Source organism: Kutzneria sp. CA-103260 (assembly GCF_018263855.1).
In the GTDB taxonomy this organism is placed as follows: domain Bacteria; phylum Actinomycetota; class Actinomycetes; order Mycobacteriales; family Pseudonocardiaceae; genus Kutzneria.
This window is the reverse complement of the sequence record NZ_CP073318.1, coordinates 5,558,307-5,785,734: the sequence shown is the minus strand read 5'-3', so window position 1 is coordinate 5,785,734 and position 227,428 is coordinate 5,558,307. Positions and strand designations below refer to the sequence as shown.

Annotated in this window: 215 protein-coding genes (1 of these 215 running past the window's edge); 104 read left to right on the top strand and 111 right to left on the bottom strand. The window is 69.9% G+C overall.

Annotation, left to right across the window (positions count from 1 at the left end; genetic code table 11):
• On the top strand, positions 1-711 hold the 3' portion of the coding sequence (locus JJ691_RS25255) for an aldo/keto reductase (RefSeq protein ID WP_211771182.1). Its footprint begins 117 nt before the window's first position; the window shows 711 of its 828 coding nt (coding positions 118-828); its start codon lies beyond the left edge, outside the window; its stop codon occupies positions 709-711.
• Entirely contained in the window at positions 708-1,283 is a 576-nt protein-coding gene (locus JJ691_RS25250; RefSeq protein ID WP_211771181.1) for a TetR/AcrR family transcriptional regulator, read from the top strand. The genes JJ691_RS25255 and JJ691_RS25250 overlap by 4 nt, the downstream gene beginning before the upstream one ends.
• Here the strand turns inward: JJ691_RS25250 and JJ691_RS25245 are convergent.
• A complete protein-coding gene (locus tag JJ691_RS25245; RefSeq protein WP_211771180.1) occupies positions 1,280-2,383 on the bottom strand; it encodes a M20/M25/M40 family metallo-hydrolase in 1,104 nt (367 codons plus the stop codon). The two genes, JJ691_RS25250 and JJ691_RS25245, sit on opposite strands and share 4 nt — an antisense overlap.
• Positions 2,380-3,405, bottom strand: a complete 1,026-nt coding sequence (locus JJ691_RS25240) for a pyridoxal-phosphate dependent enzyme (RefSeq protein WP_211771179.1) — start codon at positions 3,403-3,405, stop codon at positions 2,380-2,382. Before JJ691_RS25240 ends, JJ691_RS25245 begins: the two co-directional genes overlap by 4 nt.
• 83 nt (positions 3,406-3,488) lie before the next feature.
• On the opposite strand from JJ691_RS25240, the gene JJ691_RS25235 reads away from it, so the two are divergent.
• Positions 3,489-4,373 (top strand): LysR family transcriptional regulator, encoded by an 885-nt coding sequence (locus tag JJ691_RS25235; RefSeq protein ID WP_211771178.1) that lies wholly within the window; start codon positions 3,489-3,491, stop codon positions 4,371-4,373.
• On the opposite strand, the gene JJ691_RS25230 is transcribed toward JJ691_RS25235, so the two are convergent.
• From JJ691_RS25230 to JJ691_RS25220, 3 genes are read right to left on the bottom strand one after another with little or no spacing between them, the layout of a single operon-like run.
• Positions 4,340-4,960, bottom strand: a complete 621-nt coding sequence (locus tag JJ691_RS25230) for an L-threonylcarbamoyladenylate synthase (protein ID WP_211771177.1) — start codon at positions 4,958-4,960, stop codon at positions 4,340-4,342. The two genes, JJ691_RS25235 and JJ691_RS25230, sit on opposite strands and share 34 nt — an antisense overlap.
• A gap of 10 nt (positions 4,961-4,970) precedes the next feature.
• The gene (locus tag JJ691_RS25225) at positions 4,971-6,020 is read right to left on the bottom strand and encodes a cytochrome P450 (RefSeq protein WP_211771176.1); all 1,050 of its coding nucleotides are present in this window, start codon (positions 6,018-6,020) and stop codon (positions 4,971-4,973) included.
• Positions 6,021-6,040: 20 nt separating this feature from the next.
• The gene (locus JJ691_RS25220; RefSeq protein WP_211771175.1) at positions 6,041-6,682 is read right to left on the bottom strand and encodes a helix-turn-helix transcriptional regulator; all 642 of its coding nucleotides are present in this window, start codon (positions 6,680-6,682) and stop codon (positions 6,041-6,043) included.
• 100 nt (positions 6,683-6,782) lie between these two features.
• On the opposite strand from JJ691_RS25220, the gene JJ691_RS25215 reads away from it, so the two are divergent.
• From JJ691_RS25215 to JJ691_RS25200, 4 genes are all read left to right on the top strand, one after another.
• Complete coding sequence (locus tag JJ691_RS25215; RefSeq protein WP_211771174.1) at positions 6,783-7,301, top strand: winged helix-turn-helix transcriptional regulator; 519 nt, start codon at positions 6,783-6,785, stop codon at positions 7,299-7,301.
• A gap of 45 nt (positions 7,302-7,346) precedes the next feature.
• Positions 7,347-7,856: an SRPBCC family protein gene (locus tag JJ691_RS25210; RefSeq protein WP_211771173.1), complete on the top strand. Its 510-nt coding sequence runs from the start codon at positions 7,347-7,349 to the stop codon at positions 7,854-7,856.
• Positions 7,856-8,896, top strand: a complete 1,041-nt coding sequence (locus tag JJ691_RS25205) for an LLM class flavin-dependent oxidoreductase (protein ID WP_211771172.1) — start codon at positions 7,856-7,858, stop codon at positions 8,894-8,896. Before JJ691_RS25210 ends, JJ691_RS25205 begins: the two co-directional genes overlap by 1 nt.
• A gap of 111 nt (positions 8,897-9,007) precedes the next feature.
• Positions 9,008-10,267 carry an IS701 family transposase gene (locus JJ691_RS25200; protein ID WP_442912765.1) on the top strand — a complete coding sequence of 420 codons (1,260 nt, stop codon included), beginning with the start codon at positions 9,008-9,010 and terminating at the stop codon, positions 10,265-10,267.
• A 132-nt stretch (positions 10,268-10,399) separates the two neighbouring features.
• On the opposite strand, the gene JJ691_RS25195 is transcribed toward JJ691_RS25200, so the two are convergent.
• The 3 genes from JJ691_RS25195 to JJ691_RS25185 all read right to left on the bottom strand — a co-directional run bounded on the left by JJ691_RS25195 (position 10,400) and on the right by JJ691_RS25185 (position 13,118).
• Positions 10,400-11,614, bottom strand: a complete 1,215-nt coding sequence (locus JJ691_RS25195) for a cytochrome P450 (protein WP_211771170.1) — start codon at positions 11,612-11,614, stop codon at positions 10,400-10,402.
• A gap of 135 nt (positions 11,615-11,749) precedes the next feature.
• Positions 11,750-12,340, bottom strand: coding sequence for a TetR/AcrR family transcriptional regulator (locus tag JJ691_RS25190; protein ID WP_211771169.1), 591 nt, complete (start codon positions 12,338-12,340; stop codon positions 11,750-11,752).
• Between the two features lie 76 nt (positions 12,341-12,416).
• Complete coding sequence (locus tag JJ691_RS25185; RefSeq protein WP_211771168.1) at positions 12,417-13,118, bottom strand: hemerythrin domain-containing protein; 702 nt, start codon at positions 13,116-13,118, stop codon at positions 12,417-12,419.
• Positions 13,119-13,542: 424 nt separating this feature from the next.
• On the opposite strand from JJ691_RS25185, the gene JJ691_RS25180 reads away from it, so the two are divergent.
• From JJ691_RS25180 to JJ691_RS25145, 8 genes are all read left to right on the top strand, one after another.
• Entirely contained in the window at positions 13,543-14,646 is a 1,104-nt protein-coding gene (locus JJ691_RS25180; protein WP_211771167.1) for an ROK family transcriptional regulator, read from the top strand.
• A 58-nt stretch (positions 14,647-14,704) separates the two neighbouring features.
• A complete protein-coding gene (locus tag JJ691_RS25175) occupies positions 14,705-16,021 on the top strand; it encodes an LLM class flavin-dependent oxidoreductase (protein ID WP_211771166.1) in 1,317 nt (438 codons plus the stop codon).
• Positions 16,018-16,995: an ABC transporter substrate-binding protein gene (locus JJ691_RS25170; protein WP_211771165.1), complete on the top strand. Its 978-nt coding sequence runs from the start codon at positions 16,018-16,020 to the stop codon at positions 16,993-16,995. Before JJ691_RS25175 ends, JJ691_RS25170 begins: the two co-directional genes overlap by 4 nt.
• The gene (locus JJ691_RS25165; protein ID WP_211771164.1) at positions 16,992-17,765 is read left to right on the top strand and encodes an ABC transporter ATP-binding protein; all 774 of its coding nucleotides are present in this window, start codon (positions 16,992-16,994) and stop codon (positions 17,763-17,765) included. The genes JJ691_RS25170 and JJ691_RS25165 overlap by 4 nt, the downstream gene beginning before the upstream one ends.
• Before the next feature lie 11 nt (positions 17,766-17,776).
• Complete coding sequence (locus tag JJ691_RS25160) at positions 17,777-18,595, top strand: ABC transporter permease (protein ID WP_442912783.1); 819 nt, start codon at positions 17,777-17,779, stop codon at positions 18,593-18,595.
• Positions 18,592-19,488 (top strand): TauD/TfdA dioxygenase family protein, encoded by an 897-nt coding sequence (locus tag JJ691_RS25155; protein WP_211771162.1) that lies wholly within the window; start codon positions 18,592-18,594, stop codon positions 19,486-19,488. Before JJ691_RS25160 ends, JJ691_RS25155 begins: the two co-directional genes overlap by 4 nt.
• Before the next feature lie 151 nt (positions 19,489-19,639).
• The gene (gene kstD, locus JJ691_RS25150; protein ID WP_211771161.1) at positions 19,640-21,403 is read left to right on the top strand and encodes a 3-oxosteroid 1-dehydrogenase; all 1,764 of its coding nucleotides are present in this window, start codon (positions 19,640-19,642) and stop codon (positions 21,401-21,403) included.
• A 120-nt stretch (positions 21,404-21,523) separates the two neighbouring features.
• A complete protein-coding gene (locus tag JJ691_RS25145) occupies positions 21,524-22,882 on the top strand; it encodes a phenylacetate--CoA ligase family protein (protein ID WP_249228168.1) in 1,359 nt (452 codons plus the stop codon).
• A 23-nt stretch (positions 22,883-22,905) separates the two neighbouring features.
• On the opposite strand, the gene JJ691_RS25140 is transcribed toward JJ691_RS25145, so the two are convergent.
• Genes JJ691_RS25140 through JJ691_RS25120 form a run of 5 tightly spaced genes read right to left on the bottom strand, consistent with a single transcriptional unit; the run spans position 22,906 to position 27,571 of the window.
• Positions 22,906-24,153: a TetR/AcrR family transcriptional regulator gene (locus JJ691_RS25140; RefSeq protein ID WP_211771160.1), complete on the bottom strand. Its 1,248-nt coding sequence runs from the start codon at positions 24,151-24,153 to the stop codon at positions 22,906-22,908.
• A 47-nt stretch (positions 24,154-24,200) separates the two neighbouring features.
• A complete protein-coding gene (locus JJ691_RS25135) occupies positions 24,201-25,088 on the bottom strand; it encodes a catalase family peroxidase (protein ID WP_211771159.1) in 888 nt (295 codons plus the stop codon).
• Positions 25,089-25,096: 8 nt separating this feature from the next.
• On the bottom strand, positions 25,097-25,888 hold the full coding sequence (locus tag JJ691_RS25130; protein ID WP_211771158.1) for an alpha/beta fold hydrolase: 792 nt from the start codon (positions 25,886-25,888) through the stop codon (positions 25,097-25,099).
• Between the two features lie 24 nt (positions 25,889-25,912).
• A complete protein-coding gene (locus JJ691_RS25125; protein WP_211771157.1) occupies positions 25,913-26,578 on the bottom strand; it encodes a DUF899 domain-containing protein in 666 nt (221 codons plus the stop codon).
• 54 nt (positions 26,579-26,632) lie between these two features.
• Positions 26,633-27,571, bottom strand: a complete 939-nt coding sequence (locus JJ691_RS25120) for an Lrp/AsnC family transcriptional regulator (RefSeq protein WP_249228167.1) — start codon at positions 27,569-27,571, stop codon at positions 26,633-26,635.
• Between the two features lie 84 nt (positions 27,572-27,655).
• Between JJ691_RS25120 and JJ691_RS25115 the strand changes: the two genes are divergently transcribed.
• Entirely contained in the window at positions 27,656-28,447 is a 792-nt protein-coding gene (locus JJ691_RS25115; protein ID WP_211771156.1) for a class I SAM-dependent methyltransferase, read from the top strand.
• Between the two features lie 99 nt (positions 28,448-28,546).
• Here JJ691_RS25115 and JJ691_RS25110 read toward each other — a convergent pair whose 3' ends face one another.
• Genes JJ691_RS25110 through JJ691_RS25090 form a run of 5 tightly spaced genes read right to left on the bottom strand, consistent with a single transcriptional unit; the run spans position 28,547 to position 33,095 of the window.
• Positions 28,547-29,410: a transglutaminase-like domain-containing protein gene (locus JJ691_RS25110; protein WP_211771155.1), complete on the bottom strand. Its 864-nt coding sequence runs from the start codon at positions 29,408-29,410 to the stop codon at positions 28,547-28,549.
• Positions 29,411-29,452: 42 nt separating this feature from the next.
• Complete coding sequence (locus JJ691_RS25105) at positions 29,453-30,436, bottom strand: aldo/keto reductase (protein ID WP_211771154.1); 984 nt, start codon at positions 30,434-30,436, stop codon at positions 29,453-29,455.
• Between the two features lie 17 nt (positions 30,437-30,453).
• Complete coding sequence (locus JJ691_RS25100; RefSeq protein ID WP_211771153.1) at positions 30,454-32,358, bottom strand: S9 family peptidase; 1,905 nt, start codon at positions 32,356-32,358, stop codon at positions 30,454-30,456.
• Between the two features lie 36 nt (positions 32,359-32,394).
• On the bottom strand, positions 32,395-32,610 hold the full coding sequence (locus JJ691_RS25095; protein WP_211771152.1) for a helix-turn-helix domain-containing protein: 216 nt from the start codon (positions 32,608-32,610) through the stop codon (positions 32,395-32,397).
• A complete protein-coding gene (locus JJ691_RS25090) occupies positions 32,610-33,095 on the bottom strand; it encodes a DUF2975 domain-containing protein (protein ID WP_211771151.1) in 486 nt (161 codons plus the stop codon). Before JJ691_RS25090 ends, JJ691_RS25095 begins: the two co-directional genes overlap by 1 nt.
• A 203-nt stretch (positions 33,096-33,298) precedes the next feature.
• Between JJ691_RS25090 and JJ691_RS25085 the strand changes: the two genes are divergently transcribed.
• Positions 33,299-35,128: an elongation factor G gene (locus JJ691_RS25085; protein ID WP_211771150.1), complete on the top strand. Its 1,830-nt coding sequence runs from the start codon at positions 33,299-33,301 to the stop codon at positions 35,126-35,128.
• 67 nt (positions 35,129-35,195) lie between these two features.
• On the opposite strand, the gene JJ691_RS25080 is transcribed toward JJ691_RS25085, so the two are convergent.
• A complete protein-coding gene (locus JJ691_RS25080; protein WP_211771149.1) occupies positions 35,196-36,053 on the bottom strand; it encodes a bifunctional helix-turn-helix transcriptional regulator/GNAT family N-acetyltransferase in 858 nt (285 codons plus the stop codon).
• 308 nt (positions 36,054-36,361) lie between these two features.
• Here JJ691_RS25080 and JJ691_RS25075 point away from each other — a divergent pair, with 308 nt between their 5' ends.
• Positions 36,362-37,633: a GH25 family lysozyme gene (locus JJ691_RS25075; RefSeq protein WP_249228166.1), complete on the top strand. Its 1,272-nt coding sequence runs from the start codon at positions 36,362-36,364 to the stop codon at positions 37,631-37,633.
• A gap of 32 nt (positions 37,634-37,665) precedes the next feature.
• On the top strand, positions 37,666-38,406 hold the full coding sequence (locus JJ691_RS25070; protein ID WP_249228165.1) for a D-Ala-D-Ala carboxypeptidase family metallohydrolase: 741 nt from the start codon (positions 37,666-37,668) through the stop codon (positions 38,404-38,406).
• Between the two features lie 16 nt (positions 38,407-38,422).
• On the opposite strand, the gene JJ691_RS25065 is transcribed toward JJ691_RS25070, so the two are convergent.
• Positions 38,423-39,433 carry a helix-turn-helix domain-containing protein gene (locus tag JJ691_RS25065; protein WP_249228164.1) on the bottom strand — a complete coding sequence of 337 codons (1,011 nt, stop codon included), beginning with the start codon at positions 39,431-39,433 and terminating at the stop codon, positions 38,423-38,425.
• A 264-nt stretch (positions 39,434-39,697) separates the two neighbouring features.
• On the opposite strand from JJ691_RS25065, the gene JJ691_RS25060 reads away from it, so the two are divergent.
• Positions 39,698-40,393 carry a dienelactone hydrolase family protein gene (locus tag JJ691_RS25060; RefSeq protein WP_211771147.1) on the top strand — a complete coding sequence of 232 codons (696 nt, stop codon included), beginning with the start codon at positions 39,698-39,700 and terminating at the stop codon, positions 40,391-40,393.
• A gap of 43 nt (positions 40,394-40,436) precedes the next feature.
• On the opposite strand, the gene JJ691_RS25055 is transcribed toward JJ691_RS25060, so the two are convergent.
• Positions 40,437-41,594, bottom strand: a complete 1,158-nt coding sequence (locus JJ691_RS25055) for a serine hydrolase domain-containing protein (RefSeq protein ID WP_211771146.1) — start codon at positions 41,592-41,594, stop codon at positions 40,437-40,439.
• Between the two features lie 156 nt (positions 41,595-41,750).
• Here JJ691_RS25055 and JJ691_RS25050 point away from each other — a divergent pair, with 156 nt between their 5' ends.
• Together JJ691_RS25050 and JJ691_RS25045 are read left to right on the top strand one after the other, a co-directional pair.
• On the top strand, positions 41,751-42,857 hold the full coding sequence (locus JJ691_RS25050) for a sensor histidine kinase (RefSeq protein WP_211771145.1): 1,107 nt from the start codon (positions 41,751-41,753) through the stop codon (positions 42,855-42,857).
• A complete protein-coding gene (locus tag JJ691_RS25045; RefSeq protein ID WP_211771144.1) occupies positions 42,854-43,522 on the top strand; it encodes a response regulator in 669 nt (222 codons plus the stop codon). Before JJ691_RS25050 ends, JJ691_RS25045 begins: the two co-directional genes overlap by 4 nt.
• Positions 43,523-43,528: 6 nt before the next feature.
• On the opposite strand, the gene JJ691_RS25040 is transcribed toward JJ691_RS25045, so the two are convergent.
• The 11 genes from JJ691_RS25040 to JJ691_RS24990 form a co-directional block, all read right to left on the bottom strand.
• Positions 43,529-43,882, bottom strand: a complete 354-nt coding sequence (locus JJ691_RS25040) for a hypothetical protein (RefSeq protein ID WP_211771143.1) — start codon at positions 43,880-43,882, stop codon at positions 43,529-43,531.
• A complete protein-coding gene (locus JJ691_RS25035) occupies positions 43,882-44,373 on the bottom strand; it encodes an SRPBCC family protein (protein ID WP_211771142.1) in 492 nt (163 codons plus the stop codon). The genes JJ691_RS25040 and JJ691_RS25035 overlap by 1 nt, the downstream gene beginning before the upstream one ends.
• A 151-nt stretch (positions 44,374-44,524) precedes the next feature.
• Complete coding sequence (locus JJ691_RS25030; RefSeq protein ID WP_211771141.1) at positions 44,525-44,878, bottom strand: ArsR/SmtB family transcription factor; 354 nt, start codon at positions 44,876-44,878, stop codon at positions 44,525-44,527.
• A 21-nt stretch (positions 44,879-44,899) separates the two neighbouring features.
• The gene (locus tag JJ691_RS25025; RefSeq protein WP_211771140.1) at positions 44,900-45,481 is read right to left on the bottom strand and encodes a DinB family protein; all 582 of its coding nucleotides are present in this window, start codon (positions 45,479-45,481) and stop codon (positions 44,900-44,902) included.
• A gap of 10 nt (positions 45,482-45,491) precedes the next feature.
• Positions 45,492-46,364: an ornithine cyclodeaminase family protein gene (locus tag JJ691_RS25020; RefSeq protein WP_211771139.1), complete on the bottom strand. Its 873-nt coding sequence runs from the start codon at positions 46,362-46,364 to the stop codon at positions 45,492-45,494.
• Entirely contained in the window at positions 46,361-47,488 is a 1,128-nt protein-coding gene (locus tag JJ691_RS25015; protein WP_211771138.1) for an aminotransferase class I/II-fold pyridoxal phosphate-dependent enzyme, read from the bottom strand. Before JJ691_RS25015 ends, JJ691_RS25020 begins: the two co-directional genes overlap by 4 nt.
• Positions 47,472-48,095, bottom strand: coding sequence for a helix-turn-helix transcriptional regulator (locus tag JJ691_RS25010; protein WP_211771693.1), 624 nt, complete (start codon positions 48,093-48,095; stop codon positions 47,472-47,474). Before JJ691_RS25010 ends, JJ691_RS25015 begins: the two co-directional genes overlap by 17 nt.
• Positions 48,096-48,176: 81 nt before the next feature.
• A complete protein-coding gene (locus JJ691_RS25005; RefSeq protein ID WP_211771137.1) occupies positions 48,177-48,596 on the bottom strand; it encodes an Hsp20/alpha crystallin family protein in 420 nt (139 codons plus the stop codon).
• 190 nt (positions 48,597-48,786) lie between these two features.
• On the bottom strand, positions 48,787-49,242 hold the full coding sequence (locus tag JJ691_RS25000) for a hypothetical protein (protein ID WP_211771136.1): 456 nt from the start codon (positions 49,240-49,242) through the stop codon (positions 48,787-48,789).
• A gap of 54 nt (positions 49,243-49,296) precedes the next feature.
• Positions 49,297-49,812: a pyridoxamine 5'-phosphate oxidase family protein gene (locus JJ691_RS24995; protein ID WP_211771135.1), complete on the bottom strand. Its 516-nt coding sequence runs from the start codon at positions 49,810-49,812 to the stop codon at positions 49,297-49,299.
• A gap of 39 nt (positions 49,813-49,851) precedes the next feature.
• Positions 49,852-51,147 (bottom strand): amidohydrolase family protein, encoded by a 1,296-nt coding sequence (locus JJ691_RS24990; protein WP_249228163.1) that lies wholly within the window; start codon positions 51,145-51,147, stop codon positions 49,852-49,854.
• Between the two features lie 93 nt (positions 51,148-51,240).
• Here JJ691_RS24990 and JJ691_RS24985 point away from each other — a divergent pair, with 93 nt between their 5' ends.
• From JJ691_RS24985 to JJ691_RS24975, 3 genes are all read left to right on the top strand, one after another.
• A complete protein-coding gene (locus JJ691_RS24985; protein WP_211771134.1) occupies positions 51,241-51,921 on the top strand; it encodes a VC0807 family protein in 681 nt (226 codons plus the stop codon).
• Positions 51,921-52,616 (top strand): SDR family NAD(P)-dependent oxidoreductase, encoded by a 696-nt coding sequence (locus JJ691_RS24980; RefSeq protein WP_211771133.1) that lies wholly within the window; start codon positions 51,921-51,923, stop codon positions 52,614-52,616. Before JJ691_RS24985 ends, JJ691_RS24980 begins: the two co-directional genes overlap by 1 nt.
• A gap of 63 nt (positions 52,617-52,679) precedes the next feature.
• Positions 52,680-53,873, top strand: a complete 1,194-nt coding sequence (locus JJ691_RS24975; protein ID WP_211771132.1) for an MFS transporter — start codon at positions 52,680-52,682, stop codon at positions 53,871-53,873.
• Here the strand turns inward: JJ691_RS24975 and JJ691_RS24970 are convergent.
• Together JJ691_RS24970 and JJ691_RS24965 are read right to left on the bottom strand one after the other, a co-directional pair.
• A complete protein-coding gene (locus tag JJ691_RS24970; RefSeq protein ID WP_211771131.1) occupies positions 53,849-54,631 on the bottom strand; it encodes an SDR family NAD(P)-dependent oxidoreductase in 783 nt (260 codons plus the stop codon). The two genes, JJ691_RS24975 and JJ691_RS24970, sit on opposite strands and share 25 nt — an antisense overlap.
• Positions 54,632-54,696: 65 nt before the next feature.
• Positions 54,697-55,119, bottom strand: a complete 423-nt coding sequence (locus tag JJ691_RS24965) for a GlcG/HbpS family heme-binding protein (RefSeq protein WP_211771130.1) — start codon at positions 55,117-55,119, stop codon at positions 54,697-54,699.
• 121 nt (positions 55,120-55,240) lie between these two features.
• Here JJ691_RS24965 and JJ691_RS24960 point away from each other — a divergent pair, with 121 nt between their 5' ends.
• Both JJ691_RS24960 and JJ691_RS24955 read left to right on the top strand, forming a co-directional pair.
• Positions 55,241-56,233, top strand: a complete 993-nt coding sequence (locus tag JJ691_RS24960) for an AAA family ATPase (RefSeq protein WP_211771129.1) — start codon at positions 55,241-55,243, stop codon at positions 56,231-56,233.
• A gap of 251 nt (positions 56,234-56,484) precedes the next feature.
• Entirely contained in the window at positions 56,485-56,931 is a 447-nt protein-coding gene (locus tag JJ691_RS24955; RefSeq protein ID WP_211771128.1) for an RICIN domain-containing protein, read from the top strand.
• Positions 56,932-57,046: 115 nt separating this feature from the next.
• On the opposite strand, the gene JJ691_RS24950 is transcribed toward JJ691_RS24955, so the two are convergent.
• The 4 genes from JJ691_RS24950 to JJ691_RS24935 all read right to left on the bottom strand — a co-directional run bounded on the left by JJ691_RS24950 (position 57,047) and on the right by JJ691_RS24935 (position 60,602).
• Positions 57,047-58,642: an ABC-F family ATP-binding cassette domain-containing protein gene (locus JJ691_RS24950; RefSeq protein WP_211771127.1), complete on the bottom strand. Its 1,596-nt coding sequence runs from the start codon at positions 58,640-58,642 to the stop codon at positions 57,047-57,049.
• A gap of 177 nt (positions 58,643-58,819) precedes the next feature.
• Positions 58,820-59,815 (bottom strand): LLM class flavin-dependent oxidoreductase, encoded by a 996-nt coding sequence (locus JJ691_RS24945; protein WP_211771126.1) that lies wholly within the window; start codon positions 59,813-59,815, stop codon positions 58,820-58,822.
• A gap of 51 nt (positions 59,816-59,866) precedes the next feature.
• Positions 59,867-60,439, bottom strand: coding sequence for a GNAT family N-acetyltransferase (locus tag JJ691_RS24940; protein WP_249228162.1), 573 nt, complete (start codon positions 60,437-60,439; stop codon positions 59,867-59,869).
• Positions 60,440-60,449: 10 nt separating this feature from the next.
• Positions 60,450-60,602, bottom strand: a complete 153-nt coding sequence (locus JJ691_RS24935; protein ID WP_211771125.1) for a hypothetical protein — start codon at positions 60,600-60,602, stop codon at positions 60,450-60,452.
• A gap of 96 nt (positions 60,603-60,698) precedes the next feature.
• On the opposite strand from JJ691_RS24935, the gene JJ691_RS24930 reads away from it, so the two are divergent.
• A complete protein-coding gene (locus JJ691_RS24930; protein WP_211771124.1) occupies positions 60,699-61,514 on the top strand; it encodes a MerR family transcriptional regulator in 816 nt (271 codons plus the stop codon).
• A gap of 21 nt (positions 61,515-61,535) precedes the next feature.
• Here the strand turns inward: JJ691_RS24930 and JJ691_RS24925 are convergent, their stop codons facing one another.
• On the bottom strand, positions 61,536-62,681 hold the full coding sequence (locus JJ691_RS24925) for a trans-sulfuration enzyme family protein (protein ID WP_211771123.1): 1,146 nt from the start codon (positions 62,679-62,681) through the stop codon (positions 61,536-61,538).
• An 83-nt stretch (positions 62,682-62,764) separates the two neighbouring features.
• On the opposite strand from JJ691_RS24925, the gene JJ691_RS24920 reads away from it, so the two are divergent.
• Positions 62,765-63,229 (top strand): Lrp/AsnC family transcriptional regulator, encoded by a 465-nt coding sequence (locus JJ691_RS24920; protein ID WP_211771122.1) that lies wholly within the window; start codon positions 62,765-62,767, stop codon positions 63,227-63,229.
• The gene (locus JJ691_RS24915) at positions 63,174-64,067 is read left to right on the top strand and encodes an alpha/beta fold hydrolase (protein ID WP_211771121.1); all 894 of its coding nucleotides are present in this window, start codon (positions 63,174-63,176) and stop codon (positions 64,065-64,067) included. Before JJ691_RS24920 ends, JJ691_RS24915 begins: the two co-directional genes overlap by 56 nt.
• 1 nt (position 64,068) lies before the next feature.
• Here the strand turns inward: JJ691_RS24915 and argG are convergent, their stop codons facing one another.
• Positions 64,069-65,532: an argininosuccinate synthase gene (gene argG / locus JJ691_RS24910; protein WP_211771120.1), complete on the bottom strand. Its 1,464-nt coding sequence runs from the start codon at positions 65,530-65,532 to the stop codon at positions 64,069-64,071.
• A 70-nt stretch (positions 65,533-65,602) separates the two neighbouring features.
• On the opposite strand from argG, the gene JJ691_RS24905 reads away from it, so the two are divergent.
• The gene (locus tag JJ691_RS24905) at positions 65,603-67,618 is read left to right on the top strand and encodes an ATP-binding protein (RefSeq protein WP_211771119.1); all 2,016 of its coding nucleotides are present in this window, start codon (positions 65,603-65,605) and stop codon (positions 67,616-67,618) included.
• Positions 67,615-68,505, top strand: a complete 891-nt coding sequence (locus tag JJ691_RS24900; RefSeq protein WP_211771118.1) for a hypothetical protein — start codon at positions 67,615-67,617, stop codon at positions 68,503-68,505. Before JJ691_RS24905 ends, JJ691_RS24900 begins: the two co-directional genes overlap by 4 nt.
• Here the strand turns inward: JJ691_RS24900 and JJ691_RS24895 are convergent.
• Entirely contained in the window at positions 68,486-70,165 is a 1,680-nt protein-coding gene (locus JJ691_RS24895) for a CocE/NonD family hydrolase (protein WP_211771117.1), read from the bottom strand. The genes JJ691_RS24900 and JJ691_RS24895 overlap by 20 nt on opposite strands.
• A 24-nt stretch (positions 70,166-70,189) precedes the next feature.
• Between JJ691_RS24895 and JJ691_RS24890 the strand changes: the two genes are divergently transcribed.
• Positions 70,190-70,738 (top strand): TetR/AcrR family transcriptional regulator, encoded by a 549-nt coding sequence (locus tag JJ691_RS24890; protein ID WP_211771116.1) that lies wholly within the window; start codon positions 70,190-70,192, stop codon positions 70,736-70,738.
• On the opposite strand, the gene JJ691_RS24885 is transcribed toward JJ691_RS24890, so the two are convergent.
• The 5 genes from JJ691_RS24885 to JJ691_RS24865 all read right to left on the bottom strand — a co-directional run bounded on the left by JJ691_RS24885 (position 70,735) and on the right by JJ691_RS24865 (position 75,291).
• Entirely contained in the window at positions 70,735-71,748 is a 1,014-nt protein-coding gene (locus JJ691_RS24885) for an NAD-dependent epimerase/dehydratase family protein (RefSeq protein WP_211771115.1), read from the bottom strand. The two genes, JJ691_RS24890 and JJ691_RS24885, sit on opposite strands and share 4 nt — an antisense overlap.
• Positions 71,749-71,901: 153 nt before the next feature.
• Positions 71,902-72,318 (bottom strand): cysteine/serine endopeptidase inhibitor, encoded by a 417-nt coding sequence (locus tag JJ691_RS24880; RefSeq protein ID WP_211771114.1) that lies wholly within the window; start codon positions 72,316-72,318, stop codon positions 71,902-71,904.
• Between the two features lie 33 nt (positions 72,319-72,351).
• The gene (locus tag JJ691_RS24875) at positions 72,352-73,065 is read right to left on the bottom strand and encodes a chitinase (RefSeq protein ID WP_211771113.1); all 714 of its coding nucleotides are present in this window, start codon (positions 73,063-73,065) and stop codon (positions 72,352-72,354) included.
• 292 nt (positions 73,066-73,357) lie between these two features.
• Positions 73,358-74,203, bottom strand: a complete 846-nt coding sequence (locus JJ691_RS24870) for a hypothetical protein (protein ID WP_211771112.1) — start codon at positions 74,201-74,203, stop codon at positions 73,358-73,360.
• A 98-nt stretch (positions 74,204-74,301) separates the two neighbouring features.
• Positions 74,302-75,291, bottom strand: coding sequence for a LacI family DNA-binding transcriptional regulator (locus JJ691_RS24865; protein ID WP_211771111.1), 990 nt, complete (start codon positions 75,289-75,291; stop codon positions 74,302-74,304).
• Between the two features lie 201 nt (positions 75,292-75,492).
• Between JJ691_RS24865 and JJ691_RS24860 the strand changes: the two genes are divergently transcribed.
• The 3 genes from JJ691_RS24860 (at position 75,493) to JJ691_RS24850 (ending at position 79,198) form a co-directional block, all read left to right on the top strand.
• The gene (locus JJ691_RS24860) at positions 75,493-77,757 is read left to right on the top strand and encodes a glycoside hydrolase family 3 C-terminal domain-containing protein (RefSeq protein WP_211771110.1); all 2,265 of its coding nucleotides are present in this window, start codon (positions 75,493-75,495) and stop codon (positions 77,755-77,757) included.
• A 67-nt stretch (positions 77,758-77,824) separates the two neighbouring features.
• Positions 77,825-78,688 (top strand): hypothetical protein, encoded by an 864-nt coding sequence (locus JJ691_RS24855; protein ID WP_211771109.1) that lies wholly within the window; start codon positions 77,825-77,827, stop codon positions 78,686-78,688.
• A gap of 54 nt (positions 78,689-78,742) precedes the next feature.
• Entirely contained in the window at positions 78,743-79,198 is a 456-nt protein-coding gene (locus JJ691_RS24850; RefSeq protein ID WP_211771108.1) for a nuclear transport factor 2 family protein, read from the top strand.
• On the opposite strand, the gene JJ691_RS24845 is transcribed toward JJ691_RS24850, so the two are convergent.
• Positions 79,193-80,836, bottom strand: coding sequence for an MOSC and FAD-binding oxidoreductase domain-containing protein (locus JJ691_RS24845; RefSeq protein ID WP_211771107.1), 1,644 nt, complete (start codon positions 80,834-80,836; stop codon positions 79,193-79,195). The two genes, JJ691_RS24850 and JJ691_RS24845, sit on opposite strands and share 6 nt — an antisense overlap.
• A gap of 14 nt (positions 80,837-80,850) precedes the next feature.
• Positions 80,851-81,351, bottom strand: a complete 501-nt coding sequence (locus JJ691_RS24840; protein ID WP_249228161.1) for a CGNR zinc finger domain-containing protein — start codon at positions 81,349-81,351, stop codon at positions 80,851-80,853.
• 91 nt (positions 81,352-81,442) lie between these two features.
• Here JJ691_RS24840 and JJ691_RS24835 point away from each other — a divergent pair, with 91 nt between their 5' ends.
• From JJ691_RS24835 to JJ691_RS24820, 4 genes are all read left to right on the top strand, one after another.
• Positions 81,443-83,266 (top strand): Na+/H+ antiporter NhaA, encoded by a 1,824-nt coding sequence (locus tag JJ691_RS24835; protein ID WP_211771105.1) that lies wholly within the window; start codon positions 81,443-81,445, stop codon positions 83,264-83,266.
• 16 nt (positions 83,267-83,282) lie between these two features.
• Entirely contained in the window at positions 83,283-84,137 is an 855-nt protein-coding gene (locus JJ691_RS24830; RefSeq protein WP_211771104.1) for a DUF427 domain-containing protein, read from the top strand.
• A 1-nt stretch (position 84,138) separates the two neighbouring features.
• Positions 84,139-84,849, top strand: a complete 711-nt coding sequence (locus JJ691_RS24825) for an SDR family oxidoreductase (RefSeq protein ID WP_211771103.1) — start codon at positions 84,139-84,141, stop codon at positions 84,847-84,849.
• A 77-nt stretch (positions 84,850-84,926) separates the two neighbouring features.
• Positions 84,927-85,340, top strand: coding sequence for a VOC family protein (locus JJ691_RS24820; protein WP_211771102.1), 414 nt, complete (start codon positions 84,927-84,929; stop codon positions 85,338-85,340).
• 1 nt (position 85,341) lies between these two features.
• Here the strand turns inward: JJ691_RS24820 and JJ691_RS24815 are convergent, their stop codons facing one another.
• The 4 genes from JJ691_RS24815 to JJ691_RS24800 all read right to left on the bottom strand — a co-directional run bounded on the left by JJ691_RS24815 (position 85,342) and on the right by JJ691_RS24800 (position 87,886).
• A complete protein-coding gene (locus JJ691_RS24815) occupies positions 85,342-85,914 on the bottom strand; it encodes a nuclear transport factor 2 family protein (RefSeq protein WP_211771101.1) in 573 nt (190 codons plus the stop codon).
• Between the two features lie 112 nt (positions 85,915-86,026).
• Positions 86,027-86,893 carry a sigma-70 family RNA polymerase sigma factor gene (locus JJ691_RS24810; protein ID WP_211771690.1) on the bottom strand — a complete coding sequence of 289 codons (867 nt, stop codon included), beginning with the start codon at positions 86,891-86,893 and terminating at the stop codon, positions 86,027-86,029.
• A gap of 54 nt (positions 86,894-86,947) precedes the next feature.
• Positions 86,948-87,424, bottom strand: a complete 477-nt coding sequence (locus JJ691_RS24805) for an SRPBCC family protein (protein WP_249228160.1) — start codon at positions 87,422-87,424, stop codon at positions 86,948-86,950.
• A gap of 72 nt (positions 87,425-87,496) precedes the next feature.
• Entirely contained in the window at positions 87,497-87,886 is a 390-nt protein-coding gene (locus tag JJ691_RS24800; RefSeq protein ID WP_211771099.1) for a PPOX class F420-dependent oxidoreductase, read from the bottom strand.
• 88 nt (positions 87,887-87,974) lie between these two features.
• Here JJ691_RS24800 and JJ691_RS24795 point away from each other — a divergent pair, with 88 nt between their 5' ends.
• The gene (locus JJ691_RS24795; protein WP_211771098.1) at positions 87,975-88,448 is read left to right on the top strand and encodes a hypothetical protein; all 474 of its coding nucleotides are present in this window, start codon (positions 87,975-87,977) and stop codon (positions 88,446-88,448) included.
• Between the two features lie 27 nt (positions 88,449-88,475).
• On the opposite strand, the gene JJ691_RS24790 is transcribed toward JJ691_RS24795, so the two are convergent.
• The gene (locus JJ691_RS24790; protein WP_211771097.1) at positions 88,476-89,408 is read right to left on the bottom strand and encodes a DMT family transporter; all 933 of its coding nucleotides are present in this window, start codon (positions 89,406-89,408) and stop codon (positions 88,476-88,478) included.
• A gap of 49 nt (positions 89,409-89,457) precedes the next feature.
• Between JJ691_RS24790 and JJ691_RS24785 the strand changes: the two genes are divergently transcribed.
• The gene (locus tag JJ691_RS24785; protein WP_211771096.1) at positions 89,458-90,249 is read left to right on the top strand and encodes a helix-turn-helix transcriptional regulator; all 792 of its coding nucleotides are present in this window, start codon (positions 89,458-89,460) and stop codon (positions 90,247-90,249) included.
• Here JJ691_RS24785 and JJ691_RS24780 read toward each other — a convergent pair.
• On the bottom strand, positions 90,231-90,839 hold the full coding sequence (locus JJ691_RS24780; protein WP_211771095.1) for a TetR/AcrR family transcriptional regulator: 609 nt from the start codon (positions 90,837-90,839) through the stop codon (positions 90,231-90,233). The two genes, JJ691_RS24785 and JJ691_RS24780, sit on opposite strands and share 19 nt — an antisense overlap.
• 76 nt (positions 90,840-90,915) lie before the next feature.
• Between JJ691_RS24780 and JJ691_RS24775 the strand changes: the two genes are divergently transcribed.
• Positions 90,916-91,857, top strand: a complete 942-nt coding sequence (locus JJ691_RS24775; protein WP_211771094.1) for a patatin-like phospholipase family protein — start codon at positions 90,916-90,918, stop codon at positions 91,855-91,857.
• 10 nt (positions 91,858-91,867) lie between these two features.
• The gene (locus JJ691_RS24770; RefSeq protein WP_211771093.1) at positions 91,868-92,719 is read left to right on the top strand and encodes an alpha/beta fold hydrolase; all 852 of its coding nucleotides are present in this window, start codon (positions 91,868-91,870) and stop codon (positions 92,717-92,719) included.
• Positions 92,720-92,726: 7 nt separating this feature from the next.
• Here JJ691_RS24770 and JJ691_RS24765 read toward each other — a convergent pair whose 3' ends face one another.
• From JJ691_RS24765 to JJ691_RS24745, 5 genes are all read right to left on the bottom strand, one after another.
• Positions 92,727-93,503 carry a LuxR C-terminal-related transcriptional regulator gene (locus tag JJ691_RS24765; RefSeq protein ID WP_211771092.1) on the bottom strand — a complete coding sequence of 259 codons (777 nt, stop codon included), beginning with the start codon at positions 93,501-93,503 and terminating at the stop codon, positions 92,727-92,729.
• On the bottom strand, positions 93,500-93,991 hold the full coding sequence (locus JJ691_RS24760; protein WP_211771091.1) for a PaaI family thioesterase: 492 nt from the start codon (positions 93,989-93,991) through the stop codon (positions 93,500-93,502). The genes JJ691_RS24765 and JJ691_RS24760 overlap by 4 nt, the downstream gene beginning before the upstream one ends.
• Before the next feature lie 52 nt (positions 93,992-94,043).
• The gene (locus JJ691_RS24755; protein WP_211771090.1) at positions 94,044-94,568 is read right to left on the bottom strand and encodes a PaaI family thioesterase; all 525 of its coding nucleotides are present in this window, start codon (positions 94,566-94,568) and stop codon (positions 94,044-94,046) included.
• Between the two features lie 128 nt (positions 94,569-94,696).
• On the bottom strand, positions 94,697-95,218 hold the full coding sequence (locus JJ691_RS24750) for a hypothetical protein (protein WP_211771089.1): 522 nt from the start codon (positions 95,216-95,218) through the stop codon (positions 94,697-94,699).
• Positions 95,218-96,963: a serine/threonine-protein kinase gene (locus JJ691_RS24745; RefSeq protein WP_211771088.1), complete on the bottom strand. Its 1,746-nt coding sequence runs from the start codon at positions 96,961-96,963 to the stop codon at positions 95,218-95,220. Before JJ691_RS24745 ends, JJ691_RS24750 begins: the two co-directional genes overlap by 1 nt.
• A 164-nt stretch (positions 96,964-97,127) precedes the next feature.
• On the opposite strand from JJ691_RS24745, the gene JJ691_RS24740 reads away from it, so the two are divergent.
• Entirely contained in the window at positions 97,128-98,162 is a 1,035-nt protein-coding gene (locus tag JJ691_RS24740) for a 4Fe-4S binding protein (protein WP_211771087.1), read from the top strand.
• Here JJ691_RS24740 and JJ691_RS24735 read toward each other — a convergent pair.
• On the bottom strand, positions 98,134-98,706 hold the full coding sequence (locus JJ691_RS24735) for a TetR/AcrR family transcriptional regulator (protein WP_211771086.1): 573 nt from the start codon (positions 98,704-98,706) through the stop codon (positions 98,134-98,136). The two genes, JJ691_RS24740 and JJ691_RS24735, sit on opposite strands and share 29 nt — an antisense overlap.
• Before the next feature lie 75 nt (positions 98,707-98,781).
• On the opposite strand from JJ691_RS24735, the gene JJ691_RS24730 reads away from it, so the two are divergent.
• Positions 98,782-99,549 (top strand): SDR family oxidoreductase, encoded by a 768-nt coding sequence (locus JJ691_RS24730; RefSeq protein ID WP_211771085.1) that lies wholly within the window; start codon positions 98,782-98,784, stop codon positions 99,547-99,549.
• A gap of 11 nt (positions 99,550-99,560) precedes the next feature.
• Positions 99,561-100,430 carry an NmrA family NAD(P)-binding protein gene (locus JJ691_RS24725; protein ID WP_211771084.1) on the top strand — a complete coding sequence of 290 codons (870 nt, stop codon included), beginning with the start codon at positions 99,561-99,563 and terminating at the stop codon, positions 100,428-100,430.
• Between the two features lie 60 nt (positions 100,431-100,490).
• On the opposite strand, the gene JJ691_RS24720 is transcribed toward JJ691_RS24725, so the two are convergent.
• Complete coding sequence (locus JJ691_RS24720) at positions 100,491-101,696, bottom strand: IS110 family transposase (RefSeq protein WP_211764232.1); 1,206 nt, start codon at positions 101,694-101,696, stop codon at positions 100,491-100,493.
• 5 nt (positions 101,697-101,701) lie between these two features.
• On the opposite strand from JJ691_RS24720, the gene JJ691_RS24715 reads away from it, so the two are divergent.
• Complete coding sequence (locus JJ691_RS24715) at positions 101,702-103,168, top strand: MFS transporter (RefSeq protein WP_306291381.1); 1,467 nt, start codon at positions 101,702-101,704, stop codon at positions 103,166-103,168.
• Here JJ691_RS24715 and JJ691_RS24710 read toward each other — a convergent pair.
• Positions 103,153-103,866 carry a TetR/AcrR family transcriptional regulator gene (locus JJ691_RS24710; RefSeq protein WP_211771082.1) on the bottom strand — a complete coding sequence of 238 codons (714 nt, stop codon included), beginning with the start codon at positions 103,864-103,866 and terminating at the stop codon, positions 103,153-103,155. The two genes, JJ691_RS24715 and JJ691_RS24710, sit on opposite strands and share 16 nt — an antisense overlap.
• A 58-nt stretch (positions 103,867-103,924) precedes the next feature.
• Complete coding sequence (locus JJ691_RS24705; RefSeq protein WP_211771081.1) at positions 103,925-104,599, bottom strand: GntR family transcriptional regulator; 675 nt, start codon at positions 104,597-104,599, stop codon at positions 103,925-103,927.
• An 86-nt stretch (positions 104,600-104,685) separates the two neighbouring features.
• On the opposite strand from JJ691_RS24705, the gene JJ691_RS24700 reads away from it, so the two are divergent.
• From JJ691_RS24700 to JJ691_RS24665, 8 genes are all read left to right on the top strand, one after another.
• Positions 104,686-105,417 (top strand): SDR family NAD(P)-dependent oxidoreductase, encoded by a 732-nt coding sequence (locus JJ691_RS24700; protein WP_211771080.1) that lies wholly within the window; start codon positions 104,686-104,688, stop codon positions 105,415-105,417.
• Between the two features lie 61 nt (positions 105,418-105,478).
• Positions 105,479-107,062, top strand: a complete 1,584-nt coding sequence (locus tag JJ691_RS24695; RefSeq protein ID WP_211771079.1) for an antibiotic biosynthesis monooxygenase — start codon at positions 105,479-105,481, stop codon at positions 107,060-107,062.
• 339 nt (positions 107,063-107,401) lie between these two features.
• Positions 107,402-108,163 carry a GAF and ANTAR domain-containing protein gene (locus JJ691_RS24690; protein ID WP_211771078.1) on the top strand — a complete coding sequence of 254 codons (762 nt, stop codon included), beginning with the start codon at positions 107,402-107,404 and terminating at the stop codon, positions 108,161-108,163.
• 19 nt (positions 108,164-108,182) lie between these two features.
• Positions 108,183-109,253 (top strand): GAF domain-containing protein, encoded by a 1,071-nt coding sequence (locus JJ691_RS24685; protein ID WP_211771077.1) that lies wholly within the window; start codon positions 108,183-108,185, stop codon positions 109,251-109,253.
• The gene (locus JJ691_RS24680) at positions 109,250-110,632 is read left to right on the top strand and encodes an ATPase domain-containing protein (RefSeq protein ID WP_211771076.1); all 1,383 of its coding nucleotides are present in this window, start codon (positions 109,250-109,252) and stop codon (positions 110,630-110,632) included. The genes JJ691_RS24685 and JJ691_RS24680 overlap by 4 nt, the downstream gene beginning before the upstream one ends.
• Before the next feature lie 236 nt (positions 110,633-110,868).
• The gene (locus JJ691_RS24675; protein ID WP_249228158.1) at positions 110,869-111,414 is read left to right on the top strand and encodes a 3'-5' exonuclease; all 546 of its coding nucleotides are present in this window, start codon (positions 110,869-110,871) and stop codon (positions 111,412-111,414) included.
• Between the two features lie 843 nt (positions 111,415-112,257).
• Positions 112,258-114,135 carry an MFS transporter gene (locus JJ691_RS24670; protein WP_211771074.1) on the top strand — a complete coding sequence of 626 codons (1,878 nt, stop codon included), beginning with the start codon at positions 112,258-112,260 and terminating at the stop codon, positions 114,133-114,135.
• Between the two features lie 76 nt (positions 114,136-114,211).
• Positions 114,212-114,925, top strand: coding sequence for an ANTAR domain-containing protein (locus tag JJ691_RS24665; protein ID WP_211771073.1), 714 nt, complete (start codon positions 114,212-114,214; stop codon positions 114,923-114,925).
• 36 nt (positions 114,926-114,961) lie between these two features.
• Here JJ691_RS24665 and JJ691_RS24660 read toward each other — a convergent pair whose 3' ends face one another.
• The 3 genes from JJ691_RS24660 to JJ691_RS24650 form a co-directional block, all read right to left on the bottom strand.
• Positions 114,962-115,312: a hypothetical protein gene (locus tag JJ691_RS24660; protein ID WP_211771072.1), complete on the bottom strand. Its 351-nt coding sequence runs from the start codon at positions 115,310-115,312 to the stop codon at positions 114,962-114,964.
• Between the two features lie 281 nt (positions 115,313-115,593).
• Entirely contained in the window at positions 115,594-116,160 is a 567-nt protein-coding gene (locus JJ691_RS24655; protein WP_211771071.1) for a cadmium resistance transporter, read from the bottom strand.
• Between the two features lie 99 nt (positions 116,161-116,259).
• The gene (locus JJ691_RS24650; RefSeq protein WP_211771070.1) at positions 116,260-116,520 is read right to left on the bottom strand and encodes a hypothetical protein; all 261 of its coding nucleotides are present in this window, start codon (positions 116,518-116,520) and stop codon (positions 116,260-116,262) included.
• Between the two features lie 384 nt (positions 116,521-116,904).
• Between JJ691_RS24650 and JJ691_RS24645 the strand changes: the two genes are divergently transcribed.
• Positions 116,905-118,386, top strand: a complete 1,482-nt coding sequence (locus tag JJ691_RS24645; protein ID WP_211771069.1) for an alkaline phosphatase family protein — start codon at positions 116,905-116,907, stop codon at positions 118,384-118,386.
• A gap of 48 nt (positions 118,387-118,434) precedes the next feature.
• Positions 118,435-119,085: a response regulator gene (locus JJ691_RS24640; protein WP_305875430.1), complete on the top strand. Its 651-nt coding sequence runs from the start codon at positions 118,435-118,437 to the stop codon at positions 119,083-119,085.
• 64 nt (positions 119,086-119,149) lie between these two features.
• Here the strand turns inward: JJ691_RS24640 and JJ691_RS24635 are convergent, their stop codons facing one another.
• The 4 genes from JJ691_RS24635 to JJ691_RS24620 form a co-directional block, all read right to left on the bottom strand.
• Positions 119,150-119,914 (bottom strand): STAS domain-containing protein, encoded by a 765-nt coding sequence (locus JJ691_RS24635; RefSeq protein ID WP_211771067.1) that lies wholly within the window; start codon positions 119,912-119,914, stop codon positions 119,150-119,152.
• Positions 119,915-120,094: 180 nt separating this feature from the next.
• Complete coding sequence (locus tag JJ691_RS24630; protein ID WP_211771066.1) at positions 120,095-120,394, bottom strand: hypothetical protein; 300 nt, start codon at positions 120,392-120,394, stop codon at positions 120,095-120,097.
• Positions 120,395-120,675: 281 nt separating this feature from the next.
• Positions 120,676-121,317: a GAF domain-containing protein gene (locus tag JJ691_RS24625; protein ID WP_211771065.1), complete on the bottom strand. Its 642-nt coding sequence runs from the start codon at positions 121,315-121,317 to the stop codon at positions 120,676-120,678.
• A 27-nt stretch (positions 121,318-121,344) separates the two neighbouring features.
• Entirely contained in the window at positions 121,345-121,686 is a 342-nt protein-coding gene (locus JJ691_RS24620; protein WP_211771064.1) for a response regulator, read from the bottom strand.
• Positions 121,687-121,863: 177 nt separating this feature from the next.
• Here JJ691_RS24620 and JJ691_RS24615 point away from each other — a divergent pair, with 177 nt between their 5' ends.
• Positions 121,864-122,064: a hypothetical protein gene (locus JJ691_RS24615; protein ID WP_211771063.1), complete on the top strand. Its 201-nt coding sequence runs from the start codon at positions 121,864-121,866 to the stop codon at positions 122,062-122,064.
• Between the two features lie 94 nt (positions 122,065-122,158).
• Here the strand turns inward: JJ691_RS24615 and JJ691_RS24610 are convergent, their stop codons facing one another.
• Both JJ691_RS24610 and JJ691_RS24605 read right to left on the bottom strand, forming a co-directional pair.
• Complete coding sequence (locus tag JJ691_RS24610; protein ID WP_211771062.1) at positions 122,159-124,576, bottom strand: DUF7617 domain-containing protein; 2,418 nt, start codon at positions 124,574-124,576, stop codon at positions 122,159-122,161.
• A gap of 287 nt (positions 124,577-124,863) precedes the next feature.
• Entirely contained in the window at positions 124,864-126,330 is a 1,467-nt protein-coding gene (locus JJ691_RS24605) for an FAD-binding oxidoreductase (protein ID WP_211771061.1), read from the bottom strand.
• 313 nt (positions 126,331-126,643) lie between these two features.
• Here JJ691_RS24605 and JJ691_RS24600 point away from each other — a divergent pair, with 313 nt between their 5' ends.
• The 3 genes from JJ691_RS24600 (at position 126,644) to JJ691_RS24590 (ending at position 130,374) form a co-directional block, all read left to right on the top strand.
• Positions 126,644-128,074: a DUF2252 domain-containing protein gene (locus tag JJ691_RS24600; RefSeq protein WP_211771060.1), complete on the top strand. Its 1,431-nt coding sequence runs from the start codon at positions 126,644-126,646 to the stop codon at positions 128,072-128,074.
• 294 nt (positions 128,075-128,368) lie between these two features.
• Positions 128,369-129,286: an NADP-dependent oxidoreductase gene (locus JJ691_RS24595; RefSeq protein WP_211771059.1), complete on the top strand. Its 918-nt coding sequence runs from the start codon at positions 128,369-128,371 to the stop codon at positions 129,284-129,286.
• A 143-nt stretch (positions 129,287-129,429) separates the two neighbouring features.
• Complete coding sequence (locus tag JJ691_RS24590) at positions 129,430-130,374, top strand: NADP-dependent oxidoreductase (RefSeq protein WP_211771058.1); 945 nt, start codon at positions 129,430-129,432, stop codon at positions 130,372-130,374.
• Between the two features lie 56 nt (positions 130,375-130,430).
• Here JJ691_RS24590 and JJ691_RS24585 read toward each other — a convergent pair whose 3' ends face one another.
• Entirely contained in the window at positions 130,431-131,756 is a 1,326-nt protein-coding gene (locus tag JJ691_RS24585; protein ID WP_249228157.1) for a type VII secretion protein EccE, read from the bottom strand.
• A gap of 175 nt (positions 131,757-131,931) precedes the next feature.
• Here JJ691_RS24585 and JJ691_RS24580 point away from each other — a divergent pair, with 175 nt between their 5' ends.
• From JJ691_RS24580 to JJ691_RS24565, 4 genes are read left to right on the top strand one after another with little or no spacing between them, the layout of a single operon-like run.
• The gene (locus JJ691_RS24580) at positions 131,932-133,917 is read left to right on the top strand and encodes a fibronectin type III domain-containing protein (RefSeq protein WP_211771688.1); all 1,986 of its coding nucleotides are present in this window, start codon (positions 131,932-131,934) and stop codon (positions 133,915-133,917) included.
• Positions 133,918-133,935: 18 nt separating this feature from the next.
• Complete coding sequence (locus JJ691_RS24575) at positions 133,936-134,889, top strand: AAA family ATPase (RefSeq protein WP_211771057.1); 954 nt, start codon at positions 133,936-133,938, stop codon at positions 134,887-134,889.
• A gap of 2 nt (positions 134,890-134,891) precedes the next feature.
• Positions 134,892-136,013 (top strand): DUF58 domain-containing protein, encoded by a 1,122-nt coding sequence (locus JJ691_RS24570; protein ID WP_211771056.1) that lies wholly within the window; start codon positions 134,892-134,894, stop codon positions 136,011-136,013.
• A complete protein-coding gene (locus tag JJ691_RS24565; RefSeq protein WP_249228156.1) occupies positions 136,010-138,133 on the top strand; it encodes a transglutaminase TgpA family protein in 2,124 nt (707 codons plus the stop codon). The genes JJ691_RS24570 and JJ691_RS24565 overlap by 4 nt, the downstream gene beginning before the upstream one ends.
• A 4-nt stretch (positions 138,134-138,137) precedes the next feature.
• On the opposite strand, the gene JJ691_RS24560 is transcribed toward JJ691_RS24565, so the two are convergent.
• The gene (locus JJ691_RS24560; RefSeq protein WP_211771054.1) at positions 138,138-139,502 is read right to left on the bottom strand and encodes a serine/threonine protein kinase; all 1,365 of its coding nucleotides are present in this window, start codon (positions 139,500-139,502) and stop codon (positions 138,138-138,140) included.
• A 158-nt stretch (positions 139,503-139,660) separates the two neighbouring features.
• Here JJ691_RS24560 and JJ691_RS24555 point away from each other — a divergent pair, with 158 nt between their 5' ends.
• The gene (locus JJ691_RS24555; protein ID WP_211771053.1) at positions 139,661-140,011 is read left to right on the top strand and encodes a hypothetical protein; all 351 of its coding nucleotides are present in this window, start codon (positions 139,661-139,663) and stop codon (positions 140,009-140,011) included.
• A 38-nt stretch (positions 140,012-140,049) separates the two neighbouring features.
• Positions 140,050-140,733 carry a hypothetical protein gene (locus tag JJ691_RS24550; protein ID WP_249228155.1) on the top strand — a complete coding sequence of 228 codons (684 nt, stop codon included), beginning with the start codon at positions 140,050-140,052 and terminating at the stop codon, positions 140,731-140,733.
• A gap of 150 nt (positions 140,734-140,883) precedes the next feature.
• Here JJ691_RS24550 and JJ691_RS24545 read toward each other — a convergent pair whose 3' ends face one another.
• Positions 140,884-141,813, bottom strand: a complete 930-nt coding sequence (locus JJ691_RS24545; RefSeq protein ID WP_211771052.1) for a WXG100-like domain-containing protein — start codon at positions 141,811-141,813, stop codon at positions 140,884-140,886.
• Positions 141,803-142,171: a YbaB/EbfC family nucleoid-associated protein gene (locus JJ691_RS24540; RefSeq protein ID WP_211771051.1), complete on the bottom strand. Its 369-nt coding sequence runs from the start codon at positions 142,169-142,171 to the stop codon at positions 141,803-141,805. Before JJ691_RS24540 ends, JJ691_RS24545 begins: the two co-directional genes overlap by 11 nt.
• A gap of 89 nt (positions 142,172-142,260) precedes the next feature.
• Here JJ691_RS24540 and mycP point away from each other — a divergent pair, with 89 nt between their 5' ends.
• Positions 142,261-143,544: a type VII secretion-associated serine protease mycosin gene (mycP, locus tag JJ691_RS24535; RefSeq protein WP_211771050.1), complete on the top strand. Its 1,284-nt coding sequence runs from the start codon at positions 142,261-142,263 to the stop codon at positions 143,542-143,544.
• Positions 143,545-143,605: 61 nt separating this feature from the next.
• Here mycP and JJ691_RS24530 read toward each other — a convergent pair whose 3' ends face one another.
• Both JJ691_RS24530 and JJ691_RS24525 read right to left on the bottom strand, forming a co-directional pair.
• A complete protein-coding gene (locus JJ691_RS24530) occupies positions 143,606-143,905 on the bottom strand; it encodes a hypothetical protein (RefSeq protein ID WP_211771049.1) in 300 nt (99 codons plus the stop codon).
• Positions 143,906-143,918: 13 nt separating this feature from the next.
• On the bottom strand, positions 143,919-144,251 hold the full coding sequence (locus JJ691_RS24525) for a hypothetical protein (RefSeq protein ID WP_211771048.1): 333 nt from the start codon (positions 144,249-144,251) through the stop codon (positions 143,919-143,921).
• A gap of 129 nt (positions 144,252-144,380) precedes the next feature.
• Here JJ691_RS24525 and eccCa point away from each other — a divergent pair, with 129 nt between their 5' ends.
• The 4 genes from eccCa to JJ691_RS24505 are packed head-to-tail and all read left to right on the top strand — an operon-like array spanning position 144,381 to position 150,880.
• The gene (gene eccCa, locus JJ691_RS24520) at positions 144,381-148,337 is read left to right on the top strand and encodes a type VII secretion protein EccCa (protein WP_211771047.1); all 3,957 of its coding nucleotides are present in this window, start codon (positions 144,381-144,383) and stop codon (positions 148,335-148,337) included.
• A gap of 21 nt (positions 148,338-148,358) precedes the next feature.
• Positions 148,359-148,778: a hypothetical protein gene (locus JJ691_RS24515; protein ID WP_211771046.1), complete on the top strand. Its 420-nt coding sequence runs from the start codon at positions 148,359-148,361 to the stop codon at positions 148,776-148,778.
• A 10-nt stretch (positions 148,779-148,788) separates the two neighbouring features.
• Positions 148,789-150,000 carry a hypothetical protein gene (locus JJ691_RS24510; protein ID WP_211771045.1) on the top strand — a complete coding sequence of 404 codons (1,212 nt, stop codon included), beginning with the start codon at positions 148,789-148,791 and terminating at the stop codon, positions 149,998-150,000.
• A gap of 13 nt (positions 150,001-150,013) precedes the next feature.
• Positions 150,014-150,880 carry a hypothetical protein gene (locus JJ691_RS24505; RefSeq protein WP_211771044.1) on the top strand — a complete coding sequence of 289 codons (867 nt, stop codon included), beginning with the start codon at positions 150,014-150,016 and terminating at the stop codon, positions 150,878-150,880.
• Between the two features lie 56 nt (positions 150,881-150,936).
• Here JJ691_RS24505 and eccB read toward each other — a convergent pair whose 3' ends face one another.
• Together eccB and eccD are read right to left on the bottom strand one after the other, a co-directional pair.
• The gene (eccB, locus tag JJ691_RS24500) at positions 150,937-152,361 is read right to left on the bottom strand and encodes a type VII secretion protein EccB (RefSeq protein WP_211771043.1); all 1,425 of its coding nucleotides are present in this window, start codon (positions 152,359-152,361) and stop codon (positions 150,937-150,939) included.
• A 5-nt stretch (positions 152,362-152,366) separates the two neighbouring features.
• A complete protein-coding gene (gene eccD, locus JJ691_RS24495) occupies positions 152,367-153,743 on the bottom strand; it encodes a type VII secretion integral membrane protein EccD (RefSeq protein WP_211771042.1) in 1,377 nt (458 codons plus the stop codon).
• 196 nt (positions 153,744-153,939) lie between these two features.
• On the opposite strand from eccD, the gene JJ691_RS24490 reads away from it, so the two are divergent.
• Positions 153,940-154,107: a hypothetical protein gene (locus JJ691_RS24490; RefSeq protein WP_211771041.1), complete on the top strand. Its 168-nt coding sequence runs from the start codon at positions 153,940-153,942 to the stop codon at positions 154,105-154,107.
• Here JJ691_RS24490 and JJ691_RS24485 read toward each other — a convergent pair.
• Positions 154,101-154,427: a hypothetical protein gene (locus tag JJ691_RS24485; RefSeq protein ID WP_211771040.1), complete on the bottom strand. Its 327-nt coding sequence runs from the start codon at positions 154,425-154,427 to the stop codon at positions 154,101-154,103. The genes JJ691_RS24490 and JJ691_RS24485 overlap by 7 nt on opposite strands.
• A gap of 210 nt (positions 154,428-154,637) precedes the next feature.
• On the opposite strand from JJ691_RS24485, the gene JJ691_RS24480 reads away from it, so the two are divergent.
• Positions 154,638-155,063, top strand: coding sequence for a FixH family protein (locus tag JJ691_RS24480; protein ID WP_211771039.1), 426 nt, complete (start codon positions 154,638-154,640; stop codon positions 155,061-155,063).
• Here the strand turns inward: JJ691_RS24480 and JJ691_RS24475 are convergent.
• Entirely contained in the window at positions 155,060-156,310 is a 1,251-nt protein-coding gene (locus JJ691_RS24475) for a sensor histidine kinase (RefSeq protein WP_249228153.1), read from the bottom strand. The two genes, JJ691_RS24480 and JJ691_RS24475, sit on opposite strands and share 4 nt — an antisense overlap.
• Positions 156,307-156,981 (bottom strand): response regulator transcription factor, encoded by a 675-nt coding sequence (locus JJ691_RS24470; protein ID WP_211771038.1) that lies wholly within the window; start codon positions 156,979-156,981, stop codon positions 156,307-156,309. The genes JJ691_RS24475 and JJ691_RS24470 overlap by 4 nt, the downstream gene beginning before the upstream one ends.
• Positions 156,982-157,015: 34 nt before the next feature.
• On the opposite strand from JJ691_RS24470, the gene JJ691_RS24465 reads away from it, so the two are divergent.
• A complete protein-coding gene (locus tag JJ691_RS24465) occupies positions 157,016-158,419 on the top strand; it encodes a BTAD domain-containing putative transcriptional regulator (protein ID WP_211771037.1) in 1,404 nt (467 codons plus the stop codon).
• 150 nt (positions 158,420-158,569) lie between these two features.
• Positions 158,570-159,226, top strand: coding sequence for a winged helix-turn-helix domain-containing protein (locus JJ691_RS24460; protein WP_211771036.1), 657 nt, complete (start codon positions 158,570-158,572; stop codon positions 159,224-159,226).
• Positions 159,227-159,251: 25 nt separating this feature from the next.
• Here JJ691_RS24460 and JJ691_RS24455 read toward each other — a convergent pair whose 3' ends face one another.
• The 4 genes from JJ691_RS24455 to JJ691_RS24440 all read right to left on the bottom strand — a co-directional run bounded on the left by JJ691_RS24455 (position 159,252) and on the right by JJ691_RS24440 (position 163,601).
• On the bottom strand, positions 159,252-160,805 hold the full coding sequence (locus JJ691_RS24455) for a BTAD domain-containing putative transcriptional regulator (protein WP_249228152.1): 1,554 nt from the start codon (positions 160,803-160,805) through the stop codon (positions 159,252-159,254).
• Positions 160,766-161,953 (bottom strand): sensor histidine kinase, encoded by a 1,188-nt coding sequence (locus tag JJ691_RS24450; protein ID WP_211771035.1) that lies wholly within the window; start codon positions 161,951-161,953, stop codon positions 160,766-160,768. Before JJ691_RS24450 ends, JJ691_RS24455 begins: the two co-directional genes overlap by 40 nt.
• A 182-nt stretch (positions 161,954-162,135) precedes the next feature.
• The gene (locus JJ691_RS24445; RefSeq protein ID WP_211771034.1) at positions 162,136-162,963 is read right to left on the bottom strand and encodes an SAM-dependent methyltransferase; all 828 of its coding nucleotides are present in this window, start codon (positions 162,961-162,963) and stop codon (positions 162,136-162,138) included.
• Between the two features lie 224 nt (positions 162,964-163,187).
• Complete coding sequence (locus tag JJ691_RS24440) at positions 163,188-163,601, bottom strand: cupin domain-containing protein (protein ID WP_211771033.1); 414 nt, start codon at positions 163,599-163,601, stop codon at positions 163,188-163,190.
• Between the two features lie 263 nt (positions 163,602-163,864).
• On the opposite strand from JJ691_RS24440, the gene JJ691_RS24435 reads away from it, so the two are divergent.
• Positions 163,865-164,284, top strand: coding sequence for a VOC family protein (locus JJ691_RS24435; protein ID WP_211771032.1), 420 nt, complete (start codon positions 163,865-163,867; stop codon positions 164,282-164,284).
• A gap of 32 nt (positions 164,285-164,316) precedes the next feature.
• Here JJ691_RS24435 and JJ691_RS24430 read toward each other — a convergent pair whose 3' ends face one another.
• Together JJ691_RS24430 and JJ691_RS24425 are read right to left on the bottom strand one after the other, a co-directional pair.
• Positions 164,317-164,787, bottom strand: a complete 471-nt coding sequence (locus JJ691_RS24430) for a cupin domain-containing protein (RefSeq protein ID WP_211771031.1) — start codon at positions 164,785-164,787, stop codon at positions 164,317-164,319.
• 109 nt (positions 164,788-164,896) lie between these two features.
• Positions 164,897-166,411: an MFS transporter gene (locus tag JJ691_RS24425; protein WP_211771030.1), complete on the bottom strand. Its 1,515-nt coding sequence runs from the start codon at positions 166,409-166,411 to the stop codon at positions 164,897-164,899.
• Between the two features lie 152 nt (positions 166,412-166,563).
• Here JJ691_RS24425 and JJ691_RS24420 point away from each other — a divergent pair, with 152 nt between their 5' ends.
• Both JJ691_RS24420 and JJ691_RS24415 read left to right on the top strand, forming a co-directional pair.
• Complete coding sequence (locus tag JJ691_RS24420; protein ID WP_211771029.1) at positions 166,564-167,586, top strand: TetR/AcrR family transcriptional regulator; 1,023 nt, start codon at positions 166,564-166,566, stop codon at positions 167,584-167,586.
• Positions 167,587-167,641: 55 nt separating this feature from the next.
• Complete coding sequence (locus tag JJ691_RS24415) at positions 167,642-168,499, top strand: NmrA family NAD(P)-binding protein (RefSeq protein ID WP_211771028.1); 858 nt, start codon at positions 167,642-167,644, stop codon at positions 168,497-168,499.
• A 243-nt stretch (positions 168,500-168,742) separates the two neighbouring features.
• Here JJ691_RS24415 and JJ691_RS24410 read toward each other — a convergent pair whose 3' ends face one another.
• The 5 genes from JJ691_RS24410 to JJ691_RS24390 form a co-directional block, all read right to left on the bottom strand.
• Positions 168,743-169,936, bottom strand: coding sequence for an NAD(P)/FAD-dependent oxidoreductase (locus JJ691_RS24410; RefSeq protein WP_249228151.1), 1,194 nt, complete (start codon positions 169,934-169,936; stop codon positions 168,743-168,745).
• Positions 169,933-170,130: a ferredoxin gene (locus JJ691_RS24405; RefSeq protein ID WP_211771027.1), complete on the bottom strand. Its 198-nt coding sequence runs from the start codon at positions 170,128-170,130 to the stop codon at positions 169,933-169,935. Before JJ691_RS24405 ends, JJ691_RS24410 begins: the two co-directional genes overlap by 4 nt.
• A gap of 32 nt (positions 170,131-170,162) precedes the next feature.
• On the bottom strand, positions 170,163-171,377 hold the full coding sequence (locus JJ691_RS24400) for a cytochrome P450 (RefSeq protein WP_211771026.1): 1,215 nt from the start codon (positions 171,375-171,377) through the stop codon (positions 170,163-170,165).
• A 164-nt stretch (positions 171,378-171,541) separates the two neighbouring features.
• Positions 171,542-172,228, bottom strand: a complete 687-nt coding sequence (locus tag JJ691_RS24395) for a cutinase family protein (RefSeq protein WP_249228150.1) — start codon at positions 172,226-172,228, stop codon at positions 171,542-171,544.
• 338 nt (positions 172,229-172,566) lie between these two features.
• Positions 172,567-172,719 (bottom strand): hypothetical protein, encoded by a 153-nt coding sequence (locus JJ691_RS24390; RefSeq protein ID WP_211771025.1) that lies wholly within the window; start codon positions 172,717-172,719, stop codon positions 172,567-172,569.
• 314 nt (positions 172,720-173,033) lie between these two features.
• Here JJ691_RS24390 and JJ691_RS24385 point away from each other — a divergent pair, with 314 nt between their 5' ends.
• Positions 173,034-176,639 (top strand): nSTAND1 domain-containing NTPase, encoded by a 3,606-nt coding sequence (locus JJ691_RS24385; protein ID WP_211771024.1) that lies wholly within the window; start codon positions 173,034-173,036, stop codon positions 176,637-176,639.
• A gap of 243 nt (positions 176,640-176,882) precedes the next feature.
• Positions 176,883-177,182 carry a hypothetical protein gene (locus tag JJ691_RS24380; RefSeq protein WP_211771023.1) on the top strand — a complete coding sequence of 100 codons (300 nt, stop codon included), beginning with the start codon at positions 176,883-176,885 and terminating at the stop codon, positions 177,180-177,182.
• A gap of 60 nt (positions 177,183-177,242) precedes the next feature.
• Here the strand turns inward: JJ691_RS24380 and JJ691_RS24375 are convergent, their stop codons facing one another.
• On the bottom strand, positions 177,243-179,189 hold the full coding sequence (locus tag JJ691_RS24375; RefSeq protein WP_211771022.1) for a S53 family peptidase: 1,947 nt from the start codon (positions 179,187-179,189) through the stop codon (positions 177,243-177,245).
• A gap of 601 nt (positions 179,190-179,790) precedes the next feature.
• Here JJ691_RS24375 and JJ691_RS24370 point away from each other — a divergent pair.
• From JJ691_RS24370 to JJ691_RS24360, 3 genes are all read left to right on the top strand, one after another.
• A complete protein-coding gene (locus JJ691_RS24370; protein WP_249228149.1) occupies positions 179,791-180,291 on the top strand; it encodes an epoxide hydrolase N-terminal domain-containing protein in 501 nt (166 codons plus the stop codon).
• Between the two features lie 72 nt (positions 180,292-180,363).
• Positions 180,364-182,055, top strand: a complete 1,692-nt coding sequence (locus JJ691_RS24365) for an NAD-dependent malic enzyme (RefSeq protein ID WP_249228148.1) — start codon at positions 180,364-180,366, stop codon at positions 182,053-182,055.
• The gene (locus tag JJ691_RS24360; protein ID WP_211771021.1) at positions 182,052-183,521 is read left to right on the top strand and encodes a class II fumarate hydratase; all 1,470 of its coding nucleotides are present in this window, start codon (positions 182,052-182,054) and stop codon (positions 183,519-183,521) included. The genes JJ691_RS24365 and JJ691_RS24360 overlap by 4 nt, the downstream gene beginning before the upstream one ends.
• Before the next feature lie 54 nt (positions 183,522-183,575).
• Here JJ691_RS24360 and JJ691_RS24355 read toward each other — a convergent pair whose 3' ends face one another.
• The gene (locus tag JJ691_RS24355) at positions 183,576-184,487 is read right to left on the bottom strand and encodes a GNAT family N-acetyltransferase (protein WP_211771020.1); all 912 of its coding nucleotides are present in this window, start codon (positions 184,485-184,487) and stop codon (positions 183,576-183,578) included.
• A 324-nt stretch (positions 184,488-184,811) separates the two neighbouring features.
• Here JJ691_RS24355 and JJ691_RS24350 point away from each other — a divergent pair, with 324 nt between their 5' ends.
• Positions 184,812-186,167, top strand: a complete 1,356-nt coding sequence (locus JJ691_RS24350) for a hypothetical protein (protein ID WP_211771019.1) — start codon at positions 184,812-184,814, stop codon at positions 186,165-186,167.
• Positions 186,168-186,316: 149 nt separating this feature from the next.
• A complete protein-coding gene (locus tag JJ691_RS24345) occupies positions 186,317-187,342 on the top strand; it encodes an aldo/keto reductase (RefSeq protein ID WP_211771018.1) in 1,026 nt (341 codons plus the stop codon).
• 264 nt (positions 187,343-187,606) lie between these two features.
• Here the strand turns inward: JJ691_RS24345 and JJ691_RS24340 are convergent, their stop codons facing one another.
• Entirely contained in the window at positions 187,607-188,905 is a 1,299-nt protein-coding gene (locus tag JJ691_RS24340; protein ID WP_211771017.1) for an MFS transporter, read from the bottom strand.
• A gap of 663 nt (positions 188,906-189,568) precedes the next feature.
• Here JJ691_RS24340 and JJ691_RS24335 point away from each other — a divergent pair.
• Positions 189,569-190,378 (top strand): ATP-binding protein, encoded by an 810-nt coding sequence (locus JJ691_RS24335; RefSeq protein ID WP_211771016.1) that lies wholly within the window; start codon positions 189,569-189,571, stop codon positions 190,376-190,378.
• A 136-nt stretch (positions 190,379-190,514) separates the two neighbouring features.
• On the opposite strand, the gene JJ691_RS24330 is transcribed toward JJ691_RS24335, so the two are convergent.
• The 4 genes from JJ691_RS24330 to JJ691_RS24315 all read right to left on the bottom strand — a co-directional run bounded on the left by JJ691_RS24330 (position 190,515) and on the right by JJ691_RS24315 (position 194,440).
• Positions 190,515-190,805: a DUF6924 domain-containing protein gene (locus tag JJ691_RS24330; protein WP_442912782.1), complete on the bottom strand. Its 291-nt coding sequence runs from the start codon at positions 190,803-190,805 to the stop codon at positions 190,515-190,517.
• Positions 190,806-191,075: 270 nt separating this feature from the next.
• Complete coding sequence (locus JJ691_RS24325; protein ID WP_211771014.1) at positions 191,076-191,966, bottom strand: hypothetical protein; 891 nt, start codon at positions 191,964-191,966, stop codon at positions 191,076-191,078.
• Positions 191,967-192,125: 159 nt separating this feature from the next.
• Positions 192,126-192,701, bottom strand: coding sequence for an isochorismatase family protein (locus JJ691_RS24320; protein ID WP_211771013.1), 576 nt, complete (start codon positions 192,699-192,701; stop codon positions 192,126-192,128).
• A complete protein-coding gene (locus tag JJ691_RS24315; protein ID WP_211771012.1) occupies positions 192,692-194,440 on the bottom strand; it encodes an MFS transporter in 1,749 nt (582 codons plus the stop codon). Before JJ691_RS24315 ends, JJ691_RS24320 begins: the two co-directional genes overlap by 10 nt.
• Positions 194,441-194,647: 207 nt before the next feature.
• Here JJ691_RS24315 and mdlC point away from each other — a divergent pair, with 207 nt between their 5' ends.
• The 7 genes from mdlC to JJ691_RS52470 all read left to right on the top strand — a co-directional run bounded on the left by mdlC (position 194,648) and on the right by JJ691_RS52470 (position 202,970).
• Complete coding sequence (gene mdlC / locus JJ691_RS24310) at positions 194,648-196,261, top strand: benzoylformate decarboxylase (RefSeq protein WP_211771011.1); 1,614 nt, start codon at positions 194,648-194,650, stop codon at positions 196,259-196,261.
• A gap of 209 nt (positions 196,262-196,470) precedes the next feature.
• Entirely contained in the window at positions 196,471-199,227 is a 2,757-nt protein-coding gene (locus JJ691_RS24305) for a helix-turn-helix transcriptional regulator (RefSeq protein WP_211771010.1), read from the top strand.
• 80 nt (positions 199,228-199,307) lie between these two features.
• The gene (locus JJ691_RS24300; RefSeq protein WP_211771009.1) at positions 199,308-199,931 is read left to right on the top strand and encodes a TetR/AcrR family transcriptional regulator; all 624 of its coding nucleotides are present in this window, start codon (positions 199,308-199,310) and stop codon (positions 199,929-199,931) included.
• Positions 199,932-200,038: 107 nt separating this feature from the next.
• Positions 200,039-200,953: an alpha/beta fold hydrolase gene (locus tag JJ691_RS24295; protein WP_211771008.1), complete on the top strand. Its 915-nt coding sequence runs from the start codon at positions 200,039-200,041 to the stop codon at positions 200,951-200,953.
• A complete protein-coding gene (locus JJ691_RS24290; RefSeq protein ID WP_211771007.1) occupies positions 200,946-201,575 on the top strand; it encodes a maleylpyruvate isomerase family mycothiol-dependent enzyme in 630 nt (209 codons plus the stop codon). Before JJ691_RS24295 ends, JJ691_RS24290 begins: the two co-directional genes overlap by 8 nt.
• Positions 201,576-201,651: 76 nt before the next feature.
• Entirely contained in the window at positions 201,652-202,077 is a 426-nt protein-coding gene (locus JJ691_RS24285) for a MarR family winged helix-turn-helix transcriptional regulator (protein ID WP_211771006.1), read from the top strand.
• Between the two features lie 458 nt (positions 202,078-202,535).
• A complete protein-coding gene (locus JJ691_RS52470; protein WP_249228266.1) occupies positions 202,536-202,970 on the top strand; it encodes a hypothetical protein in 435 nt (144 codons plus the stop codon).
• 360 nt (positions 202,971-203,330) lie between these two features.
• Here JJ691_RS52470 and JJ691_RS24275 read toward each other — a convergent pair whose 3' ends face one another.
• The 7 genes from JJ691_RS24275 to JJ691_RS24245 are packed head-to-tail and all read right to left on the bottom strand — an operon-like array spanning position 203,331 to position 215,698.
• A complete protein-coding gene (locus JJ691_RS24275; protein WP_211771005.1) occupies positions 203,331-203,687 on the bottom strand; it encodes a hypothetical protein in 357 nt (118 codons plus the stop codon).
• Positions 203,684-206,257, bottom strand: a complete 2,574-nt coding sequence (locus JJ691_RS24270; RefSeq protein WP_211771004.1) for an Hsp70 family protein — start codon at positions 206,255-206,257, stop codon at positions 203,684-203,686. The genes JJ691_RS24275 and JJ691_RS24270 overlap by 4 nt, the downstream gene beginning before the upstream one ends.
• On the bottom strand, positions 206,257-206,805 hold the full coding sequence (locus JJ691_RS24265) for a nucleotide exchange factor GrpE (RefSeq protein WP_211771003.1): 549 nt from the start codon (positions 206,803-206,805) through the stop codon (positions 206,257-206,259). The genes JJ691_RS24270 and JJ691_RS24265 overlap by 1 nt, the downstream gene beginning before the upstream one ends.
• A complete protein-coding gene (locus tag JJ691_RS24260) occupies positions 206,789-207,235 on the bottom strand; it encodes a hypothetical protein (RefSeq protein WP_211771002.1) in 447 nt (148 codons plus the stop codon). Before JJ691_RS24260 ends, JJ691_RS24265 begins: the two co-directional genes overlap by 17 nt.
• Positions 207,232-211,659: a hypothetical protein gene (locus JJ691_RS24255; RefSeq protein WP_211771001.1), complete on the bottom strand. Its 4,428-nt coding sequence runs from the start codon at positions 211,657-211,659 to the stop codon at positions 207,232-207,234. Before JJ691_RS24255 ends, JJ691_RS24260 begins: the two co-directional genes overlap by 4 nt.
• Before the next feature lie 20 nt (positions 211,660-211,679).
• Positions 211,680-212,921 carry a serine/threonine-protein kinase gene (locus JJ691_RS24250; protein WP_211771000.1) on the bottom strand — a complete coding sequence of 414 codons (1,242 nt, stop codon included), beginning with the start codon at positions 212,919-212,921 and terminating at the stop codon, positions 211,680-211,682.
• A complete protein-coding gene (locus JJ691_RS24245) occupies positions 212,918-215,698 on the bottom strand; it encodes an AAA family ATPase (protein ID WP_211770999.1) in 2,781 nt (926 codons plus the stop codon). Before JJ691_RS24245 ends, JJ691_RS24250 begins: the two co-directional genes overlap by 4 nt.
• Positions 215,699-215,824: 126 nt before the next feature.
• Here JJ691_RS24245 and JJ691_RS24240 point away from each other — a divergent pair, with 126 nt between their 5' ends.
• From JJ691_RS24240 to JJ691_RS24225, 4 genes are all read left to right on the top strand, one after another.
• On the top strand, positions 215,825-216,187 hold the full coding sequence (locus tag JJ691_RS24240) for an effector-associated constant component EACC1 (protein WP_211770998.1): 363 nt from the start codon (positions 215,825-215,827) through the stop codon (positions 216,185-216,187).
• A 4-nt stretch (positions 216,188-216,191) separates the two neighbouring features.
• Positions 216,192-218,174: a CHAT domain-containing protein gene (locus tag JJ691_RS24235; protein WP_211770997.1), complete on the top strand. Its 1,983-nt coding sequence runs from the start codon at positions 216,192-216,194 to the stop codon at positions 218,172-218,174.
• Positions 218,175-218,700: 526 nt separating this feature from the next.
• Positions 218,701-219,192, top strand: a complete 492-nt coding sequence (locus tag JJ691_RS24230) for a transposase (RefSeq protein WP_249228147.1) — start codon at positions 218,701-218,703, stop codon at positions 219,190-219,192.
• Between the two features lie 54 nt (positions 219,193-219,246).
• On the top strand, positions 219,247-219,408 hold the full coding sequence (locus tag JJ691_RS24225; RefSeq protein ID WP_211770996.1) for a hypothetical protein: 162 nt from the start codon (positions 219,247-219,249) through the stop codon (positions 219,406-219,408).
• 696 nt (positions 219,409-220,104) lie between these two features.
• Here the strand turns inward: JJ691_RS24225 and JJ691_RS24220 are convergent.
• A complete protein-coding gene (locus tag JJ691_RS24220; RefSeq protein ID WP_211770995.1) occupies positions 220,105-221,832 on the bottom strand; it encodes an ATP-dependent nuclease in 1,728 nt (575 codons plus the stop codon).
• Between the two features lie 209 nt (positions 221,833-222,041).
• Between JJ691_RS24220 and JJ691_RS24215 the strand changes: the two genes are divergently transcribed.
• The 3 genes from JJ691_RS24215 (at position 222,042) to JJ691_RS24205 (ending at position 224,099) form a co-directional block, all read left to right on the top strand.
• A complete protein-coding gene (locus tag JJ691_RS24215; protein ID WP_211770994.1) occupies positions 222,042-222,362 on the top strand; it encodes a hypothetical protein in 321 nt (106 codons plus the stop codon).
• Positions 222,363-222,663: 301 nt separating this feature from the next.
• Entirely contained in the window at positions 222,664-223,455 is a 792-nt protein-coding gene (locus JJ691_RS24210; protein ID WP_211770993.1) for a hypothetical protein, read from the top strand.
• A gap of 164 nt (positions 223,456-223,619) precedes the next feature.
• Positions 223,620-224,099: a hypothetical protein gene (locus JJ691_RS24205; RefSeq protein ID WP_211770992.1), complete on the top strand. Its 480-nt coding sequence runs from the start codon at positions 223,620-223,622 to the stop codon at positions 224,097-224,099.
• A 375-nt stretch (positions 224,100-224,474) separates the two neighbouring features.
• Here the strand turns inward: JJ691_RS24205 and JJ691_RS24200 are convergent, their stop codons facing one another.
• Complete coding sequence (locus JJ691_RS24200) at positions 224,475-225,248, bottom strand: SDR family NAD(P)-dependent oxidoreductase (protein ID WP_211770991.1); 774 nt, start codon at positions 225,246-225,248, stop codon at positions 224,475-224,477.
• A 99-nt stretch (positions 225,249-225,347) separates the two neighbouring features.
• Positions 225,348-225,920 carry a TetR/AcrR family transcriptional regulator gene (locus JJ691_RS24195; RefSeq protein ID WP_211770990.1) on the bottom strand — a complete coding sequence of 191 codons (573 nt, stop codon included), beginning with the start codon at positions 225,918-225,920 and terminating at the stop codon, positions 225,348-225,350.
• 88 nt (positions 225,921-226,008) lie between these two features.
• Between JJ691_RS24195 and JJ691_RS24190 the strand changes: the two genes are divergently transcribed.
• Complete coding sequence (locus JJ691_RS24190; RefSeq protein WP_442912781.1) at positions 226,009-226,992, top strand: DUF7779 domain-containing protein; 984 nt, start codon at positions 226,009-226,011, stop codon at positions 226,990-226,992.
• A gap of 63 nt (positions 226,993-227,055) precedes the next feature.
• Positions 227,056-227,271: a hypothetical protein gene (locus JJ691_RS24185; protein WP_211770988.1), complete on the top strand. Its 216-nt coding sequence runs from the start codon at positions 227,056-227,058 to the stop codon at positions 227,269-227,271.
• The last annotated feature ends 157 nt before the right edge of the window (positions 227,272-227,428 follow it).

Sequence of the window (227,428 nt, the reverse complement as noted above, 5' to 3'; positions counted from 1 at the left end):
CTGCGGCGGGCCGTCGAGCTCGGCGTGAACCTGATCGACACCGCCGACTCGTACGGACCTTTCGTGGCCGACCGGTTCATCCGGGAGGCGCTGCACCCGTACCCGGCGGACCTGGTGATCGCCACCAAGGTCGGCTTCACTCGGGGCGGGCCCGGCGTGTGGACCGCGCTCGGCCGGCCCGAATACCTGCGGCAGCAGGCCGAGCTGAACCTGCGGCACCTCGGGGTGGAGCGGATCGACCTGCTGCAGCTGCACCGGATCGACCCGAACGTGCCGGTGGAGGACCAGCTCGGCGAGCTCGTCGCGTTGCAGAAGGAGGGCAAGGTCCGGCACATCGGGCTGTCCGAGGTGAGCGTGGCCCAGCTGGCCGCCGCGCGGGAGATCACCCCCATCGCCACCGTGCAGAACTCGTACAACCTGGTGCACCGCTCGCACGAGGACGTGCTGGACTACGCCGAGGCCAACGGAATCGGCTTCATCCCGTTCTTCCCGCTGGCCACCGGCAATCTCGCCCGCCCCGGCAGCCCGCTCGCCGAGGCCGCCGAGGCCCACCAGGCCACCCCGTCGCAGCTGGCGCTGGCCTGGCTGCTGCGGCGGTCGCCGGTCATGCTGCCCATTCCCGGCACCTCCAAGGTCGCGCACCTGGAGGAGAACATGGCCGGCGGGCAGATTTCGTTGTCCGACGAGGAGTTCGCGGCGGTCTCCGCGTGACTCGTGTCAACCCCCGTAGTGTCCGCGCGCACAACGACGTGCTCGCGGCCACTATGGCCCTGCTCGACGAGGGTGGCCTGCCCGCCGCCACCGTGGATGCCATCAGCGCCCGGTCCGGCGTGTCCAAGGCCACCATCTACAAGCACTGGCCCAACCGCACCGCCGTCGCCGCCGAAGCCTTCGGCCTCCGCATGGCCGACGCCATTCCCTTGCCCGACACCGGCAACGCCCGCGACGACCTCGCCGAACAGGTCCGCCGCGTCAGCGCGTTCTACGCCGGCCACTCCGGCCGCGTGTTCGCCCAACTCCTCGCCGCCACCGTCGCCGACCCCGAGGCCGCCCCGTACTTCCGCGAGTTCTTCCTCGACGGCCGCCGCCAGGCGATCGGCGTGCTGTGGGACCGGGCCCTGGCTCGGGCGGAGGTCCGTTCCTCGGTGTCCGTGGAGACGGCCATCGACTTGTTGTTCGGACCGCTGATCTTCCGGTTGTTGAGCGGACATGCCCCCCTCACCGCCGCCGAGGCCGACGCCCTCTCCGCCGCCGCTCTCACCGGTCTACTGCCCAACACCTAGCGGCAGAAGCGCAGGGCGGTGGCGGTCAGGGTTTCGGCGCAGCGCACGGTGTCGGCGATGCTGACCCATTCGACGTCGGCATGAGCGCCGTCTCCCGAAGGACCGAACAGCACGGTGGGGATGCCGGCGGCGGAGATGAAGGCGGAGTCGGCCCAGTAGCTGACGCCGGTGATCTCAGCCCCGCTGACCTCGGCCAGCACGGCGACGATGGCGTTGTCGTCGGCGGTCTCGAAGGGCTCCCGGGACAGGGTCGTGCGCTGGCTGGCGACGAGGGAAGGGTCGTCGGCCCGGCAGGAGGCCAGCAACTCCTCGATGTCCCGTTCGACGTCGGCGACGGACTCGCCGGGCAGGGTGCGGCGCTCGATGGTGAGGACGCACCGGTCCGGCACAGTGGACTCCTCCCGGCCACCGCTGATCAGCGAGGCGTGCAGGGTGCCCGGCCCGAGCCGGGGGTGCTCACGGCGGCGCAGCGCGATGCCCAGGCGGTCGAGGGCGATGAGGACGGGGCCGGTGCGCATGATGGCGTCGACGCCGAGCTCGGGGCGGGAGCCGTGCGCGGCCTGGCCGACGACCTCGATCTCGGTCCAGACGAAACCCTTGTGCGCCACGGCAACCGTGGACTCGGTGGGCTCACAGACGATGGCGGCGTCGGCGCTGAGGACGGACAGCACTTCCTGCACGCCGAGGCTGGCATATTCCTCGTCGGCGACGCAGGCGACGACGACCTCGCCGACCAGTGACTCCACGTTGGCGTCCCGGCAGGCGACCAGCGCGGCGGCGAGACCGGCCTTCATGTCGTAGGAGCCACGTCCGAACAGGCGGTCACCGTCCACATGGGACTGATCGGTCGACTGTCCGAAGCCGACGGTGTCCAGGTGCCCGCACAGCATCAGTCGCCGACCGGGGCGGCCCTGGGTGGTGCGGACGATCACGCTGGGGCGACCGGGGGTGCCCTCCAGCACCTCGACGGCCAGCCCGGCCTGAAGGGCCCACGAGGCGACGAAGTCGGCGATCTCCCGTTCGCCGGCCGCGCCGGGCACCAGTGAAGGGTTGACGGAATCGATGTCCACCAACTGCTTCAGCAACTCGTCGACGGTCACTGGTGACGTCCTTCCGTGCACACCAACACGATGGAACCGTCGGACGGAACGTCCAGGGCGTGCCGTGCGGCGCGGACGCCGGCCAGGGTGGCGGCGCCGGAGGGGCCGGCGTTCACGCCGAGCTCCCGGAGATCGTCGACGGCCTGCCGGGTTTGCTCGTCCGTGACGGCCACGGCGGCGTCGAGACCGGCCAACAGGTCGGGAAATGCCGTGCTGGAAGGGGTTCCGCAGTTCAACCCGGCCATCACGGTGTCCGAAGTGTCGATGGTGACCAGCTTGCCGGCGTCCAAACTGGACAGAACGCACGGCGCGGCGGCGGGTTCGACGCCCAGCAGCGAAACGGCGCCGGGAGTGCTGCGGTAGTGCCGAACCGCGGCCTGGGCAAAGGATCCGACGCCCATCGGCACGGCGAGCAGCGTTGGCTGTTCGGTGATCTCCCGGAACAGCGTCGAATAACCGTCGACGATCGCGGCCGGGATGGCCTCGTAACCGTCCCAAGCCGTGTCCTGCACCAGGATTCCGTCCACGCCGGCGGCAGCACGACACGCCTCGTCGTAGGTGCCGTCGATGCGGACGACTTCGGCCCCCTCGCCGCGAATGGCGTCCACGGCGTGCTGCCCGACGTGGGCCGGCACGAACACGGTGGCCGACACCCCGAGGAGCCGGGCGAAGTGGGCGACGGCGCGGCCATGGTTGCCGTCGGTGGCGGTGACCAGCCGAATTCCGCGCCCGGCGACGAGCGCCCGCAGGCCGTCGAGGGTGGCGGGGCCGTCCGGGTCGAAGCCGACCAGCGCCTGCCGGATGCCCCACGACGCGCCGAGCACCTTGAACGCCGGCAGTCCGAGCCGCGTCGACTCGTCCTTCACCAGCACCCGGCCGACCCCGAACTCGGCCGCGAGCTTCGGCACGTCGATCAGCGGCGTCGGGGCGTAGCCGGGCAGCGTGCGATGGAAGTCCCACGGCTGGTCCGGGGCCGGTGAGCAGCGCCAGTGCCGGGCCTCGGGGCGTCGGTAGACGGTCATGAGCCCAGTGTGCCGGGCCGTGACCGTGAAGGAAAAGCGCGCGTTCGTGGCGTATAACGTCCATGTTCTCTTACCATTGGCCGGTGTTCGACCTGCACCGGCTGCGGCTGCTCAAGGAGCTGCACAACCGCGGCACGCTCGCCGCCGTCGCCAGCGCGCTCGGCTACAGCAGCTCAGCCGTGTCGCAGCAGCTGGCGCTGCTGGAGAAGGAGGCCGGTGCCCCGCTGCTCGAACGCGTCGGCCGCGGCGTGCGGCTCACCCCACAGGCGCTGATCCTGGTCGGCCACGCCGAGGCCGTGCTCAACCGCTTGGAGCAGGCCGAAGCCGAGATCGAGGCCTCGCTGACCGCCCCCGGCGGCGTCGTCCGGGTCGCCGCCTTCCAGACCGCGATGCTCACGCTGATGCCACCACTGCTGGATCTGCTTGCGCGCCGCGCACCCGGGCTGCGCCTTGACGCCGTCCAACACGAGCCCGACCACGCGCTGTCCGTGCTCACCGCCGGCGGCTGCGACCTCGTGCTGGCCGAGGAGTACGCCGGCCATCCGCTGCCCCGGCCGGCCGGTCTCGACCGGGTCGAACTCGGCATCGACCGGATGCGCCTGGCCGTGCCGCCCGGCCTGCCCAGCCGGCTGGCTCAGCTCGCCGACCAGCGCTGGATCCTGGAGCCGGCCGACACCGAGAGCGGCCGCTGGGCCCGGGCCCTGTGCCGGAAGCAGGGTTTCGAACCCGACGTCGCCTTCCACTCCACCGACATCGTCACGCACATCCGCCTCGTCGAGACCGGCCACGCCGTCGCCATCCTGCCCGACCTGCTCTGGCCCGACGGCCCGCCGCCCGGCCCCGAACTCGGCCACCGCCGGATCTACACGTGCGCACGGGAAGGCACGCAGCGACGGCCCGGCCTGGTCGCGGTCCGGGAGGGACTGCGCGAGGTCTACTCGAAGCGGGTCGGGTCGCCGGCGCCGTAGCGGACGATCTCGGGCGTGCCGTCGGAGAAGTCGATCACGGTGGTCGGCTCGGTGCCGCACTCGCCGGAGTCGATGACGGCGTCCACGACGTGGTCGAGGCGTTCCTTGATCTCCCAGCCCTGGGTCATCGGCTCCTCCTGGTCGGGCAGCAGAAGGGTGCTGGAGACCAGCGGCTCGCCGAGCTCGGCGAGCAGGCTCTGGGCCACGACGTGGTCGGGGATGCGCACGCCGACGGTCTTCTTCTTGGGGTGCATGAGGCGCCGGGGCACCTCCTTGGTCGCCGGCAGGATGAACGTGTAGCTGCCGGGGGTGCTGGCCTTGATCGCCCGGAACACCGCGTTGTCCACGATCACCAGCTGTCCGAGCTGGGCGAAGTCCCGGCACACCAGGGTGAAGTGGTGCCGGTCGTCGAGGTGCCGGATGGAGCGGATCCGATCCAGGCCGTCGCGGTTGCCGAGCTGGCAGCCCAGGGCGAAGCAGGAGTCGGTGGGATAGGCGATCAGCCCGTCCTCGCGCAGGATGTCGATCACCTGCCCGATGGAACGCCGCTGCGGGTTCGCCGGGTGCACATCGAAGTACCGGGCCATGGCCATGATCCTAGGTGGGCCGGGGCGACTCCCGCTCAGCGGACCACGCCAGACGCAGCGCGAGCACGTCCGTCCCGACCGGACTGTCCTGTGTGACAAGGCCTTCGACCGACCAGGGACCGCGCAGCCGGGCGAGCATGGCCCGCAGCGCGACGGCGGCCTGGCGGCGGGCCAGGTGCGCGCCGAGGCAGAAGTGGATGCCGTGCCCGAACGACAGGTGGGGGTTGGGCGATCGGCGCACGTCGAACGTGTCCGGCGCGGGGAAGACGGCGGGGTCGCGGTTGGCGGCGGAGATCGCGACGATGATCCGCTGCCCGGCGGCGAAGGGCTGGCCGCCGAGCATGCCGGCCCGTGTGCTGAACCGGTCAGTACCGCCGGCGGGCGGCCTGAACCGCAGCACTTCCTCGATCGCCGACGGCACGAGATCGGGTTCGGCTCGCAAGGCGGCCAGCTGCGACGGATGCTCGGCCAGGCACAGCACGGCGTTGACCAGCAGCGTCTTGGTCGTCTCGTGGCCGTTGATCAGCAGCAGTGAAGCCAGGTTGACGATTTCGTCGGTGGTCAGGCCGCTCTCGCGCAAGGTGGCGACGATGCCGTCGGATGCCGGCACGGTGGCCAGGTAGTCACGGAGTTCGGCGACGGCCGCGGTGAAGGCCGGCCGGGCCTCGGGCTGGCCGAAGAACGAGGTGATGGCGTCGGTCCAGCGTATGAAGGCGGCCTTGCCCGCACTCGACACGCCCAGCAATGCGGCCAGGGTCTCGATCGGCAGCGGATAGGCGAACTCTTCGATGAAGTCGGACGAGGGCGTCAGGCGGTCGAGCAGTCGGGCGGCGCACGCCTCGATGGCCGGGGTCAGGGAGTCCACGGTCCGTGGCGTGAAGGCCTGGCTGACCATGCGCCGCAGCTCGTGGTGTCGTGGCGGATCCATCGCGGACATGCTGTGCAGCACGGGATTGTCGCGGTGCGGGACGTCGCTCGCGCTGTGGCGGATCTCGTCCGACGAGAACACGTCGTGCGTGGTGAGCACCTCGTCGACGAGGGCGTGGCTGGTGACGAACATGCCGGAAAGCCTGGCTTTCCCTAGCCGGCGCGGGATTGGAGAAAACGGCCGTGCAGCGCCGCCGGGGCCAGGCCGGTCGCGGCGCGGAACTCGGCGATCATGTGCGGTTGGTCGTAGAAGCCGCAGCGGTGCGCGATGTCCGCCCAGGACGCGGATCCGGCCATCCGCAACGCCGCGTGCAGCCGCACCACGCGCCCGTACGCCTTGGGGCGCAAGCCGACGGCGTTGGAGAACCGCCGCCGCAGCTGGCGTTCCGACAGGCCGACCGCCGCCGCCAGATCGCCCACGCGGGCGGCAGGCTCGTCGTGCAGCATCCGCACGACCCGCTGCACAGCGAAGTCGTTGTCACGCAAGGAGACCCGGTCCAGCGCCGCCAGCGCTGAGGACAGCCGGTCACGCGGGGACCCCGGCTCGACCCGGCCGAACGGCATGCCCTCCAACGGAACCTCGTCAGCGGCGACGCCGAGCGACAGGCTCGCCCCCGGCCACAGCCGCAGGCCGACCAGCCCGCCGGGCGGCAGCGGCCCGGACCGGACGGTCACCTCCGGCCCGGCCAGCCACATCGCACCGTCGGCGAACACCAGCAGGTCGACCGCCGGGTAGGGCAGTGGCAACTCGGCGGAATCGATCCAAGACCCCTCGACCAGAGCGTCCACCGGCACGAACGTCAGGGTAGAAGCATCGGATCCGCCGGACGAGCCAGTTTTGAGACCGGCGTTCAGCTGCTGGGTCTCATTGCTGGACGGACTAGCATCGACGGGTATGAGAAGGACCTCGTTCGCGCACTGGCCGTGCTCGGTCGCCCGCACCATGGACCTGCTGGGCGACTGGTGGACGCCGCTGGTGCTGCGTGAGTCGTTCTACGGCATCCGCCGCTTCGACGAGTTCCAGCAGGCGCTGGGCATCGCCCGCAACACCCTCGTCGACCGCCTGCGCCGGCTGGTCGACGAGGGTCTGCTGGCCAAGGTGCCGTACCAGACCGACCCGGTGCGCCACGACTACGTGCTGACCGAGAAGGGCCGGGACTTCTGGCCGGTGCTGGCCGCGATGATGACGTGGGGTGACCGCTGGCTGTCCGACGACGCCGGCCCGCCGATCACGCTGCATCACGACGCCTGCGACCACGACACCCGGGCCGAGGTGGTCTGCGCGCACTGCAAGGAGCCGCTGCGGGTCGAGGACGTGCGGCACCGGATGGGTCCCGGCTACCCGCCGAAGCTGGCTGCCCGGCCGGACGTGGTGGCGCGGTTCGCGGGTCAGGAAGCCGATCCCGCTCCCTGAATACCCCCATTGACATGCTGAGTCTATCTAAGAGACTATGCCGGCATGGAGTGGACCGGGGCCAGGTACGCCGACAAGCCGACGGTGCAGGTGCAGACCTGGATCGACGGGCCACCCGAGCGCGTGTGGGCGGTGGTCTCCGACGTCGGACTCATGCCGGAGATGAGCGACGAACTCCAGTCGGTCACCTGGTGTGACGGGGCGACCGGCCCCGCCCTGGGGGTGCGCTTCGTCGGCGCGAGCAGTCACGAGGCGCTGGGAGCGTGGTCGACCCAGTCGCAGATCGTCGAGTTCGAGCCGCCGCGGGTGTTCGGCTGGGCGGTGCAGGACCCGGAGAACCCGACAGCGCTGTGGCGGTTCACGCTCCAGCCCCGCGACGGCGGCACCGAGCTCACCCAGTGGATGCAGATGGGGCCGGCGCGATCCGGCCTGTCGCTGGCCATCGACCGGATGCCGGACAAGGAGCAGAAGATCGTCTTCGTCCGCCTCCGGGAGTTCGAGAACGCCATCAGGGGCACCCTCGCGCAGATCAAGCAGCGGGTGGAGCAGGCCTGATGCGCACCGCGACGACGATCGAGGCGTCGGCCGACTGGTCCGCGACGCTGGATCTGGTGCTGGAGGCGGAAAAGCTCGGCATGGACACCTGCTGGGTGGCCGAGGCCTGGGGCTCCGACGCGCCGTCGGTGCTGGGTTTCCTGGCCGCCCGCACGGACCGGATCCGGCTCGGCTCCGGCATCATCCAGCTCGGCACGCGCACCCCGGTCGCCATCGCGCAGGCCGCGCTCACCCTGGCCCAGCTGTCCGACGGCCGGTTCGCGCTCGGCCTCGGCGCGTCCGGGCCGCAGGTGATCGAGGGCCTGCACGGCGTGCCGTTCGAACGGCCGCTCAGCCGGATGCGGGAGACCGTGCGGATCATCCGGTCCGCCTTCGCCGGCGAGAAGATATCCTTCAGCGGCAGGCACTTCACCGTACCGACGACCGGTGAGGGCATCCGCCCGATGCGGCTGTCCATGCCGCCGAACCCGGACATCCCGATCTACCTGGCCACGCTGTCGCCGAAGATGCTGGAGCTGACCGGCGAGATCGCCGACGGCTGGCTCGGCACCAGCTTCGTGCCGGAGGGCTCGGCCGCCTACTTCACGCACCTCGACGCCGGGCTGGCCCGCTCCGGCCGCACCCGCCGGGACCTGGACGTCTGCCAGGGCGCCGAGGTCTCGTTCGCCGAAGACGAGGACGCCCTGCGGGCCATGGTCGCCGGCCGCAAGAAGGAGCTGGCCTTCAGCCTGGGCGGCATGGGTTCGGCCAGCACCAACTTCTACAACAACGCCTACAGCCGGCAGGGTTGGGCCGAGGTCGCCGCCGAGGTGCGGGAGCGCTGGCAGGCCGGCGACCGCGACGGCGCCGCCGCGCTCGTCACCGACGACATGGTGCTGGCCACCACGCTGATCGGCACCGAGCCGATGGTGCGGGAGCGCCTGAAGGTGTGGCGGGACGCCGGCGTGGATCTGGTGCGTATGTACCCGGCCGGCGACACCCTCGACGCCAAGCTGACCAACCTCGCCCGCGCCATGGACATCGTGCGCGACCTGAACTGACGGCGAGTCCCGTTCTCAGGCAACTGAATGTCGAGTTCGGAACTCGACACATGGTAGTGCTTTGTTAGGTGCGGGGTGCGGGTGGACCTCCGCATGTGCCCTTCTTGCAGGGTGACTCCGGAGGAGATGGCTCAGGTTCGGCCGGTGATCGAGGATTTCGCGGCGCGGATGTTCGGTGGGTTCGCGCGGCGTGATCAGCGGGCGAAGGGTGAGCTGTATCTGCGTGGGCTGATGCTGGATGGCAAGCGCAAGTCGATGCAGCCGATGGCGCAGCGGCTCGGGGTCGATCACCAGCAGTTGCAGCAGTTCGTGAGCACCTCGACATGGGATCACGTCGAGGTGCGGCGGCGCCTGGCCGGGTGGGCTGGCGAGTTCGTCGACCCGGACGCACTGGTGATAGATGACACCGGTTTTCCCAAGGACGGCAAGGATTCCCCCGGCGTGGCGCGAATGTACTGCGGCGCGCTGGGCAAGACCGGGAACTGCCAGATCGGGGTCAGCGTGCACGCGGTGACCGACTGCGCCTCGGCCGCGATCGACTGGCGGCTGTTCGTGCCGGAATCCTGGGACGATCAGAAAGCCACTGATGATCAGGCCGCGGCCCAGATCCGGGTACGCCGGGCGCGTAGTGCGATCCCCGACGAGGTGCGGCATCGGGAGAAGTGGCGGTTGGCGCTGGACATGCTCGACGAGGTCACCGGCCAGTGGGGCCTGCCGGATCGGCCGGTGGTGGCTGACGCCGGCTACGGCGACGCCACCGAGTTCCGGCTCGGCCTGACCGAACGCGGCCTGACCTACGTGCTGGCCGTAAGCCCGGCCGCGACCGCCCATCCCGCCGAGGCGATGCCGGCCACCGCGGCCTGGGTCGGCAACGGCCGCCCACCCGGCCCGCGCTACCCCGCCAAACCCGGGGACCTCAAGACCCTGGTGATAGCCGCCGGACGCTCGGCGGGCCGGTTCGTGGTGTGGAGGCACGGCTCCAAGAAGTCACCGGGCAACCCGACCGCGAGCATGCGATCTCGGTTTATCGCGCTGCGAGTACGGCCGGCCAACCGCAACATCCCACGGGCTACCGATGGGAGCCTGCCCGAGTGCTGGCTGCTGGCCGAGTGGCCACCCGGTGAACCTGAGCCCACCGACTCTTGGCTTTCGACGCTGCCCACCGACATCCGGCTGAGGGATCTGGTGCGGCTGGCCAAGATCCGCTGGCGCATCGAGCATGACTACCGCGAACTCAAAGACGGCCTCGGCCTGGACCACTTCGAGGGCCGGTCCTGGCTCGGCTGGCACCGCCACGTCACCCTCGCCACGGTGGCCCAAGCGATCTGCACCCAACTCCGCCGCACCCCCAAAGCCCCTGCGCAGGCCTGACGCTCTACGCGGTCCTGCGCGAACTCCAGGCCTTACTCGCGGTCTGGACAGGTGTCTGCCACACCTGCCGACAAGCCGTCCAGACCCGAACATCCGCAACAACAGCCCAGGTCCACAACACCTAAAGCCCTACTAGAACCGCACGGGCAGCTTGTCGTAGATGTGGCCAAACTGGCGCCCCGGTGCCATTTCCGGAGCCTCGTCCTCGGCCGGTCGGAGGTTCGGCAGGCGATCGAGCACGATCCGCAGGCACTCGTCCACCTGCGCCCTGGCGAGCGCCGCGCCCAGGCAGTAGTACGTGCCCATGCCGAAGCCGAGGTGGCGGTGGGCGCTCTCGCGGGTGATGTCGAACCGGTCGGGGTCGGTGTAGACGTCGGGGTCGCGGTTGGCGTACTGAAGTGACAGCAGGAAGCCCTGGCCTGCCGGGAAGTGGTGGCCGCCGATGATGATCGGTTCCAGTGCATGCCTGGCGATCGCCTTGTTCGGACCGTCGAACCTCACGATCTCCTCGACCGCGGAGGGCATTCGGTCCGGTTCGGCCCGCAGTAGCGTCATCTGCTCGGGGTGCTGCATGAGCAGTGCCAGGCCGTGCGTGATCACCGCCGCTGTCGTCTGATGGGCGGCGAACAGCAGCATGACGCAGTTGGCGACGATCTCGTCCTCGGTGATCCGGCCTTCCCGCTCGTCCTCGGTGAACATGGTGACGAGGTCGTCGCGTGGGTCGGTGCGCCGCTGGGCCACGATCGGCCGGAGGTAGTCCTCCATCTCCCTGATGGCGTCCTGCCCGGCGAGCAGTCGTTCCATGGTGCCCTGCTGGAAGATCTGCAGGACGTTGTGCGACCAGTTGCGCAGCAGTTCCCGGTCGGCGACCGGAATGCCGAGCATCGTGGCGATGACATTGGCCGGCAGCGGGAGAGCCAGATCCGCCCGCACGTCCATGCTTCCCTTGTCCACCACCGCGTCGAGGAGTTCGTTGGTCAGCTCACGCACCCGTGGCCGCAGCGCGTTCACAGCGGACACGCTGAAGGAGCTCTTGAGTTGTTTCTGGAACCGGGCGTGGTTCTCGAAGGTGCTGCCGCCCATCCACATGTCGATGGAACGGCGGACGTGCCGCACCTTGTGCTGGTCTTCCGGTGACAGCTGCTCGAACAGGTAGATCATGGTGGAGTTGATCAGCCTGGGGTCCTTGAGCAGTGGCAACACGTCCTCGTACTTGCTGACCAGGCACGACTGGAACGGCGGCAGCCAGGCCAGTCGGGTCTGCGCGCCGGTCCTCAGCAGGAACCCCGCAGGGTCGGGCTCGCCAAACGGGTCGTGGGAGGGGAGTTGTTCCGGTGTGGTGGTCATGGTCACCCGTTTCTCATGGCGATAGTCGGCTGCTCAGCACGAAACCATCAAGCAGTTGATGGACTTTGGTGACGAGACGTCGCCTGGCGTACCCGTCCAGCGGTCAGTGCTCAGCTGCGGGGCGATGGCCTGTGGTCATTCGTGGTCGCGGGCTGTCACGGCACGGATGATCTCATCGGCCGCCTGACGGCATCGTTGCGGCGTGAGATCCAGTTGTGCCACCAGGCCCTTGAGAAAGCCCAAGACGAGCACGGTCGCTCCCTCCGGGTCGAGATCCGCCCGGAACTGGCCCGCGGCGCGGCCCGCCACGAAGGTGTCGCGCAGATAGTCGGCCCAGTCCTCGTCGTAGGCCCGCAGGACCCCGTGGAGCTCCGCGTCACGGGCGGCCCGTGCGTTCAACTCGTTGAGGATGACGAACTGGTCCCTGTTGGCCGCGAAGCGCGTGAGGATGTGCCCGATGTGGTTGGTCAGCGCTTGTCGTGCGTCGTGCAGGCTTGGCTGAACCGGTTTGAGAGTGCGGACTATGCGCTGGGCCATAGCCTCGATCAGCGCCTGTTTCGTGGGGAAGTAGTAGTGGAGCGTGGCGATGTTGATGCCCACCTGGTCGGCGATGTCGCGAACGCGGAACCCTTCGAAGCCGGTCCTGGCGATCGTGCGTTCAGCGGCGTCGAGGATCTGCGTCCGGCGTTGCTCCCCCTCGGCCGCCGTGCGCCTGGTGCCCGGCATGAGCAACCCCCTCGTTCGATCACCGATCGGACAGTGTACCGCCTGGGAATGCGCCTTCGGCTGCCCGTTCAGTCCGCTATGGACGAACACGTCCCTCCAGTGCCGCGCGGAAGCGTGCGTACTGCGGTGCGCCGACGATCCGCCACACCAGTCCGAACGGTCCGGGCATGTGCTTCTTAAGCCACGCCTTTCCGCCATCGGGCTGGGCGGAGAGGATGGCGCCGACCATGTTCCACGCCTGCCCTTTCGGGGTCGCCTTGCGGCCGTGTTTCTCGAACCACGCCACCTCGGGCTGCGTGACGAGGTGTTCGATGGCAGGCACGATGTTGGCTTCCTCGTCAGGGAAATGCGCGGCCAGGGCGGAGGACACGCCCGCGAGGGCCACCCTTACCGGCTCGGCCTCGGCACTGCCTGCGCTGTCTCGCCAGGCGGGAACGGCCCGGTCGAGTGCTTCGAGGTGGACAAGCATCTCGGCGTGCTGGACCTTCATCCGTTCCACGTGCAGGAAGCAGGCGGGCGCCCGCTGGCCGATCTTGTCCCAGAGTTGCTGGTCCTCGCCCTCGTGGTGGGCGTGCAGCGCGTTGGAGATCAGGTTCAGCTGGTCGGCGACGACCTTGGCGTGCTTGCTGTCTCCAGGTGTGACACCGTCGACGAAGCCAACGGCCTCGTCAAACGACTGCCGGAGCATCCGGTGAATCTCGAACATGCCGCTCGCGTCGCAGGTCTTGGGACCGGCGAAGAGCGGTTTGCCAGCGGACGGAACGGAGGTGTCGGTCATGTGGCCAGAGTATCCATCAAGCAGTTGATTGACAACAGCGTGACGGCGGTGAGCTCTCGGTTCAGCTCGACATGGAATCCCTGGGCCGCGAGTTGCCTGCCTGCGCCGAAGCGAGGGTGAGGAGCCGGCCGCGTTCGTCGAGCGGCTGACCGCAGGCATGGAGTCCGTGATCCGGCTCGCGTTGCTGGAGGGCTCTGTCGGCGGCGGCCGACAAGATCACCGGCGAGATGGCCCCGGTTCTGTGCAGGTGCAGTTGCGAGGGCGTGATCTGCAGTACGTGGACTGGTCGATGCCCCACACGTCATCAGCGATCACCATGACGACCTAACAAAGTCCTGATAGTTGCCCGAGAGCGGGACTCGCGGGGGTTCCCACGGCTTGGTATGGGGTTGGCAGGGGGCGGGGGCGGTGTGACCATCGGCGCATGTCCGGCGCCCCCGCCACCGTGCTGCGTGCCGTGCTCCGGCACGGTCCGTTGGCGCGCAGCACGATCGCCCGGCTGACCGGGCTGAGCCCGGCCGGCGTGTCCCGGCACTGCGGCAGCCTGGCCGACCGCGGCCTGGTGGTGGAGACCGAGGGACCGGTGTCCCGCAACGGAATGGGCCGCCCACACGTGCCGGTGGACATCGACACGGCCCGGCACACGGTGTGCGGGGTGCACATCGCGCACACCCAGTGCACGCTGTCGTTGCTCGACCTGCGCGGCAAAGTCCTTGCCCGGCAGGAGATCCCGCACGAGGATCAGACGCCGGGAACGATCCTGCGCGCGGTGGCCGAGGCGCTGCCGGTGTTTCTGGGCGACCGGCGGCCGCTGGCGATCGGCGTGGCGGCCGGGGGCTGGGTGGACACCGACAACGGGGTGGTCGTCGAGCACGCGTCGCTGGGCTGGCGGAACGTGCCGGTGCGGGAGATCCTGGCCACGGCCACCGGCCTGCCGGTGCACGCGGACAGCCACGCCCGCGCGCTGGTGCGGGCCGAGCAGCTGTTCGGCGAGGTCCGGGCGAGTGAATCGGTGCTGCATCTGTTCGTGGGCAACGTGGTCGACGCGGCGATCGTCACCGGCGGGCAGACGCACCGAGGCCCCCGTTCGGCGGCGGGCGACGTGGCCCATCTGCCGGTGGGCGACCCGGGAATTCGATGCGGGCGTGGACATGCCGGCTGCTTCGAGGCGACGGTGTCCGACGAGGCCTGGGCCCGGCGCACGGCCGGTGTGTCGATGCGGAAACTCCTGTCCGGCAACGCTGATCCGTTCCTGGAGCGGGCGAGGACCGTCGGCCGGGCGGCGGCACTGCTGTACGACGTGGTCAATCCGGAGGTCCTCGTCGTCACCGAGGCGAGCGTGATCCACTTCCCGGAGTGCCTGCGGGCACTGCGGGCGGAGATCGCCGAGCGCTCCCACCTGTGCGCGGCGCCGGAGCACACCGTGCTGCCCAGCAGCTTCGACGGCGACTCGGTGCTGGCCGTGGCCGGCGGCGCGGTCGCGCTGGGCGTGCTCTACGCCGATCCGCTGTCCCACGCAGTGGGCTGACTTATTTTCAGCCGACGCAATGTAGACCACCCAGAGCCGGCGTCCGCATCATAATTCCATGCTGCATCTCAACGCATTTCTGATGGGCGTTGGCCACCACGAAGCGGCCTGGCGACACCCGAGAACCGATCCCGAACTCGTCAACGACGTCCGACATTTCCAGAACCTGGCCAGAATCGCCGAGAACGGCGCGTTCGACTCGGTGTTCCTGGCCGACGGCGTGCAGATCTGGGGCGACGTCCGGCACACCGCAGCCGGCAAGTTCGAGCCGGTCACCCTGCTCACCGCGATGGCCGCGGTGACCAGCCGCGTCGGCCTAATCGCCACGGCGTCGACCAGCTACACCGAGCCGTACAACCTGGCCCGCCTGTTCTCCTCGCTGGACCACATCAGCGGCGGCCGCGCCGGCTGGAACATCGTCACCTCGGCCGGCGACCGGGCCGCGCAGAACTTCAACCGGGACGGCGTCGCCGAGCACGCCGAGCGCTACGAGCGGGCCGACGAGTTCCTGGACGTGGTCACCGCGCTGTGGGACAGCTGGGAGGACGACGCGCTGGTCGTGGACGTGGACAGCGGCGTGTTCGCCGACCCGGACAAGGTGCACGAGATCAATCACCACGGCCGGTTCTACCAGGTCAGGGGCCCGCTGAACGCGGTGCGCAGCCCGCAGGGCCGGCCGCTGCTGGTGCAGGCCGGCTCCTCTGAGGACGGCAAGGCCTTCGCCGCCCGGCACGCCGAGGCGGTGTTCACCGCGCAGCAGACCTTCGACGACGCCCGCGCCTTCTACCAGGACCTGAAGTCACGGCTGGCCCAGCACGGACGGCTGCCCGACGAGCTCAAGGTGCTGCCCGGCATCGTGCCGGTGCTCGGTTCCACCGAGGCCGAGGCGCGGCGGCTGTCCGACGAGTTGGACGGGCTGATCGTGCCGGTCCGCGCGGTGCGGCAGTTGTCCGAGCTGATCGGGGTCGATCTCGACGACCATCCGCTGGACCAGCCGCTGCCGCCGTTCCCGCCGGTCGCCCGGATCAACGGCGCCAAGAGCCGGTTCGAGCTGGTCCGCGACCTGGTCGAGCGGGAGCAGCTGACGCTGCGGCAGCTCATCGGCCGGCTCGGCGGCGGCCGCGGCCACCAGGTGGTCGCCGGCACGCCCGCGCAGATCGCCGACCACATTCAGCACTGGTGCGAACACGGCGCCGCCGACGGATTCAATGTGATGCCGCCGCTGCTGCCGTCCGGGCTGGAGGAATTCGTCGACCAGGTCATTCCGGAACTGCGTCGGCGTGGTTTGTTCCGTAAAGGTTACAGTGCGGACACATTGCGCGGCCACTACGGGCTCGGGCGGCCGGCGAGCCGTTTCGAACGGATTCCGTCATGAGACGGAGAACATTTCTGGCGCTGGCCGGGGCGGCGGCCGTCAGCACGGCCTGCGGCACCGCGAGCGGCAGCGCGACCAAGACGCTGCGCTACCAGGGCAGCGCCGGCTCGGTGACGCTGCCGGAGCTCGCCGCCGACCTCGGCTTCCTCGGCGACGTGCGGCTGGACTGGGTGGGCAACACGATCAGCGGCCCGCAGGACATCCAGTCCGCGGCCACCGGGCAGACCGACTTCGGCGGCGCGTTCAACGGCGCCGTGGTCAAACTGGCCGCGGCCGGCGCGCCGATCAAGGCCGTGATCGGCTACTACGGCTCGGACCAGTACGCCTACAACGGTTTCTACGTGCTGGCGGACAGTCCGATCCGGTCGGCCGCCGACCTGGCCGCCAGGAAGGTCGGCATGAACACGCTCGGCGCCCACAGCGAAGCCATGCTGGACATCTACCTGCAGCGCAACGGCGTCGACGCGAAGAAGGCCGAGCCGCTGGTGGTGCCGCCGATCAACACCGAGCAGTCGCTGCGGCAGCGGCAGATCGACGTCGCCGTGCTCGGTGGCATCCTGCGGGACAAGGCGTTGCAGACCGGCGGCATCCGCAAGCTGTTCACCGACTACGAGCTGCTCGGGCCGTTCACCGCCGGCACCTACGTGTTCACCGACAAGTTCCTGCACCAGAATCCCGACACCGTGCGGGCCTTCGTCACCGGTGTCGGCAAGGCCATCGAATGGAGCCGCACCACGCCGGCCGCGCAGGTGGTGGACCGGATGACCCAGATCGTGGTGAAGCGCAAGCGCAACGAGGACACGTCCGCGCTGAAGTACTGGAAGTCGTGGGGCGTGGCCGAGAAGGGCGGCCGGGTGTCCGAGCACGAGCTGTCGATGTGGCTGGACTGGCTGGCCGGGCGGGGAGAGCTGGCCAACCGGAAGGTCGACGTGTCGGCGTTGTACACCAACGAGTTCAACGGGGTGGGCCCGTGATCACCCTGCGCGGCGTGACCAAGGACTTCGGGGACTTCACCGCGCTGGCCGGGGTCGACCTGGACGTGGCGGCCGGCGAGTTCGTGGTGCTGGTCGGGCCCAGCGGCTGCGGCAAGTCCACGCTGCTGGACCTGCTCGCCGGCCTGACCCGGCCGACCAGCGGGCGGCTTCTGTTGCACGGCAAGCCGATCGACGGCCCGGGGCTGGACCGGGGCATCGTGTTCCAGCAGTACGCCCTGCTGCCGTGGCGGACCGCGCTGGGCAACGTGGAGTTCGGCCTGGAGGCGACCGGGGTGCCGCGGCGCGAGCGGGCCGGACGGGCCCGGGAGTTCCTGGACCTGGTCGGGCTCACCGGCTTCGAGCAGCGGCATCCGCACGAGCTGTCCGGCGGCATGCGGCAGCGGGTGGCCATCGCGCGCAGCCTGGCCTATGACCCCGAGGTGCTGTTGATGGACGAGCCGTTCGCCGCCCTGGACGCCCAGACCCGGGAGTCGCTGCAGGACGAGCTGCTGCGGATCTGGGAACGCACCGGCAAGACGATCGTGTTCATCACCCACAGCATCGACGAGGCCGTCTACCTGGGACAGCAGGTCGCGGTGCTGACCTCGCGTCCCGGCCGGATCAAGCGGTCCGTGCGGATCGACCTCGGCAACCGGCGAGAGGTCCGGGACCTGCGCTCCAGCCCGGAGTTCGCGCGGCACCGGCACGAGATATGGGAGCTGCTGCACGACGAGGTCGCCCGGACCCAGCGCTTGGAGGTGGCGCGATGAGCGGTCTGGAAGTGGCGGAGCGGTTGGCGCCCAAGGCTGTTCACCAGCCGCTGCCGGTGGCCCGGTGGCTGGGCGGACTGCGGCGGATCGCCTTCCGGTCGGCGGCGATCCTCGGCCTGCTGGCGATCTGGGAAGCGGCCCCGCGGCTCGGGCTGGTCGACTCGACCTTCCTGCCTCCGTTCTCCGAGGTCGCGGTCGCCTGGTGGCAGCTCGCCGCCGACGGCCAACTGCTGGACAACACGGTGGCCAGTCTGGGCCGGTCGCTGACCGGCTTCGGGCTGGCGGTGGTGGTCGCGGTCCCGCTGGGGTTGCTGATCGGCTGGTACAAACCGGTGGCCGAGCTGCTGGGCCCGCTGCTGGAAGTGTTCCGTAACACCGCGGCCCTGGCGCTGCTGCCGGTTTTCGTGCTGCTGCTGGGCATCGGCGAGACGTCCAAGGTCTCGATCGTGCTCTACGCCTGCGTGTGGCCGATCCTGCTGAACACGATCAGTGCGGTCCGCACCGTGGACCCGACCCTGCTGAAACTGGCCCGGTCGCTCGACCTGTCACCGGTCCGCCTGTTCCAGAAGGTGATCCTGCCGGCGGCCGCGCCGACGGTGTTCACCGGCATCCGGCTGGCCGGCGCGGTGTCCATCCTGGTGCTGGTGGCGGCCGAGATGGTCGGGGCCAAGGCCGGCCTGGGCTACCTGGTCAACTCGGCCCAGTTCAACTTCGCGATCCCGCAGATGTACGCGGGCATCGTGACCATCTCGGTCATCGGGGTGGGGTTCAACCAGATTCTTGTTGCCCTGGAACGCAAGTTCACGTCCTGGCGAAGGGAACAACCATGACCGCGACAACGGGATTCGAGGTGCGCCGGGTCGGCGGCCGGATCGGGGCCGAGATCGTCGGCGTCGACCTCGCCGCCGGCGTCGAGCCGGCGATCGTCGCCGAGATCAACGCCGCCCTGGTCGAGCACAAGGTGCTCTTCTTCCGGGAGCAGCGCCTCGACGACGCCGGCCAGACCCGCTTCGCCTCGCTGTTCGGCGAGCTCACCGGCGCGCACCCGACGGTGCCGTCGGTCGAGGGCCAGCCGAATGTGCTTGCGGTGAACGGAGAAGAGGGCACCCGGGCCAACCGCTGGCACACCGACGTCACCTTCGTGCGCACGCCGCCGAAGGCCAGTACGCTGCGGGCGCTCGTGGTTCCTCCGTACGGCGGAAACACGTTGGTGGCCAACGCGGTCGCGGCGTACAACGACCTGCCGACGCCGCTGCGGGAGTTCGCCGACAAGCTGTGGGCGGTGCACACCAACGACTACGACTACGCCGACCCGCCGGCCAACGAGCACGCCGCCGAGCGCCGCAAGGTGTTCACCTCCCGCAAGTACCGCACCGCCCACCCGGTGGTGCGGGTGCACCCGGAGTCGGGGGAGCGCGGGCTGTTCATCGGCGGCTTCGCGCAACGCGTCGTCGGGCTGAACGCCACCGAGTCGCACGACATCCTCCGGCTGCTCCAGTCGTACGTGACGCGCCCGGAGAACGTGGCCCGCTGGCGCTGGTCGCCGGGCGACCTGATCTTCTTCGACAACCGCAGCACCCAGCACTACGCCCCGGACGACTACGGCGACCTGCCCCGGCTGCTGCACCGCGTCACCCTGGCCGGCGACGTGCCGGTCGGTGTCGACGGCGCGACCAGCTACGTGCTCGAAGGCGACGAGGCCGGGCACTACACTCGCGTCTGAAACCGTTGTCCGCCAGGGACAATCGCCGCCGAACGGCGCTGGTGACTTGCGTCGTTCGGCGGCGCGAGCTCCGCTCGGGATGCTCCAAGCGGGTTGAGTTGGTCGACGGTCCCGGGAAATTGGGGATCATGTCCAGGTCCCATCACCGTCGATGGAGGCCAACCTCATGCCCGACACCTTCTCGCGCCGCCAGGTCCTGCGCGGCTCGGGTCTCGCCGTCGCCACCACCCTGCTGAGCCGGTTTCCGGCCGGCGCAAGCGCTTTGCCCGTGCTCGGCGAGTACGACGTGGTGGTCGTCGGCGCCGGCGCGGCCGGCATGACGGCCGCCCTCACCGCGGCCCGGCGGGGCCTGAGCTGTGTGGTCGTGGAGAAGGCGCCGACCTTCGGCGGCTCCGCGGCCCGCTCCGGCGCCGGCATCTGGATCCCCAACAACCCGGTGGTGCTGGCCGCGGGTGTGCCCGACTCGTACGACAAGGGCGCGCGGTACCTGGCCGCCGTTGTCGGCGACGGCTCGTCCCCGGCCCGGCAGAAGGCTTTCCTGGACAACGGTCCGCAGATGATCGCCTTCGTGATGGCCAACAGCCCGTTGCGGTTCCGCTGGATGGACGGCTACAGCGACTACTACCCGGAACTGCCCGGCGGCATGCCGAACGGCCGCTCGATCGAACCGGACATGTTCGACGGCAACCTGCTCGGCGCGGAGCTGGCCAACCTCAACCCGTCCTATCTGCCGGTGCCGGCCGGGCTGGTGGTGTTCAGCGCCGAGTACAAGTGGCTGAACCTGGCCACCGTCAACGCGAAGGGCATCTCGGTGTCGGCCGGCTGCGTCGGCCGCTACCTGTCGGCCACCGCCGCCGGGCAGAAGCCACTGACCATGGGGCAGGCCCTGGCCGCCGGGCTGCGCGCCGGTCTGCTGGGCGCGAACGTGCCGGTGTGGCTGAACACTCCGCTCACCGACCTGAACGTGGAAGGCGACCGGGTCACCGGAGTTGTCGTGACCAGCAACGGAATTCCCGGCCTGGTACGGGCCCGGCGGGGCGTGGTCGTCGGTTCCGGCGGGTTCGAGCACAACGCCGCCATGCGCAACCAGTACCAGCAGCAGCCGATCGGCACGGCGTGGACCGTCGGCGCCAAGGAGAACACCGGCGACGGCATCCAGGCCGGCATCCGGGCCGGGGCGGCGCTGAACCTGATGGAGGATTCCTGGTGGGGGCCGGCGATCCCGCTGCCCGACGAGCCCTATTTCTGCCTGTCCGAGCGGACCCTGCCCGGCAGCCTCATCGTCAACCAGGCCGGTTCGCGCTTCGTCAACGAGGCCGCGCCGTACAGCGACGTCGTGCACGTGATGTACAACAAGAACCCGGCCGCGCCGGACATCCCGGCCTGGATGATCACCGACCAGAACTACCGGAACCGGTACCTGTTCCGGGATGTGCTGCCGGCGCTGCCGTTCCCGGACGCCTGGTACCAGTCGGGGGCGGTGGTCAACGCCTGGAGCATCGAGGACCTGGCGGCCAAGGCCGGGCTGCCGCCGGCCGCGCTGCGGGCCACCGTGGATCGGTTCAACGGCTTCGCCTTCAGCGGCGCCGACGCCGACTTCGCCCGGGGCAAGAGCGGGTACGACCACTACTTCACCGATCCAGGCGTGATTCCGAACTCGTGTCTGGCACCGCTGTGGGAAGCGCCGTTCTACGCCTTCAAGATCGTGCCCGGTGATCTGGGGACGAAGGGCGGCATGGTGACGGATGAGCGGGCCCGGGTGCTGCGGGGCGACGGGACGGTGATCAAGGGGCTGTGGGCGGCCGGCAACGCCAGTGCTGCGGTGATGGGGCACAGCTATGCGGGGGCGGGGTCGACCATCGGGCCGGCGATGACGTTCGGCTACGTGGCCGCCAACGACATAGCGGCAACCTGAACCCCCGCGAGTCGTAGGTTCTCCGCGAGTCCCGCTCTCGGGCAACTGAATGTCGAGTTCCGGAACTCGCATCATGGTTGCCGGAGAGCGGGACTCGCTAGGGCCGGTAGGGTCGGCGGAGTGGACAACGAGCCGATGCAGCTGTTCCGGGACGTGGCGGCGACGGTGCCGGCATATCGCCGGTTCCTGGCCGAGCGGGGTGTCGATCCGGCGGCGGTGACGGAGTTCGCCAGTCTCCCGATGCTGGACAAGGACTCCTACCACCGGCGGTATCCGCTGCCGGAGCTGTGCCGGGACGGCCGGCTGGACGGCTGCGACATGATCGCCGTGTCCTCGGGGTCCAGCGGCGAGCCGACGATCTGGCCCCGGTCGGTGACCGACGAGCAGCACATCACCCAGCGGTTCGAGCAGGTCTTCCGGGACGGGTTCGACGCCGCCGGCAAGAGCACGCTGGCGGTGATCTGCTTCCCGCTGGGCACCTGGGTGGGCGGCTTGTTCACGCTGGCCTGCGTCCGCCACCTGGCGGCCCGGGGCTACCGGATCACCTCGGTGGCCCCGGGCAACAACAAGGCGGAGATCCTGCGGGTGATCCCGGAGCTGGCCCCGCACTTCGACCAGACGGTGCTGCTGGGCTATCCGCCGTTCGTCAAGGATGTGATCGACTCCGGCGGGCACTGGGACCGCCACGACATCAAGCTGGTGCTGGCCGGCGAGGTGTTCAGCGAGGAGTGGCGGGACCTGGTGTCCCAGCGAGCGAGCATCAAGGATCCGATCCGGCACGTGGCCTCCCTGTACGGCACGGCCGACGCCGGCGTGCTGGGCAACGAGACGGCGCGGTCGGTGAGCATCCGTCGTTTTCTGGCCGGCCGACCGGAGCTGGCCCGCGAGCTGTTCGGCGACTCCCGGCTGCCGACGCTGGTCCAGTACGACCCGGCCAGCCGCTACTTCGAGACCCACGAGGGCACGCTGCTGTTCAGCGGGGACAACGGGATTCCGTTGGTGCGCTACCACATCGCCGACGAGGGCGGTCTGATCGGGTCGGCCGAGATGCTGGAGTTCTGCCGTCGCAACGGGTTCGAGCCGGCCCCGGGCGACGATCTGCCGTTCGTCTTCGTGTTCGGGCGGTCGCTGTTCACGGTGTCGTTCTTCGGCGCCAACGTGTACCCGGAGAACGTGACGGTGGGCCTGGAGCAGCCGGGCATCAGCGACTTCGTCACGGGCAAGTTCGTGCTGGAAGCGGTGGAGGACGAGAACCGGGATCGCCGGCTGCTGGTCACCGTCGAGCTGGCGCCGGGCAAGACCGGCGACGCACATGCGGTGGCGGCCTCGATCCGGGCGCAGCTGCTCCGCCTGAACAGCGAGTTCGCCCACTACGTGCCGGCCGAGCGGCAGCTGCCCGAGGTGGCACTGCGGCCGGCCGGCGATCCGGAGTACTTCCCGGTGGGCGTCAAGCACCGCTACACCAGGATGGGGCGCTGACCACCCGAGCCGAAACGGACCGACTAGGCGTGCGCGGTCACGTGCGTCGACTGCGCCGCCGAGGTGAGGATCAGGTCCAGCCCGAACCGGAACCGGCTCTCGTAGTCCGCGCCCACCAGATGCGGCAACACCCGGGCCAACGACGGGAACTGGCTGGTCCGGGTCACCTGGTCGGCCAGCTCGCCGGGGGAACCCTGCTCCTCCTGCACCAGGCCGAGCGTGAAGTAGATGATCGTCCAGCAGGTCCACGCCGCGGCCGGGGCCGGCAGCTCGCCGTCCAGCAGCGACGCGACCAGCGTTTCCGCGGTGCTCAGCGTCGCCGGCTCGGCCCCGAACGTGCCGGCGACCAGGCGGCCGCCGTCCCGGTGCGACAGCAGCGCCCGCCGGTAGCGGTGGGCCAGCGCGCTGACCCGCTCCCGCCAGTCCCCGGGCAGGCCGTCCAGGTCGATCTCGGCCAGCACCGAGTCGGCCATCAGGTCGTGCAGCCGGGCCTTGGTCTTCACGTGCCAGGACACGGTGTTCAGCCGCACCCCGATCCGGGAGGCCACCGCGCGCAGGGTCACGGCGTCGAAGCCGGACTCGTCCAGCAGCTCCATCGCGGTCCGCACGATCACGTCCAGCTGCGACGGGGATTGTCGGCCCCGCAACGGCGGCCGCGCGCCGGCCCGGCGCATCCGGTCCAGGGCAACCGAATCCCGGTCCCGCTGGGTGGGCGCCGGCAGCGCGCTCGGCCGGTCTCGCGCGACCCGCAGGCCGTCCAACAGAAAACCGACGGCCCGCTGCTGCGCCTCACCCGCGGCCTGCACCGACAGGGCCAGCGGCAGCAGGTCCGAGGGCTCGAAGTCGGCCCGCAGCTGCCCACTCTCCTTGGCCCGCCGCACCAGCGTGGCCACGTGCTCGCCGATGCGGCGCTCGGCCGCCTCGACCAGATCCACCAGGCCGGTGTGGGCACAGCCCAGAATCTCGCTGTACGCGCCGGTGAGCAGCTCGTGCCAGCCCTTGTCGGCGGCGATGTCCACGGCCATGCGCTCCAGGAACGCGGCGACCCCGGTCCACGGGTCGGCGGCGGCCGCCGCCACCCGGGCCAGCTCCTCGGCCTCGGCCAGCCGGGCCGCGTACACCCCGCGCACCAGGTCGTCCTTGCTGGCGAACCACCGGTACACGGTGGCCACGCCGACGTCGGCGTGCTTGGCGACGTCGGCGAGGGTGGCCGACAGGCCCTGCGTCGCGAACACCTCGGCCGCCGCGTCCAGGATGCGGGTCTCGCGCATGGGGACCAGCGTACCGCAGCCGGGTCACTCCACAGTGGACAAGACAGCTAGTGACCGGCGGCGCGACGCCGGCGCCCCTCCGCGTACGCCTGCTTCCGGTACGCCAGCACGGGATCGTCCGACAGCTCGATGCCTTCGGCCAAGCGGGTCGGGTCGAACACCGCCTGGTCCCAGAACTCCTGGTCCGCCACTGGTTTCACCACCTCCAGCCGGCCGGCGTCGATCTCCGGGCGGTCGGCCGGCCACGGCTGGGTGGGATCGGCGGTCGGGTCCTCGGGGCCGGCGAACTGCACCTTGAGGGTGAACGAGACCGGCAGCCGGTCGGCCAGCTCGTCCAGCAGGTGCCCCGGCCCCCAATCGGCGGAATCCTCGGCGGTCAGGTGGTGCAGGCCGGCGTCGGGTTCCCAGCGGTAGCGGACGAATCGGCGGGTGCCGTCCGGACCCACCCAGACGAACGCGTGCTGGGCCCAGAACCGGATGGTGGCGTAGCTTTCCGGCACCGGGATGGTGGCCGCCTCCTGGAAGGCGTGCACCGACTCGGGGTTCGCGGTGATGAACGCGACGACCGCGTCGGCCCGCTGCTGGCTGCCGCTGGGCTTGTCGGTCAGCGCCCGGGTCATGTCCAGGAACTTGGCCGGCGTCGAGGCCATGAACACCGGCACGTTGAGCGCGACCAGGTCCGTCTCGGGCGACAGGAACTTGACAGCCATGCCCCGCACCGCGGGCCCGGCGTCGGGCTGGCCCGGATCGCCGGCGGTGTTGGAGTAGCGGACGATCGCCGGCGTCGGCTCGCCCCGCAGGTGTGCGGCGGCAGTGTACGCGGCGGCGGCGCCGGAAGGCGTGAAAGTGGCGTCATAGCAGCGGCCGAGGGCATGCGCCCGGCGGAAACCGGGGTGCAGCCCCGACATCCGCTCCATCGCGTCGACAACGGTCACGGGGTCGGTCAACGTAGCGCTCCGAGGATCAGGTCGGCGACCAGCTCGGGCTTCTCGTTGGGCAGGAACCAACTCGTGCCCGGCACGGTCACGACCGCGGTGGTGGGACAGGCGGCCAGCGTGCGGCGCTCGGCCGCGGTGAGCCCGCCGTCGCCCTGCTCGGCGTGCACCACCCAGGCCGGCACGCCCGTGTCGCACAGCCGGGACGCGACGGACCCGTGCCGTCGAAGGTAGTCCAGGTAGGCGCGGATGAGCCGGCGGAGCTGGCGCGGACTGTTCTTCCGGACCTCGTTTCCGAGCACGTTTCGCCGCTGCGGCGACAGCTGGGCGACAGTGAGCGCCACATCGGCCATGGACACCGCCGCCGCGTAGGGCAGCGGGCCGAGCACCGTGGCCAGGCGGTCGACCACCCGCAGCGCCAGCATCTCGTCGGGCAGCGAGAAACTCGGCGCCAGCAGGATGATCGGGCCGGTGAATCCCTCGCCGGCGGCCATCTCCAGGGCCACGTTGGCCCCGATGCTGTGCCCGACAACCACATCGCAGCCGTGCGCGGCGGCCAGTTTGGCGGCGTCGTGCGCGCACGCGTCCAGGCTCGGGTCCTCGGGCGGCTGCGAACCGCCGTGGCCGGGCAGGGTGGCCGCGATCAGGCGGATCTCGCCCAGGCTGGGCTCGGCCGCGACCTCGGCGTAGAACTCGGCCGTGGAGAACCCGCCCGACAGCAGCAGCACAGTGTGCGCCGCGTCGAGCGGGCCGTGCACGCGAATGTCCCAGTCCATGGTGACCCCCTGGATATCCACCATGGTAGATCGTCCATCTGGGACGGGTCAGTACCTGTCGTGGTGACGCAGCCAACCCATGTCGGCGTACTGCTCGCCCAGTGGAGTGAGGTCCAGGTAGTTGTCGAGGGTGTGCACCAGGCCCAGACCCTCGCCGTAGGCCGAGTAGGTGTGGAAGACGGCGTCGCCCTCGCGCAGGAACACGCTGGCCCCGCCCTGTTCGCCGGAGGCGAAAACCTGCTGGTAGTTGTACTCCGCCGGGGTGACCGATTCGTCCAGTGTCACATGGAAGTCATAGTTGAACTGGCTGCCGTGCGACGAGTACCAGGGCATCGTCCAGCCCATCCGCGCACGGAACGGCAGGATCTTCTCGATCGGGGCCCGCGACACCAGGGCCAGTGTGGTGTCGCGCACGTGCAGGTGCGACAGGTGGCCGATGTTGTCGACCAGGTACGAGCACCACTTGCAGCCCTGGTCCCAGCTCGGGTCGAACATGAAGTGGTAGACGATGAGCTGGCGGCGGCCCTCGAACAGGTCGAGCAGGGTCTTCTTGCCGTCCGCGCCCTCGTAGACGTAGTCCTTGTCCACGCGCACCATCGGCAGCTCGCGGCGGGCCGCGCGGACGGCCTCGTGCGCGGCGGCCAGCTCCTCCTCGCGGGCCAGCAACGCTTTGCGCTCGGCCAGCCACTGCTCGGGTTCGACGATCCTGGTCACGGCGTCTCCTTTCGGGTCTTCATCACCCGGTGGTCGGAGCCGCGCCGCGGTTCTCTACATGGTCCGGCCGGCGTATTTCACCTGTTTCCCCATCGGAGAGGTGTCGACCTGGATGACGCCCGGCAGGCCGCCGATCCGGTCGGCCAGGTAGTCGTAGAGGCCGTCGAGATCCGGGACGACGACAAAGGCGAGGATGTTGGTGGATCCGGTGGTGGCCGCGGCGAAGGCGATCTCCGGGTGCCCGGCAAGCGTTTGCGCGACGGTGTTGAGCTGGGCCGGGCCGACCGTGAGCCAGACGATCGCCTGGCAGTCGTAGCCGAACAGGGTCGGGTCGATGTCGACGTCGAAGTACAGGATGCCGTCGGCCCGCAGATCGGCCAGGCGCCGGCGGACGGTCGACTCGGACCAGCCGGTGGCGGCGGCCAGGCGGGGATAGGTGGTGCGGCCGTCGATCGCCAGGGTGGTGATCAGCGCCTGGTCCTGGTCCGTCAGCTCGGTCGCCGGACCGGCGTCGGTCTCGGGTGGTCGCAGGGCCTCGACCTGGTCCTCGGTCAGGGCCGAGGTCCGGCCCGGCCAGCCGCCGACGCCGGCCAGGTCCCGGATCATGCAGTGCGCCGTCACGCCGTTGATGCGCGGCGTGCGGGCCAGTCGTTGCAGCAGCAGGTGATCCGCGCCGGTGCGGACCCGGGTGATGCAGGTGATCTCCGTGCCGCCGGAGAGGATCGCCACCCAGCTCGTGTCGTCACGGCGGGCCAGCGCCGTCGCGATGGTGGCCGCCGCGTCCGGGGCGCAGCGGATGCGCACCAGCCAGTCCACGTGCCCTGCCTTGCGGCCGTTGACCACGCCCACCACGCGCAGGCCCGCCGCGTGTAGTTGGCGGTAGCGGTGGGCGATCGTCCGGTCCGAGCGGTCCAGCACCTGGGCGATCCGGCTGAACGAGGCCCGGCCGTCCACGCCGAGCGCGTGCACCAGCTGCCGGTCGAGTGAATCCACCAGATCAGACTAGTTCGGCTTCGGATTCCGCCGCATCTCGCCGAGTTGGCTGTTTTGTTCCGTCTTGCGGCCGATGCTCGGCCCATGACACAACTCGACCAGGTGGCCCTGACCGGCCGGCTGACCGCCGCCCTGCGGGCCCGCGAATCGGCCCGACCCGACCGGCTGTTCACCGATCCGCACGCCGCGGTCCTCGCCGGCGAGGACGGGCTTCGGCTGCTGGCCGACTTCGGGGACAACTCCACCATTTCCGTGCGCACCAAGTGGCTCGACGACAGGCTCACCCGGCTTCGGCCGGCGCAGCTGGTGATCGTGGCGGCCGGCATGGACTCCCGGGCGTGGCGGCTGGACGTGCTGTCCGACGCCCTGGTCTACGAGCTGGACCGGCCCGAAGTGCTGGACCTGAAGGCATCCCTCATCGACGCTTCGCCGGTCGGCCCCCGCCGTCCGGTCGGTGTCGACCTCGCCGGGGACTGGGCTCCCGCCTTGCTGGCGGCCGGCTTCGATCCCGCCGCGCCGACCGTGTGGACCGTCGAAGGCCTCACCCAGTACCTGCACGCCGCCGACGTCTCCCGCTTGCTCGACGGCATCACCGCCCTGTCCGCCGACGGCAGCCACCTGCTCATCGACCTGGTTGGACAGTCCCTTCTGGACAGTGCGGCCATGAAGCCGATGCTGGACCGCTTCGCCGCCATGGACATGACGTGGCGGTTCGGCACCGACAATCCGGAAGAGTTGCTCGGGGGCCGCGGTTGGTCGTGCGAGGTGTCCCTGTTCGGCTCGGTCGGCAACGACTACGGCCGCTGGCCCTATCCCGAGGTGCCACGGGGTACTCCGGGCGTGGGCCAGGGATATCTGGTGCACGCCCGGCGGTGAAGTCAGGAAGGGGCCCTTCCTGACGTTCAAGTTCGTGAAGGGGCCCTTCATGACGTTGAACGAGAGGGGCGGTCCCTTGATCCTGGGGGTGGGCTCGGGCTAGGCGGGCGTCAGGGAAACCTCGGCCAGCACATGGGTGATGGGGCTGATCGACCGGATCACCGACGGCACACGGAGGTCGTCGGCGGCGAAGGCCCGGGCGAGCGCCGCGGCGTCGTCGGGATCGACGGCGGCGAGTTCGTCCGCCCGCAGCGCGTCAGCCTCGCTGACGGTCGCGTCGAGGTTCATGCTGCCCCAGATGTCCCACAGCACCATTTCGTGCTTGTTGAGGGCGGCGATGTCCAGGGCGAGGTTGTGCCGGGCGTAGGGCAGGCCACGCAGGAACGGCTCGGTCAGGTCGGGGGAGACGGCGAAACGCGCCGGATCGAGAGCGCCGGAGCGCAGCGCCCGCCAGGCGTCGGCCCCGACCAGGAAGCGGTCCCTCGGCACGTCCATGAGGTCGACGTCGAGCTCGTTGTCGCGCGGGAACCCGGGCTCCACCAGCCGCCACCTCTCGCCGTCCCACACTTCGGCGACGACGTGGTCGATGTGCCAGCCCGGCATCAGGTAGCCGCCGAAGCCGACCCGGGTGCGGGCGGGAATGCCGTGGTGGCGCAGGAGCGTGACGTAGAGCAGGGTGAAGTCCCGGCAGCAGCCCAGCACCCGTTCGGTCGCCGAACGCTGAGCGTCCAGCACGGGGTTGAGCTCCCGCAGCCGGCCTAGGATGGCCTCGGCGTACCGGAGATCGATCTCCGCGAGCCGCTCGGGCCCGAAACCGTGCCCGGCCGGATCGCCGTTGCCCCAGTGGTGGAAGACCAGGCCGGACGCGATGTCCCGCAGCCGTTCGAGGTCTGCGGGCGTCGCGTCCAGCCAGTCGCGGTGCCGTCCCGGGTCGGAGAATCGGCTCTGCGTCGCGTAGTCCATGGCTCTGGTCTACGCCCTCTCACCGTGTCAGGGGCAAGGGATTTACCAGCGGTCGTGCACCAGGGGACGGATCCGGCGGTCGTAGAGGTCGGCGACGGCCTTGAGGGTGTCGGCGTCCAACTCGGGCACCGCGGCGGCCGCCGCGTTGGCCTGAGCCTGCTCCACGTTGCGGGCGCCGGGAATGACGGTGGAGACGCCGGGCTGCTGGATGATCCAGCGCAGCGCGGCCTGGGCCGGCGTCACCCCGGACGGGACGAGGGCGGCGAACTCCTGGGCGGCCTCGATGCCGGTCTCGTAGTCGACGCCGGAGAAGGTCTCGCCCACGTCGAAGGCCTCGCCGCGGCGGTTGTAGTTGCGGTGGTCGTCGGCCCCGAACACGGATTCCCGCGTGTAGCGGCCGGAAAGCAGCCCGGACGCCAGCGGCACGCGGGCGATGATGCCCACGCCGGCGGCGGCCGCGGCCGGCAGGACACGTTCGAGGGGCTTGAGCCGGAAGGCGTTGAGGATGATCTGCACGCTGGCCACGTGCTCCCGGGCGATGGCGGTCAGCGCCTCCGCCACGGTCTCCACGCTGACGCCGTAGGCGGCGATCCGGCCCTCGGCGACCAGGGTGTCCAGGCCGTCGAACACCTCGTCGGTGGAATACGCGGCGGTGGGCGGACAGTGCAGCTGGACCAGGTCCAGGGTGTCCACGCCCAGGTTGGCCCGGGACCGGTCGTTCCACTTCCGGAAGTTGTCCAGGTTGTAGCGTTCCACCTCCTGCGGCTCCCGGCGGCCCATCTTGGTGGCCACGAACACGCCGGCGTCCGGCCGCTCCCGCAGGAACCGGCCGATCAGCTGCTCGCTGCGCCCGTCGCCGTACACGTCGGCGGTGTCGAAGAAGGTCACCCCGGCCTCGACCGACGCCTCCAGCACGGCCAGCGCGTCACCCTCGTCGACCGATCCCCAGTCCGCGCCGAGCTGCCACGTGCCCACCCCGACGACGGACACCTCGCGGCCGGTGCGACCGAATACCCGTTGCTCCATGCGAGTGAGCTTACGTATCACCCCAGCAGTTCGGGCCGCCGCCACGGGATGCCCCGCACGTGGTGGTCGAGGAAGGACAGCACGGTCTCGAACCAGACCAGGACGTTGTGCGGCGCGGCGACGTGGTGGTGCTCGTCGGGGAAGTACAGGAACTTGTGCGGGTTGTCCTTGCCGACCCGGGACGACAGGTCCCACCACAGCCGGAGCGCCTGGTCGATGGGGCAGCGGTAGTCCCGCTCGCCGTGCGTGATGAGCATCGGCGTCGTGACGGCGTCGGCGAACCGGTGCGGGGAGTTGGCCTCCGCTGCCTCCCGGGTCATCTCGCGGTTGAAGTAGTGCGGCAGGTCACCGGTCGCGAACAGGTCGGGCAGCGACCAGATCGAGGCGTACGACACGATCGCGGCGAACCGGTCGGTGTGCCCGGCGATCCAGTTGGTCATGTAGCCGCCGAACGACGCGCCGAGGGCGGCCACCCGCTCGGGGTGGATGTCCGGCCGCTGCTGCGCGGCGTCCACCAGCGCCATGACGTCGGTGTACGGCGGGCCGCCCCAACACCCCGCGCCGCGGCGGATGAAGTCCATGCCGTACCCGGTGGACAGCGCGAAGTCGGGCAGCAGCACGGCATAGCCGCGGGCCACCAGCGCCCATGGGCTCCAGCGCCACGACCAGGTGTTGGCCGACATCACCGGCCCGCCGTGGATCATCGCGACCAGCGGCGCCGGCTCGTCGGAGAACGGCAGCGCGAGCCAGCCACGGATCGGGGTGCCGTCCTCCGCGGTCGCCGTCACCTCGGTGAGCCGGCCGGGCAGCGCCGGCGGCGTGACCGGACTGTCGAGGTAGGTCAGGGAGCCGTCCGGCTCGATCCGCACCGGCTTGTGCGGGCTGTCGACGGCGGCCCGCATCGCGTACACACAACCGTCCGGGGCCACGGCGACATCGGTGTACGCGCCGTTGTCCGGAGTGAGCCGGGTGACCTCGTCCGACTCGATGTCCACCAGCCACAGCGGTCCCCGGCCGTGGTCATCGGCGGAGACGATCACGGACCGGCCGTCCGGCGTCCAGCGCGGGAACTTCGGCCAGCGGTCCCAGGCGGCGGCGACCGGACGCTCCGGCCCGCCGGCCAGGGGCACCAGGCCGAGCCGGCGGTCGCCCGGGCCCTGCTCCGGTGTCGGTCGTTCCTGCACGCAGACCACGACCTGCCGGCCGTCGGGGGAGATCCGCGGGGACTCGTACTCGTGGTCGGCGTCGTCGAGCAGGGTGCGTCGATGCCCGGTGGCCACGTCGATGGCCACCAGGGTTCGCCGCTGCGATCCGTTCGGCTCGGCCACCACCCATGTGGCCACCACGGTCCGGCCGTCCGGGGCGAGGTCCCACACCGCCTCGTCGTCCAACGCCCGGCCCACGTCACCGGTCAGATCCCGCGGCTCCGACCCGTCGAGCACGAACAGCCGGGTGCGGTGCGGACCGAGATGGTGGTCCCAGTGCCGGACCGGGAACTCCTCGTGCAGGATGGCCGTGACCTTCTTGGTTTCACGCTCTTTCGACGCCGGTGCCGCCGCGCCGTAGACGATCACGCCGCCCGCGGCCACCGCGCCGCGCACCCCGCCGGGCGCCGAGGCCAGCACCCGGGCATCGCCACCATCGGCCGGCTGCAGCCATAACGCCGGCCCCTCGATGCCGTCCGGCTGTGGCCGCGACGACGTGAAGAGCAGGTCCCCGGCCGGCGTGAACCCGGCCGCCGACTCGCCGGCGGCGCTGTTGGTCAGCCGGCGCGGCGGGTCGAGCTGCCAGATCGCGTTGGTGTAGCGGGACTTCTCCCGGTCGAGCGTGGTCACGCCGACGACCGCGCGGCGGCCGTCGGGGGACAGCCGCAGTCCGGTCAGCTGCGGCAGCCCGATGTAGGAGTCGAGGTCGGAGAGCACGACTTCCTTCCTACACGGTCTTCCTGGCAATGTCGGTCATACGCCGTCATTGGCCTCCCAGCGCAGCAAGTCGCCCGGCTGGCACTCAAGCACCTCGCAGAGCGCGGCGAGCGTCGCGAAGCGAACCGCCTTGGCGCGGCCGTTCTTGAGCACCGCCAGGTTGGCCGGCGTGATCCCGACCCGGTCCGCGAGCTCGCCCACGGACATCTTCCGCCGGGCCAGCATCACGTCGATGTCGACGGTGATCGGCATCAGATCACCTCGTCCAGCTCGGCCCGCAGCTGCGACGCCTCGACGTCGCGGGCGACGGCCTGGGCGAGCAGCATCCGCAGCACGAGCACGATGAGCGCGACCCCCAGGATGGCGACGCCGATCCCGCCCATGATGAGCGAGACGCCCGGGTCGTCGCGCTGGCCCGGCGCGTTGATGGCCGTGACCGCGAACCACACCAGGGCCGCCGCCACGATCGCGCCGATCACGATGTCCACGTACCGGAAGGCGGCGGGGGAGAACACGGTGCCGCGTCGCACCATCGTCACCAGCCGCCACACGCACACCAGGGTGACCTGGACCGTCACCATGCCCAGGATCGTGATCAGGCGCAGCGGGGTCAGCGGGAGCGACCCCTCCACCGGTTTGGCGATCAACGCCCACACCATGCCCGCCTGGATGAGCACGGTGCCGACGAGCACCACCGCGAGCACGGCGCGCAACGCGTGCACGGTCAGCTTGCCCATGACCTGTCCTCCTATCGATTCGCGGCAGGAATCTATCGTAACTCGATAGATCAAGCAAAGGGTCCCCTCGGCCGAAAATCGGGTGCGGCCGATCGGGCGGCCCTGCTACGGTCCGGGCTTCCGTGATCCGGGAGGTTCCATGCGCCGAGTGACGACAGGCCCCATCCGCTGTCGTTCGCTCGCACGTAAGGACCTCACCCCGCATGCGGATGCTCAATCTCGGCATTGTCGCGCACGTCGACGCCGGTAAGACCAGCCTCACCGAACGCCTGCTCTTCGACGCCGGGGCCATCGGCCGCCTCGGCTCGGTCGACGACGGCAGCACCACCACCGACGGCATGGACCTGGAACGCCGCCGGGGGATCACGATCCGTTCCGCGGTGGCGGCCTTCACCATGGCCGATCGTCGTGTGCACCTGATCGACACGCCCGGGCACACCGACTTCGTGGCCGAGGTGGAACGGGCGCTGGGGGTGCTGGACGGCGCGATTCTGGTGCTGTCGGCGGTGGAAGGCGTGCAGGCGCACACCCGTGTGCTGATGCGGACCCTGCGTGCGGCCGGCGTGCCGACGATCCTGTTCGTGAACAAGATCGACCGCCGTGGCGCCCGGCATGCCGACCTGCTCAAGGACATTCGCCGCCTGCTCGGCTCGGACACGGTCCCGCTGAACCGACCAGTACAGGTGGGCACCAGGGAAGCCGACGTCGTCGACCTCGAACCCGGTGTGGAGTTGGCCGAGGTGCTGGCCGAACGTAGCGATGCGGCGTTGAGGTCCTATGTGGACGGCATTGATCCGGTGCTGCTGAACGAAGAACTCCGCCAACAGGCCCGCCAGGGGATCGTGTATCCGGTGCTGTTCGGCTCGGCCGTCACCGGGGCGGGCATGGAATCCCTGCGCCGGGCGATCGTGGACCTGTTGCCGTCGGTCGATCCCGTTGCGGACGGGGAACTGGACGGCGTGGTGTTCGCGGTGGAGTACGACGGCGGCCGGTCGGCGGTCGCCCGTCTGTTCGGCGGTTCCCTGGCCGCGCGAGACCGGGTCAGCTTCGCCCGGCGGGACCGCTCCGGCGCGGTGGTCGTCGAATCCGGTGTCGTCACCGGGGTGCTGGACGCCGCGCGGGAACGTACCCGGGTGCCGGCCGGCGGGATCGCCCGCATCACCGGCCTGCCGGGCCTGCGCGTCGGCGACCGGCTGGGCGCGACCGCGGCGGACCCGCGCCCGACCCGGTTCCGCCTGCCGACTCTGGAAACCGTGGTGACGGCTGAACATCCGGACCGGCTGTTCACCGGCCTGACCCGGCTCGCCGACCAGGATCCGCTGATCGACGTGCGGTGGGGACCGAGTGCCGGCAGCCTCGTCGTCTCCCTCTTCGGTGAAGTGCAGCGGGAGGTGATCGCGGCCCGCCTCAACGAGGAATTCGGCGTGGCAGCGGAGTTCTCCGCGCCACGGGTGGTCTGCGTCGAGCGGATCAAGGGCGTTGGGCATGCGGTGACGATGATGGGGGAGACCTTGCACGTCGCCACCATCGGACTCCGTGTCGAGCCGGGGGATTCCGGGGTTGTGTTCCGCCTGGAGGCCGAGCGCGGGTCGCTGCCGGCGGCATTCCTGACCGCCATCGAGGAAACCGTGCGCGCCACGCTCGGGGAAGGCCGGCAAGGCTGGCAAGTCCCGGACTGTGTGGTCACGTTGACCCACACCGGCTATTGCAGCCCGGTCAGCACTGCCGCGGACTTCCGTGGCCTGACGCCGCTCGTCCTCGCGGAAGCGTTGCGGCGCGCGGGAACCGTGGTGTGCGAGCCGTGGGAGGAGGTGGAGTTGGAGGTGCCGGCGGAGTCGCTGAGCGCGGTGCTCACGGCCCTGGTCCGGCACGGCGGCCTGCCCGAGACCCCGACCGCGCCCAACCGGGTCGACGCCGTGCTGCCCACGGCCAGGCTGCGGGAGTTCCAACGCCTGCTGCCCGGCCTGACCGGCGGCGAAGGTGTGCTGACCGCCCGCTTCGGCGGCTACCGCCCGGTCACCACCCGCCCCTGATGCTCGGAAGGGGGCTTTCCTGGCGTTCAACGCCAGGAAAGCCCCCTTCCGAGCACAAACCGGGAGCCTAGAGGGTCTTGCGGAACCAGTGGTGCGCGTGGGGTTCGGCGTTGAACGGCGCGACTTCCTCGAAGCCGGCCGACCGGTAGAGGGCGATGGCCTCGGTCAGCGAGCGGTTGGTCTCCAGCCGGATGGAGCCCGCGCCCCGCTGCCGGGCCACGGCCTCCAGCTCAACCAGCAGCCGCCGGCCGAGTCCGAGGCCCCGGGCCGACTCGTGCACCCACATCCGCTTCATCTCGCACACGCCGGGTTCCGGCTCGTACATGGCGACGCAGCCGATCGGCTCCCCGTCGAGCCGGGCCAGCAGCACCTGCTCGACGTCGGGCTGGAGCACGACGTCACCGTCGAAGCCGTCCTCGAACAGCACGGCCAGATCGGCGAAGTAGGCCCGCACGCACCGCACCGCCTCGGGATGATCGGGAGCAACCGCTTCGATCTCCACCATTCCGGCGCGCAGCAGGCGTTCCACGTCGGCCATGGCGGCGACCAGCCGCTGCCGCTGGCGTTCGGACAGTGGGGAGAGCATCGCCTCGGCCACGCCGTCGCTGCCGCGGTCCAGCGCCTGGCGCTCACGTTTGCCGGCGGTGGTCAGCTGGGCCACCCGCACCCGCCGGTCGGCCGGATCGGCCTGCACGGTCACGAGACCGGCGGCCTCCAGCGAGCGCAGCAGCCGGCTCAGGTAGCCGGAGTCCAGACCCAGCGTCGCGCGCAGCGATCGGAGGTCCCGGCCGTCGCTGATCTCCCACAGCAGCCGCGCCTCGCCCAGCGGCCGGTCGCTACCCAGGTAGTGGTCGTTCAGGGCCCCGACCCGCTGCGTGACGGTGCGGTTGAACCGCCGCACCTGGGTCACCAACTCCGCGTCCATATCTCTGACTTTAGTCAGACAATGCTGAACATGTCCATTGAAATGAACCGCCGTCGGCGGGCGCCGCCTTCACCGGTCTTTCCTGCGCGGTATCCCAGCACCGTCCCAGCGCCGCCGCGTTCCAGCAGGTCAACGGCCGTTGGGACGTCCCCGCTTCCCGTCACGGCCGCGGTCGGAGGACGGGGACGGGACCCTGGTGCCAGCCTCGTGCCGTCGGGAGACCCCGGCCTCTCATCACGGGGGAAGACATGGTCATCAGGGCCCTTGTGGCGGCTCTCCTGCTCGCGGCGGCGACATCCGGTGCGGTCGTGGGGTCCGCATCGGCTGCCGCCGCCGCGACCTCGGTCTGCGGGCACAGCAGCACCCAGCCGACCCTCAAGCAGGGCGCGACGGGTGCGGACACCGTCGAAGCCCAGTGCGAGCTCAACCTGGCCACCAAGCTCAGCAAGTACACGCCGATCGGCGCCGACGGGTCGTTCGGCCCGGCCACGGACGCCCGTGTGCGGGTGTTCCAGCAGTGCGCGGGCCTGAGCGTGGACGGCAGCGTCGGTCCGAACACGTGGGCCGCGCTGAACACGTGGGCGGCCCACCCGCGCAAGTGCGGTACCACGGGCACCTCTACGGCGGCGCAGAGCGTCGTGTGCGGACACAGCACCTCGCAGCCGACGGTCAAGCAGGGGGCGACCGGCGCGGACGTCAAAGAGGTGCAGTGCCGCCTCAACCTGGCCATGGACCCCGTGCACTACGCGCCGCTGACGATCGACGGCAACTTCGGCGGCGGCACGCAGGGCCGGGTCGAGGACTTCCAGCGCTGCAACAACCTCAGCGCGGACGGCGTGGTCGGGGCGAACACCTGGGCCAAGCTCACGGACTGGTCGAGCCGCAACGCCTACTGCGCCCCGCCCAAGCCCGCCGGCTACGCCATCGACGGCATCGACACCGCCAAGTACCAGCACCCCAACGGCGCGCCGATCAACTGGGCCGCGGTGAAGGCGTCCGGCGTGGAGATCGCGACGGTCAAGGCCACGCGCGGCACCAATGTCACCGACGACTACCTGGCCACCGACCTGCCGGCCGCGCACAACGCCGGCCTGGACGTCGCGCCCTACCACTACTACACGGCCTCCGCCGCCAACACCGGCGGCGCGCAGGCGGACCGCTTCATCGCGGCGGTCAAGGCCACCGGCTACACCGGCAAGCGCCCCGGTGACCTGCCGCCGATCCTCGACTTCGAACGGGCCGACGACGGCACCGGCGGCTGCCCGGCCTTCGGCACCGTCGCCGACGCCAAGGCGTGGCTGGACAAGGTGCAGGCGGCGTTCGGCCGCACACCGATCATCTACACCCAGAAGTCGGTGATCGACGACTGCTATGGCTCCACCACGGCCTTCGCCGGTTATCCCATGCAGTTGGCCGACTACCGGCGGTCCATCACCGCGCCGCCGCTGCCGGCCGGCTCCTCGACGTGGCTGATGTGGCAGTACACCGACGCGGCGATCCCGGACGGCCTCCAGGCCCCGTCGACCGCCGACGTCTTCAACGGCACGCAGGCGGATCTGGACCGCCTGGCCAACAAGTAGCACTTCCAGCTGGCCTTCTGAAAGGGACGACGATGAACCTCTCCATGAGCCGCCGGGCGATGCTGCGCGGGGCGCTGGTCGTCGGCGCCGGTGCGGTGCTCGCGCCGACGCTGCTGGCCGGCACGGCGCAGGCGTACCCTTGGTCGCGCACCCTCACGTCGGGCTCGACCGGCGCGGACGTCACCGAGCTGCAGATCCGGGTGGCCGGCTGGGCCGCGTCCAGCGCCAGCCAGACCCGGGTCAGCATCGACGGCGACTTCGGCCCCGGCACGCTGGCCGCGGTCAAGCGCTTCCAGGCCGCCTACGGCCTGTCCGCCGACGGCGAGGTCGGCCCGAACACCCAGGCCAAGCTGAACTCGCTGGAGCAGTCCGACGGCTCCACCCTGCACTTCAACTGGGTCGAGTTCACCGACCGGGTCAGCGGCACCTTCAACGACGGCAAGGTGAGCGCCGCATCGGCGAAGGAGAACGCGCGACGCCTCATGTACAAGCTGGAGGCGCTGCGCAAGAAGCTCGGCGACAAGCCGATCACGGTGAACTCCGGCTTCCGCTCCATCCAGCACAACAAGGACATCGGCGGGGCCAGCGACAGCATGCACCTCTACGGCAACGCCGCCGACCTGGACGTGCCGGGCGTGGCCAACAAGACCGTCTACCAGCACGCGGAGACCTGCGGCTTCTCCGGCCTGGAGACGTACAACACCGACCACCAGCACGTGGACAGCCGCGCGGATCTGGGCCGTGCCTGGTGGTGGGAGAACGGCACCGTCTGAGTGCCCGAGGGCGGCGCTACCTCGACGGCGAGGGGTTCGGGCTGGAGGTCAGCGCCGCCTGGCACGACGGCCAGTCGTGGAAGTCGTGGTCCACCGCCCACAGCTTGTGGGCGGCCTCGATGTTCCACGCCGGGTCGAACGCCTTGAGCGGCGTGCCGCCCTGCTGTTGCAGGCGGTAGTCGGAGATCTGGAAGACGCCCCAGTTGCGGCTGCCGTTGGAGTTGGGCAGCACGTACAGCGGGTCCAGGAAGGACGCGCAGCGGGCGATTGCCACCGCCGTGTCCGGATCCTCGGTGAACACCTCGCGGATCTTCTGCTCGACCTGTTGCGGCGTCCAGGTGGTCATGTTCGTCCGGCCGGCGTAGAGCGCCTGCTTGGTGGCCGTGTCCACGATGCCCTTGGGCGGCAGGCCGGACAGCACCTGGAAGGCCGTGACCCGGCGCAGGGTCTCCGGGCCGAAGTCGCTGTCCACCGAGATCGTGGTGTGCGCCTTGGACAACAGGGTCTGCACCTCGTTGACGCACTCGTCGTGCTCGCCCATGTTGACGGTGGGGCAGGCGGCGGAGAACAGCACCCGGCCGCCGTCCGCCGTGGACAGGCCCTCGGCGCTGCTCGGGGCCCGCAGGAACCAGACCAGCCCGCCAGCCAGCAACACCACCGCGGCCGCGGCGACGACGGCGTAGCGGGAGGTCAGCCATCTTCGCAGTTTCGGCTCTGCCGGCGCCGGCGGGTTCTGGGGCTCTGCCGGGTCATGGGGCGCTGCTGGGGGCGGCGTGTCGCGTTCGGCGTCGGCCAGCGCCCAGAGTTGGTGCAGCTCCCGGAGTTCGTCCGCGCTGGCCCCGCACACCTTGCCGAAGCTGTGCACCACCCGGTAGTCCGACGGCACGCTCAGGCCCGAGCAGTAGCGGTGCAGGCTCGACCCGCTCACGCCGGCCTGCTTGCCGAGGCGGTCGAACCCGCGCCCGCTGCGGTCCTTCAACATCCGGAGGTACGCGGCGAACTTGTCCGTCTGGGTGGTAGCGATCACCGGGCCCAACCCCTTCCACGGCTGACGTGAGGCAAGCTAGCACCGCCACGTCTTCGTGAACGTGACTTCTTCCTCTCGCCATAAATCCGAGACGGAACGGCCCGTGGGCTGATAATGTCCCGCCCTGCCGTGGTACGACCGGAGGAGGTGAGCCCTGTGTGCGCAGTGACGACGTGGGTGCTCCCACTCCCTGACACGGCCGGGCCGGCGACGTAGTTGTCGCCTTTCGGGAGCGCCGACAGCCCTCCCGAAAGGCGAACTGCCATGAACCTCAACGAACGTGACTTCACCGTGGGCGATGTCCCCGGTGTGCTGTGGCTGCCGGAGACCCTGCCCGCACCGCTGGTGCTGCTGGGCCACGGCGGTGGCCGGGACCGGAAGTCCCCGCCCATGACCGGACGGGCGGAACTGTTGGTGGCCCAGGGTTTCGCCGCTGCCGCCATCGACGCCCCCGGCCACGGCGACCGGCCCCGCTCCCCGTACGACGACGAGGAAATCGCCCTGATGCAGCGGGCGATGGCCACCGGCGAACCGGTCGGCCCGATCGTCGTGCGCTACAACGCCGACCTCGCCCGGCGGGCCGTGCCCGAATGGCAGGCGGTGCTGGACATGCTGCTGGAGCTGCCCGAGATCGCCGGCCCCGTCGGCTACTTCGGCCTCAACATGGGCTCCGCCATCGGCATCCCGCTGACCGCCGCCGACTCCCGCATCACCGCCGCCGCGTTCGGCCTGTTCTGGCCCGACCTGGTGGCCGAGGCGGCAAAGCGGATCACCGTGCCCGTCGAGTTCGCCATGCAGTGGGACGACGAGCACATCCCCCGTGAGGCCGGCCTCGCCCTGTTCGAGGCCTTCGGCTCGGCCGAGAAGTCGTTGCACGTCAACACCGGCCGGCACAAGGACCTGCCCCGCTACGAGGCCGACAGCGCGGTCCGGTTCTTCGTGCGGCACCTGAAGAAGTGAGGTGAGACCCGTGGGCGGCGCGTCGCCGCCCACGGGCCACCCGTCACGACGTGCCGCAGAACGCGTGCTCCATCAGGTCCACGCTCACGTCGTACTTGGCCGGCGGAGTGCCCTGCTTCGGCACGAGAGCGTCGTTGTTGATGGTGATGACCACGCTGCGGCGGCCGTCCGCGCTGACGCCGTCGCGGGTCTTGAAGCCGGGGATGTCCCCGCCGTGCGACCAGTAGCCGCCGCAGGAAGTCGGGACCCACATGATGCCGAGTCCGTACCGCACGTTCGGGTACGCTGGGTCGAGCTCGTGGGCCGGCACAGTCGTCTGCATCTGCCGCAGTTGGTCGGGGGCCAGCAGCCGGCCGCCGATCAGCGCCTGGAAGAACGTGTTCAGGTCATCGGTGTCACTGATGATCGCACCGGCGGCGTCACCCCACGTCGGGTTCATCACGGTGGCGTCGATGACCGGGCCGTCCGCCGAGAAGCTCTGGTAGCCGACGGCGTGCGGCGTCGGCAGGTACGGCTCGGTGTGCGGCGCGGTGGTGTCCCGCAGGCCCAGTGGCCCGATGATCCGGCGTTGGACCTCCCACTGCCAGTCGTGCCCAGTGATCTTCTGGATGATCATCCCGGCCAGGACGTAGTTGGTGTTGGAGTACTCCCAGCCGGTGCCCGGGGCGAAGGTCGGCGGGTAGCGCAGCGCGATCGCCACCATCTCCGTCGGCGTCAGGGTGCGGAACCGGTTGGCCTGGAAGGACTCCGCCGAGCGGAGGAAGTCCAGGGCCTGCGTGTAGTCCGGCACCCCGCTGGTGTGCTGCAACAGCTGGCGCACGGTGATCTTGGTGCCGTCGTTGCCGTTGCCCGACACCACACCGGGCAGCCAGCGGTCCACGGTGTCCTCAAGGGACAGTCGGCCCTCGCCGACCAGTTGCAGCAGCACCGTGGCGGTGAACGTCTTGGTGGCGCTGCCGATCCGGAAGTGAGTCTGCCACGACACCGGCGTCCGCGCCGCGGTGTTCCCGTACCCGCTGCGGACCTTCACCCTGCCGTCCGGGGTGTCCAGCTCCACCAGCGCGCCCGGCGCGCCCTGATCCAGCAGGGCGTCGGCGTCCCGTTGCAGCACGCTCCGGTGCACATCAGGTGCCGCGACGGCCGCGCCGGTTGACGCCATCACCCCCGTCAGTGCCACCAACGCGATCAGTGTCTTGCGCATAACGCTCCCCTCGATTGCCTGTGGCGGCAGCCAATCAGCCGGGGCAGGGTGGTCGACATCGTCCAGCGGGGCGTCTTCGACTACCCCGCTGGTATCAGACGCAGATCAGCCCATGGGGTGGCGACCGCCGGCCGCGGCGGCGGCTACCGTGGGCTGGTGCGTGGCATCTTGCGGTCCGTCCAGGTCGACATCGCGCTCGCCGCGGTGCTGACCGCGTTCGAGATCGCCTCCGTTGCCGTGCAGACCGACGGCCGGGCCGACTGGGTCGGCTATGTGCTGGCCGCGCTCACGTTCGCGCCGATCGCGTCACGCCAGCGGGCGCCGCTGGCCAGCACGGTCGTGATGGGCGCGGCGGCGACGGCCAGCCTGCTGCTCGGCTATCCCGGCCTCTCCGACAGCGGCGCCGGCATGCTGATCGGCCTGTTCTCGGTGGCCCTGCTCCGGCCGCTGCCGGTCGCGTTGGTCGGTCTCGGCGTCGCGCTGGTCGCGCTGATGGTCAACTTCGCCGTGCTCGTCGGGGACGTCGACAAGCTGGCGCTGGTCGGCAGCCCCGCCGTGCAGTGCCTGGCCGCGTTCGGCATCGGCGTGAGCACCGGCCGCTGGTCGCGGCGGATGGAGCGGCTGGCCGAGCAGGCTACGCGCGCCGTCGCCGAGGAACGCATCCGCATCGCCCACGAGCTGCACGACGTGGTGGCCCACCACATGTCGGTGATCTCCCTGCAGGCCGGCGTGGCCGAGTACGTGCTGGACAGCGATCGTGAGGTGGCCCGCGACGCCCTGGCCACGGTCGGCGACACCAGCCGCGCGGCGCTGGCCGACATGCGCAAGCTGCTGGCCGTGCTGCGGGTCGACGACCCGGGCACCCAGCCCCAGCCCGGACTGTCCGAACTGGACGGTCTGCTCGACCGGCTGCGCGGCACCGGCCTGCCGGTCGAGCTCGCCGTCACCGGGACCCGGCGCCCGCTGCCGCCCGGGGCCGACCTGTGCGCCTACCGGGTCGCCCAGGAATCGCTGACCAACGTGCTCAAACACGCCGGCCCCGCCACCGCGCGGCTGGACCTGGACTACGGGGAGCGCACCCTGACCTTGAAGATCACCGACGACGGCCGTGGCGCCCGGGCCCGCGGCACCGGCGAGCCGGCGCGCGGCATCGTCGGCATGAGCGAGCGGGCCGAGCTGCACGGCGGCGTGCTCACCGCCGGCCCCCGGCCCGAAGGCGGATTCGTTGTGGTGCTACGGCTTCCGTGTCCGGCGGCGGCGTGAACACGCGCGTGCTGATCGCCGACGACCAGGCCCTGATCCGGGCCGGCCTGGCCGCGCTGCTGCGGGCCGCCCCCGGACTCGATGTCGTCGGCGAGGCGGAGAACGGGGCCCAGGCCGTGGAACTCGCCGTGTCGATCCGGCCCGACGTGGTGGTGATGGACATCCGCATGCCCGTGCTGGACGGTCTCGACGCCACCGAACAGATCCTCGCCGCCGTCGACCCGCCGCCGCGCGTCCTCGTGCTGACCACGTTCGACCTGGACGAATACGTCTACCGCGCACTGGGCGCCGGGGCCGCCGGCTTCCTGCTCAAGGAGACCCCGCCGGCCGGGATCGTCGCCGCCGTGCACGCGGTCACGGCCGGCGACGTGCTGATCAGCCCGGCCATCACGCAGCGGCTCGTCGAGACCTACTCGCTGCACCACCGGCGCGCCGCCCTGCGCGACACCGAGCTCGCCGGCCTGACCGGCCGGGAGACCGAGGTGCTTCGGCTCGTCGCGCACGGACTGAGCAACCCGCAGATCGCGCGGCGGCTGGTGCTCAGCGAGTCCACCGTCAAGACGCATGTGAAGAACGTGATGGGCAAGCTCGGGCTCAGTAGCCGCGCCCAGGTCGTGGTCGCCGCCTACGAGAGCGGCCTGGTCATCCCCGGCCGGTCGGACTGACGCGGATCAGCGCAGCCAGCGCAGGGCCGCGTCGGCCATGTCCTCCGGCGTGCTGTTGAAGGCGATGGCGGCGTCGGGCGCGTGCTGGCGGACCAGGTTCACCGTGTTCTCGAACAGCCACAGCAGCGGTTCGTACTTGCGGATGCCGCCGCCGACGATCACGCAGGCGTAGTCGTTTCCGTTCAGGGCGGCCACGATGTCGGCCTCGGGGTCGTCGTCCGGGGCCACCAGGCACATGTCGGCCTCGATGCCCAGCTCCTCGAACCGGGCCTGGCCGCGGACCAGCGCGGCCCGCACCGGCTCCGGGTCCCAGCCGACGAGCCGGGCCGGGTCGAGCCCGATGGCCAGCACTCGTCCCATCAGCTCTCCTCGACCAGTCCGGCGTAGTAGGCCTGCATGGCCGGGTAGTACTCCTGGAAGAAGTCCGGCTGGGCCGTGCCCTCGCGGGCGGCGGTGAGCATGTCCAGGTAGTACTCCCAGCCGGGCCCGACCTCGCCGATGCTGTCCACGGAGTCGAGGTGGTGCACGAACTTCAGCTCGGTGACACCGTCCTGTTCGGACAGCAGGAGCTCCAGCCGCCAGCCGCCGGCCGCCTCGGAGCCCGACACGGCCAGGCGTCGGGGCGGCTCGCAGGCGTCGATGCGCAGCTCGGTCCACGGGGCGTTCTCCTCGAACGCCATCTGGACCTTGATGGTCCGGCCGACCCCGCCCTCGCCCTCCCAGCGGCCGAACCAGCGAGCGGTGCGCTCGGGCTCGGTGACGCTGGCCCACACGTCGTCGATCGGCGCGCGGTAGGTGCGGGTCAGCTCCAGGTCTTTGTCGAACAGCCGGCCGGTGGGTCTGGGGCTCACTGCTGCACCTCGCTAGCGCTCGGTGTCCGCGTTCGCGGACGCTCTGTGCTGAATGATTCGCTCGCAAGCTCGCTCATGCGCTGCACCTCGCTAGCGCTCGGTGTCCGCGTTCGCGGACGCTCTGTGTTGAATAGTTCGCTCGCAAGCTCGCTCACGCCGTCTGCTCCTCGTCTGCGGGCCGGGCGCGGCGCTCCCGGCGGGTGCGGTGGACCTCGGTCTCCAACGCGTCGAGCCGGTGCTGCCAGCCGGTCGGCCGCGCGAACTGGGCCAGCCAGTCGGCCAGTTCGGCCAGCCGGTCGGGGTCGAGCTCGTACAGCCGCTGCCGGCCGACGGGCGTGTCGTGCACCAGCCCGCTGGCCCGCAGCACCCGCAGGTGCCGGGACACGGCCGGCCGGCTGACCTCGAACCGGTCGGCGATCTGCCCGGCCGACAGCGGCCCCTGGCGCAGCATCACCAGGATGTCCCGGCGCACCGGATCGGCGATCGCGCCGGCTACCTCGTCCACGGCGGAAGCGTAACCACCTGGTTACGGGTTCGCAAGGCGGTGCCGGTCGGCGGCGGCCTGGATCCCGGCCACGAACGGGTCCCAGTACTCGGCGCCGCCGAGCTCGTCGTGGTCCTTGCCGCCCCGGCCGTCGATCATCTCCCGCACGATGTCGGCGTGCCCGGCGTGCTGCGCGGTCTCGGCGACGACCCGCACCAGCAGCGAACCGAGGGTGGTCTCGCGCTTCTCCTCGGGCCACCACGGCACGGAGGCGGGCGCGTCGAGGCCCAGCTGTTCGATCGACTCGTCGCTGTGCTGCCAGGCACGGTGGTACAGGTCGAGCAGTTCGGCGCGGCTTTCCTCGGCGGTGGCCCACATGTCGGCCCCGTCCCACACGGAATCGTCGGCGTACCACGGAAGAGTGGCCAGAACCGGCCGGCCCACGCAGTCGCCGAGGTAGCCGAACTCGCCGCCGGCCAGGTGCTTGACCAGGCCCAGCAGGTTGGTGCCGGTCGGCGTGGCCGGCCGCCGGATGTCGTACTCGCTCAGGCCGTCCAGCGCGGACGCCATCCGGTCCCGGGACTGCTGGAGGTAGCGGCGGAGGTCGCCGGTGATATCGGTCATGTGTTCGAACCTAGCCGAGCAGCGACCACACCGCCCCGGCAACGGAGGCATCGGTCGCGCCGATTCCGGTCAGGTCGGCGACCGAGCGCTGGTCGCGGTGCTGGCCTCGCAGCACCGCCCCGATGGGCCGGTCCGCCTGCGGGGCAACGACCCCGGCGCGGACGGCGTGGCCGAAGTCGCCGTGGTCCAGGCACTGGTCGTGGTCGTCGGTGACGACGATCCGGCCGGCGAACAGCTCCGGCGGCAGCTCACCCTTGCCGGGCATGTCGGTGCCGATGCCGGTGACGTGCACAGCGTCACGGAAGGCGTTGAGCGGCAACGGATCGGGCGACGCTGTTGTCGTGACAACGCAGGCCGCGCCGGTCTGGTAGCCGGGGCGGGCGTCGAGCCCTTCGGCTCGGAGCTGTTGACACAACAACACTTCAGCCTCGGGTCGACGGCCCCAGACGTGCACCAGCCGGATCTTGCGCAGCTTGGCCAGCCAGGTCATCTGGAGCCGGGCCTGCTCGCCGGTGCCCATCACCGCGACCTCGTCGACGTCTTGTGGCGTCAGGGCGTCGGTGACCAGCGCCCCGGCGGCGGCCGTCCGCCAGGCGGTCAGCAGGCCGTTGTCGGCGATGAACGCGGTTGGCTCACCGGTGGTGGCCGACAGCAGCAGCATCGAGCCGTTGTTCCGGCCGCCGAAGGAACTCGCCGTCTTCACCACGAAGTGCGGCTGGCCCACAACATGACCAGCTTTGACGTGGCAGTCGCCACCGGCGAAGTCGAGCGCCATCGGCGGCGGCACGACGGTGTTGCCTTCGGCGTGTGCGACCAAGGCCGCCTTCACGGCGTCGAAGACCAGCTCGGGCGGGACGGCCCGGAGATCGTCGATGACCTTCACCGCCTGGCCAGCCAGTCGTCCCAGCGGGCCAGCGCCTCCTCGGGTCCGGTCCGCCCGACGCCGACCCGGAACCGGTCGGTCGGCGTGGCGGTCAGCTCCGAGCGGTAGATGCTGGACGGCAGCAGCAGCACACCCACGTCCTGCACGAGATCGGCGCACATCGCCTCGACGCCGTCGGCACCCAGGTAGCGGGGGAAGCACACGCAGCCGCCCTGCGGCCGTTCCCAGACGAACAGGTCGGGCCGGCGGACGAAGAACTCCTCGAACAGCGGGATGTTCGCCTTGATGATCTCCCGATTGCGGTGCAGCAGCCGGTCTCGTGCCCGCAGGCCGATCAGCGCCAGCACCTCGCTCGGCGCGGAGTTGCAGATCGACGTGTAGTGCTTGGCCCGCTCCAGCCGGTCCAGCAGATCCCGGTCGCGGCCGGCGATCCAGCCGATCCGCAGGCCGGGCAGCCCGTAGGCCTTGGACATCACGTTCAGCGACAACGCGGTGGGGGAGAGGTCCGCGGCCTGGGGCAGCGACGGCCGGTCCAGTTCGAGCCCGCGGTACACCTCGTCGCTGAACAGCGTGATGCCCCGCGCCGCGCACAGGTCGACCAGCCGCCGCCACGACTCGACGTCCGGCACCGCGCCGGTCGGGTTGTTCGGGAAGTTCACCGAGACCAGCCGGGTGTTCGGCCGCAGCGCCGCCTCGACGGCGTCCACGTCCAGCGCCCAGCCGTCGTCCTCCCGTAGCGCGACGCCGGTGACTTCGCACAGCGCCAGCGGAATCGTCTCCGCCGCCTGGTAGTTCGGCGTGAGCACGACGGCGTGGTCGGCCGGCGTCAGCAGCACCTGCATGGCCAGGTAGATGGCCTCCTCGGCGCCGGCGAAGCACAGCACGTCCTCGGGCGCGATGTGGTCATAGGTGGCGGCGATCTCCTCGCGCAACGCCGGCAGGCCACGGGTTTCCGTGTAGCCGAGGGCCAGCGTCTCCCAGCGGCGGCGGCCGTCCTCGTCGGCCATGGCCAGCAGTTCGGCCATCGGCACTGTCTGGGCGTCCGACGCCGTCAGGTGGTACCGGGCGGTGAACTCCCAGGCGGAGAAGTAGGTTTCCAGCCGGAAGTCAGGCAGGGTCGGCATCGCCGGGCTCCTTGCGGGTCAGCGCGAGCAGTTGGTAGACGGCCGAGCGGGAGACCCCCATCGCCCGCGCCACGGTCGGCACGGCCCGCCGCTGGGCGAAGACGCCGGCGGAATCCAGCTGGGCCACCAGCTCCTGGCGGTCCGATTTGGACAGTCCGTCCAGCGTGGTTCCCCGGTCCCGCACGAAGTTCGCGACCGTCTCGTTGAGCTGCTCGGTCCAGTCGCGGGCGAACAGCGCCGCCGGCTGCTCGGTGACCGGTGCGGCGAAGGCCGCCAGGACACGGGCCGCGGCGTCGAACGCGGACCGGTCCACGTTCACGCACAGCACCGCCTCCGGGCGGCCTTCACTGTCGCGGATCACCGCGCTGACACTGGAAAGTCGCCGCCCGTCGGGCAGCGACTTGGGGTACGGGCCGTAGACGTCCGCGCCGACCGGCGTGAGCTCGTCGAGCTCACCCAGCAGCGACGGATCGCCCACGGTCCGCCGGGACAGCGGGTTCCAGACGGCCAGCACCGAGTCTGTGGCCGGGTCGTGCAGCACCACCTCGGCGTGCGGTGAGAGCAGGCGGGCGATCGCCTCGCACACCGGGGCCAGCCGGTCGACCATCGGGGACACGCTGTGGACAGTACATCCACCGTGGACACAGTGTCCAATCTTCTGGGTCCAACGGTGGATGTAAGGGGAGTGTCAGCCCTCGATCTGCACCGGGGCGCCCGCGGTCACCGCGATCTTGCGGGACTGGGCCTTCTCCACCACCGGCACCCGCAGGGTGAGCACACCCGCGTCGTAGCTGGCCTGGATGCCGTCGCGGTCCAGCGTCTCACCGAGGTAGACGCGCCGGGCGAACGTCCCGGTCGGCCGCTCGGCCACCTGCCAACGGGCCTCGTCGTCCTTGGCCGCCGGCCGCTCGGCCTTGACGGTCAACACGTTGCGCTCCACGTTGACGTCGATCGACTCCGGGCTGACACCCGGCAGGTCGAACGTGACGACGAACTCGTCACCCTTGCGGAACGCGTCCATCGGGATGGCCGCGGCGCGCACCCGGGTGGCGCCCGCACCGAACATCAGCCGCTCCAGCTCGCGGAACGGATCCGTGCGCACCAACATCGCGCACCGCCCCTCTCTCGGGTCTCCTGGCGGCCCCTTGCCGCCAACACCCTTGACAACGGTCGACTCAAGCTTTTGATTCCCGATCGGATCAGAAATTTTGGGCCGATGGTTGTCGAGGGGCTGACCTGCGGGTATGCGTCGCGGCGGTCGCCCGGACCGGGACGACCGCTGCGGTGAAGGGGTGGGGCTACCCCGCCGGATGCTGTTTAGCGCACGTGTCGAACTTGTCCTGGTCCGCGGCCAGCTCCTTGGTGTCCGCGTCGACCAGCGCCGTGACCTGGTCCTCGTCCTGCTGCGCGGCCTTGAGGTCGGCGTCCGCGGCCGCGACCTTGGCCTTCGCGTCGGCGGTCTCCTTGTCGATCCGGGCCTGGGTGGCGGCGTCCGGGCCGCCGGCCAGCCTGGCCATCGCCAACTCGGTCTGCGCGTTCGACACGGCCGCGCTCGCCTCGGCGGCCTGGAGCTGGAGCCGCGCCGTCTTGAGCTTGGCCGCCAGTGCCTCGGCGTCGGCCAGCTTCTTCCGGTCCTTCATGTGGTCCAGCGTGGCCTGCTCCTCGGCGCATGGGGCGGCCGTGAACGCCGGCGGGGCACACGCCGTCGTCACCACGGCACCACCGAGCAGCACAGCAAGCAGCGTCAACCGCATCAGGATCTCCCCCCTGAAACACCGTCAACGGGGCACTCTACGGATATCGGACGCTCAGAAGTCCCAGCGGGTCGCCCCGTACGGTTCGGCGCAGGCCACGCCGAAGGCCGTCCTCAGGGTGAGGCGGTACAGGTGCCAGGGCGCGGGGCCGGCGCTCGGCGCCATGAACGGGGCGTTGAAGCCGCCGTTCTCCACCGTGGCCGGCCAGCCGCCGCTGCGGTAGACGGCGGCGATCCGCTCCAGGGTGTCGGGGTCGTCCACCCGGTGGGCGTCGCCCTCCAGCACCAGGTCGATACCCCGCAGGCGCACCGACACGCTGCACGCCGGGTTGGCGGCGAGGTTGCGGGACCGGCGCGTGCCGGGGCCGCCGACGAACCACAGGGCGTCATCCACCCAGATCGCCCCCACGCCGGCCGAGTGCGGCCGTCCGTCGGGCCGCACGGTGGCGACGAAAAACGTCAGGTCGGCGGTGGGGGTGTCGGTGGCCAGCAGGTCGCGGGGACGGCTCCACGGCAGCTCCGCGTGGCCGTCCTGGTCGAGGTTGCGGGTCGAGATCGGCTCGTTCGTCATACCTGTGCGTCGAACGAGCCGACCCCGAATCGACATCCGCTACGACTGGATCTCTATGTGGCGGCCGCCCATGATCACCGCCCGGATGGCGCGGGTGTTGGCGATGTCGTCCAGCGGGTTGGCGTCGAGCAGCAGCAGGTCGGCGGCCATGCCGGGAGCGATCGCGCCGAAGCGTTCGGCGACGCCGAGGAAGCGGGCCGGTGCGGAGGTGGCGGCGCGCAGGGCGTCCAGCGGCGACAGCCCGGCCCGCACCAGGAGCCCCAACTCGTCGTGCAGGCTGTGCCCGGGCACGAAGGTGTCGGTGCCGGCGAGCAGCGGCACACCGGCCTGGTGCAGCTCCCGCACCAGGTGCAGGCTGTGCCGGAACACCGCCTGCTCACGCTCCTTGGCCGCGGCGTCCGGGGACCACGAGCCGGCCCAGGCGGGCCGCAGCGCTGGCTCGATGTCCGGCAGGTACGGCGTGAGCTGGAACTCCGGCGTGCCGATGGTGGCCTTGGCGTGCAGGACGGCCAGCGTCGGCACGTGCCAGGTGTCGTGCCTGAGGAAGACCCGGCACAGCGAGGCCAGCCGCGCCGGGTCGTGGGTCATGGCCGCCACGTGGTTCAGCTCCGACAGCCGGGCGAACATGCCAGCCGGATCACGGACGTCCAATGTGGACAGACCGGCGCGGATCTCCGTCTCGGCCGTGGAAGTGCCCAGCGCCAGCCCGTCCAGGTGCTCGATGCTGCGCTGCCCGGACGCCGCCGCCGTGGCGATCGACACCGCCCAGGGGACGTGCCCGGCGAAGGGAACCCCCGTCGCGGCGATGGCGGCGTACGCCTCGGGCGGCAGCTGCGCGTACACCTTGAGGAACTCCGCCCCGTCCGCCACGCACTGAGCCACCGCCGCCGTGGCCTCGTCGGCGCTGGTCAGAGCGATCGACCCCGGCCGGCTCGGCCGCGGCCCGTCCAGGATGCGGCTGGCGAACACCATCCGCGGCACCAGCCAGTCCCCGCCCCGCAACCGGGCCTGCCACGCCAAATGCACCGGTGCGCCACCCATGTGCCGAATGCCGGTCACACCGCGGGCCAGGAACTTCGGCAGCGTCGACTCGTCGAAGGTGTGCACGTGCATGTCCCACAACCCCGGCAGCGCCACCAGCCCCTCGCCGGCCAGCACCTCCGCTTCGGCCTCAACCGAGGCCCCGACCGCCGCGATCCGGCCGTCCCGCAACAGAATGTCCTGGTGAGTGTGCACCGAACCGTCCGCCGGATCGAGCACGGTCACGTCGGTGACGCGCAGCGGAGCACCGGCCCGGAATCCGGCCAGTTCGGGAATCGCATGAGAACCTGTCATGCCCCTCCAGAATAACATGGGTGTACCTACCTCCACCCCGAACGGGCAGGCAGGTGCATACCGCCGCCGGCTCCGGGGAAATAGCTTTGTGCCATGGCAATCGCATCCGTGACCAAGACCCAGCGCCCGGCCGATCCCCGCAAAGCGGTGGTGATCAACCTTGGTGTCAACCTCATTGCCCCGTTGGCCCTGTTCTACGGCTTGCGCGCCGCGGGCATGGACCAGTGGCTGGCCCTGATGCTCGGCGGTGTCCCGCCCACAGTGCACGCCCTGTACACGGCGATCGCCCGGCGGCGGCTGGACGGGCTGGCCCTGTTCACGCTGACGATCCTGATTGGCAGCATGGCGACCTCGTTCGTGCTGGGCAGCCCCCGGTTCCTGCTGGCCAAGGACGGCTGGATGACCGCGGTGGCCGGCGCGTGGATCCTGATCACGCTGTGCCGGACGCCGTTCCTGCACCAGTTCGTGCAGTCGCTGACCACCGGTGACGTCCACACGCGGCTGGCGGCCTGCTGGCGTGACTCGCCGAGCTACCGGCACGCGATGCGGGTCGCGACGGCGATGTGGGGCGTTGGGCTGGTGCTCGACGCCGGAGTGCGGGTCGTGCTGGCGTACTCGCTGCCGGTGGACCAGGTGCCGCTGATCAGCACCCTGCAGTACGTCGCGGTGTACGCGGTGCTGGAGATCGGCTCGCGCCTCTACCTGCGGCGCAAGTCGCTCAAGGACAAGGTGTTCGCCGAGTCGGGCCAGATGATGATGGGTGGGAAGAAGTGATGGCGGAAGTCGTGTTGGTGACCGGCGGCGCGAGCGGCATCGGGGCCGCGGTGGCCCGGCGGTTCGCCCGCCAGGGGGCCAAGGTGGTGATCGCCGACGTGAACCTGGCCGGCGACGCGGTCGCGGCGGAGATCGGGGGCCTGTTCGTGCCGACCGACGTCTCGCGGCTGGCGGAGAACGAGGCCGCCGTCGCGGCGGCCCGGGAAGCCTTCGGGCGGTTGGACATCGTGCACCTCAACGCCGGCACGGGCAACGGCGGCACGGAGCTCGACCTGGACAAGTACCGGCGGATCATGGCCGTGAACGTGGACGGCACGATGTTCGGCATCAAGGCGGCCGTGCAGGGTGGGGCCCGGTCGATCGTGGTCACGGCCAGCCTGGCCGGCATCTCGCCGACCCCGTTCGACCCGGTCTACGCGGCCAGCAAGCACGCGATCATCGGTCTGGTGCGGTCCCTGACCATTCCGGACGTGACGCTCAACGCCGTGTGCCCCGGCTTCATCGACACGCCGATGATCGCCGGGGCCCGGGAAATACTGCGCGAACACGGCCTGGCCGTCGCCGATCCGGACGAGGTGGCCGTGGCGGTGGAGCAGGCCGTGCGGGGCGGGCAGACCAACCAGGCCTGGGAGGTCCAGGCCGGTCGCCCGCCGGCCGTCGTTGAGTTCCCGACCGTGGAACTCAGCCGGGTCTAGCCTGCACAGAATCTCCACACAACCTCCGCCACGCCAACGGGAACCGTCGCTAGCTTGGCCGTCATGGGGGGACGACTCGCGCTGCTCGTCGCGCTGGGCATCGACAACTTCGGCTCCGGGCTGTTCCTGCCGCTGTCGGTGCTGTACGGGATCCAGGTGGTCGGCCTGCCGGTCGAGCTGGCCGGTTCGGTGGTCACGGCCGGCAAGTTGGTGGGGATCGCGGCGCCGTTGCTGGCCGGGCGACTGGTGGACCGGTTCGGCCCGCGGCAGGTGGTGATCGCCGCGCAGGTGGTGCAGGCGGCGGGAGTGGCGGTCTACCTGGTCGCCGGCGACGCGGCACTGGTGTTCGTGGCGTCGGCGCTGTTGGCGGCGGGCCAGCAGGCGTTCTACAGCTCGGTGTTCGCGCTGATCGCCGACACGACCCGGCACAACGCCAAGGACACGTCGTTCGCCCTGGTCGGAGCGGTGCGAGGGGTCTGCTTCGGCCTGGGCGGCCTGGTGGTCGCCGGCCTGACCACCTTCGGTTCGGTCGGCTACCAGGTCGCGGTGGCGGCGGACGGGGTCACTTTCCTCGCCGCCGCCGCGGTGTTGGCGGCCTTCCTGCCCGTCCCGCACATTCGGCCGGAAGTCGACTCGCCACCGGTGAGCGTGCTGCGCAACCGCCCTTACCTGGTGCTGATCGTGGTGGTGGCGTGCGGCGCGTTGGTGCTGGACCTCTTCCTGGACGGCATCGCGGTGTACGTGACCGAGGTGCTGCACGGGCCGGCGTGGGTGGCCGGGGCCATGATCACCACGCTGACCGTCAGCGGCTTCGTGCTCGGCACGGTTGTCGTGCGGTGGACCCGGACCTGGTGGCGTACCAAGGCAATGCGGGTCGGCTACGGCATCTCCGTCGTCTGGGCGGCGGCCAGCCTCGCGGCCGTGTTCGTGCCGGCGTCGTGGCTCCCGGCGTATCTGCTGGCCACCATGGTGTTGCTGTCGGCAGGCACGCTGATCGGCAACCGTGCCAACGCTTTGTCCGAGGCAGCCGCGCCGCGGGCGACCCGTGGCCGTTACCTGGCGGCTTTCCAGTACGCCTTCACTTCAGCTGGCATCGCCGCCCCGGGCGTGGTGGCGCTGTTCGCGTTCGGACCTTGGCTGCCGTGGCTGGTCGCGGCCACGGCAGCCACCATCGCCGCTGCGGCAATCCCTTACCTGGAGCGGAATCTGCCCCAGGACGCGGTGCGCGGCGACTACGGCAGGATCGCGTCCACGTAGCCGCCGTCCACCCGCAGCGCGCCGCCGGTCGTCGCCGAGGACAGCGGGGAAGCCAGGTACACCACCATGTTGGCGATCTCCTCCGGCTCGATCAGCCGCTGCAGCAACGACTGCGGCCGGTACTTCAGCATGAACTCGCGCTGCGCCTGGTCCCACGGCAGGGACTTGTCCACCAGCTCGTAGACGAAGTCCTCGACGCCGCCGGTGTGGGTGGGGCCGGCGATCACCGAGTTGACCGTCACGCCGGTGCCGGCGGCGTGCTTGGCGAAACCGCGCGACACCGCCAGCAGCGAGGTCTTGGACATGCCGTAGTGGATCATCTCGGCCGGCGTGACGATGGCCGAGTCGCTGGCGATGTACTGGATCCGGCCCCAGCCCCGCTCGGTCATGCCCGGCAGGTAGGCCCGGGTCAGCCGGACCGCCGACAGCACGTTGACCTCGAAGTAGCGCCGCCACTCGTCGTCGGTGATCTCCAGCGGCGCCTGCGAGCCGAAGATGCCCAGGTTGTTCACCAGCACGTCCACACTCGGCACGACGTCCAGCACCTGCCGAGTGCCGTCCTCGGTGGACACGTCGCCGGGCGCGGCGATGAACTCGCCGTCGCCCAACGACTTGATGGCGGCGGCCACGCCGTCGGCCTTGCGCCCGTTGACGGCGACGGTGGCGCCGGCCCGGGCCAGCCCGGCGGCGATGGCCTGGCCGATGCCCTGGGTGGAGCCGGTGACGAGGGCGACCTTGCCGGTCAGGTCGAGTCGCATGGGGGAGGATCTCCTGTTCTCGGGGTTTCCAGCTTGGTCGACGCCGGTCTGGTCGGCGACTCGGATCAGGCCAGGGACAGCTTGGCCGCGGCGGCGGTGGCCACCGCGTGGTCCTGGGTCGGGGCGCCGCCGCCGACGCCGATCGCGCCGACCAGCACGCCGTCGCGGTGCAGCGGCACGCCGCCGGCGATGAACAGCAGCGGTCGGTCCAGGGCGGTGGGCAGGCTGTGGAACGGGCCGTCAGGCTTGACCGCGTCGGCCACGTCGGCGGTCGCCGCGTCCAGCTGGACCGAGGTGTAGGCCTTGCGGGTGCTGGTCTCGCCGGAGATCAGCAGCGCGTCCTGGTCGCGCACGAAGCCCAGCAGGTGGCCGCCGCGGTCGAGCACGGTGACGCTGACCTTGATGCCGGTCCGCTCCGCCTCGGCGGTGGCGGCGTCCAGCAGGTCGCGCAGCTCGGCGTTGCTCAGGTCGGCGGGGTGGTGGGCCATGATGCTCCTCTGTCATTCCTTGCTCGGTACGGAAGCCAGCGTACACAATAGTTGCATACGCCGTCTAACCGCGTCGGTAATCTAGTTGCGGTGAGCTGTGCCACCGGTAGCGTGAGCACGCATGGGGGAGTCGGTGCCGGTGCTCTGGCTGTGCGGTCCGTCCGGGGTGGGCAAGACCGCGGTCGCGTGGGAGATCCACCAGCGGATCGCCGATTCGGCCTATGTGGACATCGACCAGCTGGGGATGTGTTACCCGGCAACGGATTCCGACCCGCATCGGCACGCGTTGAAGGCCCGCAACCTCGACGCCGTGGTCGCCGGCCACCGCGAGGCCGGCGCCAGTTGCGTGGTGGTGTCCGGCGTCGTCGACCCGCGGACGGGCCCGCCGGTCTCGCCGGTGTTGACCGTGGTCCGGCTGCGAGCCGACCGGGACGAACTGCGGCGGCGGTTCGAGGAGCGTGAGGGGGCAGCTCCGACAGCGGAGGTGCTACGCGAGGCCGACGCGTTGGATGCCAGCGACTTCGCCGCCTTGTGCGTGGACACCACCGGAGTCGCCGTCACGGCCGTCGCCGACGAGGTGCTCAAGGCGACCGGCTGGCCGCGCCGGCCCCGGGTGCTGTGGCTGTGCGGCGTCACCGGAGTGGGCAAGTCCGCAGTGGGATTCGCGGTGTACCAACGGTTGTTGAGCGCCGGCAGCACCGCCGCCTACGTCGACCTGGACCAGATCGGCGACGACCACCGGATGCGGTCCCGTACGCTGGCCACCCTGTGGCGGAACTTCCGCGCCGTCGGGGCGCAGGCCATGGTCGTGGTCGGCCCGATCCACGACGCGTCGACTCTTTCCTTGTACGCCGGCGAACTCGGCCCGGTGGATCTTCGGCTGGTCCGGCTGCACGCCGGTGTGGACGAGCTGACCGCGCGGATCCTCCGGCGCGGCCGTGGCGAGAGCTGGGCCCAGCCCGGTGATCCACTGCTCGGCCGCCCGGAGTCGGAGCTGCGGGCCGTGGCCGCCGCGGCGGCCGTCGAGTCGAAGACTTTGACGCTGGGCCAACGAATCGACACCGACGGCCGTACCGTCGACGAACTCGCCGACGCCCTCGTCGCTGCTCCGTGAACGGCGACGCTGACACGAGCGTCGCCTCGCAGCCTTGACCGCCTGAGGGGCCAGATGAATGGCCCCTTTTTGCCGACCGCAACCCGCCTACATTAAGGAGGGCGGAATAGGGCGATAAGCCCCTCCGGGCAGCATCCCGCATGTTGTGAGGTGTATCAGATCATGCGAACGGGGGAGTGTCGCGCACGGGAGCCCGGAATTCGGCATGGCAGATGTGGCCTCTGGTGCACGAGCAACGACAAGGAGTGATGATGGTGCGCAATCGTGTCGGACCCATGACCTTGTTTATCGCTGTGGTCCTCACCATGCTTTTCTCAACCCTCGGCGCGCCGGCGGCGACGGCGCAGGCAGCCCAGACGTATCGGAATTTGGCGACGGGTTTCTGCTTGGACAGCAACGCCGCCAAGAAGGTCTACACGCACGACTGCAACGGCGGCTCCTATCAGAAGTGGCAGGTGTCGGGTAAGGGTACGGTAACTCTTCGGAATTTGGCGACGGGATTCTGTCTGGACAGCAATGCCGCTAAGGAGGTTTACGCGCACGACTGCAACGGCGGCTCCTATCAGAAGTGGCAGGTGTCGCATGGTGGTACGGTGACTTTCCGGAATTTGGCGACGGGATTCTGTCTGGACAGTAACGCCGCCAAGAAGGTCTACACGCACGACTGCAATGGCGGCTCCTATCAGAAGTGGCAGTAGGAGTCGGATGTACGTGGTCGACTTGCCCGCCGGTGACCCCCGACAGCACAGTGTCGGGGGTCACCGGCGTGTGTATCGGGTTGTGGACGGTCACGCGGCGCGCGTGTGGCCGAACCTAGGCCTCGGTGAGGGTCCGGTCGGCCAGGCGGAGGCGGCGGGTGATGCCGATGTCGGCCAGGAACCGCTCGTCGTGGCTGACCACCACGAACGCTCCCCGGTAGGCGTCCAGCGCGCCGGTGAGCTGTTCGACGCTGGCCAGGTCGAGGTTGTTGGTGGGCTCGTCGAGCAGCAGCAGGTGCGGGGCCGGCTCGGCGCACAGCACGCACAGCAGGGTGGCCCGCAGGCGCTCGCCGCCGGACAGCACCCGGATCGGCAGTTGGGATCGTTCGGCGCGGAACAGGAAGCGCGCCAACAGGTTCATCATGTCGGAGGTGGGCAGAGCCGGCGCGAACGCCCGCAGGTTGTCGGCGGTGGACAGATCAGGATCCAGCAGGTCCAGCCGCTGTGACAGGTAGGCCACGCGGCCGTCGGCCCGGCTGAGCACGCCGTGCTCGGGCTCCTCCAGCCCGGCGGTGATGCGCAGCAGCGTCGACTTGCCAACGCCATTGGCCCCCAGCAAGGCAATCCGCTCCGGGCCGCGGATCGCCAGTGTCACGCCGTCGTCGGCGAACAGGTCACGCACCCGCAACTGGTTGCCGTGGAACAGCATTCGGCCGGTCGGCACGGTGGTGTCGGGCAGCGACAGCGAGATCGTCTTGTCGTCCCGCAGCGCCCGCTCGGCCTCGTCCAGCCGGGCCTTGGCGCTCTCGACCCGCTGGCCGTGCATGTCGTTGGCCCTGCCGGCGGCCGACTGCGCCTTCTGTTTGATCAGGCCCAGCGCGATGCGGGGGATGTCGCTACCCGACCGTGCCCCGGTGCTGGCCCGCCGGGCCGCTCGCTCCCGGGCCTGCTGCATCTCCCGCTTCTCCCGCTTGAGCTCCTGCTCGGCGTTGCGGATGTTCTTCTCCGCCGTCTCTCGTGCAGCCTGCACGGCGGCTTCGTAGTCGGCGAAGCTCCCGCCGTACAGGGTGATCTCGCCGTGGTCCAGCTCGGCCACCCGGTCGGCCAGGTCCAGCAGCTCCCGGTCGTGGCTGACCAGCAGCAGGGTGCCCTTCCAATCCCTGAGCACGGCGTGCAGCCGCAGCCGGGCATCCCGGTCGAGGTTGTTGGTGGGCTCGTCGAGCAGCAGCACGTCCGGCCGCTTGAGCAGCTGCGCGGCCAGCCCGATGGAGATCACCTGGCCGCCGCTGAGCGTGCCGACCCGGCGGTCCAGCGCGACGTCGCCCAGGCCGAGCCGGTCCAGCTCGGCGCGGGCGCGTTCCTCGACGTCCCAGTCGTTTCCGACGATCGTGAAGTTGTCCTCGCTGGCGTCGCCGGCCTCGATCGCCCTGAGGGCCTGCACGATCGGGGCGATCTCCAGCACCTCGGCGACCGTCGGCTCGCCGGTCAGCGGCAGCGCCTGCGGCAGGTAGCCGAGCACGCCGTCCACCGTGACGGAACCCGACCGCGGCGTGAGCTCGCCGGCGATCAGCTTGAGCAGCGTGCTCTTGCCGGCGCCGTTGGGCGCGACCAGGGCGGTCCGGCCGGCGCCCACGGTGAACGACAAGGCGTCGAACACCGGGGTGCCGTCCGGCCAGGAGAAGGACAGAGCGGAACAGACGAGCTTCGGCATGAGGGGATCTCCACCGCGAAACGGGCACACGTCAGGCCCGTGAGACGAACAGGTGCGAGGGCACGACCGGACGCGGTGTCACCCGGACACCGTTGTCGTGGGGCCGGTATCAGCCCTCGATGTCGTCCTCAGCCACCATGCGGTGATTACTCCCTGTGCTCTGGAGCTGCCAGCGTATCAGCTCGGCTGCCAGCCCAGCGCCGGCCCGAGGCGGGTCGCCATGTCGGTCAGGATCTGCACGTAGTCCTCGTGCCGGAAGGTGAACGGCAGCGCGAACGCCACCTCCTCGACCTCGCGGAACGCGGCGTTGGCGTGCAGCTGCTCGGCGATCTGCGCCGAGGTGCCGACGATGTCCCGGGCGAACAGCAGCCCGCGCGGACCGAACGGCTTGCCGAAGCGGGTCGCCCGCCTGGCCGCGTACTCCTCGTAGCGGGCGCGCTGGTCGGCGGTGGCGCTGTCGGTCGGGATGACCACGAAGCCGTGCGAGACGCGGCCCTGCGGGCGGTGCTCGCGGTAGGTCCGGATCAGACCCAGCTGGATCTCGTCGAAGTCGGTGCTGGTCCCGGTGGCCGCCACCACGTTGCTGGTCAGGAAGTTCATGCCGTTCTCGCCGGCCCATTGGGCCGAGCGACCGCTGCCGCCGCCGTACCACATGCGGTTGATCAGGTCCGGCGAGTGCGGCTGGACCCGGGCCGAGAACTCCTCGATGCCCTCCTCGCCGCTGAACGTCGACACCTTCTCGCCGCGCACCGCGGCCAGCAGGCGCTGGACCCGCTGGTAGCTGAAGTCCTCGACGTCCTGGGTGTCCGGGTAGAGCGCGTCCTTGACGTCGTCGTAGTGCATCGGCGGGCCGACGCTGATCCCCGGGTTGAGCCGGCCGCCGCTGAGCACGTCCACCGTGGCCAGGTCCTCGGCCAGCCGCAGCGGGTTCTCCCAGCCCAGCGGGATCACCGCCGTGCCCAGCTGGATCCGGCTGGTCCGCTGGGTGGCCGCGGCCAGCAGCGCGACCGGGGAGGAGATGCCGAACTGGAGGTGGCGGTGGCGCACCCAGGCGCTGCTGAAGCCGAGTTGCTCGCCCAGCTGGATGATCTCCAGCGTGGACTCGTGGCCCGGCCGGGGGTCGGCCTCGTCGAACAGGCCGATGGTCAGGAATCCGAGCTTGCGCAGCGGCACGGTGGTCCTCCTTCGCTTCCTGACCCCATTCTGCCGGAAAAAGTTGAACGTTCAGCGATCTCCCACGATGCGGGCGTGCAGGTGCATGTCGTGCCACCCGTCCGCGTGCTTCGCCTCACTGCGCTTCGTGCCCTCCAGGCCGTAGCCCGCCGCCGTCGCCACCCGGCAGGACGGCTCGTTGGCCGTGGAGTGCAGCACCTCGATCCGGTGCAGTCCCAGCGTGCCGAACGACCACTCCGTGAGGGCTTGCAGGGCTCGGCTCGCGGTCCTGCGCCCCCGGGCGTGGGGCAGCACCCAGTACGACACCTCCGCCCGCCCGTCCTGGAGGTCGATCAGGCGGAGGCTGATCTGCCCAGCCATCTTGTCCCCGTCCACGACCGCCCAGCCGGCCCCGGTCTCCGCTGACCAGCGCCGCGGCCAGTTCGCGATCCACGTGCTGGCCTCGTCATCGGTCATCGACCGGGCATGCCAGCGCTGGATCGCCGGGTCCGCGTACGCCGTCGTCACCGCCTCGCGGTCCCCCGGCTGCCACAGGCGCAGCCTCAGGTCGTTCGCGTGGATCTCCGGCTGTTCCCGGTCGGCCATGGTGCCCGGCGGCAACGCGGGCGCGGCAAGTGATGGCACGGCCTCGACGCTACCGACCGAACCCGAACGTGGTGAAGGGGTCCTTCATGACGTTGAACGTCAGGGAAGTTCCCTTGATCTTGGGCGGGGCCTCGGGATGGGTCTGGCGGCCCACGTAAAGGGTGGTGCCGGTGAAGTCGGCCAGATCGACGGAGACACACACGACCTCACACGATATCGGTCGCTTGACCTTCACCCTGGGGACAGCCGCAGAGTCGGGACAACCGGGCGCCGACCGCCCGGGACGAGGGAGACGACCATGGAACTGCTGACCATCGGCGCGTTCGCGCGGCTGGCCCGCCTCTCGCCCAAGGCCCTGCGGCTCTACGACGAACTCCGGCTGCTGCCGCCCGCGCACGTCGATCCGGACACCGGCTACCGCTGGTACTCCCCGGATCAGCTCGCGCCGGCCCGGCTGGTCGCGTGGCTGCGCCAGCTGGACATGCCCCTGGCCCGGATCAGGCGGGTCCTCGACCTGCCACCTCCGGACCGGGCGGTGGAGCTGGCTTCGTACTGGGACGAGCGGGAACAGGGCCATCGGGCGCAGCGGGAACTGGTCGCCTTCCTCATCAACCAGTTGACGGGAAAGGAAACCGCCATGTACGAGGTGTCCGTCCGCGAGCTGCCGGCCCGCGCGCTGCTGACCGTCACCGAGCAGCTGACCGCCGACCAGATCGGAGAGTTCGCCACGCCGCTGTTCAAGCTGTTCGGCGGCCCGACCGTGCCACGGCCGGAGGGCGTCGCCGGACTGCCTTTCCTTCGGTACCACGGCGAAGTGAGCAACGACAGTGACGGGCCGGTGGAGTTCTGCTGCCCGGTCGACGAATCCGACATCGCCGAGGTCGCCGAGCGCTTCCCGGACATGACGGCGAGCGCCGACCGGGCGGGCCGGGAGGCGTACGTCAGCGTGCCCAAGGCGGACATGATGACCGCGCTGGGATTCGAGTCGCTGCACCAGTGGCTGCTCAACCACAACGAGCAGGCCGACTGGCTGCCCCGGCAGACCTTCCTGCTCGACCCGACGACGGCCGGTGACGCCGACGTCGTCTTCGAGCTGGCGGTCCGCCTGAGCTGAGCAGTCCTGGCCGACACCGGGTCAGACGGTGTCGGCCAGGGCCTGCTCGACGTCGGCGATCAGGGCCTCGGCGTCCTCGATGCCGCAGGACAGGCGGATCATGCCGTCGTCGATGCGGGCGGCGGCGCGCTCGGCCGGGCCGAGGGAGAAGTGCGAGGAGTTGAACGGGGTGCTGACCAGGGTCTCGACGCCGCCGAGGCTGGTGGCTTCGGACGCCACGGTCAGCCGCCGCATGACGGCGAGGGCCCGGGAATCGCCGCCGCGCGCGGTGAAGGCGACCATGGCACCACGTCGGCCGGGGCGCATGATGCGGTCAGCGATCTCGCCGCCGGGGTAGCGGACGGCGACGACCTCGGGGTGGGCGGCGAGCCGGGCGGCCAGCTGCGACGCGGTGGCGCAGGAGCGTTCGAGCCGCAGGTCGAAGGTCTGGATCCCGCGCCAAACAAGGAAAGCGGCGTGCGGATCGAGGCAACCGCCGAAGGTGATCATCCGCTTCTGCACCTCGGTCACGGTGTCGGCGTCGCCGAGCACGACCCCGGCGATCACGTCGGAGTGGCCGCTGAGGAACTTGGTGGCCGAGTGCACGACGACGTCGGCCCCGTGGCGCAACGGGTTCACCGTGTACGGGGTGGCGAAGGTGTTGTCCACCACCAGCTTCGCGCCGGCGGCGTGCGTGAGTTGGGCCAGGGCGGCGAGATCGGTGAGGTCCAGCTGCGGGTTGGACAGGGTCTCGGCGTACACGATGGCGGTCGGGGCACCGGCGATGGCCTCGGCCCAGGCGTCGAGATCGGTGGCGTCGACCATGGTGACGTCGAAGCCCAGCGCCGGCAGGTCCCGCACGAGCAGGTCCCGGGTGTCGCCGTACACCTGCCGGGCGGCGACGACGCGGCCCGGCAACAACGTCAACAGGGTGGTGGCGATGGCCGCCATGCCGGACGACGTCATCAGCCCGGCCTCGGCTCCTTCCAGCGCGGCGATCTCGGCGGCCGCGGCGTCCACGGTCGGGTTGGCGAACCGGCTGTACCAGTGTTCCCGCAGCCCACCCTCCTGAATGTCCTTGTACGCCAAGTCATCCAGGTAGAACGTGGCGGACTGGTAGATCGGCGGCACCACCGGTCGGGTGCGGGCGAGGTAGCCGGCGGCCTTCGCGGGCCTGGAGTCGGTCATACGGCCGACATTACGGGCCATGAAGGCGGACTTGGTGGCGTTGCCAGCGTAGAAACCCCAGCTTTGCCGTGGATAATCCGGCCATGGACGCCATCGACCGGACTATCCTCGGCGAGCTCATCCGCGACGGCCGGGTGAGCTACCGCGACCTCGCGGCCCGGGTCAGCCTGAGCCCCACCGCCACCGCCGAGCGGGTGCGCCGCCTCGTCGAGGCCGGCGTGATCGACGGCTTCCACGCCGAGATCAACCTGGCCGCCCTGGGCCGGCCCCTCCAGGCCTTCATCGACGTCCGCCTGAGCCCGGGCGTCGACCACGGCGAGCTCGAAGCCGGCCTGCTCGGCCTGCCGGCGGTGCTGTCCGGCACCCACGTCACCGGCCGCTGGGACTACACCCTCACCGTCGCCTGTCGCGACGTGGCCGAACTCGACGAACTGGTCATGGCCCTGCCGCGCGGCCACGGCGTCATCGAATCCAACACCCGCCTGCGGCTACGTGAACTCACCGGTTCAGGTGTCGAAGCTCTCTGCGCGCTGGTGGCGCCGAAATGATTTGGTAAGACATGCGGCCCACCCCCGGGGCTACATTCGCGTCATGGATCGACGCCATTTCACCAAGCTCCTGGCCACGGGAACTGTGGCACTCGGCGCAATGACCACCGGAACCGCGTCGGCGACGCCGCGCGCGACCGGCAACGTGGTCCTCGTGCACGGCGCCTACGCCGACGGTTCCTGCTGGGGTCAGGTGATTCCGATCCTCCAGGCCGCCGGCGTCACGGTGACGTCCGTGCAGAACCCGCTGACCTCCCTGGACGACGACGTCGCCTGCACAAAAAGGGCACTGGACCAGCAAACCGGCCCGACGGTGCTGGTTGGGCACTCCTACGGCGGCGCGGTCATCACCCAGGCCGGCGACCACCCGCTGGTCAGCTCCCTGGTCTACCTGTCGGCCCGCGCGCCGATGGAGGGGGAGGACTACGCGGCGCTCGCCGGACAGTTCCCGACGCCGCCCGCGAATGCGGGGATCGTTTATCACAACGGTTTCGGCGGACTGACCGAAGAGGCATTCCTGAACGATTTCGCGAACGGAGTCCCGCGCGCCAGGGCCCGTGCCCTGTACGCGGCTCAGGGACGAATCGCCCAGACGTTGTTCGCCGGCCGGACCACCGTCGCCGCGTGGCGGACAAAGCCGAGCCGGTACCTCGTCACGACCGCCGACCGCACCACTTCGCCGGAATTGCAGCGCTTTGTCGCGAAGCGGATGAACGCCGTCGTGAGCGAGTTGCCCACCGGGCACCTGTCGTTCGCGGTGCGGCCCGACGCCGTGGCCCGGCTCATCCTGGCCGCCGTGAGCGGCGGGAAGGCCGCGATCAGCCTTCCCGCCGGGTGACTCAGTCGGTGCCGGACTCGATGGCCGCCAGGTCCAGCAGCTCGTCCTCGGCGGGCAGGTTGGTCACGGCGTCGCCGCGGGCGGCGATGGCCTCCGCGCCGCCTTCCGGCATGGCGCCGATCAGGCCGGTCGCCGCCGCCTGGGCCGCGCCCAGCAGCTGCACCGGGTGCGCGCTGCCGACCATGCCCAGGCCCGCGTACTGCTCCAGCTTGGCGCGGGAGTCGGCGATGTCCAGGTTGCGCATGGTCAGCTGGCCGATCCGGTCCACCGGGCCGAACGCCGCGTCCTCGGTGCGCTCCATGGACAGCTTGTCCGGGTGGTAGCTGAACGACGGGCCGGTGGTGTCGAGGATGGAGTAGTCCTCGCCGCGCCGCAGCCGCAGCGTCACCTCGCCGGTGATGGCCATGCCGACCCACCGCTGCAGCGACTCGCGCAGCATCAGCGACTGCGGGTCCAGCCAGCGGCCCTCGTACATCAGCCGGCCCAGCCGCCGGCCCTCGTTGTGGTAGCTGGCCAGCGTGTCCTCGTTGTGGATGGCGTTGACCAGCCGCTCGTAGGCCGCGTGCAGCAGGGCCATGCCGGGCGCCTCGTAGATGCCGCGGCTCTTGGCCTCGATGATCCGGTTCTCGATCTGGTCGGACATGCCCAGGCCGTGCCGGCCGCCGATGGCGTTGGCCTCCAGCACCAGGTCGACCGGGCTGCCGAACTCCTTGCCGTTGATCGTCACCGGCCGGCCCCGCTCGAAGCCGATGGTCACGTCCTCGGGCGCGATCTCGACGGCCGGGTCCCAGAACCGCACGCCCATGATCGGGTCGACGATCTCGATGCCGGTGTCCAGGTGCTCCAGCGACTTGGCCTCGTGGGTGGCGCCCCAGATGTTGGCGTCGGTGGAGTAGGCCTTCTCGGTGCTGTCCCGGTAGGGCAGGTCGTGCGCGACCAGCCACTCGGACATCTCCTTGCGGCCGCCGAGCTCGGTGACGAAGTCGGCGTCCAGCCACGGCTTGTAGATCCGCAGCGACGGGTTGGCCAGCAGGCCGTAGCGGTAGAACCGCTCGATGTCGTTGCCCTTGAAGGTGGAGCCGTCACCCCAGATCTGGACGTCGTCCTCGAGCATCGCGCGCACCAGCAGGGTGCCGGTGACGGCGCGGCCGAGCGGGGTGGTGTTGAAGTACGTGCGGCCGCCGTTGCGGATGTGGAAGGCGCCGCAGGCCAGCGCGGCCAGCCCCTCCTCGACCAGGGCGGCCTTGCAGTCGACCAGGCGGGCGATCTCGGCGCCGTACTGGTGGGCGCGGCCGGGCACCGAGTCGATCTCCGGCTCGTCGTACTGGCCGATGTCAGCGGTGTAGGTGCACGGCACGGCACCCTTCTCGCGCATCCACGCGACCGCTACCGAGGTGTCGAGGCCGCCGGAGAAGGCGATCCCGACACGTTCGCCGACAGGGAGGGAAGTGAGCACCTTGGACACGTTTAGAAATATACATGGCGATGCATGATCATGCAACGCGGTAGGCTGGGGGCCACCGGAGGAGGGGCGGATGGCGTCCGAGGGTGTGCGCAACGAGGTCACCGGTTCGCCGTCGGCGCCGTTCGTGCTGGCCGGCGTCATCCACGGCAATGTGACGGTGCACGGGACCGAGCCGCCGGTGCCCCGGCAGCTGCCGCCTGCCCCGCGTTGGTTCACCGCCCGCGAGACGGAGCTGGCCGCGCTGACCGAGGCGTTCGAGCGGACGGACGGTCCGTTGGTCGCGGTGATCGTCGGGGTCGGCGGCATCGGCAAGACGTGGCTGGCGCTGCACTGGGCCCACCGGCGGCTTGAGTCCTTTCCGGACGGTCAGGTCTTCGTCGACCTGAGGGGCGTCGCACCGGACGGCCAGTTCCTGCCGCCGGCGGCCGTGCTGCGGTGCGTGCTGGACGCCCTGGGCGTGCCACCGCAGGCCGTGCCGGTCGACTTCGACGCGCAGGTGGGCCGGTATCGCAGCCTGGTCGCCGGCAAGCGGATGCTGATCGTCTTCGACAACGTGCGGGACGCCGAGCACGTGCGGGCCGCGCTGCCCTCGGCCGCCGGCTGCGCGGTGCTGGTGACCAGCCGCAACCAGCTGCGCGGCCTGGAAGCTTCGGTGCGGATCGCGCTGCCGCCGCTGACCGAGGCCGAAAGTGTCGAGCTGTTCGAGCGGCGGTTGGGGCGTCTGCGGCTCGACGCCGAGCCGGAGGCGGTGCGGTGTCTGGTCGACGACTGCGCCGGGCTGCCGCTGGCGCTGGGCCTGGCCGCCGGCCGGGTCGCCGATCACGCGGCGTTTCCCATCGCGGTGTTCGCCCGTGAGCTACGGGAGACCCGGCTGCCGGCGCTGGACGGGCTGGAGACGGTGCTCTCGTGGTCGTATCAGGCCCTGGAACCGGCTCAGGCCAAGGTGTTCGCGCTGCTCGGGCTGATTCCCGGGGCGGACGCCGGCGTGCGGGCCATCGAGTGTCTGACCGAGCTGCCCGATGCGCGGCCGATTCTCCGTGCGCTGGAACGGGTTTCCCTCGTGCAGGAGCATGCCCCGGGTCGGTGGCAGCTGCACGACCTGGTCCGTCTCTACGCCCTGGGTCAGTTGGACGACGCCGAGGCCGCCCTGGACCGCTTCGTCGGCTACTACGTGGTCAACGGGTGCGCCGCCGACCGGCTGCTCGACCCGTGCCGCACGCCGATCGACGTCGGCCCGGCGACCGAACGTTTCGCGGACCGGGCGGCGGCGCTGGTCTGGTTCGAGGCCGAGCACACCTGCCTGGTCGCGATGCAGCGGTTCGTCGCCGAGCGCGGACGTCATGTCGACGCCTGGCGGCTGGCCTGGGTGATGCACAGTTTCCATTGGCAGCAAGGGCTTGTGCGTGACCAGGCCGGCACGTGGCGGGTCGCGCTCTCCGATCGTCTGGACGACGCCTCGTCGGCGCTGGCCCACCGGCTGCTCGGGTCCGCACTGGTGCGCACCGGAGCCGTCGCGGACGCCCTGGCTTTACTGGGGCAGGCTTTGCTGCTCCACCAAGGTGATCGCTGGGGCGAGGGGCACACCCACCGGTCGCTCGCCCGAGCCTGGGAGCGCTCCGGTGACACCGCGCGGGCCTTGGAGCACGCAACCCTTGCTATGACCGCGTATCAGGCGGTCGACGCTCCGTTGGACGTCGCTGATGCCTTGGAGCTCCAGGGGCGGTACGAGGCCGAGTTGGGTCGCCTGGACCGGGCCTTCGGCCACCATGCTGCCGCGCTGGAGTTGTATCGCCGCAACGGAAACGTTGACGGCGAGGCCACCGCCTTCGACGGACTGGGGCACATCGAGCAGCGCGCCGGCCGCCTGGACCTGGCCGTCTCCCACTACGAACGGGCCCAGGCCCTGTTCGACGGCCGCCACGCCTACCACCTGGCCGACACCCTCGACCGCCTGGCCGAATGCCGGGCGCAGCTCGGGCACACTGCTCAGGCCCGGCAGACCTGGGAGACCGCCCTGGGCCTGTACGAGAACCAGCAGCGTGGGGCCGACGCCGAACGGGTCCGTGGCCGTCTGGACGAAGCGTGATCACCGCCGCCAGCTTTCCCACCCCCGACCTGGCCCTTCGCTCCTGCGACCCGGCGGAACTCCGCCGCGTCCATGACTTCGCCCTCGAACAGGCCGCTGCCGCGAACGCCGCCCGCTCGCTCCTGGTCGGCCGCTTGACCCCTTCGCTCTTACGCTCCGTGCACTCCGACCTGATCACCTGGCGGCACCAGCTCGCGCTCAAGGCCCCCGGCCGGATCGGCCAGGGTCTCCCGCTCGACGCCTCCCGCTTCGTCATGTCCCTTGTGGACGGTGGACCCAACTACGACCGCCTCGGCTACATCGGCCGCCTTCGCCATGGCGCTGCGTGGGATTCCGCCTCCCGCACCTACCGTGGCGGCGTCGAAACCCCCGCCTTCCGTCTCATGCTCCGCTACGGCCAGGCCGTCCACGACCGCTTCTCCCTTGAAGGCAACCCCGGTGACGTCTTGGTCAACCACGTCACCCTCCCCAACGGCCTGGTGATCCCCGGCAACCGCTTGGTTCGTCACGCCGCCGCCGCTGACATCAGCACCGCCCTGCTGGCCCGCCTCTCCGCCCGCGGCCACGACGTCTCCCAGGTGGAAACCGGTGGCTCCCCCTGCTACGCCATCTCCGCCGACGACTCCTCCCGTGCCACCATGTTCTCCGCCGCCCTGGACCTCCTGGCTTCTGCTCCAAGCCTTTCCTCCTGGCAGGCCGCCCGCTACCTGCTCTACCAGTCCCCCCGAACGAAGAAGGGCAGCGATGCCGCCAGCCGTGTCTTCCTGGTTGCTGTCGGAAGCGTCCTGTTAGGACAGCCACCCGTGCTGGACCAGGACGTCGATCTCCGCTGCGCCGTTCTCGGTCAGCGAGCCGCGACCGTGCTGCCTAGCGATCCGCGGGAATGACCGGGAGGATCAGGCGGGAGGAGTGGAAGACGGTCTGCACGGCGGTGACCGGGTCGTGTGGGTCGACGAGCCAGTTGCGGCCGGTGTTGGGGTTGGGGGCGGTCAGGGGGAAGCTGCTGGAGCTGAGCTGGAGGCGGAGGGCGTGGCCGGGGGCGAACCAGTAGCTGGTGGGGGACAGCTCGATGCGGATGGTGGAGTCGGGGCGGAAGGCCAGGCGGGTGATGCCCTCGCAGACGTTGACGGAGGTGCCGTCGGGGGAGACGTCGCAGAGCTTGGCGGTGAAGTCGGTGTCGACGGCGGTGGTGGTGGCGTCGAGCTCGACGGTGACCGGGCCGGTGATCTCCACGCCGTCGGTGACCGGCGAGGTGTAGACGAGGACGTCGGCGCGACGCTCCACTTCGGACTGATCGAAGACGCCGGCGGGGCGGATGCCGGTGAGGAAGGTGCCGCCGGCGGACGGTACGGGATCGGACGGGTCGTAGGTGAAGGTGTCGGAGCGGGTGCCGGGCTCGGTGGCCAGGATCCCGCCGGCCGAGGGGTGGAGGGTGGTCCAGACGGTTTCGGGCAGCGGCCAGGTCGAGGTGTGCCGCCAGCGGTCGGCGCGTTGCACGTAAAGGGAAATCACCGGCTCGTCCTCGACGCCGTTGTCGAGGCCGCGGACGAAGCGGTCCATCCAGCGGGTCACCGCCTCCGGCCCGGGCGCGACGGACGTGCCGACGGTGTTCATGGCCAGCGGGTCGGATTCGGCGGCGATCGGCGGAGTCCACTGTCCGACCGGGATCTCGCTGCCGAGGTGGGTGAACGGGGAGATGATCAGGCGCTGCGGCGAACGGCCGGACATCAGGGCGAAGTCGCGCAGAGTGCCGCGGATGAAGACGTCGTGCCAGCCGCCGAGGTGGATCGTGGGCACGTCCAGCTCCGGCAACCGTCGGGCATAGTCCAGGTCGCGCCAGTACGGGTCGGCCGGGTCGGGATGGGCGGCCCACTCCCGGACCCACGGCAGGTGCTTCTCCAGCAAAGAAGTCAGCTCGCTCAACGGCCGGGACAGCAGCCGTTCGGCGGCGGCGGTCTCCGCGGCGATCAGGGCCGGCAGCTTCGCGTACAGCGCTGGATCATCGCGGGCGGCCAGGGCAGTGTCCAAAACGGACGAAGCCATTAGGGTGGCCAGGTCCGGATCGTCGGCCTCGGACAACATGTGCATGATCGGCCACAGGTAGACGAGATCCAGCTGCGGCACGCCGGGGGAGTAGTAGCCGAGCCCGTCGAAGACGGATCCGGTGGTGCCGGGGGCGATCGCCTTCACGGCGGGATGGCCGGACAGCGCGCCGAGCCAGGAAGCGGCCCCGGGGTAGGACATTCCGCTCAGCCCGACGGTTCCGTCGGACCACGGCTGGGCGACGATCCAGTCCACGGTGTCGTGGGCGTCGCTGATCTCGTGCCGCAGCGGCTCGAACTCGCCGTCGGAGCCGAACCGACCCCGGACCTGCTGCCACACGCAGGCGTAACCGCGGTCGACGACCCGTGCGGCGGAGGCCTCGGCGGCGAGGTCGTAGGGCGTGCGGACCAGGATGGCCGGCGCCGGCCGGGCGTCGGGCAGGTGCACAGTGGTGGCCAACTCCACACCCTGGCAAGGAATCCGGACATCGATGCGCTCCGGCACGGGAACCTCCACTAATATCGGGCTATGGCGTCGAGCAGGGCCGAGCAGGCCGAGCGGACCAGGAAGACGGTGTTGGACACGGCCCGCCGGCTGTTCGCCGAGCGGGGGTTCGACGGCACCTCGCTACAGCTGATCGCCGACACCATGGGCGTGCAGAAGGCCAACGTCTACTACTACTTCCGCACCAAGATGGCGATCCTGGAGGCGTTGCTGGAGGGCAGCATCGCGGCGTTCGAGCAGACTCTGGCCGCGGCCGAGCGGTTGGATGGCTTGGCCCGCAAGGAGTTCCTGGTCGACGGGTTCGTGGACCAGGTGGTGGCCAGCCGGTCGATGTCGCCGCTGAGCCGCATCGCCCCGACCGTGCGCCGGGAGGGGCGGATCGGCGAGGCGCTGCGCGCGCAGACGGCCCGCGGCCTGCGGCTGATGTTCGGCGACGAGCCGACCGTCGAGCAGCAGGCGGCGTACTACATGGCCACCGACGTGGGGCCGGTGGTGCCCCGGATGAAGCACCTGTCCGACGCCGAGCTGCGGGATCTGTTGCGTCGGCTGTGCTTGCGCATCCTGGACGTCTAGACGGCGTTGTGGGCCAACAGGCTTCGGCCGCAGTCGACGACGGCTTCGGCCCCCGGCCGGGACTTCCAGCCCAGCACCCGCTCGGCCTTGGCCGTGGTGTGCACCGCGCGGCGGCCCAGCGCCGGCAGGAGCTCCTTCAGGGTGCCGTCGAACTTGGCCAGCCCGCGGACCGCCACGTCCGGCAGGTTGTGGGTCGGCGCCTTGGCAGCGTCCTTGCCGAGACCGTCCCGCAGCGCGCGGGCCAGGTCCAGCATCCACATGAACTCGCCGGTGGCCAGGAAACGCTGTCCGGCTGCTTCTGGCGTGGTCATCGCCCGGATGTGCGCGTCGGCCAGGTCCCGCACGTCCACGACCTCGAAGCCGATCCGGGGCGTGCCCGGCATCCCCTTCAGCAGCCGGCCGATGATCTGCACCGAGCCCAGGGTGTTGGCGCTGAGCAGCGGGCCGAACACCGCGCCCGGCAACACCGTGGCCAGTGTGGTCGGGCCGTCGTAGGTGGCCATGAAGTCCCAGGCCGCCTTCTCCGCGGCCGTCTTCGACCGGCGATACGGTTGCAGCGTCGGGTCGTTCACATCCGTCCACACCGTCTCGTCGTTGACGCTTTCGTCCTGATAGGACGATGGGCTGGCCGTGTTGGCCGCCGACGTCATCACCACCCGCTTCACTCCGGCGGCGGTGGCCGCGCGCAGCACCCGCAGCGTGCCGTCGCGGGCCGGCACGATCAGCGACTCCGCGTCCCCGCCGTGCATGCCCAGCGGTGAGGCCACGTGCAACACGTAGTCCACGCCCGCCACCGCCTCGGCCCAGCCGTCGTCCGACGTGAGGTCCGCGATCGCGAACTCCAGCCGGTCGCCCGGGTCCACCTCGGTCGCCACCGCGCCGCGCACCTGCTCGCCCTTCGCCGCGCTGCGCACCGTCGCCCGCACCGTGTAGCCCCGCTTGACCAGCTCCGCCACACACCAGCCCGCGACGTAGCCCGTGCCCCCGGTGACCAGCACCGTCTCGCTCATCCCAGCTCCTCCAGTTCGTTAGCCATTCGGCTAATGAAACTAAGGTAGCACCGGTGGCGGGCGGGTGCGACCTCGGTGGGAGTGAGAGCTCGGTTACGGCGATCGGCCGGCGGGGCGGTGCCCGCCGGCCGATCGCCGTCCTCATGCCGCCGGTCAGGAGTGGACGAACTGCCAGGTGACCGGGATGTTGCCCAGGTCGGTGCCGCCGGTGAGCTGGGTGAAGACCGGCTTGCCGAGGTCGATGTGCGACGCGTCGCAGCCGGGACACTGGTCCTTGACCGGCACTGTAACGGTCTGACCGTTATAGCTGACCTGGACCGAGACGCCGGAGCAGAGCGGGTCGTTGTTGGGGTTCGCGGAGGTCCAGTAGCTGGGGGAGACGGCGACCAGGTAGTCGGTGCCGGCGTTGATCTGCGTGCCGCAGGCGCCGTAGCCGACGCTGTCGTAGTAGGTGGCGTTGCCGTTGACCGGCTGGTTGAACGGGATGTCGGCGTAGGCGGTCCCGGCGACGGCGAGCGGAATCGTGCCGGCGACGGCCAGCGCGACGAGCGCCTTCTTGACGATGGCCATGTGGTGGCTAACTCCTGGAATAGAAGGACGGAATCAGCAGCTGAGGTTGCCGCCGGGGTCGACGCCGAGAATGCCGGTGAATTGCTTGTAGAGGTTGATCCGGTCGTTCATCTGGTCGGCGTTCTGCCCGCCGCACTCCAGGGCCCCGTTGATGCTGCGGATGGTCTCGCCGAAGCCAGCGCCATTGACCATCGCGTCGTGGCCGGTCATCTTGCCGGCGCCGGTCTGGCTGTTCCAGAACCACAGGCCGGTCTTCCAGGACACGGTCGGGTCCTTTTCGACCTGGGACGGATTGTTGAGCAGATCGATGCCCAGCGCGTCGCCGGCCGCCTTGTAGTTGAAGTTCCAGCTCAGCTGCAGCGGCCCGCGGCCGTAGTACTGGTCCTGGCCGGCCGGGCAGCCGTAGGGCTGGCTCGCGTCGCAGTAGTGCGGGTAGTTGGCGGTGTTCAGCTCGACGATGTACTGCAGGCCACCGGTCTCGTGGCTCACGTTGGCCAGGAACGCGGCCGCCTCCCGCTTCTGGGTGGCGTCGTCGCCGCTGGTGGTGAAGGCCGGGTAGGCGCCGGTGGCGTTGGTCAGGCCCTGGAACGTGTAGAAGGCGTTCCGGTTCGGGAACATCTGGTTGAACTGAGCCTCGCTGACCGTGAATCCGGCCGGCCTCGCGGTGGCGGCGGTCGGCAGTGTGACGGCCAACCCGACCGTGATGGCCGCGGCCGCCAAAGCCGCCGCGACACGTCGTACGAGCATCGAACTGCTCCTTCCAGCGGAGAGGAAAACAGGACGCCTGTCAACGCAATTGATCCTGGCAAACCCGCCGCTGGTGTCAACGACCGTAAAGTGTGCACCGTCTGGAACTGTTTTTTGATCACGCGAAAACCGGCTGGACATGCGGTTCTCGCAGAAAAAGTGAACCGGGTTCTCGTCTGAACATGAGGGAAAGTCACTACGAGAGAGTGGCGCTGTCCAGCCGTCACGCTTCGGAGTGACACCCGCCCAGTGAGAACCCGGTCGACGTGGTGGTGTGCCAGCGGTCAGGTGATCACTGGTTGAGCGTGCAGGGGGCCAGCGCCGCCAGACCCGCGGGCTTGCTCCCGCTGACCCGGCCGATGTCGATGGCGATGCGGTCCAGCACGGCGATCCGCTTGTCCTTCAGCGGCCCGAGGATGGCGTTGTTGACGAAGTTGGGGCCGCCCTGGCCCTGCGAGGTGACGAGGCGGTTGTTCGCCTCGGTGATCTCCTTGGCCAGGTTGGCCAGTTCGGTGGTGACGCCGGCCTGGGCGGCGGCGGGCACGGCGGGGAGCTTGTCCTCGACCGACGGGCAGTTGACGGTCGGCACACCGCCGGCGGAGCCGGCCGGGGCGGAGCTGGTGGTGCCGCTGGCGGCAGAGCCGGAGGTGGAACCGCTGGCAGCGGAGCCGGAACCAGAAGCGCCTGTGGAGCCACCGGAACCCGAAGCGCCGCCGCCGGTGCTCAGGGTGCACGGCGCGAGCGAGTCCAGGCCGGTGGGCTTGGCGGCGTGCCGGCCGATGGCGGTGGCGATGCGGTCGATGGTGGAGACCCGTTTGTCCTTGAGCGGCCCGAGGATGGCGTTGTTCACGAAGTTGGGGCCGCCCTGCCCCTGGGTGCTGACCAACCGCTGGTTGGCCTCGGTGATCTGGGTGGTGAGCAGGTTCAGGTTCCGGGTCACCTCGGCCTGGGCCGCGGCGGGGATGGCCGGCAGTTTGTCCGACACCGATGGGCACACCACGGTGGGCACGGCGTCGGCGGCGTTGGCGGTGCCGCTGTGGGAAGCCACTGCCACCGCTCCGCCGGCCACGGCGGCGACCCCGAGCAACACGGCGGCGACTCGAAACTTTCGCGGAACCGCCGCGTAACTGATCCTCATGGCGTACTCCTGTCACGTCGTCCACGCCCCGTCTCGCATACGTGGACCGCGTGCGGAATGGTTCACCGAGCGGCGGTATTCGACTGTTTCGACAGCAGTCAGTCCGAAGTGGACGGAATGGAGGTGCTGGCGCGCACGGCCAGCCGGGGCGGCAGCAGGCGGATCTCGGGGGCCGGGGAGCCCTCCAGCTGGCTGACGACCATCTGCACGGCCAGCTGGCCGAGCTGGGCGGCTGGCACCTCGACGGTGGTCAGCGTGCACGGGTCGCCACCGTGCGGGCCGACGGCGATCAGGGAGATGTCCTGCGGCACAACGAGTCCCCGGGCCGCCAGCTCGGTCATCAGCGGGGTCAGGGCGTTCTCGTTCTGCACCACCAGGGCGGTGGCCCCGTCGGCCAGCAGTCCGTCCAGACAGGACCGGATGGCGTCGAGATCGTCGTCACAGGGCCGGATGCACACGCGAATCCCGTGCCGGGTGGCGGAGTCCAGCATTCCCTGCCGGAAGCGGGTGGCCTGGCTGACGCCCCGCCGCTGCACGGCCGGCGCGAGCCCGACGAGCCCGACGTTCCGGTGCCCGAGTTCGGCCAGATGGCTCACGCACAGCGCGGCCGCGGCGGCGAAGTCGAGGTCCAGACAGGTGATCGCGTTGGGATGGTCCGGCACACCGACGAGCACGGTCGGCCGGTCCAGCGCGGTGAGCATCGGCACTCGGCGGTCGGTGGCGGTCACGTCCAGCGCGATCAGCCCGTCGGCCAGCGAGCCGACGACCGCCGCGCGTAACTCCCCGGGATCGGAGTCCTTGGTCAGCAGTAACAGGTTCATGCCGAACGAGCTGGCGGCGGCGGTGGCCGCGGCGGTGAACCGCATGAGGGTCGGGGTCTCCACGCCGGGCCGCTGCGGCGCCAGCAGTGCGAGCAGGTTGCTGCGCACGACCAGTCCGCTGCCGCGCGGCCGGTAGCCGAGCAGTCGGATCTGCTGCTGCACTCGTCTTCGGGTCGCGGGCGACACCGCCCGCTTGCCGCTGATCACATAGGACACCGTGCTCGGCGCCACACCTGCGGCCCGCGCGACGTCGTGAATGGTCGCCACGCCGCGAAGTTAGTTGAGGACTCACGTAGACGCAAGGATGATCAACGCGAAACTGTCGAAGGTCCAGTTCTCCGCTTGTCAGCTGGGAAAAAGGTTCAGACCAACCACGATGATCACGCTTGACCGGCCGGACAGTGGCTGCTTAGGTTGTGCCCCGCGTTCGGGGAAACCGATGGTCGCTCGGGTGGCGTGAGGAACAACATGGCTGACAGCGACGCGCTCGCCGGGCTGGTCCGGCCGCCGATCGACACTCCCCGGCCCGACGTCGCGCCGCTGCTGCTGGGCGCGACCTGGGACCCTGACCTGGCCCGACGGGTCGGCGCCGCGTTCGGCGACCGGCACGCCGGCAGGGTCGTCGGCGTGCGGCTGGACCAGGCGATCCAAGATCCGCGGCTGGCCCGCAACGACCTCGCCTACGCCGAGGACTCGCTGCTGGCGGCCCGGCTGGCGGCGGCTCACCTGTTCGGCATGAGCGGCGCGTGCGCGCCGGTGATCACCGACTTCGACGTGGACTCCTGCCATCGCCAGGGATTCACCGCGCGCACCCTGCACGAACAGGAGTTACCGGCCTACCGGGCGGTTTTCGAGACCGGCGGCGCGCGGGGCCTGGTGCTGCCGCGGCAGCTGTTCGACGAGCAGTCGACGCTGATCCGGCTGCTGATCCAGGAAGGACTGCGGCTGTGGAGCGACGGCCGCGCCCCGGTGTTCCTGAGCGGCGAGGGCGGATCCGCGGTGGCGGCGGTGAAATCCGGTGTGGACGGCTTCATCGATGGCGGCCAAGTCTTGGACGAACTCGTGGCGGCGGCCGCCGACGGTCGGGTCGACGAGGCGGAGATCACCGCCGCGCGGTCCCGGCTGGACACCTTGTACGGACACGTGGGCGTGCCGTCCGGTGGTGATCACGACGGCGTCGCGCTGGCCGTCGCCCGCGAAGCCGTTGTGCTGCTGCGCAATGACGGCCTGCTGCCACTGCTCGTCGGCCCGGGGATGCGTGTCGCCGTGGTGCATCCGGGCCAGCCGGGCGGCCTGCCGGCGGCGGTGCGGGGCATGGTCACCGCGGCCGGTGGCACGGTGACGGAAACCGGCGGCAATGACCGGGTGCTGCTCCGCGAGGCCGACGGCCGTCGCTGCCTGGTGGCTGTCGGTGACGAGTTGCGGATGGGCGTGCCGGTCGGGGACAACGCCGTGTTCGACGCGATCGAATGGTCCCGGCACGTCTTCGAACTGCGCAACGGCCGCTGCCGCCAGGTGGTCGAGGTCAAGCCGGCGCAGGGCGGGACCGTCTCGCTCCGCTATGTCCACAGCGGACGGTTGGTCGCCATCGACAACGTGATCTGGGAGGCGGTGTCCGACGGCGCCACCCGGGCGGCCGAGGCGGCGGCCGCCGCCGACGTCGCGCTGGTGGTGATCGGGGACAACGGCCAGCCGCGGGACCGGGAGAACCTGCTGCCACCGGCTCAGCAGGACCGGATGCTGCGGGCGGTGCGGGCGGCCAACCCGAACACGGTGCTGGTGGTGCTGAGCGGCCGGCCGTACGCGCTGGACTGGGCCGAGGCCAACGTCGCCGGCATCCTCTGGAGTGTTCCGGCCGAGCAGACTGACGCCGCCGTGGCCGAAGTGTTGTTCGGAGAGCGTTCTCCCACCGGCCGGCTGCCGCAGACCTGGTACCGCGCCACGGACACGGCCTTCGACACCTACCTGCACCAACGCGCGGAACCCCTGTTCCCCTTCGGCTACGGCCTGAGCTACACCACTTTCCGTTACGACCCGCCGGTGCTGAGCGCGCCCACTCTGGAGATCGACGGCCGTGTCACGGTGTCGGTCCGCGTGCGCAACATGGGCTTCCGCGACGGCGAAGAGGTGGTGCAGCTCTACACCCGCCAGCTCACCTCGCGGGTGCGCCAACCGGTCCGCCAGCTGCGGCACTTCACCAGGATCGCCGTGCCGGCACGGGGTTCCCGCACGGTGACGTTCGCGCTCACCGCCGACGACGTGTCGTTCTTCGACGTCACCACGCAGGACTGGGTGCTGGAGACGGCCGAGCACGAGGTGCTGGTCGGCGGCCACTCGGCCCGCCTCGCGACGGTCGGGGTGGAGATCCCGGTCCGTCGATTGTCCGGAATGTCGTTGCTGTGCACCAGGGTCGACGAGACCGCGGGGTTGACGCTGGTCGACGGGCCGGCGATGGCCGCGACGGCGCAACGGTCCTGGCTGGCGCTGCGGGGCTGCGACCTGGCCGGTTGCCGCACCTGGGGCCTGGTCGCGGACAACCCGGGCCGGTTCTCGCTGTACGCCGGGCTGCACCTGGATGATCCCAAGGGACCGCTGATCGGCGTGCTGGCCGTGCCGCCCGGACCGGTCGCCGAGCACATCGCGCCGATCACCGGCGAGGCCCCGGGCGTGCGGGACGTGTTCGTCGTGTTCACGCAGCCGGGGACGCGCGCCCGCCGGCTGACGTTCGGTTGATCCCCGCACATGTCAGTTCCCACCTGCGTGTTTGAGCCGATCGTCCCAGGTCCGCGTACATAGGGCCGTGAGACAGCGACGACGGGACCTGACCGAGCCGGTGACGGTGATCGGGGTCGCGGTCGCCGCGCTCGTGGCTGTCGTCGTAGTGGTGCAGAGCCAGGGATCGGCCGGCGTCGCCACCGCCGAGAAACCGGTTCCGACCACCACGTCGGTGGCCAGTTCGACAGTGTCCACAACAGCCACCACCTCGTTGCCGGCCCAGGTCCGACTGGCCACCGCCGTCTACGACCTGCGCGCCGGCCGGTACGTGAGCCGGTCGGACGAGGACACTCCGTTCGCCGCCGAGTCGCTGACCAAGCTCCTCATCGCCACCGACCTCGCCGCCTCAGGCCGGTTGGCCGGAAACAATCTGGCCCGGGTCAAGGGCATGCTGTCCACCAGCGACGACCAGATCGCCAACCAGCTGTGGACCGCCGACGGCGGGCCGGCGATCGTCACCCGCGAGGTCCGGGCCATGGGCCTGCGGGCGACGGTCCCGCCGCGCGACCCCGGCCGCTGGGGTGACACCACCATGACCGCGGCCGACGTCGTGCGGATCTACCAGTACGTGATGACCAAGATGCCCGCCGGCCAGCGCGAGGTGCTGCTGTCCGACCTCGCCGCCACGGCCCACGCCGCCGACGGCACCGACCAGGACTTCGGCATCACCCAGGCGGTGCCGGACGGCGAGTGGTGGGCCAAGCAGGCCTGGGCCTGCTGCCGCCCGGCCTGGGACGTGCACACCACCGGCCTGGTCGGGGCCGACCAGCGCTACGTCGTGGTGGCACTGAGCCAGCAGCCGCTGGCCGGCGGTTTCGCCGGCGCCACCAAGGTCGTCACCGGCGTGGCCAAGACCCTGGTGGCCGGCCTCGACCTGACCCGGCCGTAGAAAACTAGAACACGTTCTTGCTATCGGCGCGGTCCCTGGCGGATGCTGGGGATCATGGACCTGGTTGCCCTGGAGGAGATCCGCCGGCTGAAGTACCGCTACCTGCGCTGCGTCGACCGCAAGCTGTGGGACGAGTTCTCGCAGACGTTCACCGCCGACGCCACGGCCGCCTACGGCACTCCGGTGGAAGGGGAGCCGGTCGTGCTGCGCGGGCGGGAGGAGATCACGGCGTTCATGCGCCGGCGGCTCGGGCCGGACGTCGTCACCGCCCACCTCTGCGCCCAGCCCGAGATCGACATCGACGGCGACGAGGCCACCGGGACGTGGGCGTTCCAGGACACCGTGATCATCGCCAGGTACGACATCGTGATCATCGGCCACGCCTTCTACGAAGATCGCTACCGGCGCGAGGACGGTGTCTGGCGGATCAGCCACACCGGTTACGAGCGGCGTACCTACGAGGCGCAGCTGTCGTTGAAGGACCTGCCCAGCTTCAAGCTCACGTCATAGGTCCAGCACCAGGTCGTCGGTGGGGCGGGCACAGCACACCAGCGTGGCGCCGGCGGCCGGCGGTTCCAGGGGGTCGGGCCGGTACCGGACGTCGCCGGACAGCAGGGGAGTCACGCAGGTGTGGCAGACCCCAGTGCGACAGGCCCAGCGGGTCGGCACGTCGCAGGCCTCGGCCAGCTCCAGCAGGTTGTCGAAGTCGGACCGCCACCGGACGGTGAGACCGCTGCGGGCAAAGGTGATCCGCGGGCCGGTGCCGACCGGGCCGTCGGGCTGGTGCGGGGTGGTCGGCGCGGCGTCGACGATGCCGGGGTTGATCGCCGGCAGGGCCCCGAAGAGCTCGGAGTGGACGTCGGTGACGCCGAGATCGCGCAGGGCGGCGGTCATGTCGTCCATGAAGCCGGCTGGCCCGCACAGGTAGGCGGAAGCGTTGGGCGGCAAGGAGAGATCGGCCAGCGCGTCGCGGTTCAGGCGATTGCCGTCAGCGGTGTAGTAGACGTGTTCGTGCGACTGCAATCCAGCGAGCAGGCCGTGGGCCTCGTCGCGGAAGGCGTGTTCCGCGACGGACCGGGTGGTGTGCAGCCACCACACCTCACGCTTGGTGTCGGCCAGGGCCCGCAGCATCGCCAACACGGGTGTCACGCCGACGCCGGCGGAGAGCAGCACAACGGGGGAGTCGTTGTCCTGCAAGGTGAAGTCGCCACGCGGTGCGGCGACGTCCAGGGTGTCGCCGACGCTCAGCCGCGTGTGCAGGAAGGTGCTGACAACGCCGTCACGCTTGACGCTGATCCGGTACTCGGTGTCGGAAACCGCCGACAGCGAATAGCTCCGCACCTGACTGGCGGCTTTCAGCGTCAGAAACTGGCCCGGCAACGGTGTGGGCAGCGGTGAACCGTCCGGTGTGGACAGATGAATGGAGGCGATGGTGCTGCTCTCCGGCACGATTTCCGTCACCCGCAACGGTCGGAACCCCGGCCAGCCCTTGACCACCGGCTCGGCCTTGGGGGCCAACAGGTCCTGGAACGAGGCCCGCCAACCGGGGCTCAGCGCCGGAATGTCGACGGCCTTGCGCAGCTGCACCACGTCCCGCTTCGGCAGGTACAACAAGGCGTCGATGTCGGCGACGTTCATCTCGTGCCGTCCGACGGCGGTGCGGATGATCTCGTCGCCGGCCCGCACCTCGCCCTCCTCGATCACCCGGAAGTAGAAGCCGGGCCGATGCCGGGCGACCAGCAGCGACGGCATCTCCGGTTCGTTGAGCCGCAGGGCGACCCGGAAGCAGGTCACCCGGGGCTGGCTGACCTCGAACTCGGCGTCCCCGATCCGGTACCGGTCGCCGATGTGCACCTCGTCGTCGAGCAGCCCGTCCACGGTGAAGTTCTCGCCGAAGTTGCCGTACTCCAGGTCGTCCCGGTCCAGCTCGTGCCGCCAGTAGTCGTAGGACTGCCGCTGGTACACGAAGACGGCCCGCTGCTCGCCGCCGTGGCCGCCCAGGTCGCCCTGCCCGTCGCCGTCGATGTTGAGCCGGCGGGCCATACGCGCGCCCTCGACCGGGTGCTTGAAGATGCCGGTGTGCACGGTCCGGCCCTGCCAGGGCACGTCCTTGGGCATGCCCACGTTCAGTGACAGCAGTCGCGCCACGGTGATCGCCTCCCTCAGCCCTGACGGCTGCGCTGGTAGTGCCGGCGGGCCTTCATCCGGTTGCCGCACAACGCCATCGAGCACCACCGGGCGCTGTTCGGTTTGCTGTGGTCGATCAGGAACAGTCGGCACTCGGGGTTGGCGCACGGCCGCAGCCGGCCCGGGCTGCCGGTGCGCAGGGCGTCCCAGGCGAGCACGGCCCGCGCGGCGGCGGTTCGCCCGGCCGGCAGGTCGGCGGTCCAGGCCAGGCCGTCTCCGGCCAGCGACGCCCGGTAGCCGATACCGGTCACGAAGGGCGTCAGCTCGGCCGCGGTCGCATCGCCGCGGACCACGTCCTGCAACGCGTCGCGGGCGTCCACGACGGCCCGCCACTCGTCGTCGGAGGCCTCCTGGCCGTGCGCGACCAGCCAATCCCGGCCGGTCGCGGCGTCCTCGAGGGTGTCCCGCTGCGTGCCGTCCACCACCGGGGTCGTGTTGAGCAGGTCCAGCAGCAGTGTCTCGTCGGTCTCGCTCACCCTAACCTCCAAACCCATGCTTGACAGGTTACATCAGACCATGCTTGAGTCTAACCAGTCAAGCGAGCTTAAGGGGTTAGAGATGATGGCGATGACGATGTCCCCGCCCGGGCCGGCGCGGATGTTTCTCCGGGCCGAGTCGGCCGGCGCGGGTGTGCTCGTCGCCGCCATCGCGGCCGCCCTGGCCTGGGCCAACCTCGCCCCGGCGGGCTACGCGCACTTCTGGAATCTGAACTGCACGGTTCAGTTCGGTCCACTTGGGGTGGCGCTGAGCCTGCGAGACTGGGTCAACAGCGGCCTGATGACCCTGTTCTTCCTGGTCGTCGGCCTGGAGGCGCGGCGCGAGATCGACCTCGGCGACCTGCGCGACCACCGGCGGCTGATCCTGCCGGCGGCCGCCGGCCTGGTCGGCATGGCGCTCCCGGTCCTGATCTACCTGGGCGTCAACGGCGGCGGCCCCGGCGCGCACGGCTGGGGCGCGGCGATGTCCACCGACACCGCGCTGGCCCTGGGCGTGTTCACCGTCGTCGGCCGCGGCGTGCCGGACCGGGTGCGCAAGTTCGTGCTCACGGTGTTCGTCGTCGACGACATCGTCGCGCTGGTGGTCATCGCCGTGGCCTACAGCGGTGACGTCAAGCCGCTGGGCCTGGCCGTCGCCGGCCTCGCCTACGCGGGCGTGCTGCTCGGCCGGCGCCGGCTGGCGGTGTTCGCGGTGATGACCGTGGCGGTGTGGGGCGGGCTGCTGGCCTCCGGCATCGACCCGGTGGTCGCCGGTCTGGCCGCCGGCCTCGCGACCTCGGCCTACCTGCCCAAGCGGGTCGCACTGACCGAGGCGACGACCCTGGTCCGCCTGTTCCGCGAGCAGCCGACGCCCGAGCTGGCCCGGTCGGCGGCGATGGGCCTGAACTCCACGCTGTCGGCCAACGCCCGGCTCCAGCACGCGTTCCACCGCGCCACCAGCTTCGTCGTGGTGCCGCTGTTCGCACTGGCCAACGCCGGGATCACGCTGGACCCGGAGCAGCTGTTCACGCCGGTCGCCATCGGCATCTTCGCCGCCTACGTGCTCGGCAAGCCGATCGCCGTCGTCGCCACGTCGTGGCTGATCACCGTGCTGAGCAAGGGAAAGCTTCGGCCGTCGGTCGGCTGGGCGGCGGTTCTGGGCAGTGGCGCGATCGCCGGTGTCGGTTTCACGGTGTCGCTGCTGATCGCCGACCTGGCCTTCACCGGCCCGCAGCTGGACCAGGCCAAGACCGGCGTGCTGGCCTCGGCCGTCGGCGCGGCGCTGCTGAGCCTGGTCGTCTACCGGGTGACCGCGGCGCTGCCCGTCGGGCTGCGGACCCGCCTGCTGGTGGGAAAGTCCAGCCAGCTCACGGATCTGGTGCCGCCGGTCGACGTCGCCCGTGATCATGTCCGCGGCCCCGAGGACGCCGCCGTGACCGTGGTCGAGTACGGGGACTTCGAGTGCCCGTGGACCGGCATGGCCGCGCCGACCGCCCGGGAACTGTTGGCCGACAACGACGACATCCGCTACGTCTGGCGGCACCTGCCGCTGCCCGACGTGCACCCGCACGCCCAGTTGGCCGCCGAGGCGGCCGAGGCCGCCGGCGCGCAGGGCCAGTTCTGGGCCATGCACGACATGTTGCTGGCCAACCAGACCGACCTCGCCCCGGACGATCTGACCACGTACGCGGAACTGCTGGGGCTGGACGTCGAGCGCTTCCGCGACGACCTGCGCCGCCGCGCCACCGCGGTCAAGGTGGCGCAGGACGTCGAATCGGCCGATCTGTCCGGAGTTGCCGGCACACCAACGTTTTTCATCAACGGCCGGCGTCATGAGGGGCCGCAGGACCTGACCGCCCTCAACGACGTCATCCAGGCCGCACGGACCCACGCCGTCGCGTTCGCGACGGTCTAGCAGAGGAGACGAAGTCATGGGACTGGCATGGCAGCAAGGACCGCTGGCCGGCAAGGCGGTCGGGCACTTCTTGACCGAACAGCCGTTGCCGGAGCGCCTGCTGTTCGCCGAGCCGCTGCGCCGGCGGATGCGGGTGCGGCTCGGCGGTGAGTGGATCGCCGACAGCGAGGACGTGATCCTGCTGCACGAGCCGGGGCGCTACCCGGTCGCGTACTTCCCGCTGGCCGACGTGTCCGAGGGCGTGTTGGCTCCGGAAACCCGGACCACCAAACACAAGGATCTTGGCGCCACCGCGTGGTTCACCGTGAACGGTGTGCCGCACGCCGCCTGGCAATTCAGCGATCTGCCGGCCCACGCGGCGATCCTGCGGGACCGGGTCGCCTTCGCCTGGCGGGCCATGGATGCCTTCTACGAGGAGGACGAGCGGATCGTCGGCCACGCCGCCGACATGTACCACCGGATCGACATCCGCAAGACCTCGCGGCACCTCGTCGTCAAGGACGGCGACCGGGTCGTCGCCGACACCCACCACCCGCTGGCCCTGTACGAGTCGGGCTTCGCGCCCCGCTGGTACGTGCCGCGCGAGGACATCGACCAGTCGGCGCTGACCCCGGTCGACGGCCAGACCTTCTGCCCGTACAAGGGATTGGCCAGCTACTACGACATCGGCTCGCGCAAGCGCGCCGCCTGGGGCTACCCGGAGGCGTGGCCGGAGGTCGAGGCCGTGTCCGGCTGGATCTCCTTCGAGCCGGACGTCGTGGACGTCTGGCTGGACGACCGGAAGCAGACCCTGGAACCCGGGCAGAGCGTTGTGCCGCATGGCATCGACCGCGGCCTGGACCCCGAGGAACTGAACCAGAAGGGCCACTGACATGTCTCTCGAGAACCGCACCGTCCTGGTCGTCGGCCGTGGCAGCGGCATCGCCCGCGCCATCACGCTGGCCGTCCGCGCCGCCGGGGCCAAGGTTGTCGTCGCCGGCCGTGACCGGGACAAGCTGGCCGCCGCCTACGCCGACCCCGGCATCACCGCCGAGCAGGTCGATCTGGCCGACGAGGCCAGCATCGCCGCACTGGCCGAGCGGCTGGGGGCCGTCGACCACGTCGTGTCCACCGCCTCGGCGCGGGCCCGCGGCACCGCCCAGGCCCTGACCCACGAGGCCGTTCTCGCCTCGTTCAGCGTCAAGGCGGTCGGCCCGATCTTCCTGGCCAAGCACTTCGCGCCCCGTATGCCGGCCGACGGCTCGTTCGTCTTCTTCTCCGGAGCCTCGGCGCGCAAGGCCATGCCCGGCATGCTGGCCGTCGGCGGCACCAACGCCGCCGTCGACGCCATCGTCCGCGGCCTGGCCGTAGAACTCGCGCCGATCCGGGTCAACGCCGTCTCGCCCGGCACCATCGATTCCGGCGCCTACGACGCCCTCGGCGACGAGGCCAAGTCCGCCCTGTTCGCCAACCGCGAGGCCACCAGCCCGGCCCGCCGCATCGGCACCGTCGACGACATCGCCGGTGTTGTCCTGTTCGCCCTCGACTCCACCTTCATGACCGGCGTCTCGCTGGCCATCGACGGTGGCGAACCGCTCGTGTGAGGAGTGCTGGCCATGACCACCATCGTCGTTCCCGTGCTCGGCCCGATCCCGCCCATCGTCATCAAGCGAGGCCAGTGATGGACTTCCGCATCGAGGTGCTCACCCTGCCCGTCTCCGACGTGGACCGGGCCCTGCGCTTCTACACCGAGCAGGTCGGCTTCGCGCTGGACGTGGACTACGGGCCCAACGACCGGTTCCGGGTCGTGCAGCTCACCCCGCCCGGCTCCGCCGCCTCCGTGCAGTTCGGCGTCGGCCTCACCGACGCCGAACCCGGCTCCGCCCGGGACAACTACCTTGTGGTGTCGGACATCGAGGCCGCCCACCGGGAGCTGGCCGGGCGGGGTGTGCCGGTCAGTCCGTTGCGGCACAAGGCGTCCGCCGACTGGCAGGGCGACTTCGCGCCCGGCGTCGACCCGGAACGCCGGCCGTACGCCAGTTTCCTGGACTTCGCCGACCCCGACGGCAACACCTGGATCATCCAGGAGAAGTAGTTCAGCCCATGCTGGGCGGGGTGAAGGGGCCGGCGGGCAGCCCGACCTGACGCAGCACGTCGGCGAGGTTGTAGTAGTCGTCGACCGCCGTGATGAGGTTGTGGCGCGTGGTGATCACGGTGCTCACCGGCACGGCGAAGGACTTGCCGGCCGCGCTGTAGGGCGGGGTCAGCGCGGCCTTGTCGGTGAAGGTCCCGCTGAACGTCCACGTCACAGCGATGTTGTCGCCCGAGCAGAACGCGTTCTTGACCGTGACCTTGGCGTTGGCGATGCTCCGCATGGTCAGCTCCACCCACAGCTTCGCGCCGGCCGGCCCGGTGAACGCGGCCTGGAAGGCGTGGTCGGTGTAGACGCCGTCGGGGGCGAACAGTGCGCCCATCGCCGCGCCGTCGCCGGTGTTCCAGGCGTTGACCCACTGCTGGGCGAGCCGCGGCAGATGCTGGCGCTGGGCCGCGGCAGCCTCCTGGGCCGGCACCGCCGACGCGGACGGGGCGGTGAGCGCGATCCCTGTGGTGAGCGCGACACCAGCGACGAGGGCGGTGGCGGTGACACGGCGGCGAGTGACGCGAGACATGGCAGAGGTCCTTCCGGGATCACGGGGCCGGGGTTGCCGGTCCGGCACCGTCGGTGCCGAGAAGAACCTTGCCGTGGCGGGGGCGGGGCATGCGTCGGCGAGAACTACGTAGTTACTCACCAGGCAGGTCGAGCCGGGCCAACCGGTCCGGGTCGGCCAGGATGTTGATCTCCACGATGCGGCCGCCGCGCACCGTCGGGCAGAACACCGCGGCGGGCCGGCCGCCGGGCATCGGGACCACGCCGGCCTGGCCGTTGATGACGACCGGCCGCACCGTCGCCGCACCCCGGGAGAACAGCAGCGCCTGCGAGGCCACGTTGGCCGCGCCGCGCACCAGCTTCGACGGGCCGGCGGGGCCGAAATCCACCCGTAGCACGACATCCGGGTCCAGCACCGCGACCAGGGCCTCGAAATCGCCGGCCCGAGACGCTGCCATGAACGCCTCGATCACCTCGCGCTGCGCCGGCAGGTCCGCGTCCGGCAGCGCCGCGCCGCGGACCCGGCGGCGGGCCCGGCTCGCCAGCTGGGTGGCGTTGGCCGTGCTGCGCCGCACGATCGGCGCGATCTGGTCGAACGGCACGCCGAACATGTCGTGCAGCACGAACGACAGCCGCTCGGCCGGCGTCAGCGTTTCCAACACCACCAGCAGCGCCAGGCCCACCGAGTCGGCCAGCACCGCCTCCTCGGCCGGATCCGGATCGGCCGCCGCCACGATCGGATCCGGCACGTGCGTGTCCAGCGACTCCTCGCGGCGGACCTTGCGGGACTTCAGCATGTCCAGGCACACCCGGCTGACCACCGTCGTCAGCCACGCCCCCAGGTTCGCCACCTCGTCCGCGTCCGTCCGGGCCAGCCGCAGCCAGGACTCCTGCACCGCGTCCTCGGCGTCGGTCACCGAACCCAGCATCCGATAGGCCACCGCGCGCAGGCGGTCCCGGTGCGACTCGAACCGCTCGGCCAGAAACTCGTCCACTGTCAGTCCTCTCCGTCCGTCCTTGCTGATGACGATTCGGAGCGGACTTTCATGACAGGGTCAGCCGCGCGGGTAGCCCCGGCGGACCGTGCGCTCCAGGATGCCGAGGGTGGCCCGCAGCGACTTCTGGTCGATCACCGGAAAGATGCCCCGCGCACGCCACTCGTCGCTGATGCCGGACCAGTCGTAGTAGGAGGTCACGAGCGTGCCGCCGTCGACCGGTTCGAGGCGGTAGCCGTAGACGTGGCCGATCGGCGGCTTGATCGTGCCCTCGATGGACCAGGCGATCTCCCGGTCCGGCTCGAACGCCGTGATGACCACCGTCACGTCGTATCGGCCCAGCGGCACGTCGCCCAGGCCCTCGCGGTCCATGTGCACCAGGAACCGGTCGCCGACCGCCGTCACCGGCTTGCCCTCGGCGTCCATCAGCATGCCGGAGGCGTCGATGGCCACATGGCCCTGCGGGTCGGCCAGCACGGCGAATACCTCCGCCGCCTCGGCCGGGATCGTTCTGGCGATTTCGATGCGTTCGTCCACGGTTGCCAACATAGGCCAACGCCTCCCGCGCCGTCGGGAGCGGGAGGCGTCGCGTCGCAGCGCGGGTTCCGGCTACTGGAAGCTGACGGCGGTGGGCTCGATCACCAGGACGACGCGGTCGGCGGCGTCACCGGGCGGGCCGGAGCGGTCGAGGCTGTAGCGGCGGGCCAGGGTCTGGAAGAACTCGCCGGCGGGGTCGGGCTCGACGGCGACGACGGTGCCGCGCAGCTCCAGGTAGCGGTACGGCTGGTCGGGGTCGTTGACCGACAGAGAGACGTGCGGGTCGGCGGCGATGTTGCGGTACTTCTGGCGGGTGGTGGTGTGGGTGAGCCGGATGTGCGAACCGTCCCACAGGAACCACATCGGGTTGACCTGGATGAAGCCGTCGGGACGGCGGGTCCCGAAATGGCCGTAGATGGGCCGTTCCAGCAGGTCAAGGTGCGATTCCGGCACAATGGTCATGAACTTTCCTCCCCATGGGCGGCCGATGTCGATACGGCCGCGACGCCTCCGACCTTAGGGCGTGACCACCGGAACCGAGGGAGCAGTCATGTCTGAGCGTGTTGTCAATGTCGCCGCGGGGATGCAGGAGACGGACCAGGCGGTGCCGGTGCGGGACGAGCGGCACGAGGCGCTGGGGGTGCTGATCGGGAACTGGATCAACGAGGGCCGCACGGCGGGCGGGGCGCCGATCCTGACCAGTGACGTGTACGAGTGGGCGCTGGGCGGGTTTTTCGTGGTGCACACGGCGTTCGGCCGGATCGGGGACACCGGGGTCGGGGGCATCGAGATGATCGGCGTGGACGGGGACGCCTACTTCTCCACCTTCTACGACAGCTTCGGCAACGTGCACCGGTCCCGGCTGGAGATCGACGGGGACGAGCTGCGGTGGATCGGGGAGCGGACCCGCTGCACGGTGACGCTGGCCGACGGTGGCGCGACCCAGATCGCCCGGCACGAGGCGAGCGCGGACGGGGTGAGCTGGAGCCGGTCGATGGACGTCACCCTGCGCAAGACGGCCTGACGGGTTTGACCAGGCCGAAGGATCGCGTCACGGCCGCGGACCGGCGCCAGCGGGGCGTAGACGGCGTCCTGGGCGAAGATCCGGGCGGTGGGCGACGGCCAGCAGCGCGCCGGCGATGGTGATCAGCGCGCCGACGACCTGGACCCCGGTGAACGACTCGTGCAGGAACAGCACGGAGAAGAACGTGCCGAAAACGGGCACCGTGAACATGGTGACGGTGGCGGTGACCGGGCTGACCGAGCGGAGTCCGCGGTAGTAGAACAGGTAGGCGACGGCGGTCGGTCCGATGGCCAGGAAGACGACGTTGGCCCAAGTGGACGGTTGCACCGCGGCCCAGTCCGCAGTGGACAGTGACGGGATCGCCGTCAGGGTCAAGGCCAGCGCGCCGATCCCGGTGGCGTACGTCGTCGCGCGCAGCGGTTCCATCCCACCCAGCACCTTCTTCGAGGCGATGCTGTAGGCGGCCCAACAGGCCGCGGCCACCAGGTAGATGAGGTCGCCGGCCAGGCGCGAGCCGGTCAGCCCGCCGCCACCGATGCCGAGGAAGAACACCACTGCCCCGGCGACGCCGAGCGTCAGGCCGGCCACCCGCACGAAGGAGGCGGATTCCCGGCCGGTCACAAGGAAAACGATGGCCGTCAGCACCGGGCTCAGCACCGGCACGATGACGCTGCCGTCGATGGCCGGGGCCAGGGAGACGCCCCAGAAGAAGAAAAAGTTGTACGCGAACACGCCGATCAGCCCGACCGAGCCGGCAATCCCCAGCTCCCGCCAGGAGAACCGGCCCGGGCCGGGGCGTAAGCACAGCAGCAGCGCGAGAATGACCGCGCCGCCACCGAATCGCAGCATCGCCGCCACGTCGTGGGGCAGCTGCCCGACCACGACCTTGGAACTGGTGAACCCGGACCCGAACAGGACCATCGTGATGAGCAGGTAGAGATGTGCGCCGCGTCGTTCCACATGTCACATGCTCCTGCCGATCACCGCCGGAGTCTTGTACGTTCCTGACATGGTCGGCGAGTCCGCGGTCAGCGCGTGGCGGCCCGAAGTCCCGGGCGTCACCGAGGTTTTCCACGCCCACTTCCTGCGGCACGCCTACCCGGTGCACACCCACACCGTGTGGACGCTGCTGATCCTCGACGACGGCGTGCTGCGGTTCGACCTGGACCGGCACGACCACGGCACGCTGCGGTCCCAGGTTGTGCTGCTGCCGCCGCACATTCCCCACGACGGCCGGACCGCCGCCCCACAGGGCTTCCGCAAGCGGGTGATCTACCTGGCCGAGGACGCCCTCGACGCCGATCTGATCGGCGCGGCCACGGATCGTCCGAACCTGGCCGATTCCTTGCTGTGGCAGCGAGTCAGCCGCCTGCACGGCACCCTGGCCCAGCCCGGCGAGTCCTTCGAGGCGCAGAGCCGCCTGGCCCTGATCGTCGACCGCCTGGGCACGCACCTGCGCCGCCACCCCACCCGCGTGGCCCCACCGCCTCGCGGCGTCGCCGATGACCTGCACGACCTGCTGGACGAGCGGCTGACCACGGGCCTCACCCTCGACGAGGCGGCCGGCCTGCTGCACACCCATCCCGCCCACCTGGTCCGGGCCTTCACCCGCCGCTTCGGCATCCCACCGCACCTGTACCTGACCGGTAGGCGCGTGGAACTGGCCCGGCAGTTGCTGCTGTCCGGCCTACCGGCCGGGTCGGTGGCCGCGGAGGTGGGGTTCTACGACCAGTCGCACCTGACCCGCCACTTCAAGCGAATGTTGGGTGTGAGTCCAGCGCGCTATGCGCGCCGTCGTTGAGCCGGACCGAAACCGGCCAGGAAGGCGTCGAGCCCCAGCCGCCAGCGGCGGTCCACCGACTGCCGCGAGCCGCCGAGCCGCTGCGCCCCCTCGGCCCCGGCCAGTCCCTCGACAAAAACGAAGAACAGCAAGGAGATGTCGGTCGGGTCGCCGACCAGCAGACCGGCGTCGACGGCGGCGCGCACGTGCTGGACGAAGACCTTGCGCACCTTGACCCCGGCCCGGACCTCCTCGGTGGTGGGGTCGAAGTCGGCGAACGGCCGGGAGAACATGACCTGGGCCAGCACCGGGTGGTCGAGCAGGAACCGGCGGAAGGCGTCGGCCAGGCGACGCAGGTCGGCCAGGGGGTCAGCGGTGGGGTTGAGCGCGGCGAGCTCGTCGGCCAGCAGCCGGAAGCCCTCGATGAAGACCTCCCGGACCAGCCCGGCCTTGTCGCCGAAGACCTCGTAGATCGCCGGCAGCGAGGCGTTGGCCCGCCGGGCCACGGTCCGCGTGGTCAGGCCGGCCACGCCCTCCTCGGCCAGCACGGCCATGGCGCTGGCCAGCCCGCGCTCGCGGAGGGCGTCGGTGCGCTGCTTCACCCGGGGCATCCCGCAAGCTTACCACCAGGGGTGACAGTCGTTACGGAACAATGATACGGAACGCTGTTAGGTGTATAAAGACCGTATGGAGACCGTTCTTGAGCTGCTTGGTGACCGCTGGCGACGGGGCAGCAGGCCCGGCGACCGCGACGACGACGCGCGGCTGGTGCTGCTGGTCGAGGGCGGCAGCTCGCGCGGCGCGTACTCCAGCGGCATGACCATCGCCATCGAGCGGCTGGGCCTGTTGCCGGCGTTCGACGCGGTCTACGGCAGCTCGGCGGGCTCGCTGAACGCGGCCTGGCTGCTGTGCGGACAGGCGGAGAAAACCCAGCACGCGTGGTGGGACCCGGTGATCATGGGCACGACCATCAACGTCGGCCGGGCCCTGCGCCGGCAGCCGGTGGTGGACACCCGCTACCTCGTGCACACCGTCTACACCGAGGTCATGCCGATGGGCTTCCGGGAGATCCTGGACAACCCGGTGGAGTTCCACCCGATGGCCACCGACGCCCACACCGGCAAGGCCGTCGACCTGCACGGCCACCTCCGCGACCAGGCCAGTGTGCAGACCGCGCTGCTGGCCTCGACGGCGATGCCGGTGCTGGCCGGCCATCCGATCGAGATTGACGGCCGGTCCTATGTGGACGCCGGCCTGAGCGAGTCGGTGCCGATCCGGTCGGCGCTGGCCCAGGGGGCCACGCACATCGTCGCGCTGCGCACCATGCGCGCCGACGAGACCTCGTCGGCCCCGTCCCGCCTCGAACGTCTGGTGGCCTCGCGCTGGTTCGCCCGGCACGCCCCGGGAACGCTCGACTCCTGGATACGCCACGACATTCTCCGCGCCGAGGAGGAGCGGCTGCTGGCCTCGCATCCGGCCACGCTGCAGATCCGGCCGCCGCTGGGCAGTACCAACATCGGCCGCACATCGCGCCGTCTGGACGTGCTGCGCGCGGCCGTCGACATCGGCCGGGAGGCGGCGCTGGCCGAGCTGGCCGGCTGTGTGGAAGAGCCACTGGAGACGACCTAGGAGGTCGACAATGCCCGACACCGCCCTCGGCGCCGCCAAGACCGCGACCCTACCCGGTGGGCGGGTCGCCTACACCGAGCGCGGCTCCGGCCCGCCGGTCGTGTTCGTGCACGGCCTGCTGGTCAACTCCAACCTCTGGCGCAAGGTCGTGCCGATGCTCGTCGACGCCGGGTTCCGTTGCCTGGCACTGGATCTTCCGCTCGGTGCGCACCAGGTGCCGATGGCGGCCGACGCCGACCTGACGCCGCCCGGGGTGGCCCGGCTGATCGCCGAGTTCCTCGACGCCCTCGACCTGGTCGACGTGACGGTGGTGGCCAACGACACCGGCGGCGCGCTCACGCAGATCCTGATGGCCAACAATCCCGAGCGGCTGGGCCACGTGGTGCTCACGCCGTGCGACGCCTTCGAGGAGTTCTTCCCCGAACCGTTCAACGCGCTGCCCAAGATGATGCGGCTGCCCGGCGCGGCGTTCCTGCTCAGCCGGCTGCTGACACTGCCGGCCGTGCAACGCCGGCCGAACACCTTCGGGTGGCTGGCCAAGAGCGGGATTCCGGCCGAGATCATGGCTTCGTACGTGCGACCGGCGAAGGAAAGCCGGCGGATTCGCCGTGACCTCAAGCGATTCCTGCTCGGCGTGGACAGCCGGCACACCCTGGCCGCCGCGGAGAAGCTGACCGGTTACGGAAAGCCGGTGCTGCTGGTTCGCGCGGCCGACGACCGGATCTTCGCCGCCCACCTGTTCGACCGGCTCGCGGCCACGCTGCCCGACGCCCGCCTGGTCACGGTGGCCGACTCGTACACCTTCGTCTCCGAGGACCAGCCGGCCGAACTGGCCAAGCTGATCGCCGACTTCGCGGCGTGAAACCCGGTCAGAGCAAGCCGTTCAGCCGCGCCCGATGAGCCGCGGCGGTCCGGTTGTGCACGTCCAGCTTGCGCATGGCCGATCGCAGGTAGGCCTTGACGGTCTCCAGGCTCAGCCCGAGCCGGACGGCGATCTCCAGGTTGCTGGCGCCCACCTCGACCAGTCGCAGCGTGTCGATCTCCCGTGGCGACAGCGGCGAGCGAGGGTCCACATGCGACGGTTGGCCGGTCAGCTCCTGCTGGATCCGGACCAGCCGGGCCCGCAGCCGCGGATCCCTGGTGTCACGGATGATCGCCGCCAGCTCGGCCAGCGCGCCCCGGCCACGGCGCAGCCGGTTCTCGACGTCGGACCGCAGCTGCTCGGCCACCACGACGGCGCTGCGCACGGTTCGATCGCCGATCGGCCGGCGGTCGCGCACCGCGCCGTACAGGACGCCATGGACCTCACCCCACACCACGACCGGCACGGCGAAGACGGACGTGAACCGCTCCGCCCGCACCGCCTGGTCGTACTCGTGAGTGATCGCCGCCGTGGTCACGTAGTCGTTGACCCGCAGCGGCGTGCCGCGGCGCAACACGCTGCCGCCCAACCCTTTTCCCGACTGCACAACGAGTCCGTGCATGGCGTCCCCGACGGTGCCCAGGTGGCGGTCGAGCACCAGTTGCCCGTCGGCGAGGCCCCCGCCGAGCACGACCGGCATGCCGGTCACCCGGCGCAGCTGCTCCAGCCGGTCCGGCAGCAGCTCGTCGATCGCCTGGCGGGCAACGGGATCGCCGCCGGTCATGGCTGGTCGAACACCATGCAGGAGCTGGTCGCGTGGGCCAGCAGCCGATCGGCCGAGTCCCGCAGTTCGGCGTTGGCCAGGGCGGTGCGGCGGCCGCGGTTGAGCACGGTGCCGATGGCCCGGACGGCGCCGGTGTCCGCGGTGATGGGGCGAAGGTAATGCACCGTCAGGTCAAGGGTTGTGTAGCCGACGCCGGCCGGCACCGTCGTGTGCACGGCGCTGCCGGCGGCACTGTCCAGAAGGGTCGCCGCGACGCCGCCGTGCACCATGCCGATGGGGTTGTACAGGTGCTCGCCGATCTCGCCGACGAGCACCACCCGGCCCCGCTCGACCTCGGCCAGCCGGAACCCGATGGTGCTGGCGATCGGCATCCGCCCCTCTTCGCCGGCGTCGAGCAGGTGGCGGGTGAACTCCAGGCCGTCCATGCCGCGCCCGAGCTTGTCCAGCTCCCGCGGGTCGTTCCAGGTATACGTGCGGGTTCGCGCCATGGTGCGATCGTACTCCGATGTGCTCGGACATCCTACTGTCGGACGTCATACTTTATGGGGCGTCGACCGGGAACAACATGCAGGAACTGGTGGCATGGGCCAGCAATCGGTCCGCCGGGTCGCGCAGCTCGGCCTGAGCCAGCGCGGTTCGGCGGCCGCGGTTGAGCACCGTGCCGATGGCCCGGACCAGGCCGGTTTCCGCGGTGATCGGACGCAGGTAATGGACGGTCAGATCGAGGCTGCTGTAGGCGGTCCCGGCGGGCAGTGTGGTGTGCACGGCGCTGCCGGCGACACTGTCCAGAAGGGACGCGGCGACGCCGCCGTGTACCGATCCGATCGGGTTGTACAGATGCTCGCCGACCTCGCAGGTGATCACCACCCGGCCTGGATCAGCTTTGGTGACCCGGAATCCAAGGGTGCTGCCCATCGGAATCCCGCCCTCCCGCACCAGGAAGCGCATGAACTCCAGGCCGTCCATGCCGTGGGCGGCCTTGGCCTGCTCGCGCGGATCGGCCCACTCGTGAGTTCGCTCCCGGGTGACTGTCCCGCGCTCCTCGTCGAGCCGATTGTCGATCATGGCGAATCCTCCGCGCTGACAAGGCTTTGCGCCTCAACCCGAGTGGCGTTAACGACCGTTAACATCATCGGCGCGGAGAACGGCCCGAGGCAATGCGGCTACCCTCGAAAGAGGGTAGCCGCCGGTGATCACGGGTCACAGCGGGGAGTTGGCCCCTCGCGGATCAGGTTGTGGTTGAGCATGTTGCCGACCGGCTCGCCGACCTCATCGGCGGTCAGGCCGGCGACGCCCTCCCGGGACAGCTTGGCCCGCACCCCGGCCACCAGGTGCTCGATGCGCTTGGCGCCCCAGCCGCCGTCCGGTTGCAGCTCACCGAGGTGCCGCGCGGTCTGCAGGTACGACAGCGGCTGCGGATACGACTCGTGCATCAGGTAGCGCTGGCCCAGCACCACCAGCACCAGTCGCTCCACTGGGGACAGTCGGTAGGTCTTGGGCGGCTGCGTGGGGTCGGCGTGCCGGGAGGACGGCCGGCTGGTCTCCGGGCCGGCGACGAAGATCTCCATCACGTGCTCGCGGCCGCTCGACCCGTGCACGAACAGCGGCGTGTAGCCCTCGGCCAGCGGGATCGGCTCGTCCTCCGGGAACAGCAGCCGCGAGCCGGGCAGCCGCACGATCGCTCGGGAGCGGTCCCCGATCCCGGTGCTGGCCACTACCGCGGGAGCTTGGCCACGGCCGGCGCGGCCAGCGTCCGGGCCTGGGCGCACATCTGGTCCTGCGGCAGGTCGCCGGCCACGACGACCAGCAGCAGCTCGTCCTTGGGCGTGTCGTCGCCGTCGCGGAACTGGTCGGCGACCACGGCGATCTCGCACGACCCGTCGCCGTAGTAGTTGCCCTTGTCGAACGCGGCGTGACCGGCGATCTCCAGCGGCTGCCCGTCGGAGGCATTCGGCGGGGAGTCGCGGTCGAAGCGCAGGGTCAACTGCTCCCGCTTGGTCGTGCTCTGCCAGACGCAGCCCCAGTTGCCGAAGTCCGGCTGCGGGTGCAGCGCGTCCACGCCGGGGAACAGGCTGAGCGCGTCGTTGTCCAGCAGGGTGCAGGCGTCGGAGTAGAACAGCGACTTCGGGTTCAGCTGGGCCGTCCGCTTCGGGATCGCGCCCGCGGCCACGACCGACACCGCCTTGGCCGTGGCCGTGTCGGCGATCTCGCAGAGGTTGACCGGGCCGTTGCCCTCGTCCACCTTGGCGGTGATGTCGATGTTGCCGCGCGGCAGGGGCAGGGTCCGGTCGCACTGGCCGCCGCTGACCGGGCTGGTCACCACGGTCACGCCGCTCATGGTCTGCACCTGCCCCGTGGGCGGCGGCGTGTTGCCGAACTCGACCTTCACGTCGACCTGGCTGGAACCGGGGTTGATCAGCACGTCGCAGCGGGCGAAGTCGCCGTAGTACGGGTTCAGGTCGGTGGTGCCGAACCGCCCCAGCGCCTTCGTGTCGAGCAGCGCGCACGGATCGGGGCCGCGCTGGTCGGCCAGAATGTCGGGGGAGTCGTGGGGAAGCAACACGATCGCCGCCACTGTTGTCACGACAACCAGAACGGCTGCGGGCACCACCCAGCGGAGCACCCGCCGGGAACGCTTGCGGGGCTTGCGGATCGCGACCGGCGGCCGTCCGGTGGCGACGGCTTCGAGCAGTTGGCGGGCGTGCTCGGCCGTCGGCCGGCTGTCCGGGTCCGGGGCCATCAGCTCGGCCAGCACCGGCGTGAGCGGGCCGGCCTGCTTGGGCGTGGCGACGCTACGGGCGATCGCCCGCCGCAGCTGGGCCCTCGGATTGGCCTGGCCGTACGGGGAAACGCCCTCGACCGCCGCGAACAGCGTGGCCCCCAAGGAGAACACGTCCGAGGCCGGCGACGGATTCCGGCCGTCGGCCACCTCTGGCGCCACATAGCCGGGAGTGCCCGGCACCAGCGTGGCGTCGGAGACCGTCACCTCCGACTCCGCCGCGTCCGAACTGCCGAAGTCGCTCAGCTTGGCGTGGTCGTCGTCGCCGACCAGGATGTTCTGCGGCTTCACGTCCCCGTGCACGATGTGGGCCGCGTGCACCGCCTGCAACGCCCGCGCCACCTGCGCGCCGATGGCCGCGGCCCGGATCGGTGGCAGCACCCCCTGCCGGTCCAGGCTGCTCAGCTCGACGTACTCCATCACCAGCCACACGCTGTCGCCGTCCGGCTCCACGTCCAGCAGCGTGACGATGTTCGGATGGTTCAGGCCGGCCAGGATCTCCGCCTCGCGGCGCAGCCGCCGCGTCCGCGCCGAACCGCTCTCCTCGCTGGCCGAGGCCCGCTTCAGCGCCACCCGCCGGTTCAGCTTGGTGTCCACCCCCAGCCAGACCACCGCGTTCCCGCCCGCTCCCACCTTCTCGCCCAGGCGGTACCGCCCGGCGATGAGCTGGTTCGCCTCCACGCCCGCAGACCCTATTGCACTGCGACCATTGGCGGCACCGCTGTTGCCCCCTTCAGACCATCTCGGTCGGTTTCCCGTCTGGACATCGAGAGTTGTCTTTTCCAACTGACTCTGCCAGGCTGGGCCGCGAGTGAGTAGCAAAACTGGACCCACTGGAGGTCGGCATGGCGAAAATCCCGGCACGCCTGGAGAACCACCCGTCGGTGCGGGCCGTGCGCGAACGGCCGGCCGACACCCCGGCGCCGGTGATCGACGCGGACTGGCTGCGCAAGCTGTGCCTGGACGCCGGCGTCGACGACGTCGGCTTCGTGCCGCTGAACCATCCCGACCTCGGCAGCGAGGTCGAGCACGCCGAACACGCGCTGCCCGGGGCTCGCAGCTACATCTGTCTGGTCGCCCGGATGAACCGCGACAACGTGCGCTCACCGGCGCGCAGTGTCGCCAACCAGGAGTTCCACCGCACCGGCGAAGTGCTCAACGAGGCCGCGTACCGGATCGTGCGGGCCCTGGAGGACGCCGGCCACCGGGCCATCAACCCGTCGATCGCGTTCCCGATGGAGATGGGCCGGTACCCCGGGCGGATCTGGGTGGTCGCCCACAAGCCGATCGCCGTCGCCGCCGGCATGGGCGCGATGGGCATCCACCGCAACGTGATCCACCCCAAGTACGGCAACTTCATCCTGCTCGGCACCATCCTGGTCGCCGCCGAGATCAGCGAGCATGGCCAGCAGTTGGACTACAACCCCTGCCTGGAGTGCAAGCTGTGCGTCGCCGCCTGTCCGGTCGGCGCCATCAGCAAGGACGGCGGGTTCGACTGGATGGCCTGCTCCACCCACAACTACCGGGAATTCATGGGTGGCTTCACCGAATGGGTGGAGACCATCGCCGACAGCAAGGACGGCGAGGAGTTCCGGGACCGGGTCAGCGACTCCGAGAACGCCTCGATGTGGCAGAGCCTGACGTTCAAGCCCAACTACAAGGCCGCCTACTGCCTGGCTGTCTGCCCAGCCGGCGAGGACGTGCTGCCGCCCTACCTGGACGACCGGCGGGCCTTCATGGACACCGTGCTGAAGCCGTTGCAGGACAAGGTGGAGCCGATCTACGTGCTGGCCGACTCCGAAGCCAAGGCGCACGTGGAGAAGCGGTTCCCGCACAAGCTCACGATCGAGGTCACCGGCGGGCATCGGCCTCCGCGCTGACCGCCAGGTTCTCCAGCGCCGCTCGCACGGAGTCGAACGGGGTCGGGCTCCGCAGCGCGCGGCTGGTCACCAGCGCTCCCTGCGCGCCGGTGACCACCGCCTCGGCGAGCCGGCCGGCGGCGTCGCCGTCCAGTCCCAAGGCTTCGAGGCGGGCGGCCATGGCTTCGATGATCATCGTGAACAGCCGACCGCCGAGGTCGCCGAGTTCGCCCTCGATGACGATCGGCGCGATGGTGCAGCCCTCGCGGTAGTCGCTGGCCACCAGCCGCTCGCGGGCCTGGTCGAGGTAGGAGCGGACCAGGCCGGCGGGGGAGGAGGCCTCGGCCTGCTCGATGTGGTCGATCTGCTCCCGGGTGTGCTGTTCCGCGGCCTCCACGGCAAGCTCGGACTTGCCGCCGGGGAAGTGGAAGTACACCGAGCCGCGCGGGGCCTCGCTCAGTTCGAGCACGTCGGAGAGCGCGGTGGCGTGGTAGCCCCGCTCGCGGATGAGCCGCCGGGCGGCGACCACCATCTTCTGCTTCGCGTCGGACCGTCGGCCTGCCATGCCCCGATTCTACCTGAAGGTATGTCGTACGACATAGCTTGTTGACATGTATGCCGTACGACATAGCATGGAGGCATGTCTTCTGTGCTCATCACCGGCGCGTCCCGGGGCATCGGCCGGGCCGTCGCCGTCGAACTGGCTGGTCGAGGCCATCGGGTGATCGCCACCGCCCGCCAGCCGGAGGCGCTGGCCGACCTGCCCGTCGACCAGCGGCTACGCCTCGACGTCACCGATCAGGACAGCGTCGACCGGGCCGTCGCGGCCGCCGGGGAGGTCGACGTGCTGGTCAGCAACGCCGGCGCCACGGTCCGCGCGCCGCTGGAGGGCGTGCCGCTGGCCGAGGTCGAGAAACTGTTCCAGCTCAACACCTTCGGCGCGTTGCGGGTGGCCCAGGCGGTGCTGCCGGCGATGCGCGAGCGGGGAGCGGGTCGGCTGGTGTTCGTCTCCAGCGTCCAGGGGCGGCTGGTGCTGCCGATCATCGCACCCTACGGCGCGAGCAAATGGGCGCTGGAAGCGCTGGCTGAGGGCCTTGCCCTTGAGGCAGGCCACTTCGGCGTCAAGGTGAGCATCGTCCAGCCCGGCGCGGTCGCCACCGACGGCGCCTCCGGGGCTCCGTCCTTCTTCACCGACGACGACCCGTATCTGCCGCTGTACCAACAACTCGGTGCTCTGCGGGGCGAAGTCGTCACGGCAGAGGAAGTCGCAGCCGCCGTGGCCGACACGATCGAGCACCCCGATCCGCCGCTGCGGGTGCCGGCCGGGTCGCCGGCCGAGCGGGCGTTGCAGGCCCGCAAGCAGGCCCCGGAGGACAAGCCGTTCCGGCTCGCCGAACTCAACTGGTAAGGAGAATCCTGATGTCACAACGCATTCTCGTCACCGGGGCCACCGGTCGCACCGGCGGCGGCGCGGTGGCCACGCTGCTCCAGCAGGGCCACGAGGTTCGGGCCCTGGTCCATCACGACGACGACCGCTCGGCGCGGCTCGCCGCTGACGGCGTGGACATCGTCGTCGGCGACCTGCTCGACTTCGACGCCGTTTCCCGTGCTACCAAAGGCATCGACGCCGCCTACTTCGTGCACCCCATCGCGCCCGGATTGCTCGACGCCACCGCCACGATGCTCCAGGCCGCCGAGGACAACGACGTCCGCGCCCTGGTCAACATGTCGCAGATATCGGCCCGCCGTGACGCCGGTAGCAACGCCGCCCGCCAGCACTGGTTGTCCGAACGCCTGCTCGACCACTTCCCCGGTGCTGTCACCCATCTGCGGCCCACGTTCTTCGCCGAGTGGCTGTACATCTTCGCTGACCACGCCGCCGGCGAGCTGCGGCTGCCCTTCGCCGACGCCCGGCACGCCCCCATCGCCGCCGAGGACCAGGGCCGCGTGATCGCCGCGATTCTCGCCGATCCCGGGCCCCACGCCGGAAAGACCTATCCGCTGCACGGCCCGGTCGAGCTCGACCACCACCAGATCGCCGACGCCGTCAGCCGCACCCTGGGCACTCCGTTCACCTACGTGCCGATCTCCATCGACGAGTTCCGAGCCGACCTCGCGCGTCAGGGCCACAACCCCCACCGCATCCAGCACCTCGCGAACGTCGCTGTCGACTACCGCAACGGCATCTTCGCCGGCACCAACGACATCGTCCGCACGGTGACCGGCGTCGAACCCCTGACCGTGGAAGCCTTCGTGGACCGCAACCGCGACCAGTTCGCCGTGCGGTAAGCCTTTCCGTGGCAGGATGGCTTCAGTGAAGCCGCCTGGGGGGGTGTCCCTATGTCGTTGTCAAGCCGCGGCTGCGGCGGGGACGGGTTCGGGATTCCGGTAGTAGGAGCGGTTGCGCAGCATCGCGTAGACCACGTCGCAACGGCGCCGGGCCAGGCAGATCAGGGCGGCGTTATGTTTCTTGCCCTCAGCCCGTTTCCGGTCGTAGTAGGCCCTGCTGGTGGGGTCGGACAGCGCGGCGAACGCAGCCAGGAAGAACGCGCGTTTGAGTTTGCGGTTGCCGGTCCGGGCGGGGTGCTCGCCCTTGATCGAGGAGCCGGAGCTGCGAGTGACCGGTGCGATGCCGGCGTAGGCGGCCAGGTGGCCGGAGGACTTGAACGCCGAGGCGTCGCCGATCTCCAGCAGGATCCGGGCGGCGGTCCTGACCCCGATGCCGGGCATCGAGATCAGGACCCCGGCAAGAGGGTGCGTGTCGAGTATCTCCTCGACTTCGGCAGCGACCTGTTTGCGTTGCTGGAGAATGGTTTTCAGGCTGTCAGCCAAGCGGGGCAGCACGGTGTCGGCTGCGGCGGTGCCCGGGACGGTGACCGTCTGCTCGTCCAGCGCGGTCAGGATCGCGGTGACCAGTTTGTCGCCCATGCGGGGTGCGTGCGCGGTGGCGATAGCGGTGATTTTGCGTCGTCCGGCGGCGCGGATTCCGGTGGGGCCGCCGCAGCGGGACAGGATCTCCAGCACGGCCGGGTGGCTGATCCTGGGGCCGATTGCGCGTTCGAGTGCGGGGTGGATGCCGGTGAGCAGGCCGCGGATGCGGTTGCCGATGCGGGTGGCTTCGCCGGCCAGGTCGTCGTCGAAGCCGACCAGCACCTCCAGTTCGGCCAGGGCGTCGTCGCCGACGTCGACTGGGCGCAGGGTGTGCGGCAGCGAGCGGGCGGCGTCGGCGATGATGAACGCATCTCGGGCGTCGGTCTTGGCCTTGCCGGGGTAGAGGTCGGCGATGCGGCGCATGGCCAGGCCGGGCAGGTAGGCGACCTGGTGGCCGGCGGCGCGGGCGACCGCGACCGGCAGCGCGCCGATCGTGGCTGGTTGGTCGACCACGACCAGCAGCGGGCCGTGGGTGGCGAGTTTGTCGAACAGCGCCCGGAGTTTGGGTTCGCTGTTGGGCAGGGGGGCGTCGTGCAGCCGCTTGCCGGCAGGGTCCAGGCCGACGGCGTGGTGGGCGTCCTTGCCGACGTCCAGGCCGAGGAACACCCCGAAATCGCTGGTCATCCGTCATGCCGTCCGTTCGTTGTGTGTGGTCGCCGGTCGAGCATCGATGGCCGGCACCCACGTTACGACGAGACCTGCCCGGTGGGCGGCCGTGTCCCTATCAGCGGTCCTTCGATGCCACCAGGTCCGGTGACACCACCCCCCGGATCATGGGTTCGACTGGGGGCGTTAGTCATGCCGGGCCTGGCGACCACGACTCCTTGATCAGGAGCTACGAAAAAGGTAACGGGGGAGGCCGGATGCTGCGTGCGTCGAAGGGTCGGTTGGCGCCGTTTCGGGACAGTCGTTTCCGACTGTTCTTCGTGACCTATTCCGGATCGCTGCTGGGGTCGGCGATGGCCTCGGTGGGGCTGTCGTTCGCGGTGCTGGGCAGCACCGGTTCACCGGCTGACCTGGGCTATGTGCTGGCGGCGCGGATCGTGCCGCTGGTGCTGTTCCTGGTCGGCGGCGGTGTGCTCGGCGACCGCCTGCCGCGCCGGCTGGTGATGCTGACCGCCGACGGCGTCCGGGCGGTCAGCCAGGGCGGTGTGGCGCTGTTGTTCGCGCTGGGCCACCCGCCGCTGGGCGCGGTGATGGCGCTGGCCGCGATCGGCGGGCTTGGTGAGGCGCTGTTCACCCCGTCGCTGGAAGGACTCGTGCCGGCGCTGACCCCACGCGAATATCTGCACGAGGCCAACGCCCTGATCGGGCTGTCCCGATCCGCCACCAGCATCGCCGGCCCGGCGCTGGCCGGCGTGCTGGTCGCCCTGGTCGGCGCGCCCGCGGTGCTGGCCGTCGATGCGCTCAGCTACGCCCTCAGCGTGGTGGGCCTGGCCCTGCTGAAGGTGCCAGCGACGGCGTTTGGCCACCGCGACTCACTGCTGACGCAGCTGCGTGAGGGCTGGACCCAGTTCAGCTCGCGGACCTGGCTGTGGGCCATCACCACTCAGTTCGCCCTGTTCAACCTCCTGGTGTGGGCGCCATATCTGGTGCTGGGACCGGCCTCGGCGCAGGCCCACTACGGCGGGGCCGGGGCGTGGGGCGCGATCATGGCCGGCTACGGGATCGGGGCCATGGTCACCGGGTTCGCCCTGCTGGGCCGGCGGCCCCGCCGACCGCTGGCCGTGGCCACCGCCGTCTCGTTCCTGTGGGCGGCGCCCTCGGCCTGCCTGGTGGCCGGCCTGCCGTTGGCGCTCGTGGTGGTCGGCGCGGCGGGCGCCGGATGCGCCGGCGCGGTGTTCAACACCTTGTGGTCCACCACCGTGCAGCAGCAGGTGCCGGCCGAGGCGTTGTCCCGCGTCAACTCCTACGTCTCGTTCGGGTCCTACGCCTTGGGGCCGATCGGGTTGGCGGTGGCCGGAGTGGTGGCCGGCGCCACCAGCATCGGCGCCGTGCTCGCGGTCGGCGTCGGCTGGCAGTTGGTGGCCAGCGCCGTGGTGCTGGCCCTGCCCTCGGTCCGGGCCGTGACGAACGTGCGTCAGCCCTCGCCGTGAACGGTGGCGGCCAGCGCCCGGTGGAAGTCCGTGAGCATGGCCGTCATCTTGGGCGCGAGTGCCTGCAACACCTCGGGATCGGGCTGGCCGGGCGTCTGCAGCGACTCGCGGACGGTGTGCGCCAACAACTTCGCCGTGGCCTCGTCGCTGTGCGTGTCGGCGAACGCCCCCAGCATCGGCCGCGCCAGGTAGAACCCGGTCTGCACGGCGGTCATCAGGTAGCGCTGGCTCTCCAGGTCCTGGTCGGTGCGGACCAGGCCGTGCTCGCGCAGCACCTGGAACATGTCGCCGAACAGGTCGATCTTCACCCGCCGCAGCGGCGCGATGGTGGGATCCGCCGCCAGATCGCCCAGGATCTCCACGTCCCGGCTGAACATGGCCCGCAGCAGCGGCCGCTTCATCACGCCCAGGTAGACCATCTGCGCCTGCTCGGCCGGCAGCATCATCACCGGATCCCGCCGCAGCGCGTCCAGCATGTCGGCGGTCATCGCCACCGACTCCCGCACCAGCACACTCACGAACAGCTCGGCGCGGTTGCGGAAGTGCAGGTAGACAGTGCCTTTGCCGATGCCGGCGTGCTTGGCGACATCCTCGATGGTCACCCGCTTGTAGCCCCAGCGCAGCACCAACTCGGCGGCGGCGTCCAGGATCCGCTCGCCGCGCTCGTCGTCCCGCCCGGGCATCCACCGCTCCCTCATGACGTGAATGTCAAGTCAGGACGGTAGTTTCCGCTGGCCGGAGCGTCAACGTCGGCGTTCAGGGCGACTTGCGGGAGGCCACGATCAACGTGGTGGTCAGCTCGATGTGCGCGGCGAGGGCGGCCACGGCCGCGTCCGCCTCGCCGTCGATGGTGTGCCGCAGGATCGTGGCGTGTTCCAGCGCCGGATCACGCGCCGCGTCAGTGGCGTCGATCGCCTCCGACCAGCGCCGGTACAGGCACGCGCTGGTGCGCAGCGCGGTGGCGATGGCGTAGAGGCGGGGGCTGCCGCAGCCCGAGAGCAGCGCGTCGTGGAAGTCCGCGTGGGCGATCTCCCAGGCCGGTGTGACCCGGGTCGGGTCGGCCTGGTCGCGGCGCGGCGTGTCGGCGAGGGTGAAGTGGGTCGCCACCAGCCGGGCCCGCCAGGCCGTGTCGCCGCGTTCGATGCCGCGTCGCAGCGCCAGGCCCTCGATGTCCATCCGCGTGCTGGTCAGGTCCAGCAGGTCGTCGACGGAGATCGGCGTGACCTGGAAGCCCACCTGCGGGCTGGCCAGCACCAGACCCTGCTCGGCCAGCCGGCTCAGCACCTCCCGCAGCAGCCCGACGCTGGCGTCGTAGGCCTGGCACAGCGGGGCGAACTTGAGCCGCTCACCGGGGGCGAGGCGACCGCCGAGGATGTCGGCGCGCACCCGGTCGAGCACCTCGTCCGTGCGGGTCTTCGCGCTGGTGGGCATGGCCGGCAGCCTACACAACTTCGACATGGCGCTTGAATTTCGAACATCTCTTGACACCTCGAACGCTCGGCGTCGAGACTTCCGCCATGACCTCCAAGCGCACTGTTGTCGTCACCGGCGGCGGCACCGGCATCGGCGCCGCCGCGGCCGAACTGTTCGCCAGGTCCGGGCACGACGTCACGATCACCGGACGCCGTGCGGACGTGCTGGCGGCCACCGCCGAGCGGCTGGGCGTGGCCCACGTCGCGTTCGACGCCGCCGACCCGGCCGCCGTCCAGGCCGCGCTCGACCAGCTGCCGGCCCGCGTCGACGTGCTGGTCAACAACGCCGGCGGCAACACCGACCGCCGCCGCCCCGCCGTCGTCGCCGGCGATCTGGCCGGCCTGGCCGACGCGTGGCGGGCCAACTACGAGGCCAACGTGCTCACCACCGTCCTGGTCACCGAGGCGCTCAAGCCGCGACTGACCGACGGGGCCCGCCTGGTCACCATCGGCTCGATCGCGGCGAAACAGGGATCTGGTTCCTACGGCGCGGCGAAGGCGGCCCTGGAGGCGTGGAACGTCGAGACGGCCCGGACGCTCGGCGGCCGTGGGATCACCGCCAACATCGTGGCCCCCGGCGTCACCCTGGACACCGAGTTCTTCGCCGGCACCGTGTCCGAGGACTGGGTCGCCGCCCGGGTCTCCGCCGCGTTCAACCGCCGGCCGGGCACGCCCGGCGAGGTCGCGGAGGCGGTGTTCTTCCTGGCCCGCCCCGACTCCGGCCACCTCACCGGCCAGGTGGTCCACGTCAACGGTGGCGCTTACGCCGCCCGTTGAACCGATCCGGTCGCGCCCGCGTAAACACACCCGGATGCCTGGAAAGGGGTGTGCCGCGGATATGAGCGGGCCGATCACCGTCACTCTCAGCTATGAGGTGCGTCGCGGGCGTGCGAGCCAGTTCTCCGTGTCGGCGACCGCGCTACTGGGCACGGCGGCGGGGCAGCGGGGCTACCTCGGCGCCGGGGTCATGGGCACCTCGTCGACCGGCCGTGACTGGCAGATCTTCTACCGCTTCGACGACGAGGACTCCCTGGCCGAGTGGGAGCAGTCGCACGCCTACGCCCGCTGGATCGAGTACGTCGAGAAGTTCGCCACCCGCTCCGACGCCAAGCGCGAGGTCGGCGAAGCACAGGCCGCTCCACAACAGCCGCCGGTGGCCGCCCCCGCCGGTCGGGGACGCCGTCGGCGGGAGGCGGCCCACACCGAGGCTGTTCGGGCCGATGCCACGCAGGTGATGGACGCCGCTCGGATGCGGGACACCGCCCAGCAGCGGTCCGGCCAGCATGCGCGAACCCATGTCGAGGAACCCAACGTCGAACCGGCGGTGGCCCAGGTCGATGCCACCCAGGTGATGAGCGCAGCCCGGCTGCGGGACGCCGCCCAGCAGATGTCCGGCCAACAGATGTCCGGCCAGCACCAGCGGCCGCAGGACGCAGTGGCCAACGCTGAGACCGCCCCGGTGGATGCCACGCAGGTGATGAGCGCCGCGCGGCTGCGAGACGCTGCCCAGCAGCGGTCTGCCCAGTTCGAACGACCCCACGTGGAGCAGCCCCTGCCGGAGCCGCCCCGACTGGAACGGCCCCGAGTCGAGCGGCCGCACGGTGAGCAGCTGCCACCCGAGCCGCCCCGCGTCGAGCGTCCCCGTGTCGAACGGCCCCAGCGGGCCTCGGCCCAATGGGCGCCGGACCAGTGGGACGAGGAGTTCCGGGAGTTGGTCGCCCGGGAGTCGGGCTGGGGCCCGGCCCCGAGCCCGCAGTCGCCGGTGCCGCACTCCCAGCCACTGCCCCGGCCCGGCACCGTTCAGTGGGAACGGGCTCAGCGGGAGATGGACCTGTGGGAGGCCGAACAGCAACAGGCCGCCCAATATGAGGCGGTGCAAGCGGCCCAGCGTGAAGCCGCTCAGCGCGAGGCGGCCCAGCGCGACCGAGCCCAGCGTCAGGCCACCCAACGGGATGCCACCCAACGGGAGATCGACGAGCGGATAGCCGCCCAGCGCGAGGCGGCCCAGCAGGAGATCGCCCTGTGGGAGGCCGAACAACAGGAAGCCACCCGGCGCGAGGCAGCGCAACAGCAAGCGGCCCAACAGGAAGCCCAGCGCCAGGCCGCCCTGCGCGAAGCCGCCCAGCGGGCCGTCGGCAACCATGAACAGCCGACCGAGTCCCAGTGGGAACAGCCGGGAGTCCGGCCGGCCGGTCGGAGCGGATCGGCCGACCGGGAGCGGAGCCGCCGCTGGTGGAACCGCCGCCAGCAGCCCGAGCCGGAGCGTGCCCAGGCATCGGAACGCTCCCGCGGCTCCGAGCAGCCGTCCGATTCGGCCGAGGGTCTGTCCCCGGCGCAGCAACGGGAACTGTTCGGCGACATCGAGGTCCCGCGCACCGACGGCGACCCCCTGGCCACCGCCCGCGGCCGCCGCGAACGGTGAACGCAGGTGCCCTCGACGCCGTCGAGGGCACCCGTCGTCAGCCGGCCGGCTGCCACTCGCTGAGTTCGTCGGCGTCATCTGCTGCGCGGTCAAAGCCGGCTACATCGTGCTCTTCCGGCTGCGCGTTCCCCTGCCGCTCGGCGAGCAGACCGTGACCGGCCTGCTGATCCTGATCGCCACCCGTTCGGCCTCATCGGGCTGACCGTGCCCGGCTGGGGACAAAAGCAGTGTTCGCGAACAGCATTTCGGCTCTGGTCGGTGTCCTGATTCCGAAGCTAGCGTCGCCAACCGCAATGTGGCTGCACGAACAGGGTCGAGGGTGCTGGGGAGGCGGCGCGCGTGGTTATCGAGCAGGAACCGGAGAGCATCTACCAGGAGGCGCGCGCCCGCGCGCGGGCCGAAGGCACCCCGGTATCGGTGCGTCATGTCGCCTCCGTGTGCCACGAGTGGCTCGGTGCGCTCGGCGTCGGTGTGTACCTGCTCGGTGACCTCGGCGTGGCGGAGCCCGCCTGCGCGACCACCGACACCGTCGAGCGGATGATCGAACTCCAGATCACCCTCGGGGAGGGACCTGCTCTGACGGCCGTGCGCGACGGCCTGCCCGTTCTGGTCGCGGACCTGTCCCATCAGCAGCTCCTCGCGCGGTGGCCGGTGTTCGGCCCCGACGCGGCGGCTGAGTCGGTGTCCGCGGTCTTCGCGTTCCCCTTGTTGATGGGGCAGATCACGGTCGGCGTGCTGGAGGTCTACCGGGCACGCGAGGGCGCGCTCTCCAGTGACGAACTGGACTTGGCGCTGGCGTTCGCCGAGGTGATGACCAGCCAGTTGATCAACCAGGTGGTCGAGGCCGGCGCACTGGATGAGGAAGCGCTCGCGGTCGACGAGTTCCACGGTCGCTGGCAGACCGTGCACCAGGCCACGGGCATGGTCTCGGTGCAGCTGAGCTGCACGCTCGCCGAGGCGTTGCTGCGGCTGCGCGGCCACGCCTATGCCACCGACCGACGGTTGTCCGATGTCGCTGACGACGTCATCGGGGGCGTGCTGAGACTGCGGCCGAATGACGCGCCGGGCATCCACCGGAGCCGCGACGATGAACATGGGTAGTGCACAGGAGGTGGGCCCAGTGGCGCCGCGACCGAACTCGACGATCACGCGATTAGCCCGGACGGTGGCGAACCGGGGGTGCGCACTCGACGCTGCCTACCTGCTCACCGACGCGTGCGCACAACTTCCGGGCGTGACCGCCGCCGGCGTGTTGGTGTCGGCTGGCCCGGCACGCCGTTGCGTGATCGCCGCGACCGATCCCCGGCTGTTCGACACGTTCCACGCTCTCCAGGCTGAGCGTGACCTCGATCTGACCGACGCGGACGGGCCGGCGACGGCGTACCACGCCCCCGCGACGCGGGCGGAGCAGTGGCCGCGACTGGCCCAGTTCGCCGGCACATACGGGATCAGGACCCTGTACACGGCTCCGATGCGGGCCTTCGACGCCCTCGTCGGGACTCTGGTGCTGCTGTGTCGCCGCGCGCCCGTGTTCACCGACGAACTCGACACCGTTCACAGCTGGGCCGTGATCGCCGCCGCGGGCATGCTGGCCGACTCCGCCGCCGACGCCCTGCCCGACACGGCCTCGCATCTCACGCAGTACCGCGTGTTCCAGAACCAGGTCACCGCCTGGCAGGCGACTGGCGCACTGGCCGCCAGGAGCGGTGCGGACGTCCCCACCGCGCTGGCCACGCTGCGCCGCCACGCCGAGGACAACTGCCGTCCTCTGACGCACAGTGCGCGGCAGGTCCTGGCCTGGACAGCCGAGGCCCGCGATGCCTTTTCCGGCCACGACCGCGACACGCGGGTGCTACTGGTCGAGGCCGACCCGTTCGTCAGCAGGTGTCTGGCGGGGATGTTGCGCTCGGAGGGCCTGGAGGTGGTCACGACCGCGACGGTGCACGCCGCGGTCGGTCAGCGGGCCACCCCGCCGCCGGTGGCGATCATCGACCAGCTCCTGCCCGGCGCGGCCGAGCTCGGGCGCGACCTGGCCGCGGGAGGCACCCGGGTGATCGCGATGTCCGCCTCGATGTCGGAGCGGGTCCCGCCGGACGCTGTCACGCTGCTGCGCAGGCCGATCCCGCCGGCACGCGTCGTGGCCGCCGTTCGCGAGCTGCACCCAGCCGTGCGGCAGCGGGTGCCGGCATGACCGAACGGCTGACCAGCGGGTGCTCCCGGCTGGACACGATTCTGGGCGGCGGCCTGGTCAGCCCGTCGATCATGCTCCTGGCGGGGGCGCCCGGCACCGGCAAGACCGTCCTCGCCCAGCAGTGCGCGTTCGCCAACGGCCGCCCCGACGCCCCCGTGGTCTACCTGAGCACCCTCACCGAACCGCTGATCAAGATCACCCAGTTCGTGCAGGGCCTGGCCTTCTGCGAACCGGACCGGATCGGCACCGCGGTGCTGTTCGAGGACCTCGGCGACGTGGTGGTCAACGCGGGCCTGCGGGCGGCACTGGAACGAGTCACCGAGATCATCGCCCGCACATCGTGCGCGATGCTGGTCATCGACAGCGTCAAGGCGCTGCGGTTCGCCGCGCGCGACGCGACCGACTACGCCCGCTTCCTCTGCGAGCTGGCCGGTCGCCTGAGCGCGCTGGCCATCTGCGCGGTGTGGCTGGCCGAGTACGACACGCCCGAACTGGCGACCTCGCCCGAGTACGCCATCGCCGACAGCACGGTCGTGTTGTCCATCCACACCAGTGGCCAGCGGACCAACCGAGCCCTGCAGGTGCTCAAGCACCGGGGAAGCGCGTGCCGGTCCGGTTGGCACGCCTACCGCATCACCGACCACGGCCTGGATGCGTTCCCCCGGCTGAGCGATGTCGCCTCGGCAACCGAGTGGCGTGGGGAGGTGGGCCGGGTGAGTTCGGGCATCCCCGCACTGGACAAGATGCTCAACGACGGCTACTGGCCCGGTTCGAGCACGGTGATAGCCGGCCCGCCGGGATCAGGCAAAACGGTGCTGGGACTGCACTTCGTGTATCGGGGCGCGGAGTTGGGCGAGAAGTGCACCTTCACCACACTGGAGGAGAACCACGTCCAGCTCGGCCGGGCCATCCGCAGCCTGGGTTGGGACCCGCGGGACGACAACGTCGTCCTGCGTTGCGAATCCCCCAACGACATCTACATCGACCAGTGGTCCTACGAGCTGCTGGAATCCCTGGAAGCCACGGGGTGCCGGCGGCTGGTCATCGACAGTCTCACCGACCTCGCCTCGGCGTGCGAGGACCAGCAGCGGTTCAGCGAGTTCGTGCGCTCGCTGCTGAGCCGCTGCGCGCAGTCCGGCATCAGCACGCTGCTCACGCTCGACGTGCCGCACCTGTTCGGCCAGCACCAGCTCACCCAGCTGGGGACCTCCCATCTGTCCGACCACCTGGTGCTGCTGCACTACGTCCGCAACGGGCCGAAGCTGGACCGCGCGATGACCGTGCTCAAGTCCCGAGCGAACGAGAATCACCCCGAGACCAGGAAGTTCGTGATCACCAGTGAGGGGATCGAGGTCGGCGAGCCGGTGCCGGGGTACTGAGTTCGCGTCGCGATGTCGGCCGTTGGTGGCCGACGGGGGTAGTCGCCGTCCGGCCACGCGCCCAGGGACACCTCGCTGAGCCAGATCGAAGTCTGCCGGAACGCCCACCGGCTGCCGTCGGCTGATCGCGTGTGGACAACAGCGCAGGACGTTCCCGAGGCACGCGGCGTGGTGGTCGTGGACATCACCGAGCGGGCAACGGCCAGCAGCCGCCCGAGCTCGTGGAGTTGGCCGCCGTGCCGATCACTGCTGGCGTCATCGGGGAGCCGATGAGCTGGTTGGTCAAGCCGGCCTTGCCGATCCGGAACTTCGCCGCGCGCATCCACGGCCTGACCGACAATTCGGTCGTCGACGCGCCGGCCTTCGAAGAGATCGCGGCCGACGTGCTCAAGGCGTTGGACGCCGATGTCCTGGTCGCGCACAACGCCCACGTCGATGTTGGCGTTCTTCAGCGGCACCTCGGCGACTGGGAGTGCCCCGAGGTGATGGACACGCTCAAGCCGGCCCGCCGGTTGACGCCAGGGCTGGACACCTACCGGCTCGGCGTGTTGGAGTCCTTCAGCCTGGCCGAGGGCTTGCCGGAAGACCTGTCGCCACACCGAGCGACGTATGACGCACTGGTGGCGGCGATGAGCCTGCGACCTTGTTCCAACAGTGGCAGCGGCGTCTTCGTCACCATCGACGGGCCGAGTCAGCTATTACCGGGAAGCCGGCTGGCACTTCCTCCCGATCGCCAACGAACACGCCGAACTGGCAGGGATCGTCGGCAGCTACAGCCGTAGGCAGTCCACCGATGCCCTCTCGTCCCACGAAGCCAGCGCCCTGATGCTGGCCCGCCGCATCTGGGTGGCCGGGGTCGACATCTACACCGACCACGGTGAAGCGCCGTTTACTGAAATACAGCCGACGTCATGAACGCGGCGCTCACCGTCGCCATCCGGGTGTCGGTGGCAGTGTGCGTCGTGGGGATCGTGTTCATCTCCTGCTGGCTGCTGTTGGACTGGCAACGGGAGCGGCCAAGATCTCGAACACGTTCTTGGCCAAAACCAGCCACGTCCCGCGGGACCGTGGGCTCGCCGCAGGATGAAAAACGCTCAATGCGGGTCGCGAGGCGTCGGCGAGAAGGGCCAGTGACGAGACCGCGTCCGCGATCGATGTCGTTCGACATCCCAGTACAGGACAATGGCGCAAATGCGCCACATGTGGAGGTTTGAGGGCGGCGGCGAACGGCGATCTCAAGTAAGCCCAAGTCGAAGGTCGGCCCGCCGAGCACCGTGTCCCACATCTCCGCGTGGTGCCCGGGAGGACCTTCGCGGCCTGGGCAGCACACGTTTGCCTCGGTTCCTTACAGTGTCAGCGCAGGAGCGGAAAGTGGGGTACTTGCTTGTCGTGACAGAACTGTCCCGCCAAAGTGACAAAAGTGCCCGCCGGTGCGGCGATCCTGCCTTGCGGTAGAGTCGCCACGCGGAAAACTGTCCCTCATGTGGCAAACTGTCGCCACGCAGCATATTTGCGCCCCGTTGACGAACTCACCCCATTTGGCGGTGTTCGATACCCGCGGTGTCGGGTTTGGTGAACGACAAGGTCCGGCGTGGATACGCAGCCGTCAACGACAAGGATGTGCCATGCGCTCGGCGTTGACTGGAAGTCTGCGAATAATGAATGAGAAGACTACAGTGGGATCGCCCGTAGTGACAGCGACGGTGGTCTGTGTCGGGTGCGCGCTGAGCGCCTGGGTGTGGATGTTCCTGGTCCTGCCGCAGGTGCTGACGGACCGGTCCGGAGATGGCGATCTCGGGCAGGTCCTGGTGGTCGCGCTGGCGCTGGCGTTGACCGCGGCCGGACGGTTGGTCGTCGGTGTGCTGACGGACCGCTACGGAGCCCGCGTGTTGCTGTCGGGGATCAGTGCGACTGCCGCGGTGTTGCTGGCCGCGATCGGGATCGTGCAGTCGGCACCGCTGCAAGCCTTACTGCTGGTGTGTGCCGCAGGGGTCGCGGGCGCGATGTTCCCAGCCGGACTTGCCGCAGTCGCACGCGTTTGCCCGCCGAGGCGAAAAGGCCTGATGCTGGCGACCTGCGGGGGCTGCAGCCTTTCGGGGGCGGCAGCAGCTGCCCTCACCCTGCCACTGATGGTCGACGGCCGCTGGCGGCTGATACTGACGGTCCTGCTGTTGGTCGGGTTCGCCGTGCTGGTTCCGCTCCTGGTTCGCGGCAGGCACCGAGGAACCGCGGAGCCCGTCTCCTCGCACACGTTGCGGAAGGCACTGGGTATCCCCTGGACGTTCCACCTCGCCCTGCTGTACGTGGTCGTGTTCGGCACCCAGCGGGGGATGATGCTCTACCTGCCGGCCTATCTGCACGCTGATTACCAGCTGGCTTGGACTCGGGCGGTGTTGTTCACGACGGGCGTCATGGCGGTGGCGGCCCTGGCCCGCCCGGTCGGTGGGTGGCTGGCCGACCGAAAGGCCGGCAGACCGACGCTTGTGGTCTGTATCGCCGCAGCCGGCGCGTGCACGCTGCTTCAGGCGTTCCGGCCTCCCCTGCCGTGGGGTGTGCTCGCACTGGGCGGGGTGGCACTGAGTCTGGGGGTGGCGAGTGGGACGGCACTCGCCCTGATCGGTGTCCGCATCCCGACCGGGCGGGTGGGCGCGATCGCGGGCGCTGTGGAGGCGGCCGGCGTGGTCGCCACGCTGGTGGCGCCGACGCTGATGTTGGTGGCCTACACCCTGAATGACTACTCCTTCGGGGTCGCTCTGGCCGTGATGTCGGCATTGCTGGTGGCCACCGCGCTCGGTGTGCGACGCTGGCAGGGCCTGTTCGGCATGTGTCCCGAGCCGGTGACGACGGTGACCGCCACGGCCGCGCTGCTCGACGAGTTCGATCCCATCGAGTTCCTCCACGGGGTGACCGCGTGGTGCGTGGAGTTGCCCGAGATCGACGCCGCCGGCCTGGTGGTGGTCGATCACGGCGGATGCCTGCGGGTGGTGGCCTCCTCGGTCGAGCTGAACGCGCTGACGCAACTGCTGGTGATCCAGGACGTGCAGAGCCCGAACCAGGAATGCCTACGCGCCAACGCGGCGCTGCACCACGGCGATCTCGCGGCCGCCACCCGCTGGCCGCGCTTCGCCCCACTGGCCGTGCAGGCCGGATTCGCCTCGGTGCAGGCGTTGCCGGTGCGGCTACGCGGCCAGACGATCGGCGTGCTCACTCTGTTGAGCAGGCGACTCGGGGCGCTGAACGACACCGGGGCCATGGTTCAGGCCCTGGTCGACCTGGCCGCCATCTCCCTGGTGCACGAGCGCGCTGTGCGCGATCCGGTGGCGTCGCTGACCCAACGCCATGCGCTGTTGCACGGGCGTGCGGTGATCGAGCAGGCGAAGGGTGTGCTGGCCGCACGCCTCGGGGTGGACATGGACACCGCCTTCACCCTGCTGCGCGGCCACGACCGGCGACTGGTCGACATCGCCCGCGACGCGATCAACGGCCGGTTACCACGGCGATGACCAAACCGAGGATGACCGGTTATCACGGCGGTGACCAAGCCGAGGGACGGATGTGGGCTCGGAACGAGAGCGCTGGGTGACGCAGGCGATTCAGGAACTGGCGCACGCGGAGGGTGCGCCAGTCGCCGTCCGTCACGTCTGCCGGGCCTGCGCCAAGGCGTTGGTGGCCAGCGGAGTGGCCCTGCACATCATCGGCGACCTGGGACTGAGCGAGGTGGTGTACACCACCGACCCGGTCAGCGGTCGGGTGGCCGAACTCGAGGTGACGTTGGGGGAAGGACCAGCCGGTGACGCGTTGGTCCAGGGACTGGAAGTGCTGGTGCCGGATCTGACCGGCGAAGCGACGGCCTGCCGTTGGCCGATGTTCGCGCCGGGAGCGTCGGCCGCGGGCGTTGCCGCGGTGTTCGCTTTCCCACTCGTGATGGGCATGGTCTCGGTGGGGTCGCTTGAGGTCTACCGCGCGACCTGGGGCGACCTGTCGGCCGACGAGGTGACCGACGGGCTGCTGTTCGCGGAGGCGGCGATGCGGTTGCTCATCGAACGCATGCAGGTCTGGCCGGCCACACCTGAGGACGATTTGTTCGCCGAGGGGTTCGGCCCCGACTGGGCGGTGATCCACCAGGCCACGGGAATGGTCTCGATCCACCTCCAGACCGATCTGACGTCCGCCTTCCTGCGGCTGCGTGCGCAGGCCTATCTCACTGACCGTGGTCTGTCCGAGGTCGCCCACGACGTCGTCACGGACCGGTTGAGATTCATCCCGGATCCGGATAATGACGAGCAGTCGTAATGGAACCAGTGGCTCGTCGCGGATCTGCCTGACGCGCTAACACCAGGCGGCGGTCTGATACCTGGAATCCCCCAGTTGTGCCACCGCCCGCATGCACACCTGAGCGTCGTTGACCGTCCGCTGGGCGTCGGTGTAATTCCGCCTTCCCGCCCGAATGGTCCGCCTGTCGCATTTTATCCAGGTCTTACCTCCGTCGCCGGAGATTTCAAGCCAGACGACATCGCCGTCGTGCGCGTCGGACAGACGTGCCCATGCGTGCTGCACACCGCCGACGTCACCCTGCCGGAGTTCGAGCGTTCGCCCCTCCACAACCGCGGACTGGACGTTCGACTTGTTGATCGCATCGACAGGATCGATCATTCCCGAACACGACACCTGAACGGACATGTTCTTCCTCGTTCCTTCGCACAGTTGTGGACGTCTCACCAAGGAGACCGCCTCACCAAGGAGGCGGCCTTACCGAGGAGACTGCGGCCTGTTCGCACCACTGCGGTCGGCCGGTGAGCCGCGCCCGGATCAACGGCGTGCGAACCAGTTCCGTCGCCGTCTACACCGACGGTCGACCCTCGCCAGTGTCGCGCCCTCCGCGAACCTGCCGAAAGGGGCCATGGAACTGTGGTTCCGCTCGTCGGTGACCAGAGCGACCACAACCCCGTGACACCTCGCCGCTAGTCGAACCACAACTCCTGGACGATGACCAGGATGCCGGCCCCGATCAGGACGACAGGCATCAGCACCGGCCCCCACTGCGACAGCAGCGGGGCGATGACTGTCTTGGTGGCGACCAGCCACGCGGCGCCGCACATCAGGGCGAGCAGCACCAGGAATATGGCCATGTAGGCGCAGGCCCCGGTCAGGCCGACCACCGCGAACATCGGCACATACACGCTGATGTTGTCGCCGCCCTTGGTGAAGGTGATGGTGGCGGCGCTGCTCACGCCGGGACCGGTGTCCGGCGCTGGGTTGTCGTCCTCGCCCCGTCGCAGTTGCAGCGCGGCTCGGATCCCCAGGGCGATTGCCGGCAGGCCAAGCCAGGGACGCACATCGTGCGGCAGGCCGCTGACCACCAGCGCGGCGAGGCTGGACAGCACGAGAATGCCGGCGAATCCCAGGAACTGGCCGAGGAACACCCGGGCGACACCACCCGAACGACCGGCGGCACGAGCCACGAGCAGCAGCAGTACGAGGAAGCCGTCGATGTTGGTCGCGATGAACGCGCCGACGGCTTGCCCCATCGTTGTCACCCGCGCCGCCTCTCACACGGGTGCGGCGTCAGCATTCTGGTTTGCCTCATAGCACCGTGTGGTCTGGGCAGGAAGCGAACCGCCGGCTGGTCATCGCTGATCACCCAGGTGGCTGGCAACGTCCCCATCGCCGGCCGGCCGCGGAACGTGGACCAGAAACGTGCGCGCCAGCTGCTCGGTCAGTGCCGCACCGACCCCGACGGCCAGCACCACCGGCCACCCCAGGATGCTGAACACGCCCATCACACCGAGACCAGCGATGAACGCCAGGTGCGGCAGTGAAGGCAGCGCCGAACGGACTTTCACGACGGCGTCCTCGCCCGGCAACGGGGGCAGGTGCACGTCGGTCACTCGCATTCCGACTCTCGGCACGCGGGCGTAGGGGGCAGTGCCGACATCCTTGTCCTGCTTGGGGGTTTCACTTCCCTGTGACGCTGTACGCCGGGTAGCTGGCACTGCCCCACCTCCGAGTTCCTTTGACTGCCAAGCCAAGTCTTCAGTGGCGAGGGTTGCCTGAATAAGAGGCCACACACCCGATCGTCTGTCCACATGGCGTCAGTGGCGCGCTCTGGCACACCGTCGACCCGGCATGACCTCCGACCCCGCCCGCGCCGATCAGCCCATCGCTCACCTGAGGCTGACCTACGTGGCCACCTGCGCGTGTCCGTCAGGGCGTGGGACGGTGGCCAAGTGACCTCACAGCCCCGTTTCGCGCCAGCTCCACTGAGGATTTTCGTGCTCATGCTGGAGAACCGCTCGTTCGATCACATGCTGGGGTTCTCCGGCATCGCTGGCATCGACGCGGTCACCGGGTCGCGGACGACAGTCGACGGGCTGGTCGGCCGCCTCTGCTTCAACACCGATCCCACAACCGGGCGTGCCGTGGTGGCGGGCACGCCGGCCGACTACGTGATCCCCGTGGCGGACAAGGATCCCTGCCATGAGTTCGCCGGCGTCGTGGAACAGCTGTGCGGACCTGACGCCGTCTACCGGCCGCAGGCCGGGTACCCGCCGATCGACAACTCCGGTTTCCTGTCCGGCTACCGCGGAACGGGAACAGCGCATCCGGAGAAGATCATGCGCTGTTTCGCGCCCGCGCAGCTTCCCGTGCTCAACGCGCTCGCGCGGGAATTCGCGATATGTGATCGCTGGTTCTCCGCGCTGCCGGGACCCACCTGGCCCAACCGGTTGTTCGTGCACGCGGCGTCCTCCGGCGGCCTGGACGACAGCCCGAGCGACTGGGACACGGTCTCCAGCTACCTGCTCGACGGGTACCACTTCGACAACGGCACGATCTTCGACCGACTGAGCGACAACCACATCGCCTGGGAAGTTGTCGCTGGCGACGAATTCCCTCAGGTCCTGGCCCTCCGAGGAATGGGCCTCAACCTGCTCGCCGGCCACCTGTCCAGCGCCGCGACCTTCAGCGAGCGCCTACGCGACCCCGGATACCGGCCCCGCTATGTGTTCATCGAGCCGGACTACGGTGACGTCCTGCTCGGAGCGGGGGATTTCCGTGGCGGAAACTCCCAGCACCCGCTCGCCGATGTCACCAGTGGTGAGCGCCTGGTGAAGACGGTCTACGAGGCCATCAGGAACTCCCCGCACTGGGAGCACTCCTTGTTGGTCATCACCTACGACGAGCACGGCGGCTTCTACGACCACGTGGCACCCCCGCCGGCGGTCCCACCCGGCGACCGAGTCTTGTTCCCGCGCAACAACCACCATGGTTTCACCTTCGACCGACTGGGCGTGCGGGTGCCCGCGGTTGTCATCTCCCCGCTGATCCCACGCGGCACGATCGACCACACCGTCTACGACCACAGTTCGGTGCCGGCCACGGTGGCGCGATTGTTCGGGCTGCCGCCCCTGACCCATCGCGACTCGGCGGCCAACGATCTGCTGCACCTGCTCGCACTGCCCGAGCCTCGTCGTGACACTCCGCCCACGCTGCCCGAGCCGGCGGATTCCGGGATCAGCGAGCCGCGCGACGCCGTTCAAGCGATGACGCCCCCCGTCGTCACGGACGCGGAGCACCCGGCCGCTTTCTGGGGAGCTTTCGCGGTCGCCACGCGTCGGCATCTGACCGTCGCGCCGGTCGAACATCACCAACGCATCCGCCAGCGAGCATCTCAGGTGAGCGACCCGACCGAGGCGCTCACCCTGATAGCACAGGCCAGGACGGCCGTGCGCGCCCAGCGTGACGGCAAGAGCTGACCGCATTGCGGGTATGGCGTGACATGCTCGGTTTCGGAGGCGATGACAGTGACGATTGGCGTGTTCCTCGTGGACGACCACGAGATCGTCCGGCGCGGGATCACCGACCTGCTGGGGGGCGAGCCGGATCTCACGGTCGTTGGCGAGGCATCCACGGTTACTGAAGCCCTGGCCCGCGCCCCCGCCGCTCAGCCTGATGTGGCGGTGCTGGACGTGCGGTTGCCCGACGGCAACGGCGTCGAGTTGTGTCGGGAGCTGCGCTCGGCCATGCCGCAGTTGCAGTGCCTGATGCTCACGTCGTTCTCCGACGACGACGCCCTCTTCGACGCCATCATGGCCGGCGCCGCCGGCTTCCTGCTCAAACAAGTCCTCGGCAGCGACCTCGTCAACGCCATCCGCACCGTCGCCGGCGGCCAGTCCCTGCTCGACACCCACACCACTGCCGCCCTGCTCGCCCGGCTGCGGCGCAACCAGGAGCAGCGGCGCGCCAACCCGCTGGCCGTCCTGTCCGACCAGGAACACGTCGTGCTCGAACTCATCGGCGAAGGCCTCACCAACCGCCAGATCGCCGAACGCATGTTCCTGGCCGAGAAGACCGTCAAGAACTACGTCTCCCACCTGCTGGCCAAACTCGGCATGCAACGCCGCACCCAAGCCGCCGTGCTGGTGACAGAACTCAAAGACGACCGTGATCGATGAGCGGCCCTGTCTGTCTCCCCGGGTCACCGCTCGTGTAGATCACCACGTCGTCAGCCCGCACAGGTCATCGGACCGCGGGTCGGCTCAGCACCGCCCACACGACCTTGCCACCCGACCACGCGCGCGAGCAGCCCCATGCGCGCGCACGGCGAACGATCAACTTCAGCCCGCTGTCGGCCGGATCCGGTTGCGCGTCTCGGTGCGGCCACCGCACGGGGCGAGGGTCCTCGTCGGTCACCGCGACCGTCAGCCTCCCCGGCCACAGCTCCAGCCGCAGCCTCGCGGGCGACGCGGTGTGCCGGACGGCATTGCCCACCAGTTCAGCCGCCACCGCGACGGCATCCTCCATGAGCTCGTCAACCTGCCAGTTGCCGCAGGTTTCGGCGACGAACTCCGCCACCACATGCAGGCAGAGAGGGGAGGAGGGCAGCCACAACACGGTGCGGTGGTGCTGCTGCGGCTCGGCCAGGCGCTCCACCGCGTCGCGCACGGTGGGACGGATGGTCAGGAATCGCCGCGCCGGGCCATGCTGGAACTGCGCCGAGTTCGTCGGTCCGGGAACGATCACCAGCGGCACCGGGGACCACTGCTCGGTGCGCATCCACACCGTGACGAACACGCTGACCAGAAACTCCTGGGTGATCGTCAGCGCGGCGAGATCGACGATCAGCGCACGCGGCTGGTCGGCCGCGCACTTGAGCAGAACGTCCCGCAGATGCCCATAGGTGCCGATATCCAGCTGGCCTTCGGGGCGGATGATTGTCGCCCCGTGCTGCTCGGATACCTCGCAGGTCACCAGGCCGCGTTCAGCCTCGTCTCTGCTCGCCATGTTGTGCTCAGCCCCGACCGCTGGTGATTTCCAGGATTTGTCTGCCGGGATAACCGGCGCACCTCGCAGCGTACGCCGGGAAGCGGTCGGTCATGATCGCAGCCAGAACTGGGTCACACGATCGGGTAATTATCCTCTCTGGGGCGTAACGCGATGCACGCCGAGTGCCGTTCCCGTGCGTCAACCATCCGATGTTCCCGGCTGGGACAGCCGCTGTTCCGGCCAGGAGGTGCGCAGCGCCTCAAGCCCCGCCGCCACCGGATCGGCCACTCGGACGTCGTCGGCCGGTGCGACGGGCTCGATCATGCAGCGTTCGACGGACAGCACCGCGCCACCGCCGAAGTCGACCCACACCTCGGCCGCCGACGACGCGTCGTCACCGACGAAGAACGCGATGGTGCCGCACCGGCTGAGGTGACCTCTGCCGGTCACCCGGACCGGCTGTCCGCGGTGCAGGTCGGCGGGTGTCGGCGCATTCATGGGCGCAGACGGTACCGATGTCCCGCACGTTCGCACGCCGCGGCGACCGTGCTCACCAAACGTTCAATCCCCTCGGTCACGCGATCGGGGGACCAGCGTTCGCGCCACCAGCCCAACGAGTGCGCGGCCGAATTCGACAAGGAGGCACCCAGAGTGGTTTCCGCACGTCGAATCGTCGTCGGCGTAATTCGAACCAGTGAAATCCTCGCCGAGTTTCCCGGCGATCCAGCCACCTCGGCGAGAACGTGCTGTGGCACAAGGGCTCCCACGTTGAGCCACGCTCACGCGCGATCTGGCGGACCGGTGGCCGCGTCGAGCCGGGCCATGGCCATGGCGGCGGCTCTGACCAGCGGTTCCTGGTCGTTGCGGGGGCCGGTCTTACGGTAGTGCATCGACAGCACGCCGAGGATGCCGCCGTGCTCGTCGAGCAGCGGGTAGGTCAGCACCGCCCGCGAACCGGCGGCGAGCATCACCTCGCGGGTCTCGTGGCCGGCGAAGATGGGGCTGGTCGCGACGTCGTCGACCAGCACCGGGTCGCCGGTGGCGAGTGCTCGGGCGCACGCGGACGGCGTGTCGGCGTCGACGGTGGCGAAGTACGCGAGGAAGGCCGGCGTGAAGCCGACATGCTGCTCCAGGCGCAGGATCCCGCTCTTGGGGTCGTAGGTCTGCAGATCGCAGGCGTCTGCTCTGGCGTGGCTCTTGGCGGTGGCGACGATGGCCACGTGCAGGACCGTGCGGTCGGCGAGGGCGAGGAAGTCGTCGGCGGTCAGTGTGTCGGGATCGGCGCGTAGCCGGTCGCGGAAGCTGTTGACGATCGCCCGGCGGCTGGCCAGGGTCTCCGCGTCGATCACGCTCTGGTGGGCGCGGCGGAGTGCGCCACGCATGTCGAGGACCAGACGCCTTGCCGTGACTGGTTCTGTCATCTGGTCACCACCTCGGATGGACCATCGTCACAGGCTACGCGTGCCGCCGGTGACCCCCTGAGCCAGCAGGGTGTCCAGGTCAGCGAGGTCGAGCGGCTTGGCGAAGTGGGCGTCGAACCCGGCGGCGCGGCTGAGTTCCCGGTCGGCGTCCTGGCTGAAACCGGAGACCGCCACCAGCAGGGAGTTCCGGTGCAGCAGGTGCCGGCCGGCGCGGACCCCGCGCAGCAGGTCCAGCCCGTTGCCGTTGGGCAACCCGAGATCAAGGACCATCAGGTCGGGGTCGTGCTCGCGCAGCACCGCGGCGGCCGAACGGGCGTCGAGCGCCGTCACGACCCGGAAGCCGTCACGGCGCAGGTAGTTCTCGGCCATCGCCGCGAGGTCCGCCTCGTCTTCGACGAAACGTCACCACCGGCCTGGCCAGCTCCGTGTTGAGCGGTTCGTGAGCCCGGCCGTCGTCGATCGGCTGCCCATCTGGCGGCGGTGCCGCGTCCATTTACGGAAAGTACCACTGGCAAAGGAACCCTCACGCCGACAAAAGGAGCCACCTTGTCCGGTCCCCGTCCTGACGGCGAAGCAGTTTCCGCCAGGGCCCGGCACATCGCCGAGACGACCGAGCGGGTTCGCCTGTGCCGCGACGTCTCGGAGTGGCGCATCGGCCGCGCCGCGAAGCTGATCGAGGAATCGGTGCGACGGCCCGAGAGGTCGGCGGCGCGGTCGCCGCCGAGATGCGGCAGCGGCTCACCGTGAGCGGGTTCGGCGCTCGTTCTCGTTGATCACACCAGTGCCGCGGTGCCGCCGATGGCTCCGCCGGCGGCACCGCGGTTTCGCGTCGGTCAGGTGTTCAGCACCCGAGAAGGGAACAGGCCACCGCCGAGGAGTCGCTGGTCCTGGACGGAGGGGTGCCGGCTGGTGAGTTCGTGGGGAGGTACGTGGCCGACGCCGTGTTCGTGAACGGCAGCAACGTCAGGAGCAGCGACGTCGAACAGAAGACCTGCTTGCTCTGTCCGGCCGCCAGATCGAACGTGCCCGCGGCGGACCGGCACGACGGTGCGGCACTGTCGATGACAGTCACACCGGTGATGCCGGTCGGACCGGCGTCGGTCACCGTGATCCGCCAGTGCGGGTTGGCCAACAGCAGGCCGAGCAAGCCCGGGGTCGCGTGTTTCGTCCATGGTCCCGGGCCACCGGGTTGGCAGTCGTCGTCGTGGATCGATGCGCAGATCTCCTTGTTGATCGTCACTGTCGGCTGGCAGGCCGGCCCCGGTGCGACGGGCAGGCTCACGGTGTTGGAGGTGAACGCGCCGGTGGCGTCACTGCCGGCCGCGGTGTCGGACGCCGCTGTCACGGTGCAGGTCGCCGAGACCGTTGTCCTGAAACAGACCTGCGGCGCGTCGCCGTTGAACGCCACCACCAGGTGCGGCTGGTTGCCGCCGGTGAAGTCGTTGCTGTTGTTCAGCACGAGGTGCGCGGACACGGTGATGCTGGGATGTGCGGCCGGTGAGATCCCCGACAGGTCCAGGCTGCCGTCCGGGGCGAACGTGGGATGGGCGATCACGGAACCGTTGGTGTCGCTGACATCCGCGGTCGACGCGGTCAGGTCGACGTTGGCCAGGTTCATGTTCTCCAGGCGGGCGTCGGTGTAGCTGTGGATGTGCCCGGTGCCGCCGTCGCAGTAGAACGCCGACGGCGTCAGCGTGACGTCCGCTCCACTGTGGATACACGGCGAACTCGACGTGGTGGGGTCCTCGGAGAACAGGATGCCGGCGTCACCGAGGCCGAACAGGCAGCGGGTGACCTGGTCGTACGCGTAGCCGTAGTCCCGGGTGACCCCGCCGTTGGCGCTGGGATGCGTTGCCGGCAAGGGGAAACCCGCGCACGCGGCGGCCGTGGTCCAGTCGTAGCAGACGGTGTCGCCCGCGCTCGACCCGCCCCAGGTTCCGGTGTAGCTGCGCAGGTGGCCGTCCGGGCCGGTGGCGGTCTCCGGGTTGAAGACCAGTTGGTTGGACAGGGAATTGAACACGGTCGGCGCGGCCAGTGGGGCGCCGCCGACGGTGAAGCAGGTCGATATCGACGTGGGATTGCCGGTCGTCGTCGCGCAGGCGCCGACGGCATTGCCCGAGGTGTCGTATGCGGTGTAGGCGTTGTACGTGGAGTTGCCGGGCGGCGCGATGGCCTGCGGGGTGGTCCAGCCGGCGCAGGCGGTCGCGGTGACCGGATCGAAGCAGCCCAGCACCGGCGCCCCGCCCGCCGGCGAGGACGAGGCGAACACCTTGCCGGCGGCGATGGCCATGGACCCCTGGTAGTTGGCGCCGGGGGAGTTGTTGTTGGCCGGCACGATCGCGGCGTACGGCTGGCCAGGACACGGCGACTGGGAGGCGATGGTCAGGCACAGCACCTGGCCGTTGCTGCCGACGCCGTAGAGGTTGCCGGCGGTGGTGACCAGGCCGGCGAGCCCGTTCGCGCCGCCGGAACCCGTGGTGGTCAACGGGAAGTACCCGCAGTTGGCCCGCGCGCCGAGGTCGAGGCACCCGACCCCCACCGAGGAGGCGGTGACCGCGGCGTAGTACACCACGCCGGGCCGGCCGGGATCCTGGACGTACTGCGGGGTCAGGGTGCTGGCGATGTCGCCGGTGGAACCGGAACCGAACGGTCCGGGTGCGGTGTTGACCGGCCGTGGCCACGGGCCGCCGGCGCACGGCGCGCCGGCCGTCAGGTCCGTGCAGACCAGTTTGGGTGCCGAGGCAACCAGGTGGTGGTACATGTTCCACGCCTCGACCGTGCCGTTGGGCTGGCGGAAGACGATCGGCGTGTAACCGTCGCCGCCGGTCGGGTTCGCGGTCGGCTTCACGGGCGCGAGCAGGATGTTCGCCAGGTTGGTGCCGCCCGACCGGGCGCCGGGATTGGTCGCTCGCACCGACACCGTGGCGGCGCCCGGGTCAGTGGTCTGATAATTCGTGCCGTCGGTCGACCAGGACGGCGTCCAGCCAGGTGGCACCTGGAGCGAGCCCGGCACGTAGGTCTGCGCGGTACCAGCACCGGTGATCGGATCGGTGATGGTTGCCGCGGACGGTCCGGCCGGGCCGTTGTTGGCGTAGCTGAGCACCCAGTTGAGGGTGTCCGCGTGGTTCACCGGATTCGCACCAGGACTGGTCACGTCTTGAGCGCTTTTGGTCAGCACGGACGGCGCCGCGGGTGCGGCGGCGACGGGAACCGACACACTGGCCGCCACCGTCACGAACGCGATGCCGATCGCCAACATCGAGCGTGCGTATCGCGCTGTTCTGCCACGTCTTCGATTCATGCTCTCCCTCGCCCCCAAATAGACCGGCGCGGAAAATGTCCACGCCTGCGTGAACGCGAGCCTAGGAAGAGGGCCATGGCCGGGCAATGAGGGTCGCCGGGACGCGAGCGCCGATGGCCTATTTGCGTAAACGCCCGCGTGGTCGGTGCGACTCTGGGCAGAGGTTCACGCCGCACCCCTGGGCGGAACGGGTCATCCGATGGTCCGAACGATTCCCGGCGCAAACCCGCACGTGTCCCGCAAGATCACTCGGGCACGCCGGCGTCGTCGCCGGCATCCGGCTTACCGTGTTTGGCCTGTCCGGACGGCTGGATGTTCTGGTTGATGTGGAACAGGTTGTCCGGGTCGTAGCGGCGCTTGATCCGAGCGAGCCGGTTGTAGTTGCCGCGGTAGGACGCCGCTACTCGGGCCTGGCCCTCGTCCATCAGGAAATTGACGTAGGCGCCGCCGGCCGAGGTGGGGTGCAGTTCCTGCCAGTAGTCCCGGGCCCATTGGGAGATGACGTCGGCCTTGGCCGGATCCGGGTCGACGCCCACGATCACCCCCGCCCAGCCGCCGTCCCGGTAGGCGAAGGCGGTCGCGTCCTCCGGCACGCGGCTGGCGGCGCCGTCGATGGGGTAGAGGTGCATGGTGGAGTGGCCGGTCGGCAGTCGCGCACCCCACTTGCAGTGCACGTCGATCGCGGCGTCGGAGATCTCGTTGAAGAAGTCCGCCCGCCAGTACCACTGCAGCCCGGCCGGGTAGAGGCCGTCGAACGCGCTCTGCAGCATGGTGAACGGCATGGCGTGCAGGCCGACGAACAACGGCGAGCCGTAGGTCGTGATCGGCTCGAACATCTGGTTGGCGCGGGCGTGCGATCCGGTGTAGCACCAGACGACCGCACACGACTTGCGGCCCCAGAGCTTCTCGGGGAACGGCGCGGCCGGCGGGACGGTGAGCAGCGCGAAGAAGCCGCTGAGCTCCTCCGGCAGCGATGACAGCAGCTCTCGGTACCAGCGCAGCACCTCGGCCGTGTCGGCGAGGTCGTAGAGCACCGGACCGCCGATGATCATGCCGCGCTCCCCGATGTGGTGGCAGCGGAAGGTGAAAGACGTGACGACGCCGAAGTTTCCGCCACCGCCTCGCAGGGCCCAGAACAGGTCGCTGTGGGAGCTTTCGCTGGCCGTCACGAACGTCTCGTCGGCGAGCACCACATCCGCGGCGAGCAGATTGTCGATCGTGAGTCCGAAGCGCCGGGAGAGGTGGCCGATGCCACCCCCGAGCGTCAGGCCGCCCACACCGGTGGACGAGAGGAAGCCGGAGGGAGTCGCCATGCCGAACCCGACGGTCGCGTGGTCGACGTCGCCCCAGGTGCAGCCCGCGTCGACGCGGACGGTGTGCTTCTCGGGATCGACCGTGGTGCTGCGCAGCAGGGAAAGGTCGATGACCAGGGCGTCGTCCCCGACCCCGAGGCCGGCGGCGTTGTGGCCGCCACCTCGCACCGCGATCTCGAGGTCGTGGGCACGGCCGAAACGCACGCAGGCGAGGACGTCGACGGTGTCTCGACAGCGGGCGACGGCCGCGGGTCGCTTGTCGATCATGCCGTTGTAGACGGCGCGTGCCTCGTCGTACCGGCCGTCGCGCGGAGTGATGAGTTCGCCGCGCAGGGCGGCTGCCAGTTCTTCGTACGGCGTGTTGCCGATGTCGGCTGATGTGGTCGGCGTGCTGGCCATGCGACCCCTTCCGATTCGGCACTCGACGGGCACGGCGCTCTACCATCGAACACGAGCATCGCGAAGATGAGAGCCATTCTCCCGAAAAGAAGTGGCGAGTTTACCGTCCGGCGGTTCTGTGCGGGAAGTAGCAGGTGACGAGTTCGCGTCAATGACAGAAATAGGCGGCTGCGCAGCGCCATGCGATGAACGCGCCGGCCATTTTCCGTTTGCGATGACGCGCGCCGGCCATTGGCGCCGTTTGGCCGGCCGTGATCGGGACTCGCCCTGAACGGAGGAGCGCCTCGCTGGCCGCCAGTTGGACAATGTGCCGATGGCTGTCCTGACGCAGGACCACGGCGCGGTCGAAGGTGTCGGTCTCCCGCGCGCGATGCGCCTCGCTTGCGGCAAGGCGGCCCGGGCGAAGGTGCCTCGCTCAAGTCATGCCGAGTTCGTGCGAGATCCCGCGGTGCCGTCGCCGCTGGAGCTACTGGCAAGGCAGGACGCGTCGCGGATTCCGGATCTGGTGCCGATCCGCTATGGGCGGATGGCGGTCTCGGCGTTCACGTACTTCCGGGGCGCGGCGCTGCCGATGGCCGCCGATCTGGCCGCCACCCCGCGCAGCGGCCTGTCCGTCCAGGCGTGCGGGGACGCGCATCTGATGAACTTCGGCCTGTTCGCCTCGCCCGAGCGCCGGCTGGTCTTCGACATCAACGATTTCGACGAGACGTCGCCGGGACCGTGGGAGTGGGACGTCAAACGGCTGGCGGCGAGCCTGGAGATCGCGGGCAGGTCCAACGGCTACCCGGCGAAGCGCCGTCGCGGCATCGTCCTGGCCGCGGTTGGCCAGTACCGCCAGGCGATGCGTGCTTTCGCGAGTGCCACCGCGCTCGACGTCTGGTATGCCCACGCCGACATCGAGACGGTACGGACCGTCTACGCGCAGAACCGGGGCGCGGCGAGCCGCCGGAAGCTGGACGCCAACCTCGCCAGGGTTCGCACGAAGAGCAATCTCGGTGCGCTGCGCCGGTTCACCGAGGCCTCCGACGGCGGGCTGCGGATCGTCTCCGAAGCTCACCGCGTGGTCCGGGTCGATGAGATCACCGATCCCGACCAGGATCCCGAGGAGTTGCGAGCGCGACTCGGCGAGGTGCTGGCGGCGTATCGGGAGACGCTGGAACCGGAGCGGCGGGCGCTGCTCGACCGCTATTCCTATGTGGACCTCGCGCGCAAGATCGTCGGGGTCGGCAGCGTCGGCACACGCTGTTGGATGGTGCTGATGCTCGGCAATGACAACCAGGATCCCCTTTTCCTCCAGGCGAAGGAGGCCGGGCCCTCGGTGCTGGAGGAGTTCCTGGCGCCGAGCCGTTTCGACAACGCCGGGCAGCGTGTCGTGACAGGTCAGCGTCTCATGCAGACGGTGAGCGACATCTTCCTCGGCTGGGTCAGGGTCGCCGGATTCGACGGCCAGTCGCGTGACTTCTACCTGCGGCAGTTGCGCGACTGGAAGGGATCGGCCGAGATCGAAGGGATGCCGTGGCGCAACCTGAACGATTACGGCCGCCTCTGCGGTTGGACCCTGGCTCGCGCTCACGCCCGGTCCGGCGACCCGGTCGCGATCGGCGCCTACCTCGGCTCGGCCCCGGTGTTCGACGAGGCGGTCGCGGATTTCGCCGCGGTGTACGCCGACCAGAACGAGCGAGACCACGCCGCCCTGCTGGCAGCCGTCGCGTCGGGTGCGGTGCGGGCCGACACGGACACCTGAGGCCGTCCGGAGGCGCGGCATCGGAATGACGCAAGGCGCCGGCGTAGAAGTCTCCGACAGCCCACCGAAGTGCCAGCGGGCGTCTCCGCCGTCGAAGGTGGAGTTCTCCGTGGCGATCCGCCGAGACGCCCGCTGGCACCACCCGACCCGCGACCTGCGAGTTTCACTCGCACACGCGACACCGTGCTGCGCCCATAGGTTACAATCATTGCTTGTAACGAAACTAGGGCGGCCGGCAGTACGCAGCTCGTTCACGGAGTGTGACGGCGGTGACTGGATGCAGGGAGGTGCTGAATGAAGGCGATTGTGGTGACGGACCAGGCCGCCGGAGCGGCTGGGATGACGCTGGTGGAGCGGCCCGAGCCGGAAGCGGCGGGCAACGATGTCGTCGTTGAGGTTTACGCGTCGGGATTCACCCCGGGTGAACTGACCTGGCCCGGGACCTGGACCGATCGCCTCGGGCGGGACCGGACGCCGTCGATTCCCGGGCACGAGCTGGCCGGAGTGGTCAGCGCTCTCGGCTATGGCACGGCGGGGCTGTCGGTGGGTCAGCGGGTGTTCGGCCTCACGGACTGGACTCGCGACGGCACCCTGGCGGAGTACGTCGCCGTTGAGGCGCGCAACCTCGCGCCGCTGCCGGGCGACGTGGACTTCACGGTGGGCGCGAGTCTGCCAATCTCGGGTCTGACCGCGTGGCAGGGGTTGTTCGTGCACGGCCGTGTCCAGGTGGGGCAGAGCGTGCTCGTGCACGGTGCGGCCGGTGGAGTCGGTTCGGTGGTGACGCAGCTCGCGCGTGCGGCCGGCGCCTACGTCATCGGCACCGGGCGTGCCGCTGACCGGCAGACCGCGCTCGACTTCGGCGCGCAGGAGTTCGTCGACCTCGAGAATGAGGCCCTGGAAGACGTCGGTGGGGTGGATCTGGTGTTCGATGTCATTGGCGGGGACATTCAGAAGCGGTCCGCGCGTCTGATTCGAGCCGGCGGCACGCTGGTGACCGTCACCGGGCCGCCCGAGGCTCGGCCCGCCGACGGACTGGCGATCGACTTCGTCGTCGTGTCCGATCGCGCCCAACTGGGTGAGATCGCCCAGCGGGTGCGGGATGGACGGCTGCGGACGAACATCGGCACCGTGGCGGCCCTCGACGACGCGGTCGCCGCCTTCAACCCGACCGAGCGGGTCAAGGGGAAGACGATCATCCGCGTTCGTCCGTAAGGACTTCGGGACGCGATCGCCGGGCGGCGGATCGGCACAACGAGCCTGGTGCTCCCGAGCAACAAGACCTAGTTGAGTCAGCGCGGAACGTGGACCGGATCCACGTGCCGGGTAGGCGCGGACTGATACGGAGAGGTGTTCACATGAAGGCGATCGTGGTAACGGACCAGGCCGCCGGAACGGCTGGGATGACGCTGGTGGAGCGGCCCGATCCGGATGCGGCGAGGCTCGCCAGCCTCGCGGGCGCGAGCTACGGCGATGTCGTTGTCGACGTTCACGCGTCGGGATTCACCGGGAATGAGCTGGAGTGGCCCTCGACCTGGATCGACCGGCTCGGGCGGGACCGGACGCCGTCGATCCCTGGGCACGAGCTGGCCGGAGTGGTCAGCGCTCTCGGCTATGGCACAACCGGTTTGTCGGTGGGCCAGCGGGTGTTCGGCCTCACGGACTGGACCCGCGACGGCACCCTGGCGGAATACGCAGTCGTTGAGGCGCGCAACCTCGCGCCGCTGCCGGGCGACGTCGACTTCACGGTGGGCGCGGGCGTCGCGATGACCGGCCTGACCGCGTGGCAGGGTCTGTTCGAGCACGGCCGCCTTCAGGAGGGGCAGAGCGTGCTCGTGCACGGTGCGGCCGGCGCAGTCGGATCAATGGCAACCCAGCTCGCGCGTGCGGCCGGCGCCCACGTCATCGGCACTGGGCGCGCTGCTGACCGGCAGACCGCGCTCGACTTCGGCGCGCAGGAGTTCGTCGACCTCGAGAATGAGGCCCTGGAAGACGTCGGTGGGGTGGATCTGGTGTTCGATGTCATTGGCGGGGACATTCAGAAGCGGTCCGCGCGTCTGATTCGAGCCGGCGGCACGCTGGTGACCGTCACCGGGCCGCCCGAGGCTCGGCCCGCCGACGGACTGGCGATCGACTTCGTCGTCGTGTCCGATCGCGCCCAACTGGGTGAGATCGCCCAGCGGGTGCGGGATGGACGGCTGCGGACGAACATCGGCACCGTGGCGGCCCTCGACGACGCGGTCGCCGCCTTCAACCCGACCGAGCGGGTCAAGGGGAAGACGATCATCCGCGTTCGTCCGTGAGGACGGTGGACGAGCATGTGCGACGTGTGAGTAGACCTCGGCGACGCGGAGGATTCTCACCAGTCGGCGACGCCGATCGGCAGTGTGGCGGCCATCCCACGGGCGTGCTGGCCGTCAAGCCGTTCCATGCCGACCCCCCACGCGCCCGCGAGCCGGGTCAGTGTCTGCACGGCGTGCTCCAACGCCGGTGGGCTCGCCGCTGCGATGCGCAACGCCGCATCCACCCGGGGCTCGGTCATGGCCGACCGGCTCGCGGTGACGGTGATCGTCACGGCTGTGTGGTGGGTGGCGGTGAGCAGCCCGTGCACCATTTGCGGCACGGCGGCGGGGGAAAGGCGCGCCCAGCCATCGAGCCGAAATGTGGCCTGTGGGACCGAACCGCTGTGCCAGAGCCGCCACTGTTCTCGAACGCGGCTCCGTCCGGCGGTGACATGGGCGAGTGAGGCGAGGGCGCCGAGGAACTCGCTTTCCGCCAGCCCTATGGTCGGCAGGCCGTCCCGGCGGAGCCGGCGTTGCACCCGTCGAAGTGCGTTGGCGAGCGCCCGCTGGATGTCGGCGTCCCGATACGTGTCGACGGTGCGCAGTGCCTGCAGAGCGAGCCAGATCCGTGGTGGGTGCCGCCGGTCGATGCCGGCGTGGTACGTCACTTGCGCGGCAAAGGCCAGAGCCTCTTCGTTGGGTGGCGGCAACAGTGTCTCGGGACCGGGAATCCCCGCCGGGTCCTGCGTGACCGATTTCGGTTGCAGTACCGCGGTGATCCCGGCGGTGCGGCTGACCATGAACACCGGGTCGTCGCCCAGGTTGTCCACGAGCCCCACCGCTTCCGGTGAGATCACACGCAAGAGGGCGTGGCCGGTGCCGTCCGCACCCGTCAGATTCCGGTCACGGTCGCGCAGAAAGTACGCCGACGACAGGAAGAGCCATTCGTACACCCAGCGGCCACGGACACGCACGGCGGTCAACGCCAGGACGACCATGGCCCCGAGCCCGACCGCGGCGATCATGAACCACGGCCGGCCGACGACCAGGACTGCGGCGATCAGCACGAGTTGCCAGCAGACGATCTGGAGCACGGCTATGCCGGCAAGCGGGCGGGTGGCTTGGCGTCGCGCAGGTCCGGGCGACGCCGCCGTTGCCACCGGGCGCCACGGCTGGGCGGGAGTTGTGACCGGCCATTGCCGGGGCGGGCCGGCAGCCCGGGCCGCCGACAGCGCGGCGGCGGCCGTCCGCGCCGCAGCCTGAGAGTCCGCCGAAACGAGCGCCGCGTTGCCATAAGCCGCGTTGCCGTAACTGGTCGGCTGTGCGACCGGCATCGCCCCCAGTGCTGGGAGCGGCGGTACGACGGCTCGCTGCCTGGCCTGTGCCCCGCCGAGATCGGTCACCGAAACCCTCCTCACGTCCGACGCACACAGCGTCGCGGGACAACATGAGAATTTGGTGACAGCGGTCGTCGAAGTGCTGTTTCAGTGGAATTTCATCGGCCGCGGTTAGCGTCGCGGGCATGGGGCTGGGATGTATCTCTGCTGTAGCTGACTGTCTTACGGTCGCCGCGTGACCATGGAATCGCTCAGCTCGAAGCGTGCCGCCTGGCTGCGGTTCGGCGCGGTGGCCGCCGGCTGCCTGGTGCTCGTGGGTCTGGCCGTCACCAGTCAGGCGTCGCTGCCCAACGGCCTGCAGTTCATCCAGGTCGGCCACTGGGTGTACAACACCTCGTCGCAGTCGGCCGTGCACGTCGACGGGGCGACCGGCCAGGTGGACGCGCAGGCGAGCGTCCCCGGGGCCGGCGCGGGCAGCCAGGTCACGCAGGGAGATCGCGCCGGCTACGTGGTCGACAGGTCGCGGATCACGCAGTTCAGCAAGTCGACGCTGGGCGTCGAGAGCAGTTCCACGCCACCGGCCACCGAGCAGCCGGTCGTGCTGGAGGTGCCGGGCGGCCCGTACCTGGTCTACCGCAACGCCGGGCAGATCGCCCGCCTCGGTGATCCGGCTGCGACGGTCCCGGCCGGCGGGCCGCTGTCCGCGCCGGTGACGACCTCCGACGGCACGGTGTGGCTGCACCGGATCGACAACGGCTCGATCTGCGACCTGCCGCGGGGCGCCACGCTGCTGACCTGCCCCGCCCAGCTGCCCCAGGGCCACGACGGTTCGCTGGCCGTCGTCGGCGACCGTCCGGTGGTGCTCGACACCACGGCCGGCACGCTCAGCTCCGTCGGCAAGAACGGGCTCGGCGACGCGGCCGACATCGGGCTCGCCCTCCCGGCCACCGTGCAGGTGGCGAACAACGACGTGGACGGGCGGCTGGCCGTCGTGGACCCCGGCCAGAACCAGTTGCATCTGATCGACGCCGCCGGGCTGCTGCGCAACGGTCCGGCGGTTCGGCCCGTCTCGGTCGATCTGTCCAAGGACAGCAAGTACTCCGGGCCGGTCGCCACCTCGCACACCGTCGCGCTGGTCGACCAGGTCCGCAACGTGGTGCTCACCTACGACAGCAAAGGCACGCTGAAGGGCACCAAGCCGATTCCCGGCGCGGACGGCCAGACGCGGCTGGCGCTCGGCCAGGACAACCGGATCTACGCCGACAACCACGACGGTTCACACGTGGTGGTCGTGGACGGCCGGAACGGCTCGGCGGCGGACGTGAACGTCGACGACAAGGCGCGCAACCAGTCCACCAACGGGTCCGGTCCGGGCTCGGCCACCGGGCCGAATCCGGGTCCGGCACAGCAGGTGCAGGCGCCCGTCGCGAACGCGACTCCGCCGGGCGCGCCGCGCAACGTCGACGCGACCGCCGGTGTCGGCTCGGCCACCGTGATGTGGTCGGGCGCCCCCGACAACGGCGCGGGGATCACCAGATATCTCGTGTCGTGGTCGGGCGGTTCGACCACAGTGGACGGATCGAGGTCGAGCGCCACCGTGACCGGCCTGGCCAACGGCAGGTCCTACGTGTTCACCGTGGTCGCGGAGAACTCGGCCGGCCGCGGCGCGGGGGCCAGCTCCCGGACGGTGGTGCCGGGCGGGGCGGCCGACGCGCCGAGAGTCACCGCGACCGTCGGGTCCGGCGGGCAGGTCTCGGTGTCCTGGACCACGCCGAACCTCCACGGGGCCGACCTGGATCACTACCTGGTCAGCGCGTCCGGGCTGGGCGACCGCTCGGTGTCGTCGACATCCACCAGCTACCAGGGGCTGAGCGGCGCCATCACCTTCACCGTCCGTGCGGTCACCAGCTACGGCTCGGGTTCCACCTACACCGGAAGTCCGGGCACGGCGAGGGCCACCCTGGCGGCCGGGCCACCGACCTTGAAGATCACCGGTGTGCGCAGCGCGGCGGGTCTCGTCGTGACCGTGGACGCCAACGCCAACGGCGGGCCCGCGACCTGTCAGGCGACCTTCATGACCGCCAGCTCCAGTTGGGTCGCCTGCTCCGGCACCACGGAGATCACCATCCCGAACGTGTTCTGGTTCGGGGCCGTCACGGTCACGGCCACGATCAAGAACTCGGCGGGCACCGGAACGGACAGCTGGACCGGCACACCATCGACATAGTGAGAAGAAGGACGGGCAGTGACCTTCACGCCGAAAGCGGCCTATGACCGCATCGCCGACAACGTGCAGACCGTGCTGCGCGGCCACCCGGACACCGTCCGGATGGCCGTCGCCGCGCTGTTCGCCGAGGGGCACCTGCTGATCGAGGACGTGCCCGGCGTCGGGAAGACGACCCTGGCGCGGTGCATCGCGGCCAGCATCGGCGGCCGGTGGAGCCGGATCCAGTTCACGCCCGACCTGCTGCCCGGCGACATCACCGGCGTGATGGTGTACCACCAGCACGCCGAGCGGTTCCAGTTCCACCCCGGCGGGATCTTCGCCAACGTGGTGCTGGCCGACGAGATCAACCGGGGCACCCCCAAGACCCAGTCCGCGCTGCTCGAGGTGATGGCCGAGCGCCGGGTGACGGTCGATTCGGTCAGCCAGGACGTGCCGCGGCCGTTCCTGGTCGTGGCCACCCAGAACCCGATCGAGATGGAGGGCACCTACCGGCTGCCCGAGGCGCAACTGGACCGGTTCCTGATGCGGCTGTCGGTCGGCTATCCCGACCACGACGCCGAGGTGCTGGTGGTGATGGGCGACTGCGCCGGGGTCACCGCGGACGAGGTGCAGCCGGTGCTCCAGATCGACGACCTGCAGCGGGTCATCGCCCGGGTGCGGCAGTCCCATCTGGCTCCGGAGATCGTCTCGTACGCGGTCCGACTGGCCGCGGCGAGCCGGCGGCATCCGGCGGTTCGGTACGGCGCCAGCCCGCGCGGGAGCATCGCCCTGATCCGGGCGGCGCAGGCGCTCGCGGCGACCCACGGCCGCGACTTCGTGACCCCGGACGACGTGAAGGAAGTGGCGCGTCCGGTGCTGTGCCACCGCCTCGTGCTCACCCCGGACGCCGAGCTGAACCAGCGGCAGGCCGGCGATGTGGTGGACGAGTTGCTGGCCGACACGGCCGTCCCGACGGTCGCGTTCGGGCGTTAGCCGTGCGGCTCACCCGCCGCGGGGTCGCGGTGCTCATCGGCGCGGTTTTTTGTTACGGCACCGGCGAGTTGGCCGGATACCCGCTGTTGCGGGCGATCGCCGGGGTCCTGGTCGGCGCCGCGCTCGCCGCGGTGGCGGTGACCCGGTTCCGGCCGAAGGTCGAGGTCATCCGGTCCGTCCAGCCGGAGCGGATCGAGCGGGGCAAGCCGGCGCTCGCGACGCTGGTCGTGCGCAACAGCGCCGAGCGCCGGCACGGCGGCTTCGTCGCGCACGACAGCGTCGGGACCGAGGTGAAGCAGGTCCAGGTTCGCGCGCTCGCTCCCGGCGCGGCGGCGACGTACCACTACGAGCTGCCGACCGCCGTGCGCGGCCGGATCGAGGTCGGTCCGTTGGTGCTGAACCGGTCCGACCCCTTCGGGCTCGCTCGCGGCGACCGGACGGTGGGGGAGACCGCCTGCCTGTGGGCGTATCCGCGGCTGCATCCGGTGCGTCCGGCCAAGGCCGGGCACCCGCGGCACCATCACGACGGGCCGATCACCGACCCGCCGCTGCGTGGTTCGGCGGACCTGCGCGCGGTTCGGGAGTACGTGCTCGGCGACGAGGTGCGGCACCTGCACTGGAAGGCGAGCGCCCGGACCGGTCAGCTCATGGTGCGCGAGTACGCCGACCCGGCCCAACTGCGCTTCACCGCGGTGCTGGACACGAGGCCGGACGCGATGGGCCCGGACGTGTTCGAGGAGGCCGTCGAGGTGGCGGCCTCGCTGCTCTACGCGTCGGTGTCGACGGGACAGCACTGCCGGCTGATCACGTCGTCCGGCGTCTGCACTCCGGTCGGCAGCGGACTGCCGGTGGCGCGGGTGTTGTTGGACGAGCTCTGCCTGGTCGCGCAGGATGCGCCAGGCGACGCACCGCTGGTGCCCGCGTCGCAGCTGACCCCGACCCGGCCTGGCGGCGCGCTGGTCGTGATCACGGGGCCGGACACCGATCTCGGCACGGTTCGGCGATGGCGGCCGGACACGGTGATCCGGCTCGGCGCCCGGCAGCCGGTCGCGGACACCGGATCGATCAACGCGCTGGACGCCGCCGACGCGGTGGCGAGATGGAATGCCTTGGGGGGCGTGTGAACACTCGCCTGGCGGTCGCTGGACTGCTCGGCTCCACCGCGGTGGCCGGGCTGTTGTTCGCGCCGGTGTTCGGCTTGGCGGCGCTGATGGTGCCCGTGCTTGTGGTCGCCGCGGTCGGTTACGGCTGTGTCGAGTTGTGTGCGCGCTGGCCTCGGTTGACGCCGTGGCGGCCACTTCTCGTTCTGCTGTTGGGGTTGCTCGGGCTGGTCGAGTCGGTGCTGTTCTCGACCACTGTCGCCGGGATTCCCACCGTGGCGTCACTGCAGGGCCTGGCCCGCGGGCTGACCCAGAGCTGGCTGCTGACCCTGGAATCCACCTGGCCGGCGAGGCCGGATGCCGATCAGCTGCTGTTCGTGCCGCTGGCCGTGCTGCTCGCCGTGACGCTCGGTCTGGAATTGCTGCTGCGGCTGCGAAAGCCGCTGGTGGCGTTGCTGCCGAGCCTGGCGGTGGTCGGGCTCGCCCAGGCGTATCAGGCACTTGCCGGTCTCACCGCGATGCTCGCCGCGCTGGCCTACCTGGTGCCGGCCGGCGTGCTGTTGTGGGCCGACCGTCTCGTCGGACCGCTCCGGACTCGGCGTCCGTCCGGCTCGGGCATGCTGCTGGCGCTGCCCATGGTGATCGCGATCGTGGCCGGGGTCGCCGCCATCGGCGGTCTCGATCCAGCCGGCCGGGAGCCGTATCGGCTCGCGGACGCACATCCGGCCCCGCCGCCACAGAGTCCGTTCAGCAACCCGCTCGACGAGATCGCGTCCCGGTTGGCCGATCCCGGCCAGGAGGTGTTCAGCTACCGCAGCGACGTGCCGGTCGACCGGTGGCGGATGGTCGTGCTGACCGATTTCGACGGCGCCAACTGGTCGGCCGACTCGCAGCTGCGACGGATGGGCACGCGCCTCGCCGGCGTGCCGGGCGCGGCCGTGGCCACGGCTGATCTGCGCGTGCGGGACCTGTCCGGGCCGTGGCTGCCGAGCCAGCCGAACCCGATCGATGTGACCGGGGTGGCTCCGCTGGTGGATCAGTCGGCGGGCACCCTGCTGTCCCAGTCCGCCGACGCGGGGCCGGCGACGGACTACCAGCTGACCTGGTCGGCGCCCGATGCCGATGCCGCGTACCTGAAGACCGCCTCAGTTGATCCCCACGCGCCGGGCGGACTCGGCGGCCTCGGCGTGGTGCCCGGCGACATCAGCAAGATCGCCTGGACCGCGGTGTACGGCCAGCGGCCGACCTTCCAGTCCGCGCTGCTGCTCGAGCGCTTCCTCAGCGACAACTACCAGGTCGCGGTCGGCGGCGACCTGCCGACCGGGGACGGCTGGCCGCAGTTGCGACAGTTCCTCACCGAGACCAAGCGCGGGACGAGTGAGCAGTTCGCCGCGGCGTACGTGGCTCTGGCGCGGATAACCGGCATTCCGGCTCGGCTGGTGGTCGGCTACCGCGGCTCGGCCGAGACCGTGGGCGGTTTCCACGTGGTGCGCAACGGAAACGTGCTGGCCTGGCCGGAGGTGGCGGTCGCCGGGGTGGGCTGGGTGCCCCTGGATCCGACCCGGACTGCGAGCAAAGCCGACCAGCCGCAGTCCGGTCTGGCCAAGGCGGCCGCGCAGGCCCGGGCGCAGTTGCCGCCCCCGAACCAGTTGCGCCCTCCGCAGTTGCCGCCGGGCCAGCAGGATCTGGCTGGTGCCAAGGCTTCCGGCCCCGTCGTGTGGCCGGGGTGGTTGGTGGCCGCCGTGGCGATCACGCCGTTCGCCTGCTGGCTGTTCGGGGTGCCGCTGGCGAAGGCCGCGCGTGCCCGCCGTCGTCGGCGTCGACGAACCGGCGCCGACGCCGTGCTCGGAGCCTGGGCGGAGGCGCGGGATCGGCTGTGCGCGCACCGCGTTCCGTACCGGGTCGGGATGACGCCGCGAGACCTGGCCGAATCGGCGGGCTCGGTGCTCGGCGACCGGGTCCGCGAGCCGATGATCCGGCTGTCGCGATTGCTGGACGTCGCGCTGTGGTCCCGTTATCCGGCGACCGACGGCGCCGCCCGAAACGCGTGGGCCGAGGTCCGCGAAATCCGCCGCGCGCTCGCCGCCCGCCCTATGTCGCGTCGCCTCCGTGCCGCCCTCGACCCGCGTCCGCTGTTCCGCTGAGTGGTCAGGAGGAGGTGCAGACGGCGCCGCGGATCGGCACCGGAGCGGTCTGGTAGATGTGCGTGCCGTCCGTGCCGCGGATCTGGAAGCAGTACTTGCGGGCCGGGTCGACCGGCACCGACATCGTGTGGTCCCGGTTGGCCACCAGCACCATCGGCGTCATCCGTTCGCCGCCCACGATCACGGCGAAGTCCAGGTCGCCGTCCGCGCTCCAGGTCAGCTGGATCTTGGTGCCCTGGTCGGTCGGCGTGGCCAGGGCGAGATTCACGTTCGGCGCCGGGCTGGTCGTGGTCCCCGCCGACGACGGCGCGGCGGCGGCCGGTGCTCCGGTCTGCGGGCTCGGGCTCTTCTGGGTGGTGAGCATCGGCACCGCGATCATTCCCGCGACGGCGACGGCGAGGCCCGCCAGGACGGCGGGCCGCCAGCCGATGTGCGGCAGCTTGCTGTCCCGGCGGGGCGGGGCCGCCTCGTCGAAGGAACGGACCAGGGTGCGCCCGGGCGCCGATTCGGGCGCGGGGGCAGGCTGTTGGGCGGGGGCAGGTTGCGGGGGTGTCCCCGCGAAGTCGTCGAACTCGACCTCGACCTGGCCGACGCTCGCCCGGTGCATCTTCTCCAACGACTCCGCCACACTCGCGGAGTCCTGCGGCCGGTCCGCCGGATCCTTGGCCAGCAGCCGCCCGATCAGGTCGGACAGCGCGGGTGGGACTCCGGGCACCTGGATCGGGGGCACGGGATCGCGGAACACCTGGAGGATCCGTTCGGCCCGCTGCTGCCCCGTGTGGCGCGGGAACGGCGACGAGCCGGTCAGCGCCGTGTAGAGCACCGCGCCCAGTCCGTACAGGTCCGACGCCTCGGACAGGGCGTCATCACGCAGCGTCTCCGGGGCGGCGTAGTCCACCGCGTGCAGCGGGTCATGCGGAAACCGCCGGCGCAACGCCAGCCCGAAGTCGGCGAAGACGAGTTCGCCGGATCGGCGGAACAGCACGTTGTGCGGCGTGACCCCGCCGTGCACGACCCCGACCTGGTGCGCCGCGGCCAGTGCGGCGGCGACCGTCCGTCCGACGGCCAGCACGTCGCGCACGGGCAACTGCGCGCCGAGATGCCCGGCCAGCGAACCCTGGCACAGCTCCATCCGCACGCCCGTGCGGCCGTCCTGGAACTCGATCACCTCGTCGACCGGCAGGATCGCCCGCTCGGTCCGCACGGTGTCGAGCGCCTTGCGCTCCCGGCCCAGCCACGCCGCGGTGTCGCGGTCGAGGCTGCCGTCGAACACCTTCACCACGACCTCGGCGCCGTCGAGCCGTCCCACGTAGACCTGGGCAACCGGCCCCTCGGCGAGCAACCTCTCCACGCCCACCCCGATGCTCATGAGCCCATTGTTCCCCCACCCGGTTTCCGCCGCACGGTCCGGCAGGTTCCTGCCTCGGCGTCCCGCGCCTGTCATCAAAACCTCATGTGCCCTGAATAGTTTCGGACGGGTCATCAGCGTCCGGCGGCCGTCCGCCGCCACGAGTGGTTAGGGAAGTCATGGACCTCTTGCACATGTTGGTCAGGCCGATCATCGTCGGCGCGCTGCTCGCCTTCGTGGGATGGCTCAGCGTCACGGTTCGCAAGAGGAAGGTCGCCCAGGCGGAGGCGGCCGCGCCGGCGCCGGTCGAAGACCGCTCGCAGACGCTGTTGCGGCAGGCCCAGCAGTTCGACTCCGACCGGGACTCGCTGGCCGCCCGAGGCCAGCGGGCGGACGCGCTCGCACCGGCCCAGGCGGCGGCCGACAGCTGGCGCGAACTCACACAGGTGCGGCCAGGGCGGTTCCAGACCGAACTCCAGGCGGCGTTGACGCGCCTCGACGAACTGCAGAAGACCCTCGGGCGCGCCTGAGACAACGAGACCGACCCGACCAAGAAGGCGAGACCGCAATGCCTGCCGCCCTGTGGACCGGCCGACGCGCCGACGAGGGGGAGGTGACCGCCGACATCGCCCGGACCATCGGCAGCGAACTCGGCCTCGCCTCCGCACCCGTGGCCATGACGCTGTCGGCCGACAGCACCGGTGTTCCGGCCGGGAGCCTGCTGCCGCCACGCGAGCGGTTCAGCGGCATGCCGGCGCCGACGCACTGTTTCGTCTACGTCGACGCCCAAACGCCACGGCCGTTCGAACTCCGCGCCTCGATCATGAGCGGGCGCACGGCGATTCGCCGCGCCCTCGGACTGGGCAGCTTGCTCTACGCGGTGCCACTGACTCTGCCGAGCCCGGTTCGGGTCGCCCTGGGCGCGGCCCGCGGCTCCGGCCACGCTCCCTTCGAAGGGGACTTCCTGGTCGCGGACCGCCTGAACGCGGACGCCGAGTTGGTGAAGAACGCCAACGCGCTGGCCGCCACCGTGGCCGGGCAACGGAAGCAGAGCATCAGCGCCCCGGGCGTCACCTACGGCCAGACCTGGGAAGTGGAGCGGCTGCTGGCGATCGAGTCGCTGCCCCAGGGCGGGGTTCTGCTCGTGCGCACCCTGCACCGATCCACCATCGGCGGCTGGACGCTCCGCTCCGCCGCCGTACTGGACTTCGCCGCCCGGCTCGAAACGGCACTCCGGACGGTGCGCGCATAGCGTCGTTCTCCCAGTAGTGCCCCTGCGCAGGAACTCGGATTCCCGCGCAGGGGCATTGCGCGGGTGCTGTCGGTGCACAACGCGGACGAGGGCGGCGCGATCGTCGAACCGCGCCTGCCCCTGAGCGCCGGCTGAGCCGCGCGACGCCAATTAGCGGATGTGCTGGACCCACGTGTAGCTTCGGCCCATGTTCCCGCCCACGCCGGGCGTGGTGAGTCCGAGCCATCCGCTGTAGTCCTGGATTTCCTGCCCGGCGTCGTTGGAGCCGTCGGCGTACGCACCGCCCGCGCCGAGCCCATCGCCCCCGCCGGCCTCGTACAGGTCGAACCATTTCTTCTGGTCGTCGACGCTCTGGCCGTCGCTGTAGGTGAACTGCAGGCCGCCCCAGGCGCCGGCGCCCGTGTTGACCCCGACCTCTTTGGACAGCGACTCGGTGACGCCCCAGCCCTGGGGCGTGTGCACCAGGTTCACCGACGCGCCACCCGCGAACACAAAGGCGGCCACACCGCCGCCCAGGCCGATCCCGAAGGTCTTGGTATCCCATTCGTGCCGCACCCAGTTCACCGCCCCGCCGAGCGCGGAGGTCACCGGCCGCAGGAACGAGAACGGGCTACTCGACTGCTCGGTCGCCGTCCCGTCGCCGACCAGGCTCTGGAAAGCGCTCGCGAGGTGGTTCACCAGCCGGGTGCGCAACGGGTGCAGCAGCGATGAGGCGCTCAGCAACTCGTACAGCGGTTCGTTGGCCGCGACCGTGCCGCTGATCGTCTGTTTCACAAAGCTCAGCGCGCGGCTGTAACTCTGCGCCAGCGCGCCCTGGGTCCCCGCCGTCTGGGCGATCTTGCTCCAGTCGCTCGCCACCGAACTCACCTTGTCCACCATGTCCGCGCCGGCCGAGTCGCGCCACACCGCGCCCAGCGACTGGCCGGTCTGGTGCAGGTCGCTGTGCCCGGCCGAGGCGGCTGAGGCGAACGTGCCGAGGTGTGTGCCGAGTTGGTTGGCGACGTCTTCGTTGTCCGGCGGCCACGCGTTGTACTTCTGCTTGATGGCCGTCCACAGGTCACTCGACGGTTCAGCGATCATGGTTCACCACCCTGTCCAGCGCGGTCAGCAACGGGTCGAAGACGGGATCGGCGGATTCCGTGTCGTCGGACAGGAAGCTCGCCGCGATGGCCTCACCTTCCTGCTGGGCCCGCCGCGCGGCCAGGTTGATAGTGTCGGTGATGGTCCGGGCCAAGGCGGCCGAGTCCGGGGCGCGGTAGATGCGCGGGTCCAGCCGGAGTTCGAGCAGCTGGCCGGTTCCCCCTGCCACCGCGGTGATCAGGCCGTCGTCGGATTCCGCCCCGACCCGGATCTCGCCGAGCCGCACTCGCAACGACCGGACGTCCGCGGCCATCCGCTCGTATTCGGCGTGCATGTCCAGTTGCAAGGGAATGTCCACGAAACCCAGTGTGCGCGCGGAATTCGTGCGGCAATCGCACGTGGCCGGTTGCGGCCATGGCCATACACCACGGCCCGCACGCCCGGACGATGACCAGGGTGAGACGACATCGCCTGCTCGCCCTCGCGCTCGCCGCCACGGCGCTGCCCGTCCTCGCGCCGACCCCGGCAGCCGCGGCGCCACCGGCCGGCGCCTGCCAGGACGCCGAACCCGCGCATCCCGTGGTGGCCGCGTTGCCGTGGGCGCAGCAACTCCTCGACCCGGACCGGGTGTGGCCGGAAAGCCGCGGCGCGGGCGTGCTGGTCGCCGTGGTCGACTCCGGCGTCGACACCGATCACCCACAACTCCGCCGGCCGGGAAAGGTACTGCCGGGCAAGGATTTCTACACCCCCGGCGGCGAGCCGGCGACCTTCGACTGCGAGTCGCACGGCACCGAGGTGGCCAGCATCGTCGCCGCCGACCCGGTGTCCGGGGTCGGTTTCCACGGCGTTGCGCCGGACGCGCGGATCCTGCCGGTGCGGGTCACCAACCGCGAACTCAACGATCAGGGCCAGACCCTCCAGATCGACCCGCAGGAGATCGCCAACGGCATCCGCTATGCCGTCGACCAGGGCGCCGGCGTGATCAACCTGTCGCTGGCCGGCACCACGGACTTCCCGGCGGTCCGGGACGCGGTCGGCTACGCGGTGAGCCGGAATGTCGTGGTGGTGGCCGCGGCGGGCAACCAACAGCAGAACGACACCACGGAGCTGCCGTCCTATCCGGCCGGTTATCCCGGGGTGCTTGGGGTGGGCGCGGTCGACATCAACGGGGCCCGGGCGTCCACCTCGCAATTCGGGCCCTACGTGAGCATCGTCGCGCCCGGCGCGGGCGTGCTGGCCGCGACCAGGGTCGCCGGGCAGTCCTATGTGGACGGAACGAGTTTCGCCACCGCGTTCGTGTCCGGGGCCGCGGCGCTGGTGCGCGCGGCGTGGCCGCAGCTGTCCGCAGCCCAGGTCATCCAGCGGCTCGAGGCCACGGCCAGCCCGGCCCGCGGCGGCCGGGACAGCGCCGAGTACGGCGCCGGGGTGGTCGACCCGTATCGCGCGGTCACCGACCAGCTCGATCCCCGGGCGCCCGCGGACCTGCCGGCCTATGTCCCGAAACCACCCGACCAGGCCGAACTCGCCCGGCTGGCCGAACAGCGGCACGTCGACACGGTGGCGACCTGGTTGGCGGCCGGCGCGCTGGGCGTGCTGCTGCTCGCCGCCGCGGCCGCCGTCGTCCTGCGCCGCGCCCGGCGCCGCCACTGGCGGCCGGCCCAGGCCGCCCGGCTGCCGGCCGAACCGGAGATCGTCGAACCACCCGAGCAGATCTTTCTCCTGGACCGCTGAGCCCGCTGAACGCCGAATGCCCGGTGCGATCGGATCGCACCGGGCATTCGCGTTGTGCCGGCTAGATGTTCGACACGATGTTGATGGCCTGCCGCAGGGTCTGCTGGCCGATGTCGGCGACATTCCCGTACGCCGTGCCTTCGGCGTTCATACCGTCGGTGTGGTAGCCGGTCGCCTTCTGCCGCATCTGGTACGACTGGAACGCGGCCTCGGCCGCGTCGTCGCCCCAGGCGCCGCCGAGCATGCCCTGCATCCGGTTGGCCTGCTCGCTGGCGCTCTGGCTGATCTGGTTCGCGGTCCGCTGAGCGTCGGACTGCGCGGTCTGCATCGAATCAAAAACGATCTTGAACTCGTCGCTCACGGGTCACTCCTTTTCAGGGGTTGATGACGCTGCCGGTGCCGTAACTGGTCCGGGTCATGGCGCTGTGCGCGCTGTCCTGGCCGTCGCTGTACTGGGCCACCGCGCGCCGGTTGTTGTCGACGAGCCGCTGGTTGCCGTCCTGGGTCTGCCGCCAGTGGCCGTCGCGCTCCTGGCCGACGGACGCCGCCGCGTTCCGCACGGTGCCGGCCAGGCCGGTCGACACCGTGTCGCTGGTGCGCTGACTGAACGACGAGCTCGCGTTCGCCTGATCCTGCTGACTGCTCTCGGTGAAGCTGTTCAGGCTCTGCACCGAGGCGAAGTCCACGGACAGCTGATTGCCGGTCATACGTCCCTCCCTCGTTCGTGATGGTGTGACGCGAACCGACGCTAGTTCGCCGGACGCCCCGGATCGGTGGCGCGGCACCTTCCTGCCATCGCCGCCACACAACGCGCGCCGGCACGGACCATCAACGGCGTGGCGACAGTTGTGGTGCGCAGGCCCGCACGCAAACCGGCCCCGGACATGCCCTCCGGCGAACTGATGTTGCAGGCGCCGCCGGAGATTCCGACGGCGCCGTCCCGGCAGTGGGCGCAGTTGCTGATGATCCTGCCGATGCTGCTGATGATGGCGGCGATGATGCTGCTGTATTCGGGCAGCACAGGCGGGGCCGTCCGGTACGTCATCTACGGGATGATGGGCGTGGCCGTGCTTGGCATGGCGGTCATGGGTTTTGTGCAGGGCGCCGGTCCCGGCAAGCGCGAGATGGGGCACGCCCGCCGCCGCTATCTGCGGCACCTGGCCCAGCACCGGCTCCGGTTCCGCCGCGCCGTGCGGCGGCAGCGCGCCGCCATGGAATACCTGCACCCGGAGCCGGCCGCGTTGTGGTCGCTGGCGACCGGTCACCGGTTGTGGGAGCGGCGTAAGAACGACCCGGATTTCGGGGTCGCCCGGATCGGCCGTGGACCGCAACGGCCCGCGGTCACGCTGGTCGCGCCGGACACCAAGCCGCTGGAGGAGCTGGAACCGCTGTCCGCGCTTGCCCTGCGCCGCTTCCTGACCACTCACTCCATGGTGGACAGGTTGCCGATCGCCTTGTCGGTCAACGGGTTCAGCCGGATCCACCTGCGCGGCGACCGGGCAGCGGCGCTCGGCCTGGTGCGCGCTCTGCTGGCGCAGCTGGCCGTGCTGCACTCCCCGGACGACCTGCGGATCGCGGTGTGCGTGGCGGAGGCGCTGCGCGCGGACTGGGAGTGGGTGAAGTGGCTGCCGCACGCGCTGCACCCGGACCGTGCCGACGCGCTCGGCCCGCTACGGCTGGTGGCCACCTCCGTCCCCGCGCTGGAGGCGATGCTCGCCGACGAACTGGCCAAGCGGCCCCGGTTCGACCCGGCCTCCGACGTCCGGCTACCCGGCCCGCACCTGGTGGTGGTGCTCGACGGCGGCTCGGTCACCGGGTCGGCGCAACTGCTGACCGGCGGTGGCGTCGAGGGGGTGACCGTGCTCGACCTGGCCACCCCGCCGCCGCGCCTGCCGGACCGGACCACGGTCGCACTGGCGGTGCGCGCCGACGGCGTGCTGGTCAACGAAACCAGCGACGGCCCCGTCCCACTCGGCCGGGCGGACACCCTCGGCCCGGTCGCGGCCGAGGGGCTGGCCCGGCAACTGGCGCCGCTGCGGCTGACCGCCAGGGTGCGCGGCGAGGCCGCGATGACCACCGCGCTCGGCTTGGCCGAGCTGCTCGAACTCGGTGACCCGTTCGCCCTGGACCCGGCGGACACCTGGGCGCCCCGGCCGGACCGGGACCGGCTGCGGGTCAAGATCGGTGTCCGGGCCGACGGCACGCCCATCGAGCTCGACCTGAAGGAGTCCGCGCAGGACGGCATGGGGCCGCACGGCCTGTTGGTCGGCGCCACCGGCTCCGGCAAGTCAGAGCTGCTGCGCACGCTGGTGCTGGCGCTCGCGGTCACCCATCCGCCCAGCTCGCTGAACTTCGCGCTGATCGACTACAAGGGCGGCGCGACCTTCGCCCAGCTGACCGACCTCCCGCACACCAGCGCGGTGATCACCAACCTGGAGGAGGAGCTGCACCTGGTCGACCGGATGACCGACGCGATCAACGGCGAGCTGATCCGCCGCCAGGAGCTGCTGCGCGAGGCCGGGAACTTCGCCTCACTGCGCGACTACAACAAGGCCCGCGCGGCCGGCGCCCCGCTGCCCGAGGTGCCGACCCTGCTGGTGATCTGCGACGAGTTCTCCGAACTGCTGTCCGCCAAGCCCGATTTCATCGACATGTTCGTGCAGATCGGCCGGGTCGGCCGGTCGCTGGGCGTGCACCTGCTGCTGGCCTCGCAGCGGCTGGACGAGGGTCGGCTGCGCGGCCTGGAGGCGAACCTGTCCTACCGGATCGGGCTGCGCACGTTCTCCGAGATGGACAGTCGAGCGGCGCTCGGCGTGCCGGACGCCTTCCGACTGCCGCGTGCACCCGGACACGGCTTCATCAAGGTCGGCACCGAACCGATGGAACGGTTCCGCGCGGCCTACGTCTCCGGGGTCTACCAGCGCGCCAGCGGCGTCTCGGTCACCGCCGCAGCCGGGCAACGCCTCGCGTTGTACGAGTACACGACCGCCAACCTGCCCGCCGAACCCGCCACGGCCGAACCGGAGCCGGACGAGTCCGAGGACACCGTCGGCGAAACCCTGCTGGACATCCTGGTCGGCCGGCTGACCGGCCAGGGGACCCCGGCGCACCAGGTCTGGCTGCCCCCACTGGACGAGCCGCCGACCCTGGACACGGTGCTGCCCGGGCTGATCACCCACCCCGAACGCGGCCTCACCGCCGAACCGGCCGGCACGCTGCGGCCGGTGCTGGGCATCGTCGACCGGCCGCTCGACCAGCGCCGCGACCCGCTGGTGCTGGACCTGGCCGGGGCGGCCGGGCACGTGCTGGTGCTCGGCGCCCCGCAGACCGGCAAGAGCACCGTGCTGCGGACCCTGATCACCAGCCTCGCGCTCTCCCACACCCCGCGGGAAACCCAGTTCTACTGCCTGGACTTCGGCGGCGGCACCCTCGGCGCGCTGACCGGGCTGCCGCACGTGGCCGGGGTGTCCGGCCGACTGGACACCGGCCCGGTCCGGCGCACCGTCGCCGAGGTGGCCACCCTGCTGGCCGCCCGCGAGCGGCTGTTCGCCGCGCACAAGATCGACGGCATTGTCACCTACCGACGGCTGCGCGCCGAAGGACAGTTCGCCGAGGACCCGCACGGCGACGTGTTCCTGGTCATCGACGGCTGGCAAACGCTGCGCAGCGACTTTCCCGAGCTCGAGGACGCGGTCGGCGACATCGCCGCGCGCGGCCTGTCCTACGGCGTGCACGTGGTCGCCAGCTCCGGCCACGTGAACGGCCTGCGGATGACCGTGCGGGACCTGTTCGCCAGCAAGCTGGAACTCAAGATCGGCGACCCGATCGACTCGATCATCGACCGGCGCGCCGCGGCAACCGTGCCAGCGGGAAAACCGGGCCGCGGGGTCGCGATGAGCCGCCACCAGATGCTGATCGCGCTGCCCCGGATCGACGGAGTGTCCGATCCGGACAGTCTTGCCGGCGGCCTGGGCGCGCTGGTCGACGCGGTGGCGACGGCCTGGCCGGGCGAGCCCGCGCCCTCCGTGCGGCTGCTGCCAGGATCGCTGCCCTACGCCGAACTGCCCGAGACCGACGAGCTGTCCGGCCCGGCTGCCGGGTTCGCGGTCGGCATCCACGAACACGACCTGTCCCCGGTCCGGCTGGACTTCGCCGCCGACCCGCACTTCTTCCTGCTGGCCGACACCGAGGCCGGCAAGACCGCGTTCCTGCGGCTGCTGGCCCGCCGGATCTGCCAGGCGTACACCCCGGAGCAGGCCCGGATCGTGCTGATCGACCACCGCCGCGGCCTGCTCGGCGAGATCGACGAGCGCTACCTGGCCGGCACCGGCATCAACGACACGCACAGCGCCGGCCTGCTGGCCGAGGTGGCGGGCGAACTGGCCAAGCGGCTGCCCGGGCCGGACATCACCGCCGAGCAGCTGCGGGCCCGCAACTGGTGGCGTGGCCCGGAGATCTTCGTGCTGATCGACGACTACGACATGGTGGCCGCCTACCAGGACCATCCGGTGATGCCGCTGCTGCCGCTGCTCGCACAAGGCGCGGACATCGGCCTGCACCTGGTTGCCGCCCGGCGCACCGGCGGCGCGGCACGCGGGCTGTTCGAGCCGGTGCTGGCCAGGATGCGCGAGGTCGGCGCGACCGGCCTGATGATGTCCGGCGACCGGGACGAGGGCCCGCTGCTGGGCGGGATGCGCCCGCAGGTGCTGCCGCCGGGACGCGGCTGGCTGGTCGACCGGCGCGGCGCCCGCGGCCTGATCCAACTCGCCTGGCTCGCGCCGGCGATTCAGTAACGCACATCGAGGAGGGGACACATGTCCGGAACCGAGATCAACGGCAATCCAACGGCGATGAACACCTTCGCCACCGGGCTCACCGCACCGGCGATGCCGGCGTCGCTGGCCCGGCTGGGCGCGCCGCCGAACCTGACCGGCCTGGTCGAGGGGGTCATGATGTCCCTTTTGGACAAAGCCGCGACCACCGAGCTGAGCGCCTTTCTGGCCAAGTACACCGAGGACATCGCCAGCTACTCGGTCAAGGGCAACGCGGCCGCGGCGGCCTATTCCACGGCTGACCTGGACAGCGGCCTGGAACTGGTCACCGCGGGCGCGAAGCTCGGCCAGGAAGTCATCAGCTTCGCCAAGCAACAGCTCGGTTCCGGGACATCCGGCTCGACGAAGACCGGCACCACCACCAATCCCGCTGCGGGCAGCGCCACGCAGACCTCTGTCTGAGGAGCCGACCATGATCCCGTACAACCTGCTGCCCATCGAAACACACCTGGCGATGATCACCGCCGAGCTGGCCAACGTGCCCGTGCTGCAGGAAGCGGCCCGGATGTGGACGGAGGCACGCGGCTGGATGGACACCGCCCAGGCCGAACTGCGCACCAGGACCGGCAACCTCACTCCCGAGTGGACCGACGACGCGGGCCGGGCACTGTCCGAGAAACTCCAGCGCTCGCAGGCGGAACTGCAGATGTGGGGCGAGCGGATCGACACGTCCGCCGTCAGCGCGAACCTGACCACGCTGGCCAGCGCGATCCCCGAGGCGCACGCCGAGGTTTCCGGTCTCTACCAGGCATATCTTGCGGCGATCGCCAACCCGCTCACCGCGGGCGCGGCCGTGGCGATCCAGCAGGCGTCCGGCGCGCGGATGAGCGCGCTGGGCGCCCAGTTCGACTCGTCCATGCTGACCGTCTGCGCTGCGGCCGGTGCGGCCAACCCGGCCGAACTGGTGCCCGGCCTGAACACCAGCACGCCGAAGGTGTCCATGGCGGACCTGACCAAGACCGCGACGGATGCCACCGACGCGCTGTCCGCGGTGCAGGGCCTTGAGTCGAGCCTGACCGGCGGCGGTTCGGCGTCGGACCTGTCCGGCCTGAGCAACGCGGTGTCCAACGCCGGAAACGGCCTGACCACACCGGACCTGTCCAGCCTGACCTCCGGGGTCGGCCCGTCCCTTGCCGGGCTGACCGGCGCCACGACCATGCCCGCGCTGCCGGACGGTGGCTTCGGGATCGGCGCGTTGTCCGGTGGCTCGGCCCCGGTCGCGGCCACGTCGCCCGGTTCGGTCAGCGCGCTGGGCGGTGCGAGCGCGATGTCGCTGCCGATGATGCCGAGCGGCCGTACGGCGCGGCAGTCCGCGAGCGAGGAGGTCCAGCCCGGCAACGCCGTCGGCGCGGTGCCGATGGGCGCTCCGCACGCTGGCACGGGTGGCGGCGGTCTGGCTGCCCTGCGGCCCGGCACGGCAGAAGGACCCGGCAACCAGTCCGGCCGGGGCCGCCCCGCCGCGGCCGAATCCGACGGCGTGCTGTCCGCGCTGCGCGGCCGCTCCGGCGCCGGCGAGCAGGGCTTCACCCTGCCCCGCACGGCGCAGTCGGGCGAACCGGACCCGCACTCGGTGGAACTGCTGGACGAAGAGCTCTGGCAGGTTCGCTCCACCTCAACTTGGTGACGGGGATTCCACCATGGTCGATTACAACGCGCTGCTCACCGCCAAGCCGGGAGTCTGGAGCGCCCGTGGGGACGAATGGGCCTCGGTGGCCCAGCACTGCACGCAGTGCGCGGCGGATCTGTACGTCGGGGTGCGCAACCTCACCAGCCACTGGCCCGACGAGGCCGGCGCGCTGAACACGCAGGAGTTGTCCAGCCTGGCCGACGCCTACGGCGCCGCCGGTGACACCTGCAAGAACGTGGCGTCGACGCTGCACACGCTCGCCGACGCCGCCGGCCGGGCCAAGACCGACCTCCAGTCCGCACTGGACTACGCGCATGCCAACGGCCTGACCGTGGAAGCGTCCGGTGGGGCGGCCAAGATCACCGGGCCGCGGGACAAGAGCTGGGAGATCAGCGAAACCGACGCGCGCATCAACCAAGCGGTGGCCGCGGCGACCACCGCCGACCAGGATGCCAAGGGCAGACTGGAGTCGTTCACCAGCCAGGTGGGCAGCACCCGTCCCGATCCGGGCGAGCACAGTGGAACCCAGCCCGACGCGCAGATCCAGGCGGGCACGGTGAACGCCACCGGCAAACAGCTCGTCAACCTGGCCAATGACGCCCAGACGGCCAACTCCAAGCTGCTCGCGAAAAGCGAGGCCGGGGTCTACGGCGGGCACAGCCTCAGCACGGTCGAACCCATCAACGACAACCCGGACTGGGAATCCCTGCTGGCGCTGGGGTTCTGCGCGTACCGGTGGCGCCAGCACCTGGACGGCCTGGTGAGCAGGCTCGCCGCCGTGGGGTCGGGCGTGACGGCGTCGGCGAAGAACTACGACGCGGCCGACCAGGAAGCCGCCGCCCTGCTCAACAGCGTGTTCACCGACATGAAGAAGTAAGCGCCGCATAGGAATCAGCCCCGGGCCGCGGCCCGGGGCTGATTCCTATGCGGCGCTTACCCGATGGGTTGCCGGGCCGCGGCCGCGGGATTGAGGCCGGGGCCTTGCGGCAGCCGGGCAACCAGCCCGGCGGGCAGTTTCACCGGCTGGGCCGCGTCGTAGCCCAGGGTCTTGAGCGCATCGGGCGAGGCGAGCGGGTAGCAGCGACCCTCGTCGGTCACCACTTCCACGGTGCCGCTGGGCGCGTTCGGCGCGGGCATGGCGTCCACCAGCACCGCCGCGCCAGGCGGCACATACACTCGGTCGGCCAGCGGAGTTCCGGTCCCCGACCGGCTTTGCGTCGCGGACAACGGGCCCGGCAGCGTCGGGCCGACGGTCAGCTGCGGGACCGAACCGCCGGGAGCGAAGGTCGCGCAGACCGTGGTTGCCGCGTCCGACAGGCCGGCGATCGCCGGACGGGCGCCCGGCACGCCGCCCGCCGCGGTGGCCGACGAGTCGAGGGTGCGCGCCGCGGCCGCCAGCGAGGGATCAAGGCTCATCGCGGTCGGCGTGCCGGACGGATAGGCGGCCATGGTCTGCGGGTAGGCCCGCTGGATGTCGTACTGCGCCTCGGTGATCGGCCGCAGCGCGTCCGGACCGGCCAGGTAGTACTGCTGCGAGCCGCCGTTGGTGTGCACCGCCAGCAGCATGCCGACCCGGATGTCACTGTCCCCGGGTACGGCCGTGGACACCGTCCCCGCCTGCGGCACCGCGATCGGCCCGAGCGGGGCGCCGGCGGGCAGCACGTCCAGCCAGGCCTGATCCACCGTGGCCCAGGGCTGGTTGGTCAGCGCCAGGCCGGTGCCGACCGAGCCGTAGTCGTCGATGTGGTGCCGGTAGCCGTGCCAGATCAGGTACCGGTCACCGGTCGACGCCAGCTGGACCAGCAGGGCGCGGTCGGCAAGGCCGGAACCACCGGCTGCCGAAGCCCCGGCCAGCAGCACCGACTGCTCGATCGGGCTGCCCGAGGCGTCGGTGGCAGGCGCGGAGCACAGCGACCAGGACCCGGTGAGCAACCGGTCCGGGCCGGGCAGCGCGTCCGGCGCGTCCGGGATGCCCAGCAGTGGCCCGCGCGGCGCCCCGGTCAGCGAGTCGCGGGACACCGACAGCGTGGGGCTGTGCTGGCCGAGCACCAGCAGCGCGGACACGTAGTTGGTCACCGGGTGCAGTTGCCCGTCCAGGTAGACGTAGCGGGTCCCGGTCTCCTTCTCCACGATCACCGCGGACTGGGTGCGCCAGCTGGTGTTGCCGCCCGGCACGATCACCCCGTACACACCGAACCCGGCCAGCGCGAGCAGGGCCAGCAGGATCCCGCCCACCAGGGCCCCGGTCGACCGGCGGAACGGCGGCTGCAGTGGATCGGTCTCCCTGGTCACCAGCGCGGAAACCGCGCGCTGCACCAGGAACTGGTATGCCTGCAGCTGGTCGCGTCGCGAGGTCATCGCCGTCAGCCCCCCAGCCCGCGTACGACGCTGTAGAGGTCCAGCACAGCGAGCACCACCGGCACGACGGCCAGCGCGAGCAGCGTCTCGGCGTACTCGGCCAGCCGAGGCAGATACGGGTTGACGACCCGGGTGCTGCCCAGCAGACCCGCGGCGACCGTGATCCCGGCCGCCGCGAGCAGCGCCGGCCCGGCCAGGACCAGCGGTCCGGCGGCGGTCAGCGGTCCGGCCGCCAGGCAACCGGCCCCGGACAATCCGGCCAGCAGCACCGGTATCCGTTGCCGTGGCACCGGATACAGCCGCGCCCGCAACAGGAATCCGGCTGCCAGCACGCCGAGAAGCCAGGTCGCCGCGGTGTCGCCGCTGCCGATCAGCGCCAGCTCGCACCCCAGCACCACGACGCACGCCCCGACCAGCATCCCGGTGAGCAGCGTGTCCGCCCGCGCGACGGCGGCGTGTACCAGCGGCAGCGGCGGCTGCGGGTCGTCGCGCACCAGGTCCGCGGCGGACCGGGGCAGCACCGGCATCGGCACCCGGCCCAGCCGCAACGACAGCGGCGCGAACGTGGGCGACAACGCCAGCACCGCCCCGCTGACCACGGCCGCGGCTCGGTAACCGGCGAACTCGCCGGTGGTGGCCAGCCAGCCGGTCAGCACTCCCAGCACGCCGACCGTGATCGCCGCGTTGAACAGCGTCGGCGCGGCCACCACCCCGAGCCGGGCCGGGACCGCCACCAGCAACAGCGCGGCCGCCCCGCACAGCAGGTTCCCGGCGGACAGCTCGGTCAGCGGGTGCGGCTCGGCCAGCAGCAGCCCGCCCCCGGCGAACGCGAACGGCAACGCGGCCGCCGCCAGCACCGCCCCGGCCCCGGCATCGCCGAGCGCCCGAGCCAGCACCACGCCGGCGGCCAGCAGCACGGCGGCCGCGCCCAGCGCCCACGCGGCCGCCGTGCCCCAGGGCGGACCCGCCCGCAGCACCGCGGCCAGCGCGAGCAGCAGCGCCACGCCGCCGGCGGCCAGCCCGGCCCACCGGGTGTGCCGCGGTCCCCACAGCCGGCCGGTGCGGCCGGAGCCGGTGGCGATCGCGTCCACCACGTCGTCGTACTCCAGTTCGGGCCAGTCCAGCCGCCGGGGCGCGAGGTGCAGGACCTCTCCGTCCCGGATGCGATGCGCGCCCAGCGTGCGGTTGGCATCCAACGCCTCGCCGTCGGGGCGGCGTAACAACCAGCCACCGTCCGCGGTCCCGCCGTCGGCCAGTCCCTTCCCCGCGCGGGCCAGCAGCCCGGGGAGAAGTTCCGCGACGGCGGCGTGTTCGGGCAGCGCCAGGTCGATGCGGCGGTGCGGGGTGGCGACGGTGACTCTCACCAGGCCAGTGGTCTGCATACCTTCCAGCGTCGGGCACCGTCGGGCGGGTGGCCCGGCTCAGGCAGGAACCTGCCAAACTCCCGTGCCGATCCGGCTGCCCCGCACCGAGATACACAAGCTCGACAGCACGGCGGACGCCGCGAGAGAGTCAGCGGCACGCGGCCGGAAAAGCGGCCCGGCCCGGCTGGCTGTGAGGCAGCCGAAGGCCACGCCCGTGGTGCATCTGACGCTCGCCCCGCCGACCGAGCAGGGCACCGCCGTGCAGCTGTTCTGGGTCGCCGACGGTGACCTGGATTTCGCCGTGGTCGTGGCGGGCGAGCACGTCAACACGGTGTGGCCGCGCCTTGTGTCCGCGCGGCCACCATCCACAATGGATCAGTAGTCGCGGCCGGGCTCCGCCATTGCCGAGGCCGCCCGCGCACTACCGTTGTCATAGGCACGCACACTCTGCCGCCCAGCCCCGGACAACCGCCCCACCCGGTCCACCGCCTCCGCGGCCGCCCCACGCAACTGTGCGTCCGTCGGGTGATAGGCCGCCAGAAACCGCGCCCCCATCGGCCCGGCACCCAGCTGCTCGACCGCCGCCAGCCGCCCGGCGGCCGTCGACCACGCCTGGTTCAGCCCGTCGCCGAGCACGCCGAGCCGGGTCGCAAACAGCTCGGCATCGCCGATCGCCATCTCGACCTGGTCACCATCCGCCACCTCAACCACCTCCGGCCACAGTTGTGCCAGCCCGGCCGGCCCTGCGGACGAATCCGGCCGGTTCCTGCCACGGGTCAGGACCGCAGAGCCTGTTGGCGACCAACGCCCACGACTGCGCCCTGAGGACAGCCGGCATCGTCTCGTGAATCGCGCCGGCGCCGGGTGTCGATGGCCGGAACCTGCCGGGGCCGGGAGCTCTACGCTGGCGGGATGGGTGGCAGAACACGGTGGTGGCTGTTCGGGACCGGGGGCGTCGTGATCCTCGCGGTCGCCGTCTTCGCGATCGTGCGGATGAGCACCCCGGATCTGGTCCCGGTCGCGCCCGTGAACACGGGCGGGGTGACCATCGCCGGGCAGCTCACGATGACGCAGACCGGCCCGGCCGTCTCGGCGCATCTCACGATCAGCGCGGACCGGGCGGCGACCCTGCGCCAGCTCGTCGTCCGGGTGCGGGACGAGGCGGGCGGGGCCCACGACTTTCCCGCGCTGGCCAACGTCGCGGTGAGCACCACCCCACGCGAGCTGGTGTTCAACGGCGAACTGACCACGCCCGGCACCTACACCTACTACCTGGCCTACCAGCTCACCGGCGACTGGGTCAGCCTCCCGCCCTGGCAGACCATCGCCATCCGCTAGGACGCGAGGGCCGGGAAGCGCAGTTCGAAGATGGCGCCGCCTTCGTCGGCGTTGTACACCGCGAGGGTGCCGCCATGCGCCTGGGCGACCCAGCGCACGATCGACAGGCCCAGCCCCGACGAGCCGCCGGTGCTGCTGAACCGGTCGAAGGCGTCCGCCGCGGCTGTCGGGTCGATGCCCGGACCGTGGTCGGCGACCGTGACGGCGCCCCCGGCGACGGTGATGTGCACGATCGCCTCCGCGCCCGGCTGCCGGCCGTACCGCACCGCGTTGTCCAGCAGGTTGCCGATGGCTCGGCGGACCAGCGTCGGATCGGCGTCCACCTTGGTCGGTGCGGCGGTGACCGTGACCTGTGCGCCCCCGCTCTGGGTCTGGTCGACCACATCGGTGACCAGTTGGTCCAGCCACACCGGCTGGATGCTGAGCTGCTCCACCCCGGCCGCCAGCCGCGCCCGGACCAGCAGGCTGTCGATGATGCTGCCCATGTCGGAGGCCAGTTGGACGGTGCGCGGCAGCAACGCGGCTCGTTGGTCCGGGTTGGCCTGCGCGGTTTCGGCGAGCGCACGCAGCGCGGCGACGGGTCCGCGCAGGTCGTGCGCCGTCTCGGCGAGCAGCACCTCCTGCTCCTGCATCGCCGCCGCGGCGGGCCGGATCGACCGGCCGGACAGCAGGTGGCTCGCGAACCCGAGCGCGGCGATCAGCGCCACGCAGCCGCCGACCACCAGCAGCACGAACTGGGCGTGATCCGCCTGCTCAGCGGCCATGTCGGCGACCGCGACCACGGCGCCGATGTACTTGCCGCCACGGTTGAGCAGCGGCTCTGCGCGCACCATCACCAGCTGACCGTTGGTGCCCTGCTGATAACCGGCGACCACCCCGCCTTTCTGCACCGCGTCGGCGGCCAGCCCGTTGAGCACGCCGGTGTCCATCGGCACACAGACGCGGTTGGACAGGTGCGCCTGGAAGGTCTGCGCGCCACCGGGCATGATCGCGAACTGCGGGCAGCTGTCGTTCAGCACGTCGGTGTTGACCAGGTTGAAGTCGACGGTCACGTCGAAGGACACCAGCCGGCTCACCGACGAGGTGACGCGGTTCAGGCCGGCATCGACCTGGTCGACACCACGGTTGCCGTCCTGGTTGATCATGAACCCGGCCAGCACCACCAGCCCGATCGCGTTCATCGTGGTGAACAGCGCGGTCAGCAGCCAGCGCAGCCTGCGCAGCCGGTCGGCCGGGGAGCGGTTCACGCGGCGCCGAGCCGGTAACCGAGGCCGCGCACGGTGTGGATCAGCTCCGGCTCCCGGAGCTTGCGGCGCAACCGCTTGACCACCGCGTCCACGGGGTTGGACTTGTCGCCCATGAGATCGGGCTGCGCGTCCCAGCAGTGCTCGAGCAGATCGGCCCGGTCCACCGCCTGTCCCAGCCGGGTGAGCAGGTACTCCAGCACGGCGAACTCCTTGTTCGACAAGGTGAGCAGCACGTCGGCCCGCCGCACCTCGCGGCGTGCGCAGTCCATGACCAGGTCCTGGTGGCGCAGCACCGACGGTCGGTCGACGCCGGCCCGGTGGCACAGGTTGACCACCCGCTCGGTCAGCTCGGCGATGGCGAACGGCTTGACCAGGTAGTCGTCGGCGCCGTGCTCGAACCCGGCCACCCGGTCGGCCAGCGAGTCCCGCGCGGTGAGGAACAGCACCGGCACATGCCAACCCTGCTGGCGTCGGGTGTGGACGTAGCCGATGGCGTCCCCGTCGGGCAACATCCGGTCGAACACCGCGCAATCGTAGCGGCGCTCGCCCAACGCCCGGTCCGCGCTCGCGAGGTCGCCGCACGTCTGGACGTCGAGACCCACGGCGCGCAGCTGCGTGGCCACCGCGAGCCGGATGTTCTCGTCGTCCTCGACGACCATCACCGCTGTCATCAAAACCTCATGTGTGCCGACGGAAAGTTAGCGCATGCAGTTTCATGTACTCGGCCCGCTCGAAGTGCGCACCTCGTGTGGTGCGCGTGTCGAGCTGAGGGCCACGAAGCCCGGCGCGCTGCTGGCCGTGTTGCTCCTGAACGCTAACGCGTGGGTCGGCGTGGATCAGCTGATCGACGGAATCTGGCATGAACAGGCCGTTCCGATGTCGGCGCTGCGCAACCTGCGCAGCTACGTGTGGCAGCTCCGCCAGACCCTGGGCGAGCGGCTGGAGAGCAGGCCGGGCGGCTACCGGATCAAGGTGCTGCCCGGCGAACTGGACACCGAACAGGCCGGGACGCTCGCCGAGTCCGCACGTGCGGCGGTGGCCGTCGGTGCGTACGAGAGTGCTGTCGAGCAGCTCTCCGGCGCACTGGCGTTGTGGCGGGGCACGCCGCTCGAAGGACTCACCTTCGACGCCGCACGGTCGCTGGCGGCCAGGCTGGAGGAGTTGCGCTCGGAGTTGAGGTGCCTGCTGGCCGACGCGCACCTCGCGCTGGACCGGGCGACCGACGCGATAGCGCTGCTGCGGGACGTCACCGACCGGGACCCGTTGCGTGAAGGCGCCTGGGCACAGCTTGTGCTGGCGCTGCATCAGGCGGGCCGCCCAGCCGAGGCGCTTGCCGCCTTCGAGCGGGTCCGGAAGGTGCTGCACACCGAACTCGGTATCGACCCGGGTCCGGAACTCGTTGCGGCGCAGAGGAAAGTGCTGTGTGAGCGGGATCCGGGCAAGAGTGCGAAGCTCAGCCTGGTGGCGGGGAGCGGTCCGGCGTCGCGGCGGAGCGGGATCGACGAGCTCCTGGCGTCGGCCACCAGCGAGGTGCTGATCATGACCGCCGGCGTCGGTCCGGGGCAGATCGACGCGGTGCGCCGGATCAGCCAGGCGAACCTGCGCCCAGGAGTGCGGTGCCGCGTCCTGTGCCCGGACTCGGCGCGGCTGTCCGGAGTGCTGAGCAGCCTGTCGCTCGCCGGAGTGGACGTCCGGACCGACACCGAGATCCCGATGGAGGCGCTGGTGGTCGACCGGACCTCCACGGTGCTGCCCGCGGACCGGTCGAGCAGCGGAAGCTCGTCCGGCGTGGCGGTCTTCCGACTGCCCGGCGTGGTGACCGCGACCGTGGGCCTGTTCGAGCGGATCTGGCCGGGCGCCGTGCCGCTCAGCCCCACCGCGCTGGCCGACGCGGGGGACACCGCGGTGCTCACCAACCGGGAGCACGACCTGTTGACCCTGCTCTGTTCGGGCAGCACCGACGAGTCCGCCGCGGCCCGGCTGGACATCTCGGTTCGCACGGTCCGGCGGATGGTCGCCGACATCATGAACCGGCTCGGCGCCCGCAGCAGGTTCCAGGCCGGGGTCAAGGCGGCCGACCGGGGTTGGCTGATGGACAAGGCGGGCTGATGAAAACGTCGACACCTGGCCGCACGCTGCTGGTCGCGGCCCGGTTCGGCGCCTACCCGACGATCAGCGGCGCACCCACCGACCGTCGAGGAGTCGCGGTACTTGAGCATTGTCGACGTGCGGGCCGCCGCGGCCCGCTAGCCTGCACGTGTGCGAGTGCTGGTGGCCGAGGACGACGACAACGTGCGAACGGCCCTCGGCGCCGCTCTGCGCGGTGCCGGGTTCGCCGTGGATGTCGCGTCCGACCTACCGGCCGCCGACGAGGCTCTCTTCCTCAATTCCTACGACTGCGTGGTGTTCGACCGGATGCTGCCCGCCGGCGACGCCCTGCACTACGTGCACGGCCGGCGGAATGACGGCTGGCTGGTGCCGGTGCTGTTCCTGACGGGGCGGGACAGCCTGGCCGACCGGGTCGACGGCCTGCGTCTCGGCGGTGACTACCTGCCGAAGCCCTTCGCGATGGCCGAGCTGGTGGCCAGGGTGCGCAGCCTGTGCCGGCGCGGCGCGACAAGACCGCCGGCGGCACTGCGCTGCGCGGACGTCGAGCTGGATGGCGGCATGCGTGAGGTGCGCCGAGCCGGTGTGCTCCTTACCTTGACCCCCAAGGAGTTTCTGGTTCTGGAACGGCTGATGACGTCGTGCGGGACGCCGGTGTCGCGTCAGGAGCTGATCAAGTACGCCTGGGACAGGGCGGCTGATCCGGAGTCGAATGTGCTGGACGTCCTGATGGCCCAGCTGCGTCGCAAGCTCCGTGACCCGCCGTTGATCCAGACCGTTCGCGGGACCGGCTACCTGATCACGGCGTAGTCCAGGTTTCGGCCAGAGGGAAATTTCAGGCGAAGCCGAGGTACCCGTCGTCCCTGCGCAGCACCGCCGCGCGCGTGCGCCGTAGCTCCTCGCCCGGCTCGACTTCGAAGTCCCGCACCAGCTGGTCATGGATCCGCCGGTACACCGCGAGCGCCTCGGCGCGCAGGCCGCGGGCGTACAGGGCGCGCATCAGAAGTGCCGCGAGCGGTTCCCGATGCGGGTTGACCGCCAGCACGGCGGACAGCTCGTCGGCCGTCTCGACGTACCGCCCCAGTCGCAGCTGCAGCTCCGCTTTCTGTTGGGACAGCTTGACCTTACGCTCGACGAGCCGCAGCCTTTCGCCTGCCGCGAACGGGCCGGGAAGCCCGGCCAAGGGCTCGCCGTGGAAGAGGTCGAGCGCGTCAGTGCACGCGTCCACCGCCATGGCCAGCTCGCCGGCCTCCTCGGCCGCGCCCGCTTCGGCGGTGATCTCCCGCAGGCGCGTCACATCCATCCGGACGGCGTGTCCGACGAAGCTGTATCCCGTCCGGCTGCGGCGGATCACCGATTCCTTCGTGCTCTCGCCGGCGGCCCGTAGGCACGTGCGCAGCCGAAGCACGTACGTCCGCAGCACGTTGACACCTGTGCCGGGCGGCTCGAGCCCCCAGACTCCGTCGAGGAGCTCGGCGTCGGTGACCGTCTGGTCCGAGCGCAGCACCAGGGCGGCCAGCAACGCCTGTTGGCGGACCGGACCGAGGTCCAGTTGCGCCACGCCGCGCCATGCCCGCAGTGGCCCGAGCGCGGAAAACCGAAGCGGCGGCGCGGAAACCGACCCTGCCCTGACCGTCGGCCGGTCCCGGACGATCGGCCGCGGCGCATGGTCACGCCCAACTTCACCGGGGTTGACGATGCCGTGGTCGAAGGCGTAGATGACGGCGGCGGTCCGGTCGCGCAGCCCGAGCTTGGCGAAGATCCGGCCGAGGTCGCTCCTCACGGTGACCTCGGAGATCACCAGCGAGGCCGCGATCTCGGCGTCGGTCAGGCCACGGCCGACGGCCCGGAGCACGTCCTGCTCGCGGGCGGTCAGCAGCCCGGGCGGCGGCCCAGCGGCCCTGTCGGGGGCGGCCTGCCGGTAGGTGGTGAGCACTCGTGCGGTGACCGCGGCGTCCAGCCAGGCGTCGCCCGCGGCAACGGCGCGCACGGCGCGGATCAGGTCCTCCGCGGAGGAGTCCTTGAGGACGTAGCCGACGGCCCCCGCGCGCAGCGCACCGGCCAGCAACTCGTCGTCGTCGAAGGTCGTCAGTGCGAGCACCGGCGGGTGGTCCCCGGACTGCCGCAGCCGCCGGGTTGCCTCGATCCCGCCCACATTCTTCATCCGCAGGTCCATCACGACGACATCGACCTCGGTCGCGGCGAGCGCCGCGGGCACCTCAGCCCCGTCACCGCATTCTCCGGCGATCACGAACCCGTCGTTGGGGCGCAGGATGAGCCGTAGACCGGAGCGCGCCAGCTCCTGGTCGTCGACGAGCAGGACCCGGATCTCGGCGTCGGCCGGCCCGGTCACGACGCGACCGGCCGATCGGGAGCGTCCACGTCGCACGGCACCCTGACATCCACGACCCAGTCGCCCCCCTTCGGACCGGCAAATAGCTCGGCGCCCAGTTGAGCGGCCCGGGCGGACATACCCGCCAACCCGTTACCGGAAGCCCTGCCGTCAGGCACGGCGCCGGACAGCCTGTTACGGACAGTCAGTATGAGGCCGTCAGGACCCACGCGCAGCCGGATCCGGACAGTGCTGTCCGAGGCGTGCTTGGTGACGTTGGCCAGGGACTCCTGCGCAATGCGGTAGAGGCCGAGCCCGGCCGCGCCGGTCACCGCCGTCAGGTCGCCCGACTGCTCGTAGCGCACGTCCAGGCCGGCCGCACGCGTGCGCTCGACCAGCCCAGCGATGTCGTCGACCCCCGGCAGCGCCTGGGTGCCCGACGAACCGGTGAGCAGGCTGATCGTCCCTCGGAAGTCGGCCATCGCCAGTCTGCCCACCCGCTCGGCCTCGGTGAGCGTGTCGACCGCGTTGTCGACGTTCCGGTCCTGCTGCAGGGCGCGCCGGGCTCCGGTCAGGTGCAGCAGCGTGATGCTGAGCGAATGTCCGACGACGTCGTGCACCTCGCGGGCGATGTGCTGTCGCTCAGCGAGAATCGCCTGCTCGCGGATGGCCTCCTGCTTGCCGCGCTCGGCGTCCAGCGCGCGGACGTACCAGCGGAGCATGAACCCGGCGCACAGACCGAGCAGCACCGCGACCGAATACACGGAGAAGCCCACCAGCCCAGCCCACGCCGTGGCCGCGCCCAGCACCGCGATGCCCACGGCCGCGGTGGCGACCGCCAGCCGGGGACGCGCGATCGCGGCCAACTCGGCCGTCACGAGCGCAAGCAGTATCGGCGCGAAGTCCGGGACGACCGGGCGGTTGAGCAGCACCGCCACCGCCGCGACCACGGTGACCGCCTTCAGCCACGACGGCGCGAGCACGCCGCTGACCACCCACATCAGCGCCGTCACGAGCATGAGGGCGAGAGCCAGCACGATCAGCGCCGGGGGCAGTACCGCGCTCCGCTGCACCACCGCGATGACCGCGAACACCGTGCCGAGCCCGCTCGCCCAGATCGGCACCCACCAGGGAAGGGCGATTCTCGCGTCGGCGAGGCTCGCCTCAAGCCGCGCCCGCAGGCGGTCCAGCACCCTCTCCCACACCGCTCCACCCTAGGAACTCCCGGCGAACGCCGCATCCTTCGGCAGCCACTCGGTCGCGTCGGATGGGCGGCTGGTCTGCGTCCAGCACGGAGTAGCTCGCGGTGCCACGGTCCCGCACATCGAGTTGGGAACCTTCTCGACGCCGTCGCGGACCGACAGTCTCCGAACCTCTACATCACGCGTTATGAAACTGCCGGTAGTGTGGGCTTGCGGGCCAGACCGCCGAAGAAGATGTAGTGCTCGGGATGCGATGGCAAGTCCACGTGGTTATCGGGCTGCCACTCCGGCACGTAGGCGGCGCCGGGTTCGACCAGTTCCCAGTCACCGAACAGGCCCGTGATCCACTGGGTGGTGCGTGCGACTGCGGGGTTGCTGCTGGTGGCGTACAGCTTCTCCAGTGCGCGCATTTCTGTGGGCCGAGAGTCGCCTGTGGCGTGTGTGATGGCCAGATAGCTGCCGGGGATCAGCGCGTCCCGATAGGGAGCGACCAAGGCCGCCGGATCGTCAGAATCGGGCACGAAATGCAGCAGGGCCAGCATCAGCACCGCCACCGGCTGGTCGAAATCCAGCAACCTCCGGACTTCGGGAGCCTCCAGGATGCTCTCCGGCTCACGGACGTCGGCCTGGACGATCGTGGCGTTGTCGTTGTCCTGCAAAATCAAATCGCTGTGTGCCACGGCCACCGCCTCGTTGTCCACATATGCCACCCGGCAGGCGGGGTCGATCGCCTGGGCGACCTCGTGGACATTGCCGACCGTGGGGATGCCGGAGCCGATGTCGAGGAACTGCCTGACGCCGTTGCGCATCAGGAACTGCACGACACGCCGGAGGAAGGCCCTGTTGGCCTGGCAGGAGACGGCTACGCCGGGGAAGACCTTCTCGGCCTTGCGGGCGAACGCCCGATCCACTTCGAAGTTGTGGGCGCCGCCCAGCAGTGCGTCGTAGGCACGTGCCGCGCTCGGCGTGGTCAAGTCGACGTTGGGTGGCACCCAGGCCAACGCATCCGCCATTGGTCACCTTCCACGTCGTCGGGCTGACGGACGGAGCATATCGCCTCGGCCGCGGTGATCTCCGCGTCGCGTATGCGACGCGTCCTGGTGTTCTGAGTTGGTGGTTCGTTGTCAGTGGATACAAGTGGCGCAACCGATTCGCCGTCGACCGGACCGACGTCGAGCGGGTGATCACCACGACGCTGGAGACCACACCGGCCGACGCCGCGCACTGGTCGACGCCGTCAACGCGTTCGGCGTGGACGGTCTGCCTGTCGTTCGGCCAGTTCCTCCGGGCTGACCATGGTCAGGACCGGGGTGCCCGGCGGCGCGAACATGGTCACCACCAGCTGCGACTGCGCGTCCGGAAGATTGTTGGCACCCTGGAGGTGGATCACATCGCCCCCGGGTTCGAACAGGGCGTCACCGGCCTTGAGCACCCGGGGCGGCTGCCCCTCCAGCTCGAAGAGGATCTCGCCCTGGGTCACATAGCCGAAGAGCGGCCCGGGGTGCCGGTGTGGCGGCGCGCCGGGGTCGCCGGGCGGCAGGGTGACCCGGATGGTCCTGGCTTCGGCGCCGGCCGGGATCCGGACCGCCGCCTCCGGCAGGGTCGTGATCACTTCGACGCCCGGGGGCAAGTATGCGTGCTCGGCGCTCATGCGTTCCTCCAAAAGGGACTGTCCACAGAGAGACAGGAGAGCCTCCCCGTCTGTGACAGCCGCGCCATGCGGCAAGCGCGTCCACGTCGCGCTCGGCCAGTTCGATGGCCCTGGTCCCGCCGATGCCCACGACCGGCACGAGTGTCGCGATCTGGTGGTCGGTGTCCTCGCTGGTAAGACCGCGCAGCCCGACGGTTCGTGACTGTCACAAACTCCTCCGCTGTCCGGTCTTCGCTGGTGACAACGACCGGGAGGAGTTTTCAGTGACAGAACGGTTTCCCGCGCCGGAGCAGGGCCTGATCGTGACCCACTTCCTGACCGTGCGCGACGTCAAGGTCTCGCGCGAGTTCTACGCCGACATCTTCGGCGGGCACGTCGTGCTGGCCGAGAACCCCGCCACCGTGCGCGTCGCCAACACGTGGATCATCATGAACCCCGGCGGCGGCCCCACTCCGGACAAGCCGGACGTGACCCTGACCGCACCCGAGCCCGGCGACCCGGTGTCGGCGTTCCTCAACGTCCGGGTGGCCGACATCGTGGAGTTCCACGCCCAGGCCCGCGCGAAGGGCGCGGAGTTCCTGACCGAGCCGCAGGACCGCGGGGCCGAGGTGCGGTGCTACCTCCGCGACCCGGACGGCTATCTGATCGAGATCGGCCAGACCACCGGTCTGCTCACCAGGTGAATGCCGGCGGGCTCGCACCCGCCGGCACTCCGTCAGTCCACGAAGTACGAGTCGTGCTTGGCGAGGAAGTCGGCGCGCTCGTCCGCCGGGATCTGGCCGATCTTCTCGAAGTACTCCTCGCGCGGCGCGCCCGGCGTGAACAGCAGCAGCATCTCGGCCGGGGCGTCGGCGTCGTTGCGGAAGGCGTGCAGCCCGCCCGGCGGCACGTGGAGGAAGTCACCGGCCTGGCCCTCGATCCACTTCTCCCCGTTGAACAGCCGGACCGTGCCGTCGAGGATGTAGAAGGACTCCGAGATCGTCCGGTGAAAATGCGCGCTCGGCCCACCGGCCCGCGGCTTCATCATGACGCGGTACAGGCCGAACTCGCCGCGCGTCAGCTCGGTGGTGGCCAGGTAGTGCATGCCGTCCCCGGGCGTGCCGAGGTCGGGCGGGGTGTCAGCCGCGCGGAAGCTCGCGCTGACCTCGCCGGCGCTGCTGAAGTAGACCTTGTCCGGGTAGGACATGACCGCCATCTCCTTGTCTGTGCCGCCTGTCTCGACAGCAAAGACAAGGAGATGGCGATCCGTGTGACAGGTCAGCGGATCAGGTTCTTGGTTCATCTGCGACCTGCGATCACGCTGGCGCTGGGGGGACTGCCTGGCCGACATCGGCCTCGCCCGCCGCACTCATGCTTTCATCACCGAAACATTCTTCACGGGGGATCTTGCGGTGCCGCCCGGTTCGGGTCAGCGATCGTCGGTTCCTGACGACGCCGATCACGCTCGTCACGATCAGGATCGCGGCACCGGCCGCGGTGACCGCGGATAACTTCGGCAGGACGTCATCAGCGTCGGTCAGGTGCAGCACGGCCGCCGCGATACCGCCACCGACGAACTGCGCGATCCGGTACATCCCACCGACGGAGGCGATGTGCGTGACTGGCGCGAAGTACAGCAGCACGCGTTGGTTGGCGACGTTGACCAGCCCCGCCGGCACCGCGAGCAACGCGGCCACGCCGACGGCAATCTGGAGTTCCGGGACGTTCGGCACCAGCGGCAGCGCGGCGGCCAGCAGCAGACCGAATGCCCCGATGCCCAGCGCCACGTGCGCGCCCGCTCGGCGGACGACACGGCGGGCGATCAGACAAGTGCCGACGACAGCCACCGGCAGCGGCAGCATCGCCAGCGCGATCTGGCTCGCATCCACGGCGTGGGCGGCCAGCCACACCGGCAACGCGTAGAAGACGACATAGAAGCAGCAGTAGAACAGCAGTGTCCGACCGAGCGTGAGAACAAGATCGCGATCGGTGACCACGCGTGGTGCCAGGAACGGCACCGGCGCGAACCGACGCTCCCACACCCATAACACCGCCACCAGCACCGGGAACGCCACGAGCAGGGTCCAGTGTGGTTGCGGCATCGTGATCAGAAAAGTCACCACGACGATCACCGCCGCACAGAACGTCGCCATGCCTGGCAGGTCGAGGGTGACAAGCAATCGTCTCCAGCCCGCCCACGCAGCTCGTTCCCGGCTCGTGCCGACGAGCATGAGGATAGCCGCGACCACTGCGAACAGGCTTGGCATGGCGATCGCCACCCGCCAGCCCGCCCACTGCATGACGGCCGTGCCCAGGCTCGGCGCGGCAGCGAAGGCCACCTCGCTGGCGACGGCGATGAACGCGAGACCGGTGGTGGCATTGGTGACCGACGAGTGTCGTCGGAGCAGGCCGAGCGCGGCGGGGTACTGCACGGCTGTGCCGACGCCGGTGATCGCCCGTGCGACGACGAGCCATGCCGGCGCGGGCGCGAGGGCGGCCAGCGCCGAGCCGACGGCGACCAGCACCAGTCCGCTGACCGCCACGCGGCGGGCGCCGAACAGGTCGGCGAGGCGGCCACCGGTAGGCGCGGCGAGGGCGGCCGCGAGGAAGAACGCGCTGGTGATCCAGGTTCCGGTCGCGCGACCCGGATAGTGATTCTGCAGCGTGGGAAGTAGTGCGGCGATCAATGCCGACGACAGTCCGTGCAGGGCGGTTGCTGACGCCAGCGCGACTAACAGCGTCCGTCTTCTGGGTGGCGTGCTGGGCGAGTCCAGTTCCCTGCTGGTCGGCGGGCAGTCGGTGATGGTGTCAAGCACGAAGTCCATCCACATGTGACGGAGGGCGATCCTCCCCAGTGGACAGCCCTGGCGTATTGATCAACAAAACCCTAGACGCACCAAATAGTTCCTGTCACATCCGCATCGTTGATCACTCGCATCTTCACTCGACTGGCTGACTATTCCAGGTGCGTCCACGAGATGTCGTGGGCCGCACCCGCCCGCGACTGGCCGCGGACCTGGTCGGCGAACTGGACCGGATCGACAAGCGGATCAAGGCCGCCAACGCCGAGCTGCGCGAGTTGGTCGCCGCCAGCGGCAGCACCGTGATGGAGTTGACCGGGATCGGCCCGTCCAGCGCCGCCCGTCTGATCGGGGATATCGGCGATATCGGCCGGTTCGTCGACAAGGGCCGGTTCGCGTCGTGGAACGGCACCGCGCCGTTGGAGGCGTCTTCCGGTGATCAAGACCGGTATGGAGGCCATGCGGTGCCTGAAGCACCGCCTGTCCGACGTGGTCTACCGGCGGATGGTCTGCGACGCGCACCGGGTTGCGGCGGATCGAGGTTGATCTCCGGCGCACTCGGGTCTACATTTGATTACGTACCCGTTTCGTTTCATAAATGGGAGGTGGGTGTGCCCGCTGCCCGCGACGCGCAGCCTGCTCGGGGCAGGCCGCGCGACACCGGCCGAGACCTGGCGATCCTCGACGCGACACTGAGACTGCTGGTCGAGGTCGGATACGACCAGTTGTCCATCGAGTCGGTCGCGGCCGAAGCCGGCGTGGGCAAGCCCACGGTCTACCGGCGCTACGCCGGCAAGGCCGTGCTGGTGGCCGCGGCGGTCGAGCACCGCGCGGCGAGCGTTCCGCCCGCGACTCGCACCGGTGATCTCCGCCAGGACCTGCTGCAGACCGTCGAATGGCTGGCCGAGCAGATCGCCGAGCAGGAGATCGGGCTGCTCGGCGCGCTGTTCGCCGGCATGCGCAGCGATCCGGACCTGGCGACGGAAATGCGGCGGATCCTGCGACGCGACGAAGCGGCCATGACCGAGCAGCCATTCGGCGGCGCGCACGGCGAACACCTCGTCCCCGGAGCGGCCGCACTGTTCGCCGAGATCGTGCCGGCGCTCATCGTGCACCGGCTCGTGCTCGTCGGGGAGCCCAGCGACCAGAGCTTCGTCGAGCACATCGTCGACGACATCCTGCTGCCGCTGCTCCGGCGCCGATGAGCGGCGGAACCTGGACGGCACGGTATCGATCCTCGACACAACGGAGGCAGCAAGCATGATCGTCATCACCGGCGCGACCGGAGCCCTGGGCGGCGCCACCGTCGAGCACCTGCTTGAGCGCATCCCCGCAGACCGGCTCGGCGTCAGCGTCCGCGACGTCGCCAAGGCACAGCATTTCGCCGACCGCGGCGTGCGCGTACGGCGGGGCTCCTACGACGACCCGACCGCACTACGTGACTCGTTCGAGGGCGCCGACCAGGTACTGCTGGTCTCCCAGAACGACCCCGACGGCGACGGAATCGGCCTGCACCGCAACGCGATCGAGGCCGCGGTCGCCGCGGGCGCACAGCGCATCCTGTACACCAGTCACCAAAACGCACGCGCCGACAGCCCGTTCGACCCGGCGCACGAGCACGCCGCCACCGAAGCGCTGCTCGCGGACTCGGGGGTCGCCTGGACCTCACTTCGCAACGGGTTCTACGCGCACAGCCTCGACTGGCTGCTCGGCCCCTGGCGGCAGACCGGCGTCATCGCCACACCGGCCGACGGCCCCGTCTCCTGGACCGACCGCGCCGACGCAGCCGAAGCAGCCGCGATCATCCTTACCAGGCAACACCCCTTCGACGGCCCCGTCACGCTCACCGCGCGCCGCGCCGTCACCTTTGCCGACATCGCCACGACCACAACAGAACTCACCGGCCGCGACATCACCCGAGCCGTCATAGCCGACGAGACGTGGCTCGCCGACCGGATCGCCACCGGCACACCCGAGCCGATGGCCCACATGCTGCTGCGGTTCTTCCACGCCGCGCGGAGCGGCCACTTCGCCGACACCGACCCGCTGCTGGCCGAACTCCTGGGCCGCGAACCACGCACGGTCGCCGACCTCCTCACCGACCGGATCAGCGCCTGAGTTCCGCACTCGATCTGGTCGTGCTCAACTCGGCAGTAGCGGACGTCCGGAGTTCGCAGCTGGTGGACGCCGTGCTCGTGTCCAAGGACGCGTGAAAGTCGCCGCCGACTTCTCCCTGCTGGCTGCTGCGGCCAACCTCGCGCTGGCCGCGCGCGAAACCACCCACGCGGCAGGGGCATGGGTGGTTTCCACCGTCTGACTGGGACAGGGCATCAACATCTACCCATGTCCGTGAAGCCACCGCTAGGGACTGGCAGAGTTCGTGGTCAGCGAGGAGTCGGCGGATTCCCGTGGCCGAGCATCCGGCGCCCGCAGGCCGATGCGGGTGCGGAGCTGGCGGGTGTCGCGCGGCAGGTTCCAGCCGAGCACACCGGTGATCAGGCACTCCTGGGCGAACAGCGCGGCAAACCGGCCGGAGCCGACGTCACCGGCGGCGACCGAGGGCCGTGCGCCGGCCGGGAACGTGCCGTACGCCTGGATCTTGACGTCATACTGGTCGGTCCAGAAGTACGGCACCGGCGCGTACGGCTCGCCCTTGCCCAGCAGCGTGCGCGCCGCCGCAACGGCCTGCTCGGTGGCGTTCATCCGGTGCTCGACGCGCATCCGCACGCCGTGCGCCGGATGCGTCCACGAGGCGACGTCGCCCGCGGCGACCACGCCCGGACCGGCCTGGCACAGCGAGTCGCAGTCGACGCCGTTGCTGAGCGACAACCCGCTGCCCGCCAACCACTCCGTGTTCGGCACCGACCCGATCGCGACGAGCACGACATCGGCCGGCAGCGTGGAGCCGTCGGACAGCTCCACCGCGTTCACCCGGTCGTCGCCGACCAGCCCGGTCACGCCGACGCCCATGCGCAGCCGGACGCCGTGGTCGGCGTGCAGCTTGCCGACCAGGCCGCCGACCCACGGCCCGAACTGGGTGACCATCGGCGCCGGCAGCGGGTCGACGATGGTGACGGCCACGCCCTTGCCGCTGGCGACGGCGGCGACCTCGGAACCAATGAAGCCGGCCCCGACGATCACGACCGACCGTGCCGTCGCCAGGTCCGCCTTGAACGCCAACGTGTCGTCCAGCGTGTGCAACACGTGCACGCCGGCCAGATCCTGCCCGAAGGGCAGCCGCCGCGGCCTGACCCCGGTCGCGATCACCAGCCCGTCGTACTCAAGCGTGTTACCTGTGGACAGTGCGAGCCGCCGAGCCGAGAGGTCCAGCCCCGTCGCCCGCACGCCGAGCAGCCATTCGGCGTCCACAGTGGACGAAATAGTCACCTTTTCTGGTCCCCAGGCACCGGAAAGGATCTGCTTGGACAGCGGCGGACGGTCGTAGGGCATGCGGTCCTCGTCGCCGATCACCGTGAGCGGGCCGTGGTAGCCCTCACGGCGCAGCGTCTGGGCCGCGGTGAGCCCGGCGGCCGATGCGCCGACGACGGCGATCACGATTCCGCCACGGTGATCGCGTGCGCCGGGCACACCTGGGCGGCCTGACGGACGGCGTCGTGCAGCCCGGCCGGCGGGTTGTCCTGCAGCAGCTCGACGATGCCGTCCTCGTCGCGCTGGTCGAACACCTCCGGCGCGAGCAGCACGCACTGCCCCGCGCCACAACACTTGTCCTGCTCAACGGTGATCTGCATGGTCGTCTCCTGAACTGAGATGGTGGAAGTGGTCACCACGTGACCGGCAGCTCGTGGGCGCCGTAGATGGTCATGTCGCTGCGGAACGGGACGTCCTCCAGCGGCACGGCAAGGCGCATCGTCGGGTAGCGGCGCAGCAGCCCTTCGATGACGATCCGCAGTTCGGCGCGGGCCAGTGACTGTCCGAGGCATCCGTGGATGCCGTAGCCGAATGCGACGTGGTGCTGGGCGTTGGGACGGGTGATGTCCAGGCGGTCGGGGTCGGAGAAGGCCTCCGGGTCGCGATTCGCGCTGTGAATCGCGACGATCACGCCCTCGCCCGCCCGAAACAGCTGTCCGCCCACCTCGGTGTCGGCCAGCACCGCCCGGCGCGGGCCGTTGCGGATGATGGAGTGGAAACGCAGCAGTTCCTCGACGGCGCCGGGGATCAGCGCCGGGTCGTCGCGCAACCGCTGGGCCAGCTCGGGATCGCGCATCAGGGTGAGGGCGCTCAGGCCGATCATGTTGGCGGTGGTTTCGTGGCCGGCGACCAGAAGGATCCCGGCGAACGCGACGAGTTCTCGGTGGGTCAGCTGACCCTCGTCAACGATCAGGCGACCGAGGATGTCCTCGCCGGGGTGCTCCTGCTTGGAGGCCACCAACCGGTCGAGGTAGTCGACCAGTTCACGTCCGGCGGCGAGGTGCTGCTTCGGGTTGGTGGTGCGAGACAGCAGAACGCCGGTGAGGTGCTGGAACGTGGCGTGGTCTTCGTCCGGCACGCCCAGCAGCAGGCTGATCACGAGCGAGGGCAACGGCAGGGCCAGCGCCTTGACCAGGTCGACCGGGCGTTCGGCGTGGTCCATGGCGTCGCAGAGTTGCTCGGTGAACGCCTCGATCGACGGTTCCAGCGTGGCGATCCGCTTGACCATGAACTCCTTGGTCACCATGTGCCGGAGGCGGGTGTGCTCCGGTGGGTCCATCCGGATCAGGCCGCCGCTCGTGCTGGCGACCTCGCCGCCCGTCATTCCGCTGACGGGGTAGCCGGGTGCCGTGGTCATCGAGCTGAAGTGCTCGTGGTCGCCGAGAACGGCGCGGATGTCGGCGTGCCGGGTGACGAGCCAGGCCCAGGTGCCGTCGTGCAGCGCCACCTTGCTGATGGGGGCCTCGGTGCGCAGTCGGGTGAGTTCTGTCGGTGGCTCGAAGGGGCAGCCGGGTGGGGGCTCGAGGGGTTGGGGGGCGAGGCTGGTGTCGTGGGCCTGGGTGGGCATGTCACTCCTTACGTCGGTTGGTTCCCGGGCACGCTGGACAGTGCCTGCGTGCCCGGGATTCGTGTTGGTGGAAGGGAAATCGGGCCGGCTTTCAGGCCTTGGTCACGAGATCCGCGGTGTCGCCCGGGTGCGGTGGCACCTGATGGCTTTGCGTTGCTACGGGGTCAGAGTTTGCTGGCGGCGAAGGCGGCCGCGTCTTTGACATAGAGCAGCCCGTAGCTGAAATGAGGAAACGGGTCGATGCCCTTCGTGCAGATCAGGTCGCGGTGAGCGCAGTATTCCTTGGTGCGGGTATAATAGGTGCCGGTAATGCTTTTGCCGTGGGCGTGGATGGGGTTGCCGAACAGGAGCACGGCGGCGATCCTGGGCTCAATCGAGGCGGGAATGGTGGCTACGATCGGTCCACCGACGAGGGCCCCGTCGCTGCTGATCCCCAGTGAGTTGTCCACGACGTTGGCGCCCTGGGAGTAGCCGACCAGGATGAACCGCTGGTGAGGGCATGCGTGAGCCTGGTTCGTGACGTGCTCGACCAGGTCGCGGTTGCCTTGCTGTACTGACTTTGGCTGGTTGAGGTTGGCCGGGTAGTTCACCGGGTAACTGCTCAGTGACGTCGACGGCAGCTTGTGGTGTAGGGCGGAGAACGCCGGGCCGCCGACGATCCAGCCGAGTGCGCCGGGCTCCCAGGTGCCGCGGGCCACGACGACGTCAACGGCGGCGCACGAGGCGACCGGAGCAGCCGGGGCCGCCGGTGCGACCGCAGTGGACAAACTCGCAGTGCCCAGTGGCGCGATAACCGCTGCGATAAGCAGCGCGGGCAGCCAATGTTGCATACGACCGAGAAATGAATACATGAACAATCATCACCTTCGTAATTTGTGTGACGCCAGACAAGGGTCGACGCCGGTGAGATCGCGGCGGCGTCGCATCGCAGGCAGGCGCGAGCCGCGAAACAAAGGAAAAGGAAAAGGTTGAAAGGATCGGGACTGGCGGCAACCGGAGCTTCCCGCATAACCCGTGCTTCAGGTGTCACCACCTGATGTATGCGCGGAAACCGCGGTGACTGGTGCGCCAACGAAAGACGCGTGAACGTGATCTCTGTCGGATTGCCGGGCCTGGCCTGTGGTGTTCACAGTCGTCGGGGGCCCACGGCCGTCACGGGGCGTGTGCTGCCGCGGAAGTTCCCACGTGCTCACCGCTGCAGGCGGGTGTGCTGCCGGTGGTGTCGCACGCGCAGTTGGAGGATCCGGCAGGAGCGCATCCGCGCCAGTGGCAGCTTGTCGCCGCCGACGGCACACCACTCGGGACACCAGTAGATCCGAGAATTGCTTGACTGGATCCTCACCGGGATCACCCAGTCCGCCACGGAACCGAGCGAGGTCATGCACCATGCGAACCATCCCCTCAAAGGCCACTCCATTGGTGCCGCTGTGTGGTGTCGGGTATGGACTGGCCTGGAGCCGGCCACGGCCCTGCTGTCCCCTCTGTGCGCGATGGGGTGTGTCTGCTCCGGTCACTAGCGGTCCCTTCCTGGCTGTGTCGGGCTGATGTCGTTCTAGAACCAGATGTACTGCCAGGGATGTTGTCGCGTGTCGGCGTGCGAGCTGGGGAAACAACGCGAGATAACCCGGTGCGAGCAGGGAAGGGAGGGAGGAAGGGATGCCACGGCCGGAAAGTCCCCTGGACCCGGACGCGGGAGTGGTGCCGCGGTTCGCATGGGAGCTGCGCCGATTGCGGGAGAAGGCGGGCAGCCCGACCTATCGGCAGCTGGCGCGGCGCGCGCACTACTCGCAGGCGACGCTGGCCAAAGCCGCCGGCGGCCGTGACCTGCCGAGCTTGGCGGTCACCCTGGCGTACGTGCGGGCCTGCGATGGCGACGAACAGGAATGGGAGAAGCAGTGGCGGGAAGCAGCCGCCGAGACCGCGCCGAAGGCCCTGGAGGTCAGCACCGAATTTCACGAAACAGACGCAGCGGTGCCGTATGTGGGATTGGCCGCGTTCAGCCCGGAGGACGCCGATCGGTTCTTCGGCCGGGAGCAGTTGGTCGCCGAGTTGGTGGGCACGCTGGAACGGCACCGGTTCCTCGCGGTAGTCGGGGCGTCTGGATCAGGTAAGTCCTCCCTGCTGCGCGCGGGATTGCTCCCGACGGTGCGCGAGGAATGCTCACCCGTGCTGGTCACCCCTGGTACCGAGCCGGAATCCCGACTTCGCCAGGCCCTCAACGCCCGCCCGTCGGACACCGATGTGCTGCTGGTGGTGGACCAGTTCGAGGAACTGTTCACCCTCTGCCCCGACCTGGCCATCCAGGAGCGGTTCATCACCACCCTGTTGGAGGCGGTGCGCGAGCCTGGCAGCCGCACCCGGGTGGTGCTGGCCGTGCGGGCCGACTTCTACGCCCACTGCGCCGGGCACCGTGAGTTGGTGGCGGCGCTGCGGGAGGCGCAGGTGCTGGTCGGTCCGATGAGCACCGACGAACTGCGCACCGTGATCACCGGGCCGGCGGTCCGGTTCGGCTACAGCGTCGAGGGCGCGTTGGTGTCGCGTCTGATCGGCGATGCCACCGGCCAGCCCGGTGTGCTGCCGCTGCTGTCCCACGCCCTGCTGGAGACCTGGCGCCGCCGCCGCGGCAACGCTCTCACCCTGATCGGATACGACGCGGCCGGCGGCATCCACCGCGCCATCGCCCGCACCGCCGAACAGGCCTACGCCAGCCTGGACGACCAGCAGCGGCATCTCGCGCGGCAGATCTTCGGTCGGTTGGTCGCCCTGAGCGAGGGCACCGAGGACACCAAGCGCCGCGTCTCCCGCAGCGAACTCGACCACGACGACCCGACCACCGCCGCCGTGATCGACACCTTGGCCCGGGCGCGGCTGGTCACCGTGGACATCGACAGTGTGGAGATCGCCCACGAGGCGCTGATCCGCGCGTGGCCGCGGCTGAGGGACTGGCTGACCGAGGACCGCGAAGGGCTACGGATCCACCGACAGCTCACCGAGACGGCCCAGGCATGGGACTCGCTGGACCGTGATCCTGGAGCGCTCTACCGCGGCACCCGCCTGGGTCTAGCGCGTGACTGGGCCGACACTGCCCATCAGCGTGATCCCCTCAACGCCCTCGAACGGGCGTTCCTGGACGCCAGCGACCATGCTGCCCGGCGAGGCATTCGACGCCGACGTCAGCTTGTCTCGACGCTGGTCGTCCTGCTCGTGCTGGCCCTGGCCGCGAGCGGAGTGGCTGTCTACCAACGCCAGACCGCTGTGGACCGAGGCCGAATCGTCCTGGTCGGCAAGCTGATAGCGCAATCCACCGCATTGGCTGCGGGACAGCCGGACGCGTCGATGCTGCTCGCGGTCGAAGCCTTCCATCAAGACCCTGACCTGGTCGAGGCACGTAGTGCGCTGCTGAGCAGCCAAAGCCAGTACTTCGCGGCCCGCCTCCCCGCCGGCGCTGTCGACAGCGTGGCGTTTAGTCCTGATGGTCGCATCCTGGCCACCGCCAGCGCCGACACAACGACGCGGCTGTGGGACGTCGCGAACCATAGTCAGATCGTCACCCTCACCGGCCACAACGGCTTCGTCGAATCGGTGGCGTTCAGTCCTGATGGTCGCATCCTGGCCACCGCCGGCGACGACAAGACGGTGCGGCTGTGGGACGTTGCCAGCCGCAGTGTGATTGCCATCCTCACCGGCCACACCAGCCCCGTCACATCGGTGGCATTCAGTCCCGACGGCCACACTCTGGCCACCACCAGCGACGACACCACGACGCGATTGTGGGACGTTGCCAGCCGCAGTGTGATTGCCATCCTCACCGGCCACACCAGCCCCGTCACATCGGTGGCGTTTAGTCCTGACGGTCGCACTCTGGCCACCGCCGGCGACGACAAGACGGTGCGGCTGTGGGACGTTGCCAGCCGCAGTGTGATTGCCACTCTCACCGGCCACACCAGCCCCGTCACATCGGTGGCGTTTAGTCCTGACGGTCGCACTCTGGCCACCGCCGGCGACGACAAGACGGTGCGGCTGTGGGACGTTGCCAGCCGCAGTGTGATTGCCACTCTCACCGGCCACACCTACGACGTCGCATCGGTAGCGTTTAGTCCTGACGGTCGCACTCTGGCCACCGCCAGCTACGACAAGACGGTGCGGCTGTGGGACGTTGCCAGCCGCAGTGTGATTGCCATCCTCACCGGCCACACCAGCCCCGTCTATAGCGTGGCGTCCAGTCCCGATGGCCACACCCTGGCCACCACCAGTGCCGACAGCGTAGTGCTATGGAAGATCAACGATCCCGTTCTCACTCCTTACCCAGCCACGTCCATACACTGCTTGGCGTTCAGTCCCGATGGGCGCACTATGGCCACCGCTAGCGACGACAAGACGGTGCGGCTGTGGGACGTTGCCACCCACAATCAGATCGCCACCCTCACAGGCCACAACGGCCTCGTCACATCGGTGGCGTTTAGTCCTGACGGTCGCACTCTGGCCACCACCAGCGCCGACAAGACGGTGCGGCTGTGGGACGTTGCCAGCCGCAGTGTGATTGCCACTCTCACCGGCCACAACGGCCCCGTCCTCAGCGTGGCGTTCAGTCCCGATGGCCACACTCTGGCCACCACCAGCGCCGACACAACGACGCGGCTGTGGGACGTTGCCAGCCACAATCAGATCGCCATCCTCACAGGCCACACCTACGACGTCGAATCGGTGGCGTTTAGTCCTGACGGTCGCACTCTGGCCACCACCAGCGCCGACAAGACGGTGCGGCTGTGGGACGTTGCCAGCCGCAGTGTGATTGCCACCCTCACCGGCCACACCAGCCCCGTCACATCGGTGGCGTTTAGTCCCGACGGTCGCACCTTGGCCACCACCAGCGCCGACAAGACGGTGCGGCTGTGGGACGTTGCCAGCCGCAGTGTGATTGCCACCCTCACCGGCCACAACGGCCCCGTCCTCAGCGTGGCGTTCAGCCCCGATGGCCACACTCTGGCCACCGCCAGCGACGACACGACGGTGCGGCTATGGGATGTCGCCAGCCGCAGTGTGATTGCCACCCTGACCGGCCACACCGGCCCCGTCGGATCGGTGGCGTTCAGCTCCGACGGCCACACCCTCGCCACCGCCAGCGACGACACGACGGTACGCCTGTGGGATCCAGATCCCGCTCGAGTCATCGCTCACGACTGCACGCTGATCGGGACCATCACCCGCGCCCGATGGGAGCAGCTCATGCCCGATCTTGACTACCACCCCACCTGTTCCTGAATTCCCGGCAAGTCTTCGGCTCGCCTCAGGAGACCAAGTGGCGACATAATCCTGGCGAACACCCAGGCTTGGCTGGGGGCTGCGGTGACGTGTCGGCGCCGGTGACGTTAGGTGGCCTGCCGTGGGCTGCGGATCGCCAGCACGACGGCTGCGGTAGTGAAGGGCTTCGCTAGCAATGAAGCAAAATCTGGCCGCGTCGCAGATCGAGGTCGGGCAGCCCTGTTCCGCTGCGAGCTGTTCGGCATGGCGTTTGACGGCGACACACCACTGGCCAGCGCCGCCGCGGTCGCGCCGCACGTCATGCCGCTGGCGATCTCGCTGTCCCTGCGACTTTTCGGCAACGTCTTCGGCGGCACCATCATGGTGTCCCTGATCATGGCGATGTTCCGCCCTACATCCTGTGGGCACCGAACGTTCTTCGCCCGGCTGACCATCCTCTACTTTAGCCAGGCGACGGAGCCGCCGGACGAGCACCGCCGCACGTCCGTCAGTGGCCGTTCCTGTTCGACTCGCACCGGCCAGGTCCCCACCAGCATCGGCTGACCACCGCCCACCAAAGCGGTGCCGGTTCAGGTGAACCGGCACCGCGACAACAACGAGGTGTCAGTGCTTGCGCAATGCGGTGATGAAGTTCTGGCCGTTCGGTGTGCCAAGGCCAGTCATGGTGTCGTACCCCTCGGCAGTGACCTGGTTGGTGTACGCCGGGTTCTGGTTGTCGAAGGTCCACACTGAGGGTGGAACGGGGATGGTGCCGCCGAACACCGCCGCGGGGACATAGACGCCCTGGTACGCGGCGGGCGAGGACGAGGTGATGGGCAACGGGTCGTTCAGCGCGCTGCTGCCGGCCAGCGAGTACAGCAACGGGTTGATGAACCCGTAGCTGGCAGACTCACCCTGCTCGGCGGCTGCCACGATGCCGGCGACCAGCGGGGCGGCCAGGCTGGTGCCACCCACCGCGGCGACGGTGTAGGTGTCCGCGCCACCGTTCTTCCCCGGCTCGGTGACGGCCACGGCCATACCGGTGACCGGGTCGGCGAGCGCACTGACGTCCGGCACGACCCGCGCCGGGGTGGGGTTGCGGTTGCCCGCGCCTGGCAAGGTCATCGAGCTGGGCACGACGTTCTTCTGGTAGTCGGGCTCGTTCCACAGTGGACTGGCACCACCTCCGGCAGCGCCGAGGATGCCCCGGTCGGTGTAGGTGCCGTCGCTGTTGGTGGCGAGTACGTCGGTCGACCAGCCAGTCTCGAACAGCCGGTTGTTGTTCGCGTCCAGGCCGAGGCTGGTGCCACCGACGGCGGTCGCGTACGGGTCGGACGACGGAAACAGTATCCCCGGGCCGTCACCGGACGAGAAGTACATTCCGACGCCCTCATCGGCCGCGCGCAGCAGGATCGAGTGCATGATGTTGACCAGGGCAGGGCTCCCCTCGGCCAGTCCCCACGAGTTCGAGGTCGCCGACGCGAGCGGGTGGTTGCCGTCGCCGTCCAGCACGGCGTTGTCCGCGTCGAACAGGGCCTGCACACCACCATTCTTGATGTTGCAGCCGTCCCCGCCGACGAGCAACTGGTGCTGGTCGGGCGCCATGGCGTAGCTGGACTCGATGTCCAACTGCTCCTCGATGTCGAAACCGTTGCCGCAGGCGTTGCCGGCGCCCAGCGACAGCTCGGAATAGTTCTGCGGCTTGGGGGAGGGCAGACCGCCGGCCGCGGCCCACTTGGTCAGGGTCTCCATCATCTTGTACGGCGTGCCAATCTCGATGTAGGCGACGGTGACGCCCTTGCCGGTGTTGTCACTGTTCATGCCGTAGGCGGCGCGCAGCTGGCTGCCGTTGTATCCGCAGATGCGGGTGGGGAAGCTGGTGTTGCCGTTGAAGGCGGGCAGGCCGGTCTGGGTGTTCTGGCCGTAGTAGTTGGAGCAGTTGTCGGCTGCGCCCGTGGCCTGCGGCGCAGTGGGCTTGACTGTGGCCATCTCGGTCTTGGGCTGGATGTTGTCCAGGCCGCTGACGCCGATCACGTCACCGGCGATCGTCGCGGGCAGGGTGATATTGCGGTCGTTGGAGGTGACCGGGGTCGGCTGGCCAGCGACGCGGAACTGTTTCATCTGCACGTGGAAGGCGTTCTGCACGGTCGAGATCGGCGCGGTGGCCTGAATGTATGCCCGCTGCGGGTCTGTCGTGGTGTCGGTGAAACCCCGCTGGCTCAGCCATGAGGACACCGCGGTGGCGCTCGCCGCGGTCGCGCCGAACTTCGCGGTGTACGCGCTGGGGCTGAGATATTTGTGGAAGCTCACGCTCGTCGGGTTGCTGACCGCGTCCGCGTAGGAGGCCGCTGCGGTCTCGTTTCCCTTGAGCCACAGCTGAACGGTCAGGCTCTGCGTTGCCGGCACGTCACCCACCGCGGGACCGGCCGCGGTCACCGCGTCCGGGACCGAACCGGGCATGACCACGTCGGGCGGCGAGGCCTGCGCGACGCCGACGCCCCCGCCGAACAGCCCGGCAAGGCAGCATGTCGCCGCCGCAGCTGCTTTGTTGACCCGTGAATTGACTCGCATTCGGGTTCTCCTGTCGGTTGAGTGCCTTGTGTCAGGTGGATCGCGAACCAGCCGAACTGACGAATGCAGCCTGGACTCCGCAGGTCTGGCCAGACATGCGCAAGTGAAACGACGACTGATCGAATACTGAGGAACTCTCGATCAAGACGCCTGGTTTAGGTTCGGTTACCTGCCTGGGTCCCGCGAATGGACACCTCTATGTCTCCAGCCACTGCTCCCATTGAGTCGTCCTCAACCTGCGCCGGCTGTAAGGATCTAGCCTCAGGGTTGGACGCGTCAGGTGCCCAACGCAAGCGGCCATCCACGTGGCCTCTGTCAACCGAAGATCATGTCCCTTCATGGGTGGAGGTCAGGCCGTGTCGGTGCTTCGGGCCGGTTGCCGGGTCGCTTCGGTGGAAGCGTGATCGGGACGTACCTGTCACGCGACTCAGTGGCGGGTAGCCGTCATTCGGTCGCCGCGCATCGGCCAGCAGGACGTGTGATGCGTCGTTCGTTCGGGCTGTCGGCCTGGTGTCGGAAGGCCCTGTCCGCTATGCCGCGGGACGCGGGACGCTGAGTTACCGCACCAACCCGATCAGTAACTTGGGTGGAGGAGACGCTTATGACCTCCGCGTCATCCGACGAATCCATGAACGAGTTCGCCGACGTGCCGCGCCCCAGGATGTCTCGCCGGGGTGTGGTTCGAGCTGGCGCGCTGGCACTCGGGCTGGGCGCGGCCCCGGCGCGGGCGGCGGAGGTGCCCGGCACCGCGCCCGCCGCGGGTGTGCGACCGTTCCGGGTGCACATCTCGCCGACTGTGCTCGGCGACCTGCGCCGCCGGATCGCGGCAACCCGTTGGCCTGACTCAGAAACCGTTGCTGATACCTCGCAGGGGGTGCCGCTGATGCTGATGCGCAGCGTCGCGCGCTACTGGGGCGAAGGGTACGACTGGCGCCGATTCGAGCTCTACCAAGCGCCGCGGACCTGGGCGGAACGCGCGTATCACAACCTCATCTACTTCCACGAGGCCGGAAAGGGCGGACACTTCGCGGCCTGGGAACAGCCATTCATCTACGCCGCCGAGCTGCGGGCCGGGTTCCGGCCGTTGCGTTCCGCACTCTGAGCGCGGAGCGCCACGCGAGCCTCGTCCCGGTGCCAGCACGCGATCGTGGATCGAGCCTGGAGGTTCATCGACGTGAACGACAAGACGACGAACAACCGCGGTGTGCGCACGCCAGCGGTGCCCGCGGTGCTGAACGATCCGACGCGCAACCGGGGCGTGGCGTTCACCGAGACGGAGCGGGCCGCCCTTGGCCTGACGGGGCGGCTCCCCTCGGCCGTGCTGACGCTGGAACAGCAGGCGTTGCGCGCCTACAGCCAGCTGCATCGGCAGAACAGCGATCTGGCCAAGAACGTCTACCTGGAACAGCTGCACGACCGCAACGAGGTCCTGTACTACAAGGTGCTCGGCGATCACCTCGCCGAGCTGCTGCCCGTCGTGTACGACCCGACGGTGGGCGAGGCAATCGAGCGCTACTCGCACGAGTACCGCAGGCCCCGCGGCGTGTTCCTGTCCATCGACCGGCCCGACGACATCGCCGAGGCGTTCGCCACGGTGGAGTTGGGGCCGGATGAGGTGGACCTGATCGTGTGCACCGATGCCGAGGAGATCCTCGGCATCGGTGACTGGGGAGTGGGCGGCATCCAGATCGCCGTCGGCAAGTTGGCCGTCTACACCGCCGCCGCCGGTATCGACCCGCGTCGGGTGATCCCGGTGTCGCTGGACGTCGGAACCGACAACGAGGAGCTGCGCAACGACTACCTGTACCTGGGCAACCGGCATGCCCGGGTCCGCGGCCCCGCGTACGACGCGTTCATCGCCAAGTACCTGCGGACCGTGTCGTCGCTGTTTCCGAACGCGTTGCTGCACTTCGAGGATTTCGGGCCGGGCAACGCGCGGCGGATCCTGCAGACCTATGCGGACGAGTTCCGGATCTTCAACGACGACATGCAGGGCACCGGGGCGATCACCCTGGCCGCCACGCTGTCGGCGGTGAAGGTGACCGGGGTGCCGATGCGTGAGCAGAAGCTGCTGGTGTTCGGGGCCGGCACCGCCGGGGTCGGCATCGCCGACCAGATCCACGACGCCATGGTTCGTGACGGCGCGGCCGCCGAGCAAGCCCGCTCGCAGGTGTGGCTGGTGGACAGGCAGGGCCTGCTCACCAGCGACATGCCAGACCTGCGGGACTTCCAGCAGCCGTACGCCCGTGACCCGGCCGAAGTCAAAGGCTGGGCCGCCGACGGCGGACCGATCACGCTGCTGGACGCGGTCCGGCACGTCAGGCCGACCATCTTGCTCGGCACCTCCACCGCGCACGGAGCCTTCACGCGGGAGGTCATCGAGACGATGAGCGCCGGCGTGCAGCGGCCGATCGTGTTCCCGATCTCCAACCCGACCTCGCGGATCGAGGCCATGCCCGCCGACGTCATCGCCTGGTCGGAGGGCAGGGCGCTGGTCGCGGCGGGTATCCCGGTGCCCCCGGTGGAGTATCAGGGCGTCACGTACCGGATCGGGCAGGCGAACAACGCGCTGCTGTACCCGGGGCTGGGACTGGGCACGATCGTGTCGGGCGCGTCGCGCGTGACGGCGGGCATGTTGCTGGCGGCGGCCGAGGCGGTGGCCGGCCAGGTCGACGTCAGCCAGCGCGGCGCCGCGCTGGTGCCGCCAGTGGACAACCTGCGTGCTTCCTCGGCGACCACGGCCGTCGCGGTGGCCCACGCCGCGATGTCTGATGGCGTTGCCACAACGAAGTCCCAGGATCTGGTCCAGGCCGTCCAGGACGCCATGTGGCAACCCGTCTACCCGGACGGAGCAGGCGCGTCATGACCGGCGCCGAGCCGAAACCGACGATCCTCGAGCTGCCCATCGGCCTGGACGCGACCGGAACTCGCACGGAGTCCGACAGTCTCGGCGAGGTCGAGGTGCCGGCGGACCGGTACTGGGGCGCGCAGACCCAGCGCAGCCTGGAGCACTTCGCCATCGGCCGCGACCGGATGCCGACCGAGGTGTACCACGCCTACGGGTACGTGAAGAAGGCGGCCGCGATCGTGAACGCCCGGGCCGGACGGCTGTCCGCCTGGAAGGCCGAGCTGATCCAGCGGGTCTGCGACGAGGTGATCGCCGGGAAGCTGGATGAGCACTTCCCGCTCTATGTGTTCCAGACCGGGTCGGGCACCCAGTCGAACATGAACGTCAACGAGGTCGTCGCCAACCGGTGCATCCAGCTGGTGGGCGGCACTCCGGGCAGCAAGCAACCGGTGCATCCCAACGATCACGTGAACATGGGACAGTCCAGCAACGACACGTTCCCCACGGCAATGCATATCGCCGCCCACACGATGGCGACGCGGCGGACGATCCCGGCCCTGGCCCGGCTGCGCGATGCCCTCGACCGCAAGGCACGGCAGTGGGCGAACGTGGTGAAGATCGGCCGCACCCATCTCGAGGACGCGGTCCCGCTGACCGTGGGCCAGGAATGGTCCGGGTATGCCGGAGCACTCGACGACGCGATCGCCGATGCCGAGCACGCCACCAGCGGCCTGCTGAACCTGGCCATGGGCGGCACGGCGGTGGGAACCGGGCTGAACGCACCGCCGGGGTTCGGCGAGGAGGTGGCGGCGGAGATCACCGCCATGACCGGCGCACCGTTCCGGACCGCACGGAACAAGTTCACCGCCCAGGGCACCCTGGATGCGATCGTGCGCGCGCACGCCGGACTCAAGGCCGCGGCCGTCACCCTGTTCAAGATCGCCAACGACCTGCGCTGGCTCGGTTCGGGGCCGCGGACCGGGCTGGGTGAGCTGATCCTGCCGGCCAACGAGCCGGGATCCTCGATCATGCCGGGCAAGGTCAACCCCACCCAGGCCGAGGCGATGCTGATGGTCGCCGTCCAGGTCATCGCCTCCGACGTCGCGGTGACGGTGGGTGGCGCCGAGGGCAATTTCGAACTCAACGCGTTTCGGCCGGTCCTGATCAGCAACTACCTGCACTCCGCGCTGATCCTTGCCGATATGTGCGACCACTTCCGCGAGTTCCTGGTCGAGGGTGCTCAACTGAACCAGGCCACGCTGACCGGGAACATCGAGCGCTCGGTGATGATGGTGACCGCGCTGTCGCCGGTCATCGGCTACGACAAGGCGTCCGTCATCGCCCACTACGCCATCGACCACGACCTCACCTTGAAAGAGGCGGCGCTGGCCAATGGCGTCACCGACGAACTGTACGAACGGGTTGTCGATCCGCTCGCGCTGACCCGCGGCGGCGCCGCCGACATCCCGTCGGGGAAGTCGTGAACGCCTTGTCGGTTCACGTTCCCTGGACCCACGCGGTCATCGATCAGAGGGTTCCTAACGGGGATGGGACAGCCATCTGGTCACTCCTGTCTGGTCGGCTGAGTGCGCCGAGGGATCCTGGCCGCCAAGGATGCCGAAGAGATCATCGGCGGCAGTGCGGCGGGTGCCGAACGGGCTTCCCTCGACGGCGGCGTGGCGGTTCAGCTCGCGAGATGGGTCCACCTCGGTGATGCCAGCCACCGTGCCGGATGCTTCGTGAACGGCGACGACCACACGCTGCTCCACGCCGCGTTCGCGTTGGTACTGCTCGACGCTTCGGATCCGGTCCGGGGTCCACTGCGGTGACTCGTAAGCGGATTGGCCGAGGGGCGCGTCATGAATCGCGGCGCGTGCGTCGGCGTAGGAAGTGATGAGGTCAGCGGGCGCGTGGCCGATCCACCGCACGATGCGATAGCCGGCCGGCGGCTCGATTGCCCACGAGGCCGGATCGACGTCTCGAAGCGCCAGCTGCTGGCTCACGGTCGCATGCGACAGCCGAAAGCCACGCGCGAGGGCCCACCGCTCGCCGACACCGTCTCTGGTGATCCACCAGCCCTCTACCGTAGTCCTTGCCTCGGCTCGCAACACCGGGAAAAGAGTACGCAGGAAGTCGCTGCCGATGCCCTGTCGACGCGCATCCGGACGCACGGTGATCTCGACCATGGCGACGTCCTTGGTCTCCAACATCGGCAGGCTCACCGTCATGTGCCCGACGACCTTGCCGGCCTGATACGCGAACCAGTGCCGGATGGTTTCAGCATCCGAACTGGGCCTGCGCAATCGGCCGATCACCCGTTCGTAGTTCACGTCCGGCCAGTCTGGGCAGTCGATCTTCGCGCTTGCCGTGACCAGTTCGTGGTACTCCGCCAGCGCGGCCTCCTCCGCCTGATCCGGGTTGCACGGCCTGATGTCGGCTTGCGGCGCCACGACGATTATCCTCTCCTCGGCTCGACAGCGACACCCGTGAATCCTCCACCGAAAGCGGCTGGCGGCGCCATGGCTGGCGATCATGCCCTTCCCGCTGAACCCCTTCGTCGCAGGTCGGCGCGGGTCCGTTCAGAGTCGTTGAGCGTAGTTCGGGACCGTTCGGCACACATGTCTGCTCCCCATCGTTGGGCGAGGCAACGCCACTACCAGGCACATACCGCGGGAAGGGCTCGATTGACATCCGTTCGACGGTTGACAGTGATCGACGACAATCGTTAGGTCAAGGGGCAGGACCTTGCCACTCTCGATACTGGGGGCGCTTCGATGAGACACCGCACCCTGCTCGTCTCGGTCATCTGCGCGCTGGTCTTCGCCGCTGTGCCCGGGCTCGCCACGGCGGCCACGCCCGGTCCGGTGGACGAGCAGAACGTGACCTGGCTGGACCATGTAGACACACCGACATCGGTGACTGGCCTGGCATTCATCGACTATCCGGACGGTCGCGCGGGAGACGTGATGTTCGGTGACGGGCCGTTCGGGTTGCGCGCCTGGTCGCTGGCCGACCCCGTCCACCCGGCCCTGCTCGACGAGCTTCCGGCCTCGGCGTTGGCCCTGCCCGGCGATGACGTCAGCAGGGGATTCTGGGAAGGCGAGCACCTTCAAGTCGACCCGGTGCGCCATCTGGTGTTCCTCACCCGCGACCCGCGCGCGTTCGGCGGCGACAAGCAAACCGGCACTTCCGGGCTGTACATTGTGGACGCACGCGACCCACGCCACCTCCGCCTGATCACCTTCCACGAGGAGCCCGGCGGACACACCTCGCAGTGCATCTCCCACTGCCGCTACCTGTGGAGCGGTGGCCCCTCGCACACCGGAACGGGCAAACAGCCCCCGGACTGGCAGGGCCAACCCGCGTGGGTCACTGACGTGGCAGACCCCGCGCACCCCTACACCTTCCCGACGCCGGTCGACCTGCACCGCAACGACGGTGTCACCGACTACGTGCACGACACCGACGTCGACGCCATGGGCATCGCCTGGACCTCCGGCGCCGGTGGAGTACGTGGCTACTGGACCTCCGGCGTTCACATCGACCCGGTCAGCGGGCGGGTCCGGTTGGCGACTCCGTGGGACCCGATCCCGTACGCGGGCGGCAAGATCATCAGCCCGAACGACGCCAACTACACCTTCGACCACAACTCCTGGCATCCGCTGCGTGCGATCGGCGGCTTCGACCCGGGAGAACTGCTGTTCGTCACCGACGAGGACTTCGGTAACACGTGTGCCGACTCCGGCCAGCTGCTGATCGCCTCGCTGGCCGGCAGCTACGACGGCGCGGGCTGGCGCTCCACACCGAGCACGCCGTTTCGGCTGCGGGTGGTGGGTAGCTGGAGCCCCGCCGGGCAGCCCGGCGAGGTGGCGGGCGCGGAGAACGACTGCTCGGCGCACTTCTTCCAACCACTGACCGGGGTCGGCGACGGCAACATACTGGTGCAGGCCTTCTATGGGCAGGGCACCCGCTTCATCGACGTCAGCGATCCACGCCACCCGGTGCAGGTCGGGTATTTCGTGCCCGCCGGCAGCGAGGCCGCCACCCCGGCCTTCCACGACGGCCTGGTGTACGCCGCGCAGTACTCCGGTGGCGTCGATGTGCTGCGCTTCAGGCCGCCACACCTCTGACGAGTACTGGTCGTCGGGTCGATGGCCGGCTCGGTCGGATTAAGAAGGTGACGTGATCACTGGGATCTGAACCTGTTGTTGGACGCGGCGAGACGGCGGGAGGAGGGTGGGTGTCGTGGCCGGAACGGCCGGTGTGGAGAGGAAACGGCATGGAATACCGCACGCTCGGCGGGACCGGGACGATCGTGTCGTCGCTGTGCCTGGGCACGATGACCTTCGGCAGCGAGAGCAGCGAGGAGGCGTCGCACGCGCAGCTGGACCGGTTCCTGGAGCAGGGCGGCAACTTCATCGACACCGCCAACGTGTACTCCCGCGGCGTCTCCGAGGAGATCATCGGCCGGTGGCTGGCCACGCGGCCCGGAGTGCGGGACCAGGTGGTGATCGCGACCAAGGGCCGCTTCCCAATGGGTGCCGGGCCCAACGACGTGGGCCTGAGCCGAACGAGTCTGACCCGCGCGCTGGACGCCAGCCTCCGACGGCTCCAGGTCGAGACCGTCGACCTCTACCAGGCGCACGCCTGGGACGCGTTGACGCCGATCGAGGAGACGCTGCGGTTCTTCGACGACGCCGTGAAGGCCGGCAAGATCCGGTACGCGGGCGTGAGCAACTTCCTCGGCTGGCAGCTGCAGAAGGCCGCGATGCTGACCGGTTTCCTCGGCCTGACGCCGATCGTCACCCTGCAGCCGCAGTACAACCTGCTGGTCCGCGAGATCGAGTTCGAGCTGACCGGCGTCTGCCAGAACGAGAACATCGGCATCCTGCCGTGGTCGCCGCTGGCCGGCGGCTGGCTGACCGGCAAGTACCGTCGCGACGAGGTCCCGACCGGCGCCAGCCGTCTCGGCGAGAACCCCGAGCGCGGCATGGAGGCGTACGCGCCACGCAACGCCCAGCAGCGGACCTGGCAGGTCATCGACGCGGTCCGTGAGATCGCTGAGTCGCGCGGGGTGTCGATGGCGCAGGTGGCGCTGGCGTGGACGGCTGACCGGCCAGCGGTCACGTCGGTGATCCTCGGTGCCCGCACGGTCGAGCAGCTCGACGACAACCTGGCCGCCGCGGAGTTCCATCTGTCCGTGGAGGAGACGACGGTGCTGGACGACGCCAGCGAGCCGATCATCGGCGACTACCCGTACGGACCGCAGGGCCGCCAGCAGCGCGCCAGCGGCCGCGAGCTGTAGCCACGCGGTGAGCGCTTCCACACCGGCTGAACCCGTTCGGGTGCGCACCGTCGACGCCGGCCGGGTGACGAAGATCCTTCGATGAACGCGAGCAGCGATCGCTCAGTGCCGTTCACTGTCGTTGACCTGCGGAAATATGATTTCCGCAGGCCAACGCAGGTACGTTCAGAGTCGTTGAGTGCGGTTCAGGGCCGTTCGGCACGCGCAGGGTGCACTGCGACGTCGACCGCAGGTCTGGCCGGGGCCGAGAAGGCGCTCATCCCGTCACCGTCCCAGCGCCCGCGGGAGCGAAGAAGCGTGCGCGTGCACCCACCAGGCGAGCGGAAGTGCGATCAGCGCCACCGCCTGGATCGCGAGCAACGCCGGAACGATGCCCCAACGGTCTGCCACCAGGCCGGCTCCCAGGGCGACGAGCGCGTAGAGCACGCTGCCGAGCAGCGACGCAAGCGAACCCATCGTCGCGCGTTCCCGGTCGGTGAACTCGCGCTGCAGCAACGTCTGCTGGGCGATTGTCGACATGCCGTAGGCCGGTGACCCAAGCAGCACGGGCGAAAATACCGTCGGCTTGACCAGCGCCACGAAGTTCGCCACGTTGTCGAACAGCTCACCGAACAGCAGAGTGCGGGCCGCGCCCACCCGGCCGATCACCCAGCCACTGACGCGGAAGCCGACGAATGACATGCCATGGCCGAAGGTGCGCCACAGGCCCAGCGCCCAGAGCGGCCACAGCCCTGCCACGAAAACAGGCGACAACTGGGCCGCGCTTTCGCTGCTGTAACGAAGCGCCGACACCAGAGTCATTCGGCGGAGCACCGGATTACGGCGGATGCCGCGCAGGGCCGATCCGAGATGCACCAGCACGTTCGATTCCAGCGGGCCGTGCACCCGCGGTTCCCGGACCCGCAAGGCGACGAGCACGCACAGCACCTGCGGCACGACCGACAGCACGACCACCACACGCGGCGACCACGCGCCGGCGACCACGCCACCTATGGCTGCCGCCAGTGCGAGCGCGATCTGGAACATCGAGTTCACCCGGCCCGAGTGCCGGGGGAACTCCTCCTCCCGGCCGGCTTCGAGCAACGTGTCGTAGAGCAGAGACTCGTTGTTGCCGCTCCACAGTGAGGTCGCCAATCCCTCCAGCACAACAGCTGCCAGGAGGAGGCCGTAGCCCGAAGCGCCGGCGTACCCGAGATGGGCGGCCACCATGACGACGGCACCGGCGATCATCGTGCCGCGTCGGTCGAGGCGGTCGGAGAGCACCCCGGTAGGGACTTCGAACGCTGCCGAAGACAGCATCTTCACCGCCAGGAGGCTGGCGGCAGCGGTGTACGAGCCCGTGACTTGCGCGAAGTAGATGACCATAATCGGCCCGTACATGCGGAAGTCGCCGAAGAAGTTGAACCAGCTCAGCAGGCGGACGTTCCGGGTGACAGTCTGATCAGCGGAATTCGGAGCGGGCGGAGCTGACCTCGACCGTTGGGATTTCCCGCCGAACGGGGCGGCGATCAGGCGTTCGACCAGGGCACGTGCACGGAGCAGTGAAGAATGACGAGCGGACACAGCAGAACTCCCGGAAAGGCGAACGGAGACGCCAAACAGCGCCTAGGGCCGGTGACACGTGTCATCTCGCCCCGGCGACCGGGATGTGTGCTGACTTTGCTGCTACACGCGCGGCGTTACAAGCCTGCGACTGCGGTCACCAAGGGGCGAATGGAAGCTCCGGTCATCGTTGTAGACATCAGTGCTCCTCAATTCCCCAGGCGGACGGTATTCCGCAGCAGCTTCGACTCTAGCGACCGAAGGACCTACGTGTCCACCGAATCACGGACACAACGGCGGGTAACCGCGCCTCGTGCCTACGGTGGCCTTTGGCCCCAGCTGCGGCATGAGAACGTGGTGCTGCGTCGACAGGGCAAGGGACGGATTCGCTATGAACCCGTAGACCGGTTCTGGTTGGCCGCGTTGTCGTCGCTGTTGCCGCGTCGCTGCTGGCGCAGTGTCTTCCCGGTCACCCCCCAGGGACGCCTGGTTACGGGCGGGCGTGCACCTCCAGCACCACCGTGACCGCCGTCCCCGCCCACGGCTCACCTTCACGTAAAACGATCATGGCAGGCCCATACCGCACCCGGCACGATGGCACGCGTGCCGACGAATCCCCCGGAATCGATGCAACACCAACTGCGCCAACGCCTGAACCGGCATGCACGCGAGCGGTGGCCGCAGGTGGACGCCATCACGCTCTGCTTCCGCGCCGGATTCGCTTACATGGCAGCCGAACTGCCCGGCGGGGAGAGCCTGCCGCTGTGTCGCCTGCGCTTCACCGGTGTGCTGCACACCTGGGGCTTCGCCCTCTACCAGGCCAGCAACGACAGCTACCGGGACAACATCCTGCCCAGCGGCCTGCTGGCCGGCTCGGCGGAAGAGGCCCTGGACTGCGCGGGCGAGCTCTACCTCAAGCCGCACGCGCCGGGCGGCTCCGGGCCGACCCGCGTGCCGGTGGGACTCGTGGTCCTCGTCGGCCCACCGGCTTCCGGCAAGACCAGCTTCGTGCGGGCACTGATCGCGCGCGGGCAGATCGACGAGGACGCCGTGGTCTCCAGCGACGAGATCCGCGCGGAACTCTTCGGCACCTCACCCACCGACGCGGACCCCGATGCGGCGGACGCTCGGATCTTCGAGGAACGCGACCGCAGGATCGTTGCCCGGCTCGCCGCCGGACAAACCGCAGTCGCCGAGTCCACGAACGTCACCCCACAGGCGCGCGGCCGCCTCATCGCCATCGCCAAGCGCTTCAACGCCCCGGTCACCATGCTGCGTTTCACCCCGGACCTCGCCGTTCTTCTCCAGCAGCACGCGGGGCGAGGCCGCACTGACCTCACCGCCGCGGACGTCCGCGCCTACGCCGCGGTCATGGCCCGGCACGCCGGAACTGACCAACTGCGTTCCGAGGGCGCAAACGCCGTCCACGACGTGCCCGGACGCCGTCAAGGGGTCACGCCCGCCCACGCCGCAGCCCACTTCTCCATCACCTGACAACCCGACGCACAGGGACTCGCCTTCCCACGGCCCTCACGAACCTCCGCGGAGCACACCACCAGGCCGGCACCAGGGCTGCTCGACCACGCCACGTGATCGAGTAGCCCTCTGCCTTGTGGGGTAGTCCCGGGCGTCAGAACCCACGGAAGACGCCGTCTGCACCCACCGAACTCGTGAACTCCGGCCAGTCCATGTTCGCCAGGTTGATGTTGTTCTCCACGCTCCAGAGCGCCGTGGGCACAACCCGGAACGGCCTGTGATCGCGGCCGTCGTCGGCTGAGAAGACCCAGACGGCGAGGACGGGATGCTCGGCACTGGTGAGGGTCGTCTCGTCGGCGAGGAAGGACACGAACGGACCGGTTGACCGTTCCGCTTGCAGCGCTTCGGGGCTCAAGCCTTCCCAAGCCGGCTCGTCTGCTCCCAGAAGTACGAAGAGCGCACCCGAGACAGCAGTGCGCGACGGTGCCGTTCACGGCCGTTGACCTGTGGTTCGACGCCGTTGAGGTCGGTTGGAAGAGCCCATAGGTGTGAACCAAGGACGCCACAGTGCGCTGACCTGCGGAAACGCAACTTCCGCAGGTCAGCGCGGTTTCGTTCCGAGTCGTTGAATGCAGTTCTGGGTGGTTGGGCGCGCCTGTCTGCTCCCCACTTGCTCCCCGAACGTGTGGAGGGGGAGCACCTCCTCCGCGGTCTGTCAGTCGAGCCGAGGAAGGTTCACGACGAAGACTTCTACGGGTTCGTCGCCGCCGCATCCCAGTGCGACAGTTTCCTCGCGAGGGCTGTAGAGGCATGTCAGCTCTGGATACGTGCGTGACGCGATCCGCAGGCCTGTGCCGACAGACCATGCGACCTGAGCCCGCTCGCCGGTCAAGGCGAACGCGCCGTCACCTGAGAGGCGCACCACCGAGATGCGGGTGTCGGCATTCGGGCCGGCGTAGTCGAAGAAGCTGCCGAGATTCTTGAGCTCGACGCCTGGCTCGACCGGGTAGTACGCGAAGTTGCTGGTGTGCATCATGACCGGCGCGTGGTAACCCTCCGGCGGGATGACGAGTTTCCTGCCCGCGTGCTCGTCATGGAGTGCCTCGACGCCGTCACGCACTCGACGTTCGCCGGTTTCCGGGTCGATGTCGATGTACTGGCCGTCCTTGAACTCGCCCTTGAGTCGGAGTCGCTCGGTGGCTTCTCGATACTTGCGAGCCCAGTCCTTCCCGCCGACCGGGTAGTCGTCGCCGAAGCCGTACTGAAGGAGTAACTGAGCGCCGTTCTCCTTGACTTGTGGCCCGTAGTAGGCGCCCTTCGGGAAATATGCGAGATCGCCGGCGGCGATGTCATGTCCGGGGGCGAAGTTGACCGCGCCGAACTCGGTCCAGCGAATCTGCTGGAAACCATGGTGATGCCGTGGGTATCGCGCAGCCCGCCCGCCGTCGGCACTCTCCTGAGTGCGGACGAACCGGAAACGCAGGTCGTCCGGACCGATATCGCCCAGCAGCGACTTGTGCTGAGTGTCGGAGGCTGGGCGGGCTGCGGGGCGTTCATCTTTGGGGCGTTCATTCACGGGAGCTTCCCCGATGACGACTATATCCATCGATGGACCTTTCTCGTCGGCAGGTGTGGACTCTTGGCCACCGGCCCGCCTGGCCGGTGTTGCCGGTAGGGGAACCCGATCGCTGTTCTCGGTCGTCGTCGGCGCGAACTGGCACTTCGGCGGCGACCACGTCCGCGCGGACAGTCAGGTTCGGAGCGGTCAGCGGGTCTTGTCCAGCATCGCGATGATCTCGCCGGTTGTGGTGGTCTCGCCCAGGCGAGGGAAAACGCGATCCACGCTGTTGTTGTGTGCTTCGGCGTCGCTGTCGGTCATCGCATCGGTGGCCAGCACGACGTGATAGCCGTGTTCGTGGGCGGCGCGGGCGGTGGACTCCACACCGCCACTGGTCGCGATGCCGGCCAGGACGACCTGGGTAACCTGACATTCGCTCAGGTAGGTGTGCAGGTCGGTGTCATGGAAGGCACCCCACCGCTGCTTGGCCACCCGGTGGTCGGTCGGCTGCGGATCGAGGCCGGGAGCCGGATCGGCCCAGTTCGGCGGCAGGCTGAAGTTCGCCGGCCGGGCGTGGTTGGGGTTGGCATCGGTGCGGCCACGCGCGCCACCGGTGACGGTGACCAGGACGACCGGTAGGCCGTGACCGCGGAACGCCGCGGCCAACTCCGCCGCATTGTGGACGATGTTCTTGGCCGGATGCGCGGTCGGGGCGGCGAGGATTCCCTGCTGCAGGTCGATCACGATCAGCGCTGGTACGGCGTCCATTGTGGTCAGTGCCATGTTGTGCTCCTTGATTGGTTGTCCTGAACGGCGTCGCGGGCGCCGCTGTGGAACGAGGCGATCGCGGCGAGCACCGCGAGCGCCGTGGACGTGGCGAACACCACGATCAGGCCCTGATGGAACGGCTTGGTGATCAGATCGGGGAAGAACGTGTGGCCGGTGAGCGTCTGTCGGCTGGCTGCGGGCAGCGTGGACAGCACGCCGCTGGGCGCGAGCAGGTACTGGATCGGGTTCAGGCCCAGGATCGCGGCGAACAGGGTGGACACCGGTGGCAGCGCGCCGATCTGTTCGGCGGTCGCGATCGGGACGCCCTGCTGGCGCAGGCCGGCGGTCAGCGTGTGGGGCAGGGCGCTGGCGAGCCCGACGACCATCAGTGAGAAATACACACTGATGGACACCGCGGTGCCGGAGTTCTGGAAGGTCGAGCGCATACCGGAAGCCACACCGCGGGCGCGGGCGGGCACACTGCTCATGACGGATGAGGAGTTCGGCGACGAGAACATGCCCACACCGATGCCGTTGGCCGCGATCAGCAATGCGAAGAGCCAGTAGGGGAAGTCGACCGGTAGCAGCATCAGTCCGACGAAACTCGCCGCGAACAGGGCCATGCCGCCGGTGGCGAAGGCGCGGGCGCCCAGCCGGTCGGACAGCCAGCCCGACACCGGCCCGGAAATGAGGAAGCCGATGGTCATGGGCAACAGGAAGATGCCCGCCCACAGCGGTGTGTCGGCGTAGTCGTAGCCGTGCAGCGGCAGCCAGATGCCCTGCAGCCAGATGATGAGCATGAACTGCAGTCCGCCCTGTGCCAACCGCGTCAGGAAGCCGGCCGCGTTGCCCGCGGTGAAGACGCGGTTATGGAACAGGTGGAGTTGGAACATCGGATCGGCGGCTCGGCGTTCGATGAACACGAAGATGACGAGCAGGACCAGGCCGCCGATCAGTTCGGTGAGCACGGTCGGGCTGGTCCATCCCATGGTGTGGCCGCCGTAGGGCTGGATGCCCGAGGTGATCGCGAGCAGCACCGCGCTCAGGCCGAGAGCGAAGGTCAGGTTGCCCCACCAGTCGATCCGGCCGGGGTGTCGTTCGCCGGTGTCACGGAGTCGGCGGTAGGCCCACCAGGTGCCGAAAATGCCGACTGGGACGTTCACCCAGAACACCGCTCGCCAGTCCCAGAGCACCAGCAGGCCGCCGGCGGCCAGGCCGACAAAACTGCCAGCCATGGCGGCGACCTGGTTGATGCCCAGTGCGAAGCCGCGCCGGTCGGCGGGGAACGCGTCGGTGAGGATCGCGGTGGAGTTGGCGCTGAGCATCGAACCGCCCAGGGCCTGAACCAGGCGCCAGCCGATCAGCCACAGTGCCCCGTGGCCGCCGGTGAACGGGTCGAACGACAACAGGATGGAGGCCAGTGTGAACACCGCGAAGCCCGCGTTGTAGATGCGGACGCGGCCGAACATGTCTCCCAGCCGGCCCAGGGTGAGCACGAAGACCGACTGGACCAGTCGGTAACCCATGATCATCCACAGTAGATAGCCGATGCTGCCCGCGGTCAGCGGGCTCAGGTGGATGCCTTGGAAGATCGCCGGTAGTGCGATCAGCACGATCGAGGAGTCCAGGGCGGACATGAACACGGCCGCGGTGGTGTTGGCCAGAGCCACCCACTGGTACCGATCGCGGACGGTGGACCGGGTCTCGGCTGGCGGGGTGGGGACGCCACCGTCGCTGTCCAGCCGTGCGGACATCAGGATCACCCCTCCGGCCGGTCAACCTTACAAGTAGCTATGTTAGATAGCTATGTTGCATAGGTCAAGTGGGGTTGCTGGACCTCGTCGGGCGACTACGCGTCCGCGTGGTGCGAGCGGAGTGTGCGCGGCCCTAGCGTGTCGAGACGGCATGGGCTTCCTTGCGTGAGCATGACTCAGCGAAATCGACTGGAGTGGACTGTGCGCATGAGCGACCAGATGTCCGTCCACCACGCGACCTACGAACTGCTGCGCGGGCTCGGACTGACCACTGTGTTCGGCAATCCCGGCTCGACCGAGCAGACCTTCCTGCGGGACTTCCCCAAGGACTTCACTTATGTGCTGGCACTTCAGGAAGCATCCGTCGTCGCGATGGCCGACGCCTTCTCCCAGGTGATCGGCCGGCCGGCACTGGTCAACGTGCACACGGCCGCGGGACTGGGCAACGCCATGGGCAGCCTGGTCGCGGCGTACGACGCCCGATCTCCGCTCATCATCACCGCCGGTCAGCAGCATCGCCACATGATGATCACCGAGCCGTATCTGACGAACCGCGACGAGACCCTGCTGCCCCGGCCGTGGGTGAAGTGGGCGTACCAGCCAGTGCGCGCGCAGGACGTTCCCGCGGCTTTCATGCGCGCCTATGCCGTTGCCCTGCAACCGCCAGCCGGGCCCGTGTTCCTTTCCATACCCATGGACGACTGGGCCGAGCCGGCACTCGGACCCGCGGTGATCCGTGAGGTCAGCAAACGCGTCGCTCCCGATGCCGCACGCCTGTCGAGCTTCGCGGAGCGCATCGACAACAGCAGCCGTCCCGCGCTGGTGTTCGGGCCCGAGGTGGACCGGGCCGGTGGCTGGCTTGCCGCGGTGGCGCTGGCCGAGAAGCTGAAGGCGCCCGTCTACAACGCGCCCTTGTCCGACCGAGTGTCCTTCCCGGAGGACCATCCGCTGTTCCAGGGTGCGTTGCCGTTGACGATCGACGGTGTGAGCAAGCGGCTCGCCGGCCACGACCTGGTCGTGGTGATCGGGGCCCAGGTGTTCCGTTATTACCCGTTCATCCCGGGAAGGTACCTGCCGGAGGGAACGGAACTGCTGCACGTCACCTGCGACCCGGACGCCGCCGCGTACGCGGCGGCGGGCGACAGCGCCCTCGGGGACGCCAAACTGGCGATCGAACTGCTGATTGAGAAGGTCGCAGCCCGGCCGGCCGATGTCGCGCCCGCCCCGCTGGCCTGGCCCCGTCAGGTGCCGGCCACATCGAACAGTCCGCTCACGCCGAACGAGGCCTACGCAGCCCTGAGTGACGTCCGGCCCTCCGACGCCGTGCTCGTCAACGAGTCCACCTCGACCATGGTCCAGCAGGCCGAGTGGTTGCCCACGGTGAGATCCGGGTCGTTCTTCGCAAGTGCCAGTGGTGGCATCGGCTGGGGTGTGCCCGCGGCCGTGGGCGTCGCGTTGGGCGACCGCGAGCGAGGTGTGCGGCGGCCGGTCATCGCCACCATCGGTGACGGGTCGTTTCAGTATTCGGTGCAGGCTGTCTGGACTGCCGCGCAGCACGACCTGCCGATCGTGTTCGTCGTCTTCCGCAACGGGGAGTACTCGATCCTCAAGTCATTCGCTCGACTGGAGGACGCTCCCGGCGTCCCGGGCCTCGACCTGCCGGGACTCGACATCGCCTCGGTGGCCAAGGGTTTCGGCCTGCGCGCCGTGCACGCCGACACCACGGACGAGATCAGGGAGCAGTTCACCCTCGCCCTGGATGCCGACGGCCCCACAGTGATCGTCATCGAGACCCAGCCGCAGGACGCGGGTCTCGGCTGACAAGCGCCGTCCACCACGGTTTCGGACTCGATGTCCCAAAAGGACGATTTGGCACCGGCCAACTGGACGCTTGCCTGGAAGCGCCCGCCAGGCATGCAGATCTGGACTGTCGCCGAGCCAAGACCGGCCGTCGCGAGATCGCAGCACGCGAACGCCCAGTCGGGGAGTTGACCCGTTTGCGGGGCGGTGTGCGCGGCTAGGTTGGTCTGATGTTCAGCAGGAGACCGACAACAGTGCTTATGGGCAGGGGCGAGGAGTGCCTGGCGCTGGACGGCTGGCTGGGCGCGGTCGAGGCTGGCCGGGGCGGTGGACTCGTCCTCTGCGGCGAGCCGGGTATCGGCAAGTCGGTGTTGCTGGACTACGTGGCTGCCTCGGCGATCAGATGCGACGTAACCAGGGTTGCGGGCATCGAATCGGAGATGGAGCTGCCGTACGCCGCACTGCATCAGGTGTGTGCGCCGACGCTGGCGCGGTTGGACCGGCTGCCGATACCCCAGCGTGCCGCGCTCGGCGTGGCGTTCGGACTGCAGGCCGGCGCTGCGCCGGACCGACTGCTTGTCGGACTTGCCGTGCTCAGCCTCCTCGGTGAGCTGGCGCGGGAGCGAGCCGCGTTGATCGTGATCGACGACGCGCAGTGGCTGGACACCGCATCCGCCCAGGCACTCGCGTTCGTCGCACACCGGGTCGTCGCCGAACCTCTCGGACTGGTCTTCGCGACTCGGACGGTGAGCGCCGAACTGCGCGGACTACCCACGACGACCGTGTCGGGCCTGCGGCCGGAGAACGCCCGACTGCTCCTCGACTCGGCCCTGCACACGCCCCTGGACGAGCACGTCCGTGATCGGATAGTGGCCGAGGCCGACGGGAACCCGCTGGCCCTGCTGGAGTTGCCGAGAACGCTGACCCCCGCGCAGTTGGCCGGCGGCTTCGGCTTGCCGGAATCGACCGCGTTGTCCGGGCATCTCGAGAAGAGTTTCGCCCGCCGGGCCGCCGCGCTCCCGCCGGCGACGCGGCGTCTGCTGTTGCTCGCGGCGGCGGAACCGCTCGGTGATCCGGTGGTGACGTGGCGGGCCGCTGAACAGCTCGGCATCGACGTGTCGGCCATCGCGGAGACCGACGGCTTGCTGGCCATCGACACCCGGGTGGCTTTTCGTCACCCGTTGGTCCGTTCTGCGGTCTATCGATCGGCATCGGCCGCGCAGCGGCGGGAGGCGCACCGCGCACTGGCGGCGGTGACCGACCCGGAAACCGATCCGGATCGTCGCGTGTGGCATCGGGCGCACGCCGCCGTGGGGCCCAACGAAGAGATCGCCCAAGAGCTTGAGTCGTCGGCCGATCGGGCCAGGGCACGGGGTGGTGTCGCCGCCGCGGCCGCGTTCCTGGAGCGGGCAGTCGCACTGACGGCACTGCCGAGCAGACGCACTGAGCTGGCGCTGGCCGCGGCCACGGCCAAGCACCAGTCCGGTGACTATGACCGGGCGCTGGAACTGCTGGCCGTTGCGGAGGCCGCGGTGCCGGACAAGCTCCAGTTGGCCGAGATCGACCTGCTCCGCGGGCGAACCATGTTTTCGCTCAACCGGGGTGGCGAGGCGGCGGCGTTGCTGCTCAGCGCCGCTCGGCAGTTCGAGTCATTGGACAACGGCCGCTCACAAGAGACCTACCTGCAGGCCTTGGCCTCCACGTTGTTGGTGGGCCGGCTCAACACCGATGTCGGCGTCGTCGAGGTGGCCAGAGCCGCCCGCGGCGTGACCGTGGATTCCGGCCGGGCGACAGATCTGTTGCTGGACGGTTTGGCATTGCTGGCCGAACGGGGCTACCCGGCGGGTGTCCGTCAGCTGGAACGGGCCTTGGCCGCGTTTCAGCACGAAGACCTGCCCAGCCACGAGGGTCTGCACTGGCTGTGGCTGGTCAGCCACACGGCCGGTCTGCTGTGGGACGACGCGTGCTGGGACGTGCTGTCCCGCCGGCTGCTGGAGTCGGCCACCGACACCGGTGTGCTCAGTGCGCTGCATGGCGCGTTGAACACCCGCGCCGGTTCGCACGCGTTCGCCGGCGATTTCGCTCTCAGTGAGTCTCTGGCCCAGCAGGCCCGTGAGATCGCAGCGATCACCGGAAGCAGGGTGGCACCGTACGCGGAGGTGGTGCTGGCGGGCTTGCGTGGCGAGGAGGTCGAAGCCCTGGAGCTGATGGACGCCGCCAGTCGAGCCGCGCGGCGCCAGCGAGTGGGTATGGGGCTGACCGCGGTGCAGTGGATGAGTGCCGTGCTGTACAACGGACTCGGCCGCTACGAGGAAGCATTCGCCGCGGCCCGGGAAGCAGGCGCTGACCACCACACCCAACGATTCCGCAACTGGGCGCTGGCGGAACTCGTCGAGGCGGCCACGAGGACCGGCAGAAGTCGGCCGGCCCGGACCGCGCTGGGCGAGCTGGTCGCCACCACCGACGTGTGTGGCACCGCCTGGGCCGCTGGCATCGCGGCCCGCACCCGAGCTTTGCTGGCGGCCGGCGCGGAGGCCGAGCGCCTGTACTGCGCGGCCATCACCCACCTGGAACACACGCGCATGCGCACCGACCTTGCCCGCGCGCACCTGCTCTACGGCGAATGGCTGCGCCGAGCGCGGCGAAGGCTGGATGCCCGGGAGCAACTGCGTCGTGCGCATCGCATGTTTGCCGAGTTCGGCATGGTGGCGTTCGCAGAGCGGGCACGCATCGAGTTGGAGGCCACCGGCGAGCGAGCGCGCGGTCGAGCAGCTGACGCTCGGATCGAATTGACCGCCCAGGAGACGCAGGTTGCCCGGCTCGCGGCCGAAGGCGCGACCAACGCGGACATCGCGGCCAGGCTGTTCATCAGCACCAGTACCGTCGACTACCACCTGCGCAAGGTCTTCCGAAAGCTCACCGTGCAGTCCCGCACGCAACTTGCGCACCACGTCCACCAGTTCGGACTGCCGACTGCATCCGGCTGACCCCGGCCCGTCGCGGCCTTCCAGCCAAGTGTCTGGACGCACTGGCCGAGACCGGCGACGACATAAGTACCGTGTACGTCATGCGAGCCCGATACACGATCGACGAGATCCAGCAGGCCGCGCTCGAGATCGTCGACCGCGACGGGCTCGGCGGCCTCACCATGCGGTCGCTCGCGTCGGCACTGGGGACCGGGCCCATGACGCTGTACAACTACGTCCAGGACCGCGAGCACCTGGAGGGTCTCGTCGCGGACGCCGTGATCGCCTCTGTGCGCCGTCCGAAGCGCTCCGCCGACTGGCGGCAGGACGTCACGGCGATCGTCACGGCGATCTGGCAGGCCATGCGTGCGCACCCGGCGGCTGTGCCGCTCGTGCTCGTGCGGCGCACCGTGTCGTCGACGAGCTACGACCTCGCCGAGACGCTGATCACGGCACTGGCGCGCTCGGGGCTTTCCGACGCCGACCTGTTGGCCGCGTTTCGCGCCGTGCTCGCGTTTGTCATGGGCAGTGCGCAGAGCGAGTTGGCGGCGCCGGACCGCGACGCAGAGGCCCATGCCACCGCAGCCGGGATCGGCGTCCTCGCGGGGGAGGCGCACCCGGCGGTGGAGGCGCTCTCGGCCGTGAGCCGGAAGTCCACGGCGAAAGCCGACTTCACCCGTGGCCTGGCCATGCTGCTCGCCGGAATCGCGGCCAGCGCGGCCTGAATCCGGCCCGGCGCCCAACGGGATTCGATCTGGCCTCGCACACCTTCTTGACACGTACGTTGTACGTGTCAAGATACGTACAACGTACGTAATGAGGGAGGCTGTCAGTGCCCCATACCGAACGCACGTCCTTCACCTCCGGGGGACAACGTTGCGCTGCTTGGCTGACCCGTCCGGGCGGCGACGGGCCACACCCCGCGGTGGTCCTCGTGCACGGGTTCGGCGCAACGCACGACATGCGGCTGGCTCAGTACGAGCAGGCCTTCGCCGCCGGCGGGTTGGCCACGCTGTCGTTCGACTTCCGACATCTCGGCGAGTCGGAAGGCGAGCCGCGGCAGCTCGTGTCGATCCGGCGTCAGCTCGCCGACATCGAGGCCGCGCTCGACTTTCTCCGACACGTTCCGGATGTCGACGCCGATCGTCTCGCGCTCTGGGGCACGTCGCTGGGCGCCACCCACGTCATGCTGACCGCTGCCAAGCACCCGGAACTCGTGGCGGCCGTGGTCCAGTGCCCGGTGGTCGACACCCGCAACGCCGCCCGCAGCTCCGGCCTGCGGGCGGTCGCCCGGTTGATCGGTCCCGTCGCCGACGACCTCGTACGGGCCGCATTTCGGTTCCCCCGCAGGTACATCGGCATCGTCGACGAGCCGGGGCGCACGGCGGTCGTCACCGTGCCCGGCGCGAAGGAAGGCTGGCACTCCATGGTTCCGCCAGGCATCGCCTTCGACAATCGGGTGACCGCCGCGACCGGGGTCGAACTCGCGGTCCGCAACGCCGCGCGCAAGGCTGCGCTGATCCGCATGCCGTTGCTGGTCTGCGTGTCCGACCAGGAGACGCTGATGGATCCGCGCATCGCCGCCGGCGTCGCGCGGCGGGCGCCACGGGGAATCGCGATTCATTACCCCGCCGACCATTTCGCGGTCTACCATCCGCCACTGGTGGACCGGATCATCGGAGATCAGCTGGCGTTCCTGGGCCGTTGTCTCGCACCGGCCACTGTGGACGGAGTCAACGGTGCGTGAGCTGCTCGCCCGGCAGGACGAGAACTTTCTCGCCTTCGCCGCCACGCTCACGGAGCAGGACTGGGCTCAGCCCAGCCTGTGTTCGGAATGGACGAACAAGGAGGTGCTCGCGCACCTCGCGCTCGGTCTGCACCTGCCGGCTCGTCAGGTCGTCATCGCGATGAGCAGGCGGCGCTGGTCGTTCGACGCGGCCAACGCCCTGCTCACGCAGGAGTACGCCGCGCGGTCGGCGGTGACCGACCTGCTCGTCGCCTTCGAACGCGGCCGCACGGGCCCCCGTGGCGTCGGGCGGCTGCTGCCCGCACGGCTACTGCTGGGCGATCACGCCGTGCACCACCTGGATATCGCCCTGGCCCTCGGTCGTGCGAACGTGTTGTCGCCGGAGATCGCCAACGCCGTGCTCACGACGGAGGTCCGCATCCCCAACCCGTTCGTCCCGGCTGCCGCCCGTGCCCGCGGCTTGACGCTGAGAACCACCGACACGCACTGGAGCCGCCCCGGCGACCATGCTCTTGACGTGGTCGGTCCGGCCGAGAGCATGATCTCCGCGTTGGCCGGACGGAGTCGGGCTCTGGCGTTGCTCACCGGAAACGGCGTCGCGTCGCTGCGGCAACGGCTCTGAGTGACGCCCCACCGGTCCCGTGACCGACTACCTCAGGCGGTCAAGCGTCTCCTGGCTAGCTACCTAAGATAGCTATATGCGCGATGAGGACGTGTATCGACTCCAGCGGCAGGTGCAGAAGCTGTATCGGCGGGTGCAGCGTGAGCAGCCGACGGTCGAGGGCATGTCGAAGCCGACCCTCCAGGTGCTGGACGTGCTCGCGCGCTCTGCCGGCGCGGTGCGCCCCAGCGAGGTGGGCGCACAGTTGGACATGGCGAGTTCGAACGTGGCTGCGGCGCTGCGCGTCCTTGAGGCGCAGAAACTGGTTGAGCGCCGGACTGACCCGGCCGACTCGCGTAAGGCGCTCCTCGAACTGACCAGCAACGGCCAGCGGGTTGTTGCGGACCTCCGCCGTGATTGGCACGCCTGGCTTCAGGGTGCCATCGACACCATGCTGTCGCCTCACGAGCAGCGTGTCCTGCTGGAGGCCTGCGATCTCATGGAGCGACTCGCCGGACACTGAGCCGGGGACCGCGACGGCGAATGTCATCCGAACTCGGCCCCGCCCAGCGCCGCCTGGGCGCCCACGCACCATCGCCTCAATTCGCCGCCTGGTCCTGCGCCTGGCATCCGAGAATCCCTTCCGGGGCCGCCGGCGCCTCCACGGCGAACTTGCCCTCCTCGGCATCACGATCGCTCCCTTGACCGTGTGAGAGATCCTCAAGACCGAGGGGCGTCGATCCCGCCCCGCAACGGACAACCGTCACATGGTTGCTGTCCTACGCTCCCACCGCCCACTTCACCCATGCCCGGGTGGCGCAGGCCATCCGCAACCTGCTCATGGACCTCTAGGACGCAGGAGACCCCGCGCAGGTCACATTCCTCATCCGCGACCACGACGCCAACTACCCCGCGCTGTTCGACCAGATCCTCAGCGGCACCGGGATCACCACCGTGCTGACCGGCGTCCGGATACCCCGGATGAACGCGATCACCGAGCGCCGGGTGCAGACGCTGCGCGCCGAACTGCTGGACCGCGTGCTGATCTGGAACCCGGCCCATCTCCGGCACGCGGTACGCGAGTACGAGTGGCACTACAACCTGCACCGAAGCCACCGATCCTGGCCGCCGCAGCACCCCTGCGAGCCCGGCCACCGGCCCTTGAACCTGGCCGGACCGAACACCTTGTCGTACGCCGACGGGACCGTCTCGGCGGAGTCATCCACGAGTACCGACATGCCGCTTGACCTGCATGGACGTGGTTTTCGGCACGCACAACTCCAAGGGGGTCTTCACGCTCGACCAGTAGGCGGCCGATGTTCCAGACATCGACCAGGAAGCCGCCGAGGCGATCGGTGGTCTGTTCCTGCCGACACCGCTGGAGAAGTCGGCCCGACCGTTCCAACGGCCAGTTAGGCACCGAACGAAGGACGCCATAATGCGCCGGCCTGTGGAAATGCAAAATCCGTAGGCCGGCGCGGTTCCGTTCAGAGTCGTTGAGCGCAGTTCGGGGCCGTTAAACGCGCATGTTTGCTCCCCGCCGTGCTCCCCGGCCGCATAAGCGACTCGCGGAAGCCGTTGATCTACGCGGCGGTTGTGCGACACGCTACCAGGACCCATAGCGGCTGGTCATACATGAGTACCGAAGTAGGGACTTGACCTGCGTGGACGGAGTTCCTGCACGCACAAACAAGTACACGTTCCCAGCTCACCGGGGTCGGCGACGAGTTCTGACGACGGCGCGTGGGGAACACGGCGTTCCCCACGCGCCGCTCGCTAAAGCTCCAGCATGCGGGACATGCCCTCGACGGCCATGGCGTCACCGGGACAGCGGTCGAGGACCGCCGCCCAGTGTGTGTGCGCCGCTTGGTGGTCGCCGAGTTGGAAGTTGGTGAGGGCCAAGGCGTTGCGCGCCTCGGCGTCCAGCGGGCACCAGTGCACGACGGCCGCGAACAGCTCCCTCGCCACGGCCAGCTCGCCGGCCTGGGCCGCGGCAAGGCCCTGGTTGAACAGCTGGTCCGGGTAGGCGGTCAGGCGGGCGAACTCGCGCAGGGGACTGCCGCAGCGGACGCAGGTCTCTGCGTCCGCCACGTTCTCCGCGCCGCAGTCGGTGAGTGGGCAGCGCACGGTCACGTCGTCGAGTCCATGACCAGGCCGTCCAGATCGTCGCGACCGCCGGACAGCAACAGGCTGCGGATCTGGCGCAGCCGCTGGTTGTGCTGGTTGATCCGGGTCTGGGCGCGGGCCGGGTTCTGCTCGGCCTCGCGCTCGCGCACCGTGAGGTCACGCGCGATGTCGGCGATCTCGCGCTGGAGATCGCCGCGCTCCTTCGCCTCGGCCAGCCGCATGACCTCCTTGGCCATGTCGGCGATCGCGGCCGCGTAGTCGGCGATGCGCTCCTGCTCGGTGCGGTTGTCCTTGCCGGCCGGCGTCTGCCGGTAGCGCCCCTGCAACCACCGCAGGATGCCCATGAGCTGCTCGATGGCCTCTCCGTAGGCGCGCTGGTCCCGGTTGCGGTACGCCCGCTCGCCCTGGTCGACCTGGGCGTCGATGGACCTGGCCACCTCCTGCTCGTCGTGCGTGATGGACGTGTCCTCGACGGCCTGCCGGACCCGGTGGTTGAGGCGCCGGCAGTCGGCGACGGTCTCGTCGAACTCCGACTTCGGCGGCTCCAGGGTGACCTCGACCTCGGCCAGCCCGTCGACGAAGTACTCCAGCTCCTCGAACTCGTGCAGGACCAGTTGGTTGTCCTTGCGGGCCACCGCCTTGTCCAGGCTGTCGACGATCCGGTCCCGCTTGGCGTCGGCCACCGCCCGGTCGCCGGCCTTGAGGTAGTGCGCGGCGTCGCGGTACCGGCTGGCCAGGCTGTCGATCTGGTCCTGGGTCGGCACCGGCCGTGGCGGCGCGTCCACCACCCTGACGTCGAACTCGGTGGAGCCGACCGAGCCGCGCACGAAGGTCTGCTGCTGGCCGTCGATGCGCACGTCGAAGACGACCTCGGTGCCCCGCTCGGTGCTGGCCGGGACGGCGACCTCGAACACCTGCACCCGCAACCGGTTCTGGTAGAGGGGGAACAGCACCCGCTCGACGTTGCCCGGGTGCTGGAAGCTGAACCGCACCTCGGCCGGCAGCTGCGCCATCGCCGGCACCAGCTCCTTGAGGTAGGGCTTGCCGGCCCGGTTGACCAGCAGCGAGAACGTCTTGTTCAGCGGGGGTGTCTGCGGCGAGTCCTTGATGACACTGGGGTCGCTGATCACCGAGCGGGCGGCCTCGAGCACCCGCGCGCCCTGCGCGTCGTACAGCTCGAACGACAGGAGGCTCTCCGCCCCGGTCTGCACCTGCACCCGCCTGAAGGCGAAGTCGCCGTCCTTGCCCAGGTCGGCCTCTTCGTCCTGATGGCTGCTGACCAGCCGGATGTGCCCGCCCGTGAGATCAATTCCCTCGGCGAGCGCCTCGGCCCGGCCCGTGACCTGCGTGACGGTCTGATCGGTGGCCGCGGTGCCCCGGAAGGACACCCGCACCGTGCGACCGCGATCGTGGCTGCGCAGGCCACCCGCCGACGCTTGGATCGCCGCGCCGAGGGCCACGATGGTGTCGACCTTCTCGTACACCGGCTCGTCGCGGCGCGCCCCGGTCGGCCCGCACAGCTCGCGCGCGACCATCTCGCGCACCAGCGGGATGTGGGTGGATCCGCCGGCCAGGATCACTTCGTCCACATCGGACAGTGTGATGCCGGCCTGCTTGGCCGCCAGCTCGGCCGCCTCGTGGCAGTAGCCGAGGGTCCGTCCGACCAGCGGCCGGACGATCGCCTCGAACTCGGCGCGCTCCACCATCCGGTCGATGATCACCGGCTGGCCGTCCTTGTCCCGCATGGTCCCGTTGTCGCGGAACATGAACACGTCCTGAGTGGACAGCGCCTGCTTGACCCCCTCGGCCAGCATCTTCAGCTGCGCGAACCGGATCCGGTCCTCGGCGTCATTGGCGGTGTCGAGGTCGAACGCGTAGCCGTCCTCGACCAGGTACTCCTGGAGCCGGACGGCCATCTCCACGTCGATGTTGTCGCCGCCGAGCATGTTGTTGCCACTGATGCCCAGCACCTCGAACGCGCCGGAGGTACGCTGCACGACGCTCACGTCGAAGGTGCCGCCGCCGAGGTCGTAGACCAGGAAGGTGCCGTTCTCGATCCGGCTCGACCAGCAGTGGTAGCAGGCGGCCGCGGTCGGCTCGTGCAGCAGGTCGAGTACCTCGAGGCCGGCGATCTCGGCGGCGTTGCGGGTGGCCTTGATGGCCGGCTGGTCGAAGTACGCGGGCACGGTGACGATCGCCCGGTCGACCTCCCACGAGGTGTCGGGCGAGTCCCAGCCGGCCAGGTCCTGCTCGATCTGGCGCTTCATCTCGGCCAGGATGTGCGCGGAGACCTGCTCGGGCGTCATGTCCTCGTCGGTCACCCGCACGGTCTCGCGCTGGCCCATCAGCCGCTTGATCGAGCGGATCGGCGCCGGCGTGGTGCCGACCCGCCGCGCGGCCATCCGTCCCACCACCAGCTCGCCCGACCGGGGGTCCTTCCAGAGGCAGCTCGGCGTGGTGGCGGTGTACTTGTCGCGGTGCAGCAGGATGTCGGTGTCGGTCCGGTTCATCACCGCGACGGCGCTGTTGGTGGTGCCGAGATCGATCCCGACGGCCTTGCTCAGGATTTGTTCCATCACACGTCTTCCTCGTCACTGTCCGGCGCCGGCGCGCCCATGATCACTTCGCCTTGGCGGATCACCTCGGCGCCGTGGCGGATGATCGGCTTGAGCGTCTCGGCGACGACCTCGCCGTCGAACTCGTCGCCGTGCCGCCAGGCCAGGACCTCGACGGAGTCGGCGATCTCGCGGAACGGCCGGCCGAGCGGGTCCACCACGCTCAGCCCGCTGTCCTCGAGCGCGGTCAGCATCTGCTTGTGCACGATCCGCAGGGTCTTGCGGGCCCGTTCCAGCCCGGCGTCGGCCAGCGCCTGGTCGTGCCGATCCAGCGCGGCGGCGAGCTGGTGGACCAGCACCGCCTGTTCGGCGGCGTCGGCGCGGGCCTTCGCGGCGGCGTCGGCGGCCGCGGCGCGCTCGGCGGTCAGCTCGCGCCGACAGCGCTGCAACGCGGCGGCCAGCTCCGCGGCGGGGGAGAGCAGCTCGACCGGGGCGGCCACCGGCCGTTCCTGGAAGCTCGACCAGTCGAGCGGGAAGGGCGGCGGCAGCGAGTCAGCCGAAGAGGACATGGCGAACCTCCAGCGGTGGCGTGTCCCAGGCCGGGCGCACCGGCGGGTCGGCGAGCGCGGCCGGCAGGTCCGGCTCCGGCGGGACCACGGCCTCGTCGGCGGCCATCCCGAGTACGGCGGCCAGGGTGAAGTCCGCCGGCCGCAGCGGTTCGGCGCCGGCGGCGAGGGCCGTGAAGTCCACGGGATCGCGTTTGTGCTGATGCTCGAACGCCTCCCAGTCCTGGTCGCGGTAGTCGCTGTCGGGGACCTCCAGCAGCTCGTGGCCGAGCCGGACGGCCGGGTGCGTGATCAGCTCACGCCGCGCCTCGATGACGGCGTGCCGTTCGGCGTCGGTCTCGGCCAGTTCGGCGGCTTCGGCGGCGCGGCGGACGATCGTCTCGGCCGTCGCGTCCGTCGGCAACTGGAGGACGTGGAAGGGATTGCGGTTCACAGGCGTCGGCTCACCCCGTTGAGGTTGCGCTGGATGGTCGTGTTCGCTGGATCGAGCCTGCTGGCGTCCTTGAGCAGCGTGTGGCTCCTGGCCAGCTTCGTCGTGCGGGTGCGCGAGGGCAGCGCGTTGATCACCTCGTTGGCCATGGCGGTGGCTCGCTTGTTCAGCAGCACCGCCACCTCCGCGGCGTTCACGTCGGTGGTCCGGTCGCGCACGATGTCCTCGACCGTGTCCCACTGATCGGAGTACAGCGCCTTGGCCAGGTCGAGGAGGACGGAGGTGGTCTCGATGTTGACAAGTTCGGCCTCGACGTCCGCGCGGACGCCGGGCGGGGGGTTGGAGTCGAGGGCCCGTCGCAGGTCGGCGCGGGCGGCGCTGGTGGACCCCTTCCGCACCCGCTGCCTGGCCCGCGCCAGCAGCGACTTCGTCAGCAGGCGCTCGGCGTCGGTGTTGCCCGGGTTCCAGTCCAGCGCCTGCTCGTAGCTGGAGATCGACTTGGCCTGGTCCTCCAGCGGCGTGCCGAGGAACATGTGGTGCCGGGATATCGCCTGGTTCGCGACGTCCAGCATCTTCTCCTTGCCGCACAACGACTCCAGGTCGTCGGCCAGCGGAGTGGCGGCCACCCCCACCTCGGCCTGGTCGTCCCAGTCCCCGCGGTGGCCGAGGTCGGAGCGCCAGTCGTTGTACCAGCCGAGCCCGGTCAGCAGCACCGCCCGGACCGGGATGCCCAGGCCGAGGAACGGCCGCAGGACCTCGATCCCGCTCTTGTAGTCGCGCCTGATTCCCTTCGGCTGCGCGGCGATCGCCTTCGGATCGTCGGCCGCCGCGCGGGCGGCGTCGAGCAGGTCGCCGACCCAGCCGTCGAGGGCCTCCTTGGCCACGGCGGCGACGTCGGCGAACCGCTTCGGGTCGTCGGGAACCGGGATGGGCAGGTGCGCCCGGGTGAGGGCCTCGTCAACGGCCATGCCGTCGCCGGCGCACTCGACCAGGCAACGAAGGTGCGCCTTCGCGGTGGTCTTGTCCTTGGCGGCCAACGCCCGCTGGCCGCGGACGCTGTGCTCGGACAGCAGTTCCCGCATCACCTCGGTCCGTAGCCGGCGTTCGTCACCGCGGATTGCCTCGCTCATGCCGGCCCAGAAGTCCTCGGTGCTCAGCAGCCTCGACCACAGCAGGGTTGCCGTCACGAGCGCGGCGGCCGCGTCGGGAGTGGCCAGTGCCCGCTCACGGTGGACCACGGCCAGGGTGTGGCGCAGCGGGAGGGCGACGCCGCGTTCGGGCAGGAACCGGTCCCACGCCGCCAGTGCGCCATGCCGGTTCTCGTCGAGCAGGGCGAACAGGACGTCGCCGTCGCCGCTGAGGGCGCGTTCGAGCAGGTGATGCCGCCCGTGGTGCTCACGGGTGCCGTCACCGGGAAACTGGTACTGGAACAGGCGGTTCACACACGTGCTCAACACGAGTTGCTCGGCCCGCACGACAAGGTGGGACTCGGACGGCGCGCCGTCGCGGCGGTGCGCGCGCAGCCGCTCGACGCACAGCAGCATCAGCATCTCGTTGCCTTGAGCCCGGGCGTCGACGAGAGCGGCCTCAGTGGCGTCCAGGTTCTTGTCCCGCTTGGCGCCGCGCCGGTCGGTGACCCGAAACCCGGTGACCTCCCGCCCCGGGAGCAGCTTGAACTGCGGGGTGGTGGTCTCCGCGACCCGGGCCGCCAGCAGCAGGTGGCCGGCGGCCAGCAGGTCGTCGCCCTGCCGCCGGGCCAGGACCGCCCGATGGCACAGCACGGCGGCGTACTCCGTGCGGGCGGTGCCGTCCGGCTGGTTGATCGCCTTGCGCCACAAGGGATCGGCCGCCTCGTGATCGCCGATGCCGGTCAGGTGGCGCGCGGCGGCCAGCGGGTCCAGCGAGGGCGCGACCTGGCGCACGAGCTGGCGCAGGTGCTCGGGCACCCGTCGGCTGCTCAGCCCCGCTCGCAGGTGTGTGAGGACGTTGCGCAGGTCGACGATGCCGGTCAGGTCGTGCTCACGGAGCACCGGTGCCAAGGTCTGCACTGCGAGCGCGGGGTTTTCGGCCGCCTGCGCTGCCGCGACGAGCAGCCTCGTGGCCAGCCCGATCTGAGGCCCCAGCTCCGGCAGTGCGCCCGCGGTGCCGGCCAACACCGCTGCCGCCAGACCGCAGAACTCGGACTCGGCGGCCCGGAGTGCTTGCACCGCAAGGTCTGTGTCCCCGCCGGCCAGCGCGTGTTCCGCGACGACCAGGGCGGTCGGTCCGTCGGTGACGGTGAGTTCCAGCGCGGCATCGCTGCCTCGCGCGAGGCCGGCCGCCGCCAGCTGCCGCATACGCAACGCTTCGGGATGGCCGGTGACCGCGGCGAGTTCGTCCAACAAGGCGGCGAGGGCCACCGCGCGGTTCGGGTCGCTGGCGGTGAGACAGGCCTTGGCCATCGCGGCCGCGGCGCCCTGGATCGCGGCCGTGGACGGGGCGTCCGCGCGTGTCAGCACGGTGACGAGGTGCCGCCCCGCGACCTGGCCCGTGGCCGTCGTGTCGTCCAACGTGAGCAGCGCCGCCGCCCATGAGAGCCAGGCGGGCGCACCGTCCCCGTCCCACCGCAGGTGCCACCACCACCCCGTTGCTCGTGTGTCGTCGCTCGCGCCGGCGGCGCAAGCGGCGGCCCGCCAGGCCAGCGCGGCATCGCGCGGCACCCGGTCGCCCTGTTTGGCGGCGGCACGGAATTCCTCTGCCGCGGCCGCGAAATCCGCAGTCGTGAGCAGCAACTGCCCACGGGCGTAGTGGGCCCGCCGCTCATCCCGCGCGAGCAGCGCCGTCAGCCGGGCATCGGCGGTGTCGGGTTCCGCCCACGCCCGGAGCAGCTCGATGGTCGGGTCCGACCGCTGGCTCAGCCGCCCCAGGCGGCTCGGATCGGCGGTGTGCACCGACAGCACCAGCGCCGCCCGCTGGTATCCCAGCCCGTCGGCCGCGTGCCTGAGCAGTCCGGTCTCGAAGTAGCCGAGCCCGGCCCACACCAGCTGGTCGGCCAGCGGCAGCCGGGTGAACCACTTGTCGTGCAACCACTTCTTGGTGTCGTTCGAGTTCGGCGCGGCCAGGCCCGCGGCGACGCCGCCGCGCACGCGCTCCATGCTCGCCGTGACCGAATCGCCGTCCTCGTGGTCGGGCAGGGGCGGCGCGGAGCCGGAGTGGATCAGCGACGCGCGGGCCGTCACGATCCCGGCGGCGGGGGACAGCCCGTCGTCAGTGATCTTCGTGACGACCTCGTCCGCGGCGCCGGGGTCGGCTTCCATCAGCAGGAGGCCGACGGCCCACCGCTGCGCCGACCCGGCGGCCGCGTCGAACCGGGCGGCCACCCCGTCGCGGTCTCCGGTCAGCAGAAGTGCCCACGCCGCGTGGTAGTTCCAGTCCGGACGGTCGGGATGGGAGTCGGCGAGCGGCACCATGATCCGCGCCGCGCCCAAGGCGTCACCCTCCAGCAGGTGCGCGCGGGCGATCGCGTAGTCCAGCCATTCGCCGGCTTCCACGGCCAGCTTCAGTTCGGCGAGCCGGGCCGCGTTGGCCGGGCACAGGCCGGCGACCTCGGCGTCGTCAAGCCAGCGCAGTACGGCGCTCAGCTCGGCCAGTTCGGCCACCACTCGCGGGACGTTCTGTTGGGGCACAACGGCGGCGATGCGGTCGTGCGCCCCGACCCGTAGCCACGCGGACACCAGCCCCGCCAGCGAGACGTCGTCCCGGTCCCGCTTCCACGAGGACTCCAGCGCCAGGGCCGCCGTCTTCGGGTCGTCCTCGACGAGTAGGGCCCGCATCCCCAGCGCGAGGTCGATCCTGGGCAGCGTCACGCCGGCCTCGCGCAGGCCGGCGGCCAACTCACTGGCCGCGACGAGCTGGGACCGCTCGACGCCGAACCCGACCACCAGCGCGGACGCGAGGATCGCCGCCATCTCCGGCTCGGCGGCCGGCGGCGTGCTGTTGGACAGGTGGTTGACGTAGACGGACCGGAAGTTCGGACCGTCGGCGCCGCGCCGGGCCAGCTGCCGGGCCACGGCCGCCCGCTCCGCTTCGGGCAGGCCCGACCACCAGTACAGGGCGGCGATCCGGTCGTTCGCGATGGCGTGCTCGCCGCGGTGGTCGCGGGCGGCGATCAGCGGCGACCACGCGTCGGCCAGGCTCAGCCGCCCCCGCGAGCCGTCCGCCACCATCGCGCCCCGGGCCTCGAGGTCGCCCAGGTCGTCGGAGGTCAGCCAGCCGGTCGCCAGCACGCTGTGGACGTACGGCGGCCAGAGCGGCGCGAGCGACTTGGCGTGCGCGCTGAACTCCGGTTGCAGATCGAGCAGGAGCCGTTGGCGGCGCGCCGGATCCGGCTCCGCGAGCGCGGCCGCCCACTGGTTGCGCAGCCGTCCGCGCCGGGTGAGCCTTCCCACGAACGACTGTTGTGGTCGGGTCACCGGCCGCCGCCCCGTTCCCGGCTCCGGTCCGCCTCGAAGCGCTTGGCCTGGAACTCGTTGCCAGCACGGCGATACGCGTCCGCCAGCTCGGTCAGCAGGCGCACCCGCCCGTGGGTGTCCGGCACCAGGCCCGTGTCCTTGGTCATCTCCCACGCCTCGCGCAGCCGGCTCGCGGCCTCGGCGTGTTCGCCCAGCTTGCTGTGCAGCTCGGCCGACGTGCGCAGGAGGTCGAAGCGATCCACGCGGGTCTGGGTCGTGGCAAGCTCCCGCTCCACCTCCTCCCGCGCCTCCCTCAGGCGTCGGGTGGACTTGTCTCCGTCAGCCTGCGTCGATTCCTTCTTGGGAGCAGGCGACGACTTGCGCGTGAGGGCGGCGTGCAGCTCGGCCGCGTCCCGAAACCGTTCGTGTGGTTCGTACTTCAGGCACCGCAGCACGATGCGGTCGAGCTTCGGGGTCACGGTGTTGCTCAGCGCCGACGGGGGCACGACCGAGTGCCGCCGCTTCGCCTGAAGCAGCCAGTCGTCCTGCTCGTCGTCGGACAGGCCGACCGGCGGCACGAGGGCGCGGAACGGGTGCTGTCCGGTCAGCCCCTCGTACATCAGCACGCCGAGCGAGTAGACGTCCGAGGCCGGCGTGCTCTTGCCCGAGGACGCCTCCGGCGCCATGTAGCCGACCGTGCCGGCCACCCCGTCGGAGCGGCGCGATTCCCCGTGCCGGACGGCCAGGCCGAAGTCGATCAGCCGCACCCGGTTGTCCAGACCGAGCATCACGTTGTCCGGCTTGAGGTCGCGGTGCATCAGCGGCCGGGCCAGCCGGTGCAGCGCGCCCAGCGCGCTCGCGATCTGGACCGCCCAGGTGGTGAGCTGCTCGGCGTCGAGCCGGCCCTGCCCGGCGATCCGGTCGGCCAGGCTGATGCCCTCGACGTACTCCATGGCCAGGAAGGCGCGGCCGTCCTCGGCGGTGAGCCCGGCGTCGAACACGTGCACCAGGTGCAGCTTGGCCGCCGTATCGGTGATCTGGTCCATGGCGTCGGCCAGCATGAACGCGTCGCCAAGCAGCTCGACCGCTTCGTCGGCGCGCAGGTCCGTGCGGTGGGACAGCTTGACCGCCACCCGGCGCAGCGGCCGGTCGAGGGCCAGCTGCGTGCTGCGGAAGACCGCGCCGAACGCGCCCTCGCCGAGGAACGCCTCCAACCGGTAGTCGCCGATGGTCTGTCCCTCGAGGTCGCGGGCGCTCACCCGTGCCGTCCCGAGTCGACCGCCGAGGTGAACACGACGTCGACGTCCTGTCCGCGATGGACCAGCTCGATCCGGTCGCACGTCTGGTAGGCCCGCTGGTCGCGGGTCGCCGCGCGCACGATCGGGTCCTCGACCCACTCGGCGATCAGCTTCTTGACGATGCGTCCGCCCTCCTGGCCGTTCGCGTCACGGTTGCGCCTGTCGGCCAGGTCGGCGATGTGCTCCACCAATGTCTCCGGCACTTCCAGTTGCTTGTCCCTGGTAGCCCAGAACCGCTGCCGCTGCTCAAGGACCTTCCGGGTGATGCCGCCCATCGCCGCCCGGTCGAGCGGGTTGAACACGATGATCCGCTGGATGCGGGCCAGGAACTCCGGTGGGAAGACCACCTCGCGGGAGTGATGGTGGCGCATCGTCGGCAGGTGGTCGCGCACGGCCCGCTCGACGCCGGCCGGGGTGGCGCCTTCCCGGTGCAGCTGCGCGATCTTGTCGCTGCCCGCGTTCGACGTGAGGATGAAGATGGCCCGGTCGGCGTGCGCGCGGACGCCGCGCTGGTCCTCGATCCAGCCCTCGTCGAACAGGTTGAGGAACGGCTTCCACACGTCAGGATGGGCCTTCTCGGCCTCGTCGAGCAGGAACACGCAGTACGGGTCGGCGTTCAGGTCGTTGATCAGCCGGCCGCCGCGCTCGTGGCCGACGTAGCCGGCGGGCACGCCGATGATGCCGCTGACCGAGTGCCCTTCGAGGAAGTTGCCCATCGTGTAGACCTGGAGCTTCTTGGACGCCGAGTAGAACCGGGCCAGCGTCTTGGCCAGCTCGGACTTGCCGGTGCCGGTCAAGCCGGCGAAGAACAGCACCGAGCCGGCCCGCAAACCGAACTTGATCAGGCGCAGCTCCTCGGCGACCGCCTTGACCGCGTGCTCCTGGCCGACAACCTCCGCGCCCAGCGCCTTCTCGTAGTCCTCGCCGGCCGCCGGGTCGATTCCGGACAGCTGCCCCTCGGGCACGCCGGAAAGCCGCGCGACCACCGTGATCACGTCCTCGGTCGTGACGCGCTGACGCTCGCCGTCCATCACCGTGCGCTCGAAGTCGAGGTCCTCGCAGGCCCGCCGCAGCACCGCGACGGCCTTGCGCGGCAGCCGCTCGTTGAGGATGTAGTCGGCGCACAGGCCCACCGCGCGCTCCACGGCCTTGGGCTCGATCTCCAGGCCGAACTCCTCGGCCAGACCGCTCGCCACGCGGTCGACCATGTCCAGCGCGATCTCCCGGTCCGGCTCGCGCAGCTCCACCCGGGTGACCAGGGACCGCACCGCCTGGTCGCCCGCGAACAGGTCCTCGTAGTCGGTGGCGTCCAACACGCCGATGAGCTGCACCTGGCCCTGCGTGAGCGCGGCCCGTAACTGCATCCGGTGGTCGGCGCCGGACTCGCCGCGCAGCAGCTGCCCGAGCCCGTCCAGGCAGAGCACCAAGTCGGTGCGGCCGGCCACATGGCTGAAGACCGCGGCGAGCTTGCGGCCGCTGTCGGCCGGCGCGACGTCACGGCCGTCGGCCCACACGAAGCGCTTGTGGCGCAGGAACTGGATCTTCCCGGTGGCGGCCCGCCGGGCCAGCTCGCGCACGAGCGCGGTGCGGCCGACCCCGGCGTGGCCGGTGATCAGCACGTGGTTGCCGGACTTGCGGAACAGGGCCCGCGTCATCAGCTCGACCGGCGCGTCGAGGTGCGGCGCGACCGGAATGCCCTTGGTGCGGGCGGTGTGCGTGAGGTCCTCGGACGGCAGGAGGTCGCCGGGTATCCGGAACGGCACCTCTGGCGGTGGCTTTCCCTGCCCGTCACGCAGGAACTGTTCCAGCTGGCGACGCGCGGTGGCCAGGTTGAGCCGCAGCGGCTCGCGTTCGAGTATCAACACCAGCCGCGCGGGCGGGTCCTCCAGCAGCGCGCCCAACAGGTGCTGCGGCCCGACCCGATCGACGCCCCACACCTGGGACAGCCGGTGCGCGTCCTGCAACAGCGCGACTGTCGCGTCGCCGAGGTCCTCCTGGCGGAGCTGGAGCGGACTCGCCGCGCGCTCGGAGATCCGCAGCGCGTTGGCCACCGCCTCGGCCACGCGGGACGGCCCCAGCTCGGCCGGCACCTGCAGCCGCACCAACCGCTCGGCCAGGCCCTCGGTCTCCGCGAGCAGGGCGAGCAGGCAGTGCGGCGGCAGCACCCGGTCGTAGCCCAGCTCGGCGGCCCGCACGCACGCGTTCTGGAGCACCACCCACGCCGCCTCGGTGAACATCTCGGAGCGCAGCCGCCCGGACGCCCCCTCGAACAGCGTGGCCGGGGGCGCGGACGCCAGCGCGATGTGCTCGCGCAGCACCCGCTCGACGGTCTCGGTGTCCAGGATCGGCACCCGTATCTCCAGGTGCCGCATCACACTCAGCATGAGCAGTTCCAGCTCGGAGCCCGCCGCCTGGTCACGGGCCCGCGCGGCGTCGAACTCGTCCATTGCCCGCAGCGCCGCGGCGGAGAACCGGTCGCGCTGCCCGTCGAACTCCTCGCGCGCCGACCCGGGCGGGTTGTGCACGGTGATGATCTGCCGCACGTGGTCGATCTCGGCGTCCGGCGACAGGGCCATGGTGATCGTGGCGAGCAGCTGGCGGTCGCTGGCGGACAGCGCGGCGGCGAGGAAGTCGCTGGGGCGCACCGGCGCGGTCCGCCGGTCGACCGCCGCCAGCACGATCGCTTCTGTCCTCGGTTCGAGCCCGACCGTGCTCAGCAGACCATTCTCGAACAGCACTCGAAACCTCAGCCCTCGCACGGCGTCGATGTCGGGCCAATTCTGCGCCGACCGGCGGGCTCGCCGCCCAGCAAATGGCCGAAATAGGCCATCCGAGGGTAGTGGTTCGCGTACTATCCGCAGCCCATGGAGACACCGATCCGGCTGGCTGTGCGGCTGGCTGAGGCAAGCGACGATGACCTGGTCGAACTGGTTGATCTGCTGCGCGACGCCGGCGCCGGGGAGGTCGAGCGGCCGCGTTTCGGCGAGACCCAGGCCGATGTTCGGGGCGTGGAGTCCGAGATCGCCGACGTGGTCGCGACCGTGACGCCCGCGGTCGGGGTGGTGGAGCGGATCGTGAAGACCATTCGCGGCTGGCTCGGCCAACGCCCGCGGCGCACCATCAAGCTGGTCATCGGCAAGGACAGCATTGAGATCACCGGATTCTCCACCGCCGCCCAGGACGAACTGGTGCGCGCGTTCGTCCAGCGCGTCTGCGACCAGGACTAGTGCGGTGACCGAGCTGCGCGTCAGCGTGCAGGGCACGCCAGCGGACCTGATCCTGACCTGCGGCTACGAGCTGAGGTCGTCGACGGCGGACGGCGCGGGATCGCTTGAGCAGGAGTACGTGGTCGAGCCGTCGCCCGCGCTCGTGTGGCGATCGTGCGAGGAACTGGACCAGCTGGTCACGGACGTCGTCCGCGCCGGCTCGGCCGACAGCGAGGCCGGCGCGCAACTGGTCAAGATCGGCGCGCGCCTGTACAAGGCCCTCTTCCCCTCCGCTGACGGGAGCATCCCCGAGCTGGTCCGCCGGCTGCGGGAGGCCGAGGGGCCGTTGCTGTTGCGCACCAACGAGTCGACGATCCCCTGGGAGCTGCTGCACGACGGCAACGACTTCCTGGCCATGGGACGCGACATCGGCCGGCGGCCGCTGGTGACCCAGCGGGTGGTCCCCGGTCGCAACCTCGACGCGATCCGCCGAGCGCTGATCATCGGCGACCCGCTCGGCGACCTGCCCAACGCCCGGGAGGAGGCCGAACGGATCAGCGCCTGGCTGCACGACAGGGGCGTCGAGTGCACGACGCTGATCGGCCGGCGGGCCGACCCGTCGGGCGTGCAAGACCAGCTGGCCACCGGCGAATACGACCTGCTGCACTACTGCGGCCATGTGGTGACGGCGCCCGGGACCACGTACGCCGGCCTGTACCTGCACGGCAAGGAGATGTTCGACCAGCGCTCGATGATGAGCCTGGACGCGCACTGCATCCCGCCCGTCGTGTTCGTGAACGGGTGCGCCTCCGCTGACCGGATGGCCAACCTGTGCGTGCCGTTCATGGTGCACGGCGCGAAGATCGTGGTGGGCGCCCGGCATCCCGTGGGGGACGTGCCATCCCGCGAGTTCGCCGAGCACTTCTACACCAAGCTGCTGGCCAAGGCGTCCGCCGGCGACGCCGTGCGGACCGCGCGACAGGCGCTGCGGGACGCCGGCAAGATTGAGTGGGCGTCGTTCGTGCTGTACGGCGATCCCGCGACGCGGATCGCCGTCGGCGAGCCGGCGCCGGCGCCGCCGCCGCAGCCAACGTCCGAAGTGGACAGATACCGGATGGACGCCGAGGCCCGGCTGGTGATGGACCGGATGGTGCGCAACGCCGGGCCGGCCGGCTTCGTCAGTTCGCTCGACCTGTTCCTGGAACTGCTGGCCACCGACGTCATGCGGGCGCGGATCACCGACGCGGTCGGCGCCGAGCACCTCGCCCTCGCCGTCTACGCCGCGGAGCTGCTGCGCACGACCCAGGCCAGCACGCCGGTGGGCCGGGCCAACGCCGACCGGACCGTGCAGGTCTCCGACACCGTCAACAACGTGCTGTGGCGGGCCGAACGCGCCGCCCAGGTGGCCGGTCGCGACGCCATCACCGTCGCGGACCTCATCGACGAGTTCGTGGCAGTGGGCGGCGGCTCGACCGGGCCACTGCTCGGCCTGCTGCGCATTCCCCTGCACCGCCTCGGCCCGTCCGGGCCCCAGTCGGTGGCAATCCGAACGACCGAGTCCCAGCCGGCCGTCGTGCCGGAGGATCCCGCCGCCGCCGACGACTTGTTCGACGAGACCGGGGATCTCCGCTTCGACCGCCTCGGTCCCGATGTCGTCCGTGCCATCCGTACCGCCGGCATGGTGGCTTCGCTCGTCGGCCAGCCGATCTCCAGCGGCCTGCTGCTCTACGGCTTCGCCGCGGCGGGAGGCGGCGCCCTGCGCGGCGCGCTCGACCGTCAGGGCGACGCCGGAGCGGCCGCGATCGAGTCCCTGACGCCGGCCCGCCGGACCCGGGAGAACCGGTTCTCCCCGCGGCTGAGGAAGATCCTGCTAGCCGCTCTTGAGGATCGGCAACGCCTCGACGAAGCCGCAGTCCTGCGTCACCTGGTCGCCGAGCCATCGTCGTCGGCGCGGGAGGTGCTCACCCGGTCTTCGGTCGATATCGCCCGCCTGGTAAGCGACTTGTAGTCACTCATCTCAGCTCACCGCCGACGTCAAGCTGGTGATCTCGATCGGGCCGTTGACCGGGTGAGCAATGGCGTCAGCTTGCTGAGGGAGCCTGTACCGTGCCAGAACTCAGCACTGATGCCGTTAGACCGGGCGGTCCTGTCCGCCCTCGCCAGGATGCTGCCGCACTCACTGAGAGGACATCGGCTCGTCACTCCAGCCATGTTGTTGGCCTGGCACCGGCGTCTGGTCCGGAGCAAGTGGACGTACCCGCGCCGGACAGGCGCCCACCGATCGCCGAGGAGCTCCGTTCCCTGGTTCTGCTTGTAGCGCAGCAGAATCCTCGATGGGGACACCGCCGCATCCAGGGTGAACTCTCCTGGTTGGGTTACCAGGTTGGCACGGGCACGATCCGTAGGATCCTGAGTCAGGGCCGTCTGGGACCGGCGCCACGAGGCGCAGACACGACGTGGCGAACGTTCCTGTGTAACCAAGCACAGGGCCTGCTCGGGGTCCACCTCGACACCCTCGCCTGCGCCGGCGCTCCGTGCTGTTCGTGATGGAAGTGCGCACGCCCAGAGTGCACATCCTTGGTGTCACTGCGAATCCGGCCGCATCGTGGGTCATCCAACAGGCACGGACCCTGGCGATGGACCTCGCGGATCGGATCGCCTCGTTCCGGTTTCTTATCCGAGACAGAGGCACGAAGTTCATCGCCGGGTTCGACACCGTGTTCACCGACGAAGGGATCGAGATCGTGAAGATTCCACCTCGGACACCTCGAGTGAACTGCTACGCCGCGAGGTTCGTACGTAGCGTCCGGGTGGAGTGCACAGACAGGATGCTGATCTACAACGAGCGTCACGCCGCCGCCATCCTGGGCGAGTACGCCTGGCATTTCAATGACCACCGGCCACACCAGGGCCTCGGTCAGCGGCCACCGAACCATGATCCAGCGAGCGTCATCCCGCTGGACGTTCCGATCACACGCCGGAAGGCGCTCGGCGGCGTGATCAACGAGTACCGGCGAGCCGCCTGACCTGACCGGCGAAACGCCTGGTCACCGCCCACGCGTCGACTTTCGGCACGGTACATGCCGCGGCCGTTGCGGTTGGCACGGTTGGGGCACAAGCGAAAAGACGTCGACGACGACTACTCGCACGTGACGGACCAGATGGTCGAGGACATGCTCGACGCGCTCCAGGACCGCTGGGAGAACGACGGCGGGTGGACCTGGGGCGGGGAAACGGCGTGAACTCTTCGGAATCGCGGAAGTGGTCAGGGGGCCGTGCTCCCCATTTGCTCCCCGAAATGGCAGACGCCCTGCCGATGAGCATCATCGGCAGGGCGTCTGGCCTGGTGAAACTTCCTGTGGGCGATACTGGGATCGAACCAGTGACCTCTTCGGTGTGAACTATCGGCAACCGCGTTTCCGCAGGTCGGTGACGACAGTCGATCGAGGCGGACCGGCGGTGACGGCCGCTCACGGTCGCTGCGGTTGCTGTACTTCGCTGCTGTGCCCCGCCGCCGGCTCGCCACCGCCTAGCCGGCCAGCTTTGCGGCCTTTCGGGTTCGGCGCTGACGGCCGGCTGGGGAGTCAGCGTGGCACCTACAACATCGGACGGATTTTGAACGGATCCCAGTTCCGCTCAGTGAGCTGGAGGGATGGTGCGCCCAGCGGCGGTTTGGACGCGAGTTGGACGCAGCACCTGCCGTGTCACTGACTAGCGGTGGCCGCAGCCACCGGAGGCTGCACTATCTGCGCGTACCAAGTGTCGGCAGCCCACCGGGCACGGTGCGCACGACCCCGACCAGGTGTGCCCGGACATGGTAACGGCCGATGTCGGCCGCGGGTTTGCCCGCGACGTCGGCGCGGCCGGCGGTTACGCCGACGCCGTTGCCTCGCTAACCAGAACTCGGCGGCGAACCCAAGATGCGGTTCGCCGCTTATTTATTGATCCTCAAGGATGCGGACTGACACATCCCTGACAAACTCTCGCGCCTCACCGCTTGTCAAATACAACTCACCCTCTAGCACCTTCCGCAACCATGCCGCCTTATTGCCCGCCGGAACCAACGGGTGGAAGCGCTCCAACTCTCCGCAGCGCACCATAAAGACGCCCAGTTTGCGCAGCTCAGAATCGATGTGCTCGAAACTGGCGAGCGCTTCTCCGCCGAGCATACTAGCGCCGCTCTGCTTGAAATCTCTCCAACCGCTCTTTGGTGACACCGCCTCCTTTATTGAATTCGCTTCGCCTGACCCAAGCTCTTTTGTGGCCTTGCCGTCAAAAATTGATACAACCTTCGCTCTTGCGGTAACGCGCTCAACTTTCAAAGAGCGAGATTCCATAGCGTCAACGATCGCATTGCGCCTTGGTCGCAACGCGGCGTAGTCGCCGCCGTACTCCTCAATCAAGCCCTTAAAGTCGGCCTCATTGTGCAAAATATCAATATCGACAATACAAGCCACGGGCACCTTTGCGGCTCGAAGGACCGAAACAACCTTAGCGATTCGAGCCTTGCCGCCGCAGTGCGTAAAGTGGAGGCTCAACGAGGAAACGGGAGTTCCATCATTGAGAGCATCCAGGCCGTCCAAGGTTGCACGGTAGTACGTACAGTCCGCCTCGGATTCACAAACAACGACGCCTTGAGAGAAAAGCCCGTCGAGCACGCCATAGTATCGAACTAGCGGATCGCCGTACAGATCTGCCACGGCTGAACTTGTCAACTGTGCAACGTGGTTAATATCGCCGTTACGTGTGAGTCGAACAATGGAGATATCGTCTTCGGCTGCCTTGACGGAAGTGACGCCCTCGATAATGTCCTTGCTATGGGTTGCAACAATGACCTGCGTTCCATTGTCGCGCCGCTCGGCTAGGATTCTACCGAGCAAGCGAGCCTGTGGCGGATGCAAAAATGCTTCCGGCTCGTCAATCAGAACAATCGGAAACGGCGAGTCCAAGATTGACAGAAGGATGCCCACAAAGGCTCGTATACCATGCCCCTGTGATTGCAGCGATGGCAATGCGTTAAGCTCGGTGAGATACTGTCGAGAAGGCGAAGGTCCATCTTCGGGGACAGACACGGCCCCCACGTGGGGATGGATCATTGATCCCGCATAGCGGTTCACCGTGAGAGGCGCACCAAATGCGCGGCGCATGTAGTCGCTAACTACCCGCTCCAACTCCCTGTTAGCGAAAAGCTTTTGCATCGGATCTTCGGGTAGCGCATGTAGGAGGTCGTAAGACGGCCTACTGTCAACCCGATTCAACCTGCTCTCTGCATCCAGGTGTAGCACGAGGAAGTTGCTAAGAACTTCCAGACTTTCAGCGTTGTTCCAGGCCGCAGCAAACTGATGTGTCACATAGTTTCCACCATTGCGTCTGTACGTCGGCTCCCCGGAAGGACCGTCAACATACTTCCCCGGTGGCCGAGGTGGATAGTTTATATTGAACCAGTTCAGAAACTCGTCAAAGGTCCCCTCTTTGTGTAGCGCAGGACTGGCGACAACGCGTACGCCCTGTATGTGCGCGCCGGGAACAAGTGAAAGTTTCGCCTGAAGCTCGCCAAGTAGTGAGGTCTTGCCCGCGTTGTTAGGTCCAACTATAGCCGTGACACCACTGGCGACTTCAATCTCGTCGCCCGAAAGCAGTTTGATCTTATTTAGTCTGACATGCATCGAATGGACACCTTTAAGCTATTAGCAGCAATTGATCTAATTATGTCACACGTCGCCCGGTCGCACCACATGCGACCATAACGTGACCCGTTCGTGTCAACAGCCCGGCAAGTGACCTGGATTGCAATTGAGCTTCCATCTGGCGCAAGCGCTTGTGTGGGTAACTATCGCAACACCAACGCATTTACTGGCATACCCAAAGTGGCGGCGTGGTCGAGATCGTGCGGGAGCGATTCCTGGTCGGCGCGGACATCGTCGTCCTGGTCGACACCGACGGCGCCGAGCTGGAGCGCTGGCCCACCGGCGCCCTGTACGAGCAGCTGCTGTACGCGGGAGTGCTGATCATTTACGACCCCATCAGCTGGCTCGGCGTGTGTGACGGTCAGCGCTATCTGTCACCAACGCCGGCATGTCACCTGGTCGTTCGCGGTGGAGAGTCACCAGTAGTTGTCACCAGATGTCAGCCCTACCTGTCACCAAACGCAGATGTCAGCGCAGTTGTCACAAGATCGGGTGGCATCCGATGGTGACCGGCCCGCCGTGCGCTTCGATGGCGCGGTGCAGGTGATCAAGCCCTGGTTACCCGACCACGCCGGCGACGAGCCGGCCCCAACGCCGTTGTGGTCGCACCGGTCCGGGTGGCACGAACTGGCCCAGACCAGCACCAACCTCGACCAAGCGCGCGACGAACTCGTCGGTCACGTCGGCGGCGACCTCCAGGGTGCGGAGGAAGGCTCGCAGGCGCCGTTCTCTGGAGCTGGCAGGATGTGGTGGAGGGGAGTCGTGTTTGTCGGACGCGCGTTCCCTTTCCCGACCCGAGGATTGGACGCAATGGGACGCTCGTCGGTGTTCACCTTCCAGTACATCGCCATCGACACGGAGGCTGGTGTCACGCCGGAGGAGTTCGAGACCTTCGTGCGTGGTGAAGGCGTTCACCTGCCCTTGTACCCAGGGTGGCGGTGGACTCTGCTGCGCGGGTTGCGCGGAGAGCGGACCGGGCAGTACCTGATGTTGTACGAGATCGAGAGCGCCGAGCAACGCGACCGCTACGTCACAGCCCAGGGTGAGCAGACCGAGCTGGCCCGGCTGTTCTGGGCGCGGCGCCCCGAGGCGGAGGCTGTGCTGGCACGATGGCGGCGGCTGGGCACGTTCGGTGAGCTGCCTACGTTGTTCACCGACTACCGGCTGCTGGCCGACAATCCGCGGAGCACGGTCACGCCCGGCCCCCGCTACCGCGACCGCCCGGGGGAGGAGCCCGTCGCCCGGGTCGTCGGGATCCACAACCTGGCGTTGCGCGCCGGTGTGACCGAGGAGATGTTCGACCGCTTCATCGCCGAGAACCACCACCGGATCGACGACTACCCGGACTGGCGGTTCCACGTGCTCAAGGGCGAGCGGGGCAACCGCCTCGACCAGTACGTGATGATGATGGAGATCGCGAGCCTGGACGCGCTGGACGTCTTCTACCCCGAGCCCGACATCGCCACCGGCGAGGCCGCGGAGTTCGCGGCCGCCCACCGCGACACCAAGCAGATGTACGAGGAGTGGAAGCAGCTGGCCTCGTTCTCGGGCTCGCCGCAGATCTACACGGACTACCTCGCCGTCGCGGAGAACCCGGCGTAGCCCCGCACGACCGGGACGGGCCCTGGATCAGGTGGTGGTGAGGTGGTGGGTCCGAGGATCGAGAGATCTACCGCTGGAGCGACCAGTGGTGCCACCCAAACCGATACGCCCGGTCGAGGCCCCAGGCTCAGCACGTTGCCCCCTACGAGGCCGCGGCATGGGCTGTGCTGTCCCAGCGGGTCCGGATCGTCCAAGCAGCCCGACTACGCGAGAACCTCATCCGCGACCACGGCCAGGACGGTGCCTTTCCCGCCCCCGGCCTGGTGCGCGGCCTCGATCTCGACCTGCCCGGCCGCAAGAGCGAATACCTGCACGCCGTCGCCGAGGCGGCCCTGGACGGGCACCTCGACGGCGACCGGCTCCGGGCGTTGAATCCCGACGACGCGGTCCGTAGCGTGCAGGAGGTGAAGGGTCTCGGGCCGTTCGCAGCCGAACTGGTCGTCATCCGGGGTGCCAACGCCCCGGACATGATCCCGCACCATGAACACCGGCTCGACAACGAGATCGTCCAACAGTACGGCCCCGGCCACACGCTGGCCGATGTGTCCGATGCGTGGCGGCCGTTCCGCACCTGGGCCGCGGTCCACCTGCGCACCCTGCGCGAAGAACGGACCCACGAAATCTCCGGGCACACGCCGGCCTGAAACGCACCACAACCGGACGCGTCATGGCGCCGGGCGTCGATCGACGCCTTCCTCGCTACCCGAAGATCAACGGCAACCCGAAACGCCCTGCACACGTATCCTCCCACCGCAAGCCCCAGCTGCGGTCACAACTCACGGATACACAGTCCGTCGTCACGCATAGTGCGGTCGCCGCCCACGAACAAGTGCGGTCACATCAGGCCGACAAAACCACTGCCGGTCAGCGGCAGGAGCGGATGTTCGACTGGTCTCGAACCGGTGGTATCCACAGCTGTGCCTTGTGGTGGGTGAAGTGCCGAGCACCCAAGGGGGCGAGGGCCTGTACGGGCTCCGAACCGTGAAACCCGTACAGGCCTGGCAGCGCCTCGGAGGTTACTAGTTCCGGCCTGCAATGACGCCGCCGTCGACGTCCCAGATCGCGCCGGTGACCCAACCGGCCTGGTCGGAGAGGAGGAAGGTGACCACGGCGGAGACGTCCTCGGTGGTGCCGATCCGGCCGACCGGGTGGAAGGCGTTGAACCCCGCCAGCACGGTGTCGACCTCGGCCGGTGGGATGAAGCCCTCGTAGATGGGGGTGGCCACCACGGCCGGGGAGATGGCGTTGACCCGGATCTTGTGGGTGGCCAGCTCCAGGGCGAGGTGCTGGGTCAGGGCGTGCAGACCGGCCTTGGCCATCGAGTACGCCGACGACGGGGTCGCGGCGATGGCCTGCTTCGCCCACATGCTGCCGATGTTGACGATCGCGCCACCGTGGCCGCTGTTGACCATGCCCTGCGCCACGGTCTGGGTGATCAGGAAGGTGGCCTTGTTCAGGTCGAGGTAGGCGTCGTAGTCGGCGGCGGTGTGGTCGAGGAACGGCAGCGGCTTGAACACGCCTGCCGCGTTGACCAGCAACGTGGCGTCAGCGTGCTGGTCGGCCAGTTCCTCGCGGACCCTGGTCGCCTCGGCGGGGTCGCGCAGGTCGGCGGTGATGCCCCACGCCTGTCCGCGGGTGGCCAGGTCGGCCACGGTCTTCTCGACCCGCTCGAGGTGGGAGCCGATGACGACCGCGCTGCCGCCGCGGCTGACGACGTCCTCGGCGATCTGACGGCCCATGCCGCTGCTGCCGCCGACTACGACGAGCTTGCGGCCGGTGAAGTCCTGTCCCATGGTGGTTCTCCTCATCTGACTACCTACTAGTTGGAAGGTTTATTGGTCATGCAAAACGGCGCCGCGGTGCCACGCACGGCGGCCTTGGGTGGTGCGTTTTCAGAGCAGGGCGTCGACCAAGGTCGCCGCCACCGACCGGACCACATCCCGATCCTGTCCAGCGGCGCCGTCCGGCTGCCCGTGAGCGCGGGCCAGGAGCAGCGCCCCCTCCAGGGACGCCAGGTAAGCCTCGGCCGCCGCACCGGTCCGGGTGGCGGGCATGCCCGCCTCGGCCAACACGCCGGCCACCCATTGCCGCTGATCGGCGAAGAACGCGTCCGTCGCCTGCCGTACCTGAACGGGCAGGCTCTCCGCATCCACGGCGAAGACGCCGCAGAGGCAGATGCGGCCGCCTTGGGCAAAGGTCTCGGCGTACAGTCCGGCATAACCCACCAGGCGCTGCCGCGCGCCCGCCGCGTCGTCGTCGACTTCCTTTCGCGCTACGGCGAACCGTTCCCGATAGCGCGCGATCAGCGCCTCGGCCAGTGCGGCTTTGGTGGGGAAGTGGTGGTGGATGCTCGGCTTCGTGATGGACAGCTCGGCACTGATGTCGGCGTAGGAGAAGCCGTTGTACCCCCGAACCTGCACCAGCGTCTGAGCGCTGTCCAGGATCCGATCCGCTGTCGTGGTCACGCGACAATTTCTACCTTCTAGTTGGTAGGCAGTCAAGGGGTGTCCGGCGTCACCGGGTGGGGTAACGACCCGGGAAGCCGTGGTGCGGATGCAGCGGCTGACGTTCGAGACTCAGCGTGCTGCCGGTGATGTGGCGCAGTCGCGGGAGTCGGCCTTCGTCCGCAACGCCGACTTCGACCTGTCAGCGGTGACCGCGCGAACCGTTGTCGGGTCGGGTGATCACGATGTCGACCACTTCCAGACCGCCACGGACTATCTGGCCTCGTCGATCCCTGGCGCGGTGCGGGTGGCCTTGGCCGAGCTGATGGGGGATCTGCCGCTGGCGATGGAGCAGGCTGCCGCCTACATCGACACGACCGGCAGTCCGATCGCAACCTACATCGACCTGGTTGCGACCCGGGGCGAGAAGATGCTCGGCAAGGGCCAGGTCCTCGACAGCCGCCATCGTTTGACCACGGTATGGGACGTGCACCTGGACGCCCTGCACCGTGACCATCCTGCCGCGATGTGCCTGCTCAACATCTGCGCCTACCTAGATCCCGACGCCATTCCGCTGGACCTGTTCACCAATAATCCCGACGAGCTGCCTGAACCCCTGGGCGAGGTGTTCGAGGACCCGATCGAGTTCGTCGACACTGTGGGCGTGCTTGTCGGGTATTCACTGGTACGGAGGGCGAGCGAGACGGTGTCAGTTCACCGTCTGCTTCAACAGGCCTTGCGGCGACGGAACGGCGAGCTGACCGGTGAGCAGCCTGACTGGCGGGCCATAGCCCAACGGCTGCTGTTTGCCGATCTCCCGACCGAGATTATGATTGTCCCGGAGAACTGGCCTCGCTGGCGGGATCTGCTGCCGCACGTACTGGCTTCGTGTCCGGCCAATCACGACCAAGCCAGTTCTGAACTCGAGGTCGTGTCCTGGTTGTTGGATCGTGCGGCGACGTATCTGCAAGTCCAGGGCCAGCCTGGGCAGGCGAAGCTGTTGTTTGAGCGGGCGGTGACCATCGACGAGGCGGCTCTAGGCCCCGACCACCCCACTTCAACAATCATCAGACAACAACTGCGAGACCTGTAGGCCGAAACTCGGCCACGGTGTCCACCGGCCGCCCTCGTTCGGCCGCGCTGCCAGACTGGTCGAATGTCATCGTCGTGGCAGACCCTCAACGCGCACACGCAGACGCTGAACGCACTGCGAGAGACGCAAGTTGAGCAGGGGCAGAAACTCGACGCGTTGGAACGCAAGGTGAATGAACATCAGCAGGAGACCCGCGACGGGTTCGCGAAGGTCGGCGAGGGGATGAGCGGGATCACCAGGCTGTTGACCCAGCTCATCGAGCAGCGACCCGGCAAGTAGGCCCGCTCACGCTTTCGAGGTCTGCGACCCGGCGACCAGCTGGGACCGCAAGCCCTGTTTCGCCTGGTCAGCACCATCAAGCGGCGCCCGGTGGGCTCTGCCGCGAACCCATGTGAGTGCGACCAGGATGGCAACCGTGGACACGGTTCGTCGGCGG

Bases quoted from the DNA above. Each gene is read 5' to 3' on its own strand.
- JJ691_RS25090 (WP_211771151.1), bottom strand. From the start codon at position 33,095: ATGGGCAAGCTGACCGTGCACGCGTTGCGCGCCGTGCTCGCGGTGGTG.
- JJ691_RS24625 (WP_211771065.1), bottom strand. From the start codon at position 121,317: ATGACAGAACCAGTCACGGCAAGGCGTCTGGTCCTCGACATGCGTGGC.
- JJ691_RS24395 (WP_249228150.1), bottom strand. From the start codon at position 172,228: ATGTATTCATTTCTCGGTCGTATGCAACATTGGCTGCCCGCGCTGCTT.
- JJ691_RS24635 (WP_211771067.1), bottom strand. From the start codon at position 119,914: ATGGCGAGCAGAGACGAGGCTGAACGCGGCCTGGTGACCTGCGAGGTA.
- JJ691_RS24695 (WP_211771079.1), top strand. From the start codon at position 105,479: ATGAGCGGGCCGATCACCGTCACTCTCAGCTATGAGGTGCGTCGCGGG.
- JJ691_RS24385 (WP_211771024.1), top strand. From the start codon at position 173,034: ATGCCACGGCCGGAAAGTCCCCTGGACCCGGACGCGGGAGTGGTGCCG.
- JJ691_RS24820 (WP_211771102.1), top strand. From the start codon at position 84,927: ATGGACTTCCGCATCGAGGTGCTCACCCTGCCCGTCTCCGACGTGGAC.
- JJ691_RS24185 (WP_211770988.1), top strand. From the start codon at position 227,056: ATGTCATCGTCGTGGCAGACCCTCAACGCGCACACGCAGACGCTGAAC.
- JJ691_RS25140 (WP_211771160.1), bottom strand. From the start codon at position 24,153: ATGCGCGAGACCCGCATCCTGGACGCGGCGGCCGAGGTGTTCGCGACG.
- JJ691_RS24590 (WP_211771058.1), top strand. From the start codon at position 129,430: ATGAAGGCGATCGTGGTAACGGACCAGGCCGCCGGAACGGCTGGGATG.
- JJ691_RS24725 (WP_211771084.1), top strand. From the start codon at position 99,561: ATGTCACAACGCATTCTCGTCACCGGGGCCACCGGTCGCACCGGCGGC.
- JJ691_RS24880 (WP_211771114.1), bottom strand. From the start codon at position 72,318: ATGGCCATCGTCAAGAAGGCGCTCGTCGCGCTGGCCGTCGCCGGCACG.
- JJ691_RS24760 (WP_211771091.1), bottom strand. From the start codon at position 93,991: ATGGCGCGAACCCGCACGTATACCTGGAACGACCCGCGGGAGCTGGAC.
- JJ691_RS24550 (WP_249228155.1), top strand. From the start codon at position 140,050: ATGCCTGCCGCCCTGTGGACCGGCCGACGCGCCGACGAGGGGGAGGTG.
- JJ691_RS24955 (WP_211771128.1), top strand. From the start codon at position 56,485: ATGGTGCGCAATCGTGTCGGACCCATGACCTTGTTTATCGCTGTGGTC.
- JJ691_RS24995 (WP_211771135.1), bottom strand. From the start codon at position 49,812: ATGACGAACGAGCCGATCTCGACCCGCAACCTCGACCAGGACGGCCAC.
- eccB (WP_211771043.1), bottom strand. From the start codon at position 152,361: ATGACCTCGCGACGCGACCAGCTGCAGGCATACCAGTTCCTGGTGCAG.
- JJ691_RS24795 (WP_211771098.1), top strand. From the start codon at position 87,975: ATGTCTGAGCGTGTTGTCAATGTCGCCGCGGGGATGCAGGAGACGGAC.
- JJ691_RS24400 (WP_211771026.1), bottom strand. From the start codon at position 171,377: ATGCCCACCCAGGCCCACGACACCAGCCTCGCCCCCCAACCCCTCGAG.
- JJ691_RS25195 (WP_211771170.1), bottom strand. From the start codon at position 11,614: ATGACCACCACACCGGAACAACTCCCCTCCCACGACCCGTTTGGCGAG.
- JJ691_RS24505 (WP_211771044.1), top strand. From the start codon at position 150,014: ATGGTCGATTACAACGCGCTGCTCACCGCCAAGCCGGGAGTCTGGAGC.
- JJ691_RS25185 (WP_211771168.1), bottom strand. From the start codon at position 13,118: ATGACCGACACCTCCGTTCCGTCCGCTGGCAAACCGCTCTTCGCCGGT.
- JJ691_RS24200 (WP_211770991.1), bottom strand. From the start codon at position 225,248: ATGGGACAGGACTTCACCGGCCGCAAGCTCGTCGTAGTCGGCGGCAGC.
- JJ691_RS24990 (WP_249228163.1), bottom strand. From the start codon at position 51,147: ATGACAGGTTCTCATGCGATTCCCGAACTGGCCGGATTCCGGGCCGGT.
- JJ691_RS24950 (WP_211771127.1), bottom strand. From the start codon at position 58,642: ATGCCGAAGCTCGTCTGTTCCGCTCTGTCCTTCTCCTGGCCGGACGGC.
- JJ691_RS25205 (WP_211771172.1), top strand. From the start codon at position 7,856: ATGCGCACCGCGACGACGATCGAGGCGTCGGCCGACTGGTCCGCGACG.
- JJ691_RS24440 (WP_211771033.1), bottom strand. From the start codon at position 163,601: ATGAGCGCCGAGCACGCATACTTGCCCCCGGGCGTCGAAGTGATCACG.
- JJ691_RS24980 (WP_211771133.1), top strand. From the start codon at position 51,921: ATGGCGGAAGTCGTGTTGGTGACCGGCGGCGCGAGCGGCATCGGGGCC.
- JJ691_RS25095 (WP_211771152.1), bottom strand. From the start codon at position 32,610: ATGCCGATCACCGTCGACATCGACGTGATGCTGGCCCGGCGGAAGATG.
- JJ691_RS25005 (WP_211771137.1), bottom strand. From the start codon at position 48,596: ATGTTGGTGCGCACGGATCCGTTCCGCGAGCTGGAGCGGCTGATGTTC.
- JJ691_RS24210 (WP_211770993.1), top strand. From the start codon at position 222,664: ATGGGACGCTCGTCGGTGTTCACCTTCCAGTACATCGCCATCGACACG.
- JJ691_RS25115 (WP_211771156.1), top strand. From the start codon at position 27,656: ATGACACAACTCGACCAGGTGGCCCTGACCGGCCGGCTGACCGCCGCC.
- JJ691_RS24315 (WP_211771012.1), bottom strand. From the start codon at position 194,440: ATGTCCGCACGGCTGGACAGCGACGGTGGCGTCCCCACCCCGCCAGCC.
- eccD (WP_211771042.1), bottom strand. From the start codon at position 153,743: ATGCAGACCACTGGCCTGGTGAGAGTCACCGTCGCCACCCCGCACCGC.
- JJ691_RS24780 (WP_211771095.1), bottom strand. From the start codon at position 90,839: ATGCCCCGGGTGAAGCAGCGCACCGACGCCCTCCGCGAGCGCGGGCTG.
- JJ691_RS24680 (WP_211771076.1), top strand. From the start codon at position 109,250: ATGACCGAACGGCTGACCAGCGGGTGCTCCCGGCTGGACACGATTCTG.
- JJ691_RS25085 (WP_211771150.1), top strand. From the start codon at position 33,299: ATGCGGATGCTCAATCTCGGCATTGTCGCGCACGTCGACGCCGGTAAG.
- JJ691_RS24405 (WP_211771027.1), bottom strand. From the start codon at position 170,130: ATGCAGATCACCGTTGAGCAGGACAAGTGTTGTGGCGCGGGGCAGTGC.
- JJ691_RS24800 (WP_211771099.1), bottom strand. From the start codon at position 87,886: ATGACCATTGTGCCGGAATCGCACCTTGACCTGCTGGAACGGCCCATC.
- JJ691_RS52470 (WP_249228266.1), top strand. From the start codon at position 202,536: ATGAACGCGATCACCGAGCGCCGGGTGCAGACGCTGCGCGCCGAACTG.
- JJ691_RS24755 (WP_211771090.1), bottom strand. From the start codon at position 94,568: ATGATCGACAATCGGCTCGACGAGGAGCGCGGGACAGTCACCCGGGAG.
- JJ691_RS24890 (WP_211771116.1), top strand. From the start codon at position 70,190: ATGGCGTCGAGCAGGGCCGAGCAGGCCGAGCGGACCAGGAAGACGGTG.
- JJ691_RS24300 (WP_211771009.1), top strand. From the start codon at position 199,308: ATGCGAGCCCGATACACGATCGACGAGATCCAGCAGGCCGCGCTCGAG.
- JJ691_RS24270 (WP_211771004.1), bottom strand. From the start codon at position 206,257: ATGGAACAAATCCTGAGCAAGGCCGTCGGGATCGATCTCGGCACCACC.
- JJ691_RS24305 (WP_211771010.1), top strand. From the start codon at position 196,471: ATGTTCAGCAGGAGACCGACAACAGTGCTTATGGGCAGGGGCGAGGAG.
- JJ691_RS24850 (WP_211771108.1), top strand. From the start codon at position 78,743: ATGGACCTGGTTGCCCTGGAGGAGATCCGCCGGCTGAAGTACCGCTAC.
- JJ691_RS24925 (WP_211771123.1), bottom strand. From the start codon at position 62,681: ATGACCGACTCCAGGCCCGCGAAGGCCGCCGGCTACCTCGCCCGCACC.
- JJ691_RS24875 (WP_211771113.1), bottom strand. From the start codon at position 73,065: ATGCTCGTACGACGTGTCGCGGCGGCTTTGGCGGCCGCGGCCATCACG.
- JJ691_RS24785 (WP_211771096.1), top strand. From the start codon at position 89,458: ATGGTCGGCGAGTCCGCGGTCAGCGCGTGGCGGCCCGAAGTCCCGGGC.
- JJ691_RS24265 (WP_211771003.1), bottom strand. From the start codon at position 206,805: ATGTCCTCTTCGGCTGACTCGCTGCCGCCGCCCTTCCCGCTCGACTGG.
- JJ691_RS24765 (WP_211771092.1), bottom strand. From the start codon at position 93,503: ATGACCGGCGGCGATCCCGTTGCCCGCCAGGCGATCGACGAGCTGCTG.
- JJ691_RS24470 (WP_211771038.1), bottom strand. From the start codon at position 156,981: ATGACAGCGGTGATGGTCGTCGAGGACGACGAGAACATCCGGCTCGCG.
- JJ691_RS24720 (WP_211764232.1), bottom strand. From the start codon at position 101,696: ATGACCAGCGATTTCGGGGTGTTCCTCGGCCTGGACGTCGGCAAGGAC.
- JJ691_RS24480 (WP_211771039.1), top strand. From the start codon at position 154,638: ATGGGTGGCAGAACACGGTGGTGGCTGTTCGGGACCGGGGGCGTCGTG.
- JJ691_RS24220 (WP_211770995.1), bottom strand. From the start codon at position 221,832: ATGCATGTCAGACTAAATAAGATCAAACTGCTTTCGGGCGACGAGATT.
- JJ691_RS24600 (WP_211771060.1), top strand. From the start codon at position 126,644: ATGGCTGTCCTGACGCAGGACCACGGCGCGGTCGAAGGTGTCGGTCTC.
- JJ691_RS24525 (WP_211771048.1), bottom strand. From the start codon at position 144,251: ATGACCGGCAATCAGCTGTCCGTGGACTTCGCCTCGGTGCAGAGCCTG.
- JJ691_RS24510 (WP_211771045.1), top strand. From the start codon at position 148,789: ATGATCCCGTACAACCTGCTGCCCATCGAAACACACCTGGCGATGATC.
- JJ691_RS24735 (WP_211771086.1), bottom strand. From the start codon at position 98,706: ATGGCAGGCCGACGGTCCGACGCGAAGCAGAAGATGGTGGTCGCCGCC.
- JJ691_RS24815 (WP_211771101.1), bottom strand. From the start codon at position 85,914: ATGTCTCGCGTCACTCGCCGCCGTGTCACCGCCACCGCCCTCGTCGCT.
- JJ691_RS24425 (WP_211771030.1), bottom strand. From the start codon at position 166,411: ATGTGGATGGACTTCGTGCTTGACACCATCACCGACTGCCCGCCGACC.
- JJ691_RS24445 (WP_211771034.1), bottom strand. From the start codon at position 162,963: ATGGCGGATGCGTTGGCCTGGGTGCCACCCAACGTCGACTTGACCACG.
- JJ691_RS25240 (WP_211771179.1), bottom strand. From the start codon at position 3,405: ATGACCGTCTACCGACGCCCCGAGGCCCGGCACTGGCGCTGCTCACCG.
- JJ691_RS24710 (WP_211771082.1), bottom strand. From the start codon at position 103,866: ATGAGGGAGCGGTGGATGCCCGGGCGGGACGACGAGCGCGGCGAGCGG.
- JJ691_RS25080 (WP_211771149.1), bottom strand. From the start codon at position 36,053: ATGGACGCGGAGTTGGTGACCCAGGTGCGGCGGTTCAACCGCACCGTC.
- JJ691_RS24930 (WP_211771124.1), top strand. From the start codon at position 60,699: ATGGAACTGCTGACCATCGGCGCGTTCGCGCGGCTGGCCCGCCTCTCG.
- JJ691_RS25000 (WP_211771136.1), bottom strand. From the start codon at position 49,242: ATGCGGTTGACGCTGCTTGCTGTGCTGCTCGGTGGTGCCGTGGTGACG.
- JJ691_RS24285 (WP_211771006.1), top strand. From the start codon at position 201,652: ATGCGCGATGAGGACGTGTATCGACTCCAGCGGCAGGTGCAGAAGCTG.
- JJ691_RS24325 (WP_211771014.1), bottom strand. From the start codon at position 191,966: ATGGATATAGTCGTCATCGGGGAAGCTCCCGTGAATGAACGCCCCAAA.
- mdlC (WP_211771011.1), top strand. From the start codon at position 194,648: ATGAGCGACCAGATGTCCGTCCACCACGCGACCTACGAACTGCTGCGC.
- JJ691_RS24190 (WP_442912781.1), top strand. From the start codon at position 226,009: ATGCAGCGGCTGACGTTCGAGACTCAGCGTGCTGCCGGTGATGTGGCG.
- JJ691_RS25225 (WP_211771176.1), bottom strand. From the start codon at position 6,020: ATGTTCGTCACCAGCCACGCCCTCGTCGACGAGGTGCTCACCACGCAC.
- JJ691_RS24605 (WP_211771061.1), bottom strand. From the start codon at position 126,330: ATGGCCAGCACGCCGACCACATCAGCCGACATCGGCAACACGCCGTAC.
- JJ691_RS24905 (WP_211771119.1), top strand. From the start codon at position 65,603: ATGGCGTCCGAGGGTGTGCGCAACGAGGTCACCGGTTCGCCGTCGGCG.
- JJ691_RS25060 (WP_211771147.1), top strand. From the start codon at position 39,698: ATGAACCTCAACGAACGTGACTTCACCGTGGGCGATGTCCCCGGTGTG.
- JJ691_RS24975 (WP_211771132.1), top strand. From the start codon at position 52,680: ATGGGGGGACGACTCGCGCTGCTCGTCGCGCTGGGCATCGACAACTTC.
- JJ691_RS24700 (WP_211771080.1), top strand. From the start codon at position 104,686: ATGACCTCCAAGCGCACTGTTGTCGTCACCGGCGGCGGCACCGGCATC.
- JJ691_RS24870 (WP_211771112.1), bottom strand. From the start codon at position 74,203: ATGAGGATCAGTTACGCGGCGGTTCCGCGAAAGTTTCGAGTCGCCGCC.
- JJ691_RS24740 (WP_211771087.1), top strand. From the start codon at position 97,128: ATGGCGAAAATCCCGGCACGCCTGGAGAACCACCCGTCGGTGCGGGCC.
- JJ691_RS24345 (WP_211771018.1), top strand. From the start codon at position 186,317: ATGGAATACCGCACGCTCGGCGGGACCGGGACGATCGTGTCGTCGCTG.
- JJ691_RS24465 (WP_211771037.1), top strand. From the start codon at position 157,016: ATGCAGTTTCATGTACTCGGCCCGCTCGAAGTGCGCACCTCGTGTGGT.
- JJ691_RS25175 (WP_211771166.1), top strand. From the start codon at position 14,705: ATGCTGCATCTCAACGCATTTCTGATGGGCGTTGGCCACCACGAAGCG.
- JJ691_RS24555 (WP_211771053.1), top strand. From the start codon at position 139,661: ATGGACCTCTTGCACATGTTGGTCAGGCCGATCATCGTCGGCGCGCTG.
- JJ691_RS24920 (WP_211771122.1), top strand. From the start codon at position 62,765: ATGGACGCCATCGACCGGACTATCCTCGGCGAGCTCATCCGCGACGGC.
- JJ691_RS24610 (WP_211771062.1), bottom strand. From the start codon at position 124,576: ATGTTGGCGATCGGCATCGCGTTCGTGACGGTGGCGGCCAGTGTGTCG.
- JJ691_RS25180 (WP_211771167.1), top strand. From the start codon at position 13,543: ATGTCCGGCGCCCCCGCCACCGTGCTGCGTGCCGTGCTCCGGCACGGT.
- JJ691_RS25055 (WP_211771146.1), bottom strand. From the start codon at position 41,594: ATGCGCAAGACACTGATCGCGTTGGTGGCACTGACGGGGGTGATGGCG.
- JJ691_RS24705 (WP_211771081.1), bottom strand. From the start codon at position 104,599: ATGCCCACCAGCGCGAAGACCCGCACGGACGAGGTGCTCGACCGGGTG.
- JJ691_RS24715 (WP_306291381.1), top strand. From the start codon at position 101,702: ATGCCGTCCGTTCGTTGTGTGTGGTCGCCGGTCGAGCATCGATGGCCG.
- JJ691_RS24595 (WP_211771059.1), top strand. From the start codon at position 128,369: ATGAAGGCGATTGTGGTGACGGACCAGGCCGCCGGAGCGGCTGGGATG.
- JJ691_RS25170 (WP_211771165.1), top strand. From the start codon at position 16,018: ATGAGACGGAGAACATTTCTGGCGCTGGCCGGGGCGGCGGCCGTCAGC.
- JJ691_RS25070 (WP_249228165.1), top strand. From the start codon at position 37,666: ATGAACCTCTCCATGAGCCGCCGGGCGATGCTGCGCGGGGCGCTGGTC.
- JJ691_RS25155 (WP_211771162.1), top strand. From the start codon at position 18,592: ATGACCGCGACAACGGGATTCGAGGTGCGCCGGGTCGGCGGCCGGATC.
- JJ691_RS24240 (WP_211770998.1), top strand. From the start codon at position 215,825: ATGGAGACACCGATCCGGCTGGCTGTGCGGCTGGCTGAGGCAAGCGAC.
- JJ691_RS25015 (WP_211771138.1), bottom strand. From the start codon at position 47,488: ATGCCGACCCTGCCTGACTTCCGGCTGGAAACCTACTTCTCCGCCTGG.
- JJ691_RS24885 (WP_211771115.1), bottom strand. From the start codon at position 71,748: ATGAGCGAGACGGTGCTGGTCACCGGGGGCACGGGCTACGTCGCGGGC.
- JJ691_RS25010 (WP_211771693.1), bottom strand. From the start codon at position 48,095: ATGGTCGACCGGCTGGCCCCGGTGTGCGAGGCGATCGCCCGCCTGCTC.
- JJ691_RS25215 (WP_211771174.1), top strand. From the start codon at position 6,783: ATGAGAAGGACCTCGTTCGCGCACTGGCCGTGCTCGGTCGCCCGCACC.
- JJ691_RS24775 (WP_211771094.1), top strand. From the start codon at position 90,916: ATGGAGACCGTTCTTGAGCTGCTTGGTGACCGCTGGCGACGGGGCAGC.
- JJ691_RS25130 (WP_211771158.1), bottom strand. From the start codon at position 25,888: ATGGTGGATATCCAGGGGGTCACCATGGACTGGGACATTCGCGTGCAC.
- JJ691_RS24970 (WP_211771131.1), bottom strand. From the start codon at position 54,631: ATGCGACTCGACCTGACCGGCAAGGTCGCCCTCGTCACCGGCTCCACC.
- JJ691_RS24560 (WP_211771054.1), bottom strand. From the start codon at position 139,502: ATGAGCATCGGGGTGGGCGTGGAGAGGTTGCTCGCCGAGGGGCCGGTT.
- JJ691_RS24515 (WP_211771046.1), top strand. From the start codon at position 148,359: ATGTCCGGAACCGAGATCAACGGCAATCCAACGGCGATGAACACCTTC.
- JJ691_RS25025 (WP_211771140.1), bottom strand. From the start codon at position 45,481: ATGACCGATATCACCGGCGACCTCCGCCGCTACCTCCAGCAGTCCCGG.
- JJ691_RS25110 (WP_211771155.1), bottom strand. From the start codon at position 29,410: ATGGACTACGCGACGCAGAGCCGATTCTCCGACCCGGGACGGCACCGC.
- JJ691_RS24830 (WP_211771104.1), top strand. From the start codon at position 83,283: ATGGGACTGGCATGGCAGCAAGGACCGCTGGCCGGCAAGGCGGTCGGG.
- mycP (WP_211771050.1), top strand. From the start codon at position 142,261: ATGACCAGGGTGAGACGACATCGCCTGCTCGCCCTCGCGCTCGCCGCC.
- JJ691_RS24660 (WP_211771072.1), bottom strand. From the start codon at position 115,312: ATGTCCGTTCAGGTGTCGTGTTCGGGAATGATCGATCCTGTCGATGCG.
- JJ691_RS24965 (WP_211771130.1), bottom strand. From the start codon at position 55,119: ATGGCCCACCACCCCGCCGACCTGAGCAACGCCGAGCTGCGCGACCTG.
- JJ691_RS24360 (WP_211771021.1), top strand. From the start codon at position 182,052: ATGACCGGCGCCGAGCCGAAACCGACGATCCTCGAGCTGCCCATCGGC.
- JJ691_RS24415 (WP_211771028.1), top strand. From the start codon at position 167,642: ATGATCGTCATCACCGGCGCGACCGGAGCCCTGGGCGGCGCCACCGTC.
- JJ691_RS24225 (WP_211770996.1), top strand. From the start codon at position 219,247: ATGCCGCGGCCGTTGCGGTTGGCACGGTTGGGGCACAAGCGAAAAGAC.
- JJ691_RS24730 (WP_211771085.1), top strand. From the start codon at position 98,782: ATGTCTTCTGTGCTCATCACCGGCGCGTCCCGGGGCATCGGCCGGGCC.
- JJ691_RS24320 (WP_211771013.1), bottom strand. From the start codon at position 192,701: ATGGCACTGACCACAATGGACGCCGTACCAGCGCTGATCGTGATCGAC.
- JJ691_RS24545 (WP_211771052.1), bottom strand. From the start codon at position 141,813: ATGATCGCTGAACCGTCGAGTGACCTGTGGACGGCCATCAAGCAGAAG.
- JJ691_RS24620 (WP_211771064.1), bottom strand. From the start codon at position 121,686: ATGGCCGAGAACTACCTGCGCCGTGACGGCTTCCGGGTCGTGACGGCG.
- JJ691_RS24380 (WP_211771023.1), top strand. From the start codon at position 176,883: ATGGCGTTTGACGGCGACACACCACTGGCCAGCGCCGCCGCGGTCGCG.
- JJ691_RS25230 (WP_211771177.1), bottom strand. From the start codon at position 4,960: ATGGCCCGGTACTTCGATGTGCACCCGGCGAACCCGCAGCGGCGTTCC.
- JJ691_RS24630 (WP_211771066.1), bottom strand. From the start codon at position 120,394: ATGAATGCGCCGACACCCGCCGACCTGCACCGCGGACAGCCGGTCCGG.
- JJ691_RS24985 (WP_211771134.1), top strand. From the start codon at position 51,241: ATGGCAATCGCATCCGTGACCAAGACCCAGCGCCCGGCCGATCCCCGC.
- JJ691_RS24960 (WP_211771129.1), top strand. From the start codon at position 55,241: ATGGGGGAGTCGGTGCCGGTGCTCTGGCTGTGCGGTCCGTCCGGGGTG.
- JJ691_RS25210 (WP_211771173.1), top strand. From the start codon at position 7,347: ATGGAGTGGACCGGGGCCAGGTACGCCGACAAGCCGACGGTGCAGGTG.
- JJ691_RS25105 (WP_211771154.1), bottom strand. From the start codon at position 30,436: ATGGAGCAACGGGTATTCGGTCGCACCGGCCGCGAGGTGTCCGTCGTC.
- JJ691_RS24430 (WP_211771031.1), bottom strand. From the start codon at position 164,787: ATGTCCTACCCGGACAAGGTCTACTTCAGCAGCGCCGGCGAGGTCAGC.
- JJ691_RS24580 (WP_211771688.1), top strand. From the start codon at position 131,932: ATGGAATCGCTCAGCTCGAAGCGTGCCGCCTGGCTGCGGTTCGGCGCG.
- JJ691_RS24655 (WP_211771071.1), bottom strand. From the start codon at position 116,160: ATGGGGCAAGCCGTCGGCGCGTTCATCGCGACCAACATCGACGGCTTC.
- kstD (WP_211771161.1), top strand. From the start codon at position 19,640: ATGGAGGCCAACCTCATGCCCGACACCTTCTCGCGCCGCCAGGTCCTG.
- JJ691_RS24770 (WP_211771093.1), top strand. From the start codon at position 91,868: ATGCCCGACACCGCCCTCGGCGCCGCCAAGACCGCGACCCTACCCGGT.
- JJ691_RS25040 (WP_211771143.1), bottom strand. From the start codon at position 43,882: ATGGGACGAGTGCTGGCCATCGGGCTCGACCCGGCCCGGCTCGTCGGC.
- JJ691_RS24350 (WP_211771019.1), top strand. From the start codon at position 184,812: ATGAGACACCGCACCCTGCTCGTCTCGGTCATCTGCGCGCTGGTCTTC.
- JJ691_RS24835 (WP_211771105.1), top strand. From the start codon at position 81,443: ATGACGATGTCCCCGCCCGGGCCGGCGCGGATGTTTCTCCGGGCCGAG.
- JJ691_RS24825 (WP_211771103.1), top strand. From the start codon at position 84,139: ATGTCTCTCGAGAACCGCACCGTCCTGGTCGTCGGCCGTGGCAGCGGC.
- JJ691_RS25190 (WP_211771169.1), bottom strand. From the start codon at position 12,340: ATGCCGGGCACCAGGCGCACGGCGGCCGAGGGGGAGCAACGCCGGACG.
- JJ691_RS24860 (WP_211771110.1), top strand. From the start codon at position 75,493: ATGGCTGACAGCGACGCGCTCGCCGGGCTGGTCCGGCCGCCGATCGAC.
- JJ691_RS24375 (WP_211771022.1), bottom strand. From the start codon at position 179,189: ATGCGAGTCAATTCACGGGTCAACAAAGCAGCTGCGGCGGCGACATGC.
- JJ691_RS24370 (WP_249228149.1), top strand. From the start codon at position 179,791: ATGACCTCCGCGTCATCCGACGAATCCATGAACGAGTTCGCCGACGTG.
- JJ691_RS24670 (WP_211771074.1), top strand. From the start codon at position 112,258: ATGCGCTCGGCGTTGACTGGAAGTCTGCGAATAATGAATGAGAAGACT.